A 230,686-nucleotide genomic window follows, 5' to 3' on the forward strand; every position below is an offset into this window, starting at 1 on the left:
ACGAGACGCACAACGGCGTGCAGGTCGGCGTTTTTCAGCACGGCCACTATTTCAAGAAAAATGTGAGTCCCTACAAGATTGAAGGAGACCCCAAAAGCGGCTTGCTGCCCGAAATATCGGAGGAAGAACCGGGTGCAAACGGTACCGGCGACCACAAAATCCAGGCGTATTGTTTCCGGATGTGCCTGAGCAATCACCCCGAAAACCGCATCCCGTTCCCGAAACCCGCGGGCTACGATCCCAGTCGCTATGAACTCCTGGCCCGCGTGTTTGCCACGGGCTGGCGCGAAACGTTCGATAAATACGACCCCATTCCGAACCGCAAAACCGATACCAACAACCACGGCCCGTTCAGCACCGACTACATCGGAAAAAACTACGATTATCCCGAAGCGACCTACGAACGGCGCAAAGAGATCATCCGCGACCACGAACTGTACCAGAAAGGATTGCTGTATTACATGCAGAACGACCCAAAAATTCCGGCGGATGTTCACCAGGCCATGCAGCAGTGGGGGTTGCCCAAAGATGAATTCAAGGACAACGGGAACTGGCCGCACCAATTGTATATCCGGGAAGCCCGTCGGATGCTGGGCGAATTTGTCATGAAAGAAGTCGATGCCCTGGGCAAAACCGTCGTGCCGAATCCGGTGGGAATGGGTTCCTACGCGCTGGATGCCCACAATTCGCAGCGGTTTGTCAAAAAAGACGGGTTTGTGCAGAACGAAGGCGACATCGGCGTTCATCCTGATAAGCCGTATTCGATTGCCTACGGGTCAATTGTGCCGAAAGAAAGCGAGTGCAAAAACCTGCTGGTGCCGGTTTGCGTATCGAGTTCACACATTGCCTACGGTTCCATCCGGATGGAACCGGTGTTCATGATTCTGGGACAATCGGCCGCCACAGCCGCCGTGCTGGCCATCGACGGCAAGACATCCGTTCAGAAAGTGCCGTATGCGAAACTGAAAGAGGTGCTGTTGAAGGACAAACAGCGGCTGACGCTGTAGGGGGAAGGGAATATTAAATATTAACGCGAACTGTGGGATTATGCCCTTGCCTAACAGTTGTTTAAGTGCCGGCGGCACGTAATGTTAATAGCAAATGGGTATTTTATGAGTTCCAGGCGTGCCGATAGGTACGCAACTCAGCCTTTAATGCGTACCTCCGGCACGCCTGGAACTCATAAAATACCCATTTGCTATTAACATCGGACCCCTCCGGGGTCAATAATCTCACAGTTTGCGTTAAATGATAAATGGTAAATGGTAAATGTAAAAGGAGCCTCCAGACCGGCACTTTTACATTTACCATTCATCATTTTACATTTATCATTCTTAAAAGTGAATACCAAATCAGCTAAACGGTTTTCCATCAGCACGATAGCTTGCTATTCTCCAAATCCTCTTTATCTTTGAAAGACCCGCGAGACTCACCCTGACTCTGTTGCCTATGACTCCCATACGTCTACTCTTAACGGATGATCACGAAATTATTCTGGATAGTCTGTCCCTGCTGCTGAGCCGCATTGAAGGAGTGGAAGTGGTGGGGACCCTGAACGATAGCCGGGAAGTGGTCGGATTTCTGGGAGATCATGAAGTCGATATGGTGCTGTCGGACATGAACATGCCGCACCTCGACGGGATCAATCTGACGTTGAAAATCCGCCAGCAATTTCCCCGGATCAAAGTGCTGATGCTGACGGTTTCGGAGGATGCCGACAGCATTCGGGAAGCCTTCCGGGCCGGTATTTCGGGCTACGTAATGAAAAAAGCCGGGAAAGCCGAACTGGAGAAAGCCGTGAAAACCGTAGCCCGGGGGGAGAAGTATTTCTCGGAATCGGTCATGACCCAGTTGGTGGCATTGCCGGTAAGCCCGGTTCGGGCGCTGGACGAAGCCCCCGCGCCCCTGTCGCCCCTGACCGACCGCGAACTCGAGATCATCCGGCTGGTGGCGCAGGAACTTTCCACCAACGCCATTGCCGAAAAACTTTTCATCAGCCCCGGAACGGTCGAAACGCACCGCCACAACATTCTGCGAAAACTGGCCGTCAAAAATTCAATCGGCATCATCAAATACGCCGTCCGGCACGGGTTGCTGTGACGTTCGGGCGGTTTTAGCTGGCCATCGGAACCTGTACATTCACGCAGGTGCCGCCCGGTTCGGGGCTTGACAGGTAGAAACTGCCACCCAGCCGTTCCAGCCGCGACTGAATATTCCGCATCCCAACTCCGTCCGAAACCCTGTTCTCATCAATTCCTGCGCCGTCGTCCTGAATGGTCAGTTTCAGCAAACCGTTCTGGCGGTGGAGGGCAATCCCGGCACTGCGGGCGTTGGCGTGTTTGAGAATGTTGTTGACCAGTTCAAGCGAAATGGCGTAGAGTTCGTAGGCGGTTTTTCCCCGTACATCCGCACCCGAGTCGTCCACTTCCAGCATAAACCGGGTGCGATTCTGCACGTTTAAAGTATCCGTCAGTTTGATCAAAGCCGCCTGTAATCCCTGTTTTTCAAGGATTTCGGGCATCAGGTTGTGCGAAATCGCCCGGATGTCGTCGTAAACTTCGCCCATGTGATCCAGCAGGCGCGTGTGTTCCCGCTGCTGGCCGTCGTCAAACTGCGAGGTGTCCATGGCTTCGAACCGCCACTTCAGGGCCGACACCTTGGCCGCCACGCTATCGTGCAGTTCACTGGCCACCCGTTTCCGTTCCATCGTCTGACCGCGGTAGAGCGCGGCTTCGATCTCGGCATTTTTCCGGGAAAGCTCCTCGTTTTTGATGCGCAGCCGCCGATTGCTCCAGACCACATAGCCGAGGGTTCCGCCACTGAGCACCAGCAACGCAATCAGGAAGTTGCGGGACTGGGCCAGTTGATCTTTTTCCAGCGAGGTGATGCGGTTTTGCTGTTGGGCCTGCTGGAGCCGGGTCACCTGCTGTTTTTTATCAAAGTCGTAGGTCATGCTGGCCACCGTCGCTTGCTGGATGGCTTCTTCATTCAGCATCGTATCGGCTTCCGCTTTGTACCATTTGAAATAATACAATGCCTGGGCGGGCTGGTTCAGGTGATCGTATGAAACGGCCAGTTGCTGGAGGTATTTGGTGCGTTCGGGGCGCATTTCGCGGATGTCTTTCGTCCAGGCCAGCCCGGTTTTGGCATACGGAATCGCCCGTTTATACTGCTTCAGTGCGATGTAAATTTCCCCGAAATTATGCTGGGCATTGTGCTCCAGGGCTTCTTCGGTTTTCTCAACGGTTTTGCGGTACGTGTCCTGCGAGCGTTGCGAATAGGTGAGGGCCTTGTCATATTGATGGAGAGCAATGTACATCCGACCGGCTGCGCCATAGGCCCGCGCCAGATTACTGGGCAGATACGGATTTTCATACGCTTTCACCTGTTCGAGGTAGAGAGCAAGCGCCGGTGTGTATTGACCTTTCCGCTCGAATATTTCCGCTTTTTTACCGATCAGAAAGGTTTTAACCAGGCGGTCGTTCAGCCGGTTGGCAATTTTTTCGCCCTCGGCAAAACAGGCCAGTGCATCGTCATACCGGTTGAGTTTCACGTAAGCCGCACCCAGATTCGGCAGGGTAGACCGCAGGCTTTTCCAGTCGTTCATGCTTTCCTGAATCCGCCGGGCCCTGAGCCACAGATTGATCGCTTCGACGTATTGTCCTTCCCCCATTTGCATGATCGCCAGTTCGTTGTACGCCTGTGCTTCCCAACGCCGGTCGTGGCCTTCCCGAAACTTCGCCAGGGCCTGCTGCAACAGGGTTCGGGCTTCCGGAAGTTTCGCCATGATGTTGGCATACAACTGCGCCCGCCGGAGAAAAACCTGCCCCTGCAACGACAGATCATGGATGGCAATGGCCCGGTTTTGGGCGGTATCCAGTTGGGCGTGAGCGGTTTTGGTGTCCGACAGGTAATCGGCTTCGATGCGGGCCAGGGCCAGCCGGGCGCGGATTTCACCCGTCGGGTAGTTCGCTTTTTGGGCCACCCGCATTCCCGCACGAAGCGTCTGGATGGCGAGTGAATCATAGCCATTCCACCAGTAATTGGTCGCCAGTTCGTGTAGGGTCAGGACGCGGAAGCTATCGGCCGGAAGCTGTTTCAGCCGGTTTTGCAGCGAATCGATCACCGGATTCTGGGCAAGGGCGAACGAACTGGAAAGGAGCAGGAGCAGAAGGTTACGCATGGCCTGAAAAAAGAAAGGAGATACCGAAAGTACGGATATAAAACCTTCAAGTACAACGGGCTACTGCAAAATATAGGTTTTCCTATAGACGCAAAATACAGGTTTCCCGGAGTCGAAAATCAGGGCTTTTCCCGATTTCCTCCCGCGGGCCGATTCCCCACCTTTGTAGGGTCCAAACGGCAAAAAAATCCAACCCTATAACGTATTAACCCCTGTCACTCATGGCCACTCCAATAGAACGGTTTGTCATCCGTCATCTTACCGGCACCAAAGCCAACCAGGTCGAAGAATTCGACTACAAGAAATACACCGAGCTGACGTTCGGGCGGGGCATCGCCAACGATCTGCGGTTCGACCCCGAACTGGACTCGACGGTTTCCCGCGAACACGGCAAACTCGTGAAAGAAGATGGTCCGCTGCCGGTTTTCAAGGTGGTTGATAACAACTCCCGGAACGGTATTTTTGTTAACAAAACCCGCATTGTTGGCTCGGCGGTTCTGCAACCGGGCGACGAAGTGCAGTTGGGCCAGGGCGGCCCGGTATTTCAGTTCGACCTCAATCCCCGCCCCGCCGAATGGATGCAGAGTACCCGGGTGGTCGACATGCCAGCACCCTACAACCCAACCAGTGAATTCAAAATGCCGGCCCCGGTTTCCGACGCCGATGCGTTTTCCGGTGTGCCGGCCAAAGTGGGCCTGGGCAAGCAAACTGTCGAACGGATGATGGTGACCGAACGCAAAAAAACAACGCGCTCGGTGCTGGTAGCAGCCGCCCTGGTGCTGGCCATTCTATCCGGCATTGCCTTCGCGTTTAAAGACAAGTTCCGTACCAATACCACGGTGGTCGTCAACCGCCCGGTTGTGCTACCGGCTTCCAAACCGGATCATTCCCTGACGACCGAGCAAATTGCCACCGCCAACACCAGCAAAGTGGTTTTCATCGAATTTGGCTACAAGCTGATCTACACCCCGACCGGCGACGATATTTACCACCAGTATATGCCGGTCAAACAATGGGACGGCACCACGAAAAATATTCCGATGTACATTGAAGTCGAACCCGGCCAGATCGAACCGCTGCTGGGACTGAAAAAAGACGTGGCCGTTGGCGAACCCATTGCCATGCACGGGGCCAGCGGATCGGGTTTCGTAGTTTCGCCCCAGGGTCATATTCTGACCAACCGCCACGTGGCTGCCGCCTGGAATTCCTACTACAATTTTCCGCCGGATGCATTTCCCGGCCTGTTGCTGGTGCAGGGGGCCAAGGGTTGGGAAATAAGCCCGGAGCGGGTGCAGCCCTTCCGGTGGGTGCCGGGCGAAACGCGGTTTTTCGGCAAAAAACCGATGTCGGGGAAAGTAATCGAGGGCGTCAATACCTACCTCGACGTTACTTTTAACAAAAATGAGCAGCGTTTTCCGGCCAGCGGCAAACCCATCATCTCACCGAAACACGATGTGGCCATGATCAAAATCGACCTGGCCGAAACACTGTCGCCCGTTCAGATGCGCAACGCGGAAAAAGACATTGCCTCGGGCCAGTTGGTCACGGTGATGGGCTATCCCGGTATTTCGCCGGATGTGTTTGTGGGTGAAAATTCGTCGGATTTTGCCAATCGCAACCCGCAGTTTGTCAAGGTGCCGGACGTGACCGTCACCCCCGGCAACGTCGGCAAAATCATCAAAGGCCAGAGCAGCGGCAAGTCGTCCAGCTATTACAGCGAGTTTGGGGATTATTACCAGCTCACGGTTAACGCCACCGGTGCGGGCAACAGCGGAGGACCGGTTTTCGACCGGGAGGGCAACGTCATCGGCATCTTCACCGCCAGTAATACCACGCAGGATGCCACGCGCATCACCTTCGCCGTGCCCATCTCGTATGGCCTGGAACTGATGGGCCGTCGGCAGGTAGTCGACTGATCCGAAACCTGAAAAGATGCTTTAACGGACTGACAGAAAGCACGTTCATGAAAAATATAGTCGAGTATCTTTTCGGGAAAAAATCGTCGCCCGCCTTGCCGGAAACCGTTGAAGAAAGCGTGTCGGCGGAACGCGGGAGAGAAGAACCGATCACACCGCCCGTCGTTTCCGGCGATCTCAACGCCATCGTTGTGTCGGATATTGGGAATGTCCGGAAAAACAACGAAGACACCGGTTTGTTCGTCCGGCTGGCCGATGAAGGCATCCGCCGGGTTAAGGGGTATCTGCTGCTGGTGGCGGATGGCATGGGTGGGCATCTGGCCGGGGAAATTGCCAGTCAGATGGCCGCCGAGACGGTCAGCCGGGAATATTTTCAATTCCGCGACACCACCGAAAATAGCCTGATGCGCGCTTTTCAGATTGCCAACCGGCAAATTTTTGACGAGTCGCTTCAGCACGAAACCTTCCGGGGGATGGGGACGACCTGCACCGCCGTGGTGGTTCAGAACGAGCAACTCTACTACGCGCATGTGGGCGACAGCCGGGCGTATCTGTATAAAAACGGCCAGCTTGTCCAGCTAACCGAAGACCATACGTATGTCCAGCAATTGCTGAAAATGGGGGAAATCACGGAGGAAAAAGCCGCCCGCCATCCCGAACGCAACGTACTGACGCAGGCTATGGGAACGAAGGCTGACATTCGGGTCGATGTGGGCCGTTGCGTGCTGCCGTTCGATACCGGTGACCGTCTGTTGCTGTGTTCCGACGGTCTGTATGAATACTGCCGGGAGGACGATTTGCTGCGGCTGCTGGCCCGGGATACCTTGCCCCAGGTCGCTTCCGAACTCGTTCAACTGGCCAAAAACCGGGGTGGCCACGACAACATCACCGTGGTTCTGGCCGAGCGAACCGTCACCGGAATGCTACCCGCCCCGCGCGAAACCCGCGAAATTGACGTACCCTTCACGCGTGACAGCGAACGTGCTCATGAATAGCCAGAAGTCCACCCTACAAGGCCGTCTCATCCAGCACTACCGCATCGAATCGCTCCTGGGCGAAGGCGGTATGGGGACGGTTTATCAGGCAACCGACACGCTGCTGCAACGACTGGTGGCGGTGAAAATGCTCCACCCGCACCTCGTTTCCCAGACGTCGTTCATGGAGCGGTTTCGGAACGAAGCCCTGATCCTGGCCCGGCTGAATCACCCCAATATTGCGGTTGTCTACAACTTTTTGCAGGATAACGCCGACTATTTCATGGCCATGGAATACGTCGAGGGCGACAGTCTGGAAGCCCTGATTCGAAAAGCCGGGGCTTTGTCGCCCGCCGTAGCTGCGGAGGTGGTCAGACAGGGGCTTGAAGGCATGGCCCACGCGCACCGAAAAGGCGTTCTGCACCGGGATATCAAACCGGCCAACCTGATGCTGACGCCGGAGGGTACCATTAAACTCATGGATTTTGGCATTGCCCGCGTGAGCGGGGAGCAGCGACTGACGCAGGCCAACCGCCTTGTGGGAACGCTCGAATACATGGCTCCGGAACTCATTGAAGGACAGGAGCCTTCGCCCGCTTCGGATCTGTATGCCATGGGCGTTTTGCTGTACGAACTGCTGTCGGGAAAACTGCCCTTTGCCAGCCGGACGGATTACGAACTTATGCAGGCCATTGTGCGGGAAAAACCGATTCCGCTGCGAAAACTGGATGGACAGATCCCGAAAGAACTGGAAGCGGTGGTGCAAAAAGCCCTGGATAAAAATCCGGCCAAACGGTTTGCCGACGCCAAAGCCTTTCAAAAAGCCCTGCAACCGTTTTATGCCTCGGCCCCGGTTCTGGACCCCGCCCGAATCGTACCCCCATTGCCGGTTACGGATGTGGTGGATATGCAGCCCAACCGGAAGCTGGCGGCAACTCAAAAAGCCAATTCGTTCTTTTCGAAGCGTTTTTTAGCCCAACAGACGCCGGACTGGTTTCGTACGAATTGGGAATTCATGCTGGCAGGAACCTTCACACTGGTCGCGGTGCTGTTTCTGGGGATGCTGCTGCTGGACCGCAAACCGCAGCCCCAACCTACGTCAAAAATCGATGCTATTGGCAGGAAACCGTCGATACAGGTAAAGCCCGTTGTCTCGCAGGGAACCTCGCCGACATTGGTTTATGCTGAACCCCGCGAAAACCGGGTTACGGTGCCGGAACCAACGCCCGATCCGGTTGAAAACAATCCCAGAACGAGCCTGCCGAAAAAACCGGGTGCAATAAAACCCAAAACCGTGCCGCCCAAATCGGTTGAGGAAACGCCGGTGACTCCGCCCCAGGCAGAACCCGTTGCACCGACGACCACCGAACCGGCGCCGGAACCTGTGAAGCGTCCGGTAACTCGCAAGTCGGTTGCTATCAAGCGTTTGCCGGTAAAGCTGGCATTGAGCCACGATCTGTCGTCGTCCCGCGCTCAGGAGGGCGAGACGGTTCGGTTCCGGGTAATCGACGCGGTGGTGAGTGAGGGCGAAGTGGTGATTCTGGCGGGTGCAACGGCTTTTGGGGAAGTGACCCGGATCAGGCAGGCAGGCAACGATCTATTCCGGAAAAAAGACCTGCTTGAATTTCGGATCTATGCCGTTGAAGCCGCCAACGGGCAACGGCTCGCACTGCGGTCGGCCACCATCAGCGAAGAAGTCAAAGGGAAACCGGTGGTTTTTCCGGCCGGCCAAACCTTTGAAGTTCGCACCGGCGACACGGTTCTTACCTTTTAATTTAGTACCCATCAGTCGATTTTTCGTACTTAAACGCGTCTTTCAATCATGCGACTTTCCTCGATAATTTTCTTGTTTCTGCTGGCTGGTTTCGTCGGATCGGCCCCCGCTTTTTCGCAAACCATCCGTCAAAAGTCGACGACTGAGGGGATTAATCTGAGTTTTCAGGGGCATATGCTCGGCTGGTCGTCGGATTATTTTCAATTTCTGGACGAAAATTCCGGCAACGGCATTGGGTTTGGTGGCCGCGCCGGATTCGGTCTGACGCAGCGGTTTGAAGTGTTTGCGCAGTATGACCGAACAAAGATGAACCTGAAAAAAATTGACGCCGAGTCGTTTCAATTTACGAATCTGACGGGCGGGGTGCGTTTTAATTTTTCGGCTACCACCCACGCGTTGCGCCCTTTTGCGGAGCTGGGGTATGTTCACCGGGTTGGGAAGGTCGATCAGGTGATTAACAACAATGCCTACGACAACATTCTGTTCAAGGGGGGAGCCGCCCACCTTGGCGCGGGACTCAATTACTTTCTGTCGTTGCCGGTAGCCCTGACCCTGAACGGTTCGTTTCAGGTGGGCGGCAAATCAGCCATTGATCTGAACGGCGAACGGACCACGGACAAAGCCGATGTCAGTACCTTCCGGGTTTCAGCAGGAATTGTGCTGTATTTGAGTGAGTTGTGAAGTTAAAAACCCTGACAGGGTCTTCGACCACAACGGTGGCCCGGCGCTGTCAGGGTTTCGATATGTAAATTACGCCAGTGCTTCCGCGAAGGTTTCTTTCGCTTTGGCAACCACTTCTTTGGCTGTACTGACGGCGTCTTTGATGCTGTTCAGGCCGCTGAGCAGGCTGTCTTTCACATCGTCATACACGTCGTCGGCACCGGATTTAATTTTGCCCGCTTTGTAGCGATACCGGACTTTATCGTATTCGCTGCTATTGGAATAGACGAGGGCGATGGCGGCTCCGGCCAGCACCACTGCCGCCAGACCGATGCCCCAGGTCAGAGCGGCTTTGTTGTCTTTTTCATCGGTTTTGGGTTCGGCTTTCGGCTGCATCGTCTTCCGCATCATCCCCGCCAGGGTTTCCTGAGGAGCCACGTACGACACCACTTCGTAGGCTTTATTGACCAGACCTCCCGGCACGACTTTTGGCGCACCCTTCATCAGTGCCTGGTAGGCGTCTTTGGCAACCGTTGCCGGATTGTCCAGATTCTCAGTCGCTTTCGTGTTCGAAGCACCGGCTTTGTTGAAGAAGTCGGTATCGGTGGCATTGGGGAGCAGAGCCGTCACACTGACGTTGGTGTCCTTCAATTCGTTGATCAGCGACTGCGTAAAATTATAGATATACGCCTTCGTGGCGGCATACACCGCCATCAGCGGCATGGGTGTGATTGACACCAGCGACGCCAGATTCAGGATTTTTCCTTCGTTCCGCTCCACCATCTCTTTCAAAAAAAGCTTGGTCATCTGGGTGGTCGTCAGAACGTTCAGGTGAATCAGCGACTTTTCCCGTTCCCAGTCGGTTTCGGTGGCAAAAAGCCCGTAGAGGCCGACACCGGCGTCGTTGACCAGAACATCGACCGATAGATCCTTCGCTTTGACCTGGTTATAGACATCCTGAGCGGCATCTTCTTCCGAAAGGTCTTTCGTAATGACCGTCGTTTCAACCCCGTATTCGTCCCAAAACCGGCCGCCGAGTTCGTTCAGAACGTCGGTGCTGCGGGCTACCAGGATCAGGTTGTACCCATCTTTTGCAAACAGTTTTGCCAGTTCCTGGCCGATTCCGCTGGAGGCTCCCGTAATCAGTGCTGTTTTGCTTTCCTTTGTCGTCATGATGTGCGTTGGTTGATTCGTTTCAATCTAACTGCATAGAAGGTCAGATGGTTGGAAATATTTTAGGCTTCGTTCAAAAAAACGACCAGGTCTTCGAAAAACCGCTCAACTTCCGGTTCTTGCCCAACTTTGCCGTGGGTAGATTGGGCCGGTTTTTTTCTTCATTCGTTGATAATGGCATCCTAAATTCTCCTGAAATGAATCCGACACGAATGATTTTACGCTTTCTGCTTGGCGGGCTGTTTCTCACGTCGACGACGGCCTGGGTTTTCACCTCCACCGAAACAATCAGCAATGCCTTGGTGAAGACCGCGCCGAAAGTGCAGCGGTATCTCTACGTGGTAACACCGGGTGTGCGGAATTACCTGGGCTACGGCGGCCACGGGGTTCAGGTTTTCGACATCGACAACAACCACCGCTTTGTGAAATTCATCCCAACGAAGGGTTTTCAGAAGAATGGAAAACCGTCGAATGTGAAGGGCGTCGATGTTAGTCTGGCTACCAATTGCCTGTATATCAGCACGCTGGAAGCATTGCAATGCCTCGATCTGACAACTGAAAAGGTGTTGTGGGAAAAGGAATACGAGGGTGGTGTCGACCGGATTTCGATTTCGCCGGACGGAAAGACGATTTACATGCCATCGCTGGAAAAGGAATTTTGGACGGTGGTGGATGCCAAAACCGGCGACGTCATCACCAAAATCGTGACCCATTCGGGGTCACACAACACCATCTACGGCCCGGATGGAAATTTTGTGTACCTGGCCGGATTGAAATCGACGATGCTGAACGTCGCTGATGCGAAAACGCACACGGTCACCAAAAAAGTCGGGCCGTTTGGAGCCGATATTCGCCCGTTTACCATCAACGGTTCGCAGACGTTGGTCTATGTAAACGTGAATGGGTTGCTGGGCTTCGAGGTGGGCGATCTGGTGAGCGGCAAATTTCTGCACCGCGTGGTGGTGGAAGGCTTCAACATCGGCGAAGTAAAACGCCACGGCTGCCCGAGCCACGGGATTGGGATGACGCCGGATGAAAAGGAAATCTGGTTGTGCGACGGTGCCAACAACCGGTTGCACGTTTTTGACAATACGGTGATGCCGCCGGTTCAGAAAACTTCGATTCTGGTGCGCGACATGCCGGGCTGGATTACGTTCAGTGTGGACGGAAAATACGCCTACCCGTCAACCGGGGATGTCATCGAGGTGAAAACGCGTAAAATTATCACCACCCTGGAAGACCCGAATTACAACTGGGTGCAGAGCGAAAAGATGGTTGAAATCCATTTCAGTGGTGGGAAAGCCGTGGCTGCGGGCGATCAGTTTGGGATCGGTCAGCAGAAAAAGGCACCCAAAAAAGCCTGAAAGATTCCAGGACGGTAGACGCTTTGAAAATTCATCCGGTTTATCGACCATTCGAACCGGTATTTTTGCCGCCAAAGTACTATGTATAGCAAGGTACCTTATAAAAATACTACCTTTGGATTATCAAAACGGCCGATCCTGGCAGTAAACAACAAGAAATCAGAACATCCTTAAACAACAAATCTTATGAAAACGCTATTCGCTTCCGCTTTATTGGCCTTAACTTTTGCCGCATCAACTACTTTTGCCGCTGACAACCACGAAAAAGCCAAACCAAAATCCACGTTTCAGTCGGCCGTTTATCCGATGATCAACAGCATGAAGGTGAGTGTGAACGTGCAGAAAGAAACCGATAGTAAAGTCAATATTCGGCTGATCAACAGTGAAGGCCGGACGCTGGTGACCAAGCGATTGGGCGAGGGCCACGAGGTTACGACCATCCGATTTGATCTGAACCAACTGGAAGATGGTATCTACCAGGTTGAAATCAGCGACGGCGCCAACACGGAGGTCAAAACCGTTAAACTGCAAACCAATACACCCGTCGTCGAATCACAGCGCCTGGTGAGTATGAACTAATCCGAATTATTGAACAGAAAACCCGGTTCTGTGAACCGGGTTTTCTGTTTTATTGAAAATAGGATTGTCTGTTAATTCGACGGTTTTCGATGCATATCATTTCATTATTTCTGTCGGACAGGAGTTGGGGCTTCTGAAAAGACCGGCGTAATTCTTACCTTTACAGGGCAGTCCACGGCATAATTGTTGCTTCGCCTAGTATGCGATGTTGTCTATTTGGTAACATATTTGGTAGGTTATGAGTCAATCCAGGAGACAAGGTGTGCTTGACTCCTGGGTGAAACCGGAGTGAGGAGATGTTTCGTTGTTCATTAATTGGTCCGTGGAAGCCTGATTCATAGCAACAGAAAGCTTTATTTACCGGAAGCCTTTTACATAGAAACAGGTGCCGATTCGTTTATCTTTGTCAACCCGTATATGTCCCCAATAGAGCACCTCGAACGCCAACTGGCTCTTGAAAGAGAGGCCCGAAGGCAAACGGAGGCTATTCTGGAAGAAAAGAACCATCAGCTTTCCCAGGCTTATGAAGAGCTGCTTCTGTATAAAGAACTGAAAAAAAGTGAACGACACTACCGCCACGTGGTGGAGTCGGTGCCGGATATTATTTTCAAAACGTCGATCGATGGATATTTTACATTCGTCAACTCCGTGGTCGAACAGAATCTGGGCTACACCAAAGATGAAATAATCGGATTGAGTTTCATGACGCTGGTAGCTCCTTCCTGGCGGACATCTGTGGCAGAGTTTTACCAGAAGATGTTGCAGGAGAAGCAGCGGAGTTCCTTCATGGAGTTTCCGGTGGTGGCTAAAGACGGTCGCACGGTCTGGATTGGTCAGACGTTGCGGGTGGTTGAAGGGGAGAACGACCAGCCGGAACTGGTGGCCGTGGCCCGCGACATTACCAATCGAATCATCAGCGAAGACGAATTTCGCACTACACAGGCCCGGCTGACCTCACTCATTACCAACCTGCAAACCGGCGTGCTGGTTGAAGATGAAAACCGTACCGTTATTGTTGTCAATCAGTTATACTGCGATCTGTTTGGGATTTCCAGGCCGGTCGCCGAACTGATCGGGACCGGGTTTGAGCAGTGGGCTCATCCGAACGACACCTTGTTTGCCAATCCGGATTTGTTCCGTCAACAGATGGAAGAGGCAATCCGTCGGCAGCATACCGTGGTCAATGCGTCTGTTAACCTACAGGACGGGCGCGTTCTGGACTGGAGTTACATCCCTATTTTTCAGGAGGAACAGTACCGGGGACACCTGTGGCAATTTACCGACATTACGGAAAAATACCGCTATGATGAACGGATTCGGCGGAGTGAAGAGAAATACCGGGGGATTATGAACCGGATGGAACTCGGTTTGCTCGAAGTCGATGCCAATCAGGTCATTCGGCAGGCCTACGACCGGTTTTGCCAGATGGTGGGTTATACGGAAGAAGAACTGATTGGGCAGCGGGCCGACGAATTGCTGGTGCCGGAAGAATTTACAGATTTTCTGACGAAGCAGCAGAAATTTCGGGGGGAGGGCGGTGCCAATTCGTACGAAATGCAACTGATCCGGAAAGACGGCGAACGCATCTGGGTCATCATCAGCGGGGCACCCATCATCGACGAACGCGGGAACGTGATCGGATCGATGGGCATTCACTACGATATTACGGAACGGAAACGGCTCGAACAGCAACTGGCTCAGGCTACGCAGGTTGCCGAGGATGCCCGGCATACCGAGAAGCAGTTTCTGGCCAACATGAGCCATGAAATCCGCACGCCCCTTAATGCCATTCTGGGGTTTTCCAACCTGCTGGAATCGACGGCTTTGAATCAGGAACAGAAGGATTTTGTGGACTACATCCGAACGGCCGGCAAAAATCTGCTGACGATCGTCAACGACATTCTTGATATTTCCAAAATCGAAGCGGGGATGTTGCCCCTGGAAAGCATTCCATTCAGCATCAGTTCGCTGGTGGATTCGATCCGGACGATGCTCGATGCTTCAGCAACTGATAAAAATTTGCGGCTGACGGTCACGGCCGATCCCGATCTGCCGGCGGTTGTTCTGGGCGATCCCACCCGGCTTACGCAAATCCTGCTGAATCTGCTCAGCAATGCCATTAAGTTTACCCGACAGGGCGGGGTTTCCGTACGCATCGAAAAGAAAGAGGAAACCCCGGAGAACGTTCGGGTTCGGTTCACGGTGGAAGACACGGGAATTGGCATGGAAGCGGCCATTCTGCCGCATATCTTTGAGCGCTTCCGGCAGGCGAGTGATTTCACGACCCGGTATTACGGCGGCACGGGGCTGGGGCTGAACATTGTCAAGTCGCTGACCGAAATGCAGGGCGGCTGGATCAGGGTGGAAAGCAAAATGGGCGAAGGCTCCACGTTTACGGTGGAAATTCCGTACAAAATAGCGCCCCACCAACCCGAGCATGAGGCCGATCTGACCACGGAGACGTCCGGGCTGGGGGGGCGTGAGGTGACCATTCTGGTGGTGGAAGACAACGTGATGAACCAGCGGCTGGCGCTTCAGGTGCTCAACCGGCTGGGCTACCGGGCGCAGGTCGCCGAGAATGGACAGGAAGCCCTTTCTATTCTGGAAAAAGAGGAGGTCGACCTGGTATTAATGGACATTCAGATGCCGGTAATGGACGGGTATACCACCACCACCCGAATCCGGACGACGCTGAAGAGCCCGGTGCCGATTATTGCCATGACTGCCCACGCGTTGGCCAACGAGCGGGAACAGTGTTTGCAGGCCGGTATGAATGATTTTATACCCAAACCGTTCCAAATTGAAGAGTTACAGCGAATTATGCGTAAATATCTGCCGATCGCACCGGCTAAAGTTCAAACCCAAAAAGTGTATATGACGCCGAAACCCAGTTTCTCGGTGGAACCGCTCCTGGAAGCCGTTGGGCATGATATGGATTTTGCGGTTGAAATGATGACGTTGTTTCTAAACCAGACGCCGGTCGAGATTCAACAATTGCGACAGTCGCTGGAAGAAGGCGATATAACCGCTATTAAACGGCTGATTCATACCCAGAAAGCCGTCATTCAGACCTTTGGCCTGAACGAAGCCGCCCGACTCATCACGGCCACGGAAGCCCTGATTGCCGACAAAAAGGCCCTGTCTGAGATTACCCCGCTGATCAGTCAGTATCTGTTGGTGCTGGAATCCGAACTGCCGGTGATTCAGGACGTTCTGGCGGCTAATTCGCAAGCGAGAGGAGCCGACGGGGAGTAGCGGACCATTTTCGGTCCGCCGGTTTATCTGTTGTATTTCCGGAACGAATTCCTTGTTAACCAGCCAACCGACTCCGTAGCTCAGTTGGTAGAGCAATTGACCGTTCGGGCTGCCCCGTCTTAATGAATGGGTCGACAGCTCGAACCCGTCCGGGATCACGTTACAAAAAGCACCTGCAATCCTTTGCAGGTGCTTTTTCGTTCACTCGCAATTTTCCGATCAAAGCCATTTTACCCAAATCTTTAAAAAACATACGGGGCAAAATCTTTCCGATTTTCGAAAAAGTTTGCCAAAAAAGTAAAGAATGTACAAATGGTTAGTTCTGTTCTATTTTTCGTTCATGGAACGACGTAAAATTGCACCCGGCTACCATCTCTGTCTGATCGCATTTTTTCAATATTACGCAGAAGAAATTCAATTTTAGTTTGTACGAACCAAGCTATGAAACGCAGACAGTTTATTCAAAATACCATTATCGCGGGCGTTGTACCCTTGTGCGGTTCCCCAGATCTTGACCCCAATGCGGTTTTAGGAAATACCCCACCTTTGAGTGTGAATGAACAGGAAGCCATTGCAACGGCGTTGGGCAAAAAGGGTACGTATAACCAAGCGCAGGCGGTTTACACCGTGCCTTTGCCCCGCAATGATTTGAAAGTCACCGTCAAAGGGGAAGCCGTACCCATCTCTTTTGGATTTGGTGGCTGGGTATCCTTTAAGAAAACGGTGGACGGTCAGCAAACAGTTATGATGAGCGATACGGTTCTGCTGGAAACCGAAGTCAATCCCCTCATCGATGCCACGCACGCGGCCGGATTGGAAATCTCGGCCATTCACAACCACTTTTTCTACGAACAACCGCGCATCTTCTACATGCACCTGCACGGGGTCGGAACGGTGGCGGATTTAGCCAAAAAATACGCTCAGGCGATTGGCAACACCAAACTGTTTCCGGCGAATCAACCTACGCCCGTAGCGCAAAGTGGCCCTACGCCATCAACCGGAAAAGAACTCTTCGATCTGCCCGCTCTCGATGCACTTGTGAAATATACGGGAGTCGTCAATGGGCCAACCTATAAATACACGGTGGGGCGTGATGACGTAAAAATTATTGCGATGGGTGCAGAAATGACGGCAGCGATTGGCCTGAACTCCTGGGCTTCTTTTGCCGGAAAGCAATCCGATGCGCATATTGCCGGCGACATTGCCATGTTGGAGGGCGAGGTTAATTCGGTCGTTCGAACGCTGCGGCAACATAAACTGGAAGTGGTTGCTTTGCATCACCACATGCTGGGGGAACAGCCCCGGACGATTTTCCTGCATTATTACGGGCGCGGTCCAGCCCCGGAATTGGCAAAAGGTTTTCGAGCGGCCCTGGAACAACTGGGGAAAGGTGGAAAAAAGACCGATGAGATGCGGCACTAATTCGGTTCATGGCCTGGTGGTCTATGATGCCTTTTACGCGTGGGTAAGCAAACTACAGAAGGAAAAACATACCTGGGAAGCTAAAAAGTAATTCCGTCACCTTGTGATGAAAAACCTTACTCCAACTTATACCAAAGCAGATTTGGTGCGCTACTTCCTGCGCCTGGGAACCTTTGGCTTTGGCGGTCCTCCTGCCTTAGTCAGTGCCATGCACCGGGATCTGGTGTTGAACCGGCAATGGATCACCGATGAAGATTACCGGGAAGGCATGGCACTCGCTCAGTTGGCTCCGGGGCCGCTGGCGGCTCAATTAGCAATTTACCTGGGGTATGTTCATTACGGCATTTGGGGTGCCACACTGGCGGGTTTTGCGTTTGTATTGCCTTCCTTCCTGATGGTTTTAGGGTTGGGATGGGCTTACGTGCTGTTTGACGGATTGCCTTGGATGCAGGCTATTTTCTACGGTATTGGGGCCGCGGTCATTGGAATTATTACGATTGGAACTTACAAACTCACTACCAAAACGATTGGGAAGGACTGGCTGGGGTGGCTGCTGTTCGCCATCTCGGCAGTTGCCACGATCCTGACGGAATCCGAATTACTGTGGCTTGTTGTCGGATCAGGTGGCGTCTACTGGCTTATTAAAGCGTCACCCGTTCGGTTGGATTCAAAAGTAGGCCAGGCCGGCTGGCCGTTTCTCACCCAGGTTTTGGCGATACCGACCGACTCCATTCTGTGGAAGCTGGCGCTGTTCTTTGCCAAAGCCGGTAGCTTCGTTTTTGGCAGTGGGCTGGCCATTGTGCCCTTTCTGTATGGTGGTGTTGTCAAAGAATACGGCTGGCTGACGGAACAGCAATTTTTGGATGCTGTGGCTGTGGCTATGATTACGCCCGGACCGGTGGTGATTACCGTCGCTTTTATCGGCTATCTGGTAGCCGGGTTCCCCGGTGCCTGTGTAGCGGCAGCCGCCACATTTTTACCCTGTTACCTGCTCACCATCCTGCCAGCCCCTTACTTCAAAAAGTACGGAAAACACCCCGGTTTGAAGGCTTTTGTCGATGGGATCACCATCGCGGCTGTCGGCGCTATCGCAGGGGCTGTGGTCGTTCTGGCCCGGCGGCAACTGGTGGATCTGCCAGCGATCATCATTGCTTTAACCGCCACCATTTTATTATATCGCTTTAAAAAATTATCGGAATTAGGTTTGATTGCAGCCGCAGCCATCCTCGGCCTGTTGCTTCGATCGGGTATTTTCTCTTCACTTTTATGACCCGTACCATTACTCTTTTGCTTTTAGTCTTCATTGGATTCAGTCAGGATCTGACGGCGCAAACCGTACCTGCCAAACAAGTTCGGAATCAGCAGCAAGCCTGGCTGGGGTACTTTAATCAAACCCGTTTGAGCAATCGCTGGGGAGTCTGGCTCGATCTCCACGCCCGCCGGACCGATGATTTCCTGGACCGATGGAGTACCCTGATCGTGCGTCCCGGCCTTACCTATTACGTGTCCGATCAGGTCCGAATCACGGCAGGGTATGCCTATGCGCGTCTGTATCCGGCCAATCCACCCGTTGGGAATGCCGAGCCGCTGGTACGGCCTGAACACCGTTTCTGGCAGCAGATAAACTGGTTGGGTCATTTCAAACGTCTGCACCTCAATCAATGGATCAGAGCCGAAGAACGCAATATCCGCAAAACGCTGGGCAACGAATTGGCCGATGGGTACGCTTTCAATTATCGTTTTCGGTATATGATTACGGTGCAGGTGCCGCTGAAAGGCGATACCCCCAAACCCGGTGTTCCAAACTTCGTGCTGCAGGATGAAATTCATGTCAATGCAGGGAAGCAGATCACTTATAATTATTTTGATCAAAACCGGTTTTTTGTGGGGGTGGCTTATCCGTTCAGTAAAACGTTTACCGCGCAACTGGGCTACATGAATCTGTTTCAGCAACAGGCGTCGGGCAGCACTTTTGTCAACAACCACGCTATCCGGCTTTTTCTGTTTCACAACCTCAACTTTGTCAAGCCTTAGCTACCCAGGAATGCAGTATCGTGACCTGTTTTTGGTGCGGTATACCTCGGTTTTGAGTGGTACTGAATCCTTAACCCGTTGCGCCAACAGGTAGCGAAACGCTTCGGAAAGCTGTTAAATGAATTATTCCGACGAATCGGCGTCCCAATGCATCAGCAAGCTGAGAAGGCTCAGGCTTCGATTCGTTTGAGTTTGATGTTTTCGACGGGCCGAATTACCAGCGGCACTTTCTCGATCTTGACCGAACTGCTGTCGAGGCCAAACCAGCGGTCTTCGGCGGTCGTAAACCGTTTGATGAAAAAATACAGGTTCATGATCAGCCGCTCCATCCAGGGGAGGTCGTTTTCGAAGGATAGAAACTTCTCCAGCACCACAAACCGAAAATCACCAATGACGTGCTGACGACTGAGGGATTCGTAGCGGCTGGTGATATCCACTTCCTTGTTTTTGACCATATCTTCGATCACCTTCCGGAAAAACAGGTTAATCCGTTGCTCGACGCGAAAGCCCAGCCGGAACGTGATTTTATACACATCGTCGGTCGCTATCGTGTTGACTTTATATTCCATTGTATACGGATCATCCGTCGTGTCTACGTGGACAAACCAGAAAATATCGGCCCGTTTGGGACGCTTCTGAAAGATGGAATAAATGATTTTGGATTCTATTTCGGACTGGCGGGCGGCATTGCTCATGAACACCAGGTGCGTGGCATATTTCGGAATGCTGATATCCCGGCTCAGTTCGATGAGCGGTTTCAGGTAATGGTCGATCCGGACGTATTCCGTTAACCGGAGTTTGATGTAAAACGCCCGAAGCCAGGTATACATCACCACCGCAATGGCGGAACCAATGAAGAGCGACACCCAACCGCCGTGGGGAAACTTGATGAGATTGGCCACCAGAAAAGCGCCTTCCAGCAGGACATAAACGACCAGAAACAGCACGACGCCCCAGGCCTTATAGCGGTGGCTGTATAAATAATACGTCATCAGGATGGTGGTCATCAGCATCGTCAGGGTGATGGCCAATCCGTAGGCAGCCTCCATGTTGGCCGATTCCCGAAAGTAAAGCACAACCCCCACACACCCGAGCCACAGCAGGAGGTTGATGCTGGGTACGTAGAGCTGCCCTTTTTTCACGGATGGGTAGCGCAGAATCACTTTGGGCCATAGGTTCAGCCGGATTGCTTCACTGATCAGCGTGAACGAGCCGGTTATCAGGGCCTGGCTGGCAATCACCGTCGCGGCCGTCGCAATGCCGATGCCGGCGAAGAGAAACCAGTCGGGCATGAGGGCATAGAACGGTTTGTGCTCGCCCAATGCCTGGCCTTCCATCGTGAGCAACCAGGCACCCTGACCAAAGTAATTCAACAGCAGGCAGGTCTTTACAAAAATCCAGCTTATGCGGATGTTGCCCCTTCCGCAGTGGCCCAGGTCGGAATACAAGGCTTCCGCACCGGTCGTGCAGAGGAAAACCGAGCCCAGGAGCCAGAAACCGCCCGGATATTCCGCCAGCAGCCACCAGGCATAATAGGGATTGACGGCACTCAAAATACCGGGAGAATCTGCGATGTGGATCAATCCCAGGGTTCCCAGCATGACGAACCACAGCAGCATGACGGGGCCAAAGGCCGTTCCGACGACGCTTGTGCCCAGGGCCTGGATCAAAAACAGAACCGTCAGAATGCCAATGACAATAGGAACCGTGGGGATGTCTGGATACAGCAGCTCCAGCCCCTCGACGGCGGATGAAACCGAAACCGGCGGGGTAATGATGCCATCGGCCAGCAGGGCGCTGCCGCCAATCACGGCGGGAATGGTGAGCCATTTGGCGTGTCTGCGCACCAGCGCGTAAAGAGCAAAGATGCCGCCCTCGCCCTTGTTGTCGGCCCGCAGGATCAGAATGACGTACTTGACGGTGGTTTGCAGGGTCAGGGTCCAGAAAATGCAGGAGATGGCTCCCCGAACAACATCCGCCCGAATCGGCTGGGTGGGCCCCATGATGGCTGAGAGAACATACAAAGGAGACGTGCCAATATCTCCGAAAATAATACCCATGGCTACCAGTAAACCGGCCGCCGTAACTTTATCCAACTGTTGTTTGTGTTCCATGAAGGACCTCTTGTCTGCCAGTGCAGCGGGGAGAATCAGGTGATTGAAAAAATCCTTGCCAATTGTGTGCCATAACCATAATTATTTTCTATTTGGTTGAAAATAAGATTGATAAAAATTGGACGTTGAAATTACTCCCTGTCCATTTTTTCATTTTGGAGTGGTCGTTTTTCATTTTGGTAATCGGACACCGTATGGCACCCGCGCTCAGTGCCAACAATCGTACGGTGTTGCCTTTTGAACACAACGGGCTGAACGGAGTTTTAAACGTATTCAAACCAAGTCGAGCGATGATCACTCATATCTATCAATCCAGCATCCATGAAAACTGGTACCTGGTTCTTCCGGTCCAAAAAGAAGACGACTTTTCCGCTGTTCCGGCGGAGGTACTTGCCGAATTCGGTGAGCCCATAAAAATCGAATCGCCTGAGGTGGGGCCGGGGGCGTTGGGGATCGATCTCTTGCAGGTCAGAAGTGATTTCGACACCCAGTCTTACCATGTAGCAAAAGTCGTGGCCCCCGCAGCGCCTTGAGACAAGTCATTTCGGAGTCCGTGCCGGTAATCCGGTTTCCTGCCGTACTTTCGCAAAAAGACAATTGCATGAGGACCGAGAAATTTACCGTCGCCGACATCAAAACCATTGCCAAAACGGTGCGGACGGCTTTTGACAGGGCCCTGAATGAATGGGGCCACCCCCTGGACGAATCCGACGATTCAGAGTATGTTTTGTTTTGCAAACCCACCACCCGGGCGGTTCATTTTGATCTAAATTTTGCCAAAGGAAACTCGGAAGTCGCGCGCCGGATGCACCAGTATTGTGAGCAAAACCGGCTCGAAGTGATCGGCTATTTTTCCCAATTCGAAATCAGTGAAATGGACAGTGTGGATATTGCCGATAAAATCATCGACCATCTGTACGAAGACTGACTGTTTCGTTTTGGAATTCTGCCGAGCTTCGACCCATAGTAACCGTGTTGTATATTTGTCCGAAACAACCCTTCGCTATGCCTGACTATACCGCCCGAAAAATTACGGAAACCCTTGAAATCAATGGTGATCTGACCAAACCCGCCTGGCAGTCGGCCACCTGGAGCCCCCGCTTCGTGGACATGGCAACCGCCGGACCGGGGCTGTATGACACGCGAACCGCCCTGTGCTGGAACGACCACTTTCTCTACATTGCCTTCGCGGCCGAAGAGCCCTTTCTGGAAGCCCACCTGACCGAACGGGATTCGATTATTTTTCAGGAAAATGATCTGGAAGTACTCATCGAAGGGGGCGATTGTTACTACGAACTGGAGGTAAATGCCCGCAACACCGTGTATGAAGTATTTTTTATCTGGCGCGATGCTTACCTGAAAGGCGGACGTTTCGATGTGCCGCTTTTCGATGTCCATCATCCGCAGGCCATGACGTTTGGGGGCAACTTCGACCGGGATGAAGCCACCTTCTGGTACGGAAACCACCCGCGCGGACTGCGTTGGGCTTTTTTGAACTACGACCTGCCCGGTTTGCAAACCGCCGTCCGGCTCGATGGCAGCCTGAACGATAACCGGGACATCGACCGGGGCTGGAGTCTGGAAATTGCCATTCCGTGGCAGAGCCTGACGTGGCTGGCTAATGGCCGCTCGTTGCCACCTCAAAACGGCGACCGCTGGCGGATGTTTCTCGGCCGCTTTCAGAAAGTGCCGCTTTCGGGTTCGCAGGGGCAGCAAGCGATGGTGCTCACCCCGCACGGTGTTGCTGACACGCACCAACCCGAAAGCTGGAGCGAAATTGAGTTTCAGGACTGAATCGATACACTCACGGCGGCAAACAATGTTACGGCAAAGCGGTTGTACCGGGTAGGAATCCTATCCGGTAAACACTCTTTATGGCAGTAATTGGCGAATTCATCCGCAAGGCGATTGATGTATACGGTTTTATCACGTCGGAACCCGATCCGGCCAGGGCGCAGCTCACAGTTTTACAAAACCTGCTGGAAAAGGCCCGATTGACCGCGTTTGGTAAAAAATACAACTTCAGCAAAATCCTCCAGAGTGACGACGTGATTGGAGCGTTCCAGCGGGAAGTTCCCGTACACGACTTCGATAAACTCTACAATGACTGGTGGCATTATTTGCTGGAAGGGCATCAGAATGTGACCTGGCCGGGTGGGCAGCACTATTTTGCCCTGAGCAGCGGCACCACCAGCAACAGCAAATCCATTCCGGTAACGGACGACATGCTGGAAGCTATCCGGAAGTCGGGCATGCAGCAGGTGATGAGCCTGAAAAACTTTGACCTGCCTGCCGATTTTTTTGAGAAACAGATCATGATGCTGGGGAGTAGTGTCAGCCTCATTGAAAAGGACGACCACCAGGAAGGGGAAATCAGCGGCATCAGTGCGGCCAATATACCCACTTGGTTCAGAGCGTTTTACAAACCGGGTGCCGAAATTGCATCGATCACCGACTGGGACGAAAAGGTGCGCCGGATTGCCGAAGAAGCGCCCACCTGGGACATCGGCAGCCTGAGCGGTATTCCGTCGTGGGTCGAAATGATGCTGAAAGAAGTGATTTCGCACAACCGCCTGAACACGATCCACGACATCTGGCCTAATCTGCAGGTCTACACCACGGGCGGGGTGGCTTTTGAGCCCTACCGGAAAAGCTTTGAAAAACTGCTGGCCAAACCGTTGATCTACATCGATACCTATCTGACGTCGGAAGGGTATCTGGCGACCCAGAAAAGGCCGGATACTACCTCGCTGGCCCTGATTCTGGACAACGGCATTTTCTTCGAGTTTGTACCGTTTTCGGACGAAAATATGGACGAAGACGGCCGGGTGAAACCCAATGCGGAAGTTCTGACCCTGGAACAGGCCCGGGAAGATACCGACTATGTGTTGCTGATTTCGACGGTTTCGGGAACCTGGCGCTACATGATTGGGGATACGGTAATGATTACGGACAAGCAACGGTCGGAAATCAAAATTACCGGACGGACGAAGCACTTTCTGAATGTGGTGGGCGAGCAATTATCGGTTTTTCAGATGAACCAGGCGATGCAGAATTTGCAGAGCCAGTATGATCTGGAAATCAAGGAATTTGTGGTGGCTGCCGTTCGGAAAGACGGGGAGTATATCAACAAATGGTTTGTGGGCTCTAATCGGACGGTTGATAACCAGGCGTTTGCAAACTCGCTGGATCAGGAATTGTGTGAGGCCAACAAGAATTACAAAGTAGCCCGGAGCAAGTCGCTGAAAGGGGTGGAAGCGGAGGTGATTCCGGTCGAGCAATTCTACCGCTGGAGCGAGGACTACAAAAAGCTGGGGGGGCAGACCAAAATTCCCAGGGTGATGAAAGAAGACGATTTGCTGGAATTTGAGCAGTACATCAGGAGCCTGTCATAGGGCCTTTCTCTGCTCGTCCAGCTTCTGCTCTTCCAGTGTTTTCACCTGGTCGACAATCTCCTCCGGCGAAACGTACAAGCGGGCGATCTTGTCTTTATAGGCCTGCGGCAGCTCCGCGTGATTCAGGATAAACTGTTTGGTTTCAATCAGATACTGCCCGAGTCCGTGACTTACGGCGTAGGCGTCGGCAATCCGTTCGACTTTTCGGACATACGCGGGTGAAAGCACATAGGAGAGTCCGAAACCTACGAGGCCGAGGTTGCTGCGGTTTTCGTAGTCCATGATATGGCCGAGCTCGTGGCCGATCCAGCCGATCAAAATGGCATCGGGAATCTGGTGAATCGGGATGGCGGTATGCGTCAGTTTGAACATCGCACTGATGTTGATCTGATAGGAGCGGTTTTTCCGGCGGTTGAGCAGGCTTCGGAAAACCGGCTGAGCCTGCATTACCGACGATTTGATGCGTTGCTTGAAGACGAATCGGATGACGGTATTTTTCAGTTCGGGATAGAACGACAAGGCCACCAGGACGTTTTTTTCGATCACCGCCGGAATGGTTTTACGGGTTCCAAACTCGGCGAGTGCGGGCGTAATTTCCCGGTTTTGATGACTTATTTTAGAAGGCAGCATAGGTTACTAAACAAAAATCCACGGGAGCGTGCGTACTACAATAACCCATTTGTGAACGATTGGTTATTGAAAACCTGACCAGCGTTTTACCGATTAACCGAGGTAAAATTGCCCGAAAAAGCAGGTTTGGAAAAAGGGATCAATGAAAAAAAGCTTGCCGTGGGGCCATACAATCGGAATTTGTCCATTTTATTTGTTAAACATACTTTCTGTTGACTTATTCGAAATTCTTTTTTTTGCCTTTGCGCTGCGTATTTGATTTATGAACTCTACTGGTATGAATAAGCCCGCGCCTTCTCCGGACTTTCCGACTGGAGGGGGTGAAATGGGGAACCGCATTCGTTCGCTAGACTGGTCTGCAACCGCTTTGGGGCCGATCGAACACTGGTCACAGAATCTGAGAACCACCCTGAACCTGATACTGTCGTCCCGGTTTCCTATGTTTCTGTTCTGGGGTGATGAACAACTTTTTTTTTACAATGATGCGTTTCGCGCCAGCTTCGGGGCGGAAGGAAAGCACCCCGGTGTTCTGGGCCGGAAGGGCGAAACCGTGTGGCCGGAGAGTTGGTCCATCATCAACCCCCTGATTGACCAGGTTCGGACAACGTGTGAAGCGACCTGGAGTGAAAACCTGCTCATTCCCCTTTTCCGCAACAACCGGCTGGATGCTATTTACTGGACACTCAGTTGCAGTCCTGCCTATGATGATAACGGACAAATCAGCGGGGTATTGGTTACCTGCATTGAAAGAACGGCTTCGGTAGCCGGGCGGGAAAAAGAGGAAGAAAATGAGAATCATTTCCGCCAGCTTGTCGAAACCATGCCGGCCATCCTCTGGATCACCGAACCCGACGGCTATTGTTCCTACCTGAACCGACAGTGGTATGACCATACCGGGCAGACGGATAAAGAAGCGGAAGGGTTCGGCTGGCTCAACATGACGCACCCCGACGACCAGCAAGATGCCGGAAAGCAATTCATTGAAGCCAATGAAAAGCAGGTACCTTTTTCGGCCTTGTATCGTTTACGCAACAAAGCCGGAAACTATCGCTGGGCCATCGATAGTGGCAATCCCCGGTTTAGCGCCGAGGGGCGTTATGAAGGAATGATTGGAACGGTGGTGGACGTGCACGATCAGAAACTGGCCGAAGAATCCCTGAGAGAAAGTGGCGCCCGTTTTCGGAGTCTGATTGCGGAGGCCCCGGTGGCAATGGCCGTGTATGCGGGTCGGAATTTTGTCATCGAAATGGCCAACGACGCCATGATTCACGTCTGGGGGAAAACCCCGGCGGTGATTGGGATGGAACTGGCGGAGGCTTTGCCGGAACTGGAAGGACAGCCTTTCATCGGCTTGCTGGAAGAAGTGTACACAACCGGCGTGGCCTACCAATCGACCGAACAACAGGCCGATCTGGTGGTGGAGGGCCGTTTGCAAAGCTTCTGGTTTACGTTTACCTACCAGCCGTTGACCAACGAGCAGGGCCAGGTGTATGCTATCCTGAATGTGGCGCTGGATGTTACCGCGCAACGGCGCGCCCGCCAAAAGATTGAAGAAGCCGAAAGTGCACTGCGGGATGCCGTTGAACTGGCCGAACTCAGCACCTGGAGCATGGAGGTGGAAAGTGGCCTATTCACCTATTCGGACCGCTTTAAGCAATGGTTGGGCTTTTCGGAAAATACCAAAAACATGGATGAAGCCTACAACCCGTTGCCAGATGAGTACCGGCAGTCGGTTGCCGATGCCATTGCGGCCGCGATCCAGCCGGGATCTTCCGGTCTGTATGACAACGAACATCCGATCATCAACCGGCTGACGGGGCAGGTCCGGATCATTCACGCACAGGCCCGGCTCTCTTTCAATGCAGAAGGTAAACCGCTCAGGCTGGTCGGTACGGCGCAGGATATTACAGAACAACGGAAAGTACAGATTGCCCTGGAACATCAGGTGCAGGAACGAACGGAGGAACTGGAAGCAACCAACGAAGAACTAGCCTCCACCAATGAAGAACTGGCCGCGACCATCGAAGAACTGGCAACCACCAACGAAGAACTTTCCGAATCCAACCAGCTATTGATGCGTTCCAATGAAAACCTGGAACAGTTCGCCTACATTGCCAGTCACGACTTGCAGGAACCGTTGCGGAAGGTGCAACAATTTGGTGATCTGCTAAAAAACCAGTACAACACGCAGTTGGGCGACGGTATCAATTACCTGGAGCGAATGCAACTGGCAGCCGGCCGGATGTCGGCCCTCATCAAAGACCTGCTGACGTTTTCGCGCATCTCCACCCAACAAGACACCGTCGAACCCGTCTCCCTCGCGGTTGTGGTCAAAACCGTCCTGAATGACCTGGAACTGGTGATTCAGGAGTCGAAAGCCGTGGTGACGGTCGATCCGCTGCCGACGGTGCCGGGCGATTCGTCGCAACTTGAACAGCTCTTTCAAAATCTGCTTAGCAATGCCCTCAAGTTTCGCCGGAGGGGAGCCAATGGAGTTCTGGTAGTCCCCGAGATTCAGGTTAAGGCCCAAATTGTGAGCAGCATCGCGTTGCCGACAACCGTAAAACCGGCCCGGGCGGCTGGTGCTTACCACTGCATCGAGGTAAAAGACAACGGCATCGGTTTCGACCAGAAGTATGTGGATCGCATTTTTCAGGTATTTCAACGGCTGCATGGCAAGGCCGAATTTGCCGGAACCGGCATCGGTTTAGCGATCTGTGAGAAAGTTGCCTCCAACCACGGCGGAGCCATCACGGCCACAAGCCAAACTGGTTTGGGGGCCACGTTCAGCGTCTATCTCCCCGTGGCAGAATCCCTGCGAAAAGAACGCGGTACTCATCTTTGACCGGTTTCATTCAGCACAAAAAGTCTGCCTGACCGATCAGGCTGCTAATTGGTCGTAAAAGGGTATTTCATGATGCTCAGCAACGGTTTTCCGGTTGAGTCGGCAAATGACCGGAAGTATTCCGAGTCGGAGAGGTCGAGCATGTCGGGCCGAATGCTGAGCATGGGATGATCGACGACGAACGGTTTTTCGAGCCACAACTCTCCGTTGATGGCCATCAGCATTCCACTGGCGGCATTGGCCACAAAACGGCTCCCGTCGCCATTGCCGGCGATCTGAAAAGACCAGGTGCCATCGGGCTGGATGATGAAAGTTTCTTCGGGCCCGGCATTGGGACCATACACGGTTTGGTAGCGAAGGCGGGCGGGTCGGAACACCAGGGGCCTGGGTGCTTCGCCGTACACCACCCGTTCGATGCGACCCGGCTTACCGAAGGTCGGTGTGCTGAAATGCGTCAGGGTCGAATCGATTTCATTCCATTTGGCTTCAAAACAGGCAATAAACTGGTCGAATTCGGCGCGGCTGAAGGCTTTGGGCGACATATAAACCGTCCAGGGCGTCTGGTCGGGGCTGGAAATCTCCAGGTCGTAGTTGCGGATGACCCAGTTCGGAAACTGCTCCGGCAGCAATGGGAACCCGGCATTGTAGTCACACACGGTTTTCCCGTCAAATACCAACACCGCCTGGTGGTTTCGCTCACCAATGCTCCGGACGGTGGTGTGGTCGATTAGTTGCAGCGTGTGACCATTGTAGGTGCTGACCACCAGCGCATGGTCTTCCGGCCCACAGCCGCAAAACAGATACGGGATCACTGCAAGAAGAAAAAAAATAACGGGTTTCATAACATCAGTCAAGTCAATATGGCGTGATCCCCTAAAATAAACTGATGTCTGGCCATATGCCAGTACCAATGAATACCTGGTCGTTTTGGGTAAATACTTGACGGAAAGGATTTTGTTTTCAGGTAGATATTGGTGAACTTGTTGCAAGTTACTTTTTGGTCTACTCTGGCTACAATAGTCCGGAACCGACTGGCGGGTTTGGCTTATCTGCACATACCTGATCTCTCTGTCATACTCTTATTGCTGATGCCGTGTCACTACTTGATCCGTATCTGAGTCCACTGACGGCCGATCAGGTGGCCCATCTGCTGAGACGGGCCACCTTTGGTCCGACGGCGAGTCAGGTGAAAAGCCTGACCGGGCAAACGGCTGCCCGGCTCGTGACCATGTTGCTGGCCGACCAGTCCCAGCCCGCTCCACCCCTTGATCTAACCACCGGCAAGCCGTTTCATGACCAGCCCTTCGATACGGTCAACGCGGGAAAGCTAACCGGTTACGTCAAGAACTGGTGGGCCAATCTGATGCTCAATCAGCCGTTGTCGCTGCTCGAAAAAACCACCCTCTTCTGGTCGAATCATTTCGTAACCCGCGATTCGACGGTCAATGATTATCGGTTTATGTACCGGTATTCGGCGCTGCTGCGGCAACATGCGCTGGGCAATTTCAAGGCTCTTGCGGTGGCTGTCACGCAGGACCCGGCCATGTTGCGGTTTTTGAACGGGAATCAGAATGTGGCCGGAACCGCCAACGAAAACTACGCCCGTGAGCTTCAGGAGCTGTTTGTCACGGGCCGTAATGGCGGCTATTCGGAAGACGACGTTCGGGCGGCCGCCAAAGTGCTGACGGGCTGGGCCGACACCGGGTATCGCGATGCGACCAAAGCCGAAATCAGCACGGTCTTTCGGGCAAACCGGCACGATACGACCGACAAAACATTCTCGGCAGCCTACCAAAATACGGTCATTAAAGGTCGTTCAGGCGCCAGTGCGGGGGTCGACGAGCTGAATGAGTTGCTGGATATGCTGCTGCGAAATGCCGAAACGCCCCGCTATATTTGCCGAAAACTGTACCGCTGGTTTGTCAATGCAGACATTCCGGCCAAGGTCGAAACGGATTTTATCCAGCCCTTGGCCGAGGTATTCCGGAAAAGCAATTTCGAACTGAAACCGGTGCTGGCTGCTCTCTTCCAGAGCCAGCATTTTTTCGACGAAGCCCTGCGCGGGGCGGTGATTAAATCACCGGTAGACCTGGTGGTCGGAACGTTTCGATTCTGGGGCTTGCAGGCATCGGATCAAAATCTGACGGCCTATTACCAGATTGGGAATTACCTCTACGCCCGCGTGAAAGAGCAGCAGCAGGATTTGCTGAATCCGCCTACGGTTTTCGGCTGGACGGCCTACTACCAAACCGGCTACTATCAGCAATGGATCAATTCGACCACGCTGGGACTACGCGGTTTTTTCGGGGATGCCTTGACGACCAATGCCCTGAAATTGAACGCAAAACCGGTGATCGATGTGCTGGCGTACGTCAAAACCCTGTCTGACCCCAGTGATCCCGCCAAACTGGTGAACGACCTGACCGGGCAATTGCTGGCACTAACCCTCACCCAGCCGCAGAAAGACTTTCTGATTGATACCATCCTGCTCAACTCCATTCCGCGTTACGAGTGGACCGGTGAGTGGAATGACTATATAAAATCGCCGAATGACATGGCCAAAAAGCAAGCCGTTCAAATCAAATTAACCGCTTTCCTGCAATACGTTTTTCGCATGGCCGAGTATCAGGTAACCTAATGGATGAATACTATGAAACGTCGTGATTTCTTACAACAGGCGGTTTCGTCGCTGGTCCTGCCGGTTCTGATCGATGGATATGGAGCCAAAGCCTTTGCGCGCCCGTCGTCGTTCGTCCAGTCGCTGCTCAGCCTGGCCGAGCAGAGCGACCGGGTGCTGGTCATCATCCAGTTGCAGGGTGGGAATGATGGGTTGAATACGGTTATTCCACTCGATCAGTTGGGTACATACTCATCCGCGGGTTTTCGGGGAAACATTGCCATTCCCGGAGCCAAAGCCCTGAAATTGAAGTACTATCCCGAAACCGGCCTGCACCCGGCGATGACCGGAATGCAGCAACTTTTCAACGAAAGCAGGCTGAGCATCGTGCAGGGAGTGTCGTACCCGTCGCCCAATTTTTCCCACTTTCGGGCGAGCGACATCTGGATGACGGGGGTGGATGCTGACAAAACCGCAACTTCCGGCTGGACCGGGCGGTATCTGGACAATCGGTTTCCCGGTTTTCCGGACAAGTATCCGAACGATAAGATGCCGGACCCGCCAGCTATTCAGATTGGGTACGTTACGGCGACCACCCTGCTCGGTTCCACCAACTCGATGGCGATTGTGCTTCAAAATCCGGATAGCTTCGCCCGGCTGGTCGGCGACACGCCCAAAGACCCGCTGTCCGCCCTTCCGGGCTATGCCGGACAGCAGATCGACTACATTCGTCAGCAGCAGGCCAGTTCGGTCAGTTACGCCGGGCAGATCAAAACGGCGGCCGGCAAAGGGAAAAATCTGGCGGTGTATCCGGAAAAGAACGCGCTGGGCGACCAACTCAAAATTATTGCCCGGCTTATCAGCGGGGGCTTGCAGACCAAAGTGTATTACGTGACCCTCGGCGGTTTTGACAACCACGCCAATCAGGTGGTGTCCGGCGATACGACCACGGGGACGCACGCGAACCTGCTCAAAACGCTTTCCGACGCGATTCTGGCGTTCCAGAACGACCTGACCCAATTGAAAGTCGATGAGCGGGTGGTGGGCATGACGTTTTCTGAATTTGGGAGACGGGCCAAATCGAACGGGAGTTTCGGTACCGATCACGGCACCTCGGCACCCATGTTTGTCTTCGGCAGTGCCGTCAAGACTTCGATGGTAGGCAAAAATCCGAATCTGGGCGATCTGGACAATAACAACCTGAAGATGCAGACCGATTTCCGGCAGGTCTATGCGGCCATTCTGACGGACTGGTTTGGAACCGACGCCAGCACCGAAACCGCCACCTTGTTCCGGGATTTCCCAGTGGTGCCAGTATTTCGGCAGACCGTCACGGCCACCGCTGCGTTGTCTTCGGAGGCACGATTATACCCCAATCCGGCGTCGACGGAAGTGATTCTGGAATCGGACTGGCTCGATCAGGGCGTCAAAACTTTGCAAATGACTGACGTGCAGGGGCAACTGCTTTCCGTTCGATCCTCGCGGCCCACACCAACATCCATTCACATTGCCGTGAGCCATTTGCCAACCGGAAATTACCTGCTCCGGGTAGAAACTACCCGGGGGATGGTTACCAAACTGGTGATGGTAACGCATTAAGTACATCGGGCTTACAGAACCGGGTTTGGGGCTAAAAATCGCAACTGGTCTGCGTAAAAATACTTACTTTTGTTTGTCCAAAATGACCTTTTTTGCTGGAAGCAATACGGGCATGTGTAAGTCCTGCAAAGGGGCCGTTTGAAAAATTGCGTCATCATTTTCCGGCTTTTGCCAGTTGACAGACAGAAATGGTAAAATAGTATCAGTTCACAGCAACCCGGTATGGGAGCGTCAACTAGTTATTTATGACTAGACAGGACGAATTGTTTTCAAGTCTTCACGCTTTCTACTTCTCCAGTCTGACCAGCGCCCGCAGGTCTTCGTTGCTGAGGTCACCGAGCCAGGTTTCGCCGGTCGATACGCTGAGGTCGGCCAACTCGCGCTTGGAGCGGATCATGGCGTCGATTTTTTCCTCCATCGTTCCCTGGTTGATAAGCCGGTAGACCATTACATTGCGGGTTTGCCCAATCCGGAAGGCGCGGTCGGTCGCCTGGCTTTCGACGGCGGGGTTCCACCACAGATCGTAATGAATGACGTGGTTGGCGGCCGTCAGGTTCAGCCCGGTTCCCCCCGCCTTGAGCGACAGAATGAAAGTGCTGGCATGGCGGTCGGTCTGAAAGCGATCCACCAGCGCATCCCGTTGCCTGCGGTCGGTGCCGCCGTGCAGAAACAGCGGTTTTGTGCCGTATTCGGTTTCGATAAACCCGGCCAGCAATTCGCCCATTTCCCGATACTGTGTGAAAATCAGGACTTTTTCGCCGGCATCATACATTGTGGGCAGCAGTTCGAACAACTGTGCCATTTTGCCCGACAACTCGGGTTTGGCCTGGCCCTTTTTGGTATACTGCGTGGGATGATTGCCGATTTGCTTCAGGGCCGTCATGAGCTTCAACACCAGTCCCCGGCGCGCAATCCCGTCTTCGTTGTTGATGGCATTCAGGCTTTCGCGGACCACCCCTTCGTAGAGCGCGGCCTGTTGGCTGGTGAGCAAACAATATTGGTTGTTTTCGATTTTATCGGGCAAATCCGTGATGATGCTTTTGTCAATTTTGAGTCGGCGCAGCAGAAACGGCGCGGTTATTTTGCGAAACACCTCAAGCTGCGCCTGATTGCGTTCCATCTGAATCGGTTTGGCAAATTCGTTGATAAACTTCGGCAGGGTGTTTAAGTAGCCTTTGTTGGTAAAGTCGAGCACCGACCAGAACTCCGACAGGCGGTTTTCGACGGGCGTTCCGCTCATGGCAATCTTCACATCGGCCTTCAGGGATTTTACGGCCTTGGTTTGTTCGACACCCGGATTTTTGATATTCTGCGCTTCGTCGATCACCATCGTGTGCCAAGCCTGCTTTTTCAACACATCGAGGTCGCTCCGGACCAGTCCGTAGGTAGTCAACAGCACATCGCAGTCGTCCAGATCGAACTGGCGTTTGGTGCCGTGGTAGATCGCAGCCCGCAGACCGGGAGCAAACCGGATGATTTCCTTCTGCCAGTTGGTCAGCAGGGTGGTTGGCACCACCACCAGACCGCGTTTTTTCTCAAACCGGCCTTCTTCCTTAAACTTTAACAGCAGGGCAATGACCTGGAGCGTTTTCCCTAGCCCCATATCATCGGCGATCAGACTGCCATAGCCCAGTCGCGTGTTTTTCACCATCCATTCGTAACCGCGTAGCTGATAGGGGCGAAGGTCGGCCCGCAACCCTTTCGGTAAGGATACGGGCGCCGGTTGGGTCAGTTCACGCAGCAGGGCAATGACATCGGGCGACAACCCAACGTGGTTTCCCATATACGCTTCGGCCAGTGCTACTTTCAGTAAGTCGTTGCCCGCCAGTTTGGGTGGATTCTCGAGTTTTTGGTAGAGTTTATCCAATTCATCCTGTTGAATGAGCACGTAATGATCCCGGATTTTGACCAGACCGGATGCGCCTTTCACCAGTTTCCTAAACGCTTCGGGCGACAGTCTTTCGTCACCCAGCGCCACCTGCCAGTCGAACGACAGCATCGTATCAAGATCGAGAAAGGAACCGGCTTTGTCGGTGGCGGTTTTCCTGATTTGCCCCGACACCTGCGGCCGAATCCACTCCCGCAACGATTTGGGCCACAGAATCGAGATGCCTAACAGTTGCATCACCGGCAGGGTTTCGAGCAGGATTTCGACAAACGTCTGGGCGTCAAAAACCGCCTTTTGCTGCCCCTGCGACCGTACGACGGCGTTCAGTTGCGGAAAATGATTGATCAGCAACATCAAATCCTGCAAAAAATCGAACTTGACGGGGTCGAATTGCTTTTGGGTCAGAAAGGGATGAAGTTCAACCGGCGGTTGCAGGGGCTGGCTGCGGTCTTCGGCCAGAACGTCCACCGTGAACTGTTCACCCAGTTCGGTATCGGCCACGCGCAGGAGCGGCACCCATTGTTTGTGCGTGATGTAGAACGGATTGAGCCAGAGCTGAATGGTCGCCGGGAAATCGCTCATGCCCTTGCCATCGAACGAAACCGGGCGGTGCTGGAAAAACAGTTCGTCGGGCCACTCAAACCAGTGGGTTTGGTTTCGCGATTTGAAGTCGTAATACGATTGTCCCAGCGGTTGCGTAAACTGACGCATGTATTCGCTCAGAAACAGCGAACAGAGGGTAAACAACTGCTCGACGGGAGCCTGAAAACCGGCTTGATGGCCCGCCAGCGACACCCTGACTACGTTGGCGGGCGTAATGGCCAGCAACTGGTCAAACAGCGCTTTGACGGTGGTTTCGTTGGTAGCCGGAAGCCAGCGAACGGCAAATGTGTTCTTTTCGACTTGCAGCAGTTGCGGCAGAATGGCCCCGTTTTCGAGTAGTTTCAGGCAAAAGTGCTGAATCCAGTACAAGGCCCGCAGCGTGTCCGACGCCTGCTCTACCGTCCGGAGATCGTCGGTCAGCAGGGTGTTGCTGAAACGCTGGCTCAGGTTGTCGGGCTGGAGGGTTGATACGGTTTGCGCGTCGCCATCGCGAAACGAGAGACGTTGCAGGCGAAACGAAGCGTCGCAATGCAGGGTCAGGTCGTGGTGCCACGCAAAGGAGTCAAGCTTTGGGGTGTCCTCCGGTGCAACTTTGGCGGCTCCTTTTGCCGCGAGCTTGTAGGCTTTTCCGAGGGTATTTTTAAAGTTCTTTTCCCAGAAAATCGGGTTATCCGGCAACAACTTCAGCAACTTGTCACCCAATGGACTCATCCGGCTGAAATCGAGGGTCGACCAGATGCTTTCGTCGGGTGTGATTGGGTCGAACGGCTCCGGCTTCGACAGTTCCGCGGCCGTCGGAAACGACACGGTGGTGCCTTTTTTGACGTCGAGGTTCTGGTCTTTGAGGGCCTGCAACACATCCAGACCGTGAAGCTGGAAGACCACAAACGGGTTTCGGTCAATTTCGTTGGCAATCAGATAGACTACGGCGGCCAGGTGCTTGCACGGCACCGCAAAATCGGGGCAGGAGCAGCTCATTGGAAAATCGGCCCACGAGCGCGGAAAGACCCGGATGCCGTTGCGTTCGGCGAAGTCGTTGAGGTCGGCAGGGAGTTCGCGGTTGAGAAATTGGGCCAGCAAAGCCGGATTGGTCAGTACTTCACCGACAAGCTGTTGTTTTTCGCGCTCGGTAAAGGCCGGGATTTTGACGGTCACTTTATAGGGGCGTGGCCTCAAGCCCTGTACCTGGGCTTCAATGCTGCCATTTTTAATCTGAATAGCCTTAACCGCGCCTTTGTTGGCATAAGCCCGGCCCCGGGGCAGGCGGTTCGACCAGTCGATTTTGGTCAGGGCGTTGAGCCATTGCTGTCCCCACCAGGTCTTGCCGTACGCGGCTGGTTTTCCACCTCCTTGAACTGTGTTCATAAAAGCAAAATACGGGAGAAATGATGCAAGACAAAAAAAGGTTGTTTCGCGGACGGGGCCGCCCGTGCGGTTGAGCGGAGTTAAAAAGAGTTTAGCGGAGTTTTCCTCTGCGTAACTCTGATTTTCTCTGCGTAACTCTGCGATACAACCCTTTTTAACTTCCCGGAAAAGCTGACTTCTACATCGTTTCTCCGTTAAACTGAATGCTATCCGCTGGTTTACTCTTTGGATGGGGTAGACGTTTCTTTCCGATCCAGGAAAAAACCGGTGCCGGACATTTGAACGGGGCCGTAATACAAACCGTATTGCGGTCGAATACCGTATTTGCTTCGCAGTTTTTCGTGCAGTTCGGGCGATAGTTTTCGGCCATTGACGATCAACTCCGTTTCGCTCAGACCAAACCAGTCGATGGCATCCAAATCCTGGACGATGCCTTCCTGAACCAGATCGGCCATGATGCTGTGGATACGGTCGACATCCGGCTGAATCCGGGCGTGATCAAATTCCCGCTTCTTTTTTACAGAAGAAATCTGAAAAGCCGTTTCCTTCTCCCGCAAAAGCATTTCTTTTCCGCGCAAGTGAAATTTTTCTTTCTGTGGGTGAAGCTCCCGGTTTTTGTCGAACAATTCCGCTCTTTCCTTTCGGAGCCTTTCCTGTTTGGTCGCCATCGCCTGCTTCATTTTCTCCTGGCTCCTTCTGTGCTCCTCCCGGTTTCCGGCCAGTCGTTCTTCGATGAGTTTATGCTTTCGTTCCAGATGCTCCCCGAAGAAGCGATCGACCTGTTGGAACAGCTCCGTATACCGGCCAAGCTCGTTGGCCGGAATGGGCTGGTCGTTGATGGATAAACCGGCCACCTGTCCATTGTGCTTAAGGATGGTGTATTTTTTGCCGGTTTCATCGATGGCCGTAATGGTCACCTCCGGGCTGTTTTGCTGATTGGTAGGATCAAACCGGATGCTGGTAAAAGGCTTTTTTTCAAACCGGATCGTGTCGATTACCAGAGGTTGGACGGGTTTCGGTTTGGACGAAGCCGCTTTTTTGGGTGCAGTCTTCCTGGGTTTGACCGATGGCGTTTGGGCCGGTTGTGGTTTCTGCCTGGCAGGGGCGGGTTTTTGCTCCGCTTGCTGAAACCCGGTTTTGGTTTTTGGGGGAGTCGATGGGGTTGCGGGTAAAAATGTAAAGGCCGTCATGCCTACCAGTGCCAGCATCAGGAGGATTTTTTCCAGGCTGGTTAACGGCTGATTTTCTTTGGAAAGCATCCGTTTCACCCGGTTCAGAAGAGGCATCCGCCGGTCGGCCAGGCCCATCGCCAGCGGAAGGACGCCAAGCTGGCTTTCCTGGAAAAGGACCAGCACTTCGAGGTAGCTTTTTCGGTTTCCGGCGGTGGTCATCACCAGATCGTCGCAGCAGGCTTCGCGCTCCTCCCGGATCAGCGCCGAAATCCAGAGCAGGGCCGGATGGAAGAAAAAGACGGTTTCGACCACACATTGCAGTAGGTTCACCAGGTAATCTTTCCGCCGAATGTGTGCCAGTTCGTGGAGCAGCACGGTTTCGGCCTGTTCCGGCGAGAGCGATGCCAGCAGACCGAACGGGACCAAAACCAGCGGTTTGAGGTAGCCAATGGTGACGGGAACCTGTACGCGTTCCGATTCCAGCAGCCGGACGGTTTTCGAAATGCCGAGTAAACCGCACAGGCGACGCAACTCCGACTGCCACCGCTCGGTCGGCGGGTGGATGTTTCGGTGGCGCAACTGGTGCAAATGCCGCAAACCAATCGACAGGCGAGCCGCTTTGAAAAGAAAACAGCAGGCCCAGATCGCCATAAGCCAATCGGTGTGTGTGTTTAGAAATTGGACCGTGACTTGCCAGAATGTCGATGGCGGTCCCGGCGAAACGGGAATGCGGGTTTGCCGGAATGCGGGAAGGGTTTCATGACCTGTAGAAGTCACAGAAGGGGGAGAGCTGATACCGGATGAGTCCAGTTGGCGGAAAAAGGTAAAACCGCAGGCCAGCAGAAACAGGAAAACCACCGAAACCAGCAGGCCATACCGCCACCGAACCCCCGCTTTGGGTGTTGAAAGAATAACCAGACCGGCTAAGACCGCGGCCAGAATTCCCTGCCAGAGCGAATGAATCAGCATCCAGCAAAATGCGTTCAAAATAGAATCTGTTGTTGACATGTTGGGAGAAAGAAGAAAGGGTTATTGATCGGTTTCCAGGTTGCGGATCAATGCTTTGATGGCTTCGATTTCTTCTTTCGACGTTTTTTGGTTGCCGAGCAACTGAAGCATCAAATTGGTGGCGGAGCCTTCGTAGAGCGTGTCGACAAAGCGGTTGAGCAAGAGGTTCTTGGTGACACTTTCCTCGACCGCCGATTCGTATTTGTGTTTCATCTGGCTTTCGTCGCGCCGGACCAGCCCTTTTTCAAACATGATCTGCATCAGCTTGAGCGTCGAGGAATAATTCACTTCCCGCTTCTGCTGATTCAGTTCTTCGTTGACAAACCGGACGGTAGAAGGGCCGTGTCGCCAGAGCACCTGAAGGATTTCCAACTCGGCCTTCGTCGGCTCGGTGGAGGGGGTGTTTTTGTTCTTTGAATCGTTCATGATTCAAATGTAGGAAATATTTCGTACGAACAAATTATTAGGAATATTTTTTGCAAAAAAAAGGGTTGTATCGCGGAGTTGAGCAGAGTTAAAAAGAGTTGAGCGGAGTTTTTTTCTCTGCGTAACTCTGATTTTCTCTGCGTAACTCTGCGATACAACCCTTTTTAACTTCCCGGAAAATCTGACTTTTACATCGTTTCTCCGTTAAACTGAATGTCGCTCAACGCGAACAGCGGTTTGCTGCCAGCATTCGGATTGACAAAAACGAAATACAGCTTGTGCTGACCGGTAACCGGGGTTTTGAAGGCAATGTTCACCGGCTCCGATTTGTCACTTTTGACATCGCCACTTCCCAGCAGCGTTCCGGTGGGAGAATCGAGACGGATTTCGAGCGTTCCACCCGCCATGTATTTCGACGAAGCAGAACCCATTACCGTCAGGCTGCGGATGGCCGTTAAATCAATGTCATCCAGAAAGAAATACCCGTTTGATTTGGCACCAGAGGCAATTTCATTACCAGAAGGCAACTTGAATTTGGTCACATCTTTGGCACCGTCATACGAAGCCGCTTTCATTTTGGCACTCCGCAGCGCCACCGTTGAGCTACCCGTCAACGGACCAATCACGGACCCGCCTTTGTCGGTGTAGCTGGCCGAGAACAAATACGAACCCTCTTTCTCCTTCGCCTGTGCGGTATAAGTGCCTTTCAGCGGTTTTTTGTCGACCTGCTTTTTATCGCCCAGCGACATAACGTAGCTCACCATTTCCTTGGCTTCGTCTTCTTTCAATTGCGGGTGGGCGCTCATGGCCTGTTCGCCCCAGACACCGCCACCGCCTTCGATCACCTTCTTCGCCAGTTTATTGACAATTTCCGTCCGGCGTTCTTTGGCGTATTTTTTAGCTACCTCCTGGTAAGCCGGTCCGATGGATTTTTTGTCGATGCTGTGGCAGGCTTTGCAGTCGCTGAGTTCGATGAGCCGTTTGCCGGTCGCAAAACCGACATTGGCCTGGTGACCCTGTGCCAGCAACGTTTTGTCGAATCCTTCGAGGTAGTTGATGGTCATCGTGACGTCTTCCGGGCTGATTTTGCCGGTCGTCAAACTACCATCCTCTTTGTCAGCCACTTTGACTTCATATTCCACCGGTTTGTTGTCGAAATAGAAGGTCTTGTTGCCTTTCACGGCGACTTCCACTTTCGGAACGTCGTTGCCAACCCGGATTTCCAGTTTTTTCGTAGAAACGTTTCCAGCGGCATCGGTAATTTTCAGCGTCGGCGTATACACGCCCGGTTTGGCATACGTAAAGGTAGGAGCAGCCTGGGTGCTTTTCGGCAGGCCCTGTCCAAACGTCCACTCATATTTGATTGCATCGCCATCGTAGTCCAGCGAACCTTTGGCGTCAAATTTGACGGCCAGGGGAGCGGCTCCCACGGTTTTGCTGGCGTTGGCAACCACGAGCGGTTTCCGGTTTCCGGCGTTGTAGGTGATGTGCGATAACCGGGCGTCGTCGTTCTGCGCGAACCAGTTCTGACCATATTCCAGCACATACAGCGAACCATCTTTGTGGAACTGCATGTCGATTGGGTGGCTGAATTTCGTGTTCGGCATGAAGGTTTCCATCTTCACGAAATCGCCGTCTTTGGTCATCGTTACCGGGTGAATCCAGTCACGAATCCAGTCATAGGCAAAAAACTTGCCGTCGTAGTGGCGCGGAAATTTCACTGGCGTTTCCGGATAATCGTCGTAATAATACACCGGGCCACCCATCGCGTTCCGACCGCCTTTGCCAACAATCGGACCAAATTCGGGCGAGTCGGCATACGGGTAATAGATAAACGCCTTCTGCGCCGGGGGCAACTCGCTGAGTCCCTTGATCAATTTCGACGGATTGACCGGTTTGGCCGGATCGAACGACGGGCCGGACGTGCTGTCGGCAAAGTTGTAGTGACGATACGCCTTGTTGTCGGCAACGAACAGCGGCCAGCCGTAATACCCGGCTTTGCGGGCCTGGTTCACTTCATCGTGGCCGCGCGGGCCGTATTTTTCGATGTTGTTGGCGGCATCCGGGCCGACTTCGCCCCAGTACAGAAAACCGGTGCGTTGATCGACCGAGATGCGATACGGGTTCCGGTTGCCCATCACGTAGATTTCGGGCCGGGTGTTGGGCGTGCCTTTCGGGAAGAGGTTGCCTTCCGGAATGTCGTAGGTGCCGTTGTCGAGCGGTTTGATGCGCAGGATTTTTCCGCGCAGATCCATCGTGTTGCTCGAGGTCACCAGAGCGTTGAAGCTCTCGCGGCCGGGCCGGTCGTCGGACGGACTGAAACCCCGCGACTCGAACGGGTTGGTATCGTCGCCGGTCGACAGGTAGAGGTTGCCCGATTTATCCCAGGCCACCGAACCGCCGGTGTGGCAACATTCATTGTTGCGTTTGACGGGAACGCGCAGGATGACCTGCTCGCTTTCCATTTTCAGCTCGTTCTTCTCGGCGTCGAACTTAAAGCGCGACAGGTGCTGGGCCGTATCGGCTTTCCATTTTTCGACGGTCGGCGAATAATAGAGATACAGCCACTGGTTCTCCTTGAATTTGGGGTCGATGTTCATGCCCATCAAACCGTATTCCTGCTTGGTATAGACCGGCAGATTGGCGACCAGCTTGGTCACTTTGGTTTTTGGATCGTATACTTTCAACGCGCCTTTCCGTTCGGTAAACAGCACTTTGCCGTTGTCGAGTACAACCAGTTCGGTAGGTTCGTCCAGTTTCTCGGCCAGCACTTCCTTGTTAAAGCGGTTTTCTTCCGGGAAGGGCAGCGTTTTGGCTTTCGTGTAATCCAGCTTCGGCGCAACGGCATATTGAATACCGCCCAGCAAATGCTTGAGGTAAACGGGGTTGGTGAAGGTTTCGTCGGGGTGGCCGAAGTTGGTGTAGAACACCTTGCCGCCGTCGTATTCGTGGAACCACGACATGGGGTGGTTGTCGCCCATTTTACCCTCTTTGTACGTTTTCTCGTCGATTTTTACAAGAACCGTCACGTCGGGGTTGACGTTCTTGAAGTCATAAAACTCATCCTTGATCTTCCAGCGATCGGGAAAACCAAACATCGAAACGTGGTCTTTGCTGACGACGTAAGCTTCGCCATCCTGCACGTTCGGGTTGCCGGGGTGGCTGGCAAAATACCCGCCCACCAGCTTGCCATACCACGGCCAGTCGTATTCCGTATCGGCAGCCGCGTGAATGCCGACGAAGCCGCCACCAGCCTGAATGTAGCGTTCGAAAGCCGCCTGCTGACCATCGTTCAGTACATCACCCGTGGTGCTGAGGAAGACGACGGCGTTGTAGCGTTTAAGGTTCGCTTCGGTAAATTTGGCGGCATTCTCGGTGGTATCGACGGCAAAACCGTTTTCCTTACCCAGCTTCATCAGGGCCTGCTGGCCGGCCGGGATGGACGTGTGCCGGAAACCGGCGGTTTTGGAGAAAACTAATAAACGTTTCTGGGGGGTCTGCGCCTGCGTCCATAGGGCCGACAGGGTCAGACAGCCCGCCAGCATCCACGACAGGAATGCCCGAAAGCGCAACGGGGATTGGGGGTTGTCAGAATACATAGAGGTTAGTTAAAAAATACTACGTGGTCCAGAAACCGGCTTATAAAGATTCGGGTTTCAAATAGACTTTTACAAAGCTTCAAAAGTACAAAAAAAAACGGTCTGCGACCCACGCCTGTGCCGTATCTTTGCGGCAGATCAATTCAAATTTCTGGATGGAATTTACGAACCTTTTAACGTATATCGTAGCCGACGATTCGCTGCACGCCCGCTGGCTCAATACCTTGTCGATGATGGAAAATACCGGAGCCCGCAAGATTTCGGCGGCTGAACCCAAAACCACCGTTGATTTGATGATGCTCAAACACGCGGCTGAGGAAGCCCGGCACGCCTATTACCTGAAAAAACAGATTCAGAAAGTGGCCGAAACCGACTGCCCGACCTACGAACCGGCCTATCTGCTGGCTCCGAACGACAGCCATGCCTACCTCAACCGGCTCGATGTGCAGGTCTGCCGGTATTTGAAGGACACGCTGGGTTTTGCGGGGGCAGAACTGAAATATGCGGCTTACCTGCTGGTGACTTACGCCATTGAGGTGCGGGCTGACGAACTGTATCCGGTATACCAGGACGTGCTGACCGAGTCGGGCAGCAAGGTGAACGTCCGGTCGATCATTGTGGAAGAGGAGGGACACCTGGCCGAGATGCTGCGACAGATGGAAACGTTTTTTGGTGACTGGCAGGGTCATGCCGGGCGGGCGGTGGCGATTGAAACCGGGTTGTATACGGCCTGGCTGACCAGTTTGATGGAGACGGAAAAAATCATTGCAGGAAAGGAAAACTAATTTCCGTACCTTTGCGTTACGTTTTACACACGTTTCTGGGGACGACCGGAATTGACAGCTTGTTGACGCTGCGTGTAAGCATGCCGGGAGTTGAGGGCATTTCCTGTATAACAAACCTTCACACAATAACTGGCGAATATAACTACGCCATGGCTGCTTAATCCGGAGGATTAGCAAATGCCATTGTCCCACCGACCCTACGTGCTGCTGGGTTGGACTCTGGGGCATCGACTCGCAGCGCTGGTTCCGGTAATGGTGTTGACCACGGAGCGAGACAAAAACACCTAAGGATGAGGTTCGGCGTGATGCGGGCCTGACCGATTCCCGACAATCCCAATCGCATCTAAGCATGTAGAAAGCACGACGGTTTCCTTGTCTGGACCAGGGTTCGACTCCCTGCGTCTCCACTTCACAAAGCCCTGTAAATCAAGTATTTACAGGGCTTATTCTTGCCATGTGCTCAAAAATGGCAAGAAAATGGCAAAGAAAAGTCAAAATTTTGATGTCAGAAGCACCCCAAAACACCGCAAAATACCCCTATAAAGACCCTTTTCTATCGAAACCAGACGACGACGATTTGTCCAAACAATGGGTCGTCGAGTATGGAATTTGGTCACTAAAAAAACAACGCGTCGTTCGGAAACGCGTCGTACTCTCCGGAAACACCGTTGCCCTGCGCCTGGCTGACGCCAAGGAAATAATAGCAGAATTAAGAAGGATTCTCCGGAAAGGGGAGGCCTACGTTGATCCCATCGAACCGGCCATTTCGAAGAAGAAAGAAAAGAAATCGCCCAATGACGACGCACCCAAAAGCCAATCGTATCGGATAAAAAGTAAACAGACTGCCAAGATTCTACTGGCGGAAGCAATCGAATTGTTCATGAGTTTCAAGGAGAAAACCACGAAACCCAACACGATTATGACTTACCGCACGCACGCAAACACGTTTGCCAAGTATTTGAAGCGTCATCAATTGCTAAGAAAAGCGTTGGTCAACTTCACTGACAGCGATGCGTTAAATTTTTTGGACGAAGTTACTACTGTTGAAAAATTGGGAAATCGGACTCGCAACAACACCAGAGACGCGATTTTTACCCTGTTCGAGCATTTTAGGAAGCGCAAGTTCATTGAGGTAAATCCCTTCAAGGACATTGGCAAATTGTCCTTTCGGCGATACAAACACACGCCGTACAGCTTCGAACAGCGTGACCAGATAAAACAGATCTGTCTGGAGACGAAGCAGGAACAATTGCTCCTTTTTATCAGCTTCATTTATTACGGTTTCATGCGGCCCCATGGCGAGGTTATGAAATTGAAAGTCAAGCATATCAAGGAAAAAACCATTGCGATTGATGCCGATAATGCCAAAGACAATGAGGCTGAACACATCCAAATTCCTCCTGGTCTTGAACGGTTGATTGAGCAACATAATATTCGGGCCTATCCGCCAGAACATTATGTCTTTACACTTTCGGGGCAACCAGGGCCGAAGCATGTAACCAAATTGTATTTCTATCGTCGTCATCGGATCATTCTGGATCGATTGGGATTTACTGATAAACGCTTTGATCTGTATGGCTGGAAACATACCGGGGTCATTGCACTTTGGCAGGCAACTCAGAACATACGACTGATCCAAAGACATTGTCGGCATTCGAATGCCCAGCAAACCGAAGAGTACCTGCGTGATCTGGGTATTATTGTGAAAGATACTGACATCGAAAAATTTCCTGAATTCTAAACCCGCCACATCTCGGCTTCGCAGATCAGGATGGGATCATCGCCCAGGGCGGTTTTCAGGGAACTGATCAGGTAATCGACGCCCTGGATGTGGACCTTCTGCCGCAGGGTAAACCGGGCCAGATCGGCCGCCGACAGGAACAGATTGCGCCGGATCGGGAAGGTGCGGCCCTTGAACCGCTCGAACCGGCGCCAGTGGGTGTCCACCAGGTTGCCCGCCCCCGACCACAGCAGCGTCTGGCCCGCGTGGGCATTCGTCGCGGTCGGCACTCCGGCCACCAGACCATTCCAGAACAACAGCCGGTTGCTCAAAACCGGTTTGCTGTCTTTATTCAGGACACTGAATCCGGTCTGGCTGGTGGTGGCCAGGCCGGTTGCCGGATCGGTCAGTAGGGTGGAAAACCGCGACTTGACGGGCAGCAACACCCCGCCCGCATTCTCCTCGTTTTCCGGGGTTTGGTATTTATCCATCAGGGCCGGAATGGGCTTCATGATCGCGTCATTGCCGTCGATCTCGTAGCTCAGCTCCAGCCGGCCGTGCTGATCAGGAATGCGCAGGTGGGCCGTACCGGTTTTGTAGCTCCAGTTGGTCAGCGTCGGCTGGGCCAGCACGTCATCCACAAAATCAATGGTGCAGATCTTCCGGCGCACGTTGAAGTCCAGCCACAGGTTGAAGAGTTTCCGCAGTTCGATCAGCAGCCCGCCCATCGTGATTTCCGGCAAATGGTTACTATAGGTCAGCGTGGTTTGCTCATCGAGGGCGTACAGGTTGTAAAACACCAGTCGCTGCATGGCGGGGTTTTCCAGAAACGCACCCTCAAACCGCCAGCCCGTCAGCTCGCCGTAGCGTTTCAGGATCTGGTGCACAAAGAACATCGGCACCCGAGCCATCACTTTATAAAGCCCGGCATCCCGTTCATTGACCTTGCCGGTAAAACCGCCAACAGCCTGGTTGCCGTAGAAAGCCGGGTTATGAATCGTGGGAAAACAATACCGGTCCACCAGCGGATCGACGCTGGCGGCCGGAGATGCCGGGACCGGTTCGCTGCCCAACTCCGTCAATTGGGAGAGCGGGATCAGTTGGTAATCCCCGAAAATATCGCCCAGGTTCTGGGTAAAATACAGACTAAAATCCGGGGTGGTTTCCCGGATTTTGACGTAGCCCTGCTCGACGATGGTGCTGTGGTGGTACTTCTCGCAGTACCAGCGCCGTTTGGTGTTTTCAACCTGCGGGTTGTGCAGATGCCCCAGCACCCGCCGGTTGGTGGGGGTGCTGGGCAATTGAAAATCGTAGATGCGACTGCCCTGCACGGTCGCAAAATCAAACAACGGGCTGAATTGCTCCAGCGTCAGCACCATCCCGGGTTTGCGGTCGACCGACACGCCTTCGATTCGAATGTCTAACATTATTTCAGGTTGCTATCGTTGTTGACGACGTTGATGGCATTCATGACATTGACCACGTTATGCACGCTGACGCTCAGTTCTTTGGCGGCAATGCGGTCCAGGTAGCCGTTGGCCGTACTCAATTGGTTGGCCAGGCCGACCAGGGTGGCGTTGGCGGATGATAGCATCTCGACGGTGTCTTCCGTGTTCTGGGCGATGGCCGTCATCATTTGCTGGGACTTGGAAATCTCGGCGTTGGTCATGGAAACCGCCCCGGCGGCATCGCCATCGACGCCTTCCATGTCGCCACCCCCACCGTAATCGCCCGCACCGGCGCTGTACTGTTGAGCATCGGCCAGGGCTTCTTCCTGCTGTTTCTGAGCATCCCGTTCCGCAATTTTGGCTTCCAGTTTGGCCTGCTCGGCGGCTTTTTTCGCTTTGCCCGACCCGAACAGGTACATGCGGCCGCCCTGCAATGGTTCCAGATACGAGCGGTAATCGCCCCCGTCGGTGTACAGAGCCCCACTCCGGGCCATGATCGGTGCGCCGTTGCGGTGCAGCGAGGAGTTGAGCAGTTTGTCGATGATGGGCCGGTTGTTGCGGTAGGTGTTGCGGGAGAGAATCATGATGGGTTCGCCCCCTTCCATTTCGCCGACCTCCTGACCCGAATCGCGCCGGACCAGGGCAATGCCCGACTGGCCGTAGGCGCTGCCGTGGCCGGGACCATTGGGCACCCCACCGTTGCGCAAATAGCCGCCATGGGCGTAAGAGGGCGGTTTCTGGGATTTGATGATGCCGATCTGGATAGCCGCCATGGCCGCCGAGGCCGCCACGCCGATCAGCCCCAGCGGAAAACCCATCGTCGCCAGCGATTTGAGAGCGGCCATCGCGGCATTAATCAACGCCATGGCAATCTGCATGGCCTGATCGCGTTTCCAGGCTTTGACCTTTTCGTTCTTCTCTTTCTCGGCCGCATCGGCGTTGATCTTGGCGATGGTTTTCTCGTATTGGTCTTTGGAGATTTTGCCCTGGTCGTACTGTTCCTTCCACGATTTAAGCTGTGATTCCTTCTCTTTCTCGATCTTTTTGAGCTGATTGTCCAGGTATTGTTTGTTCAGGGCCGTTAGTCCCTGAATAACTAACCCGGCAATTTCAAGTTTCTCCTGCGATTTTTCTTTCCAATCCTGATGTTCGTCCGCCTGAGCTTTCTTAGCATTCGTCAGTTTATTCATCAGGAAGTTCATGAAGGACGAAAAATCGCCATTCATCAATCCTTCCACGGCCGAGAAAAATTCCTGTACCGTTTGTTTTCGTTTCTCGTGATGCTCTTGGTGGAGTGCCGTGGATTCCTGCTCGTGTTTGCGGTCGGCCGCCCCCAACTGGGCATTTTTCCACGCGTTGAGCGTATCGATGGCCTGGGCTTTCTGTTTCTCGTCGGTCAGCACCCGTTCGATGTGAGCCTTTTTCTCGGCATACTCAGTCTGGATTTTCTGCCGTTCTTCGGCCAGTTCAGCCGCCAGGCGTTGCTTCTTGAGTGCAAAGGTCTGCTGCTCGTTGTTACGGGCGGCAAACAACTGGTTCTCGTAAAGCGATTGCGTGGTCTGTTCCTGGTAATCGGCCAGTTCCTTGAACAATGACTTCTCTTTTTCAGCCTGTTCTTTTTCGGACTGGAGCTTTTTGTCCCGTTTCTCCTGCTCGGCTTTTTCTTTTTTCTCGCGGAACTGCTGCTGGGTTTGGGCGACATTCGCCTGAAACTCTTTTTCGATCAGGTCGATTTGCTGGGCTTTCAGTTGGGCGTCGGCGACCGATTCCTGCACCGCGCGCTTCTGCTGATCCCGCTTATAAGTCAGATTGGCTATTTCCCGCTGCTGCTCATCGGCGATCAAGGCAATTTGCATCTGCCGAATGTCATCGTTGGCCTGGCGGTTGGCGCGTTTCTTTTCTTCGGCCACCTGCCGGTCGTGTTCCTGCGCCTTTTTCTTCTCGGCCTCCCGGTGCTGGTCGTTATCACCACCCATAGCTGTCAGTGCCTGCGCGTTGATCTGAATGCCGGCAGTGGCGGCAGCCTGCGCGCCGGTTTTGGAAGCCGTGGTTTTTTTGTCGACGTGGGTCTGGTGATCGGCTTCGGTTTTGGCGTGGGCGGCCTGGAGCGTGGCCTGGTAGGTAGTGCTGAAAGCATCGGCGACCCGCTTGCCGCCGTTGAGCATCGCGTCGGCCATGCCCTTGATGTCCATCGTGACAAAGGCTTTCACGAACTGGATGGCCACGTCAGCCGCGGTTTTCATCGCCTGCCAGAGTCCGTTGACGCCCGCGCGGAAGGTTTCGCTGTGCTGGTAAGCCGCCACCAGAGCCGCCCCCAGCGTCAGCAGAATGGCAATGACGGCCCCGATGGGGTTGGCCGACATCGCGACGTTTAACAAACGCTGGGCAATGGCGGCCGCTTCGGTGGCGATGGTGCGTATTTTCTCGGCGGCCGCCAGGCGCAACGAGTTGGCTTCGGCCAGAATAGCCTGGGCGTTGAAGGTGATCAGAGCCGCAGCCAGCAAACCGATCGAGACTTTGTTTTCGTTCAAAAAAGCGGGTAAGGCCCCGATGGCTTTGCCGAAGGTCAGGGCATATTCCCCGCCCTTCAGCACGACCGGCAGGAGCTTGTTACCCAGATCGACGGAGGCTGATTGCACTTCCTTGCCGAATTTGGCGAGTTGGGCGGCTGCCGTCTGGTTCTTGATTTCAAACTCTTTGGTCAGCGAGGTGCCGTCCTTCATCGCCGTGTTGGCCAGCACTTGCTTGTCGCGCACCAGTTGGGTCTGATCCTTCAGGAGCGACATGACTTTGGTGGCTTCCTGCGACTTGATGCCCATATCGGACAACTGTTTGGCGACCTGGTCGGCGGGCAGTCCGCGCAGACTTTCGGCCAGTTTCAGCAAAAACTCGTTGGGGTTGGTGTTGATGAGTTTTTTCATCTCGCCTTCCGTGATGCCGAGCTGGCGGGCGAAGGTGGCCGTGTCTTTGGCGGCCGTCAGCAGGATGTTGGACAATCCACCGGCGGAGATTTCGGCACTCAAGCCCAGTTCCTGAAAGGCGGCCCCCAGGCCCAGCGTCTGGCTGATCTGGGGCGACAGATCACCAAGTTGGCCCATGCGGGTGGTGAAATCGGCGACCACCGGGGCGGTGGCGGTTCCGGCGGCCCCCAGCTCATTGAGGGCCGACCCGATTTTGGAAATGGCGGTTCCGGCGTCCAGCTCCCTGGTTTCCTGGAAGAGATTTTTCATCGTCCCCAGTTTGGACGTGACTTCTTCGACCCCACCGGAAAACTCATCGCCCAAGGCCACCACGGCCTGATCGGTGGCCCGCACGAAGCCCAGCATCTCGTCTTTGGCAATGTTGATCTGCCCGCCGACTTTTGCAATCTCCAGCAGTTCGGCCTGGGCGGTGCGGGTGTCGATCTGGCGGATCTGGGCATCCAGAGCGGCCACTTCGTCGGTGGTCATCTGGGTGCTTTTGGCAATGTCGGCGAAGGCATCGGAGGTTTCGGCGGCCGCCTGGATCGACTCGCGGCCAAACTGGACGACTTCCTGAATGATGTCGTCGAGGGCGAAAGCCGCGAAGGTGCCCAGGAACGTGTCTTTCAGGCGGGACCAGACGGAAACGTTGTCGTCGGTGTGCTCCCGGAGCGCACGCATTTCGGCGTTGACGGCATCGAGCCGCTGATCGACGTCGGCGACCTCTTTCATTTTGTCGAGCCAGTCGTCGGAGTTGACTTTGAGGTCTTTCAGCTCGTTGTTTAAAAGGCGTTTGCGGGCGCGGAGTTCGTTAATCGACGCGTTTTCGAGGTCCAGGTTCTGGAGGTATTCGCGGGTTACGGCGTTGAGCTGTTTTTTCTGCTCGGCGAGCTGGCGGTAGGCGTCGGTGTTTTCTTCCCCGGCTTCCTTCATCCGGCGCATTTCGGCGGTGATCTCGCGGGCCTCCTGGCGCAAACCGGCCAGGCTCCGCTCGGCATCCTCACCGTCGATGATGAGCTTTATCCTGCTTTCTTCCGTCTGATTCATGGTGTGGTTTTTGAGAATCACACCAAAATCAGCAGGTAATTTGGCTCAAAACAGGACGGGTTTAGCCAAAGAATAAGGCCCGTCAGAAACGGGCCTTATGTCGGATTTGGTTGGCATAAAATCGCCCTCCGAGTGTTCGCAGTGATTATCGTTTAGTTACAGGCCATCGCCGGGTAATTACGGATCAGGCCATTGACCATGACAGCTTCGTGTCGTTTGGTTTTCTGCTCATAAAGTTCGCAGAGTTCGTAGAGTGTCTGACGGTTTTCGCTCAAGACTTTGTTTTGTTCCAGCAAGGTGTGGTTCCACTTCGTGAGCTTTTTAATTTCTTCATTCTGAGCGTGGATTAACCGCATCAACTCGCTATATTTGTTTTCTTCGTTCATGACGTTCTGATTTAGAAGGTTGTGACTCGCCCGATGCTCGAACATCGGGCTTTTTTTATTTGTTAAAGAGAGTTGTCTGATTTTGCTTAAGGCGTTCATCAATCTGATTGAGAGTCGCCTTCGAGTCTTTTATCTGACGCCGGGCATTTTCTACTTCTTTCCACTCGGATGTTTGACGCAATTTGGCTTCAGCTTGCTCCAGGGCTAGTTCTGCTTCCGACTTTACCCGTAATGTCTGAACCCGCTGGGTCATTGTGCCGTGAAAATAGTCGTACAGCAATTCATAGCATTTGAGCTTGTATTGCTTCAATTCCTCGCTTTCCGAACGAATGCTGAAGAGCCAACCATACACCCATTTTTCGGGTAAACTGACCATTTTTCGCAGCTTCCCATCTCCGGCAACCATTTGCTGTTCAGCAAACAGTTGACTAAGGATTTCGTCTTCTTTGAGGTTCTGAAATTGTCGATTGTAGTTCACCCCAAGAGCTTCACAGATAGGCTTGACCGCTAGCCAGTAGGTGCCATCGACAGACAGGAAATAGATGTTCCTGCTGTTGAACTCAAGAAATTTCTTGTGAGACATAGTATTATATAGTTTATATGCTGACTATGCAAACATACATAAAATACATTTGAACATACAAGGCATATAGAAAATATTTTTTCTATGTTTGCATAAACGAGCCAATGCAATGAAGAATATTCACATTAAAATTGAAGATGATCTGCATCTAGAAGTAAGGAAGTACCAACTCGAACGAGAGATGTCCGGCAAAAGGCTTACGATGATGGAAATCTTTATTGAGTTGATTCGAAAAGGTTTAGATGCTGACAAAAAAGAAACCCCCGCCCAAAAATGAGCGGGGGTTTCTTTTTGACTTGATAAGTTACCTGTCAGGCCAACAATTTCTTTTTCTGAGTATTAAATTCCTCCTGCGATAATACACCAGCATCAAGTAGCGATTTAAGCTTAATGAGTTCATCGGCGACAAGGGGGATGCTGGTTTCCGGGATTGCTACAGGTTCTTGCTCCGGTTTTGGCAAATGCCCATAATGCTGATTAACAAAAGCCTGTACGGCCTTAACATACTTATTTTCCACGGAAAAAAGAGCAATTTGTTCCGTAACGTCATCCAAAAAGCTAATGCTTAAAATGTTATCAGGGGCATCGCCAACTTTCGTTGTTTTATCGCCTATACCAGTCATTCCACCAACGATAGCTCCAACTGGGCCAAGCAAAAGGCCACCTACTAAAGCCCGACCTACGATCGATTTGCTTTTCTGCTCAAAAATCTGCTGTTGGGCTTCAAGCACAACATATATTATATTCTCCTGCGGAATAACAATACGGTGCCCGTTCCAGCCAATATTCAGATTAATACATAATCCACGTTCATGTGGGTCTAAAAAAATAGGATTACTTCCTTTTCGAAATCCGGCTAGACCAGATAAGGTATCAAAAGGAGGCAAGCCACTCATATAGTGGACTTTGTCGATTAAAGTAGCATGTAGACTTTTCCCGATGACAGATGAAACATTCGCTTTGGCGGTGATATTCATGGTATGAAACAGTAGTTTAGGCCACAATAATACAAGATATATTCAATTATCATCTGCTTGTTCAAGCAATCGTGCATACCATCCATTGACTACTTCCGCCGTCCGAACCCGCAACCGATACCGTGCCGAATTGATCAGCCGCATCTTGGTGCTGTTGTACCAGGTGCCGCTGTACTGTTTTTTGACCACCGGCACTTTCCGGCGGGAGAATAGGATAGCGGCCGCAATCCGGCGGGCGGCTTCGTTGATGCTGCTCACCGAACGGCCCCGGTATCCCGGCACCCGCCCGAATTGCCCCAGCCCCACGGTTTTCACGAACGACTCGAGCGCTTCGAGGGGCGGCAACTTGTCGCCGTAGCGCACCTGGGACATATCCTTGAAGCGGCCGTATTCGTTGAAGGAGATTTCCGCCACCAACTGCAGCGCCGAGCGGCTGACGCTGGCCTGAAACTGCTGGAGCAATTCTTCAGTCAGCACCAGCCCTTTTTCTTCAATGGCCCGCTGGAACATTTGAACACCGTCGTGCACGATCTCCTGGGCCAGATCGGCCAGCTCGTCGAGCAAATCCAGATCGTCGCTCATTGCTCGGTCATTTTAACGTATACTTTCGCCCCGCTGGGCGGGTTGTAAAAACTCACGCCATCCGTGCCGAACAGCCAGAGGTGTTCGGCTCCTTCCTGGTTGAGCACCACCGACCGGTCGATGACAAGTGTTCCATTCGAAAATACTTCGATGCGGTAGGTCTTGGCCGGTTTGCCTGTCACCATCAAATACCACCAGTACAGATCGCCCTGCACCGGAAAATTCAGATCGTTGGCGTTCTGCGGGAAAACGTACGGGCCGGTTTGTCCCTGCACCGTCCAGCTATTGCCCCAGGGCTGCGAGCCAAAATAGACCTGCATCTGCTGGGGGCTGCCCGAACGGTAATGCCAGTGACCGGCGGGCACGCTCCAGGCGTACAGCTCCGGAGCGGTGGTACAGGAGCCGTACTGATCGGCGTAGCTTTGGGTGTTGAGCCGGGTAAACTCCGCTTCGGCTTTGCTGTCGGCATCGGCCTGACTCACTTCCGACCCAAATAAACCAGCGGGAACGGTGATCAGGGCCGGGCCGCCGACCTGATCCGCACCACAGTTGCTGCGCTGGTAGGTGCCCGATCGGCTGATGGCCCCACTCAGAAATGGCGTCGCCAGACAATCGGCGCTGGGGACCGGGGGCAAGTAGCCTTCCGTGCCGGGCACGTTGGATTTGATGGGCGCTTCCGGCACGCGGGTATTGTCGTCCAGGTAATACTTCTCCAGCAAAACGGCCGCTTTCATGCCGGTGCGTTTGCCGTTGGCATCCAAGAGGCAGGTAATGGCTTTGGGCCGCCAGCCGGTGGGGCGTTTGGGCAGGTTATCGGGCGAGGGTAGGCGGCTGTAGTGCTGTTCTTTATTGGTATACCGGAACACGAAGGTGCGGCCCAGCAGCGTCTCGTCGTCATCCGACGTTTTGAGGCTCTCCGTGACCGGAATCACCGGCAGGTAGGCCCGATCGGTGACCAGGTAGATTTCGGGCGACAGCGCCAGCTCCTGCAGGTACTCGCCCTGGGCTTTGCTCAGCCAGCCGGTCGAGACGGTCAGTTCCCGCTCGCCGGTCACCTCGTTGATTTCTTTTTCGGAGAATTCGGGCCGGTAGTCGTAGCCGGTAAACCGCTCGGTGATCTGGCGCACGTACTTGACCTGCTCGACGCCCTTGCCGGTGCAGTAGAGCGTATCGAACCCGCCCAGGCTGTTGGCAAACAGCAGAAACCGCACGGTTCGGCGGTACTGGGTCTCCAGCCGGTACCAGCGGATTTCGGTCAGCCGCTCGTCGTCCTGGTTGCTGACCCAGACTTCGTAATGTCTGACCGGTTTAGGGCGGCTGGTCAGGCCCAGGGCTATGGGACCTACCGGAAACGAGTAGACTTTGTACGGATAGACCGTCATCAAAATACCCGTAACCAACCGCTCATTCGTGCCATCGGTGTAATAGACCTGGGCGATCAGTTTGAGGGTGGTGGGCAGGGGCGAAAAGTGGGTCAGCAGGTAGAGGTATTCGGGCTGATCGGCATGGACGGTGCGGGCGTTGGGCGACCAGGTCAGAAATCGTTTGCCCTTGCCGATGTATTCGGTGAAAAAGAAATCGTGGTAGGCAGCGTAGTCCCGCTCGGCCACCCCAGCTTTGATGGCGTAGGAAACCGGGGAATCGACCTGATCGATCAGCGCATCCTCGTGGGTGCGAATCCGGCGCACGTAATAGGGTGTCGTCAGGCTTTCACAGATCCCGATGGTAGCTTGCTGAAAAGTCGGCGGGGTGCGGATCAGCAGCGAATCCAGGTGCCGGGCAATGTCGAAATAGGCTCCTTTGTACACCGATCCGGTGGCCAGCACCTCGGGCGGGATTTCCGAAGCCACAAGCGTGTCGAGCTGCTCGAAGGTGTTGGCCAGAAAATAGGGCGGGGTCATCAGGGTGAGGCCGTAGCGCAAGCCGGTGCGGTCGGGGTAGGCGATGGGGTCGGCGGCTTCGGTGTTGACGACGATGGGGTTGCCGGTCAGGTGGACCGGGTAATGGGTCAAGGTGGCCAGGGCGTCCATGCTTAGTAGAGAAATTCGTTGAGGTTCATTTCCAGATTCAGTTCCATGCGCCAGCCGTAGTGGGAGTCGACCCAGAGCAGGCTGACGGCTTCGAGCCGGATGCTGTTGAGATCACACAGAATGGTTTTACTGCGGTTATCCAGCCGCAGTTTTTTCAGCAGCGAGAGCATGATCCGGAAGGACTGACCGTAGGCGGCCACCTGGGCGTCGTTGTCGTCGAAGGGAGCCTGCACCAACACCGATAAACCGGTTTTGTAGACGGCCATGTGGTTGGCGGCAAAGTTGTCGCCAGGCAGGATGATGGGCTGTTCAAGCCAGGCCAGGGGGTAGTCGAAGTCGGGAAAGGAGCGGGCGTAGTCCATGCCCTTTTCGACCCCGCCGTAGAGGAAGAATTTCAGATCGGGGTGGGCCGAAGCCCACTGCCGGAAGTAGTCCACGTAGGAAGTAAAATCGCCGGAAAGCATCGGGTGTCAGCTAGTTTTTCGCGAAAATGGGGTGTTTGGGGACTATGCAATAGGACAGGATTATAAAAGTAATTGCAAAAAGGTCATTCAATCTTTCTTACATTGGATCATTGATTGACATGATTCACACTTATAAATCAGTAATTGGACAGAAAATTAGTTGATTAACTTGCCAGTTTAAATACTGGCTATTTTCATATACTATGCACAGTGTTTTTGGAGTTTGACAAAATTTGACTAAACACAATGAGAGACAAGCTTTCTTACCGAATCTTATGCTGTTTTTTTTCAATTGCAGTGGGTTTTGCTCCTTTAACATCAATAGGCGCAGTTTCTCAAATATCGAAAGATCATAAACGACCCGTATTTGCTATCAAAAATGTAACTGTCATTCCAATGACGTCGGCAGATCACTTACTGCCGAATGCAACTGTGATAATTAGAAACGAGCGAATTGTATCGCTCAACGGACCCATTCCCACTGAGGCTAAGATTATCGACGGTAAAGGAAAATGGCTTATACCCGGTTTAATTGACATGCATGTGCATGTGCCAACAGATATTTACTTTGGTACAAAACTGCCAACACAAGGCGCTTCAACTTTCTTTGATACTCAGGATGTCATGACGCCTTATATTGCCAATGGGGTTACGACAATATTTGATCTCAACTCTAAAGCCGAACATTTCGGTCAACGAAATGACATCGCAAAAGGCGAAGTCATTGGGCCACGCATGGCACTATCCGCCCTCATTAATGGAGGGGACGGATCGGGGAGGATAGTGAATACGGCCACTGATGGCCGTCAGGCTGTTCGTAGCGCTAAAGCCGAAGGATATGAGTTTATCAAAGTTTATTCCCAGCTTAACGTTGAGACGTACAAGGCCATTATTGATGAAGCCAGTAAGCAGGGTCTGAAAACGGTTGGCCATATTCCAAACGCATTTCAGGGAAAGTTAGAAGAGGCCTTTGTACCACATTTCGGAATGGTAGCGCATGCTGAAGAATTTTCGAAACAAACAACTAATTTTACTAGCCAAGAAGCTCAACGCTTCGCAAAACTAATGGTAGAGAATGGAACTTGGCTATCTCCTACTTTAACTGCTGTAAAACGGATATTGAGCCAAGCCCGCTCACTTGACGAACTCCGGGCATCTCCTTTGCTCAAATATGTGCATCCACTTTTGCAAAGCAAATGGTTGACTGCCAATAACTACAACAGAAACACAACTCCTGAGTTTGTCGCCCATTTTGAACAGCTAGTCAATTTTCACATTCAATTAGTGCAAGCTTGCAAAAAGGCTGGTGTACCTATTGTATCAGGAACAGATACCGGGGTTTCGGGAGTTATGGCGGGCTTTGCTCTTCATGATGAAATTGAGCTTTTAGTAGAAGCTGGATTAACAACCAAAGAAGCCCTAAACTCAGCCACTCGCCTTCCCGCGATTTGGCTGGGCATTGATAGCGAAGTGGGAACCATTGAAGTTGGGAAACGAGCTGACCTTATTTTACTGAGTGCTAATCCACTCAGTAATCTGAAAAATACACGAGAGATTTCTGGCGTTTTTGTCAATGGTCAATGGCTCACTAAAAATATACTTGACAAAATGCTCGCTGACTTATCAAAGCGGAACACTGCTTCGAAGGAAAAATATGATTGGAAGAAAATAACTGGTAAATAAGATAGCAAAGGCTTCTTATTTACCAGTTTCATCAAAGCTTAGACAGGGAAACTATGATTTTAGACGAATTTAACTTTCGGATCTGGTGAGGTATGTATTTTAACCGAATATCATAAAATCAGGTATCTAACGAGTCATAAAAGACTACAAAATCCTCACCTGGCTTCTGATCGCAAATCCTCCATTTCCTTTTCCAGTCGTTCGGTTTCCCGTTTGATTTTCAGGTTGTTGTCCCGCAGAAAAATCCAGACCGTGTGGACGTTCTGTTTGCAGACCTGATCGAAGTTGCCGAAAACACCCAGTTTGGCTATGTCCATCAGCGAGGTTAGGATGCCTTCGCCGTTTTTGTACAGGGGCGGCTCGTCCGACTCGTCGCTGTCGTAGACGTCCTGATAGCTTTCGAAAAACCGGTTGTTCATCCACTCGAAGTATTTCAACACCGCCATCACCTGCCCGATACTGAGCTTCTGAAACCGGCGGGCGCGTTCGTCGGCCAGCACCGAATTGAACTCTTCGCGCAGATCGCCGTTCCAGTCGGCCGACTGCCGGAACGTCTCGGCATCCTTGCGCACCGGGCGGCACAGCGTGGCGATCAAGGAATAGACCGCCAGCGAGTTGGGGTTTTCGGGGCGGGTATAAGCCAGGTAGTGGATATTGGCCATCGCAATTTCAATCGCCGAGGTGTTGCTGTAGTGCGGCTCGGGCAAATGGTAGTGCACGCCGTCGACTTCAAACCAGTCCAGGGGCTTATGCTGCAGTTTCTCGGTCCAGATCCAGCGGGTGAGCTGGCCCAGCCGGTACCGCTGCTCGACCGTCAGTTGTTGGGCGGTTTTTTTCGGAACCGGCAGAATCTCCGCCAGGGCGCGGGCTTTCAACACCGCCCGTTCGGGGGGCTCGAGTAAATCCAGCGGCACCAGCGTCAGCGGCAAGAGCGCCGTGATCTGGCGGCTGGTGCATTCGGGCCATGCCTGGGGCAATTGGTAAGCGGTGGTATTGAGCCAAACGGTTTTCATCGGAGCCAGCTACGTAGTTGAAGATAAATTCCCAGAGTGGCCAGACCTCGCCAGCCCCAGTTCTCCAGCCGGGCGCGTTGCAGGCGGGGGCGCAGCGGGTCCTTCCGGATGATCACCTGTTTCAGCGAATCCCGTTCGGCCCGCAGTTTGATCATTGAAAGGGTGAGGCTCAGTCGCTCGGCCTGGCAGTGCTGCACATCGGCCCGCAGGTACCCGGTGCGCTGTTTTAAAAACTCGTAGCGCACCAGCGAATCGAGCACCGCCGGGGCCTTGCGGATAGCTTCCCGAATGAGGCTAACGCTGTCGGCGGGGAGCACTCCGTGGGGCCACGGAATTCTTTGGCGTGACGTAATCGACGATTGCCCGTAGAGCGTCCAGCTCAGACAGATGCTGCAGACTGTCACGCACCATTTTTTCCTGCAAGTCATGAATGCGTTGTTGTTGGGTGGAGATAATTTGCTGACCGTGGGCCAGTTGCCCGGCGTACTGAATGCTGTCGAACAGGGCCTGCCGCCGGGAGTTTTCCCGCAAGAGGGCGGTGCGCTCGTCCTGGCAGGTTTGCAGGCTGCTCTGGCTGGTGAGCCAGCTTAATGCAAAACCGACCGCCCAGACCAGGGCGCCCACCACCAGTTCCCAGAGAAAACGTTTGCGGTCGAGCTGAACAAACCGGATGACTTTGATGATCCATTTCATCGGGTTTGCCAGTAGGGGCTGATTTGGTTAACGATCAGCTTAATTTCCCGCATTCGCCTACGGGTTTTGTAGACGCCCCCGACGCCGTTGGTGCCGCCGGTATTAAAACCGATGCAGTCGATGGCGTCGGCGTCGGGGTCCCAGCGCGGGCTGGCGTAGCCTTCGATGTGGCTGGCAAACAGGCTGACGCCGTCCATCAGGGCGGGTTTGGGGCCGAGCCGCTGATTGCCCCGGCTGCTGCGCCGGTAGACGATCTTTCGGGCGTCGGCAAACCAACTCGCCACGCTGCCGGGGCTGCCGATCGGGAGTTTAACACCCGCCCGCAGGTGGCACCAGTACAGCCCCGACGCGCAGTAGTACGCCCGTTCGGGCAGGCCCAGGGCGCGGTTATACCGGGCAATCTGGGGGTGGTCGTTGCGGTTGGTGCGTTCCCGGATGCCGACCTGCGCGCGGGCGGTATCGTAAATGGCCTGGCGCAGCGTCCCTTCATCGGGAAAGGTGATCGTCGTCAGGGCCAGGGTATACGGGTTTGGTTTGGTACCGGCCCGGTTTACGGTTTGACCAGATGCGATAAGGCTGCCAAGAGCAAAAAGCCCAAGATAAAGCAGGTGGCGAGTTTGGAGCGTTGCCATGGGGTTAGTTCGTCAAAGAATTCCCGGTAAAAATCCTTGCCCGTCTGCACAAACGGAAGGACGTAAAAGCCCACCATCGGCACCACCAGCAGGAGCAGCAGCAGGGCGATGGGCAGGTCGGTGAGTTGCACGAACTTCTCGTAGGCGAATTTCTGCACCGACGTCAGATCGTAGGGCTGCATCTGTTTGTCAAACGCCAATCCCTGGTTCACGGTCTGGATCGTGTTGTGCAGATCCGTGAACGCATTGTAGGCCACCCACATGGCCACCACCACGCCCAGGAGCTGAAAGGCGAGCATCAGCCGGTGGTGCTGTTCGAACCAGGCTTTGGGCGGGGCGGGCTGGTCGGTCGTGGCCAGGCCCAACTGCCGGTCTAGGTCGCGTGCCTGGCGCTCGGAGTCGGCGGCAAAACCGTAGAGCGTTTTCTTCTCGTCTTCGGCCGTGGCCTGCCTGGCCTGGGCGCGAAAATCCTGGGCGTCTTCCAGCAGCGAATCGCGTTCGGCAATCTGGCGGCTGCGCTCGGCTTCCTGGGCCTGGCGTTTGCGGTCTTCGATGGCCAGCTTCTGGCTTTCGATGCGGACCAGATCGGCTTTGAGTCGTTCTTCTTCGGCCTCGATGGCGGAGAGGTCGGGGACGGCGTGGCCGTTGAGGGGTCGGGTTTTACCCACTTCGGGGACTTTACCGGGTTTTGTGAGATTTTCCATGGAGGGTGACAAACAAGGCGTAGACGAAAATGAAAACGGAGAGCAATACCGCCAGGGCGGGGGGCACCCAGAGCGGGGCGGTGATCCACCACCACGACAGATCGGGGAAGGTGGTGTATTTGACGGCTGCCAGCAGCAGACAAATGAGCAGGAGTACCAGGGCAACGTAAGCGCGGTTCATAACACGAAATAGGGTTGGTTGGGATCGTTGGGAAAGCCTTGGCCGGTGGGGGCTTTTTCGGTGGGGGCGGTGTAGGCCGCCGAGGTATAGTAAGCCGTCAGCACGGTCGGACTGGCGGTTTTGTCGAGGTAGTTTTTCAAAAGCCCGGCAAACTTTTCGGCTTCTTTTTCGGCCCGCAGCGCCAGTTCTTCCCGGCGATCCCGGGGCAAATAATCCTCGTTGGTGATGCCGTCGGTTTCGGCCAGCAGCCGCCAGTCTTCGGTGAGGTTGAGAAACGGAATCGACTCGCGAAACGACTCGTTGGCCAGGGCAAACCGCAGGAGCTGCAGGGCGTGGGTTTCTTCGTCCGAAAAGGTGTAAGCCGAATCCGTCAGCTTGGCTTTCAGGTCGTCGAAAAACGGTTTACCCAGTAGCGGTTGCAGGTAAAAATCTTCCGCTTTCTGAATGTATTCGCGCTGGGCCAGATACAACCGGCGGGACTTTTGGGCGTGGGGAAAATACCGGGTCAGTTCGGTGGCCGAATGCAGAAAACTGCCGTGGGTGAGGCTGTAGGCCGGGCTGTTTTTCCAGATTGGAAACTCGTCGGCGTAGCTCTCCAGGTAAAACAGGGCGTCTTCCAGCGCCCGGTCGGCGTTGGCGATGAGGTCCTTTTTCATGCTGACGTAGAGCCACTTGCCCATCGGCTGGGCCTGCGAGGGGTTGGAGACCGACACCCCGGCGTCGCCGTTGGTGGACACGAGTTGGGGCAAGCCGATGAAGTAAGCATAGTAGGCCGTCGCGATCCGCAGGTGTTTGAGCAGCCGAACGGTTCGGCCTTCGGGGTTGGTCACCGCCGACAACTCGTCGTATAGGGCGTCGCCGATGGCGGGCAGGAGGTACTTCAGCTCGGCCTGTTCGACAAAGGGCTGCCAGGTGGGCCACTGCATGGTTTTCTGCACCCCGCCCAGTACGGCTTTCAGTTGGGGCGTATCATTGATCAGCATCGGGCTTCTGTTGGTTAGGCTTTTTCTTTTGATCCGGTTTTCCTTCCGATTGGTCGTCTTCTTCGGATTCGGCGTTGCGCGGGTTATCGGGGCTGCTTTTGGCCGTCACGTCGTAGGTGTAGGTTTTGATCCGCTGGATGTACAGGGTTTTGGCGGGGTCCAGCCCGTCGATTTTCTGGGCGATCAGCAGCGGTTTGAGGATCAGCCGCCGGTGCTGCACCGTCAGAAAGTCCTGCATGTAGTTGGCGCTGGCTTCCAGTTCTTTGCCCGATCCGCCGAGTTTCGCCCCGGTTTCGATGCCCGCCAGCGCGGGCAAAACGCCGTGGCCCTGGGCCTGGGCGATGTTGGCCGCGTTGTAGAGGTTCAGAAACGCTTCATCGTCGATGGTCGATTTCAGGGGCGTGATCCTGACGCCGGGCAGTTCCTTGCCCATCGTGTCGGTTTTGTGAAACGTGAACAGAACCTTGTTGGGATTCTCGTAGCTGGCGACAGTTTCGGCCATCGCGTCGAGTACCTTCTTCTGGTGGGCCTTCTTCTCGACCTCGTTTTCGAAACCTTCCGCGTCGAAATAATCGTCGGGAATGCTGATGTGGTGGGTAATGAAGTAGCCGTTGTCCAGCCCCTTGTCGTTGAAGACCGGCACTTTGTTGGACACCTTCGTCCAGTTTTCGGTACCCCACCAGGGCGAAAGGGCGAAGAACTTCTGGCCGGGAATGGCCGGGCGGCACACCCGCAAAATCGACACCGGAAACTTGGCCGGGTCGGACGGATCGAAGGCCGGAACCCGGACGTACTCGTCTTTTTTGAAGCGCGGGGTGCCGTAGTTGGCGTTGATCAGGTAGGCCGTCACCTTCGTCTGACCCTTCTCCAGCTTGGCGGGGCGAATGTCGAAGACGTCCACCACGTCGATGGAAAGCAGTTTCTGACCACTCTCGAAGGCAAACCGCACGTAAAACTCTTCGGCGAACGAAAGCTGGAGGGCGGCCGCCGGCACGAATTCGTCCAGACTCAGCCGGTCGATCCACTCCTGGTACACCGGATCGATGACCGGCGTGAGTTTGATCTCATCGCCGACCACCTGGCGGGTGCCGACGCCCAGGCCCAAACCGGCGGCAAAGTCGGCTTTGGTGTAGATGAGTTGCCATTTGTTGGGCGACGCGCAGGCCAGCTCGTGCAGCCGGTGCAGCACTTTGTCGTCCCCGCGCGGGATGTGGTCGGCTTTGGTGCCGGTGGCGCGGCCCCGGTCGAGGGAGGCATCGACGGTCGTGGAGGCATCCCGGCCGAAAGTCACGACACTGGCCGCGCCCTTTGGGCCGTAGGGCACGACGTAGACGTTATTGGCGATTTGGCGAATCATAGCAGGTGGTTTACCGGCAGGTGGTTGAATTGGACGATCAGGTCGATGTAGCAATCGAAGTGTTTTCGCTCACCGGGTTGGTAGCATTTGAGAATGCCGGAGCGGTTCATCTTTTTGCGGTCGTTGAGCCGGTTCACCTGCGTGGGCTGGAGCCGGGTGCAACCCGACCGCACGGAAACCGCGCCGTTGGTTTTCCGGAACTTCAAATCAAAGACGGCGTGGGGCCGGTTGACTTCGGCCAGCACTTCGGAGATGCCAATCACGGGTCGGTGGATGCTGCTCATTGCGGGTTGTTTTTTACAGCAGCAAGATTAATTCAGCGCCTTTTGGGGAAGAAGGACACGATTTTTCGGGCGTTTTTGAGTAGCTTTTGCAATCCGATTTTTACGAACCGGTTGACAATGAATCAGAAAAGTGAAAAGCGGCCTAAAAACCGCTTCTTCACCTGCTCGGTGGGGCGCCCGCCCTTTCACGAGAATGGAAATTTCCATTTAAAAAAAAGAGGATATAGGCGCTGGAAGAATCGGAATGAATTTTCTTAACGCTACCTACTCTTGCGAATTTTTCAGGCGACGTACAACGTATTCTGCTGTTTGCGGTGGCCGGGTAGGAGCTGGCGGCATTTGGCCCACAGCCAGTAGTCCAGGGCGTCGGTGCCATCGGTGGCGTACTCGCGGTGCTTGGCCTGGCGTTCGCTGGTCTTGTCCTTTTCGAAGGTGTCGCCGATCTTGACGGGCGTGCTTTGAATGGCGATGATGAGCACCTTGTTGGTGTTCTGGTTGATGCGGATGCGGGGCGCGCGCGGGTTGGCTTCTTCTAGCAGCAGGTTGATTAATAAGTACTTGTCCTTATGGCGCGGGTAGGCCGTCAGCTCCCTTCGGAATACCTTCCATCCCTTCTTGACTAAGGCATTGGCAAACTGGTCGAAGAAGGGTTTGTTTTCGTTGCTGGTGGCGGCACTGCGGGAACGCCCGCCCGGATCTCCGTACACAAAGGCTTCTTTTTTGGGGTGGTTTTCGTAGGTGGCCGCAAACCAGGCCGCCGTCTGCAGGACGATGTTGGTGTCCTGACTGTCCAGAACGGGCTTGGTGTAGTGGCTGTTGACCACCCGCAGTTCCCGGTTGATTTCCTGACCGACTAAGGCCCAGCAGATATCGGCGTTAAAGTCCAGGCTCACATCCAGCGGTTTGTCGGGGTGGTAATCATTGGACTGGTAGAGGGTCAGCCCGGATTTGTCGTCGTGCTGGTAGCCGTAACTCTCAAAATAACAGTGCTTGCTGGTGGTGAAGGCGTGGTAAAAACAGTTGGGCAGTTTGCCGATCCGGCGGTTTAAAACTTCTACCTCGAATTCCAGGGGGTCAAGTTCCTCGCGCAGTTTATCGGCGTAATCCAGCGGCAGAATCTCCTGATTATCGACATACGTGGATTCGACAAAGAGGTTTTCGGGTGGGGTGCGTTTGAGTTCTTCCGGAGAAAATTTCTTCCGCAGTTCTAGCTCTTTCTGCCAGGCTTCCTCGGTGTGGTAGATGTGCATGCCCTCCTGGGTCCAGGGGGCGGACGAAAAATCGAAATAGCCGTGGTGCCAGGGGTCGTTGGAAAACGATTTATATCGGTTGGCCCGCAGGGTGGGCAGAATAACCTTGTTCATAAAGTCGGGCTTGATCAGCGCCGATTCGTCGGCCAATGCTCCGTCCAGATTCAGACCCCGGTGGGTTTCGGGGCGGTCCTGGCTGATGAGCTGGAGGGTGGCCCCGGAAATGTGGGTGATGCAGTACTGGTAGCCCAGCTTGCCGGGGGCTTTGAAGGGTTTGGGCCAGGTGTCCGGCGGTTTGATGCCGACGACGTAGGTGCCGAACGGATTGGCTTTGGAGTATTCAAACTGGCCCATCATCTCCAGGGCTTCTTTCAGACCGGGCATGACCACCAGATCGAGCTGCACGTAGGTCAGGCCGACCAGTCCCCATTTGCTGCGCGGAAAGCGGTCGAAAATCATACCGACCTTGAAGCCCAGGGTGGTGGTTTTGCCCGAACCGCGCCCGGCGTTGAAGGTCTTCCGGCGGGCGCGGCTCCGGAGGAATTTAATCTGCTTGGGGTTCGCGTATACTTTGCGGCTTTCGCTACTCATCCAACTCCAGCTCCTGCTGTTTTTTATAGACGTTGACGTTGTTGATAAAGATGTACTTGCCGGGTTTCTGGAAATCGGCGGGATCGAGACCGGGCAGTTCCTGCTGGTACAAACCGGCCAGTTCATCGGCTTCGCGCCGGCACTCGCGGGCTTCGCGGATGTCTTTTTCCTTGAAGGCGATGTTAGACAGCAGATCGTAGTAGGCAATGGAAGCCCGGCGACGGCCTTCCTTGTCGGTTTCTTCCACGGCCCCGAACAGCAACTTGCATTCTTCGACGATATACCGGGCCATGCGGTCCTGGAGGGCGTAGTCTTTGATGAGCACCGAGCGCACCATGTCCTCGGTGCGGCCCATGCGGAGCATGCTCCAGGCTTTGGAATACTGCTCCAGTTTCAGTTGCTCCGACTCGGTAAAGTCCTCGTAGGTCAGCTCATTGGCGTAAAACTGGAGATAGCGGTCCAGTTTGGTTTCGTCAATCTTCAGCAGGCGCTTGGCCTTTTTCAACGTTAATTTTTTGCTCATTCCTTCTGGAAAAAAAAGCGACTCTGCAATACTACAGAGCCGCTTTTGGGGTAGGAAGGACGGCTTTACTCCGTTCATTCTTCCGATTCAGTGACCAGCTTTTTACCGGCGCGCCGGGCCGCTTTTTTTCGCGCCCGATCACCAGAACTAATCTCGGAAAAGAGACATTTTTGAGCGTTAATCCGATCCGTTTTGTTTGTGTAAGGTTTCATGCGAGTGATTTTTTAGTTAAACAACCCATTCCCCTCCGGATTCATAATCGCCTTCATGGCTTTCATCCGCATATCCCGCTCCCCGTCCACATCCCGGTGGGGGTGAAGCAGCGTGCCTTCGTCGAAGAAATGCGCCCAGGAGCGGCCCAATTGCCGCCCCCGTTCGTTGTGCTTGTCGAGAGCAAAGTCGGGCATGTCCTGTCGGCGGAACGGATGCGTGAGCCAGGCCCAGATCAGCGTCCAGTCGATCATCCGACTTTTGCGCGCGCGGCACAGGCGCAATACCGCATGGGTCAGAAACAACCGCTGGGGCTCGTTCTTGTCCTCTTTCTTTTTGGCCTGTTCCCGGTGCATTTCGTAGAGCGCCCAAATCTCCGCCGGTAGTCCCGGTTCCGCCAGGCCAATGTCTTCGCTGGTCATGATCCGCAGCCGCTTCCAGACGTATTCGACAAAGCCCGAATCGTACAGCTCCACCGCCCAGAACATCGCCTGGTCCTCGTAGCCGCGCCGGATGCACTTTTGCAGTGCACTGCTGCATTCAAAAAAATCGTACCCTTTCTTGGTCCGGATGTCGTATTTGCTCATCGTTCAATTACAATTTTGTTGCCTTCTACGCTGACTTTCACCGTTTCGCCCAGGGCAAAACCGGCCTTTTCCATCCACTTGCCCGCCAGCAGCAGGGCGGGGACATATTCTGTTTTTCGGTATTTCTGGCGGGGTTGATACCCGATTTTTCGTAATTTCACGTCGTCAGAGGTTTATTCCGGGTCGCCGGTGCGATTTAACTTCAGTTAACATTCTGGCAAAAGCCCGGAAGCCTTGCATCCGGGCTTTATCGTTTAGCCAAACAAGTTTTGCTGCCGATCTGGATGATTGAACAGCGGCAAATCCGAAAAGCCAAGGTTCTCGCTTTTCCGGATGCCAAGCCGGGTCGGCTGGGTCGCCAGCAATTCGGCCAGTAGTTTCTGCTCGAGCACGCCGGGTTTCGGTGGGGTCTTCTTTTTCATCTGCGTTTCAGTTGTTTGTAGACCGTGGCCAGATCGATTTCTTGCCGCACCACGCGCCAGGCGACTTTCAGGCTGATACTCATGTTCAGCAGGCCTTTGCGGAACAGCGCCCAGGCGGTTTTCATCACCGACCGCAGTCGGGTAATCCAGGTAATTCTCATTGATTATCAGCGCGTTAATGGTTTAACTTCCCCTGTAATATCTCCCGACAGAACGGATATAAAAAGCGTTTTTTCAGAAATATTTTTCATTAAAACGCTGATTTTCAGAACAATACAAACTGTCCATTTTGTAGAATCTGGGCGACGGTTTGGGGTTCTTTCGGTGCCGTCGGCGTGGGCGTTGGGGCGGTTTTTGCCTTCGCCGGTTCGGGCTTACTTTCTTCCTGGAGCGTTCTAAACAGGTAGGAGTCTTCGGGCTGAATCACTTCGATGGAAGGACTGCCTATCTGGGGCAACAGTCGGTTGATTCGGTAGCCAAACCGCCATTCCCATTTCAAACTGTCCATGCAAACCGCTTCGCCTTCGCAGCCGTGCATCGCCATGTTGACGGCCGTCATCCGCGCGCAGATCGGGTCCAGGTCGGCGGCAAAGTGGTAGTTGCCCGGAGCCAGGGCGTGGAAGGCCAGCAGCATCCGGCCTGATCCGCTGGCCGGATCGGAGACCTTCAATCGTTTTCCCTTCAGCGACTCGCTACAACCCTGCAACCGGACCATCATATCACAGAGGTGTTCCGGCGTGAAATATTGCCCCAGGAGTTGCGATTTGCCCCGGCTGGTCAGGCATTCGTAGTAACTGCCCAAACCGTCGTACCAACTGGTATCGGTTACGATTTGCGACTGCTGGAGCCGCAGCAGTTCGTGGGTCAGTTTCACAAACCGGTCCAGATCGCCGTAGTGGGATTTCAAACGTTCATAGGTTCCCACGCGCTGGGGCATGAACGATTCAGTCAGGAATTCCACGAAGTCGCTGAAAAAGCTGGAGTAATTCCACCCATGCTCTGCTTCACAGAATAGGGCATTGAACGCACGGAGTTCGTGCGGCACGTCGGTTGATTTCATACAGATAGCAAGAAAAAGCCCCTCTGGTTGGAGGGGCTGAGTGATTTAGAACGGGACGGTTTCGGTGGTGGCCGGTTGGGAGAAGTGGGCCGATCGGATCAAATGCTCGACGTAGTAGTCCTTGATTCGAAAGCCGGTCAGTTGCCGAAACCGGTCTTCGAGGTTCAATCGAATCACCTGCGCGGGCGATTGGTAACTGTTGGGTTTATACGTCCGGACGAAATCCAGAATGGCCTCGATGCTGACCTGGGCGGGGGCAATGGCGTTGATTTCGTCCACCTGCACGTCCAGGTGCCGACCGGTTTTTTTAAACCAGCTTCGTGACACGTCGGGCAGCCAGTTTTTGTCGCCCCATCGTTCGAAGTCCTCTTTCGGAAAGGGCGCCAGATGTTCATCGAGCACACTTTCCACCGACACCCAGGCGTCGGCATCGACGCAGGCCTGTTTCCACAGTTTGGCAATTTCCAGTGGGTTTTGGGAGTGGTCGTAGAGGTACTCATCGACCCGCTCCGGATCGATGTCAGCGGGTAGTGGGGTGGGGATCAGGGCCAGGTGGGCGACGGTGTAGAGACCAAGTTTGGCGCACACCATCTTATCCAGTGTGTTGATGTGCATCCGGCGGCCCACCTCGGTGGCCCATTCGTAATACTCTTTTTCGGTCTTGCCGGTTGTGGCCAGAAATCGTTCTAAATTTCGGCGGGAAATTGACTCGTTTTGCATTGATATACAGGAGGTTAATTGTTTAACTTCCCCTGTAATATCTCCCGACAGAACGGATTATAAAAGCGTTTTTCCGAGAAATTTGCAGTAAATAATTTAAATACAACTATTGCGATAATTTTTAAGTGCTTTTATATCACTTGCCTCGTTTTAATATTGAGAAGGGCCAAAGTATCTCATAAAGTGGTTCAAATCTTTCAAAAATACTATTAATATATTCATCAGATCGGGGGCCATATGCTAACCTTGAACTATAAAAATCAGGCTCTGAGGAAAGAATAGCAAAAGCCTTTTCGCATTCAAAAGAAGCATTTAAAGAGGAGTCCGGAAACTTATATTTTTCTTGTATATTAAGTTGCTGTAATACAAAGCCAATAAAATATGTCCTAATTGCTGGTGGAGGATAAAGGCTAGTAAAAAAATTATTAGGGCTATATCCTTTACTTCCTACTAGCCTAAAAAGTGCAGAGATCGAAAAATACCAAGCAAATGAGGCTATCTCAGGAGTATTCAATCCATCTTTTGTTTGAGTTCCTCTATTATTTAAATCGATTAGAATTGCGATATGGAAATAATAGCCAATCTGTGCTGAATAATCATCCGCATCTATCTCGATCGCTTGCCGTATCCAGTCACCACCTACATCTTCTGTGAGGTTCTCATTATCAGAAACCATAGCCAACCCAGTCTTATTTTCAAGATAGTCAACATGCCCTTTTAAAATATGAGCATACTCATGCATTAAAATAAATCGAAAAGCAAAATAGGTAAGGGCAACAGCAAATTGACTACGAGTGGAATCAACAGGGAATATACTTTCTTCTCTTTTTTTTTGAGTTGCCTCATTGATGTCAATGTCAGGCGATTTTGGAGGTGAAACTTCTTTTGAAAGATCTCCAATTTGAGGTAGTATGTCTCGGTGTGATAACATCCTGTAAAAGAGCTTCATTAGTAAAAGAACAGTACCTTCATTAATGCCTATAAAATATTCTTCATCTTCTTTAAAAGCGAAAGCGTTAACATCAGTACCGTCTACAAAGTATACATTTGGGCTTGGGAATGTCCCTCCGTTATCATTTATAATCCAGGTAATCATTCGATTCCCATCAGCAAGCAATGCACTTAATACACCTGTTTCGCTAACTTGTTCATCAGTTAACCTTTTACCCAATTTAAGTCTTGCAACTATTCTATCGAAGGTTTCTTCTGGTGTATCAAACGTCATAAGTATTTGATATAAAAATTATTAAAATGGTAATTTCAGTGTCTTCTGAAACGGGTGCTTCAACGTCGCCTTCCCACGCGCTTTCTTTAAAGTAACCACATCCCTTCCAAATACTCGCTGCAAGTACGCAAAATCTTTCTCTTCCGCATCGATGTTCCGAAACTCGGCCAATCCCCCCGAATTGACAAACGTATCTTTCTGATAAAAATAAAACCGGGTATCCTTCCAAATCAGCCGGTGTTCGTAGGCATTCAGGCAACTGATCCAGTAATCCTCGTTGCAGCGAATCTCCGGGGAGTACCAAAGCCGGCTCCCGGTCAAAACGCCGTGCGCGCAACCGGTCACGTAGCCGCTGAGTTGAATCGGACTGAGCGAGATATACGAAACCGGCGTGGGGCTGGAGCTGAAGCCGAACAGGTAGGCTCCCGCCTGTCGGGCTGCGTCGGCCGTCGCCTGAATGATTTCCCGCGCGGTGCGTTCGTCCACGTCCGCCGGTTCGCCGGGCTGGGTATACAGCCGCCGGAACGCCTTGATGTCGTCGTCGAGCATGAACACGGAGCCGAAATGCCGGATGATCCAGTCGCGCTTGCGGGCCAGGCCCACCACCGAATCCGGATGGGTGACGATCTCGTCGTTGGGGTTGCACAGCCGGTAGGCTTTTTCCTGGCTTTCCGGAACGCAGAGAATGGCCCCTTCCACCACGCTGGTCGTCAGCACCCGCGTGTGGCGTTTGTGAGAGGGAATTACGATCTGGCAGCTTTCCATTGGTCCTGGAGGTGTTTGGCGGTGAGAACGTGCGTTTTGCCCACGAGCGAGGATTTGTAGCACTGCATCGTATCGACGGCCAGCAGTTCGGCCACGTTGGTTTCGTCGATCTCGTTGGTGCAGACAATGATGAAGGCCGTATACTTCTCCGAGAATTTGGCCACAATCGGCATTTCCGGTTTTTCTTCGTCCGGCAGCGCTTCCTTCAACTGGGCTTCCAGATCACCCAGATCGATTCCGTAGCTACCCAGATCGACGTACTCCGAAAAGTCGGACTGCAGCAGCAGTTTGTCCCACTCGCCGAAGGTGCTGTTCTCGATGACGGAAATTTCCTTGAACTCGGCTTCGGTCAGTTTCCGGGTGGCCACCCGCACGTCGATCAGCTCGTGGCCCTTGCCCATTGCCAGCATCACTTTGCACCGCTGGTGTCCGGCCATCAGCGTGCCGTCCGCATCGACCACCGGCAGGCCGATCAGCCCAAACTGGCCGATCTTGGATTCGAGTTCCCGCTGTTTGGCGGCCGTAATTTTGCGGGGATTTTTTTCGTAGGGCACCAGGTCCTGCACCCGGCGTTTTTCGGTAACAAATAACTCGGTCATGGTTTGCGAACACGTGATTGAGCCGCAAAACTGACCGCCACCGGACGAACTACCCAGGACGAAATCAAAGGGCTTTGAAGATCGCCACCATCCGCTCCAGCTTTAGTTCGGCTTTGGCGATCTGGGTGCGGTAGTGTTGCTTCTTGGCTTCGGTCGAGGCCCGCTCCAGGCCGCTGCGGTATTTGCTCAGTTTCGATTTCTCGTAGCGCATCAGCCGGTCGAGTTCAAACTTGTCGGTGGGCAGCGAGGCCGCGTAGCTGTCTTCGATCAGCTTCACCGGCTCCGTCACCGGGCGGTGGCCGTGGTCGAGGGCGTAGCGGATTTCGTCCTGCTTTTCGACCCAGGCCCGGCGGAGCGTCAGGATCTGCTGCACCACCTCCGGACACGCCAGCGCGTCGGGAATGCTTTTCAGGGAATTGGACAGTTCGGCTTTCCGGCGGCTGATCTCGCCCTGCTCGCTCCGGATCGTGTCGACCAGGGCGGCCAGATCGGGCGGCAGACTGGCACCGGGTTGCCGGATCGGGCGGATAGGTTTCAGAGGTTCGGTAGCAGGTTGAGCGGTGCTCAGGTTCTCGTACACCCGCCGTGCCTGCTCGACGTCGGCCGGGCTGGCCTGGCCGCTGCGCAGCTTGAGTTTGGTCAGGTTCCAGGCGGCTTTGGCTTTCGCCCGTTCCTGCTGCAGTTGGGTTTCGGTCATCCGGCGAAACTACGCGTCCGACTCGCCATCGGCCAGGAGCGCATCCGAAAAGTCATCGACAGTCTGTTGCCACGTTTTGGCATCGATCCAGACTTCGGGCTCCTCATAATGGTTGATCTGCCCGGCCAGAATAAACTGAACTTCGTCGGAATAACTCGTCAGGAGCTGCTGGAGCTGGCGGGGCGCAATACCGCCCTGTTGCAGATGATTCGAGAGGGAGGGGAGGCAGGCAGGACGGAGCATATATGAAGCCGGTTGGTCACTGCGAACACACGTCTTGGAGGACGATCTGTTACCCTACTTACAAAGGTATGCCAACCGGCAGGTTTTTGAGCCCTGCCAGTTGATCGACCTCCAATAAAAAAATGTGTTCGCAGGGCAAACATAACAAAAAACCGGTTGACCTCAAGGCCAACCGGTTTTTACATACAAACAATTTTGGAGTTAACTATTCGTCAGGGTCTTCGTCTTCGTCCGATTCGTCCGACGCATCGGGTTCATCCGCTGTTTCCCGGCTTTTCAGCAGGGCTTCCAGCTTCCGCTGCGCTTTTTGCTTCAGCTCCTGATCGGTCGCCGGTTCGGCTGCCTTTCCGGCTGGTGGTGTTTTCACTTTCGTCATGGGGTTGTGGGGTGGATGGTGCCAACTGGTCGTCAGCGGGTTCAAAATAGTGTTGTAGTCCGGCCTGGATGAGCTTTTCGGCCAGTGAATCGGTCAGGGTCTCGTCGATGTTCACCAGGCCCAGGTTTCCGACCGAATGGCGAACGCCCCCCTGGGGAACGTTCACCAGTTTAAACTTCGTCAGCATCGATCCGCCGTCAGGACACCGGGGCGGGCTGGATCGGCAGCGTGGCCACCAGCGACGCCTGAATCGGCAGCAGATCCCACATGAAACCGTCCTGCTCGCCCTTGAGCGTAAAACCGCGCTTGTCGTTGCCCTTCTTGCCGCCCTTGAACGACTTTTTCAGGAAAATCGGGTTGTCGCTCGACCCCACCACCACGTACTGCCCGTCGTTCATTTCCACCACCCAGACGCTGCCCGCGTTCAGGTGCTTTTTCAGCTCTCCCTGGATGGTTTTCGAAAACCCGGCCAGCATTAGCTCGATGGTGTGCTTGTGGCTTTGAAAGCCCGGATCGCCGTTCGAATCCGAGTTGACTTCCGCCGTGCCGTCGGGAAACTGGTACTCGGCAAATTTGTCGGTGCCCACCAGTTCGGGCAGCGCCGTCACCTCGCCGGTGCTGGCTTCGGCCAGCGTGGGCCAGATGCCCTGGATGGATTTGGACAACACCACCAGCACCTTCCTGAGGCCGCCGGGGTTGGGGGCCTGAAACGACTGGCCGTCGAGGTTGGCAAAGTTGACGTAGGCCATGCCCAGCACCGGAGCCGCCACGCCCAGGGGATCGGCGGCCAGGTGGTGAAACACTTCGGTGGGCAGCACCACCCCAATCAGAAAGGCCAGACTGGCCCCGAGAAAATTCAAAACCGCTTTGGTTTTCATGCAGCTTAAAACGAAAAATGGGTGAAACAGAAATTGAAAAAAGGTTAGACCTGACCGCTCCAGATCAGGCCCGGCATGGCCACGTCCATACCCACCTGGAAGTCCATCACCCAGGCCAGGTCCCGCTCGCGGACGTTGTAATCGAACGTCAGGTTCGACTGCGCCGACTCGTCGTCGTAGAGCCAGGCGATGATGTTGCGGGGCAAAATCAGCGGGGCTTCAAAAGCCGTCAGCCCGGTGGTGAGCATATACGGCTCGACCAGAAATTCGATCACCGTGCCCTCGATGGTCTGCTTCTGAAAACCGGCGTTGTAGGGCAGCGTGCCGTATTCCTTCCGGTAATTGCGCTCGTAGGCTTTCAGGTGCGCCAGGGGCGTCAGACACACCAGATCCTGGTAGAAGTATTCGGTCGGCAGCGTGTCGATGATCTTCTCGAACTGGCCCACCGCATTGGCTTCGGTAATGGCCGCAATCGTGGCGATGTTGGCCGCCGGGACCCCACCCGAGGCAATCTCCGACTGGTAAATTTTGAACAGGCCGTCCATCGTGTCCAGGGGCGAGGTACCCGCGTCGTTGCGCACCCCGTTGACGTAGGCGTTCCGCAGGTCGGTCTGAATGCGTTTGATGACGTCATTCATGATAAACTGCTCGAAGAGCACTTCCTCCTTGTTGATCTTGCCGCCCTTGATCTGCCCGTAGTAGGTTTTCCACAGGGCCATGATCTTCTCCTGGGTGAACTTGAGATCGACCTTGCAGGGCTTCACTTTGGCCTTGCGCGGTTTGATTTTGAAGACGTTGTTTTTGGGCGTAAAGCCGTTGTACTGCGAGGGTTGCACCACCGAACCCATGACCAGTTCGGTCAAAACGACTTCGTCATTGCCCGGAATGGACATGACGTATTCGTCGAGGGGTTTGACCGGCGTGCCGGGTAGGCCGCTGACGCCGGGGGCCAGGGCCTTCGAAAAAATGTGGTCTTTGTTGTCGCGCGCGTAGTCGGTGGCCGTGCCGGCCAGCGCGCTCAGGTCTAATGCATCGGGCATCGTCGATCAGGCGGTTGAAGTAAAAAAAAGTGGTGTGGATAGTCCGAAAACCCAAGCTTACTGATTCCAGGGGGCGGTTTCATAGGACCGCTTTTTGCCGGTCGTACCGGTGTTGGCGTCGGCTCCGGGCGTAACGGCCTGGCCCACCAGGTTGCCGTGCCAGCGCCGGAGGGTTTCCAGCTCGGCCTTGTTTTTGCGCCAGTGACCGGCGTCGGCCAGCAGCGTCTGGTATTCCGCTTCGCTCATTTCGACTTCCAACACGTCGGCGGCCGCAACCGGGGGCGGGGTGGTTTCTTTGGTGGGCGTTTCGGTCGATATCTTTTCGGTCGGCGGCTCGTTTTCGGCGGAGGCTTCAACCGAAGTGGTTTCGACCACATCGGTGGCCGGGTTTTCTTCTTCGGCCTGCGTCTGGAAAAAGTGGCGCAGGTTCAGGCGGATTTTTTTCATGATTGGGATATGGAAAAGATGTGAAGTTGCGGATCAGGCGGATTTGGCGAGTTGATCGGCCCGGCGGATGGCATCGCCCAGAAAACCGATGCGGTCGGCCATGCCCAGCGTCAGGGCCTGCCGACCGGAATACATTTTTCCGGAAAACACGTCGCGGGAAATGCCGGGCCGTCCGCGCTGCACGGTCTTGATGAACGACTGGCGAATGTCGTTGAGCACGGTTTTGGTTTCCGTCCGCACGGCGTCAGAGAGCGGTTCGATGCTGTTAAACAGGGCTTTGTCCTCCGAACCATCGGCCCGGATGATGTTGACAGAAAGGCCTTCCTGCTGGTAGTACTGGCTGGCATCGACGTGCATGGCCAGCACGCCAATGCTGCCGACCTCGGAGCTGGAGGAGCTTTCCATGACGATTTCCCGCGCCTGACTGGCCACCCAGTAAGCCGCCGACGCAGCCATCCCCGCCACCCAGGCCACCACCGGTTTGCCCGACCGGCGCACCACTTCGCCCAGCATTTCGGTGCCGTCCACCTCGCCACCCGGCGAATTGATCTCCAGCACGATGGCCGAAATGGTTTCGTCGCGGTTGGCTTCCAGCACCCAGTTCGCGGTGTCTTCCGATCCCCAGGCGCAGAGTCCGCCGTAGCGGCTCATGGTCCCCATGATGGGCAGGATGACCACCCGCCCGGATTTGGCCGACACTTTGGACAGGGAAGAATACCCCGGCACGGCGGCCGAACGATCCCCGCCCCAGTCGTCCTTTCCCACGTCGTCGTGGCCGGTCAGGGTGCTGACGAAGCGGGGAGGGTGGCGGTTTTCGGAAACATCGAACAGGGGTTTACCGGCCTGCAGGCGACGCAAAGCCAGGTCGGCCATGCGCTCGTGAAAGAGGGGTTCCAGCGCCCATTTGGCGGAAAGCAGGGTGTCGAGCATACAAAAATGGTCCATTCAGACCGGAATCTGCCCGACTATTTCCCCATTCCCCAGGACTCAATTCTCCCACCAAGACCGGCCAAACCAGCGGCAGGCGAGGTACATCAAGCGGTTGCGCAGCTTGCGGTGGGGTTCGATCTGGTCGATGCGGGAGTAGTACTCCAGATCGGCGAGCTTGCGGGCCAGTTTGGCTCCCAGTTTGTCTTCGCCCAGGCGGTTATCGTACCAGTAGTCGTGGAGCAGACTCGCCCGGTTGTAACGTCCGATGGGCGGAAACACGCTCCACAGGGGCGCGGGCACGCTGGCAAAGTCCGTCACGTAGCCCGCCGGAATGATCACTTCCCCGATCAGCGTCTGAAACGTCAGCGGCTCGACCAGCACCCAGCGGTCCGATTTGTCCGGGTCTTCCTCCCGGTAGCGTACAATGATGCCGTCGTCCATCAGAATTCCCCCCGGGCGTCTTTTTCGCGGATGATGTTGGCCAGCATCAGATACACCACCACCAGGTACGGCTCCGAGCCGGTCAGCGGCAAACCCTGCGCCTGCAGGTGGCCCAGGGCCATATTTTGAAAGAAATGCAGCTCTGGCACGGCCCCCGGCGTCTCCGCATCGACCAGCGCCCCGGTGATTCTGCTCCGAAACGATCCGGCGGTGGTGCGCGGAATCTCGATGGGCTGCACCCGCGCCATTCGTTCGCGCATCACAAACGGCGACAGCGTGCCGTCCTGGCTGTAGAGCGCGTACAGATCGTTGCCGTCCGCATCGCAGACGTAGAGTTCAAACAGAACCGAAATTTCCAGATCCGCGTCGAAGGTCAGTCGTTTGAGACGCACCCGGCGCTGCAGGCCATCGGCCAATAATGGGGTGGGCGAAATCGGCAGGTCGATGCCGGTGATGGCTCCCGAGGGCTGGCGGAGCAGGCCCAGTTGGGCGAGTAGGGTGTTTTCCATGTATTACGCAATGAGGATATAGTCGAATTGAAAGGTGGTGCTGCCCGCCGGTCCCGAGTCCGTCGCGTTGATCGTAAAACCCGCACTGGTTTTGGTACCCACGAAAAACCGGTTGAAGCTCATGCCCGCCTGGTTGTTGCGGGCCGTCAGCAACACCGCCTTGGGAGCTGCCGTCAAAACCGATGCCAGTGTCACCGTGGCCAGCACCACATTGGTGCCGGGCGTGGTGCCGGTGGTCAGCGTCAGGGTTCCGGCCAAATCGGTCGACCCGGCCGCGATGGAGGCCGTAGCCCCGGCTCCGGCTCCGGTGGCGTTCACCGCGTTGACGGCGACACTGGGCGCATTGCCCGACGCGATCAGTCGTTTCAGCGTTACGTCACCGTTGAAGGTCGTGGCCCCTGAGAAGGTGTTGGCCCCGCTAAACAGGTTGGTGTGGTGCAATTCGGCCAACACGCCCCGCCCAAAGGGCAGCCGCGCGTGCGCCAGGCCCAGTTCCATCAGCCGCACCGTCTGGTTGGCCGCAATCGTATACGTCACCCGCAAGCCCTTGAGCGGAAAATCAGGCTCTGCAGTCGCCGGAATTTCAAACATGCCCTGTCTCAAAACGTGAGCACCATCATAAACCGTCCGGAAGGGATATCCGGCCGCCGACGTTTGCCATTCCACTTTCAGGCTAGCGATTTCATTCGTGTACGGATAGCGGGACACGTGAAAAAACCGGAATAGGGCCTGGTTATAGACCGGCAAGGGCGTCGTAAAAGCGTAGGTGATCTGCACCGTTCCACCCGAAACGCCCCCGCCGAAAACCGCATCGACGTTGTCGCCGTCGTCGGTCAGGGCAGTAACGTTGGCGATCGTCGCCGTCCCGGTCAGGACCACGGTTGGGGACGGAAACAGCCCCCGGGCGATGCCGAACGCCAGCATGTTGCTGAGTTTGCCCCCAAAAAAAATACTGATCTGTTCGCTGCCCAGCCCGATGCGGAGCCGGGTGGGCGAGAAAGGCTGTTCCAGGGTGGACGATGGAACCACACCCAGCACGCTCAGGGATCGGGTTTTGATGAGTTGACCAGAAGATGTCTGCGCCACCAATAAATCCGTATCGAAGCCATCGCTTTGCGGCAGCACACTGGCCGTCAACGTGCCGGGGTCACCCTTGTCGCCTTTGAGTCCCTGCGGCCCGCGCAGGTCGACCAACGGCCCCACCTGCCCATCGGCGCGGGTGAACCGGATTTGCGTACCGGTCCACTCGTGGTCGGGCGTGTAATCCTGGCCGGTGACCCAGTCGATGAGACTGATGAGAAAATCGCGCACCACCAGGGGCGATAAAAACCGGAAGGGTCTCGGCGGACTGCCCGAAAAGGTGTCGGTGATTTGGTCTTTGATTTGCTGGATGTTCAGGGGCATATACTTAGGAAGTAAAGGAGAGATCAAATTCGTAGCCCCAATCGGCATCGGGAAACAGGTCGGCGTTCTCGAAGCTTTCCAGCAGCCAGGCGGGGTGCGTCTGCCGGCCGCGGAGTTGAAACCGGATCACGTTGCGGTCCGCCGGGCGGTTGCCGCTGCTCTGGGTGGTGGTTAGCTCCAGGGGCGTCTGGACATCCCCCGCCAGATAGTTCGTACCATTAAAGTCTTGCAGAATCACCACCCAGCGCCGACCCAGATGCCGGACGATCCAGGCCAACACGTCGGCGCGGAGTTTGGGTACTTCAAAGCCAATCACCAGCTCGAAGGCGTCGCCGTTCTCGGTTTCGGTATGTCCCACCGTTAGGCCGCAGGTACCGTTGGCAAAACAGAACTCATAGATCGTGGCTCCCGGCGGTACAATCAGGTTGGCAGCCGCCAGGGTGGGAAAGGGCAGGGCGTTTGGGAACTGAACGGGATCGAGAACGGCCAGCACGTCGGTTTCGGCCAGCAGCTTCAACCGGCGGATGCCCCCGGCGTTGGCAAATTGCCCCCATTCCCCGATGCGTTGCTGCGTGATTCCCATGCTCCGAAACTACGGATTCGGATGAGCGGGAAACAGGACAGGATTCGGCCCCCAAAACGGGCCTTTATTAAGAAGGAAGAGAAGCCAAAAAACCTGCCCGTAGAAACCGGACAGGTTTTTCATTTTCAGGACACGATTTGAAGGGAATAGGACGCCATTGGCCCAAAATAGGACAGGATTATTTTAGGCGGCTTGCAGTCGTTTGGCGGGGGTGCTCAGACTGCGGAGTTGCTGCCGCCGAACGAGCTTAAAGGCCGCATCGTAGTCGTAATGCTCCGGATTGATCTGGAAAATCTCGTAAAACCGTTTAACCGATCCCTGCAGCGACGGCAGCCGGTCCATGCGGCCTTTGACGAAACTGATCAGGCCGTTTTCAAAATAGTCTTCCAGAATGTGGCCGAGCCGGATCAGGTTGTCGTCGGTGACCAGCTCGGTGCGAAGCGGAAACGAACACGCGACGCTCAGCGTCACGCCGGTCAGGATGGGCAGGGGTTTGAAGCCTTCGCCCCAGTCGCAGTCGTCGAGGGGGTACTGGCTCAGGAGGCCAATGATGACCCGGCCCAGGTAGCTGTTTTTACGAACCTGAATCGCTTCGGGTCCAAACACGTCCGGGTGGGTCAGGTAGGTCTTTACGTGCGGTCTGATGGGAATTTCGATTTGCATGGTCAGTTTTGGGTAAGTTGCTTACATTAGCGTCTCTTGTCGATCCCGGTTTCAGTTGCCCCGCTGTTGGTAGCAGCGGGGCATCTTGTGTTCAGTCGTTTACAATCTTGTCGTTCATAATATGGACGTTTATTTAGATTGTTCTGCGAGTTTATCCAGACAGGCATGGCATTTTCTAATCTCTTTCGGATTTTCAATGTGTTCAGGATGTCTACCCCAGTATTCGTATTGACCACATGCTGACGATCCGTTCCCGGTGTCGAAATGGTAGTAGTGAACTCCCTTCACTCTGTACCAGCCGTTTTTAGTTTCTTCCATTTATTCGGACGTTTGTTAGAAGTCATCATCAAAATCGTAATTAGGCTCAAAGTCGGAGACGTTAAGCCCCAAGCATTTCGGGTGGTACCGATATTCGGTATTGCTCCCGTCATCTGTCCAGGCTCGAATAGGCATAGTGTTCTCTCCGATTACGGAACCGCATCGGCAGCAAAGGCAGTGCTGAGCCCCGGCATCTGGGAGTCGGTGAACAGGCGGTCGGTCGGTAGTATCTGGATTGTCATTCGGATTTTAAAAAAAAACTAAAATTTAAAAAAGTGTTATTCCAGCGATTAAATAATATTACTAAGCGATTAAAAATATTTTAATCGCTTAGTAATATTATTTTGTAATAGGCTGAATTAAAGACAATTGAACTATCATTATTCATCTCGGGTTCTTGATTTAGATTCATTTATTAAAATTTTAAAAATCAGATATACATGGAAAACTTAAGAGCAAATCTCGAAATACTTTTAGGTCAACAGGGAACTGACACGTCCGTTTTGTTTATCCCTAAAGTGGGTAAAATATCGCAGGAGTATGAAACGTCTCTTCGTGCTTTTATTGAAACCAAAAACATTAATATTCAGGAGGATAGTCTGCCTGTCTATAAGGTTAGGAACTGGATGGAAACCAACGATTTCTCCATGCTCTCTCATTTTAAATAATTCGTATTAGGTGGGGCAAACATTCACCCCACCTAATACGAATTATTTATTCGAATACACTACCTGCCAATCTTCTGCCAGTACATCGACGGTTGACGCATTCCAGCCGGGTTGGTGCGTGTCCTGTGCGGTGTACATTATGATCACCGGCATATACTTTCGTTTGTGCTCCATGCCGCCACCTTTGCCCAGAATTACGCCGAAATGTTCTTCCAAGTAGATGTGCATCCCTTTGCCGTTCCAGCCTACTCGTTGAACCAATTGGCCCTTTTTCATGGCTTCTATAGCCTGTCCGAAATTCATTTTTTTGGTGTTCATAAAACGTGGGGAATATACTTGTGGTAAAATGTGACTTTTTGCAACTTCCTGTATATCAATAGAAGCCATTAGCTCGGTCAAGAATTCAAAGTAAAGAAATCGTGTGTTGATTGACCGCATGGGCGGCTCCGCGGAATTAATTGACTTGCGTTTCAAGTTGAATAGACTGAATACAGCAAGTTAAAATTTAGTCAGAAAGTCTGCTCCCTGAGTATAAAAGCCGAAGTTGATTATAAAACCGCCCGGTCGGCCCATACATTCGGCGTTCGGCATTGTCCCGCCGGTCGTGTGACAAATGGCAGAGTTGGCACCGCGCCTGGAGGTTATCAAACCGGTTGTGGGTGATATCGTGATCCAGATGCGCCACCGTCAACACGACCACCGATAGTTTGGCCATCGGAAAGTCATCAAACCGCAGGTTGTGCTCATCCCGGTAGGCGGTCGCTTCCTTGTAGCTGCCTAACCCTGCCCCGAGTCGATCCGCTTCCGGTGTGCCGTGAATGGGCAGCCACTTGTTTTCCCGCCACTGGCCCACGGAGTAGTTGGCAACCCCGCAGCATTCACACCGGCCCTTTGCCCGGTGGAACCGGATCAGGCGACTGATCAGGCTCCACTTCGGATGATAGCGTTTGTAATCGACGGGCATATCAGAAAGGAATATCGTCGTCGGCAGCATTTCCCATTCCGACTGGTGCGGGCTGCGGTAGTCCCGCCGTTCGGTTCGGAACCGCAGCCTGGGGAGCCGTGGTCACCGTGGCCGCCGACTGCGTTTGCACCACTTCGATACGCCAGGCGTTCAGGTTCGTAGTCACCCCTTTCCGCCCGCCTTCCGCCGTCTTGTCATATTTCCGGCCGTCCAGGTTGTATTTGATCACCACGGACTGCCCTTTCCGCAGTTCGTTGACCAGGTTCACTTTGTCGCCCTTCAACTGAAACTCCGGCGTGTTGGGAAAATCCGGATTGGTGGTGATGTCGATCCAGAAGGAACGGACGGCGTAGTTGTTCTCGCCAACGTATTTGATGGCACTGGCCCCGAGAAACTTGCCGGTAATAACTTGAGAGTCTTGCATGGGATTTTGGTTTTATAAAGTTGAAAATGCGTTGCTATAGTCAGATGACCCCCGTAAAGCGGGTCAGAATCCCGGCCTCGATCCAGTCCTGAAACTCCCGGAGCGGCACTTCGCGGGGCTGTTCTTCATCGATATTCAGAAAGCCGATCTGACTTACGCGCCAGGTGCCGCCGGCATCGAAACCGCCCACTTTGTAGAGCACCAGAAACAGTTGTCCCTGCCCATCCCGCCACCGGCTGAAGCGGGCAATCACCGGCTCGTTTTTTTGTACTTTTTCGGTTTCGACTTCGGGTGTTTCCATGTTTTTTTCTGATTTTTCAGGGTTGTATTTCTACCACACTACCACAAAAAGTTAAAGCATTGATTAGTAATGAATTAAGTGCCTTTCTCTGTATTATTTTTGTGGTAGCCAATATTACAAATACCACACTACCACACCTTTACCACAGAATTACCACAACTTTATTACAGACTTATTACTGATTATCAGGGACTTTACTGCTGCTGTGGTAGCGTGGTAGCAAAAAGCCGGTTTTTTTTTGAGTTTAGTTCAAGCCTTTTTCAATCTTTCTGCCCCGCAGATCCACCCCGAACTTGTCGGTAATCTTGCTGTAAGTCATTGTGCATGAGCCGCTGACCGAGCGCGAGCCGCCCGGCGTTGATTCACTCTCGTCGGTCATAAACCGGATGTTGCGGAAAAACTTGTCGGGGTTCGCTGGCGACTCGAAGGCCAGCATTTCGTCGCGCAGCGTGTCGCGCTCGGCTGGTGACTTCCAAAATGTCTGCCGGTATTTCTGGGCGTAAATGGTATAAAGCGAAGGAAACCGCAGGTGCAATAGGCTGCCCTCAAAACGGAAATGAATGTCCTCCTGGATAAAGCCGTTTTCGTACTGGTTCTGAATGATCTCGAAGAACTCCGACAGCGCCGTTTTCTCGGTCTGGATGGTGTGCTGGCGCAGAATCCCGCGCGTTCCGATGGCGACAAACTCGGCCAGAATGTCGTCGTCGCTGGTCACCTCGAACTGGAGGTTGATCTTGCCGAAAATCTGCAGGATGTAGGCCACCGACAGCACGCGGGCCATGTTGGAGATCAGCCGTTCCACCGGTTTTTCGTGCCGCGTCGCTTCCTTCAGGGGCGTGTACAGATCATCATACGCCTGCTTGAGATTGGCTTCCACCAGCGCCCGGTGTTTCAGCATTTCCAGCGTCACAAACGACAAACCGTCCTGCTCGATGTCTTTGAAGCGCGCGAAGGCTTCCACCTGCTCGTCGGTTTTCTGCTGTTCGGTGATGGGCACAAACAGGCAGCGGCTGAAGAAAATCGGGTTTTCCGGAATGTAGTTGGAGGTCAGCACCAGGGCGCTGTAAATGTCGATGGTGTCGGTGCCGTCGCGGCTGTTTTCTTCAGCCCGGATGTAGCCATTGTCGTCGTAGGCCGACTGCAGCAAGCCTTCAAACGGAAAATCATTGTGGTACTCGTCCATCCAGATCACCCCGTTGGAGGTGTGCGACATCACCCGCACCAGCCCCGCTTCGGTGTTCTTGTTTTTGAGGTTGGCCACCGCTTCGTGCAGGTTGTAGAGTCGGCACAGCGAGCGGGCAATGGAGCTTTTGCCGCTGCTGGCCCCGCCCTTCAAATACAGAATCGGGCTGGCATTGGTGTGTTTGACCACCAGGTCGCGGAACAATGCCATCAGGTAGAAAGCCGCCGGAATGATCGCATTCTCGTATTTGTGCACCTGCACCAGCAAGCCAAACCAGTCGTTGAAGGTCATCGCACCACTGGACAACTGGAACAGGTGCGCCCGTTTCTTCTTGACCACCGGCATCGAAAGACACAGGGGCGGTTGGCCGTCTGGCGGCTGAACCGATACGATGCCAAACTCGTCGGGTTCCAGCACCGCTTCGGCTGCATCGACGCTGATGGCTTTGTTGGAAAAGAAAAACACGCGGCTCTCCGGATGGTAGCCCAGGCGGGTGACCTTGACGGCATTCGGAAAATTCATCCGGAACATGTGCTGCCAGAGTTCCCCCAAATAGGTATCGGTGATCTTGAGGGCCAGGCGGTGGCTGGCCAGCTTGTTTTTGAGCTTGGTCGCCGAGCAAAACTCCTCGTGGGAAATTTCGATGTACAGCGGTTTGGTGATGCCGATCCGCTGAATCTCCAGAATCCAGGTCTTTTCCTCGTTTTCGTCTTCGGTGCAGTACTTGACGTAAATCTGGAAATTCTCGGCCACGCAGATCCAGTTCTTGGTGCCCCAGATCCAGATCCCGCCGTCGCGGTAATCGACGTTCTGCGACAGAATGCGCTCGGACTTTTTGGGTTTGTCAACGGGTTTGGCTTCCGGATCGGGCTGCGGTTTGCTTTCTTCGGGTGCCGTTTCCTTCTTTTCCCGGCGGGTTTTCGAGACATCGATGCCGTAGTCTTTGGCGATCTGAAAGAACTTCCAGGGGTGCGTAAAGCGGGTGGTCTGGACGGCATTGGTAAATTTCTCATCGGCATCTTCCACCGTGTAGTTCGGGTTGAACTGACTGACCTGGTGAAATAAGGCCCGGCCGTCTTCGCCGAGTGTGGCCATACAAAAAGCGATCAGGAGCCATTCCTGGGAGTAGCTGCCGGTGATATCGACCCGGGCGGCTACAATCCGCTCGACCACCGTCGCCACGTGACGAAAAACCTCTGTCGCATCCTTCCTGATCTGGATGTCGGTTTTAGGCTTTTCTTTCCGGGTGACCAGCCCCTTGATTTGGTAAGGCTCCGCATTCGGGTTCAGGTAGATGTCCGGGTCGTAGCTCAGGAAACAGGGCCGGGAAACGTCCGACCCGCTGGCGTCGACGTCGAGCCGGTAGGTTTGCCGGAAGTAGAACGCCAGATCGGCGAAGGCTTCCTGGTGCCGCTCCGGGTTGATCTCAACAACCAGTTTCAACCCATTGCCCGAGGGAGAGGCAAACAGCACCAGCGTATGCGGATCAGCCTGGAGCTGCAGGCGGGTTTCAGTCAGGTTTTCAACGTGATCGAAATCCAGGACCAGCAGCCGGGAATGCTGTTTGAGGTTTTTGACCAGGCGGGTCGGCGCGAAGACGCCCGAAAACGTCACGTAGTCCAGCCCTTCCTTGAGCGGTTTTCGGGCTTTGGGTTCGGGAAACGTCCGGATCTGCTGAACCTTTTCCCGGTAGGTGCCGTCCGAAATCAGCCGGACGGCATCCGCCAGGGTGAGGGTGGCCGATGGGGCATTGACCCGAATGCCCCCTTTGAAAAATGAAAATGAATAGTTCTGAAGGCGCTCGGTCATCGCTTGCGTTTCTTTTTGGGTTCATCCATCAGCCAGATCCACAGGCGCGGGCAAGCGATGCCCAGCGCCAGTAGGATCAGAACCGCCAGCAGACTATACCACTGCAACAGGAAATGGGCCTGGGGATTCATAGGTAGAATGTGATTTGCAGCCGGGCGTGGGGCGAATCCGGCAGGGCCCGCAGCAGATCGCGCAGGGCCTGGTGTTCCGTCTCCAGCGAGTGGTGCAGCAACCAGGCAGTGTTGGCCACCCGGTGTCCTTCCAGCAGGAAATTCAGGTAGACGCGCAGATTGTCGAAATCCGAATAGGTGCCGATGGAATTGGCGGGTTCGTCGGGCACGAGCGCATCGAGCTGGTAGAGCACCGGCGTCGGGAAGGGGATGCTCGTTTCGTCGGCGTACACCTTGAGCTTCATCAGGATGTGGGTGTCGAGAATGGCGTGAAAAACGTCCAGGGCAGGCTGGTTTTCGAACGGCACGGCCAGGGTGATGAAGCGGTTGGTGGCTTTGGGACGCAGATGACCGAGAATCTTTCGAAGTGTTTGCAGTAGCATGAGGCAAAAAGTTAGATTGCTTTGGCACACAATAGACGTCTCGTGTACCAAAAGTGATGGGTGGACTGGTTCAGAATAAGGACGGAATCAATGGAGCTGCAGGGAGCGGGCAGCCGTCAGGAAGTCACTAATTTCGGTCAGGAGCTTGCGGTCTTTTTCGGTGTCGGTGCCGTCGAGTTCCTGGTAGCGGATCAGCCGGGCGATGTACGTATCAATGGTGAGCTGGGCGTCTTGCAAGACGGTTTCGTTCATCAGGGCGAGCGTGCCGTCCAGGTAGGCCAGAATGATTTGAATGGCGGTCATGATCGTTGGGGTGGATACGGTTCGTAGATGGTAATGAGGGCTTTGCACCGGCTGCCGAAGGCAAAAATCTGAATGTCGGTGGCATCCGTTCGCCCGTTCTTGGTCAGCAGGAGCGAACCCAGACGCAGGTTTTCGCCCACCAGCTCAATGATGTATTTCGTGCCCCGCAGCCGGTCGGGTTCTTCTCGGATCGACAGGGAATCGAGGTGGTTTTGGGCGAACAAAATGGACGCCAACCCTTTGATGGCCGGATACTTTTCTAATTCTCCATGGTTCAGAATCATCGTTTACGTGGTTTAAAGTGAAATTCAATTGCGGGTAATTTTTTGTCGGCTTAATCTCTTTCGGATTACCTTCTTCTTGTCCTTTAATAACCCGACTACCTGTTCGACCAGGAGCGTAATTTCGGGATCTGCTACCCGGCAAAGCCAGGCTTCCCGCCAGCGGGTCGAATTGCTAAGCGAGTCCAGGTGTGGTGCTTTTACGACCACGGCTTCGATTACTTTTTGCTGCCCAATCCCTTCTGGGAGCTTATCGCGGGCGATACGCATCCGTGCTCGCCATTCTTCGGCTGCACTGGCCTTTTGTCCTTTCAATATTCCCTCATTCATTTTGGGTTTGGTTGATTGTCATTGTCTGGTTACTTTTACCAGTGTTAAAATAACCAGTGTTAAATTTACCAGTGGCAAATGTAAATCAATGATTGACAAAATGTCAAACAATGATTGAAATATATTTTTTTTATGAATTCATTTTCGCGCCGTTTGCAAGACTTTATGTCCAAGAAAAACTTGAAGCAGGCTGATTTAGTCCGTGCTACAGGTGTATCGAGGCAAGCGGTTAATGCGTGGTTTAAGCAGGATAAGCGGCCTGATCAGGACAAATTGATTTTGATTGCAAGGCTTTTAGAAATATCTGTCGATGAATTACTTGGCAGGGAGGATAAACCAGAAGTAAGTACCTCAGAATCAAAGCAAGAAGTCGATTATTGGAAAAACAAATACATTCAATTGCTTGAAGAAAAGAATCAATTGCTAGAAGAGAAGAATAAGTTATTGCAAAAACAATCCGAAGAGCAAGCTAAAAAGATTGAGCACCAAAAGGTTTGAGGTCCTCCTGGGGGGGATTATTATAGGGAATTTCGGCTTAAATTAGGATTATCGGTTAGTTAACCAAGCAAATAACTTGTTTGATGATTCTTGGTATATTTATAAATTGAGAATCAGCATTGGCCCAGAATGATTGTTAAATGCAGTATCAAAAAAGCCTAAAAAAAAATGGCAGGAAAATGGCAAGGAAATGGCAAAGAAGTTATGATAAAATGGCAAGTTTTCAGAAGCAAAAAGTGCCTATTTACGCTAATAGGGCTATTTTTTTGTATTTCCGGGTATAGTTCGACTCCCTGCGTCTCCACTTCACAAAGCCCTGTAAGTTATTGACTTGCAGGGCTTCTTTTGTTCCTTTGTGTAAAAATGTAAAGAAAACCGCCCCACATCAACCCCATGAAATACCTCTATTTATTCGCGGCCATTGTTGCCGAAGTGGTGGCAACCAGCGCCCTGAATGCGTCTCAGCAGTTTACGAAACTGGTGCCTAGTCTGATTACTATCCTAGGCTATCTGATTTCGTTCTACTTGCTGAGTTTGGCTTTGCGGTCGTTGCCGATTGGCGTGGCGTATGCCGTTTGGTCGGGCGTCGGCATTGTCCTGACCGCTCTGGCGGGTATTTTTCTGTTTAAACAGGTACCCGATACGCCCGCCATCATCGGTATGATTCTCATCATTGCGGGCGTGTTGGTGATGAATCTTTTTTCGAAAGTGAGTGGTCATTGACGGGAACCCGCCGTTACACTTTCCAATAAAACCGTGATAGTCAGCGGTTCTAAGATTAATCCGGGTTTTATTTAGACACTTTGAAGGCAAATACTGCTGTTCGATAACCGAAATCCGTTTTCGGGTTAGCAGAATACTGTTATCTTCACCATGCGTAGCGACCGGTCGGAAGGATGCCGGGAACGGTTTGTTACCCCGCGAATTTTACTGGTTTTGTGTATGAATACGTCCTGGTTGCTGCGCTCGGTCTACGGTTGTTGGTTGTTCTTTCTGTCGATTCATGGTTCGGCTCAGGTGCTCAGTCCGCAGCAACTGGAACAAAAGGTATTTGAACTCAATAATAAGCTCAACTACAAAGAATCACAGGCTTTGCTGTTGTCGCTCTTGCAGGATCCTGTGCAAACACCTGAATACAAGTACCATGCGGCCCTCCTGTTGTCGTATACCTACAAGCGGGTGTTCGATTATCAATCCGCACTGAAGTTTCTGACCATCGCCCTCGGATTTGCCCGGGAAACCCCAAAACGACAACGATATGAGGCAAACATCATCGCTGAGCAAGCCTTTGTCTATTTCGATTTGCATCATTACGCGAAAGCCGACAGTCTGATAAAGCGGTTGGCGGTTTCAGGCTTCCGCTTCATCAATCCTGAAAACAAAGCCGTTCTGGTCATGCAGCAGGGCTATCTGTTTTTTCTGAACCGGCAGTTTTCAGAAGCGGATGACGCGTACGATCGGGCCATTGCCTGGATGCAGACCTCCAACCCGTGTAATCTGCCCATGATTTATGTGAAGAAAATCCAGCTTTACGATGCGATGAACCGGGAAGAACTTCTGAAAGAAGCTATGCAGAAATCAACCGGGTATGCCGATTCCTGCCGAATCATCAAGTATCATCTGTATGCGTATGAGGAACTGCTGAAAATTTTTGAGAAGCGAAATGATGCGTCCAAAATTGTGGAGATCAAAGCAAAAATCGACAGTCTCAACCTAATTTATGCCCGGGAAGAAAACATCAGTTTGCTGCACGATCAGAAGGAAAGTATCCTGTTGAAAACCAAAGAGCAGGAATTATTGCAGCAAAAAAAAAGCCGTGACCGTCTGACCCTGATTCTTTCCGGATTGACCCTCATTGCCTTGCTTCTACTCAGCGGTTTGCTTTTCTACCGCCAGCGGCAGAACCGGCTCGAAGCTGAATTTTTGCAAATGAAAGCCGAGATGGATGCCTACATCACCATCAGCAGAAAAGCGCAGACCGAAAATAAAACCAATCCGGGCTCTGGCATGGATCTTCTTTCAGAACGGCAACGGGAGGTTTTTCAATGCATGACCGCGGGTTTATCGAACAAAGCGATTGCGGATAAACTCTGCATTTCCGAGAATACCGTTAAATATCACATCAAGAATATTTACCTCGTACTAGAAATCAAAGACCGAAAAGATCTGCTGGTCTACATCCGGAAATGATATTTTCAGTGCCGGTTTTTCAGGTCCCAATACCCGAATTGGCACAATCAAAGGAGGTAGTTTTTATAGAATGCCCGCAAACTACCCGAACGGGTAGGCGCTGAGAGACAGCAGTTGCTTATTTTCGGGCAGGCAATAGCGCTGCGGGTTCAAATTTTCACGCCTGGTTGAATTGACGGTTCCGACGTTCATTGCTCACTTTCACTTCTCTCTCCTAACTCTTAAAAAGCGGCACATGGAAACATTTGGTCAATTGCAATTCAATCAACAATTGGAGTTTGTCTTTCGATTCGGTAAGTACCAGGCGACTCGCCAGACACCAGCCGGAATCGTCAAGCTGGTTAGACTGCCGGGTTTTTTTGTTGAAGCCCAGTATAAACCGGACAATGAAACCATTGAAAGGCTGGTACCGCTAAAAAATGAATTGACCCTGTCGGTAAAATACCCGACGCTGGCCAAAATCAGTTGGAATTAGAGGGGGTGGTTCGAAAACTCTGCCGGAAGCAAACAACCGGTTTGCTTCCGGCAGAGAGACCTTAAAATGAAATCGGCACCGCCACCATCGTGGTGTCCCACCCCATAGACAGGGTGGCCGTTTTAGCATCTTTTTTGGTCAACTGGATCGAAAAATTCTCAAGAATCGTGTCCAGCTTTTGCACCGGTACGGTCACCCGGGCCACATCCAGGGCTTCGTTGTAGCTGTAGGCACCCCACTGGTCCACATCGGAACTAAGGATGAGGGTCCATTCTTTTTCGGTCGGAATGGCCAGCAGCGCGTAATTACCCGCTTTCACTTTTTTGTCACCAAACGTCGCGTCCTGGTAAAATTTGATTTCCGGGGCCTCGTTGGCACCCACCCGCCAGACCTTTCCATACGGCGCCAGTTTGGTTCCGAAAATTTCACGGCCATTTTTTCCCGGGCGGCTGTAGACGATCCGCACCATTGCCTTATCAGTGCCGATTTTGGCCGGAGCGAACTTGCGGTCGTGGGCGTAGTCGTCAGGGTAGTAGGCCATATCCATCGGTGATTTGTCGAGACCACGGAACGTTTGGGCATTCGCTCCGGCCAGCGCCAGGAAAAGGAATCCGAATAATAAACCGGTTTTTTTCATTGTTTTTTGGGGTAAATGGGAGAAGGCTAAAACTACGAGCAATCATTCGTCAAACCAACGCCATGGCACCATCAATCCGAAAAATCGGGGTTTCGCCAAAGCGGGAAGCCACAACAAGCTCCGTTCGGTCGAGGTGGGGCAGAAACAGATCGCGGGCCAGTTCCGGGCAGTTGTTGTCTTTGGAGAGGTGCGACAACAAAACGTGGCTCATAAAAGCCGGTTTGTGTTGCCTGAACAGGGTCAGCGCCTGCTGGTTGGACAAATGGCCCTTGCCGCCCCGGATGCGTTGTTTCAGAAAATACGGATAGCGCCCCCGGTCCAGCATGTCTTCGTCGTAGTTGGCCTCCAGAAAAGCCGCGTGACACTGGCTGAAGTGGTGAACAAGGTGTTCGCAGGGCATACCGATGTCCGTAAAAATGCCAACCTTCGTGTTCTGAAAATCGACCGTGAAACTGTGGGGATCAGCGGCATCGTGGTGTTTCGGAAAAGCCGTGATGCGCAGGTCGCCAATCTGTACGGCTTCGTTGCCGTAAAAGGGATAAACGGGAACACCCTCTAATGACAGGCGGCAGTTGTTGAGGGTCTTCGGGGTAATGTACACCGGCAGTTTATACTTCCGCACCAGTTGGGAAAGGCCGCTGATGTGGTCCGAGTGTTCGTGGGTAATGAAAATGGCTTTCACCGTCCGAAGCGACAACCCCAGCCGTTGAAACCGGGTTTCGATCTGGCGGCAGGAAAGCCCGACATCGATCAGAACGGCTTCCTGCTCGTTGCCGATGTAATAACAATTTCCGTTGCTGCCCGAATTGAGGGAGGAGATAAACAATGGCATAGACTCGTAAAGTTATCAAAAAATACGCGCGGATTGATAACGAAAGCCACCGTTTGGTGATAAATAAATGGGCCAGGGCGAAAGCGCCGGAGCCGGAACCAAACAATGCCGAAAGCCATGTTAACCGCTAAAACCAACTTTAACCACGCCATATTGCCCCGCCTGGGGGCGGTTGTTAACCTGCCGGTATCGCAGTTGTTTTCGCCCAAACGGAAATTCATTGTGACTGCTTATCCACTTTGTGACAATGAAACCGGCATTCACACCTGCTACCTGCGCGCCCTGGACAATGGTCAGGAGGTGCGTGTTTCGGGATTTTATTGCCACCTGGTTGCGTAATTCTGCCCGGTTAAAACAAATCCCGGCCAAAAAGGCCGGGATGTTCCACTTACCAATCTCTATTAATTACAGGCAGTACAGGTGTACTGCTTCATCTATAAGAGGGAAATAAAGTGCGTTTATCACCTTATTTTGGAAAGTTTTTTTTGCTTTTTTTTGTAATAGGCAGATAGTCAGTCAGTAACAATATGTACATAAGACATATTAAATCCGCTTTTCGGCAGGTATACAATGGATTTAATCAGGTAAAACCGCCCGGTCGGATTCCGCTTTGACCACCGTGACCGTCGCCGACCGGGCGGCTGGCATCACCGGCCCGTCCTGAATGTCACGAACAGGCAGCGCGGCCCGTGGTCCGATGGTTTGCGGGAGAGTTCTGTTCGACGAGCCGATTTTGTGGTAGGTGCTGTCAAAATAGTCGAACCGGACTTCAATCTGATGATACGAATACAATTCCGAGGTGTTGGTCATCGTAAACCCGTGTACGTTGGTTGAAGGAACCTGTGGATTTGAGGCATCGCTTTTGTTCCAGACCACCCGGTCGATCAGCAAGTCGCGGTAGGCATCCGCTCGGTCGGGATCCGGTTTTTTTTTCGGTTGGCAGGCGATAAGGGTGAGAGATAATAGATAGAGGATCGGTTTCATAGAATCTGGTTTCGGAGGATGCCGGTTTTCGGACTGGCTCATTTTGCCCCAAAACTACAAAGCCCGGCTGCAACTGCAACCGGGCTTTGTCAGGATTATCTATCGCAATATGAGATGAACTCAATCAAAGATATACTGATAAAATTTAAAAAGGGCTATGCAAAGCAAGGTCGGAATGGCAATTTTCAGTAACTAGTAGCCTAAAGGACTGATAGACACGACCGGTGACGCCCCTTTTTCGTTATTTCAAATTGTTTTTTTGTAAACAAAACACTTCAATAACGCGGTTTAAAACAGTATGCGCTATAACCTGACCGAATTGATTGCCCGGGGAGAAGGCACCCGGCTCGAATTTAAATCGACCATTCATACGGCCCACCGCATTGCCCGAACGCTGACTGCCTTCTCGAATACGTCGGGGGGGCTGCTGCTCATCGGCGTGTCGGACGACGGGCGGGTGTCGGGCGTCGAGTCGGAATTGTACGAAATGCAGAAAATTGAAAAAGCCACCGATCTGCTGATCGACCCGGCCATTTCGGTCAGTTATGAAGTCATCAACGAACTGGGTCGGCAGGTCATTCTGATCGAAGTGGCGGAGAGCGACGAAAAACCGCATTATGCCATCGACGAAAAAGGGAAGCGAACCATCTATGTCCGGGCGAAAGACAAATCCGTGCCGACGAACAAGCTGATTCTGACCAACCTGGTGACGCCCGACGGTCCGTTGCTGCAATCGTCAAATGTCCGCAATTTGATCCAGGTACTCCGAAAAACCGACTTCATTACCGCCAAACAATACGCCCAGTTGGTCAATATCTCCGAATACCGGGCCAGCAAACTGCTCCACCAATTGACCGGACAAGGTTTGCTGTTGATGGTCGATAAGCCCCGGCCTGTGCGGTTTGCGCTAAAAATCAGTGAATAACAGGCGAAGAAGACGTCGGCAGGTCGCGGTTTGGCCGGGCAATCTGCTTTCCAAAGCGCTAAAACGGTCCGGTCGTCCGGACTATAATCCGTAGGTCCGTGTATCTTTGCGGACCAAGAAACCGCATCATTCCCGAATGGCTGTCGACAAACAAAGCATTACTGATTTTTTTACGGACTTACAGGACCGGATTTGCCAGGCACTCGAAACCGCCGACGGCTCCGGCCGGTTCCACGAAGACCGCTGGGAACGCGCCGAAGGGGGCGGAGGCCGCACCCGGATTATCCAGAACGGCGATGTGATTGAAAAAGGAGGTGTTCTGTTCTCTGCCGTCCACGGTCCGGCATCCGAAGCCGTGCTGAAGCAGATGAAAACGACCGAACCGGCCGATTTTTATGCCACCGGCGTATCCATCGTCATTCACCCCCACAGCCCGCTGGTGCCGATTATTCACATGAACGTGCGGTATTTTGAACTCAGTTCGGGCGAGTGCTGGTTTGGGGGCGGAATCGACCTGACACCCCATTACGTCGACGCCGTCGATGCCCGCTGGTTTCATCAGTACCTGAAAACCGCCTGCGATCGGCACCATCCCGACTATTATTCTCAGTACAAAAGCTGGGCTGATGACTATTTTTTCATCCGCCACCGGGCCGAAACCCGCGGTATTGGCGGTGTTTTCTTCGATTACCTGCGCCCGGCCGACGACGATCACAAGGCGGCTTTGTTTGCCTTTGTGCAGGAAATCGGCAATTCCTTTGCGCCGATCTACACCCACTTCATGCAGAAAAACCGGGCGTTGCCGTTTGGCGAAAACGAGAAAAAATGGCAGATGCTGCGCCGGGGGCGGTATGTGGAGTTCAATCTGGTCTGGGACCGGGGCACGAAATTCGGTCTGGAAACCAATGGCCGCACCGAATCCATTCTGATGAGCATGCCCCCGCAGGCCAACTGGGTATACGACTACCAGCCTGAACCCGGAAGCCGGGAAGCCGAAACGCTGGGTTTGCTGAAAAAAGGAATTGACTGGGTATAGAAAACAGGCGGCAGAAACCGGCTTTACCTTTCTATGCGCACACCCCGACCGCTTTCTAAAATCTCCAGATTCCAGCCTTTGGTGAGATCGGTTTTCAAAAAACCGTTTTCAATCGCCAGCGGACTTTCGATGTTATTGTGGTAGAGCTGCCCGGTTCCGAGGCCCTGGGGAATGGGGTTTTTGAACTGGGCGGTGTATTGCGCAATGGCATTCAGGCCAATGTTGGATTCGAGAGCGGAGGTGATCCACCAGCCGATGCCGAGCCGGTTGGCAATTTCAATCCATTGGGTGCAGTGAATAAAACCGCCCAGGAGCGTGGGTTTCAGAATGATGTAGTGGGGTTGGATTTTTTTCAATAACCGCATTTTTTCCACGTATTCCATGTGGCCGATCAGTTCTTCATCAAGCGCAATGGGGATGGGCGACTGGCGGCAGAGTTCGGCCATCAACTCCGGTTGCCCGGACCGGATGGGTTGTTCGATGGAATGAATGTCGAAAGCGGCCAACTGGTTGAGTTTGTCCAGCACATCGTCGGGGCCAAAAGCGCCGTTGGCATCCACCCGCAGCGTAATCTGATCGGCACTGAATCGGGAGCGAATGGCGTCGAGCAGGTCGCATTCCTGCCGGAAATCAATGGCCCCGATTTTTAATTTGATGGTCGTGTAACCCGCTTCCAGCTTTTCTTCAATCTGCCGGCGCATAAACTCCGGTTTTCCCATCCACACCAGGCCGTTGATGGGCAGGGTTCTGGAACCTTTGGCAAACTCGGAGTCAAAAACCGTCCGCTGCCCGCCGTTGATGTAGTCGTGCATGGCAGTTTCAAAACCAAACTGGATCGACGGGAGCCGGTCGCTGATGAGTTGAAGCACAATCGGGACATTCCAGTGAAAAAGCTGAAGGTCCAACTGGTTGAAAAGCTCGCAGGTATGACGCAGTTGATCGGCAAAATCAGGACGGTCGTCGATGCTTAACCCGCGGAGCGGAGCGCACTCGCCCCAGCCGACCACAGAAGGGTCTTCATCGTCGCGAATGCGGACAAAATAGCTATCTTTTTGCGTTAGGGTGCCTCGTGACGTTCCGGCCTCGAACGTAAAATGCAATGTGTATTTCAGGAAGTCGGCCTTGAGACTCATAGTGACAGATAAGGAACGGCATTCATCATTAAAAGTAGTAATTTTGGGTGTTACTGAATAGGCTTGTTAATAAATTATTACGTAAAACTTAGTGTTCAACCGATTACTGAATCCCCTCAACTGGCTGTACGGCGGTATTACTGACATCCGTAATGCGCTGTATGACAGACGTATTATCACAGTGTTAAGGCCGCCCATCTATACCATTGGTGTAGGGAATATCACGGTTGGAGGAACCGGTAAAACACCACACGTCGACTATTTGGTTCGTTTGCTGAAACCGTTCGGGCCGCTGGCCACGCTGAGCCGGGGCTATGGCCGCCGAACCAAAGGCTTTCGTCTGGCAAAGGATGCCGACACCGCCGACACCATCGGCGACGAGCCCCTGTTGCTGTATCGGAAACACGGACAGAACCAGAGGGCCGTTGAAGCTCGGGTACTGATTAGTGTGGGTGAAAAACGCGCCGAAGCGATTCCGGAACTGCTGAAAATAAATCCTGATTTACAGGTGATTATTCTGGATGATGCGTTTCAGCATCGCCCCGTTTGGGCGCATCTGAACCTGTTGTTGACGGATTACAACCGGCCGTTTTACGACGACCAGCCGTTTCCGGGCGGGCGCCTGCGCGAACGGCGGCACGGTGCCCGCCGGGCGGATGCGGTTCTGGTAACCAAATGCCCCGACGGGTTGAGCCAGAGCGAGCAACTGGCCATTCAGGATCGAATCCGGGCGTATGGCCGGGCCGACGTACCGGTCTTTTTTACGGGATTCCGATACGGCGATCCGATTAATTTTGTGAACCAATCAATCCGAACGGGCCTGAAAAGCGTAATTTTGGTGTCCGGCATTGCGCGGCCAGAGTCGCTGGAGATGTACGTCAAAAGCCATTTTTCGCTGGTGCATCATTGGCGGTTTGCCGATCATTACCGGTATACGACGGCTGATCTGAAACGCATTCTGGACGACTTGCCGGTTGGCGCAACGGTTTTGACGACCGAAAAGGACTTTGTCAAACTGGCGCCTTTGCTGGCCGAAACCGGGGGCGATGCCGCGCGGTTTGCCTATCTGCCGATCGACGTGCAATTCCTGGAAGACGAAGAATTGTTCCGGGAAATGATTCAAAAAAGCCAGCCGCAACGGGTTTAAACAGCCGCGATAGGTTGTTAAAAAAAGCTAATGAGCGCAAAAAGTAATCACCGCGAATCAATAAATTGGCGGAATTCCAGTTCAGACCATATGACCCGACATTTTTTACTGCGTGCAAGTATCCTGCTGTTATGGTTCACCTCTCCGGCCTGGGCGCAGTTGCCTACGCGCCTTCCGAACTTTCCGCAGGGCGGCAACCGGACCGGGGGACAGCCGACGACAACCGGAGGGTCGGGAGCCAGCGCGGGAGGGGCCATTCTCGACGACTCCACCAGGCTCATTTATGGACCTAAAACGACCCGCTTTTTCCTGGAAAGCGACGTTCTGAATAACCGGAAAGCCCTGATTACCATCGATACCACGCTGGAAGGTGTGCACCGCACCAGTTACGTTGATCGTTTTGACAACCTCTATACGGATTTGGGAAATCTGGGGACGGCCCTGCGGTCGGTTTTTTACCAGACACCCGCCATTGGTTCCCAAACCGGTCTAAGTGCTTACGGTTTATACGGGTATCAGACCCAGAGCATCCGGTATTTCGACACGCGATCGCCCTACACGAACCTGTATCTGGTGCTGGGAGGAAGGGGACAGAATATCGTCAATTTCGACTTCACGCAAAACATCAGCGAACGCTGGAACCTCGGCTTCAATCTCCAGCGGATGACGTCGGATGTGCAGTTTGGGGGAACCACCGCCGTTTCGTCCGGCACCCAGCGCCTGGCCGAAAACTGGAATTTTGTCGTGCATTCCAATTACCGGTCCAAAAACGCTAAGTACACCTTGCTGGCGCATTACAACAACCTCAACCACCGCTCACTCGATCAGGGTGGGGTGATTGAACCCGATTCGGGTACGTCCAATGCCGCCAATCCTGACCTGGAGCTAAGGCCCGTTTTGTCAACGGCGAACTCCCGCGAAATCCGCAACGACCTCCATCTCTATCACCAGTACGTTCTGGACACGGCTTTTCAGCTTTACAACATTGTTGATTTTCGCGCCCAAAGTTATCGGTTTACCGACACGGACATAACCGACAATTTGTTGCCGCCCGACTCGTCGAATCTGTCCCGGAAACCTTTTTACCCCCGCTATTATTTCGACAATCTGGAAACCCGGCAAACCACCTTGTTTCGTCTGCTGGAAAACCAGATCGGGATCAAAGGCCAGTTTTCGGCGCGCGGATCGGCTTTCAACTACCGCGCCTGGCTCCGGAACCGGTATTACAGCCTGGAAAACCGCTTTAACATCGGGCGGCTCGTTCCGGATTCGAGCTACAAAAGCAGGCGGCTCGAAACGTTTGTGGGTGGTTGGCTGGGCTACTATTTCCCGGACAGCCAGACGCGGGCGACGGCCGAAGTGGAGTATTTGTTAGGCCGCGATTTCCGCCTTCAGGGGCGTCTGGAAAGCCGCCTGCTGACTGCCGGTTACGAAAGTGTTTTTGCCTCACCGACGCTCCTCCAAAACCGGTATACGAGCAATATCTACCAGTGGGATCATGTAGGAAGATTGGCAAACCAGTTTGATTTGCGGGGGACGCAACACGCCTACGGTCAATTGAATCTGAAGCTGGGAAAGCTGATTCTGAGTCCCGGAATGGATTATTACTTGCTGACGAATTATATTTATTTCGACACGGCAGCGGTTCCGCAACAGCTTTCGGATGCGTTCAGCATTTTGCAAACGAGTTTGGGCTGGCAGTTCCGGGCGGGCAAGTTTACAATGGCGGGGCAGGGTTATTACACGCTGGTATCGAACGACGACGTGCTGCGTATACCAACTTTGCTGGCGAATGCCCGGTTTGAGTATAACTTTTTGTTATTCAAGAAATTGTATGTGCTGGCGGGGGTTCAGTTTCATTACAAATCGGCCTATTACGCCGACCAGTATATGCCGCTCACCCAGCAGTATCATTTGCAGAATGAAACCAAACTGGGCGATTACATCATGGCCGAACCGTATGCCAACTTACGGATCAACCGGGTGCGGCTTTTTCTGAAAATGGCCCACGCTAACCAGGGGCTATTCGACCAGATTTATTACAGCGCACCATATTTTCGGACAATCAACCGGTCTTTTTCCTTTGGGGTTCATTGGTTATTATTCGACTAAGTCCTGACTATGAAAGTGTTACATATTCTCAACGGCGACGCAACCGCCGGAGCATTTGCCGAATCGAACATCCTGGGAGATGCCGATTCCATCGATCTGATGGTCTGGCGGGAAGCGATGTCGGAGGGGCCGGTGAAGGCGGATGTTCAATCGGTTCACGAACTGTGGCGCATTCGCCGGGCCTGGCACAAGGTGACGGATGACGCGCCTTCCGATTATGACCGGCTGGTGGTGCAGGCGTTTGAAAAGCTGGCGGTTCCGACCGATTACGACGAAATTTACCTCTGGTTCGAGCACGATTTGTTCTGTCAGATCAACCTGGTTTTTCTGCTGGCCCAACTGGCGCAGCGTCCCCTGGGAACCACTAAAATCAAGCAGGTCTCGGTCGATTCCTTTCCGGGAGAGCCTTTTTTCAAAGGCATCGGACAGTTGAAGGGCGCCCAGTTGGCGACCTTGTTTTTACAGGCCGAAACGTTGACGCGTCACGAACTGGAGGTGGCCGGAGCGGTCTGGAATGCCTACGCCAGTCCGGAGCCGCTGGCCATTCAGCAACTTCTGGGTGCCGATTTTGGCCGGTTGCGGTTTCTGCGAAACGCCCTGATTCTGCATTTACATCGTTTTCCGTTCAGCGAAAACAACCTGAATCTGATCGAGCATATGCTGACTGCCACGCTGATGGAAGGGCCGATGCCGGAAGCCAGCCTGATCGGGCGGTTTTTGCAGCAGGACCGCGACTACGGAATTACGGACCTGAGCGTGGGAGAAACCATCCGCCAACTGAACGGAAAACTGTGGGAATATACCGAAGCGGGCGTTAGTCTGACCGAAACCGGTGCCGACATCATTGCCGGACGCCGGGTGCTTAACCCGGTGGAACGCTGGCTGGGCGGCTTCTACCAAACGCCTAATTCACCGTATCGGTGGGACCGGGAACAGGAAAAACTGATTGAGCTGTGATAACGACGCTAGGCCTGGAACTTCCCACCGATCCGCGCTGGGTCGATATTGCCCGAATGAACCTCGGCGATATCCTGATCGACCACGCCTTTTGCGAACAGAAAGCCGCATCGTCCTGCATCTCGCTGATCGTTCAGTTTCCCGAACGTGAAAAACTGGTGGAGGTGCTGACGCCGGTGGTGGCCGAAGAATGGGGGCATTTTCAGCGGGTTCTGAAAGAGCTTCGCAAACGGAATATTCCGCTGGGAAAACCGCGTAAGGATGAGTATGTCAACCAGTTGCTGCAGGTGCTGCGAAAACCGGGCGACCGCAACGAGCAGTTAATGGAAAAGCTGTTGATGAATGCCCTCATCGAAGCCCGCAGCGCCGAACGGTTCAAGCTGTTGTCGGAGAACCTGTCGGACGAATACCTGCAAAAATTCTACCGCGAGCTAATGATTTCGGAAGCCGGGCATTACCGGAATTTTATCGAACTGGCCGAAGAATACAATCCGAAAGAAAAGGTCCGGAAACGCTGGAAAGAACTGCTGGAAACCGAAGCCGAAATCATGAAAACACTGGAAGTCCGCGCCGACCGGTTTCATTGATCCGGTTGGAAAGCCGTCTTTTTTAGCGTATTTTTGAGTATACAATCGCCCCGTTCCCCTAATTGATTTAAACAAAATAACCGCCCAAAAAAATGTTTAGTAGCCCACTGCTAAACGGGGCCGCCCGAGCGGCAATGGGCTGGTAAGTCAAACTAGCAATTCGGCGGTTATTTTGTTTAAATCAATCAGGGGATTAGGGGCAAACACTATCGAACAGCCTGGATAGTTAGTTACATCCCGTATCCAGAAAAAGTACATGTCATTCTTACATCAAGTGGCCCAACACATCTTCCAGAACCATCAAACGCGGATGGACGATGTGTGGGTGATCGTGCCGACCCGCCGGGCGGTTTCCACCTTTCAGCAACACCTTAGCCAGCAATCCGATACGCCGTTTTTGTCACCGCACGTGCTGGCGGTCGACGACTTCATCATGCAGAGCGCGGGCGTCCTGCAAATCGATCCGGTCAGTCTGTTGTTCGAACTGTTTGAAGTTTTCAAAGAAATTGACGACACGCTGGAATTCGGGCGGTTTTTGAACTGGGCGAGTATTCTGCTCACCGACTTCGACCGCATCGATCAGTACATGATTTCTCCTTCCGAGCTGTTCAGCTACATGACGGCGGCCAAAGCCCTCGAACGCTGGCGGCTCGATCTGCCCGACGGCCGGGTTGGAGCTAAGCTCGAAACCGTCGGAACACAACGGTATTTTAAGCTCTTCGAAAACCTTCAAACCGCCTATGAGGCTCTGCACGAGCGGCTTTTGTCGAAAGGCTGGGCCTATCGCGGCATGGCTTATCGGTTGCTGGCCAATCAGGTGGAAGACCTGGTGCGTGACAACCCGGCGTGTGAAAAGCTATATTTCGTGGGATTCAATGCCCTGAGCCGGTCGGAAGAGCAGATTGTAAAAACGCTCCTGAAGGCGCAGAAGGCCGAAATGCTGTGGGACACGGACGCGTATTACATGCAGTCGAAGCGGCAGGAAGCCGGAAAAATGCTGCGGAACTACAAACGGGACGGCTGGAGCGGCCCCTGGACCTGGGAAGGAAACGGGCTGACCGAAACGCCCAAACACATCCAGGTCATCGGCGTTCCGAATGCCAGCATGCAGGCCAAAGTCGCCAGCCAGCTCTATCGCCAACATGCCGATTCTGAAACCGACACCGGAACGACGGCTTTGATTCTGGGCGACGAAACCTTGTTGTTACCGGTTTTATATTCGCTCGGCGGCTCGGTAACGGATCTGAACGTGACGATGGGGCTTTCGTTGCAGAATTCGCACCTGTTTACGCTGGTCGATGCCCTGTTTGAAATGCAGCGAACCGTGGCGGCTTTTCAGAAGAAAGACGGCAGTGGCACGGTCTACATTCCCAAATTCAACCACCGGCACGTTGTCAAAGTCCTCAATCACCCGTTTATCCGGCAGTATGAATTGTCGGGTTTGAAAGCGTCGGCGGGGGCGCCAAACCGCATGGTTCAGAAAGCCATCAACACCATTACGACGGATAATCTGGTGTATCTGGACGAAAAGCAGTTGCTGGCGATGGGCGAAAACAGCCCGCTGTTTCAGGTGTTGTTCCGCCGTTGGCCGGACGACAAACCGCTGGTGGTCATTCACCAGTTTTATGCCTTGATCGAGGTGTTGCGGGATGTGTACACCGACCAGCAGGACGCCATCGAAACCGAATATCTCTATTTATTTCAGAATTTGCTTCGCCAGTTGGAAACGACGCTCGAACGCGAACAACGGAATGAACTGGTGACGATCAGAAGCTTGAAGCAGTTTCTGTATGAACTGATCCGGCAAACCAGCATCCCGTTTGAAAGCGAAGGCGGTAGCGCTTTGCAGGTGATGGGAATGCTCGAAACCCGGGCGCTGGATTTCGAACACCTGATTATTTTGTCGGTAAACGAGGGCGTTTTACCCCAGTCGCGGAAACTGAATTCCCTGATCCCGTTCGATGCCTGTATGGAAGTTGGTTTGCCGACCTACCAGGATCAGGAATCGGTGATGTCGTATCACTTCTACCGCTTGCTGCAACGGGCCAAAAAAGTCTCGTTGCTCTATGTTACTTCGGCCGATGCGTACGGGACCAGCAAGGGCGAGAAAAGCCGGTTTATCCGCCAGATCGAACACGAACTCGTTCCGGCTTCCGGGGGCAATGTGACCATCAGCTACCCCAGTGTGCGGTTTGGCAAGGCGGCCGATCAAAAGTCGGCTTTGTTACCCTACGATACGCTCGAAATTCCAAAAAGTGATGCGATTCTGGCGAAGTTGCGGGAGGATTTGATGGGGCGATTCAGTTCGGCCAAAAACCGGGTATTCGGTGGAATGTACCCCACCTCGCTGAATAATTTCATGAGCTGTTCGCTCAAGTATTATTTCAGCCGGGTGATCAGCATGCAGGAAGACGACGAGGTCAGCGATGAGATGGATGCCGCCGAATTCGGACAGTGGATTCACAACACGCTGGAAGCCCTCGATCAGGAATACCGCATGGCGGGCGCGGAGGTGACAACCGAACGCGTTGTGGAAAAATTGAAGCTGAAATACGACGAAGCGTTTGTGAACCGGGTGACCGAATCGGGCATGAACCGCCTGCTCTACAAGGTGGCGGAAGACCTGATGGTGCGGTTCAATGTCCTGCAGGTGGAACGCTACGGGAAAAACCTGGAGGTGTTGCAAACGGAAGAAGAATGGGATACGGAGCTGGAGGTCGAAACCGCCATCGGTCCTTTGCGCATCCGGATTGCCGGAAAAATCGACCGGGTCGAGCGACTTCGCCAACCCGACGGTACGGTGCTGATTCGGGTGGCCGATTACAAAACCGGGAAGATCGAAGCCCGGGATGCCGACGTCAGAACCATGGAACTCCTGCTGACCGACGCCCAGAAAGACAAGGCGCGGCAGTTGTGGTTATACCAGTATCTGGTGTACAAAAAGATGCTGCAAAACAAGGGATTGCAGTTTGGCAATGAGTGGATCGACGGCACGAACACCCGGGTCGTGGCCGGTTTTTACTCTTTCCGCAACATGGAGGGCGGTTTTATGGAGAACAAACTGCATCTGGGTACGCCCGAAGAATTCGTGGTTGAAACGGAAGTTCACCTCCGCAAAATCATCACGGATTTGTTCGACCCCGGCCAGCCTTTCCAGAAAACCAGCGACAAAAAGATCTGCGAATGGTGTGCGTATCGGAAACTGTGTGGGCGGTAAAGTTAAATTGAAATTTTAAATGTAAAATGGTGAATGTTAAGTGTAAATGGAGTTGCCAACCGGAGACTTTAACATTTAACATTCACCATTTTACATTTAATATTTCCTAAAAAGCGGGAAAAGGTTACTGAAATTCAGGCAAAATCATCCTCTCTTTTTATGAAAGATAGCCGGTTTTTCCTTCGAGGTTTCATTGAGTAGAATCGCTTCCTGCAATAGTTCCCGGATTAGGTCTTCGTTTACGTCGTTGGCCTGGACAATCAGCGACTTGACCGTTCGGCGGCCACGGCCCTCGAGGGCACCCTGTTCGTTGGCTAATTCATAACCCCTCAGGAAACAAAGGTCGACGGCGACCTCCGGTGTTCGGAGCGGATTGAGGTAACACAAATGGCCTTTATGAAAATAAAAAGGTACGCCCCAGCTCATTTTTTCCTGAACTTTTGGGGACGCTTCCAGGATTAATCGACGTATTTGGTCCAATAGGCGATGAATTTCGGGTGTTTGTCGATTAATGTATTCTTCAACTGTCATGGCTTGTTGTAATGGAGTAATTTCGGTGCTAAGTTAGCTGAAAAATCAGATTCCGACAGTAGGCACACGGTTTGATGCAACTTTCTCAATGGGCGCAATACCGCGTCCGCTTCAACATACTATCTCTGTGAAAAGGTGGATTGCTATTATTTTGGTGGTGCTGGTGGTTTGTGGCATCATTTATTACAACAAGACTTCTAAAAAGCAACCGGGTGAAGCAGCCAGTGGCGGTCGGGGAGGTGCTCCCTCCGGACAGGCCGGTGGTGGCCGGGCGGGCGGTGGCGGCCCGACGGCAGTCAATGTCTATGTGGTTACTTCCCAAAATCTGAAAGACGAAGTAGTGGCTACGGGCTCCCTGCTGGCTTCTGAGCAGGTGGATATCTATCCCGAAATCTCGGGAAGAATTGTACAGTTAAACATTCAGGAGGGTCGAGCCGTTAAGCAGGGTACGCTGCTGGTGAAACTGTACGACGGTGATTTACAGGCGCAACTATTGAAGCTGAGATCGCTCGAAGAAAACAACCGGCGCATCGAAGAACGCAACAAACAACTGCTGCAACGGGGCGGTATCAGCCAGCAGGAATATGATATTATTGTGACAAACCTGAAAGGGACGCTGGCCGACATTGAGGTGACGAAAGCAGCCCTTCGCCGGACCGAAATTCAGGCCCCTTTTTCCGGCACCATTGGTTTACGGAATGTGAGTTTAGGGGCGGTGGTGAGTCCGAATACATTGATTGCCAGATTGCAACAGACCAATTCGATGAAGCTGGATTTTTCAGTTCCTGAGAAATACAGCCCATCCGTAAAAGTAGGCAGTGTGATCTCGTTTCAGGTCGACGGTCTGGACAAAACGTTCAACGGGTCGGTGTATGCCATCGAACCCGGCGTGGAGGAAGCCACGCGGAACCTGCGCATTCGGGCACGGGTAGCCAACAATTCGTCCAGCCTGCGCCCCGGAACGTTCGCCAAGGTGAGTCTGGTCATCAATAATTCCCAGGCACTCGTGGTTCCAAGTCAGTCGGTGATTCCGCAAACGCGCGGTAGCCAGGTGGTGGTGATTGAAAACGGGAAAGCGGTTTTTAAAGATGTGAAGATCGGATTACGGAACGCCAGCGTTGTAGAAATAACGCAGGGCTTGCAGAAGGGGGACACGGTGGCAACGACCGGCCTGATTTTCCTGCGACCGGAAGCGCCGGTTAAAGTGGCTAAAGTAGACCTGTTAACGGGTCAAAAGCAGCCGGAGCAAGGTTCAGCAGCGGGTAATAGTGCGAGCATGAATTAACGAACTAAACCAATGAGTCTACCTTCATTAAGCCTTCGGCGACCGGTTTTCGCCATGGTTATGTCGATTGTCATCATCCTTTTTGGTGTCATTGGCTTTACATTTCTGGGCGTTCGAGAATACCCGGCTATCGATCCGCCGATCATCTCGGTTCGGACCAGCTACGTGGGAGCGAATCCGGAAATTATCGAATCACAGATCACCGAGCCGATTGAAAAATCGCTCAACAGCATTGAAGGCATTCGGACCATCTCGTCGACCAGTGCGCTCGGAAGCAGTAACATCACCGTCGAGTTCGAACTGGGAGCCGACCTGGAGCGGGCCGCCAACGACGTGCGGGATAAAGTAGCTCAGTCGCAGCGGCAGCTTCCGCAGGACATTGATGCCCCACCGGTGGTGAGCAAGGCCGACGCTAACTCGGAGCCAATCATCTTCCTGCCCGTTCAAAGCACAACCCGCAATCCGATGCAGTTGTCGGATTATGTTGAAAATGTGTTGCAGGAACGGCTGCAAACCATTCCGGGGGTTAGCCAGGTCATGGTATACGGACTGAAAAGATCGGCCATGCGGCTCTGGATCGATCCGCACAAACTTTCGGCTTACCGATTGACCGCGCAGGATATTCAGGAAGCCCTAAACCGCCAGAATGTTGAATTGCCCGGCGGGAAAATTTACGGCAATAACACCGAACTAACGGTCAAGGCGGTAGGGCGGTTAACGACTGAGGATGATTTTAACAACCTGATCATTCGGCAGACGGCCAACCAGATTATCCGGTTTAAAGATGTCGGGTATGCAGTTCTGGGGCCGGAGAATGAAGAATCGGCCGCCAAACAGAACAATGCTTCCGGGGCTATTCTGGCCTTGATTCCGCAGCCTGGCGCAAACTATGTGGCGGTTGCGGATGAATTTTATAAACGGCTGGAGGATATCAAGCGCGATTTGCCGTCCGATATTCAGCTTTTGAATGGTGATGACAAAACGAAATTTATTCGCCAGTCCATTGAAGAAGTGGCCGAAACCATCATCCTCTCCTTCATTCTGGTGGTTATCGTTATTTATCTGTTCTTCCGGGATTGGCTGATTTCCATTCGCCCGTTGATCGATATTCCCGTTTCGCTGATTGCGACATTCTTCATCATGTATATCTCGGGCTTCAGTATCAACGTTTTGACGCTGTTGGGGATCGTTCTGGCGACGGGGCTGGTGGTGGATGACGGGATTGTGGTCACGGAAAATATCTTCAAGAAAATTGAAGAGGGTATGGAGTTGAAACGGGCTGCGAAGGAAGGTTCGGAAGAGATTTTCTTTGCGGTTATTTCGACCTCGGCCACTTTATCCATCGTTTTCCTACCCGTTATCTTTCTGGAAGGGTTTACCGGGCGTCTTTTCCGCGAATTTGGGGTCGTCGTTGCGAGTTCGGTATTGATTTCTGCCTTCGTTTCCCTAACCCTGACGCCGGTTCTGAGTGTATTGCTGGTGAGCAAAGACCAGGGCAAAGGATCGTGGTTTTATCAGAAAACCGAACCGTTTTACCAATGGCTCGACCGGAGCTACCGCTCTTCGCTGACGACCTTTATGGGCCGTCGCTGGCTGGCCGTAGGCATCATTGGTATTTGTTTAAGCATCATTTTCTGGATCGGCTCTTCTCTGAAGTCCGAGTTGGCTCCCATGGAAGACCGCAGCCGGATCCGGGTGCCCATTACTGCTCCGGAAGGAACCAGCTACGAAGCCATGACCCGGATTACCGAACGGGTAAACCAGTTTGTGATGGATTCGATCCCTGAACTGAACTACACCTTTAGCGTCATTGCGCCGGGTAACTCGGCGGCTGGTGCGGTTAACTCCGGATTTATATCGCTCAATCTGGTTGAACCCAATGAACGCAAACGGTCACAACAGGAAATCACGGACTATCTGGGCAAGTACCTGAGAAGCTCCAGTGAAGCCCGGATGAATGCGACCCAGGAGCAAACCATCCAGGTTGGCCGGCGTGGGGGTGGTTTGCCGGTACAGTTTGTGATCCAGAACCTTAATTTTGATAAACTTCAGCAAAACCTGCCGAAGTTTATGGATGAAGTGCAGAAAGATCCGACTTTTCAGGGTTTTGACGTCGATTTGAAATTCAATAAACCGGAATTGAACATTACGATTGACCGGGAGAAAGCCACTAGTTTGGGCGTGACCGTACAGGATGTGGCCCAGACCCTTCAGTTGGCATTGAGCAACCGTCGGCTGGCGTATTTTCTGATGAATGGAAAGCAGTATCAGGTGATTGGCCAGGTGGCGCGGGATGACCGTGACGAGCCGGTTGACCTGGCCTCGTTTTATGTTCGGAATAATTCGGGCAACCTGATCCAGTTGGACAACCTGGTGAAATTTGCCGAAGTGTCCAGCCCGGCCCAGGTGTATCACCACAACCGGTTTAAATCCGCCACCGTATCGGCCGGGCTAGCTCCCGGTAAAACCATCGGCGATGGGGTGGATGCCATGAACGCCATCGCGGCCCGAACGCTCGATGAAACGTTCCAGACCGAACTGTCGGGTTCTTCCCGGGATTATGCCGAAAGCTCGTCGAACACCCTGTTCGCCTTCCTGCTGGCATTGGTGTTGATTTACCTGATTCTGGCGGCTCAGTTCGAGAGTTTCACCGATCCGTTCATCATCATGCTGACCGTGCCGCTCGCCATTGCCGGGGCCGTTCTCTCGTTATATGTATTTAATCAGACAATGAATATCTTTTCGCAGATCGGTATCATTATGCTCATCGGTCTGGTGACGAAAAACGGTATTCTGATTGTTGAGTTCGCGAATGAAAAACGCAAAGAGGGCATGGACCGGTTTGAAGCGGCCATCGAAGCGTCTGCCCTCCGGCTTCGTCCCATTCTGATGACCAGTCTGGTAACGGCCTGTGGTGCCTTGCCGATTGCATTGGGTCTGGGAGCGGCAGCCAAAAGTCGTATTCCGCTTGGCGTCGTTATTGTGGGGGGAATTATTTTCTCTCTGGTATTGACACTGTTTGTCATTCCGGCCATGTACTCGTTCCTGTCGCGGTATAAAATCGTGGACAATTCGGCGTATGAAGATCACCCGCAGCCGCTCCAACCGTCGCCGGAGCCGGAAACGCCGGTCAAACGAAAAAGCGAGGAACTACACCAGGAAGAAGTTTAACAACGAAAAAACCGGCTCATCGCCGGTTTTTTCGTTTGGAGGAACCCATTCACGGTTTCCGTCCCTGACCAGCCGGGCCGTCAGCGTCAATGGCGTCAGAAAACCGGGTTAAATGGGCCATTTTGTTGTCCTTGGATGTCACAGTGCGCTATGGAAACGCCTTCTATCGATTTTTTTAGTCTTACTCCGAACGAAGGGCTTTCACCGGGTTCATCAAGGCGGCTTTGATGGACTTAAAACCGACGGTAATAAATGCAATCAAAAAGGTGCCAACAATGGCAGATGCAAAGATCCCGACGCCCAGATCGACGCGGAAGATGAAGTTTTTTAGCCAGGCAGTCATTGCGTAATAGGCCACCGGAGCGGCAACAACGAAAGCAATCAGAATCAGGCGCGAAAACTCTTTGGCAAAGATCCAGAGAATCTGGCCCATGCTGCTGCCCAGCACTTTCCGAATCCCGATCTCCTTGGTTTTCTGCGCAGCCATAAACGACACCAAACCGTAGAGACCCAGACAGCCGATGAAAATGGCGATCGCGGCAAACGACTGAATCAGCTTGAGCATGAGGTCTTCGGTCTGGTAAAAATTGGCAATCTGGTCGTCCAGAAACTCATATTCGTATATCTGATCCGGATGCAGGGTACTCCAGGTTTTTTCCAGCGCAGCCAGCGTGGGTTTAAGCGTTCTCAGGTCGATCTTCACGGCGTAACTTCCGTACATGTCAGGGGCGGACATCATGCAAACGGCGTTGATGTCTTCGTGGAAAGAGCGGTCGTGAAAATCACCGATTACGCCAACAATGGGGCCTTTGGTGTTGCCATCATTCAGGCTCAGCATTTTCCCGATCAGTTCATCCGATGATTTCAAGCCCAGCTTTTTTCCGAACGTCTCATTGACGATAAATTCTTTCGCCGTATCGGAGGGAAACAGGTTTCGCCCCGCCACCAGTTTGAGTTCAAACATCGGAAGATACTGATCATCAGCGCTTTTTACACTCATGCTGAAGGCTTCATCCTCGCTCCGGTTGTCGTATTTGGGAGAAGTATTCCACACATTTTGGTTCGATGCAGGGGCTGCCTGGCAAACCGATACGGTTTTTACGCCCGGAATCTGGGAAAACTGGTTTTTAAGGGTTTTCATCGTCAGCGCGTTCGACCCCGTCGCAACGGGGAGCATAACCACCGCTTCCTTATTGAAGCCTAAATCCGATTGAATCGAATACCGCATTTGATCCGTAATGACAATCATGCCAATGATCAACACCTGCGAGATGGCAAACTGACCCACGATCAGGGTTCTCCGCGTATTGAAACCGCCGATGTTTTGCTGCGAAAGTTTGCCTTTTAGGGCCGTCACCGGCTGAAAACCGGCCAGAATCAGGCCAGGATACGAACCGGCGAAGAAGGTAACGACCAGCGCGAGGAGCGGCAGGAATACCGCCAGTTTCCAGTCCGCGAAGGGATTGAGCGTAATCTGCGCTTTGAACCAGTCGTTGACGAAAGGCACGGCAAACCAGGAAATCAGACCAGCGATCAGGACCGCCAGAATGGTTATCAGACCGGTTTCGGCGATGAATTGCCAGAAAAGTTGCCCGCGTAAGCTGCCCAGCACCTTCCGAACGCCCACTTCTTTGGACCTTTTAAGGGCTAGCGCGGTGGCTAAATTGATGAAATTTACGCAGGCTGTGATGATCAGAAACAGACCAATACATCCTAAAACCCACAAATTGGTTTTGGTGATGACCCCGCCATATTGGGCGCTGAAGTGAAAATCGGCGAGGGGCTGTAGCTTGTAATGATGGACGTTTTTATTGGTGGGGCGGTATTTCTTCACGTAAGCGGGCAACACTTTTTCCACTTCCGCAGGCGAAACGCCAGGCCGCAGTCGCACAAAACACTGCATCGAACTCCTGATACCACCCCAGGAATCGTCGCTGGCCATCCATTCATCGTATTGTTTTAGTGTATTATAAGACACGTAGATTTCAGTTTTCCGGTCGGTATTGATCGGCAGGTCTTTCAATATCCCCGTGACTTTGAAATCCACTTTGTTATCCAGCCGAAACGTTTTGTTAATGGGATCGCTGTCACCAAAAAACTTTTTAGCCATCCGTTCTGTCAGAATGGCGGTATTGGGTTCGCTTAAAGCCGATTTGATAGTGCCCTGCAACAGTGGATAATTGAAAATATCGAAGAAGTCGAGTTCGGTAAAAGCCACGCCTTCGTTTTCTTTGAACTTCCGGATTTCGCGGCCATCCGTAACGGTTACTAACACGCCGTCGGCGGTGGCAATTCGGGCTACTTTTTCGCCATAGGTAAAATCGTCCCGGAACACTTTCCCGAACGGGTTCGGAACGCTGGCGGTGTAACTGGTCGTGGTGCGGTGTTGCTCGGTTACAAAACGATACACCCGGTCCGGATGGGGGTGAAAATTGTCAAAACTCAGGTGGTAATTGACCAGTGCAAAAATCAGAATGCCGCAGGTCATCCCGAGGGCCAGCCCGGAGACATTGATCGCGGTGTAGGTTTTGTTGCGAACCAGGTTTCGAAAAGCGATTTTGAAATAGTTACGAATCATCGTGGTATTTGTTGGTTGGGAGTATACTTCGGGTTTTCGCTTCAAAAAGAACGGGTTCAGGTAATTCAAAACCGCCCAGACGAACGCCCGGCGGGCATTGTCCAAACCGGCGTCCTCTGCCTGCTTGTAAAACACCTCATGCAAATCGCCCTGCACATCCTCCAGCAGATGAGGTGCCACGAAGCGTTCCAGTAGCCAGTCGGCCCAGCGGGGCGGATGGGGTCCTGCATTTGGGTCCTGTGTCTCGGTGTTTTTCATCGGTTTGAAATATCGAATATTGAATATCGAATATCGATTACGGGATGATGAAGGGAGGCCACACTTCGATATTCTCTATTCAATGTTCAGTGTTCGATATTCATTTTATTTATCCGCCAATCAATTGAAATTTTCCGGGTGGAATGGCCTGCCAGAGCCGACTGCGGACTTCCTGAATGTCGTTCAAGGCGCGAACCCCGGCAGTGGTCAGCGCGAAAAACCGCTTGCGCCGTCCACCCCGTTCGGCGGTGGCCCCGCCCATCAGCGACGAAAGAAATCCTTTTTCTTCCAGGCGGTATAAGGTGGCATGGACTGCACTCATCGTGATTGTTCGTCCGGTTTGCTGCTGGACATCCTCCCAGATGGTAACCCCGTATGCTTCGGCCGGACAGGCTGCCACCACCAGCAGGACAATTTCTTCAAACTCGCCCAGAAAGGATCTTCGCATGGTCTTACTCCGTTCGTACGATTAGTTGTAGTTTTGCAAAACAAATATGCTGCCAAAGGCAAAAAGAGCCCTTGATAGTGATTTTAGCGGGAAAGAAGCGACAGGAGGTGTCCGAAATCGTACAGATTTTGTCCACGCGCGGACAGACCGTATCCACGAATTTTAGTCCGTAGATACGGATTACAACGCCCGAATCAGCGTTGCCATTTTTTCGCGCAGGGCCGTATCGGGCTGACGTCCGTGTCCGGCCAGCATGTTGTCGGCAGCGTGCCGGGGGTTGCTGGTGCCGGGAATCACGCAGGTAACGGCGGGGTGGGAGATAATGAATTTCAGAAAAAACTGCGCCCAACTGTTGATCTCGTTTTCAGCGGCCCAGGCGGGTAGTTCTTTCCCTTTCACAAGCGAAAATAACCGCCCTTCGGCAAACGGCTGGTTGATGATCGTTGCCACGCCCTTGTCCCGGGCAACGGGCAAAAGCTTTTTCTCAGCGTTGCGCGACAGAATCGAGTAGTTGAACTGAACAAAGTCGATGGGAAATTTGGCGATGATTTCCGCCAGTTCATCGTGCATCGAATCGGTGTAATGCGTAATACCGATGTAGCGGATTTTCTTGGCGGCTTTCCAGGCTTTCAGCGTTTCGAGGTGCGTTTTCCAGTCGATCAGGTTGTGAATCTGCATCAGGTCCATCGACGACCGTTTCATTTTTTGCATCGACTCATCCATCTGCCAAATGCCCGCTTCCCGGCCCCGCGTCCAGACTTTGGTAGCATAAAAAAACTGGTTCTGAATCCCGGATTCCGCCGTGAGTATGCCCACTACCTCTTCCGAACGGCCGTACATCGGCGACGAATCGATCAGCTTGCCACCGGCCTGGTAAACGGCTTTCAAAGCCTGTAGCAATGGTTCCTGTTCTGCCGTTCCGGAAACATCGAACGTTTGCCAGGTGCCAATGCCCACGACGGGCAGTTTTTCGTTGCTGGAAGGAATCGTTCGATTGAGCATGGAAGTAGGGGCTGAAAAACCGTATAAACCGCCCGTGACCAGCGTCGCGGCCGTGGCCCCGAGCAGCCGGAGGGCGTCTCGTCGGGTGTTTCGTTGGTTTTGATCCATCGGTTTCATATACTATTGACAAACATACCCACCATCCGCACTCACCAGACTGCCCGTCATGAAGGAGTTGTCGTCTGACAACAGGAACGCGACCACCGCGGCAATCTCTTCCGGTTGGCCAATCCGACCCAGCGGCTGGATGGTGTTCAGTGACTCGTAAACCCCCGCTTCGCCGACAGAATTGACAGTGGAAAAGTGGGTTACTGCTTTGTGGAGCAAGGGTGTGTCGATGGTGCCGGGACAAATGCAGTTAACCCGGATGTTGAACGGGGCATAGTCGATGGCCGTGCTTTTGGTGAGTTGTCCGATCGCTCCCTTGGTCAGGCCATACACAGAGCTACTGGCTTTGCCGGTAAAAGTCTGATCGGAGCCCATCAAAACGATGCTGCCTTTTCGTTGCGCTTTCATGTAAGGAAGGACTTCCCGAATGGTATGAAATGTGCCTTTGATGTTGATATCGATCAGGTTGTCGAGTTCTTCGTCGGACGTTTGTTCCATCGTGGCGAAAAGGTGGATGCCGGCGTTGGCGAAGAGCATATCGATGCGGTTTTCTTTTGCCACAACAGCCGCTAAACCATCTTTGATTTGCTGCTTGTTTCGGACATCGCACGGAATAAATTCACCCAACGTGTCGTCATTTGCCGGTTTCTGGAGGTCGAGGTTATAGACAATTCCACCTTCACGCGCAAGGTGTTCACGGGTCGCTTTGCCAATGCCGGTGGTGGCGCCGGTAATGACCACTACTTTGTCTTTGAATTGCATGGTACGATGTTGGGAGATTCGTAAAACCGATCGATTCCGACTGCCCCAGAAACAAGCGCCGGGACAGTCGGTTAGCAAACGTAGTGCTATCGATCGAAGAATGCTATTGGAATTATTCCAATGATGATCGCATTTGTACCAATCAAAGACAAAATCCTGAAATTCCCTTTCGTCAGCGAGTTGCACTGACCCGCCAGATCCGGTTACCGGCATCGTCGGCCACGAGCAGCGAACCGTCGGGCAAAACCGATAAACCAACCGGGCGACCAAATACGTCCTTGTCGTTGGCAATAAAACCGGTCAGAAAATCTTCCGGTTTTCCACTCGGTTTTCCGTTCTGAAAGGGCACAAACAAGACTTTGTAACCGGAAAAAGCCGAGCGGTTCCAGGAACCGTGCTGACCCACAAAAGCACCGTTGCGGTATTTCTCGGGAAAAGCATCTTTGTCATAGAATGCCAGCCCCAGCGACGCCGTGTGCGAACCTACGGCCACATCGGGAACGATCGCTTTCTTGACCAGATCGGGCCGTTCGCCCTTCCGGCGCGGGTCTTCGTGCTGTCCAAAATAGGAATAAGGCCAGCCGTAGAAGGCACCTTCTTTGACGCTGGTGATGTAGTCGGGAACCAGTTCGTCACCCAGTTCATCGCGTTCGTTCACGGCAGTCCACAGGGTGTTTGTGCCGGGCGCCCAGTCCATGCCCACCGGATTCCGAAGGCCGCTGGCATAAATCCGTTCGCCCGATCCATCGGGATTGATTTCCAGAATGGCCGCCCGTTTCACTTCATGCTCCATGCCGTTTTCGCCCACGTTACTGCCCGATCCCACCGAAACATAAATCTTGGAACCGTCGGCGTTGGCAAGCAGGTTGCGCGTCCAGTGGTTGTTGTAACCCCCGGCGGGCAGCGGCAGAATCGGCGTCCCTTTGGCGGTTATTTTGGTCTGACCCGGCTGATACGGAAATTTAAGAACGCCGTCGGTATTGGCAACGTAAAGCGTGTTGCCGACCAACACTACACCAAATGGCTGATTCAAATCCTCCAGAAAGGTTTCGCGAATCTCCGGTTTGCCATCTTTGTTCGCGTCGCGCAGGAGCGTGATGCGGTTGGCACTTTCACCAACGGCACCGGCTTTGGCCTGTCCGCTGACGGCGGCCACCACTTTTTTCACCACGCCTTTCTTTTCGGTTTGCGACTCCACCACCAGCACGTCGCCGTTGGGCAGCACGTAGGTTCGGCGTGGGTTTTTCAGGTCGCGGGCATATTCGGTGACCACAAAACCGTCGGGGGCTTTGGGCATCTGGCCATCCTTCCAGCCGATCACGTTGCTGAAATGTTTGGACGATTCGGTAGGTTCTGGCAGATCGGGTGCCTGGGCCGTTTCGGTTTCTGCCGTCGCTGTCGTTTCGTCGCTCTCCGTCTTTTTGCTTTGGCCGCAGGACAGCAGCAGGCCGCTTAGAAGTAAGGTGTGTGTAAACAGAATAATCCGGTTGTTCATCGTTGAGAAGAATTAGCAAGTAATCCTGTATCAACCGACTGATCAACGGCTTTGTTTGGGTTATTTATCGTGCTTCATTTCATTAGAAATGACCTCACCGGGCTGGAAGTTCGGTCACTGGTTGAAGGGCAGTTTTTGGGCTGGTCTGCAAAAAACGGTTGATGCTGGCCTGCCATTTCGCGTTTTCGACGGTGCAAAACGACTGGTGTGCCGAATTCTCGAAAACCACCAGTTGTTTATGGGTAGTGCCTAAATTCTCAAAAATGGCGTCGGTTTCGTGCCGCAGCACCCGGGGGTCTTTCGCGCCCCAATTGAGCAAAACCGGCATCGTAAGCTGTTTGGCCGACTCCGAGGGCCGGTAGCCAAACACCCACATGCTGCGCTGCATACCACCCCATAACGCCAGCAATTCCGACATCGGATGGGCCGGGATGTGCATCGAGCGAAGGCGGCCCTGGATGGCGTCGTAGAGTGAAGCGAACGGGCATTCCAAAATGACCCGCGCCGGTTTCAATCCGTGTTCGGGAATGGCTTTCAGGATCGTGGCGGCACCCATCGACACACCCCAGAGGATGATGTTTTTCTCGTTTCCCTTCGCCACAAAATCATAGGCGGCTTTCAGATCATTGGTTTCACGAAAACCGATGGTGCAGATGTTGCCCCCGGAATTACCGTGCGCCCGGAAGTCGAACGACAGGGTGTTGTAGCCCAGGGTGTGAAAATAGTCGGCTTCACAAAGAATTTTCGACTTGTTCGACGCGTGGCCGTGGCACAAAATCACGGTGCCTTTGGCCTGTTCTGCGGGGATATACCAGCCTTCCAGCCTCTGCCCATATTCATTGGTGAGCCGAATGGTTTCGTAGGGGATTTTCGGGGTGTCGCTGATGACCGATTTCTTCAGTTTCAGGCCAAAAAAAGCCGCCTGGATAAGTTCGCTGGTCGAATAGTCCTCGGCTCTCCGTGCTGGTGTTTTGTCCGGGTTGTCATAAAAATACGTAAAACGGGCGGCATGAAAAGCCGAAACGATATTCAGCAGGATAAAAAGGACGAGCAAAACCAGCCCGATTCGGCGCAGTAGCAGCATGAGTTACCAGATTAAAGCAGCAGGAGGAACGCGTGAAACCGTTCATCGTATGGAACAACAAACATACCGATTTTTACAATCCGTTTGCCACAGATTGCCCACCGGTTTTACAAACCCGTTTGACCCGAAAAGGAGCGGTGCAATAACCAGACAACTACGATCGATAGACGAAGTTTTTTTATGCTTTCCGGTGTGACAAGTGGGTCATCGCACCGTCATATAGTAACCAAATCGGTCAACACGCAAACACCAGATTAAATAAGAAAACCATGAAAGCCTTACCTATTTTAACCGCATTGCTCTTTGTAGCGATCATGATCAACCTGTATTCGGGCATTGCGGATGGATTCAGCACCAATCGGCAGGCCCTGATCGCGGGCGGTTTAACGGTTCCGGCGGTGGCGGTTCTGCTCGTGTTGCTGGTGAAAGCGAAGCAGGCGGAGTAGGGTTTTGGCACTCTCTAAGTCCTTTGCACTGAGTAGATCACCCTAAAAAAAATCTTATCGGCATACCTATTCTCTAACGCTATGCCGCTTCTGCTTCAACGTCGTGATGTATTAAAAGGATTGCTGGCAACCAGTCTGGCTGGTTCGGCGACAGAAACCAGGGCGGTTTCGCTGCAACCGGCCGATGCCGCTCCCTTTAGTATTCATATTTTCTCGAAACTTCTTCATTTTCTGGATTATACCGAACTGGCAATGGTTGCGTCCGACCTCGGTTTCGACGGCGTCGATCTGACGGTTCGGCCCGATGGCCACGTCGAACCGGACCGGGTGCAAACCGATTTGCCGAAAGCGGTCGACATCCTGAAAAAACGGAACCTGAGCGTATCTACGATCACCACCGCCATCACCAAAGCCGATGAGACGGCCCGAACGTTGCTGGAAACCGCCAGTGAGCAGGGCATTCGGTATTACCGCACGGGCTGGCTGGCCTATCCGACCGACCAACCCATTCAGGCGGTGCTGACCAGCTACCAAAAACAACTCGGCGAACTGGCGAAACTGAACCAGCAACTGAATCTGGCAGGAGCCTATCAAAACCACGCCGGAACCAACTTCGGCTCGGCTACCTGGGATCTGGCTACGGTTCTCAATGAAATCAATAGCCCTGGCATGGGCAGTCAGTACGACATTCGCCACGCGACGGTGGAGGGCGGGACGTCCTGGTCGACGGGCTTGCGGATGATTGCCCCGCACATTCGTTTTATCGCCATCAAAGATGTGATCTGGGAGAAAAAAGCGGGAAAATGGAAGGCGGAAAGTGTGCCGCTGGGACAAGGCATGGTCGATTTTCCGGCTTATTTTGCGCTTTTGAAGAAACTAAACGTCCGCGTTCCGATTTCGCTGCACCTGGAGTATCCGCTGGGCGGTGCCGATCAGGGCAAACGCGCCATAACCATTCCCCGCGAAAAAATTTATCAGGCCATGCAGACGGATTTACAGACGCTGCGGGGAATGCTGAAATCGGCGGGGTTAGGGTGAAAAAAGGAATGATAAATGATGAATGTTAAATGTAAAAGTGCCGGAGTTACAATCACTTTTACATTTGATATTCATCATTTATTATTTATCATTCCTTTTTTAAAACTCGTTAACTCAGCGCATTCCGGCAGAAATCCATACATTTCTTCACTTCGGCGACGGCATTGGAGCCTTCCGGAATTTTGTACTCCAGTTCGACCGTGGCCGGGAACGTATATTTCTGCTCGCGCATCAGTTTCAAAACCGGCAGCAAGGGCGTGTCGCCCTGACCCCAGGGCAGATTTCCTTTGCCATTCGCCGGTAGTTGGCGGTCTTTGATGTGCATACTGGAAATCCGGGTGTGTTTCTGCCGGATCAAGCCCAGCGGATCGGGCTGACCAGCGGCCAGGTAATGGCCCAGATCGAAGTTCATGGCATTGCCCGGTGATTGGGCGAGGGCCGTATCCCAGAACGTGGGTGTTTGCTGCTCATGGCCGTGGTAGCCGACCCGCAAACCGTGCTTCTCGGCCATCTGCCCCAGTTTGAGCGTGTGCGCATCGTTGGCCGGGTGTTCGAGCGTTACCTGGTTAGCCCCCAGTGCTTTGGCTGCCCGCATTCCGTAGTCGATGTCTGCGTCGGTATTCTGCATACCAAACGCGTCGGGCTTGAAACCGTAGATGGTGACACCGGCTGCGTTGTACATCTTGCGAACCTGCTCAAACTTGCTCATCGGAACCGAGAGCCGCCATTTGGTCACTTCTGCCCGGTAGGCTTTCATTTTGGCATCGGCATCCGCCAGCGTTTTCTGCTCGTCTTCGGTGAGGGTCTGGTTTTCGCGCCGTTTCCGCATCAACGGAAAAATCGACCGCATATCGACCGCATTTTTGGGAGCGCCCGCAAACGACTCGGCTGGTCCACCCATCAATTCGATGGCGCTGATGCCGCTATCCAGGACGTATTGCAGGGTAGCTTCGGCACTTTGGTCGGGCATGTCCCGGTACGAATACGTAATGACCCCAACCTGTACGCCGTTGATCAGCGAGTTAGGTTTGTTCAGGTTGCGGATCAGGGCCGGTGCGCCAAACAGCTTGGGAGGAGCGAGCAAAGCACTGGAAACCAGTGCGGCTGTGGCACCCAAAAACTGACGGCGAGTGGATTGGTTTTCCATCGTATAAATAATTCGGTAGATTGGGATGATAGACTGACGAAAGAGATTACAGTATGAAATAGTCAAAGTAATACTTTTTCAGGTGAATGTACAAGAGTAATAGACGAGTAGGCCTGAAATGTCGACCAATAAACCGTGTGAGCCGACAGGGTCGTGTTTCGGAATGGGAGGGCGACGGCATTAGAATACCCTTAGAATTTAGATTTATAGAACCGCCTGAACGGTTTGCAGTGTTAGTTTGGTACGTATTCTGATTTCAAAACCGTATGAAAACCATTCTGATCGTTGAAGATGACCGCCGGATTGCCCAGAACATTAGCCGGGGTTTGATGGAGGAGGGCTACCAGACCGAGGTGGCCTATGAAGGCTACAACGGCCGCGATCTGGCGTTGCGGCAACCGTTCGATCTGATCATTCTGGATATCAACCTGCCGGGTCTGAACGGCTACGAAATCTGCCGGAACGTTCGGGCCGAAAAACCGCATCTCCCGATCATCATGCTGACGGCTCTGGGCGAGATTGAAGATAAAGTGGAAGGACTGGAACGGGGCGCCGATGATTATCTGGTGAAACCCTTCGATTTCAGGGAGTTGAATGCCCGGATTGCAACCTGTTTCCGACGGGCGGATCTGATCGATAAAAGCGTCGCCGATGAAGTATTGCGCATTGCAAATCTGGAAATCAATCTTTCGACCAAGCAGGTCAAGCGCGGCAACACCCCCATTGACCTGACCGCGCGGGAGTTTGCCCTGCTCGAATACCTTGTTCGAAACCGGGGCCGGGTGGTCTCTAAAATGGACCTGGCGGAAAAAGTCTGGAGTCTCAATTTTGATCCCGGTACGAATGTCGTAGAAGTGTATATCAATTACTTACGCAAGAAGATGGATCGGGATTTTGAACCCAAACTGATTCACACCCGTGCCGGCATGGGCTACGTTTTAAAAGTGGAGTAGACAGATGAAGATCAGGAATCGGATCGCACTTCAGTTTTCACTCATTGTGGCCACCATTTTGCTGGCCTTTTCGATCGTTATTTATGTAACCACCACTACCTACAGCCGTGATGATTTCTATGACCGGCTAAAAAGCAAAGCACTCACCACCGCCCGGTTTTTGATTCAGGTCAACGAGGTCGATCACAATCTGCTCAAAATCATCGACCGGAATACGTTGACGGCGCTGTATGACGAAAAAGTGCTGGTGTTCGATGAACAAAACCGCCTGATCTATTCCAGCGTCGACGACCACATCATCCACTACCAACGGGGGTTACTCGATGAGGTCAGGCAAGTAAAAGAGGTGGAAACCTGGAGTGACGACAATCAGTTGGCCGGTATTCTGTACGAAGAAGGCGGGCGTAAACTGGTTGTGCTGGCATCGGCCAACGACCGTTTTGGCCGAAACAAACAGAAAAACCTGCGTATTACGCTAATCTGGGGGTTATTGGGGGGGATTGGTTTGACCATCGGGCTGGGGGTTTTCTTCGCCGGACAGTCGCTGCGACCCATCGATGAGATCAACACCCAGGTTTCGACCATAACCGCCCGGAATCTCCGGCAAAGGCTCGATGAGGGTGACCGCCGGGACGAAATCGATCAGTTGGCGGTCAATTTCAACGCCGTGCTGGGGCGACTCGAACAGGCTTTTGAACAACAGCGCAGCTTCGTTTCCCACGCTTCTCACGAACTTCGGACGCCCCTGGCAGCCCTCAAATCCGAAATTCAACTGGGTCTTCTTCGCCGGTTAACGGCGGAGGAATATGAAACCATCCTGACCAATTTGCTCTCGGATGCCGACCGGCTGATCGGCTTGACCAACAGTCTGTTGTTTCTGGCCCGGACGCTTGAGAACATCAGTCAGATGCCACTGGCCCCGGTGCAGATGGAGGAAGTGGTGCTGCTGGCAAGGGATGAGTTGCTAAGTGCCAGACCCCATTACCGCGTTGAATTCGATTATGACAACCTGCCTGAGTCGGAAACCGAAACCACCGTGTCGGGGAATGAAGAACTGCTGAAACGGGTTTTGCTAAACCTGATGGACAATGCCTGTAAATATTCCGCCAATCACACCGCCCATGTCCGACTCGGTACCGATGCCCGTTCGTGCTGGGTTAGTGTCTGCGACGAAGGGATTGGCATGACTTCCGAAGAAACGGAACTGATCTTTGAGCCTTTTTACCGGTCGGCCAATGCCGCTGGTTATGAGGGGTTCGGGATAGGCCTCTCCATTTGTCAGCGGATTCTGGAACTACATCAGGGCTCTATCACGGTGGAAAGCCGCCTGAACGAAGGCAGTCTGTTTACCATCAACATTGCGCATCTTTGAGCCTAAATGCGGATTGAGAAATAGTATTGGCTGAATAGTTCGATTCGCCGTCTCCGGCGTTCTATTTGTAAACTGGAACTGATTTGCGATCAATGTCAGAAAACAGAATCTCTGCTACTGCATTTGCGGACACAAAACCGCATTACAACCTACTTGACGGATTACGTGGAGTAGCGGCTTTAACCGTTGTATGTTTTCACTTATTTGAAGTCTATGCAACCAGTCATCTAGACCAAAAAATTAATCACGGCTATTTAGCGGTTGATTTCTTCTTTATTCTGTCCGGTTTTGTGGTCGGTTATGCTTACGATGACCGATGGAAGACGATGACAATAAAAGACTTTATCAAACGTAGATTAATTCGTTTGCACCCTATGGTAGTTATCGGGGCTATTATTGGAGCGGGTATTTTTTACTTTCAGGGATGCGCTGCCTGGGACGTTTCAAAAGTGTCAGTACCTATGCTATTTGTAGCCACATTGATAAATGCTTGTTTAATTCCGGCAACCCCCGGTTTTGAAATTCGGGGAGTTGGTGAAATGTTCCCGCTGAATGGTCCGAGTTGGTCTTTATTTTATGAATATATTGGCACTTTCCTCTATGCTTTCATTTTCCGTAAGCTTCCGACCAAAGTCCTTTCTATAGTCGTTTTACTTGCAGGTTGCGGATTGGCAGCATTTGCCATTTGGGGCCCATACGGCGATATATGCGTCGGATTTTCTCTAACCGGAGAAAATGTGATCGGCGGTTCGTTGCGTCTGTTGTTTTCATTCCCGGCAGGATTGTTATTATCGCGCGTATTCAAGCCTGTTCCTGTAAAAGGGGCTTTCTGGATCGGGAGCCTGGCGATTGTTATTTTATCGGCAGTGCCACGAATTGGCGGTAGCGAAAATTTATGGATGAACGGGTTATATGACACAATCTGTTGTGTAGTTATCTTTCCTTCACTTGTTTATCTGGGAGCTTCAGGGAAAACAACGGACAAACTAACGACGCGGTTATGCAAATTTTTAGGAGATATTTCATATCCTATATATATGGTACATTATCCCTTTATTTATTGGTATTATGCTTGGGTTAAAAATGAAAATCTTACATTCGAACAATCATTCCCCGGTGCTTTTTCCCTCGTCATTGGCTCTGTAGTATTGGCGTATGTATGTTTAAAACTATATAATGAGCCCGTACGGAAATTTTTGATAAATCGTTTTTTGCGAACACAGAAATAGTCCTTATCAACTATCCAACAGAACCCGATTGACTTTCTTGTTAATGGCTGATAAAAAGAAAAGGTAATTACTTTTCTTTTTATCAGCCATATTTTTAACGCTTTGAATAGCGTGGAATGAGAGGAAATAGATACAATCCCTTTTTTCTTTTATTGTAACAATTGGTATAGGATGCACTGCCATTTCGCTTAGCGGCCGCTTTTGTTCAAGGCTTTTTCCTGGCGGAAAACCGCAGGCAAACGCAGCGGTCGGGCCCTGCGCCTGGTGATTGTGTATTTCCCCATTCTTAAAACACTAGGACTCACGTCTGATGATTCATTACGCTTTCACTTTTTGCCCCGTTCCTCTAAAGGACGGTTGGCCACTACCGGACTTTTTCCATCCGGATTAAGCTGCGTCCAAGTCCGGCATCGGCCGCCCGGCCTTTAGGGGAACGGGGCAAAAAGCGAAAGTCCTAAACACGTTCTAAGTTTTTTTTAACGGCTCTTTAACTTTTTTCTAATTCGCTTTTAACAGACTTCTAACTTCTTTCGGTGAACCTTGCAACTGCATTGTGCTAACCGAATGGAATGCGATTTTTAGCTGTTTTTAGTAGTATGTGCCTGCTGTCGCTGACCAGCCTGGCGCAGGATACCTTGAGGCTTAGCCGGCGGCAGGCCGATAGTCTGTTTCTGAAAAACAACCTGTTGCTGCTGGCGGGCCGGTTTCGGATCGAAGCCGGGCAGGCGGACATAATTCAGGCCAGTTTGTACGATAACCCGACGGCTTCGGTGGAGGTAAGCGCCTACAACACAGAGCGGAGCCGGGTGCTGGACGTGGGTCGGCAGGGGCAGAAAATCATTTCGGTGCAACAGCTTTTGTATACCGCCGGGAAGCGCAACAAACGGATTTCGCTGGCGCAGGAAGCAGCCCGGCTGAACGACTACGAATTTGCCGATTTGCTGCGTTCGCTCCGGTTCGAACTCCGAAGCCGGTTTTTCGACCTCTACTTCCAGCAGGAGACCCTCGCCCGTTATGACCGTCAAATTAACACTTTACAGGAAACCGTTGCGGCTTTTGAGCAGCAATACGACAAAAACAACGTGTCGTTGCGCGAATTGCTTCGGCTGAAAGCTCTGCTGTTTCAACTCAACAACGACCGGCTGGAAATCCGGCTTCGGCAGACCGAAAACCAGCAATTTTTGCGGACGCTGCTTTCAGTCGATCAGCCCATTCTTCCGCTGGTCAACGAAAACCAGCTCCGGCAATATCGCTTTCCGAATCAAACGGTCGACTCACTGCGGAACCGGGCGCTGCGAAACCGTCCGGACGTGCTTGCCAACCAGTCGCTGACCCGGCAGTCGGAACTGAATTACACACTGCAAAAGGCACTGGCAGTACCGGATCTGCGGGTCGGCGGAACCTATGATCAGGCAGGAAGCTACATTCCGCATTACCTCGGTGTTTCGGTGGCGATGGATTTGCCTTTTCTGAACCGCAACCAGGGTGCCATCAAAGCCGCCCGCAGTCAGATCGACTACCAGAAACAGATTCAGAACCAGAAAACCGTGCAGGTGAATAACGAAGTGCTGGCGGCTCTGCAGAAGGTCCGGGAAGTGGAGCGGACGGTGCAATCCGTCGAGTCGCGGTTTTCGGAACAATTCGAGCTGTTGAACCAGGGCCTGTTTGCCAATTTTCAGAAGCGAAACATCTCCCTGCTGGAGTTTATCGACCTCATCGAGACCTATAACGAAAGCACCAAAGAACTGAACCGGCTCAAAGCCGACCGCATCAGTGCTTATGAAGAACTGAATTATGTCGTAGGAGAGGAGCTTTTTAACTAAAAACAGAATGAAAAAACTCGTTAGCGGTCTTTTGCTGGGCATAATGGGGCTGTCAACAGCCTGCCATCAGAAGGTGGAAGTGGATGAAGCCAAAGCATTTATGATGTCGGATACGATGATGAACCGCATTCATCTGGACACGGTTTTGAACCAGCCGGTTCGGAGCGAACTGACGTTGGTGGGTAAGGTAGCCGCCGATGAAAACAAGGTGATCAAGGTGTTTCCGCTGGTCGGGGGCGTGGTGGAAGAGGTGGATGCTGAACTGGGCGATTTTGTTAAAAAAGGGCAGCAACTGGCCGTGATCCGGTCGGGCGAGGTGGCCGATTTTGAGCGGCAAATGATTCAGGCCCAGTCGGATCTGCTGCTGGCCCAGAAGAATCTGAGCGTGGCGGAAGACCTCTTCGAGAGCAAACTGAACTCCCAGCGGGAAGTGGTTTCGGCCAAGAAAGACGTGGAAAGCGCTCAGGCTGAACTCAGCCGGGTCAAGGAAATCTTTCGGATTTATGGGCTGGGGAAAACGCCCACTTACGTGGTTCGGGCGCCGATCGACGGTTTTGTGATCGAGAAAAACGTGAATCGGGACATGCAGCTTCGCTCCGACAACGCCGACAATCTGTTTACGGTGGGCCAGATCAGCGACGTCTGGGTGCTGGCCAACGTCAACGAAAGCGACATTGGCCGTGTGAAAGCCGGGATGTCGGCCAACGTGCAAACCCTGAGTTATCCCGATCTGCAATTCCACGGGAAAGTCGATAAGATTTTCAGCGTGCTCGACCCCGGAACCAAGGCCATGACCATTCGCATCCGGCTTAAAAACGAGAACATGAAACTCAAACCCGAGATGCACGCAACGGTGGCCCTGCAGTTTGACGACGGCGCAAACATGGCCACGGTGCCTTCCACCGCGGTTATTTTCGACAATTCAAAATACTACGTCATGGTGTTCCGGAGCCGCTCCGACATCGAAACCCGGGAAGTGCACGTCCATAAATTTCTGGGTGACATAGCCTACATCCGCTCCGGCCTGAAGACGGGAGAAAAGGTGATATCAAAAAATCAATTGCTGGTTTACGACGCGCTAAATGATTGAGTGAATGAGTGATTGAGCGACGGGCCCGTCACTCATTCGCTCATTCACTCATTGAAAATATGAACAGGTTCATTCGGAATATCGTCGGTTTTTCGCTCAGAAACCGGTTTTTTGTCTTTTTCATGACCGCCGGACTCATCATCGCCGGTGTGGTGAGCTATTTGAATACCCCGCTCGAAGCGTTTCCCGACGTCACCAACACCCAGATCATCGTCGTGACGGAATGGAACGGGCGTAGTGCCGAGGAAGTGGAGCGGTTTGTGACCGTACCGATCGAGGTGGCGATGAACTCGGTGCAGCGGAAAACGAACGTCCGTTCCATCACGATGTTCGGATTGTCGGTCATCAAAATCATATTTGAAGATGAGGTCGAAGACTTTTTTGCCCGGCAACAGGTCAATAACCAACTGCGCACCGTCACGCTTCCCGAAACCGTCGAGCCGGATGTGCAGCCGCCGTATGGGCCGACGGGTGAGATTTTCCGGTTTACGCTGGAAAGCAAAACCCGCGATAGCCGTGAACTGCTCACACTACACAACTGGGTGATCGATCGTCAGTTGCGCAGTGTGCCCGGCGTGGCCGACGTCGTGGCGTTTGGCGGGCAGGAAAAAATCTATGAAATCCGGGTCAATCCGACGCAACTGACCAAATACGACCTGACGCCCCTGGAAGTGTACCAGGCGATTACGCGCAGCAACATCAACGTCGGGGGCGATGTCATCGAGCGCAACGGGCAGGCGTATGTTGTTCGGGGCGTCGGCCTGCTGACGTCGGTTTCCGATATTGAAAACATCATCATTGAAGAACTGAACGGCAACCCGGTTCTGGTGAAAAACGTGGCCGAAGTGGCCGAATCGAGTTTGCCCCGGGTCGGGCAGGTTGGACTGAACGACAACGACGACGTGGTGGAAGGCATCGTGGTGATGCGGAAAGGTGAAAATCCCAGTGAAATTCTGACGCGGGTGAAGGATAAAATCGAGGAACTGAACACCCGGATTCTGCCATCGGACACGAAAATGGTCACGTTCTACGACCGCGACAACCTCATTGCGTTCTGTACCCGCACGGTGATGCACAACCTGACCGAAGGCATCATTCTGGTGACGGTCATCGTCTTTGTGTTCATGGCCGACTGGCGCACGACCGTCATCGTGTCCATCATCATTCCACTGGCGTTGCTGTTTGCGTTTATGTGTCTCCGTTTGCGGGGCATGTCGGCCAATCTGCTATCGATGGGCGCGGTCGATTTCGGAATCATCATCGACGGGGCCGTGGTGATGGTTGAAGGGATTTTCGTGACGCTCGACCATCTGGCGCACAAAAAAGGGATGGCGACCTTCAACCGGATGAGCAAACTCGGCCTGATTAAAAAAACCGGGGGCGAGTTGGGCAAAGCGGTTTTCTTTTCCAAACTGATCATCATTACGGCGCTGCTTCCCATTTTTTCCTTTCAAAAAGTGGAGGGTAAAATGTTCTCCCCGTTGGCCTGGACGCTCGGGTTCGCCTTGCTGGGGGCCTTGTTGTTCACGCTGACGCTGGTGCCGGTTTTGTGTTCCATGCTGTTGCGGAAAAACGTTCGGGAAAAGAACAATTTCATCGTCCGGTTTTTTACGAATACCGTCACCGCCGGTTTTGAATGGTGTTATGCCCGCAAACGACTGAGTTTTCTGCTGGCTACTGCTTGTCTGGGGCTGACATTTTTCTCTGCCACCTTGTTGGGAACGGAGTTTTTGCCGCAGCTCAACGAAGGCGCCTTGTGGGTGGAAGCCAAATTGCCGATGAGTTCGTCGCTGAGCGAAACGACCAAAATGGTACGCGTTCTGCGGAAAAAGCTGATGGAATTTCCGGAAGTCAACGGGGTGTTGTCGCAAACCGGCCGCTCCAACGATGGCACCGATCCATCCGGTTTCTATTATGTGCAGATGCAGGTAAACCTGAAACCGAAAGACGACTGGCCGGATCGCCGGGCCGGTCGCAAGCTTTCCACCGACGACCTGATCGAAGAGATGGATGCAAAACTCAAACAGTTTCAGGGTATTAACTACAACTATTCCCAGCCGATCATCGACAACGTGGCCGAGGCCGTGGCCGGGATGAACGCGTCGAATGCCGTCAAAATTTTTGGGGAAGATCTGCCGACGCTCAACGGTCTGGCCGATGAGGTGATCGAAGCCATTCAGGGCGTGCCCGGTATCAAGGATGTCGGTATTCTGCGGAACATCGGCCAGCCCGAAATCAGCGTCCTGTTCCACGATCATAAAATGGCCCTTTACGGCGTTTCAACCGCTGATGCACAGGCGGTGATCGAGATGGCGATTGGTGGAAAAACCGCTTCGATTCTGTACGAAGGAGAACGCCGGTTCGACATCCGGTTGCGCTACGCCGAGCAGTATCGGAAAACCGAAGATGACATCATGCGGTTGATGGTGCCGACGATGCACGGCAGTAAAATACCGCTCAGCGAAATTGCGACCCTGCACAAAACCACCGGCCCGGCGTTTATTTACCGCGATTTGAACAAACGGTTTATTGGCGTGAAGTTCTCCGTCCGGGAGCGCGATCTTGGCAGCACCATTGCCGAAGCGCAGCGCAAAGTCGACCAGAAGCTGAAAAAACTGCCGAAGGGCTATTCCATCAACTGGACGGGCGAATTTGAAAACCAGGTGCGGGCCACCCAGCGACTTGGGCAGGTGGTGCCACTCAGTCTGGCGGCCATTTTTGTCATTCTCTTCATCACGTTTGGCAATCCGAAAGATGCTGGCCTGGTGTTGCTCAATGTGCCGTTTGCGTTGATGGGCGGCATTCTGGCGCTACACGCAACGGGGATCAACTTCGGGATTTCGGCGGGGGTGGGCTTCATTGCGCTGTTTGGCATCTGTGTGCAGAACGGCGTGATTCTGGTATCGGTTTTCAACCAGAACCGCGCCGACCGGCTTCCGCTCGACGAGGCCATTCGGCAGGGCATCCGAAGCCGGATTCGTCCGGTGGTCATGACGGCCCTGATGGCGGCCATCGGGTTGCTACCGGCGGCTGTTTCGACCGGGATTGGCTCCGAAACCCAAAAACCGCTTGCGGTGGTTGTCATTGGCGGTTTGATCACGGCCACGGTGCTGACGTTGCTGATTTTCCCGATTCTGTACCGGTTTTTCTACCGCCGGGCCGAAACCGCCCCAAAACCCTGGCGACGGGAACCCCAGCTTTTGGAAGGCCCGAATTAACATTTTTCTAAGATTGCTCTAAGCGTTTTCTAATGTAGCCATGTCAATTTTGTGATGAGAGCAAAGAGGTAAGATTATAGAGGAAAGAGGTGAGACAAAAGAATAAAGACCTGAATTTGCGCGCTGTTTATCAGTCTTTATTCTCTTGTCTCACCTCTTTCCTCTCCTTGCAATAGAAGGTTTTTGGCGAGTAACATTGCTAATTTCAGGTGATTCCGATAGCCGGTTCTTTTCTGGGAACCGGCTATTTTTTATCAGTAAATTCTAATTTTTTTTTAATCGGACTCTAAGCGGGTTTTAAGATGCCTACCTCATCTTTGTAGAAATACTTAACCCTTACTTGATATGTCCTGGTTTGAATACAGTCAATGCGTACTGAACAAAGTTGATTTCGACCGGCGGCTTTTCCGAAAAGAACTACGGAAACTTTTGCGATGGCTCTCTCCGCCGGAGCGTATACAATTATTACAGTGGTGTCGCCAGCAGGTCATGCGAAAAAGGCGAGTGCTTACGTAGACAAGTGAGGTGAGACAAGAGGGTAGAGACCTTAGTCATTCGCTGTTGTAGCTGTTGCATAAGTCTTTACTCTCTTGTCTCACCTCTCTTGTCAAATTTTGTGTGTTTTCTTTAGCGTTTTAGGTAGAAAGGGAGTAGCCGATCCAGTGATTGGATCGGCTATCTTGTTGAGAATGCGTTCGGGAAACGGTCAACTCTAAAATCAGATTCGTTATGCTGTTGAAACAACGTCTTGTTTTTATTGTCGATGATGACGACGACGACCGGTTTATGCTTTGGCAGGCCTTTCAGAAAAACCATCCAGGTTGTTTGCTCTACACATTTTCCAATGGTCAGGAGTTGCTCGATCACCTGACCGACTACGCTGACCGCCCGGATCTGATCATTCTGGATCTGAATATGCCCGTACTGGACGGTTTTGCAACCCTGAAACGATTAAAACTGAGCAGTCAGTTACGCACCATTCCCACGGTAATCCTGGGGTCTTCCTTCGAAACCAACGACAACCTGCGGGTCAATGAGGCTGCCAACGGAACCGTGCTCGTCAAGCCCAGCAGTTACCGCGAACTGGTTCGGCTAACGAACCAGTTGTGTCCGGTTTAGCTTTCTCCTTACAGCCAGTCATTAAAACGGCAATTTACCCAGATCGACGTTTCCACCGGTCAGAATAATGCCTACTTTCTGTCCGGCAAACTGATCTTTATGTTTCAGCAAAGCCGCCAGCGGAACGGCGCAGGAGGGTTCGATGATGATCTTCATCCGTTCCCAGACCAGCCGCATGGCCGCAATAATCTCCGCATCCGAAACCGTCAGAATGTCCGAAACGTGATGCCGGATATAACCCAGCGTGCGTTCGCTGAGGCTCGTCATCAGACCGTCGGCAATGGTTTTGATGTAAGGCGCTTTTTCAACCCGACCACTCTGGAAGGACAACACGGCATCGGCGGCTCCTTCCGGTTCTCCGGCAATCACCTTCGTTTGCGGACTGAGGTAGTGCGTCGCCAGAGCCGTTCCACTCAATAGCCCACCACCCCCGACCGGTGCCATGATGACATCGAAAAACGATTCGTAATCGGCGTCTTCAATCAATTCCTTCGTGGCTGTGGCCTGTCCGGCAATCACCCGGTCGTCGTCGAAGGGGTGGATCAAAACCGCCCCGGTGCGTTCTATCACTTCCTGCACACCCGCTTCGCGGGCTTCGAGGGTAGGCTCGCATTCGATGATTTCCGCACCGTAGTCCCGCACAGCCTCTTTCTTGACTTGCGGAGCCGTCCGGGGCATCACAATGTAAGCCTTTGTGCCAACCTGACGCGCGGCAAAGGCCACGGCCTGGGCGTGATTGCCCGACGAATGCGTCGTGACGGGGCCGAGCGCACGACCATAATACCGTTCCTGTTCCGACAGTTGCAGAATGGCGTTTAAACCGCCCCGCGCCTTGAACGCGCCGATTTTCTGAAAGTTTTCCGGTTTGAAATAAATAGAAGCACCACTGATTGCATTGATGGTCCGGTTGGTGAGAGTCGGCGTGCGGTGTATGTGTGACCGGATGCGGTCGTGAGCCGCCTGGATGGTTTCGAGGGTAATCATGGGGACGTTACGGATTAAAACTCAATTGACCGATTCATCGGCGGGTGGGGCAGCATACCCGGCACTGCGGAGAATCAAACTTTTCACCATTTCGGAATGGGAATTGGTGATCAAATGGCCGGATTCGGGCAGGAAAATGTATTCCGCCGGTTTACCGACCAGCATTTTTTTGGCATAATCCAGATTTGACGGATCGACCAGCCAGTCTTTTCCGCCCTGCATCAACGTTACCGGGATATTCAGTTTGGACCACAGGGGTTCAAGCTGGCGTAATTCGGCTACGTGCGTGTATTTTTCGGCGGTGGCCAGGTTAATATGGCGGTCCATAAACAACTTGACGGGAGCCATTTTTCCCCATTTTGAAAACCAGAAGAATTTCTCTTTTTCGGGGTCGAGGGGTGAGGAGATCAGGAAAAGGTGTTTCACCCGGCTCGGATACATGATGGCCAGACGGGCAGCCACCGGCGCACCATACGACCGACCCAGCACAACCGCCGGTTTTCCGGAATGATTCAGATTGAGGGCGTGGGCGATCCACTGTGCCTGTTTGGCAATGGACGTAACGGCTTTTCGCCCTTTCCGCGACTTTCCATAACCCGGACGGTCGACGGAAAGAATGTGAAACCGTTTGTACAAGGCACTATCGTCGATCATCCGCAAATAACCATACCACGAACCCGGGGCTCCGTGAATCAGCAGGAGAGGAGGCAGGGTATCTGAACCAACACTGGCGACGAACAGTTTCAGGCTGTCGTTTTCGATCGTGACAAAAGTCGGTTTGACGGGCCGGTTGGCAAAATGCTTCTGAATTTCGCGGTCGCTCATCCGCCACTTCCGGAAAAAACAGCCGGACAGACTGGTGATTAGCAAAACAAGAAGTAAGGTGTTGAGTACTTTCATCAATTTTAAAACAAACTCAATTGTCCATTGGCAACCTGCTCGTGTTCCAGCAACCATTTTTTTCGCCCCAAACCGCCCGCATACCCTGTCAGGTCGCCATTGGAACCGATGATGCGGTGGCAGGGAATGATGATCCAGATCGGGTTTTTTCCGTTGGCTGCGGCCACGGCCCGAATGGCTTTTTCGTCGCCCAGCCGCCGGGTTAATTCCATATACGACATGGTTTTTCCGTACGGTACCTCCGCCAGCATTTGCCAGACCGACCGCTGAAAGGGCGTGCCTTGCGGACGCAGCGGGAGATCAAACGACCGTCGGCGGTTCAGAAAATATTCCTCCAGTTGACGCGCACACTTGTAGAGGACGGCCGGTACAAAGGCCGAATCTGCGACGGGATCATTGCTGCACCGAACACTGGCAATACCGTCTTCGTTGCCGCTGATGACAGCCAGTCCAACCGGCGTGTGGATCGTTGTCGTATACATGGTGCTCATGAGGTGTTCCTGGTACCAATCTACAGAAAATACGACAAAAAAAGACAGATTCCGGGTGGAATCTGTCCATTGCTCATCGAAAATCAGTTGAAAAGGCGATTGCTTATTTGGTAACAAACCGCTTGATTGTTCCGCTGCTGTGGTCGAGGATGAATAATTCCTGTTTGGCATCTTCACCGAAAGCCGAAACCGGGCCGCCCTCGCTGGTGAGGAGTTGATTACCGGTTTTCTGGTCGCCCTGAAAACTCAAGGCCCACACCTTGCCGGTGGCAAAGTCCGCGTAAATGTATTTTCCTTTCAGATCAGGTAGGCTGCTGCCCCGGTAAACCGCGCCCCCCGTCACCGAAACGCCTTCGCTGCGGACGTACTGGTGAATCGGTTCAATCAATTGTCCCTGGTTGCAGTCGTTGGCAGGATTGTAACAGTCCTGGCCTTCTTTCAAACGCCAGCCGTAATTACCACCTTTCTTGATAATATCGATTTCTTCCAGTTTGTTTTGTCCGACGTCTCCCGCCCAGAGCTGCCCGGTTTCGGCGTCGAAACTGAAGCGCCAGGGATTGCGCAGTCCATAGGCATAGATTTCGGGAAGGGCGTTGGCGTTGCCGACAAACGGATTGTCGGCCGGAATTCCGTAATTCCCCTTGTCGGTTTTGTTGACGTCGATCCGCAGAATTTTTCCCAACATCGTTTTCAGGTTTTGCCCGTTGTTCTGCGGGTCGCCACCGCTGCCGCCATCGCCCGCGGCAATGTACAGAAAACCGTCTGGCCCAAAAGCCACTTTACCGCCGTTGTGGTTGGCGTAAGGTTGTTCGTATTTCAGCAGGATGGTTTCGGTTGCCGGATCGACCCGGTTTGAACCGGCAGTAGCTTTAAACCGGGAGATGACCGTTTCGCGGGGACTATTTTTGGTATAATTGACGAAAAAATAACCGTTTTGCTCAAAATCCGGGTGGAAAGCCAGCCCTAGAAGGCCCATTTCTCCGCCCGAAGCCACTTTGCTGACGATGTCTAAATAGGTATCGGCAGTTTTCGTGGCTGCGCTGTTCTCGAAAACCCGAATCCGGCCTTCCTGTTCGATCACAAAGACACGATTGGTTCCGTCGCCCGCGTGCGTAAATTCCACGGGTTGTTTAAACGTCAGACTGGGAAAAGCGTTTTCCAGTTGCAGGGCTGCAGGAGCGATTGTCCCCGGAGTATCGGTGGACTCCTCCGCATCGGCCTCGCGGGGCTGACAGGCCAGCGACACCAGGAAGGCGAAAACCACCGTAACCGTGAGTGAGCTTGCCAGCGTTACCACCGTTTTTTTAAGGTATGACATGGAAGTATCGATGAAGTTCTTTAGTTTAGTCATAGCAAGATTGTATCCAAAGCAGTGAGACGAACTTTTTGGCAGTGTTTTTGTTTCTTTTTCAACGGATTAGCTGACTATTTGTTGCCAATGTTCGTTTTACTCTCAATTGACGCGTGTTGTTGTCTTTCCTCAAATTGGGGCGGTTGATACACAGTTAGTTACCAGGCAGATTGCCCTTCGGAAGAAGGCTTTTTTTTGCTTAAAAGGTTTAGTACTCTATCGAATTGATTCTATCCGTAGACTTTATTGAAAGACCACTCCATGACTCCTGCCGAACAGCAACATTTCTTTGAACGGATGGCGACCCAAAACGCCAGTTTTCGATACCGCCTGCCTTCCAAACCCGATGTGGGCCGGTTTATTGATAATTTGATTCGTTTCCTTTTTCCCATTACCCAGGACTGTCGGCCTTTTGTGGTCAGCACCGCCGACACCTACCGGGAGTTGAATCGCCAGCTTACCTGTCTGTTAAAACCGCTGGATGAGCATTTGTCGGCTGACAAAGACCAGACCTGTGAACAATTTTTTGACCGCTTACCGAGTACGTACGATGAGTTACTGCTCGATGCACAGGCTATCTCGGCCTTCGACCCGGCGGCAGCGGGGGTAGAAGAAGTGATTGCGATTTACCCCGGTTTTTATGCCATTGCGGTTTACCGGATCGCCCACGTTTTAACGGAACTGCAAGTGCCGCTTCTGCCCCGGATGATGACCGAATACGCCCACGGCCATACCGGCATCGACATTCACCCCAATGCTGAAATCGGTTCTTCCTTTTTTGTCGACCACGGCACCGGCGTCGTTATCGGCGAAACGGCCATTATCGGCAGCAATGTGAAAATTTACCAGGGCGTTACGCTGGGAGCCACCAACGTGGCCAAGTCGATGGCGTCGCGGAAGCGGCATCCGACCATTGAGGATAATGTCATCATTTACGCCAACGCCACGATCCTCGGCGGTCGGACGGTGGTGGGGCATGATTCAACCATTGGCGGCAACGTCTGGCTGACCCAGAGCGTCGAACCGTATTCACTCGTGTATCATACCAGCCAGATCGAAGTCCGGTCGCTGGCTTCGGAGTCCTGACAAAAAAAACATAAAATTTACACATAAAACGGAAACCGCGGGTGATTTTCGGGGTCGCCGGGGTATGAATGGCTATAGGAAATTTGCCATGAACTGCATGTGTGATGACAGCCTGATTGAATCGCTTCGTGCCGGAGAAAGGTCCGCGTACGAATGGATCTATAAAAAATACTACCCATCCGTTGTCCGGTTCGTTCAGCGCAACCACGGAAATGAAGGGGATGCCGAAGATCTTTTTCAGGAATCGGTTCTGGTGCTTTACCAAAAAATAAGTGCTCCCGATTTTCGGCTTACGGCTACACTGAAAACGTTTTTATTTGCCATTGCGAAAAATAGCTGGCTGAAAAAACTGCGGGATGAAAAGCTGGTCACCATCAGTGACGATCAGTTGCTGTCTCTTCAGGATTCCTACGATTTTGCTTCGCCCGAGCCTTCACCCGAAGAGGTTCAGCACGAACGACTCAATGCCTGGATGGCGCGCATTACCGGTCATTGTCAGCGGGTTATTCAGTCGATTTACTTCTCCCACGAACCGATGGATCACCTCATGGTGACGATGGGCTGGAAAAACCGCCATACCGCCGTCAACCAGAAATACAAATGTATTCAACAGCTGAGACGGGCGTCGGAAAATGGATAAATTTTTCAGCACGCGGGTGATTTTGGGGGCTTTGCCGGAATGAATGGGTAAATCAATCATCAAAATCATGACTACTGAACACACCAGGGCGGTGTATGCAACCGATCAGAACTGGGACGAATTACTGGCTAAACCGGGGGTACTGCTGGTGGATTTTAGCGCCGAATGGTGCCCACCGTGCCGAAGACTGGAACCGATCATTCAGGAATTAGCGACCGACTTTGCCGGTGCGGCCACGGTGGCGACAGTGGATGTGGAAATGCATCCGGTGGTGACCGCCCGCTACAAAGTCCGAAACATGCCGACCATCCTGGTGTTTAAAGATGGTGAGTTGGTAAACCGCCAGATCGGTTTTGCAGCGAAACCGGTGCTAACCAAGATGCTTTTGAAACAGATGCAGGAAACGGTTTTGTAAAGTATTTTTAATGTAAAATTTCAAATGATGAATGTTAAATGTAAAAATTCCTGCCATTCGACACTTTTATATTTAACATTCATCATTTGAAATTTTACATTAATAATACTCTCACTTTTGCCCCTAAATCCCCTAAAGGGGACTTTAAGAATCCGGATTTATTGCGTCCAAGTCCCCTTTAGGGGATTTAGGGGCAATCTTTCAAAACGGTACTCGCTGTCACACCTCCAGCACCAGAATAATGGCGTCATCGGACAGGGCTTCAAACTCCACGGTATCCAGATGCCACAACGCCAGTCCATCGCGGGGGTGAAGCAGCCGGTCCTGAACTTCAAAAGCGCCTTCGATGGCGAAAACAAACGCCCGTTTCTGGGCATTCCGCAGCGTATAACCGCCTTCCTGCCGACCTTCGTACTTTCCGATAAAACCCAGCTTGTTGCGATCCAGTGAGTAAAATATAGGTACAAGCTGGTTGCGGGTCTGGAGATCAAAGGCTGTCAGTGGGAAACGTTCGGAGCTTTCGAAACCGCTTGGGTCAGCATCCAAACCAACCAGCAGGTAATTTACAGCTTCAGTTTCAAACGGATTGCTGATCTGGTATTCCTGCCCCGGTAAAACCGTGAGATGAAACACTTCACCCGCTCCCAGAAAAACGCTTTCTCCGAAACCATCCACCAACTCGATCCCGCCAACCACCGGGATGATTACTACTTCGGTCGGTTTCCCGACAGCCAGCGTATGGCTTGTACCGGCCCGTAACGTATCGTCGTTGAAAACCGTCAGGGCGCCAAAAGGTTGTCGGCTTTCGTGCTGATAGGGGCCGAAGTTGAAGGTGTGAAAACTCCGGTGATCAGCGGACTGCGTGCAGCCGCGCTGATCGGAGAGGTAAATTTGGGCTTCCGTTTCGGTAAGCATAACGGTTGTTCGTCCGGTTGATGAGAAACTATGCCAGTACAACAATGGCCCAGGTTAGTTCATACCCCGCTGACGTGCTTCCGGTTACGACTGACATATTCGTCGTTAATCCGTCGCTGAAAATGTTGTCGCGGGCATTGGTGGTATCGGCCTGACCGTGACTGGCGTAAACCCCCTGCGCATACACCACCTTGCTGATGTCTTCCGGAAAAGCAATTTGGGATATTTTCAATGATTTGCCCGTGGAATCATAGACGTGGACGTGAATGTGGGGGGCGCGACCGCTGTACCAGCCGGGGTAAATGCTGGTAAAGGTCACCAGCCCGTTGGCATCGGACGTCTGGCGTCCCCGCAGAAAATGGACGCTCTGGTAGTTGGTCGACTGCATCTGCGTACCACCGTATTCGGAATAATTACCGGCTGCGTCGCAGTGCCAGATGTCTACCAAAGCCCCTGTCAACCCGGCGCAACTGTTGTTTTTGTTCTGGACCGTAATCTTGATGGTCAGCTTGGTTCCCTGCCGGTCGGAGGTGATGTTGTTGGTAACCAGGCTGGTGGGCGTTTTGGTGGGGAAAGGCCCTTCCGTTTCATTGGAAGTTTCGGTGCAGGAACCGGTGGTCGTTCCGGTCGTGGTGCCTGTTGTGGTTCCGGTGGTTGTAGTCGGTTCCACAGCGTCGTCGGTTGAGCAGGCGCCAACCATGGGCATGATGGCGGCCATGCCCAATGCGGAAAAAGTCCTTTTCAAAAATTCTTTGCGTTCCATGCTGCAGTTGCTATAGATGGTAAAGTTATGCTTGGTTTCTAACTATATCGCTGAAAGGCCCCGTTTCGTTGCGTTGGGATGACGATTATAGGTAAACCGGGTGAATTTGTCGGTGAATGAGACCGAAACCCGGACTGAACACCCTGAATTTCCGCTGACGAAGCGCAAAGCATTGTATTAAAACCGGGAATTCCCTACTTTGAGCGCAGCCGACGGTGCCATGCCTGACGCAATCAGCTTCCTGAACCCATGAAAAATAGATTTCTTTCCCTCTTTTGCAGTGTTCTTGTTTTTTCCGGACTGGCCGCTCATGCCCAGCAGAAACCCAACATCGTGCTGATTTATGCGGATGATTTGGGCTATGGCGATTTGAGTTGCTACGGCGCAACGAAAGTCAAAACGCCGAACATCGACCGGGTTGCCGCCGAAGGCTTGCGGTTTACCAACGCCCACGCCACATCGGCCACCTGCACGCCCTCGCGGTATTCGCTCCTGACCGGCCAATACGCCTGGCGAAAAACCGGGACCGGAATTGCCCCCGGCGATGCGGCCCTGCTGATTCCGACCAACCGCGTAACCTTGCCCGGAATGTTGCAGCGGGCGGGTTATCAAACCGGCGTGGTTGGCAAGTGGCACCTGGGCCTGGGACCAAAAGGTGGGCCGGACTGGAACGGTGATATCAAACCGGGGCCGCTGGAAATCGGTTTCAACTACTCGTTTTTGCTGCCCGCGACGGGCGACCGTGTTCCCTGCGTGTATGTGGAAAACCATCGCATTGTCGGACTGAATCCTAGTGATCCGGTTCAGGTGAGTTACAAAGACCCGATTGGAACCGAACCTACCGGCAAAGCAAATCCGGAACTGCTCAAGATGATGTTTTCACACGGCCACGACCATACGATCATCAACGGTGTCAGCCGGATTGGGTACATGAGCGGGGGCAAATCGGCGCGCTGGGTCGATGAAGAGATGGCGGATGTGTTGACCGGGAAAGTGAATCAGTTTATCGAAACGAATCAGAAAAGCCCGTTTTTTGTCTATTTCTCGACGCACGATATTCACGTACCCCGGATGCCGCACTCCCGGTTTGTGGGCAAAAGCGGGATGGGCCCACGGGGTGACGCCATTCTGCAACTGGATTATTGCGTGGGGGAGGTTGTGAAAACCCTGGAGAGGCTAGGCCTGAAAGAACAGACGATGGTGATGATCAGCAGCGATAACGGCCCGGTGGTGGACGATGGCTACCAGGATGAGGCCGTGGCGAAACTGGGCGGACACACCCCGGCGGGGCCATTGCGCGGGGGGAAATACAGCGCATTCGATGCCGGAACGCGGGTGCCGTTCATCGTCCGCTGGCCGGAAAAGGTGAAGGCCGGAACCTCCGGTGCGTTGCTGAGTCAGGTCGATTTGCTGGCTTCGCTGGCAGTTTTGACGGGCCAGAAAGTGGGCACGGGAGAAGCCACCGACAGTTTCAATACCCTCAATGCCTTGCTTGGGAAAGACCCGAAAGGCCGTGATTACGTCATCGAACACGCGTTGAACAACACCCTTTCAATTCGAAAAGGAAACTGGAAATACATCGAACCAAGCCCGGGACCTTCGGTGCAGAAAAACACCAACACCGAGTTGGGGAACAATTCTCAACCCCAGCTGTATAACTTGAAGACGGACCTGGGCGAGACGAAAAACGTTGCCGGACAGCACCCGCAGGTCGTTGCCGAACTGACATCTTTGCTCAAGTCGGTGAAGGAAGAAAAATGAAACTAGGGGTAGACTTTACCGTCTTTGATCACCAGTTCGATGGCGAAAAGGGCAGTTGAGAAATCTTTTTCCAGGTCGCCTTTAAAAACCGTCAGGTCGGCTTTCATCCCTTTTTTTAACGTGCCGGTTTGTCCCGAAATTCCCAACGCTTTGGCGGCATTCAGGGTGGTAAACCGGAGCACTGTCGGAACGGGAATACCGGCTTCTGCGTACGAAAGCAGGACATCGACCGAGCCTTTTCCGCGATCAATACCGGGGATGTCGTTGTAATAATCAGAACCGGAAACGATAGGGACGCCGATGTTGACGGCCCGGTTGAGCCGGTCGTGAAACCCTTTCAACGCACCGTTCAGATAATCTTCGCCTTCTTTGCCTTTCATCCCGACAGCCGCTACGCGCAGTTTGCCCTGCTCGCGGGAGACGTCGGTGGGCACCAGGTACGTTCCGCGTTTTGCCATGAGCGACAAGGTGCTGTCCGACAGGGAGTAACCGTGTTCGATGCCATCCACGCCCGCCAAAACCGCATCCCGCGCTGATTCGTCATAAGTGGCGTGGGCGGTAACGGGAATTTTCTGTTGGTGGGCGGTTTCTACAATGGCCTTTATCTCGTCGGGAGCCAGCACCCGGTTGTCGGTGTTCATGCACACTTTGATCACGTCCACTCCGCGCCGGATGTGTTCCCGCACGGCAGCCCGGGCATCTTCGGCCCCTTTGACCACCCGGTATTCCTGGTTGATTAGAAAACTGTCGGCGGGAAACAACCGCCCAAACTGACCACCCGGCGGACTCAGAATCGGTCCGGAAACCAGCAGGCGGGGACCGGGCGTTTCGTCACGTTTGAATTGTTCTTTCAGCCTGACATCCAGGTATTGCCCGGAATTGCCGACATCCCGAACGGTGGTCACCCCGGCCAGCAAATACGCTTTGGCAAAGCCCATGGCCTGTTTCATTCGCTCGTCGGCCGGAACTTTCGAGGCAACTTCCAGGCCATCTTTCGAGATTTTCTGGTTGATCAAAAGATGCGTGTGAGCATCGATTAAACCGGGTGTGACCGTGCTGTTACGAAGGTCGATCAACCGGGCGTTTTTTGGTTTTTTCAAGCCACTGCCCACCGCCACAATCCGATCACCTTCAATAATCAAATCCTGATTGACCAGAAAAACGTTTTTTTCGGAATCGTAGAATTTACCGGCTTTTATGAAAAGGAGTTGCTTTGATTGTTGAGCCTGTAAAGTGGTAAAAACAAGGAGGAATAAAACGAGGAATCGGCAGCGCATGGAATTCGGTTGGTCGGTTATAAAAAACCGGGCACATAAAAAAGGACGATGACGATCACCCCGGTCAAAACCGTAAGAAAGTCATCGTCCTTTTTTACTCATTGAAAATCATTCTAGCGCAGTCCGCGGACAAACCGGCGAATTGAGTCGCGGTACACCTGCTCCGACTGTTCCAGCGGCTGGTGATCCCGGAGCATCATGGCCAGGGTGATCATGCCGTGCGACAGCGACCACCACTCGAAATACAATTTCTGAATGCTCTCCTTCGATTTGGGAATGAAAGAGAAGATAATTTCCCGAATAATATTGCTGATATCTTCCATCTCGATGGAATCACAAACGGGAATGGTGCAATAGGCACCGTTCAAATTATACATGACCTGGTAAATCTCGGGCTGATCCAGGGAAAACTGCCACTGGGCCACCGACATTTCGAACAGGCGTTTTTCCGGGTCACGGTATACTTTTTTTATGCGGTCGTATTCCTGTCGTAAATGACGAAACCCTTCGTTTCGGATTTCGTCGAGCAGTATATCCTTGCTATCGAAATATTCATAGACAATCGGGGCACTGTAGTCAATGGCATCGGCAATCTTACGGATCGACACGGCTTGCCAACCTTCCCGGCGAGCGATGTCCTTAGCGGTCAAAACAATTCCGGCGCGGGTTTGCTCCCGGCTGCGTTGCTTGCGCTCAAGTGTCTCCATACGGTTTACATCAAGTTAACAGTGTTAAATCGGCGTTAAACTACACATTACTCCGCAAACGATCTAACGCTGGCTCAATTATTCTTCCAAATATTCAATTTTTGCAATAAATCGTCTAGTTAATCGTTCAGCCGTCAGGAATTTGTAGCTGAAAACCGCTTCGTTCATCCATTCATCTCTTTTTCCGGGCAACCAGCAGGAGCCGTTCGTCGCCCAGCAAAAAATCGGAACCATCCAGACTACCAAGTAGTTCGGTGATGGTTAGCCCGGCTTTCTGAAAAAGACGATGCAATTCGGCCACGGTATAAATGTAATGCCGGGACTTTCGGCGTTGGGTCTGTCCGTTCCGCAGATACGTCAGATGGGCCGTAATGCAACTCTCGCGGGCGTCGTATTCATTTTCCATCAAAAATGTAATATCACCGATCTGCATCCAGCTTCGTTCCTCAAAATCGGGCAAGACCGACTCGGCAATCATGGCGGTGTCGGCCACAAATCGCCCACCCACCGGTAAAAGTCCGGCTATTTTTTGCAAAAAAAACAGCATCTGGTCGTGCGGAAAAAAGCTAAAACTATTGCCCAGACAGTAAGCGGCTTTAAATTCGCCCTCGATTGGAAGCGTCATGAAATCGCCGGCGATGGTTTCTACAACCAGTTTTTGCCGTTTGGCATCCGTCTGGAGTTCGCCGATGGATTCAGTTGAAATGTCAACACCGGTGACGGAATAGCCCATCCGGGCGAGTTCGAGCGCATGACGGCCGTGACCACAGAAAATATCAAGTACACGCCCACCGGGTTGCACGTTGAGCGTATCGTGCAGAAAATCGCATTCCAGTTCTGTTTGCTCGTCGGTTTGACCGGCTTTCCAGGCTTCCTGAACCAGTCCGTAGAAAAAATTCTCGTACCACATAAGGGAGTTAAGAATGAAGAGTGATGCGTTAAAAGTAGAATGCGTCAGCCAATTCTTAACTCATGACGCTCAACTTTTAATTCTTTTCTCGTAATTCGCGAAGAATAATTCTTAAATCTCCATGCAAACCTTTTGGGGTATCGACCTGGGCGGTACCAAAATTGAAGGAGTCGTGCTGTCGGCACCCTCCCCCGACGCCGTTGTCATTCGGAAACGCATCGACACGGAAGCGGATAAAGGCTATCAACACATTGTAAATCAGATCGCCAATCTTGTCAATGTATTAAAAGCCGAAACCGGTTACCAACCTGACCACATCGGGATCGGAACACCCGGCACCTTCGACCCGGCCCGGCACGTCATGAAAGGCTGCAACACCACCTGCCTGAACGGTATGCCGCTGCCCCAGGAACTGGAGAAAGTGCTGGGCATTCCGGTGAGCATTGCCAACGACGCCAACTGTTTCGCCCTCGCCGAAGCCACGCTGGGCGCGGTGCCGGAAGTTGTGCCGGACTACCGGGCGGTTTTTGGCGTCATCATGGGAACGGGCGTGGGTGGCGGAGTCGTTTTTCGCGGAAAAGACGGCCAGCCATTCGTTCAGAACGGTTTGCAGGGCATTGGGGGCGAATGGGGCCACATTACGCTGGAAGAAAACGGCTACCCGTGCTATTGCGGCAAGCGTGGCTGCAACGAACAGGTTTTTTCCGGTCCGGCACTGCAACGGTACTACAGCGACGTCAGTGGCGAAAAGCGGAACATGAAAGAGATTGTTAGCCGCCACCTGGCTGGTACCGATCCGTACGCTTCGCAAACCATCGATCGGCTTCTGGAAAACTTCGGGAAGGCGATTTCGGTCATTATCAACGTGCTGGATCCCGACGCCATTGTGCTGGGCGGGGGCGTAGGCAACATTGACCTGCTGTATACCGAAGGCGTCGAACGGGCCAAAAAATACGTCTTTAACGAAGGCCGTCTCAGCACCCATTTCCTGAAACCCAAACTGGGCGACAGCGCGGGCGTTTTCGGCGCAGCGATGTTATAGTGTTGAAGCTATTTAGGATTGAATAGGAAAAGAATAATAAATGTAAAATGATGAATGATGAATGTAAAAGTAGCTTCCAATCCAGCACTTTTACATTCATTATTCATCATTTATTATTCCCTTTCTTTTTATTGTATTTTGAAGAAGAATGGCACCTTAAACAGGTTTGGTATGAGTGTGGAGTTAATGCGTAAGCCAACTATTCACTATTTCTGCTTGGCTGCTCCGCCTGCGGGTTGTCCACCGCCATCACCGCCGTCTTTTACGTCGTCGTTGTTGACGGATTTTTTCCGGCGTTGGGGTTGGTCGAAGCTCATTTTTCCGATTCGGTAGCTGAACGTCAACCGAATGCCCCGGTTGTAGAAGTAGTTGATGTTGCTCTGCTGAAAGGTGGGAGAACTCAGTTCCGTCCGCATTTTGAACGGGTTGGTCAGGAAGTTTTCACCCGCCAGACCCAAACTGCCCTTCGTCTGCCCTTTGTCATCTTTAATGTCCTTCTTGATGCCCAGGCTGTAGAAAGCAAAACCGGTCTGGTAGCCCTGCAACTGTACGCTCCGGCCCTGAACGAAGCCAAACCCCTGCACACCCCAACCCTTTTTCAGACTCAAACTCGTAAACATCCGGCCCGTCACCACGACCCCGGAATTGCTCGCGTTGAGCGATGGCGTGGGACTGTTGTTGGTGATGTACGAATAATAGGCGTCGGCACCGCCCCCGATCTGCCATTTCGAGAACAGGCTGATGTTTCCGAACACGTTGGCTCCGTAGTTCTCCTTGTGGCCGATATTCTGGTACGTCGTCGTAATCACGCCGTCCGGGCTCGTGGTCCGAACGTTCTCGATGGAATTGTCGGTCCGGCGGGCAAAAAACGAGAAGTTCAGGTAGGTTTTCTTGATGTACGCGCTGGTGCTCAGTTCAATGTTGTCGGTCAGTTCCGGTTCGAGGTACGGGTTCCCAAAGGTGATGTTCTGCGGGTTAGCCGCGTTGATGTTCGGGTTCAGAAACTGAATACCGGGCCGTTGCAACCGCCGGTTGTAGGCAAGTTTAACGGTTTTCCCCCCTTTGAGTGATTTCGAGATGTTGATGCTTGGCACCAGGTTGCCGTAGCTCGGAATGTCGATGGATTGTCCCGGGAGTTCGGAGCGGAAATTCGCATTGATCATCGTGTATTCATACCGCGCACCTGCCTTGATCGTATACTTCGTTTTCGACGTGTAGGTGTACGAGAAATAGGTGGCGGCTACATTCTGGTCATAATCCAGACCGTTGTTGGGGCGGGTCGGATTCTGGGTGTATTCGCCGGTCGGGCCGGTCGAAATGAAATACTTATAGTCGCTGTCCACTTGCCGGAAGATGCCCTTTCCCCCAAATTCCACCAACTGATTGGCTTTGACAGGGGTTTGGTAGTCGATTTGAATCGTGGATTCCTGGTTGTAGCTCAGGTTGTCGTTTCGGTCGCGGCCCGTAATGTCCGACGAACTGCCGAAGAGATCGGCTTCGTAATCGTTCGTGCGGTTATTGCGGCTGAACTGGGTCAGAATGCTGAATTCCTGTTGCGGTTTCTTGAAGGTTTTCGTATAATCGACGTTTAGATCGACAGTTCCCGACAGGTTTTTGATGTCGACATCGCGCCGGGAGGTCTGTCCGGGAATGATGCCGCCCGGAAAGAAAACCGTAGCCAGATTCTGCGACGTTTTGCCATTTTGGGCGCCATAGCGCAGCGATGCCGTAATGCTCTGGTTTTTCGCAATGTCATAATCGAAACCGAGCTGGTAGTTGCCAAAAACAAACTGGTTTTTGGTGTCGGCGACCTGACGGGTTTCGGTCGTGACACCATCGAAAAAGCTGCGTTGCGTGTTCTCAAAACCGCCTTTGATGTTGTAGTTCGCACGGCCAAAACCGCCTAGTGAGAAGCCCATTTTGCCGGCCCGGTAATTGCCGTTCAGACCCAGGTTGGAACCCCGGTTTCCGACGCCCGCGTCCATGTTCAGGGTCAGCCCCTGCAAGGTGTTTTTCTTCGTGATGATGTTGATGATACCAGCCGAACCTTCCGCATCGTACTTGGCCGACGGCGACGTAATGACTTCCACCGACTTGATCATATCCGCCGGAATCTGCTTGAGAGCGTCGGCCACGCTGGCGGCCACAATCGTCGATGGTTTGTTGTTGATCAAAACCCGGACGTTGCTGCTCCCGCGCAGGGTCACGTTGCCATCCAGATCGACCGACAGCATCGGTACTTTGCGCATCACTTCCGACGCGTCACCACCCTTGTTGGTGATGTCTTTTTCGGCGTTGTAGACCAGCCGGTCCACTTTTTCCTCCACAATCTGGGTTTGACCGACCACGTTCACCTCCTGCAAAGTCTTCACATCCGGGGCCAATGCGACATTGCCGACGTTAATGTCTGACCCGCGTTCGATTTTCAGCTTACCGGTTTCCTTGTTTTTATAGCCCAGAAACGAAACCTGCAACCGGTATTCGCCCGGCACGAGTTTCGTGAGCGAGAATTTACCTTTCTCATCGCTGGTAGTTCCGTCGATGGGCTTTCCGGTCTGCACGCTCAACAAGGCAATGGTAGCAAATTCGACGGGTTTGCTCGTGGTGGAGTCGATCAGAACACCGGAAATTTTGCCGTTGCCGCGCGGTGCATCGGGATTAGCCGTTCCGGGAATTACCGGAGCCGGACGGGCGCCCCCCTGCGGATTGCCAGCGGGAGGCTGCGCAAAGGATAGGGTAGAGCATAAAATAATACCAAAAAGTATAAACTTTTTCATAATTCTGGGAATATAGTCTGTTGGAAGCGGAAATAGCGGGGTCAAATAGAATTATACAAAGATATTGCTAACTTCAATCCATAAGACAACCGGGTTGACCGTTGTTCGACTGAAAGTGTGGAACGGTAAAATCAAGCCCGCGGATGGTACGGAAAATGGATGAATGGATTGAGTGTGATTTCTCTAAAATCACACTCAAAAGTACGGCAAAGCGGAGGGTTTCGGGCCTGATATTCGATGAATGGCCGTTTTTTGGGGATAAACACCGCGTATTCGGGTGTAGGGTCAATGCGCGAATCCGGCGTCTGGGTTGGACGGATTCTTAGCCGGACGAGTGGGAGAGGAGTCCGTTATGAGATGGCTTTCAATTGATCCAGTTCCTGAATATTTTCTTTCAATTCTTGACCGAGCCGGTCTTCAAAAACCGCAAATACCCAGCGGGCCAGCGCGTAAACTATGAGGATCATCACAGCCTGTCCGCTCAACAGCAGGGCAACTTTTGTCGTTCCGTAGGTTTCAAATTTCCGGGCCACCATCGATACGCCAAACAGAAAGCCAGACATCATGCACAGGATCCAGACGCTGGATAAAGCCGACTGGGTTTTTTCGTGCCATCTCAAAACCGTCGTCAGACTGTCATACAGATTCTGCTGGCTGAGCGATACCTGGCTGAGGTGGCGGTAATTTTTTACAATGACGGTGATGGCAAAGAGGGCTAATCCAATGTATAACACCGAAGGAATGTAGAAATACCAGCTTGTGTAGTCGAAGGCATTACCGGCAACGGCGGCTGCGAAGAAGAGGACGACGGCGGTCATAATGAGACCGGCACCAGTCAGGTTCCGCTCCATTTTTGCCAGGGTACTTTTTGAGCGGTCTTTAATCATCATAAACACCACGCGCTCGCTTAATTTTTGGCTGGCCAGCATTTTTTCGTCGTAGGCTTTCCAGGTTGATTTGAGTTCATCTAAGTTCATGGTTCTGGTAATTAACGGGTTGTCGATTTGATAAGTTTTTCGAGTTTGGTTTTGATGCGGTTTAATTTGACGCCCACATTGGATTTGGAAATGCCCAGAATCATGGCCATTTCGTCGTAACTTCTGTCATCCAGATATAGTGAAATAACGGCTTTTTCGACAGGTGAAAGCTGGTCAATGGATGCGTAAAGCAGGCTGATTTCTTCGTGGGCAGTCTCCTCTTTCAAATCCGGAACTTGAAATGCGACTTCGGTGAACGAAACCGGCTGCGGTTTTCCAGACTTCTTCCGGAAATTTGAAATGGCGGTATTCAGCGCAATCCGGTACATCCAGGTCGTCACCGCCGATTCGTTTTTAAAAGTCGGGTAGGCTTTCCAGAGCTGCAGAACGATCTCCTGAAAAAGGTCGTTCCGGTCGTCTCGATCTTTGCAATACAGCGAACAGACCTTATAGAGAATACCGGGGTGCCGGTTTAGCAGGCTGACAAATTCCTTTTCCATCGGGATTGCATTGTTAGGCTTTCACGGTGTTAGTCGCGGGAGGATGAGGTTTATTACAGTAGTAGCGAAAAAAGAAGAAAATAAACTAAAAATAGCGGTTGCGGTTTATTCAACTCGTACTGGGTTCAACTCCCTGTTTCACACCTCATGAAAAACGCGCGAAAGAAATTTGATTACGATTTGAACTACAAGGAATTGAACCTGCGCGAGCGTCCGGAGCTATACCGCGTCGGCGTTGGCGAACAGGGCGTTCTGCTGGTAGAGCCGTACAAATCGGAAATTCTGCCGCACTGGCGGTTTAAGACCCCGGCAATTGCCCGGGAGTCGTCGGAGAAGATTTATGAACTGTTCCTGGACTATAAAAAGAACGGTGATTTTGTGGGCATGGACATGGCCCGGAAGTTCCTGCAAATGGGCGTCACACGCTCCCGGCGTTATGCTAACCACCGAACCGGTCAGAAATACGACGGCCCGGTTCCCGACGATAGAAAAGGCCGCAGCGGAAGCCACGGCCGTGAACAATTACCACTCGATGTCGATCCGGTCAAAGCCGAAAGTGCCGCCATCTTCCGCGAAAAATACCTCCAGGCCCGCGAAGACCCGGAGTATAAAAGGATGCGGAAGGAGTGGCAGGAAAGAGAATGATGAATTATGGATTCATAACTCATCGTTATTAAACTCATTTCCCCTGTGCTTCGACCACCGCGATGGCGACCATGTTGACGATTTCGCGTTCGGAACTGCCCAATTGCAGGACGTGAACCGGTTTGCGCAAACCGAGCAGAATGGGGCCGATGGCGTCGAAACCGGCGGATTCCGTCATGAGGTTGTAAGCGATGTTCGAGGCAGACAGATTCGGGAAAATCAACGTGTTAGCCCCTTCTTCCACCAGTTTACTGAACGGATGATTGAGTTTCAGCAGGTCAGTATTGAACGCCAGGTGGGCCTGAATTTCCCCATCAACAATCATGTCGGGGTGTTTGCGTTGCAGAATCTCAACGGCCTGGTTCATTTTCTGGGCATCGTCGCCTTTCGCACTGCCGAAGTTGGAATAGGAAACCAGGGCAATCCGGGGTTTGATGTTAAACCGTTCGACGGCTTTGGCCGTCAACTCCGTGATTTCAACCACCTCTTCGACCGTCGGATTAAAATTAACCGTCGTATCGGAGAAGAACAGCGGACCGCGTTTGGTGAGCAGAATGTACATCCCGGCCACTTTTTTCACACCGGCTTCTTTCCCGATCACCTGCAAAGCCGGGCGGATCGTGTCGGGGTAGTTGCGCGTCAGACCGGAAATTACGGCGTCGGCTTCACCCGCTTCCACCATCATCACCCCGAAATAATTCCGGTAATACATCTGTTTTTTGGCTTCCGTTGCGTTGCTGCCCTTGCGTTTACGTTTTTCGTAATACAGCTCGCTGAACTTCTGAATCAGTTCGTCCTGCTCGGGCGCGCGGGGGTCCAGAATCGGGACATTGCCCAAATCGAGGTTATTTTCAGTAATCAGGGCCCGGATCCGACCGACTTCACCCAGCAGAATCGGGAAGGCGATGCCTTCATCGCGAACCTGTTGGGCGGCTTTCAGTACTTTCAGGTTCTCCGCATCGGCAAAAACCACCCGCTTGGGGTCCGACTTCGCCTTGTTGAGAATCACCCGCGAAATCTGATTGTCCTGACCCAAACGACGCGCAAGTTGCTGTTCGTAGGCATCCCAGTCGGTAATCGGGTGTTTGGCCACGCCCGAATCCATGGCGGCCTGGGCCACGGCGGGGGCGACGGTGGTCAGCAAACGCGGATCGACCGGTTTGGGAATGATGTATTTCCGGCCAAACATCAGGTTGGATTCACCGTAAGCCAGGTTGACCAGATCGGGAACGGATTTTTTTGCCAGATCGGCCAGCGCGTGAACGGCAGCCAGTTTCATGGCTTCGTTGATTTCCGTGGCCCGAACATCGAGCGCCCCGCGGAAAATGAACGGGAAGCCCAGTACGTTGTTGACCTGGTTGGGATAATCGGAGCGACCGGTCGCCATGATGATATCCGGGCGGGCTTCAACTGCTTCGGGATAGGAGATTTCAGGCGTCGGATTGGCCATGGCGAACACAATCGCGTCTTTGGCCATCGACCTTACCATGTCCTGGGTGACGACGTTGCCTTTCGACAACCCGATGAACACATCGGCGTCTTTCATGGCCTCCTGGAGCGTGTACAGATCGCGGGTGGTGACAAACTGGCTTTTGCGCTCGTCGAGGTCGGAACGATCGGCCCGAATGACGCCTTTGCTGTCGCACATGACGAAATTTTCGATTTTGGCCCCCAGTGCGATGTACAGTTTCGAGCAGGAAATGGCGGAAGCTCCGGCCCCGTTCACCACGATTTTAACCGCATCAATCTTTTTGCCGATGATTTCCAGCGCGTTTAGCAAGGCGGCCGCCGAGATGATGGCCGTTCCGTGCTGGTCGTCGTGCATCACCGGAATGTTCAGCTCTTTTTTGAGCCGCTCCTCTATCTCGAAACATTCGGGAGCTTTGATGTCTTCCAGGTTGACGCCACCGAATGTGGGTTCCAGGATTTTAACGGTGCGGACAAACTCGTCCACATTTTTAGTATTCAGTTCAATGTCAAAGACATCGATATCGGCGTAAATCTTGAACAGCAGCCCTTTGCCTTCCATGACGGGTTTGCCGGCTTCCGGGCCAATGTCGCCCAGACCCAAAACCGCACTTCCGTTGCTGATCACGGCCACCAGATTGCCTTTGGCAGTGTATTGATAGACGTCTTCGACGTTTTCGGCGATGGCCAGACAGGGTTCGGCTACGCCCGGGGAGTAGGCCAGGGAAAGGTCACGTTGTGTACTGTATTCTTTGGTTGGAATGACTTCAATTTTGCCCGGACGGCCCTTGGCGTGGTATTCGAGGGCATCTTCCCGGCGGATTTTCTTCTCCATAAACAATAAGGTCAAGTGTGATAGATGGTAGTCGGAAGCGTTGTTGGGGTGCTAAGGTAAGAATAAAACTAAAAAAATGACCCGCTGTGTCGGCGGGTCATCGGTTATACAGAGAAGGTAGTAAAGTTACGTCAAATCAAGGATTTTAGAGTTGGACTTTAGAAACCGGGGTCTGGGGCAGCGTGTTCTTGACAAACGTCTGACCATTCAAGTCTCCGTGTTCCTGCATCATCATCATTTGGACTGGGTTAATTCTCGGCAGCACCTGTTCATATTGAAACCTCCAGAAAGACATTGCGGTAATCAGGAGTGAAAGTACCGAAAGCTGGATGATCTGCCAGCGTGATAATTTCAAAGTAGGCCATTTACGGGTTTGGGTTACTTGATTCATTGGCGATAGGGTAAGGTTTAGGGAAAATACGTCGTGTTACGGTCAATACCTTATTTATCGGTGCTTTTTATAGTTGATTCAAAAATAAAAACAATTAATAAATAATGCCAATTTTTCTCTAAAAATTACCAAAAAAAACTTCCAGCCTTGGTTTGCTGTCAGGCTGGAAGTTTCACACTATCAATATATACTCTTTTTCGACTTGCTGCAAATTAAGCGTGGCTCTTTTTGCGGCTGCGCATCCAGAACCAAAGCAAGGTGAAGGCAACGATCAAAATAATCGGGAAGGTGGTCATTTTGACCAGCGTGGCTTGCCCGGCGGCCAATTCCAGGGCATCGCCCGACAGACCGGCTGCGGACTTCTCAGCGCGTTCGGTGTCGATCCAGCCACCAATGATGGTTTGGAAAATGGAAGTCGATAACATTCCGACACCACCAACGATGGACATGCCGAGCGCTCCGCTCAGTGGAATATTTTCAGCGACAAAGCCGATCATGGTTGGCCAGAAATAACAGACGCCAATCGCGAAGAAGACAGCCGCAATGTAAGCCGACGTTCCGGTTTGGGTACTGAACAGGTAAATACCGATTGTGGCAAAAACCGCAGACCCTAACAAGACACCGGTCTGGTCGAATTTATGAACGATGGGGCCTGCAAAAAACCGGCCGATGGCCATCAAACCCGTCACCAGGGCCAGAATCAACATCGGGCTGGCACCACTTTTGGCCATGATCAAACCGACCCATTGCTGTGGACCAAATTCGGTGATGGCCGTCAGGGCCATGCAGCAGAAGATGAAAATGTACAGGGGCGTCAACATGGCCGCGAAATTTTTGCCAAGTGATGTAACGCCTTCCACGCGGGGTTGCGGGAAGGTTTGTCCGAAATACAGGAACGCGTAAATAACCGTCGGGATCATGATGACCCAGATTTGCGCCTGCCAGGGTTGGCCGGCATCCGTCATGAATTTAGAGATCAAACTGCCCAACACGATTCCGCCCGGAAACCACATGTGGAACCGACTCAGCATCTTGTTCATTTTTGATCCGGTATACATGTCTGCGATCATGGGGTTACAGGCGGCTTCCGTACAACCGTTCCCGAATCCAATGAAGAAGGTGGAGACCAGCAAACCGACATATCCACCGGAATAGATAGTGAGCAGAATACCCAGGGTGTGGGCGATCACGGCCACCATCATAATAATTTTGGGACCAACGGAGTGGTAAACCAGACCCCCAATGATCATCGAAATGGGGAAACCAAAAAAGAACATGGAATTGATCACACCGAGTTGGGTGGCGGTCAACCCGAACTCTGTTCCTAACTGGGGCAGAATCCCGGCCCGGATGCTGAAGGAAAAGGCCGTGGTGATAAGCGCAAAGCAACTGGCATTGAAAAGTCGGCTCTGGTTGACAGGCATTGTCGCCGTGAGTGTCGCCATAAGTGTATTGTAGGGGTTTAGTTGAAAAATTTGTGGTTAAAGCTAAGTTTTATTGAAGGGAAATATACAAAATTTCCGAAAAATAAGTAAACCTGCTAATTTCCCGGCCAAATTCTTCTGATTTTATATTTTTAGTTTTTTAACCGGGGAGTAGTAGGAACTGATTTTCTGAATCTTCCCCGTTAAGAGACCCAAAATATCCGGTCAGAATCAACCAAACTAACCAAACCTTCAGTTCAACAATAGTATGGCGCACAGAAAAATTCGGATGGGCATGATTGGCGGAAGCCTGGAAGCTTTCATTGGGGCCGTCCACCGCCGGGCCGCTGTTTTCGACGGCGAAATCGAACTGGTCTGCGGGGCTTTTAGCTCCAATCCGGAAAAATCAAAAGCCACTGGCTACGCTCTTTACCTGCCCGACGAGCGTGTATACGGCAGTTTTGAGGAAATGATTTTGAAAGAAAAGGAATTGCCGGAAGGGGAACGGATGGACTTTGTGTCGATCGTGACCCCGAACCACATGCACTTTCCGCCCGCAAAACTGGCTCTTGAAAACGGTTTTCATGTGGTTTGCGATAAACCGATGACGCTCAACCTGGCGGAAGCCCGGGAACTGGCCCAGATTGTGAAAGAAACCGGCAAACTGTTCTGCCTGACGCACAATTACACCGGCTATCCGATGGTGAAAGAAGCCCGCGAGATGGTGCGGAGCGGCAAATTGGGCAAACTCCGCAAAGTGGTGGTGGAATACCCACAGGGCTGGCTTTCGAAGCTGGAAGAAGCCACTTCCTACAAACAGGCCATCTGGCGGACCGACCCGGCTCAGTCGGGCGCGGCTGGTTGCATGGGCGACATCGGCACGCACGCTGAAAACCTGGCGGAATACATTACCGGTTTAAAAATCACCGAATTGTGTGCCGACCTGACGATCTTCGTCGAGGGGCGGAAGCTGGACGACGACGGCAACGTGTTGCTGCGGTTTGAAGACGGTGTCAAGGGCGTTCTGCACGCGAGCCAGATTGCCAACGGCGAGGAAAATGCGCTGAACATCCGGATTTATGGCGAACTCGGTGGTCTGGAATGGCGGCAGATGGAGCCGAACACACTGATTTACAAAACGCAGGAAGGTCAGCGGGTTTTCCGCCCGGCGGTCGGCGAGTTGTCGGCTGCGGCCAAAGCCCACATCCGGGTTCCGTCCGGCCACCCCGAGGGCTTTTTCGAAGCGTTTGCCAATCTGTACCGCAATTTCGCCGTCACGCTCCGGAGCGTCCTGGAAGGCAAGGAACCTGACCCTTTATACGCAGACTTTCCGTCGGCTGAAGACGGCATTCGCGGGCTGGCTTTCATCGAAACCGTTCTCCAGTCGAACCAGTCCAATGAAAAGTGGACGAAATTTGTGGAATAGCGATTAGAATAAGTTGTTACACAGAGTTGATCAGAGAACATCAAAGGTTATCAAAGTTTCTCCGATAACCTCTGATGTTCTCTGATCAACTCTGTGTAACAACCTCCCTTTTTAAACCAAAAAACGTACTTTATATCTCAAAAATGGAAAAAATCAAAGTTGGTGTAGTTGGTACGGGCTTCATTGGTCCGGCTCACATTGAAGCCCTGCGTCGGCTTCCGAACGTTGAAGTAGCCGCGCTTTGCGAAGTCACCGCCGAACTGGCCAAACAGAAAGCCGACGCGCTGGGGATTGCCCGTTCCTACACCTTTGACGAATTGTTGAAACAGGACGACATCCAGTGTATTCACATCTGTACGCCCAACTTCCTGCACTATTCGCAATCGAAAGCCGCCCTGGAAGCAGGGAAGCACGTGGTTTGCGAAAAACCGCTGGCCAAAGATTTGAAAGAAGCCGAAGAACTGGTCGCGCTGGCCGCCAAAACCGGCCTGGTGAATGCCGTTCACTTCAATTTGCGGTATTATCCACTGGCTCGTCAGATGCGGGTGATGCGGGAGAAAGGTGATCTGGGCGAGGTGTATTCGGTGATTGGGTCGTATTTGCAGGACTGGCTGTTTTACGAAACGGATTATAACTGGCGGCTCGAACCCGATAAGTCGGGCGACTCGCGGGCCATTGCCGACATCGGCTCCCACCTGATGGACATTCTGGAATACATCACTGGACTGAAAACCGTGGCCGTTCTGGCCGATTTCAACACGATTCACAAAACCCGGAAGAAACCGCTCAAAGCCGTGGAAACGTATTCGGGCAAGATGCTGCAACCGGAAGATTACGCCGATGTACCCATCAATACCGAAGACCACGCCAACGTGTTGCTGCGGTTCGACAACGGAAACAAGGGTGTCATTACGGTTTCGCAGGTGTCGGCGGGGCGCAAAAACCAGATGAAACTGGAGATTGCCGGTTCGAAGAAAACGTTTGCCTGGAACTCCGAAGCGCCGAACGAAATGTGGATCGGTAACCGCGACGGCTACAACGAAAGCCTGATGCGCGATCCGTCGCTGATGTATTCGGAAGCACGCTCGGTGATTTCGTTCCCCGGTGGTCACAACGAAGGCTTCCCCGACACCTCGAAGCAGATGTTCAGGGAAGTTTACGAAGCCATTGCCGCTGGCAAGCAGCCCGAAAACCCCACGTACCCCACCTTCGCCGATGGATACCGCGAACTCCTGATCTGCGAGAAGATTCTGGAATCGAACAGGAAGCAGGGGTGGGTAACCATTGAGTGATTGTGCGAATGAGTGATTGAGTGAAAAACCGCCCCGCCAAAACATGGAGCCGATTCGGATTGATAAAGGCGAATTTGCAGATGGTGTAGAAAAACGCCTGAAAGGATTCATGTTACGATGTGTTCAGGTTTTTCGCTCATTACCCAATTCATTTGAAGCACAACATTTTGGGAGACAACTTCTTCGAAGTTCATCTTCGTCAGCTGCAAATTACCGGGCGGTGCGAAGAGCCCGAAGTCAAAATGAGTTTTTCGCTAAAATCAGCATTGTTATTGAAGAATTAGATGAATCGCTCTTCTGGCTTGAAACTTTAATTGATACCGAAATTGTAACAGAAATCCGGTTAAGTGATTTGCTAAGTGAAGGAGTTCAATTAGTGAAGATGCTTTCCAAATCCAGGAACAGTGTCAAAAAATAACGGATACCCTTCACTCAATCACTCAATCACTAACTCACTCAATAATCATGAAAACCATCAAAGGGCCAGCCGTCTTTCTGGCGCAGTTTCTGGGTGATGCCGCCCCGTTTAATTCACTGGATTCCATTGCGCAATACATGGCCGACCTCGGCTACAAAGGCATCCAGCTTCCGACCTGGGACCCCCGGGTGATTGACTTGAAAAAAGCCGCCGAAAGCACAACCTATTGCGATGAGCTGAAGGGTAAACTGAGCGACATCGGTGTGGAAATTACCGAACTGTCAACCCACTTGCAGGGGCAACTGGTGGCGGTTCATCCGGCCTATGCGTCGATGTTCGACGGGTTTGGTCCGGCCGAACTGGCGGGCAAACCGAAAGAGCAGCAGGCGTGGGCGGTGCAGCAACTGAAGTGGGCGGCCAAAGCCAGCCAGAACCTCGGCCTGACGTCGCACGTGACCTTTTCGGGGGCGCTGCTGTGGCCATACATGTATCCGTGGCCACAACGCCCGGCGGGGCTGGTCACCACGGCGTTTCAGGAATTGGGAAACCGTTGGAAGCCTATTCTGGATGCGTTCGACGAGTCGGGCGTGAACGTTGGCTACGAATTGCACCCCGGTGAAGACCTGCACGATGGCGTGACGTTCGAGACGTTTCTTGACTATGTCGATGGTCACCCGCGCGCCGGGATCAACTACGACCCGAGCCACTTTTTGTTGCAGCAACTGGATTACCTGCAATTCATCGACTTCTACCACGACCGGATTTTCGCCTTCCACGTCAAGGATGCCGAATTCAATCCGACGGGAAAACAGGGCGTGTACAGCGGGTATCAGGGCTGGGTCGAACGGGCCGGACGGTTCCGCTCCCTAGGCGACGGTCAGGTCGATTTCTCCGGTATTTTCAGCAAGCTGTCGCAGTATGACTACGACGGCTGGGCGGTTCTGGAGTGGGAGTGTGCCATCAAGCACCCCGAGCAGGGCGCGGCTGAAGGCGCTCCGTTTATCGAAAGTCACATCATCCGCGTCACCGAACGGGCGTTTGACGACTTCGCCGGAACGGGCGCTGATGAGGAATTTAACAAGAAATTACTGGGCTTGTAAAATCTGGTTCGAAACCGCTCCGAAACCTGTAAGGTCTTTTTTGACCTTGCAGGTTTTTTCATGTCGTCATCTCAAAATACGCGGCTAACGACCTTGCCGGAACAAAGCGAATGAGAAGTTTTTAAAACCGGACCCGGCTTTTGGCAGTTTAAAGGACAGGAATCACCGTTTGTCATAAACCGAACGGATTGATCCATCACCACACTACTTTTCGGTGGAAATCGTAATTTAAACGCTCAAAAACAATGGCAGGTCAAGGATCGGGCGGCAACGTGCTGGCTGCTCTCTGTAGTTTCTTCATTCCCGGTTTGGGTCAGTTGTTGCAAGGGCGGCTGCTGATGGCAATTATCCAGTTTGTGCTGGCCGGTGTTCTCTGGTTTTTCCTGCTCGGCTGGCTGATCCACCTGTGGTCGATTATCGATGCGGCCCGGTTTAAGGGGAGTTGAGAGCGGGGAAACTTACCAATCAATTCCTTCCTCCCGCAATAATTCCGCCAGATTCAGCACACAATCGTCGAGAACGGGAACATCGATATCCCAGTTGTGGGTAATCCAGTCGCCAGTACGATTGGCAACAAGTACCTTTTGAGGCTGGGTCGTAATCCAGATCACGCGTTCAACGCCAAAGTCAAGTAGCCGCTCGGTTTTTGCGTAAATGTAGCTTTGCTCGCGGGACGAAAAATTTTCCAGATCAATCTGTACATCAATTTCGATGGCTACTTTGGGCGGTACATCAAAATATTTATTAGTCAGAATCAACCCCTCTTTTTTAAAAATGGCAATGTCATTGGATAAATTACTTCGGTGATCGAGATGCAACCCGGATTCGTTGGAAGCGACTAAATATTTCTTTCGATTGATGGTGCGACCGATAAACATGACAATAGCGGTCACAAGTGCCGCTTGCAACGAACTACTTCCCATAATCTCAGCGGCTGTTTTCTTACCTGACAAAACGTCCTTGTAGCCTTTGTAATACAGAGGCTTTCCGTTGAGTGTTTCGTAAACCAGATAGGAGGGAACGCGTTTTCGGCGTTTGGGCTCCTCGAAGACAATGGGTATTGCCATGCGCTTGTTCATTCAGTAAAATCAATACTACGTATTTTGATTGGCATTTTCAAGCCAGATTAAGCCTATCGCCGACCCAAATACACATTGAGCGACAACTGAACGCTGGGCTGAAACCAGCCCGCATCGGTGAGTTTGCCCACCTTCCCGACGCCTTCAAGCGCCAATCGCCGGGAAAGCGTCATTTCCAGACCCAGTCCGGCATTCAATTTGGCGCTGGAATACCGGGTTGGCGAACCGGGCGTTTCGAAGTCAATGTCCCAATCCCAGGCCTGGAACCGGCCGTAGGATACGCCACCCAGTGCAAAACCGCTCAGGAGCGAGCCATTCCAGAGGTAATACCGGGCAAATAAACCGCCTTCCAGACGGGTTGATAAAAAATTGTGCAGTTCCCCCTCAGCCCCAATCCACAATCGGTTAGAGGCAAAATAACCGACTTTAGCGGTTGTGCCTAAAACCGTTAGGCCAGCGCCCGTTAACCAGCTTCCTTTGCCGTGTTGCGCAACGACATCCGCTTTCCATTCTGGATTCGGTAGTCCGGCCCATTCCAGGTGTTTCTGAGCCTGGCCGCTGAAGCTAACAAGACACCCGGCGAGTAAAAATAAAAGATGTTTCATGGTTGTTTTGTGAGGAATATAAACCTACTTATTCCCGCTCATATTTCCAAGAACTCGTTATATTTGCCAGACCATAACGATCATTCATGCGCCATTGGCTGATCCCGCTTCTTGTTGCATTCACACTTCCGGCTACTGCCCAGAAAATTCGGGTGGCAGTGGCGGCCAATGCGCAGTTTGTCATGGAAAAACTGAAAGCCGATTTTGAAAAAAAAACCGGTCTGTCTGTCGAATCCATCTTCAATTCATCTGGGAAACTCACGGCCCAGATTCAGAATGGCGCCCCGTTCGACGTTTTTCTGTCGGCCGATCTCCACTATCCCGAACTGGTTTTTCGGGCCGGGCTGGCGCAGGCAAAACCGAAAACGTATGCCTACGGCCTGCTGGTGCTTTGGACGCGGGCCGACATTGATCCCACCCAAGGGCTGGCCGTCCTGGCCGACAAACGCATTACGAAGATTGCCATCGCCAATCCAAAAACCGCTCCCTATGGCTCCGTGGCCGTAAACACGCTGACCCAACAGAACCTGTTGCGGGGCTTGCAATCCAAAATCGTCTATGGCGAAAGCATCGCACAGGTTAACCAGTATCTGGTTTCGGGCGCGGTCGATGCGGGGTTTACGGCTAAATCGGTCGTGCTGGAGCCGTTGTTGCGGGGCAAAGGCCGCTGGGCCGATGTGAAAGGGGCAAAACCCATTGCGCAGGGCGTGGTGTTGCTTAAAAAAGCCGCCGTCGGTTCGCAGAAATTCTACGACTATTTATTTTCGCCGGAAGCACGGGCTATTTTCAAACAATACGGCTACCAATTGCCGTCTCGCCCATGACCGATTTCGACTGGCAACCCCTGCTGCTTACGTTTCGCCTGGCCACCACCACAACGCTTTTGTTGCTGCTGGTCGGTATTCCGCTGGCGGGTTGGCTGGCCTTCACCCGCTTCCGTTTCAAACCGGTGGTCGAAGCCGTCATCAGTTTACCGCTCGTGTTGCCGCCCTCCGTGCTCGGTTTTTACTTTTTACTGGCCTTTAGTCCGACCGGTTTTCTGGGCGAAAAGCTGCTTTCCTGGTTCGATCTGCGGTTGTTGTTCACGTTTGAAGGGCTGGTGGTGGCGTCCATTTTCTACAGTCTGCCGTTTATGGTTCATCCGGTGCAGGCCGGTTTGGAAAATCTGCCGGCATCGTTGCGGGAAGCGTCCTATACGCTCGGGAAATCCCGCCGGGAAACCTTCTTCCGCGTCTTGCTGCCCAACATCAAACCGTCGCTGCTCACGGGTCTGGTACTTTCTTTCGCCCATACGATTGGGGAGTTTGGTCTGGTCCTGATGATTGGGGGCAATTTGCCCGGGCAAACCCGCGTGGCTTCCGTGGCGATTTACGATGAAGTCGAATTGCTGCATTATGGAGCGGCCAATGCCTACGCCTTGTTGCTCTTGGTGATCTCCTTCGGTATTTTGCTGACGGTTTACGCGATTAACAAACGATGGGTGATATTCTGATGCCGATGCTCCATCTACAGGCCCGAATGAATCTGTTGTTTGCCAGCGGCCCGGCCCCGCTCGATGCTGATTTTAAGCTGGCGGCCGGGAGCCTGACTGGTCTGTGCGGTCCTTCTGGTTCCGGAAAAACGACACTGCTCCGGATTCTGGCGGGTCTGACGGTGCCGGAAAGCGGTCTGATCCGGGTGGGCGACCGGATCTGGCTCGATACGGCCCAACGGATTCAGTTGCCGGTGCAACAACGCAAAGTCGGCATGGTATTTCAGGATGCTGCGCTTTTTCCCAACATGACTGTCCGACAAAACGTTGAGTTTGCGGCCGAAAACCGCCGGGATTCACTGGTGGAGGAGCTGCTGTCGCTGGTCAATCTGGTCAATCTGGCCGACCGGAAGCCCGCAACCCTCTCGGGGGGGCAACGCCAGCGGGTGGCGTTGATCCGGGCTTTGGCACGTCGGCCGGACGTATTGTTACTGGACGAACCCTTTTCTGCTTTGGACTACGAAACCCGGCAGCAATTGCTCGGTGAGCTGGTTCGATTGCACCGGCAATTTGGCACGACAACGGTTTTGGTGAGTCACCATCAGGACGAAATTCAACGGGTTGCCGACCGCATCCTGGAATTGAACCAGGGAAAGGTGGCGGAGGTTGGTGGCCTTACCGTTGCAGGAAAAAAAGCACCTGTTTCCCTGATGGGTACCATACAGGAGGTTCAGGTTGAGGAGACGACAACGCAGCTTCAGATTCGGCTGACAGACAATCTGGTCATACTCAATGTGCCTTCAGGCCAACAGGAGTGGCATATTGGAGAACCCGTTGTCGTCTCCCTCGATACCCAAACGCTGCCCCGAAAAGCCAACTGAGAAAAGCGGAAAGGCCCTAAAAAGAAAAATCCCCGAAAGGCACGGGGATTTTTGCTACCATTTTTCTCTGTCCTACCTACCTTACCCGGTTAAGAGTAAGGCTCAAAAAAAGATCAGTATAACCATTCCATGCAACCGCTCCGGCGAACCAAAAACAGGTAGAAGGAACCTCTATACCGGACTTTCCGGTTGATCACTTATTTGCAAGCGAAATTTTATATATCATTGAATCCAGGAATCCATCCCGCATTTACAGGGTTATCTACAACCCGAAATGGGACAAACAATGCACGATGGATATGGATGAATTATCGAAATCAGCAACACCGGAAACGGCAGCTCTGTTACCTGCCCGGAAAGTGCAGTATGCAGTGAGATTCTTTAAGTTCATACACGTTGAGTATTCAATCAATGCCTAAAAGTACTGAATATGTCTGATAAATACAAAGCAAATCTAGATTATAATGCATAAAATAGCGCTGTTTAATGTTTTTTTAATGACCATTTCTTTATTCAATGGAATATGGTACACTAATTATAGTGTATATAGAAGTCTGATTATTCATTTTCCAAGAACCCTTCAATTCTGCTATGACTGTGCAAACGATCGATACCGGTTTTTTTAAATTAGATGGTGGAGCTATGTTCGGCGTTGTGCCGAAGTCGCTCTGGAGCAAGTCCAATTCGGCCGACGAGCGCAACCTCTGCACCTGGGCGATGCGCTGTTTGCTGGTGGAAGCGGGTAATCAGCTGATACTGGTGGACACGGGGCTGGGCGACAAACAGGACGCCCGGTTTTTCAGTCACTACGAACCCCACGGTGAAGCATCTCTGCTGAAATCCATTCGGCAGGCGGGGTATTCCGAAAAAGACATCACGGATGTTTTACTGACTCACCTCCACTTCGACCATGTGGGTGGGGCGGTTTCCCGGTCTTCCGACCAGCTCGTACCCACCTTTCCATCTGCTACGTATTGGAGTCACAGTGCGCACTGGAACTGGGCCACGAATCCAAATCCGCGCGAGAAAGCCTCTTTTCTGAAAGAAAACATCGAACCCTTGCAGCAGAGCGGGCAGTTGCAGTTTGTCGACCAGGGCGGTTTTTCCTTTCCGAACGTCGAACTGGTGCAGGTCGATGGCCACACGGAGAAAATGACGCTGCCGGTTTTTCAGGTTGGCAACCGGAAAGTGGCTTATGTGGCCGACCTGATTCCGTCGTCGGCCCACGTTCCCTTGCCCTGGATCATGAGCTACGACGTCCGCCCGCTGCTGACGATGGAGGAAAAAACGCGTTTGCTGCGTCAGGCGGCCGAGGAAAACTGGATTCTGGTGTTTGAACACGATCCGGTTGTTGAAGCCGCCACCGTTGAAGCCACCGAAAAAGGCATCCGAATCCGTGAGAAAGGGCAGTTGGCCGCGTTATTGGAATGAACCGGAACGAGATTTTAAATGTACCATTCCGTAGCAAAACCAGCATCCGATTCGTTACCTGAAAGAAGAAGTGCGGTTTAGTTTTCCGTAATTTTTTGGTATTTGAACGTCATCATTGTAAAAAAATGAAAATTGGCTTGGTGCTTTCCGGAGGAGGGGCGCGCGGAATTGCGCACCTGGGGGTTTTGAAAGGCTTGCTGGAAGAAGGGTTTGCGTTCGATCAGATTGCGGGAACGAGCGCGGGTGCCATTGCCGGGGCCTTGTTCGCCAACGGCTATACGCCCGACGAAATTCTGAAAATCATTGAGACCACGCCCTTTTACCGCCACGTTCGGCCCGCTTTCACCCGCCTGGGGCTGCTGCGACTCGACAAAGCGGAAGCGCTCTACCGGCAGTATCTACCGCACGATTGCTTCGAAAGTCTGCAAATTCCGATGCATGTGGTGGCAACAGACCTGACCGAAGGCGTCCTGACGGTTTTCAATACCGGCGAACTGGTGCGGCCCATTCTGGCTTCCTGCTGCCTGCCCGGTATTTTCGAGCCTTACCTGATCAACAAACGCCAATACGTCGACGGGGCGGTTTTGAACAACATGCCGGTCGAAGTAATCGAAGATAAAGTTGATTTCATCGTGGGGATTCATTGCAATCCATTCGCAACCCAGAAGCCCATTACGTCCGTCAAAGGTGTTTTGGAGCGCAGTCTCATTCTGGCCGTCCGCAGCAAAACCCGGGAGCGGCTGGCCAAATGCCACTTGCTAATCGAACCGCCCGAATTGAGCCGCTACGATGTGTTCGACTGGCGTCGCGCCCGGGATCTTTTCCGGATTGGCTATCAATACACCCAGACGATCAAACCCCAGTTGATCAGGACGCTGGAGTCGACATTCACTTCAGATACGATCTCACCCAATTCAAACAATAAAACCCCCGGTTGAGCCAATTGAGTCTGGGAAGACGCAGCGGGAAGTCGTAGTTTTCAACAGAAAACAGCCTTCCATGCCCCGTAATGTTGAAACGTGTCCTGATTGTTGCGCTTCTTTTTGTTTCCGGTATCCTGACGGCCCAGCCTCCGCAATTCGGTGAGGTGACGGGTCTGGTACACGATTCGGGGGGCAGTCCGCTGGAGTTGGTGACCTTGCTGTTGCTGAAAGCGACCGACTCGACCCTGGTGAAAGGGACGGTGAGTAATCAACAGGGCGTATACGAATTTGAGACCATTCCTGTCGGAACCTATCTGATGGCAACATCGCTGGCAGGGTTTCTGAAAACCTATTCCCGTGTCTTTTCAGTAGGCGAGAACCAGTGGAATAGCCATTTGCCTTCATTGGTGGTTCGCGAAGAAACCCGACAATTGTCCCAGGTGACGGTGAAAGCCCAAAAACCGTTCATCGAACAGCAACTTGACAAAACGGTTCTCAACATTAAGCCCTGATCCGGGCCGCTAAAGCTGAATATGTGCATCCCATCGATCGGCATACTATGGTAGAAGGAGGGTGGAAAAGCAGTTTTGTGACGCTCAAAAATGAGCTGCGGTCGGATGAACTAACCCATACCTATACGAATCCCAATGACGAACTTCATCAATAAACTTTTGCAGCAGGCCAGCATCCCGATTACCAGCCGCCAGTTTTGGCGTTATTCGCTGGTTTTCTGGGGTGTTCTGGCCATTTTTTCGTACGTTCAGAGTACGCTGGTTTGGTTGTTGGGCAGTAAGTCGAAAATGTACATCGCCGAATCGGTCGAATGGTTCATTACGTATCTGATGTGGCTCGGTTTCACGCCCCTGATTCTGAAAGCCGCACAGCGTTTCCCGATCCGACTGCTGGAACGCCAAGGCGCGTGGATCAAGTCGTTGTCCATTCATGTGTTGATTGCCTCCGGTTTTTCACTGCTGGTTTCCAGTGTGGCGTATCTGCTCGTTTCCCCCCTGTATTCCTACGAAATCGGGAAGCCGATTGGGCCGGAGAACATTCCCTTCTGGTTTTTCTGGTCGTATTCACTGCGTGTCACCAACTACCTGCTGGTGGTTGTCGGGTACAGCATTATTTCTTATACCCACCGCTATCAGGCATTGAAAGAACAGAATCTAACGTATGAATTGAACAATGAACAACTGAAGACACAACTGGCGGGAGCCCAGCTTCAGGCCTTGAAAATGCAGTTAAATCCTCATTTTCTGTTCAACACGCACCACGCCATTGTGAGTCTGATGCTGCAAAACGACACGCGGAAAGCCATCGACATGGTCACCACGCTGAGCGATCTGCTGCGGGGCGTGCTGGCGCATCAGGATTCGAATTTTCTGACACTGCGGCAGGAACTGACGCTGACCCAGCAGTATCTGGCGATTCAGCAAATCCGGTTTCAGGATCGGCTGCGGATCGAGTGCGACATTGACCCGGCCACCGAAAATTGTCCGGTTCCGCAGTTGCTGCTGCAGCCGCTGGTCGAAAACGCCGTGACGCACGGTATTTCGGGGCTCACCACCGACGCCCTGATTCGCATCAGTACCCGCCGACATCCCGGCGAAATCCAGATTTCGATTTTTGACAACGGGCTGGGCCATCGCCGGAAGAGACGGGAGGGGGGCGGGCTTGGCCTGAATAACACCCGTTTGCGACTCCGTCAGGCCTACGGCGATGCGGCTCATTTTACCATCGAACAACCGCAGGGTGGCAGCACCTTCGTGACGCTGTTGTTTCCCAGCGAACCTCATTTGCTCACCAACGCTACGCATGAAAACCTATCGCTCGCTCATCATTGACGATGAAATGCTGGCCCGGAGTGTCATTCGCACCTTTTTGCAGGCCGATCCGTCGGTCATCGTAGTGGGCGAAGCGGGCAACGGCACCGAAGCTGTCATCAAAATTCTTCAGCACCGCCCCGATCTGATTTTTCTGGACATTCAAATGCCCGAACTCGACGGTTTTGAGGTGCTGAAAGAAATCTGGCCCCACCACCAGCCGTTTGTGGTGTTTACTACCGCCTACGATCAGTACGCTTTGCGGGCTTTTGAGGTCAACGCCATTGATTATCTGCTGAAACCGTTCAATGAAGTGCGCTTTCACCAGGCGCTGGGGCGGGTACAGGAACGGCTTTCGCAACGGACCCAGCCCCGGATTGAGGCCCTGGTGAGTCAGTTGATGAGCGAACAGGCCGCGCAACCCAGCGGGGCCTATCTGCGCCGGATTCTGGTAAAAGAAACCGGCCGGATGTATCTGGTCAAGGCCGACGACATCAGCTACCTGGACGCCGACGGCAATTACATCACCCTGCACACGGCCCAGGAGCGGCATACGATTTACGACAGCCTGACAAGCCTGGAAACCCGGCTCGACCCGACCGATTTTGTGCGAATCAATCGTTCGTACATCGTCAACCTCAATTACATCGCGGAGGTTGAAACCTATTTCAACGGGGAATACATCGTTAAGCTGAAAACCGGTCAGCAACTGAAGTGGACGCGTAATTACCGCGATAACCTGAAATCATTTTATTCCAAATCGACCTGACGCAATGGTGTTCGGGGCATTTCAATTTCCCTTTGTGACTGAAAATCAATAATTATAGAAAGATGTTTATTTGACTGGCAATTCGGTTACATCAGCAGGTGTTCTTTCCGTTTAAACCGGTTTTTGGTAAAGATTAAATAAAATATTTAATCTTTCTAATAGGATTATGAGTGTAATCCTAACCAGGGATCGATGCCGGGAGTCACCCATTGAAAAAGTTGACTAAAGCGAATACCGGATCGTGACCGTCCTGTATGAAGGTATTCTGAATAAATCAAAATAAACGGGTAATGTTTTGATTATTAGGCAGTTATTGTGTTTTTGGTAATTGAAAGCTGATTACTAAATTCTAAAGTGCCTGATAAATAGTATGCAGGCATACATTTTTTTTGATGATAAGGTTCTTCATATCCCGCGAATTGCATTAAATTGCGTTTAAGTAAATTCCCCTTTTGCGGGGGATTGTTTTTTTAATTTTTATTTTTTTTCAACAAACCAAACCTATTTGTATGAGAAGATCATTACTGCTTAGCTGTCTGCTAATCACCCTGGTGTGGGCCTCGGCGATGGCGCAGGATCGGCAGGTGACTGGAAGAGTCACCTCCTCCGAGGACGGGTCGGCCTTGCCGGGTGTTTCCATTCAGTTGAAGGGAACCCAGCGGGGAACCCAGACCGATGCCAGTGGCAATTATGCCCTCAGCGTTCCGACATCGGGTGGTTCGCTGGTTTTCAGTTTTATCGGAACGACCACGCAGGAAGTGGAAATTGGCAACCGCAGCACCATCGATGTGAAGCTGGTGAACGACACCCGCGCCCTGAGTGAAGTGGTTGTGGTGGGCTACGGAACCCAACAACGCCGTGACCTGATTGGGTCGCAACTGACGGTGAAGGGCGACGATATTGCCAAACTGCCGGTGCAAACCTTCGAAACAGCCTTGCAGGGCCGCACGCCGGGGGTTCAGATTACGCAGGGAAGTGGCAAACTCGGTTCGGCCTTACAAATCCGGGTTCGGGGCGCGGCTTCGATCTCTGCCGGGAACGAACCGCTGTATGTGCTGGACGGGATTCCCATTACCTCGCAGGATGTCAACACGACCGACACGGAACTGTTCAGCCCGCTGGCCGACATCGACCCGAACGACATCGAATCCATCGAGATTCTGAAAGATGCCTCGGCTTCGGCTATTTATGGGTCACGCGCGAGCAATGGCGTCGTGCTGATTACGACCAAACGCGGGAAAGCTGGCCGGACCAACATCCAGATTGGTTATTACACCGGAATCACGAACGCAACCCGCAAACGGGAGTTTTTAAATTCGGCCGAATACAAAGAACTATTTACGGAGTCGCTCACCAACGCGGGCATTGATCCCAACGATCCGAGCGACGGTTTTCCGGGCTACGGGATTGACCCCAACTCCGGCATCGACAGCGACTGGGCGGGGGCGGCTTTCCGGCAGGGAGCCGTCAACCAGGCCAACTTCGGCATCAACGGCGGGAACGATAAAACGCGGTTTAGCCTGAGTGGCGCGACCAACAAGCAGGTTGGTTTCATCATCGGCAACAACTTCCGCCGGAACAACATGCGACTAAACCTCGACCACACGGTGAGCAAGAAACTGAGTGTGGGTGCCAGCATTGCCTTCTCCACCATCAATAACAAGAAGGTGTCGGGCGATAATGCCTTCTCCAACCCGATTCAGTTGAACGCTCTGCCGCCCCTGCAAGCGATTTACAACCCCAGCGATCCGACGGGCTACAACCGTTCGACGCTGTATTATAACAACCTGGTGGAGCTTGATAATGCTTCCAACTACGCCCGCACTTTCCGTACGTTCGGGAATATTTTCGGCCAGTACCAGCTTCTGCCGGGTTTGACTTTCCGGAGCGAGTACGGTTTCGATATCCTGAATTTGCAAGAAGAAATCTACCAGGGCCGGGTGACGGAAGACGGTGCTCCGACCGGCTACGGCTATCAGGCCATGACGCGGGTGAACAACTGGACCACGAACAATACACTCAATTATCAGAAAAACATCGGTACCGACCACACGATCGACATTCTGGCCGGGATGACCTATCAGGAACAGAATGTGCAGACGGTGTCGGCTACGGGCCGGAACTTCCCGAACGACAAGTTTCAGGAACTTGCCAGTGCGAGCCAGAAAACGGATGCCAGCTCGACCGAAACCGGTTTCAGCATCCTCTCGTACTTAGCCCGCGCCAACTACAAATTTAAAGACCGCTATCTGGTGGGCTTCACGGGCCGGATCGATGGTTCGTCACGCTTCGGGGCCGACAACCGCTACGGTTTTTTTCCCTCGGCATCGGTGGGCTGGATTCTGAACGATGAGCCGTTTATCAAAAACGCCCTGCCGATTCTGAGCCTGCTGAAACTGCGCGCCAGCTACGGCTTGACCGGGAATTCAGAAATCGGCAATTTCGACTCACGCGGGTTGTACGGAACCATCAATTATGGCGACCAGGTCGGTATTCGTCCGTCGCAGGTGGCCAATGCGGCCTTGCGTTGGGAAAAATCGACGCAGTTTGACCTGGGTCTGGAGTTTGGTTTCCGCAATAACCGCATCAATGGTCAGATTGATTTCTACAACAAAATCACCGACGACCTGCTCTTGAACGTGCCACAACCGGCCATCAACGGTTTTTCAACGATTGCCCGCAACATCGGCAGTATGCGCAACCGGGGTCTTGAATTCAGCATCACCTCGCAAAACCTGGTTGGTGCTTTCCGCTGGTCGACCAACTTTAACATTTCCTTCAACCGCAACAAGGTGACGCGGCTGGATGTGTCGCCCATCCGGGCCAATTCCCGCTTCCTCAGCTACGTGACGGTGGGCCAGCCGCTGGGTGTTTTCTACGGCAAAAAATACCTGGGCGTCGACCCGGCCAACGGCGATGCGCTGTATCAGGGGGCCGACGGGCAACCCACGAACAACTACGCTTCGGCACCAGAATTGTTTGTGGGCGATCCCAACCCGGATTTTACGGGCGGTTTGAACAACAACTTCTCCTACAAAGGATTCGACTTGAGCGTACTGCTCCAGTTTGTGTCGGGCAACGACCTCTTCAACGTAGCGGGTATTTATCAGTCGGTGAATGGTGATTATTTTGATAACCAGACCAAGGACCAGATGAACCGCTGGCAGAAACCGGGTGATGTGACGAATGTTCCCCGCGCCGAATTTGGGGCAGCAAACGGAACCAGTATTTCGTCTCGATGGATGCAGGATGGCTCGTTTTTACGCGTTAAAACCGCTTCACTGGGTTATAACCTGCCGAGTGCCTTCCTGAAGAAAGCGTTTATCCAAACCGCCCGGGTTTATGTTTCGGCGCTGAACCTGTTCACATTTACGAAGTATACGGGCTACGATCCGGAAGTGAACACGCAGTATATCAACTCGACAAACCAGACGGCCAACATTGCGTTAGGGCATGACTTTTATACCCCTCCGCAGGCGAAAACCTTTACGTTTGGTGTGAATCTTGGCTTTTAATCGAAACTGAACATGAAAAAAATAATTATATCCTTAAGTCTGGCGATGGTGATGGGCATAACCGCCTGTGACAACAAACTGGACCTTGAGCCCCGCCAGTCGGTCGATGCAGCTACGGCCTTATCGACGGCGCAGGACATTGAGAGTGCTTTGATTGGAACCTATGGCGTTCTGACCGGAACCGGGGGTGGGCTGGCCGATGGCGAGTTGTATGGAACCAACCTGAACCTGGTTCCTGAGCTGCTGGCGTCCGATAATTCGGTGTCCTGGCGCGGAACGTTTGCGAGCTACCGGGAAGTGACCAACCGGCAGATGCTGGCCACCAACGTTGAAGCGCAACGCACCTGGATTACCGCTTATCAGGTCATCAACGTGGCCAATAACATCCTGGAGTCACTGGATAAAGTGACGAATGCCGACCAGAAAACCGCTTTTGAAGGGGAAGCGCGGTTTCTGCGGGGAATCATGTACTTTGAGCTGGTTCGTCTGTATGCCCTGCCCTGGGGAGCGACAGCGGCCAATGATCAACTGGGGGTTCCGCTGGTGCTGCGGGCCACGACGGGACAGGAACAGGCCGCCGAAACCCGGGCGCGCAATACTGTAGCGCAGGTGTATACGCAGGTACTCGACGACCTGACGAAAGCAACGACGCTGATGCCGGAAGACAATGGGTTGCGGGCGTCCAAATTTGCAGCTCTGGCGTTTCTGTCGCGGGTATATCTGCAACAGTCCGACTATGCCAAAGCACTAGCCGCAGCTAATCAGGTGATCGAATCCGGAAATTACCAACTGAACACCAACGTCACGACGGTTTTCCGGAACAAAAATACGGCCGAAAGCATTTTCGAAATTCAGGAAAACACGCAGAACAACCCCGGAACGACCAATGATGGGCTAACAACCCTGTACGCCAGTATTCCGGCGGGTGGGGCTGCCGTTGGCCGGGGCGATGTTCAGGTGCTGAACAGCTTTGTCGAGTCGTACGACCCGACCGATGCACGCCGGACGGATTTGTATTACATCGGGGTAAAAGGAGCCGGAACCCGGTATTACACCGGAAAATGGGCGGATTTTTACGCCAATATCCCCGTAATTCGCCTGTCGGAAATGCTGCTGACCCGCGCCGAGTGTAACCTGCGGCTTTCGACCACCACGGGGGCCACCCCCGCTGAGGATGTGAACGCCGTTCGTGAACGGGCCGGAGTGGCTCCAATTGCCGCGCCTACACTGGCTCAGGTTCTGAAAGAACGCCAACTGGAACTGGCTTTCGAAGGCCTGCGCATTCATGATATCAAGCGCACGAAAGGCAAAACCGGTGACCTCAACTGGAACGATCCAAAGCTGGTGATGCCGATTCCGAAACGCGAAATCGACGCCAATAGCCTGCTGGTTCAGAATCCGGGGTACTAAGGCGTTGCAAAAATGACAAATATCAAATGATGAATGCTAAATGTAAAAGTGGGTACGCCCTATGAATACTTTTACATTTAATATTCATCATTTGATATTTGTCATTTTTGCAACGCATGATTTAAAAATGCCGTACCTGGTGGGTACGGCATTTTTATTTGGCAGAAGCACAACGTTGCACTAAAAAAAAGCGTCATGGTAGATGTTACATATTTTTTTATTTGGTATACATTGATTCACTGCGATTCAGCGTTTAATAGTTTGAAAAATCAGTATATTGACCCATCAAAGGGGAAAAGAAGCAACCGATTTTGGCGCATGAGATCCGTTTTAACACCCAGTTCTTGTAGATGAGAAAACGTTATACTTTTTTAAGTTATTGGTTCTTATTCATTATTCTGTCGGGAAGCCTGGCCTTTGGTCAGACCCGCCGGGTAACGGGGCGGGTAACCGCAGTACAGGACGGATCGACGCTGCCCGGCGTGAACGTCGTGGTAAAAGGAACCACCATTGGGGTCAGCACCGACGCCGATGGCAATTACAGCATCAACGTCCCCGATGACAAAAATATCCTGACATTTTCGTCCATCGCGCTGGTTTCTCAGGACGTTGCCGTCAACAAACGTTCGGTCATCAATCTCCAGATGGCCGAAGCCGTCAACGAACTGGCGCAGGTGGTGGTGACGGGGTATAACTCGGTACAGAAGAAAGACATCACCGGTTCGATGGTTTCCGTGACTGCCGAAAAATTCAAGGAGATTCCCGTCACCAGTTTCGACCAGGCATTACAAGGCCAGGCGGCCGGGGTTCTGGTCACGCAGTCGTCGGGAACACCGGGGGGGGGGATCACCGTCCGCGTTCGGGGCAGCACCTCCATCACGGCCAGCAACCGCCCGCTGTTCATTGTCGATGGCGTGCCGGTCGAAGACGGTTTGCTGTCGTCGCGGGATTTCGGGGGCCAAAACGACAACGCATTCTCACTCCTCAACCCCAACGATATCGAGTCGATACAGGTATTGAAAGATGCCTCCGCCAAAGCCATTTACGGGTCGCGGGCAGCCAACGGGGTGGTTCTGGTGACCACTAAAAAAGGAAAAGCCAATCAGAAAACGACCTTTACCGCCGACGTACAGCGCGGGGTGACCGAAATTGTCCGTCGTCCCGATCTGCTCAATTCCAGCGAGCTACTCGATTTGCAACGGGAAGCCGTGACCAACGCCGGGCAGGACCCGGACAAACTGGGGTTGATTAAAGGCGTTACCGACGGCATCAATACGGACTGGGTCGATGCGGTTTTGCGGAGAGGACTCTATCAGCAATACCAGCTTTCGGCATCGGGAGGGACCGACAAAACCCACTTCTACATCAGTGGGAATTATCGGGATGAGGAAGGCATTCAGTTGAACAACCGCCTGACGCGGATGTCGGGCAAGTTCAGTTTCGATCACAAAGCCAATTCGGCACTGTCGTTCGGAACGGATATTTCCCTTTCACGAACGCTGAACAAGCGGGTGAAAGGGGACAACTTTCTGGATGGTGTGTATTCGGGCGCGGTCAAATCGCTGCCGTTTCATTCGCCTTATAACGAACAGGGCAAGCTGTATGGCCCCAACGATCCGAATTACGCCGGTTTTCCAAACTTTAATCCGGTCGCACAGGCGGTATTGCCCCGGTTCGATACCTACACGGTAAAAATGTTGGGCGGTCTTTGGGCCGAATACGAATTACTCCAGAATCTCCGGTTTCGGTCGAAGGTAAGCATCGACTACAACCAGGTGACGGAAGATCAATTCGAATCGTCGCAAACCGCCATTGGCGGGTATCTGGAAAGCGTGGGCGGGCGCGGTTATGGCGTCTTCATCTCGGGAACATACACCACCTTTATCAATACCAACACCCTGACGTACAACGTTCTGCTGAACGAAAAGAACCGTTTGAACTTCCTGGGTGGGTTCGAAATTCTGCAACGCCAGGAACGCACCGGAAACGTGCAGGGGCGGTTGTTTCCAAGCGACGACTTTACCTACATCACCTCGGCGGGGATTGTCGACAACGGAAGTTCCGGTTTGCTGAAAAGCGGACTGATTTCTACGTTCGGTGAAGTCCGCTACGATTACGATGACCGGTATCTGGCAACGCTGACGGCCCGCTACGACGGCTCATCCCGTTTTGGTCAGGACCGTCAGTTTGGGCTGTTTCCCTCGGCCTCCGTGGGCTGGCGGATTTCGCAGGAGAAATTCATGGAACCGTACCGGTTTCTGAACGACCTGAAACTCCGGGCCAGCTATGGTTTTACGGGGAATGAACGGATTGGAGACTACCAGTTTCTGGGAACCTGGGCTTCGGTAACCTACAGCGGAGCAACAGGCTTAGGCCCGGCGGCACTGGCGAACCCGACCCTGCAGTGGGAGCGGACCCGGGAAGCCAACCTGGGTCTGGATGCTTCTTTCTTCAACGGGCGACTCACCTTCAGTTTCGATGTGTATGATAACCTGACCGACCGACTGCTATTTGCCCAGCCCATTCCGTCGACGACCGGTTTTGGAACCTTGCAGGGAAACATCGGGAAAATATCGAATCGGGGAATTGAACTGATGATTTCGACGGTCAACTTCGACCGGGGCGGTTTTAAATGGAATACCGATCTGAACTTGTCACGGAACATCAACAAGGTGGTTGAGCTTGCCAACGACGGCCCGCTGTTTCGGGGGTATGACGCCAACGGGGTCGGCAGCACGAACGCGGTTGTGCAGGGAGAACCACTGGGTACGTTCTGGGGACTCAAGTTCCTGGGGGTCGATCCGGCGACGGGCGATGCAATTTACGACGACCTCAACGGCGACGGCCGGATCAACACCGAAGACGGTCAGGTGATTGGCAATGCCCAGCCCAAACTGTTTGGCGGTCTGACCAACCGGTTTTCGTTCAAGGGCTTCGATCTGAACGTCTTTTTTCAGGGGTCGTATGGCAACAAGATGCTGAATTTTACCAGTGTTACGTCCATCAATACCGGGGCGGATTTGCAGAGCAACCAGTCGCGGAAAGCGCTGGAACGCTGGCAAAAACCGGGTGACATCACGAGCGTACCGCGGTATGTCTACCAGAATACGTACAATAATTACCACAGCAGCCGGTTTCTGGAAGATGGCTCGTACCTGCGGCTGAAGAACGTTTCGCTGGGGTATAACCTGCCCAAAAAATACGTCGAGCGCTTCCGGATTGTGTCAAACGCCCGCATTTTTGCCTCGGCCACCAACCTCTGGACGCTCACCCGGTATTCGGGTCCTGATCCGGAAGTGAGCACGCTGGACGGTTCGACCACCGCGCAGGGCATCGACTTTTTCACCATTCCTCAATACAAAACTATGATGGTGGGAATCACCTTAAACCTATGATCCGATTTATTCGCTATACGGCCATCCTGGCCACGGTTTGGCTGGCTTCCTGTACGACCGTGCTGGAACCCAAACCGGTCGATTTGCTGGTCGATAACCTGGTTCTGAACGAACCCAACGATGTGGAACCGGCCCGGATCGGTGCCTACAGTGCGCTGCGGGGCATGGCAGCCACCAACATGATGGCGGGCGATTTTACGGCCGATTACATCCGCCACAACGGCACTTTCACCGATTACCGTGAACTGGGCACCAAGCAGATTACCTCTTCGAATGGCGCACCGGCTTCCCTCTGGAGCAACCTGTACCGGACCATCTACGTTGCCAACTTTGTGCTGGAAAAGCTGCCCGCCATCAATGGTGTTTCTGCCGCTACCAAAAAGCAGGTGCTGGCCGAAATGCGGTTTTTGCGCGGCTACGCCAACTTTATCGGGGCCAACACGTTCGGTGATATTCCCAAAGTGACAACCACCGACCAGGGCACCAACCGGAACATTCCGAAGACGGCCAAAGCTGATATTCTGGCGTCGGTGCTGGAGGATTTCAGAGCGGCCGAAACCGATCTGGCCACCATCGAAGCCGGTTCGACAGCTCAGGTTATAAACGGCACCTACGCCAACAAAATCACTGCCCAGGCCATGCTCGCCCGGTATTACCTCTACCAGAAAAACTGGGCTCAGGCAGAGGTGTATGCCACCCGGGTAATCGATGCCAAAGTGTATTCGCTGGAAACTAATTTTGAAGACATTGTTAGCAAAGATTTTACGAAAGAGTCTATCCTGGAGGTCGGCTATGGGCTGTCCGACGACCCCGGGACCAGCGCTTTTGGGTTGACCAACCTTTTTGTAGGACGTCGGGAAGTGATCCCCTCGGATCAGGTGGTGGTTTCCCTGTTGTCGACTGAGTCGGGTACGCGCCGGGCCACGGTAGCGTTCAATTCTCAAAATTTGCAGGGCGACGACAACGGCTGGACGATGCAAAAATACGGCACCGCCGACAACGACAACAACAACATCGTGCTGATCCGCCTGGCCGAAATGTACCTCATCCGGGCCGAAGCCCGGGCGCAGCAAAACAAACTGACCGGAACCGCCGGGGCCATTGCCGACCTGAACGTGTTGCGGGCGCGGGCGAAGGCTCCGAACGTGTCGGTTGCCAATCAGGCCGAAGCGATTTCGGCGATTGAGCGGGAGCGGGTTTATGAACTGGCTTTTGAAGGCCACCGCTGGTTCGACCTCATCCGGACGGGCCGGTTGCAGGCTGTCATGACGGCATTTTCGCCCAACTGGAAAGCCACCTACGACCGCTGGCCGATTCCGAATGGTGAAATTCAGCGCAATCCGGCGCTGAAGGACGCGCAGAATCCGGGGTACTGACTTTCAGTTGAGAGTTAAGCGTTAAGAATGAAGAGTTAAGAGGGCTGCTGGTGTGGTTTGAATCTGACGAAAAATGAGACACTATAAATACCTATTCACTTGTATTATCGCTCTGGCCACGGGCTGGCTGGTGGTGGCCTGTGAGGAACAGGATATCGACCGAACGTTTGAAGGGCCGTATTTTGTGCGGTTTACCGACTCGTCGCTGACCTATAAGGAAAGTTACAGCAAGACGATCGGCATTAAGGTGCACAACGCCGGGCCGCAGTTGGATGAGGCCATTAAAATTAACTATGTCATCAGCGGAACCGCCCGCGAGGGCAAGGATTATGTCATTGAAGGCACCAGAGGCACCGTGACGATTCCGGCCAAGCAGAGTTCCGGCACCATCAATCTGAAGCTGATCAACAACGCCAACAACATTCTGGAATCCCAGACGGTGGTGCTTACGCTGACCGATGTGCAGCCTTCGTCGCTGCGGGTGGGTTTTGGCAAGGAAGGGCTGCTGGGGAAAAGCCTTACGTTCACCATTGAGGATGATTGCCTGTTCAGCGGGACCTATTCGGGTGCCCGGCAAAATGGCGCGTATGTGAATATCCTCCAACTGTCGACCACTACCGCTACCTTACCCGACATTGCCATTTCCAGTCTCGATTGCAAAACCTACACCATCGGAAACTGGAACATCGGGATGGCTGATTTTTTTGGATTCAACGCCATCAAACCCACTTTCACTTTTGTCGACAACGGGGATAACTCCCTGACGATTCCCGTTCAGTCCAATGCGGATCTGGGCGGAGATACGCTGTCGGGAACGGGTTCGTGGAATCCGCAAAACCGTCAGATCACCCTGAGTCTACGCTGGAGAGCGACTTTTACGACCCCTTCCGGCAAAGACTCGATAGGGACGATTACTTTTCCGTTTACGTATACGCCACAATAATGAACAGCATGAAAACCTATATCCGTTTGCTGGTTTTGTCAGCCGGTTTGATGGGCCTTTTCGCCGGGTGTTCCGAAAAACTGGAACCGAAACCCATTACCTACAGCCAGTTGCTGACCGGAACTGAAAAGAAAATCTGGCGGCTGGTGTCATTCGAGGTAGTCGATGAGGGCAAGAAGTCGGGGGTAATACCGATTCAAAACGCGCTTGATCCCTGCCGGAGCGACGACCGGTACGTTTTTTATGCCGACGAGTCTCACAAACTCGAATACCTCAATGGGACTACCAAATGCAGCACAACCGAAGCCGATACACTTTTTGAAGATAGCTGGACGATGATCAATTCCAACGCTACCCTGGAATTTGTCATTCCGGTTTTTAGTGGCAGCATCTTGCCGTTTACCATCAAGAATCTGACGGAAACGTCGATGACAGTGGAAATCTATTACGACAAAATTTACGTCGAACCGATTGACGCCAGTTACCGGTTTACGTTCAATTCGACCACAAAATAAAGGAGAAATACGGTACTGAATTTCGGCGTAACTCACCGGATCGATCACCGACCTAACTGGATTGCTTTTTATGCTTAAACGTATACTTTTTTCGATTGCTCTACTCGTTTGCGGATTCTACTCCGGATCGGCCCAGCAAATCCCGGCCTGGCAGCAACTGGCCAGCCAGCCAGCGCGGGAGCAATGCGCAACCATGCAGATGGACAGTGCTTTACGGGTTAAATATCCCGAAATGGGTAGCCGGGCGGCTTTTGAAAAGACGCTCCAGGAACGCATTGAACAGATCAAGAAACTGGAACGGACGGGTCGGCTGGCCGATGTGGTGCTCACCATTCCGGTGGTGGTTCACGTCGTACACGCGGGCGAAGCCGTCGGAACGGGCCGCAACATCAGTGAAGCGCAGGTAAAAGCCCAGTTGGAAACCCTCAACGAAGACTTTCGCCGGAAACCGGGTACCCGCGGTTTTAACGACAATGCCAACGGGGCCGACATCGAAATCGAATTCTGCCTGGCCGCCATCAACCCCACGGGTGGAACGATTACGGAACGGGGGATCGACCGGGTAAACGGGGCGTCTAATTTCGGCAAATCGACCTGGAGCAAGGCCGACATCGACGGCGTTTTGAAACCGAACACATTCTGGGATCCCGAAAAATACTTCAACATCTGGGTCGTTGATTTTGCGGCCTCCGACGACCGTCTGTTGGGATACGCGCAGTTTCCGAGCCAGTCGACCCTGCCGGGTTTATCGCCCAATTCGGGGGCGGGCAGCACCGACGGCGTGGTGATCCGGTATCAGTCGTTTGGCAATGCCGAGAAAGGCAACTTTCCGGTGATGCAGGCTCCGTATAACCTGGGCCGGACGCTGACGCACGAAGTGGGCCACTGGCTGGGGTTGATTCACATCTGGGGAGATGCCAACTGCGGGAATGACTTTGTGGACGACACGCCGACGCAGGCATCCGAAAGCCGGGGTTGTCAGAAAGGGCGCGTGAGTTGCGGAGGCACCAACATGGTCGAAAATTACATGGATTATTCCGACGACGCCTGTTTCAACATCTTCACGCGCGGTCAGAAAACCCGCATGCGGGCGGTGATGCAGGTGGCACTTCGCCGGGCTAACCTCGTGAATGCTAATGTCTGCGGAACCTCCGTCGTGGCGCGTCCGACGGCGAATTTCCGGGCCGAAAACCTCCGGGTTCTGTTGGGCGGTCAGGTGCGTTTCACCGATCTGTCGACCAACTTCCCGACGAGTTGGACCTGGACGTTCGAAGGCGGCACGCCTTCGAGTTCGACGGAGCAAAATCCGGTGGTGACCTACAACCAGCCCGGCAAATTCCGGGTGACTTTGGTGGCTTCCAATGCCGCCGGTTCGTCGGCTCCGTTTGTCAGGGAACAATACATTGAAGTCTTGAACGTCGGTCTGTGTGCCGACCAGACCAATTTCAGTGGCACCCGAACCGTGTTGCGTCAGCCGGGCGGAACCGGGTATGTCGCCGGCCAGAACAGTCGTAAAACCAAGGCGGTTTCCGAGTTTTTCGATAATTCACTGAGTTATAATAACATGCACGGGGCCTCGCTCCGGTTTGGGGTAGCAAAAGCCGCCAAAGGTGCCGAAACGGAATCCATCGTCACGGTGAGCGTCTGGAACGCCCGGGGCTTCCAGAACGGACCGGGTGCGGTATTGGAAACGAAAGAAGTGCCCCTCCGAACCATTCTGGAGGATGTGGCCAACAACCGCGCCACCAGCATTGTTTTTGACCGGAACGTTCCGCTGAGCGGTTTGCCGTTCCACATCGGCATCGAGCTTACCTATGTGGCCGGAGATACGGTGGCCCTGACCACAACCCGCGACGGCGAATCGCTGTTGGGAACTTCCTGGGAGCAGAATGCCAATGGCGAATGGGAGCGGTACCGGGTTCGCCAGGGGCTCAACGTTGCCCACGAAATTACGGCCCGGGTCGGCATGAAACCGTCCGTTCAGCTGACGGCATCCAAACAATTTGTGCTGCCGGGCGAGCCGGTAACGCTCAATGCCCGTGGCGCCAGTATTTTCAGTTGGGCGGGTCAGAATTTGAGCAGTACGCTGGGCGGTCAGGTCATTGCCCGGCCCACGCAAACGACCTCGTATACTGTGACGGGTTCCGGTCTGGATCTGTGTAATGCGACGGCGACGGCCCGGATTTACGTTCAACCCGGCACGATCACCGGCGTGCCTACTGCGCTGCCGGATGAGGCCTTGACGGTTTCTCCCAACCCCAGCGACGGTTTAACGGCGGTTTCCTTCCGGAACACATCCCGGGGCATCCTAACGCTGTCGGTCCGCAACGTGGCCGGAGTGGAGGTGCTGAAACAGCAGTACCAGAAAACCGACGACGGTTTTGAAAAGACGCTCGACCTTCGAACGATGCCGGGCGGGCTGTATCTGGTCGAGATCCGGATCGGGTCGCAGGTGGTGCGGAAGAAGGTGGTGAAATATTAGAAGTTAATGACCCCTGTCAGCGGTCGAAGACCCTGACAGGGGTGTTGATCGAATTACATTAGCTGATCGAGAGGTAATAATCGCCATCAGCTTTCCACTTCCCCTTGACTTTCCGGGCAAATACGACGCCGTAGCGATGCACGGAATACCCCCACATGTCGTAGAGGAAGCAGGCCAATTGTTTATCCTGTGAAAAAGCTACATGGGAGATGCTTAGTGTACCTAACTTCCGATAGGGGAAACCAAGGATTTTTTCATCTGATAGCGCATGTAACTCCAGCCAGGAAGGGGTTACAAAGGCATAGATACTGTAAGTGTCAGACGCCGGGAAGCCTTTCCAATTCCGCCACATCACATCATCAGGTCCACCTTGCGGTAATTGATCGACGGGTATGGAATCCAGATGGGGTGGGAAGTCAGGATTCCAGAAATCCAGCAAGTTACGGAAAACCGCCCGGAAGGCCGTATCAACCCCTTTGAACCGCTTGTCCCAGTCCGCTTCCATTCGCGCCACCCGTTCATTAAAATGAGCGGGTGGCGGCATGAAAACCCCCGACATAAAGCCAACCCAAACCGGCTCTCCTTCCAGGCCCTGGCTCATGACTCCCCGGTACGGAGAGTCCCAGGTGGGTTTAGGTTCGTCGGGGTTCAGATAGCGCAGACTCTGGTTGATCACAGCGATTTCTTCTTTGATCGCAGTAGAATCCCGCTGTGGTATTTTCGCAAAGCCAGCTTTTTCCTGATTTTGGCAACCCACCAGCAAGGGTAGCAAAGCGATGATATAAACGCATTTCGATAGGGAAGGAGATGAAAAAAGTAACATTTAAGATTGTCAATTTGAATAAACGACCAAACGCGATTTAAAGACTGCTAACATATCAATCAATGCTTTTTTGCAGGAATCCGCCTGGTAGTTTTCCAGTATCTCCGCTTGCTTTTCTTTCAACTCATCCGCAGGGATAGTCCAGAAGAACTGATTGTACAGGTATTCCCAAAAAGATTTTATGGCAGGACTATTCCATAGAATCAGTAAGGAGGGGTCGCCGATCTGATCGGCGTAATCGGTAAACAAATTGACGAAATCGACGATATTCTGGGCGTCTTCAGGCGCTATGCAGTCGATATTATCAAAGGTATATCGTTCGACAATGGATTGAAGATGATCGAGATTATTTATTGATTCACCTTCATATGAATTGACTATGTCTAGTATTTCTTGCGCCCAGTTTGTTGAATTTTCTGTATCAAAAATAGGAATGCTATACGTTAAAACCGCTTCTGCCGGACCTTGCTTCGTTTTGAATAACAGTATATTTTTTTTCTGATCGATCAATAACTTTGTATCACCATTCTTAGTTAAAGAATCGTATCCCCAAATAGTATGATAGGTGACGTTGTTGAGGTGGATGGCAATCACCCACTTGTTGTATTTTAAGTTAATTTCGTCAATTTTCTCCCGCCTAGTCATGATTTTCTTGTTGGATCAATTTTCTAACCTTTCAAAGTGGTTTGAGATTTACCAAGTAACCTGACCTGTCGTCAAATTTTTCCCAAAACTCGTTTTGTTATCTGCCATTTACCATTCGATTTCCGTACAGTATAATCAGCGGTTAGACCGGTACCACGAAATAATAAATAAATAGCAACTTGTTGATCTGGAAGTAATTTAAATTGAAAGACTTCTCCGTAAAAACGAGCTGGAATAGGATAAAAAGTCGGATTGTGGAGGGTTGAATCATAACTGACGATTGGGATTTGCTTACCCTTAAAAGCAATCTTATAATCAGGTAATACAAACTCATTGCTAACTATTTTTAGGTTCTTTCCAGAAAACGATTCAAGAAAAATCGAATTTAGTGTACTGTCCGCTAGTGCCGTTTCGATAACTGCAATTGTGTCCTTTTTCGAAAGATTCATCTCTACAGTACGCGCCTTTTCCTGGCAAGAACACCAGGAAAAGGCGGAGCAAATCAATACAAAAGTTCTCGACAAACTTAACATTAACTCGTTATGAAAATGAAAAACGTTTAGGATGTGTCCAACGACTGATGTTATTAAATCCGACCTAATACACGTTTGCTGACCTGCCATTTTTCATCTACTCGATCAACCAAAAAGTCAGCTACGACTCCTACGCCGTGAAATACCAAGACAACTTTAGCCTGATCCTTCGAAATGCTCTTAAACAGATTGATAACCCCAAAAAAGCGAGCCGCTTTTGGGTCATTGGATGGGTAATAGTAAGAAGAGTCATACTCAACAAGTAGCGTCTGCTTTCCCCGGTAAATCACTTTATAGTCCGCTTTGACATACTGATTCCGTACTAACTTAAGTTCCTTTCCAGGAAAAGATATTTTAAAGATTGAATCGAGTTTTGTATCTTCAAGGGCGGTTTGAATAACTGAAATGGTGTCTTGTTTTAAATAGGATTGCTTTATTATTATTATTATAAAGCAATCCTATATTTTTCATTTTGTGAAGTATGGAAATCCGTTTGCCCCAAATCCAGTTTTATAGTCTTCACTTATTCGTTTACCATTTATTGTCAAAAGTTGTATTTGAAATGGGTCATAAAGTGCATTTTTTGAAATAGAACTCTGGCTTCCATCTGGTAGGATGTCATTCTCAAGAGTTTTATTGAATTTCTTCAAGAACTCTTTCTTGTTTTCTGTATTTACCAATACTATTGATTCTAGTCCACTATATAATAAAATAAAACCATTATTTACACTGGCATAATAAGATGGTAAATTTTGTGATAATTTATATAAACTTCTGATAGCGCTAATATAGTATTTTGTTGTGTCTGATTTCCTTTCTATCCCTACTATGAAAGATTCTTGGTTCGAAACAAATTTCTGATATTTTTTGATAGTATTCAATAAGATTGTGTCTGAAATTGTTATTTGAGAAGGGAATGAGTTTAAACTTTGAGACTTTGATGGAAGAATAACCGTTATACAAAATGCCATTGTGATATAAAAAAAACTTCTAGTTGAATTTTTCATGATTTTGAAATTTACTTGAAAAAAATGTTTTATGGCACTGTTTTAAAACAGTGCCATTTTAAAGTTTATTATTTGTAAAGGTACAAGTTGCTATTTGTTAATGAGCAATTAAAGCTTTCATTTTCATTTGAAAATAATAACGTGCCTGGCGCAGCCTCACCAGGTCTACCCCGATAAATTCCAGTTTGAGTTATTGCAAAAATCGGGGCATTGTAAAATTGGGCTACATAAAGATCACCTTGTGATAAACCATTACCTGTAGGATAAATAGTTGTCGGAGGGTGAGTGTGAACTATACCTTCAATAATTAATTCTTTCCCATTAAGATACAAAGTTGAATGACTACTTGTCACTTTGATAGTTAAACCTGGATAGCCTTCAATATGGGAAAGGTTTACAGTATTTTTTGTATCGGGCATTAAGAATATTCCTTGATTTGTCATTAGAGAAAGTTGCTCTTTATGCATGCTAAATGTACGGTCCCACATGTATTTATATACTTCACACTGCCTTCCTACTGGATAAAGAGCAGGTTTGTTAACAGGGCCTGATGGATTTATTGGATAAGAAGTTCCAGTTCCACCACTACCTCCAGCAGTAGATGGTCCCCCTATACCTACTGCTGGTCCAGCAGGTCCAGTAGGTCCACCAGCGTCACCTTCGCTAGGCCTTTTTGCCTTTATCAAAACAAAAACTTTCAGTATTCCTCCATCGATTGTTATTGGAATGAGGTCTGGATTAATAAAGAAATCGCTTCTAAAATTAACCTGAGAATTAATGCTCGTAGGCAAATCCGAAGTAGAACCGCAAATTCGTGTGGTTACAGTACCTATACCATTTCCAGCCCCTGAAAGACCAAACTCCGCACTGAATCCATGGTACCGAGCCGCCGGATTATTGCCAAAGGCTCCAACTAAATCGGGCCGGTCTTCATTGGCTTCTACAGTGGCTAATTTTAACCCATCAACAAAAATATCGACCAGTACTGTCTTAGTCAGATTATTTTCATCCAATGCCCAGCCACCTACAGAATACATAGTAGCATTGTCAAGATGTCCCTTTGGATTTCCTACCGAGCAATTACCCGTTTCAGGAGTATTTGTTCCCGGATTACTTCCCGTTCCACCACTACTGCCGCTCCCTGCACATTGAATCGTTTTAGGGCTATTGTTCAATGTATAACTACTGCCCTGTACGCGCAGACTGATCGATTGGTTCTGTCCGTTTTTAACAGATTCCGGTGGAGCAAAGTTAAAACCGTGTTGGCCATTCCCCTTGCCCGCATTCAACAAATCCTGACGAAAATTGGCGGCTGAAAAACTACCGACCACCTGTCCATTGGCCACCACTTCGACGGTTATTGGGGCATTCGGATTGTTACGGTCGTAGACCCAACCTCCCAGGTTACCGCAGTCGGCTCCCTCGAAGTTGCCTTCATAATTGCCGTTCGAAGGATTGTTGGATGGTGGGGGCGTTGTGGTACCCGGATTAGTCGGTGGGGTGGTTGTTCCATCGGAACTGCCGCTCCCTGCACATTGAATCGTTCTGGGTCCCTGCTCCAGCGTGAAGGAACTACCCTGTACGCGCAAACTGACCGACTGATTCTGTCCGTTTTTGATCGAAGCCGGTGGAGCAAAGTTGAAGCCATGTTGTCCATTCCCTTTTCCCGCATTTACCAAATCCTGCCGAAAATTGGCGGCTGAAAAACTGCCGACTATCTGACCGTTGGCCACTACTTCGACGGTTATTGGGGCATTGGGATTGTTGCGGTCATAGACCCAACCCCCAGGTTACCGCAGTCGGCTCCCTCAAAATGTCCTTCATAATTCCCATTTGATGGATTGTTGGACGGTGGGGGCGTTGTGGTACCCGGATTAGTTGGTGGGGTGTTGTCCCTCCTGAACTGCCGCTCCCCGCACATTGAATCGTTCTGGGTCCCTGCTCCAGCGTAAAGGAACTGCCTTGTACGCGTAAACTGATTGACTGATTCTGTCCGTTTTTGATCGAAGCCGGAGGAGCAAAGTTGAAGCTGTGCTGTCCGTTGCCCTTGCCTGCATTCTGTAAATCCTGTCGAAACTCTGAAGCGGTAAAACTGCCCACAACCTGACCGTTGGCCACCACTTCGACCGTAATGGGCGTATTTGGATTGTTGCGGTCATAGACCCAACCCCAGAAATTGTCGCAGTTAGCACCGTCAAAATGGCCTTCATAATTCCCGTTTGAAGGATTGTTGGCACTTTCCCGGGCCTGTCGGTTGCGCATGGGTTCGGCCGAGTTGACGAGCGTTAGGGAAACGCGGGCTTTTTCAACGAAAAGACTGGTCTGGTCGGCATTCGAGTGGCTGCGTAAGAGTCGGAACGTGCTTTCGGCTCCGACCTGAGTAAAGTAGCCGGTTACGGTATACCGGACGAATGCGTTCGAGGGAGAAAGTTCGGTGCTCACTAAATCCGCATAGTCGCCACCGGTGCGGATGAAGCCTTCGGGCAGGAGTAGTTTCAGTCGGAAACCGCCGGAACCCGCACCGGTGTAGAGCAGTGCTGGCGAGAGATTGAGATACTGAGCCGTGATGGTCAGCTCAATGGGTTGCCCCAGGGCGATCTCGGTTCGATTGGACTTCATGCTGAAACGGATGGGGTCATTATCGAACATCCGGTTTTGTAACTGGGGTGTTTGGTGGGATCGTAACGGAGGTAGGATTTTCCCGGAACGAGGAGTCTTGTAAATAGGTTCTCCTTTCTTTAAGGCCGTAACCCCGAATAGAGTCATCAAGGCGACGGTAAGAACCGCGAATCGGGGCAGCATCTTGCTTCGTAAAAAGTTGATCATTATAGCTATTTTGTAGTATGTGCAAGCAATTATAAGACAGCAAGCCACATCCATCCAAGCATTTATTAAGAAATATTTTTATGTTTTTGTTATATAAAATATTGGTAACATTATAATTTGTATATAATAATATTGAATCAGGAACAACAGGTTTTCATTCGAAGTGAAAAAGGGCACTTAAGGTGTACTGAATGCGGGATCTGGTTAAAAATCGAAAAGAGACAGATCGACTATCTACAAATAGCCGGTTAGCCTCTTTTCAAATAAATAGTGCTTAGAGGTTGTTTGAATTAAGGCCGGAGGCCTGTCCTGTCAATAGTCCACCGCCGATAGCAACTCGTGGTAGCTCCGGAGGAGCGGCCTGAGATATTTTTATGCCGCTCCTCCGGAGCTACCACGAGTTGCTATCGGCGGTGGACTATTGACAGACCGCCCTTCCAGGGCTCTCCCCGATTAACTCAAACAGCTTGTTAAAAATCGTGGGGCATTCCCCCACCCGCCAACTCAATACGTCAGCTTCGCCAGATAATCGAAGTCATATTTGGCGCTTTCCATGGCGGTTTTCGGGTATTCTTCCTGTTCGACAAAGAAGTACTTCATGCCGGATTTGTCGCTGTTTTTCAACATTTTCACAATGTCGATTTGCCCTTTGCCAAACTCGGTGCTTTCCTTTTTTACCTTGTCCATGTCTTTGAGGTGCCAGAGCGGAAAACGGCCCGGATACTTGGCAAAGTACTTCAGCGGGTCGTTGCCGGTCAGGATAGCCCAGCCCAGGTCCATTTCCATTTTGACCAGCTTGGCGTCGCTTTTCTCGACCAGAATGTCGTACAGCGGTTTACCGCCTTTCTTTTCAAATTCGTAATCGTGGTTGTGATAGGCAAACACCAGACCGGCTTTCTGGCAATCCTCGGCGGATTTGGAAAACGTGTCGGCGCAACGCTGGTAATTGGCAACGGTTTGCCCCTCCGACGGCAGCGACGAACACACCAGGTAGCTTTGCCCGGCTTCGGCGGCCATGTCGACCGATTTTTTCCAATCCTTGTCGATGTGAACGTGGCCACTGCGGACGTTCATGCCGAGGTCGTGGGCAATTTTTTTGATTTCTTTCGGCTTCAACCCATAGTAATTCCCTTTGTCACTGCGGGCCGATTCCAGTTCTTTGTAGCCAATTTTCGCCAGTTGTTTCAGCGTACCCACGGCGTCGGCCAGCATTTCCTTCCGGACGGTATATAATTGAATGCCTACATTTTTGACTTTGGCGGCTTCCGCGAAGGGGGAATACAGCAAGGCCCCCGCGGCCAGGCTACCGGTTGTTTTTAGAAAATCGCGTCGTGTTGTCATCGGTTTTATAGAATACAGCTTGATCAACTGGACAAAGGAGTGGAGCCGTAAAGTCTACTAGCTGTGCCCCATTCTCCCGCAACCTACCACTTCTTAAACACAAAAAAGACCGCCAGCACAATCAGCGCGAAACCGACGATGTAATTCCACTTGATTTCTTCCTTGAGATACAAAACCGCAAAGGCGACGAACACCAGCAAACTGACGACTTCCTGGATCGTTTTAAGTTCGAAAGCGGAGAATTGATACGAGCCGATGCGGTTGGCCGGCACGGCAAAACAATATTCAACCAAGGCAATCAGCCAGCTAATGAGAATCACTTTCCACAAAGCCTCGCCTTTGTAGCGGAGGTGCCAGTACCAGGCGGTGGTCATGAACAGGTTGGAAATCACCAATAAAACTACAGTGCGCATCGTCGTATTTCTAAAGTGTTGAAGTCGGTTTTGAGCGATTGAGATCGTTTATCCGAAAAACCGCTGCAAATCTCTGTGAACTCTCGGTGGAAACCATAAACCACCCGGCTTTTTTTGAGTTAAAGAGAGCGTGAAGCCCAACTTTGATTTGTCACTGGTTCTCAATCGCATTGAGGACGCCATCCGGCCGTATCCGAAAGCCGCCATGTTCGATCTGTTCGAGCGGGGGTATAACGCGGTGTTTGAACAATTGATCGCGTGTATCATCTCCATCCGCACGCTGGACGAAACCACCATTCCGGTTTCCTTGCGACTGTTTGCCGTGGCCCGAACGCCCGACCAACTCCTGAAACTCGACCCGGCTGAACTCGCCACACTCCTGAACGGGACGCAGTACCCCGAACAGAAGGCCTACACCATGCTGGGCATTGCCCGGCGGGTAGTGGATGAGTTTAACGGACAGATTCCCGCCGATTTTGAAACCCTCATTTCATTCAAGGGCGTTGGACCGAAATGCGCCAATCTGACGCTGGGCGTCGCCACCGGACAGGCCGCCATCAGCGTCGATATCCACGTCCACCGGGTCACCAACCGCTGGGGTTTGGTCCGAACCCGGCAGCCGGAGGAGACTCTGAAAGCCCTCGAAGAAAAAGTGCCCGTTGACCAGTGGATCGACATCAACCGGCTGCTGATGCCGTTTGGCAAACACATTTGCACCGGCCCAAACCCGCATTGCCCGACCTGCCCGGTGCTGGAATGGTGTGAGCAGGTGGGAGTGCGGAAACAATAATTACCGCTGAACGGGTGGGCAATGCAAAACCGGATTTACCTTTGCAGCTTCAACCAAAACCGGTTTTCGCTCCTCAGTCGTTTCGGTGTTCTCCATCCGGGTTTTACAAACCGTAAACCGTAAACTGTAAACCGAGAACTACATCCCCGCGTATGGCTTTAAAAACAGTTGTTAAAATCAGTAATGTAACCAATTTGAGTGATGCCCGGTACTGCGCCGGTATGGGTGTCGATATGCTGGGGTTTTCCATGGACGAAAACGCGGAGCAGTACGTGCCTCCGGTTACGTTCAGGGAAATTCGTTCGTGGGTGGCCGGGGTACACATCGTCGGGGAGACGGCTTCGATCGATGTTGTGGAAATTGAGCGGTTGCTGGAAGTCTACCAGCCTGACGTCCTCCAGATTGAAGAAGCGGCCCTGTTGCCCTATCTGTCGACCTTCGATTGCCGGATCATTCTGAAAGCTGACTTATCCTTGCTGACGCTCGATCAACTGGAAACCTTCTTTTCGTCCGTTCAATCCGATCAGGTCGATTACTTTCTCCTCGAAAGCAAAGGTGCCGTAAACCTGGATGAGGAGTTGAAAGCGACGCTTAAACCGCTGGCGGCCCGGTACCCGGTTTTGCTCGGCATCGGTTTTACGCCGGATTCGATCGAAAACCTGCTGACCGACCTGCCGATTCAGGGCATTGCGCTCACGGGGGGCGACGAAGACCGCCCCGGTTCGCGCGAATTCGGCGAACTGATGGATATTCTGGAGGTTCTGGAAACCGACGACTGAATTATTAGGTTAAACCCGGTAGTATGTATTACCTATTATCAGTCCTGGCGTACTTTCATCCCAATCGGCGTCCATTCTTCCTTTCTTCCTTTTAAGCTACCGAAAACCGCGATACGTTTACAGCGTATTTTAACTAATACGCTCATGACTAAACGCTTAGAACGTCTTCGCGACGAAGCTATGTTAGGCGGGGTAGCCGCCGGACTGGCCCAGTATTTCAACATCGACCGGACCTTGATCCGGGTTCTCTTCGTGGCTGGCTTTTTCCTGCCCCACGTCCCGTCCCTGATAATTTATGTTATCTTGTGGATTGTATTACCGGAACGGGTTTCCGGCTATTATGCGTCGCTTAAAACAGAACCTTTAACTAATCAGTACACCACTATGAATACGAATGAACGCAATGGTAACCTCGTAGGAGGGTCAATTCTGGTCGGAATCGGCTTTCTGTTTCTGCTCGATCGCTGGTTCGATATCAACTTCGGCGATATGTGGCCGTTGATCCTGATCGGGATCGGGGCCTGGCTGATTGTCAAGGATCGGAATAAGAACAATGGTCCGCACAACGAAGGCCCACCGTCCAGCGACCGTTACACCAGCGGCTCAGATCCGTACGCCGATCCGTATGCGTCCAACAACCCGCCACAACAACCGCTCTGATCCAACATGAAGCGAACAGGACTATTCTGGGGCATCGCCCTGATCACGCTCGGCGTGGTGTTTCTGGCTCATAATTACGGCTGGTTCTACATCGACTGGAGTTTCTTCTCGCGGTTCTGGCCGGTGCTGATCATTCTGGCCGGGTTGAATCTGATCTTTGCGAAGTCGAATTCGGCAGCCGCGCTGGTCACCACCGTTTTGCTGGCGGTTTCGGTACCCCTGGCCATTGTGGGCATGTTCCACGGAAACCGCTGGGATAACGACCGCTACGAATACCGCTACAATAATGATGATGACGACGATGATTCCGATCATAATCGTAACGATGAGGATGACGACGATGGTGACCGCAACGATCGCCGACCCCGGGTCCAAACCAGCCACATTGCCGAACCGATGGATTCCGTCATTCAGCAGGCTTCGCTGAAGTTTGAAAGCGGAGCGGGGCGGTTTTACATCGGCGCACCGTCCGATAGCCTGGTCGAAGCCGATACCAAAATGAGCGTCAGCAAATACAGCATGTCGGTCAACCGCAGTGACGAATCGCGCTCGGCGGAGATTGAACTGAAGCTGGACGACGATGAAATCAAGCTGAAATCCGGCGAACTGGTCAATCTGGTGGATTTGCGGCTGAATCCGAAACCCACCTGGACGTTCGATTTTGGTATTGGCGCCGGACAGGCCGACTTTGACCTGAGTGCCTACGCCGTGCGGTCGGTTAAACTGGGAGCCGGTGCCGCCGACATTGAGATAAAACTGGGGGATCGGGTTCCGCAATCCGACGTTCGGATCGAGTCGGGTGTAACGTCGGTGACCCTGAAGATCCCGAAAACCACCGGTTGTCAGGTCGAAACACAAGGTGCTTTGACCGTTAAAAAGCTCGACGGTTTTGTCGAAATTGGCGGGGGCGTCTACCAGACACCGGGTTATGCCGGTACGGCGAAAAAAATAAACATTCACTACGAAGGCGGGGTATCGCGCTTCGAAGTCGAACGGTATTAAGTCCGGAAGCCTGGGTTAATTGCTCAGGCTTCGGCCATTCATCGGGTTGTCCGGTAAAAGCCAGCACTTTTACCGGACAACCTTTTTTGTTTTCCGTCCATTCGTTGGCTTCACCACCCAATGTGCTTTTGTTGCGAAAACTAATGAGTATTTATAACTAGTATTAAAATAATACCGGTTTTGGTTTTTGTAACGGAAAATTATATTAAAAAGAACATTACAGAATGTAAAATGCCTGTAATTTAAATAATTATAGTCTGATAATTGGCTTAGTTAAATTGTACTATAAAGTTAACGTATAGACTAACCGTAAAATATGTAAAATATTTATGCATCCGTTTGATAAATAGTGTCTTGAATTGCTTGGATTTACTAAAATAATAGTATAAAATCGTCAAATAATTACTTTTTTGCGAGCTATTATGGATAAAAAAAGATGTGTATATACAAATAAATACTTATAAATATTCTATGTTTGTAAAGGTTTTAGTTAACTGATGCGTGGATTATAGGCATTGAATATTCTTAAGTTGTAACGGGGACGCGGTAAAAAAACTACCCGCTTTCCTGTGCTATATGGGTGTGCAAGCAAATTTAGCTTGAAGAAGTGAGATGTTATGGATTTGTAGAATAAACTTCCAAACTATTGTTTCATGAAACCCACATTTAAGCCTGATCGGCTAATACCTGGTTATCTGCTTTGCCTTTGGCTGCTGTGCATTTTAAATGCTGCTGCCCAACCCATAACGATTGCATCGGAAGATTATAAAGTTGACAACGGTCTAAAATTGATTGTTTGCAACCGGATACCGGTTATTCCAACGTCGCCACAACCCCTGACGCTGGTTTTTGACAAAAATTACACGTATTCCGCAACGGGAGAAGCCTTTCAGATTGGGAAAGAATATACGCTTGCCAGCACTGCCGGGAACTACAAACTCTTTTTTACAACCTTCCCCATTATTGCTTTCAACACCAATGGGGTTGCCATCAGTGAAGATGACAACCGCACCAAAGGTACGGTTTCGATTGCCAATCCAGGAAATTCGCCCCTTTCATACAGCATGGGCGTTCGGGTCAGAGGCAACACCTCGCGGCTGAATCCCAAAAAGTCCTATAACCTGGAACTCTGGAAAGATCCCGCAGGCAACGAAGAACTTGAAACGTCGCTGTTTGGTATGCGGGAAGACAGCAAGTGGCTTTTTCTGGCCCTCTACAACGAACCCCTGCGCGTCAACAACGTGGCCTCGTGGGCGATTTGGCTAAAAATGCATCAACTCTATTATGCCGGTCAGGAGGCTGGTGCGCTTCCCGGCATCAGAACCCGGTATTGTGACGTGTTCATCAACAATTCTTACAACGGCGTCTATGTCATCACGGAAGACCTCGACCGCAAGCAACTCAAGCTGAAAAAGACGCGCGACAATGGCGAAATCCGGGGGGAACTCTATAAAACGGGGGCTAAAACCGATGCGACCTGGTTTACCAGTGTTTTCAATAACAACCTTTTATCGCCCTTTGACAACAATTCCGCAACCTGGTCGGGCTACGAGATGGATTATCCCAAAACGCCTTTCTGGAATAATTTGTTTGGCATTGCAACATTTATCAATAAATCGACCGATGCGGATTTTAAAAACCAGGTGGCCGGGAAATTTAAAATGGATAATCTGATCGATAATTTTCTGTTTTTAAATGCGGTGGGGGCATCGGACGACAATTTTGGAAACAATCAATTTATTGCCCGCTACAAAGAAAACGAACCTTACATTTTTCTGCCCTGGGATTTCGATGTAACCCTGGGAAATTATTACGGGTCGGTGGAACCGGTTGCCGAGAATGTGCGATTCAATGGCTTTTATTATCGTCTGTTAACGCTGAATCCGAACGGTTTTAAAAGCAGGATGAAGAAGCGGTGGCTGGCCTTGCGGCAGGGCGACCTGACCAATGCCAATTATAAAAAGAACCTGACCGACAACACGACCCTGCTAACCAATGAAGGGGCCTATAAACGCGAAGAATTGCGGTGGCCCGCAACCTTACGGCTGTCGGAACATGCGGCTATTCTGAGCTGGGTTGACAAACGGCTCACGGTTTTGGACCAGTATTTTGCTGAGTTTCCTGATCAGGACCCTTCCGCCGTAGAGGTAACTCTGCTCAATTTTACGGGACAGGTTTCCGGAGCAGAAAAAACACTGAACTGGACGACCGGTTCCGAAAAAGACGCCAGCCGGTTTGAAGTCGAGTTCAGTGCCGATGGGCTGACGTTTGGCAAGGTGGGAGAGGTGGCGGCATCGGGCAATAGTGCCGTTGAAAAAACCTACGCATTCACCCATCCGAATGCGTCCGCCGTGGCGTATTACCGCCTGAAAATTTTTAATAAAGATGGACTTTTTAAATACAGTAATCCGCTGTTGATCGGTGCCTGCCCCAGTCCGCCCGCCGTGCCGACGCTAAGTGCCAGTTCGACCGCGATCAATGCCGGGCAGAGTACGGTATTGACAGCCGCCGGGTGTGCCCAGACGGTGTTGTGGAACACCGGGCAAAGTGGGAGCCAGCTAACGGTAAGCCCGGCCACAACGACCACTTACCAGGCCCGGTGTCGGCAAAGCGCTGGTTGTGAAAGCGTCTTTTCTGACGCCCTGACCGTTAAAGTGAACCCCGTAACCGCCTACGATGGCTATTTGAGCACGGCCAGTTGCACGGTTATTTCGGGTTGGGCCTGGGATGGCAAAAAGCCCAATGCACCGTTGGTGGTGGAGATCCTGGAAGGGCAGAATGTAATCGCCTTTACCGTCGCCGATATTTACCGGTCAGAACTGAAAACCGCCGGGAAAGGAAACGGATTACACGCCTATGCGTTTGAGCCGCCTAAAAGCCTGTACGATAACAAACCGCACGTGCTGTCGGCCCGGATAAAGGGCAGCACGTTCGCACTCAAGCAGGGGCCTAAAACCGTCACCTGTCCACTGACCAACTATGTGCCGCTCGCGCCCGCCATCGCCCCCTTGTCGGCCACGGTCAACACGGGTTTTTCGTGGACCTTGCCGATGTTTTTCGACGCCGATTATGGTGCGGTCTACTACAGCCTGAGTGGGTTGCCCGGCGGCTTGTCGTTCGATCCGATTTCGCGGGATATTACCGGTATGCCCACAGTACCCGGCACGTTCAATCTGACCTATTCAGCTTCGGATGGCATTGCCACCACGCCGGTTTTGGTTTCACTCGTGGTCAGCACGACCGGTAGTGTGCCGGAACCGGTTAACCAGCAACCGCAACCCCCGGCAATATCTCCGCTGTCGGCCACGGTCAATGCGGCTTATACCATCACGTTAGCGCCCTTTACGGACACCGACCCGCTGACGTATGCGCTGAATGGCTTGCCCAACGGCCTGGGATTCACGCCCGGAACCCGGGTTATTACCGGCGCGCCGACGGTTAGCGGTACCTTTAGTCTGACCTACACCGCCACGGACAGCCAGTTGGCCCGTAGTTTTTTGGTGATTTCTTTGACGGTAAGCCCGGCAGTTTCCGTACCGCCATCGACAACGGTGACGGGAAATTTTGAAGGCTATCTCGACAAGGTGGAGTGTGGCAGCATTCGGGGGTGGGTCTGGGACCGCAACAAGCCCAATACGCCCCTAATGGTCGAGTTTTTTGCCAATGATAACCCGATCGGTACGGTCAAAGCCGATATTTTCCGGCAGGATCTGAAAGACTCAGGCAAAGGAAACGGGGCCCATGCCTACAGTTTCCCTACGCCCACCAGCGTCAAAACGGGGGCGTCCTTTCAGATTAGTGCCAAAGTGCAGAACAGCAGTTTTGTGTTGAAATGGTCGCCGAAATCCCTGAATTGTCCGGTGGGAAGCCGCCTGAGTGTGGTCGAGGATTCGGGGGCTGAATCGGGCGATTTGCTGACGGTCTGGCCGAATCCGTCGGACGGTAACTTTGAGATTCGCTATACCCTGGAAGCCGGAAAACCGGGTGAACTGTCGGTGGTCGATGCCACCGGCCGGGGCTGGTATCGCAAGTCCGTCGAGGGAACTGGTCCCCAGCGGCAAAAGGTATCGCTGACCGGTGCGCAGGGTGTTTTCCTCATTCAGTTGCGCCAGGGGACAACGCTGCAAACCAAAAAGATGATGATCGGGAAATGAGGGCTATAACCTGATTCATTCCTACGGGATTGTGGGTTTTGATCATCCGCGAAGCGTTAAATCCCGTAGGGATGAATCATCTTGTAGCGGTGGGTTTTAACCCGCCGAATCATAGGCAATCAATCCCATAGAATAATCCCGTAGGGATGAATCATCTTGTAGCGCTGGGATGTAATCCTTAGATTCTATTTTTTGAACACCAACGCCTTGATCGGCTGAATGCGCGTAGCCACCAGTGTGGGAAGCCACATCACAAGGGCAATGAGGGTGATGGTGGCGAGGTTCACCAGGGCGATCACCGAAAAATTCCAGGCAATCGGCACCGTGTCCATGTAGTAGTTTTTGGGGTCGAGCGGGATCAGTTTGAAATAATACTGAAGCGCGCAGATTCCAATGCCGAGCAGGTTGCCAATAACCAGGCCTTTGATGACCATATTCAGCCCTACGTAGAAAAAGACCCGCCGAATCAGGGAATTCTGACTGCCAAAGGCTTTCATCAGGCCGATCATGGGCGTACGTTCCATCATCAGCACCAGCAGAATGGCGACCATGTTGAACCCGGCTACGAAGAGAATCAACACCAGAAAAATGCTGGTATTCTGATCGAGGAGCATCATCCAGTCGAACAGCGGTTTGTAGGTGTCCGTGACGCGCATCGGGCGCATGTCGGGCGAAGCCGCATCGCGAACCCGCCGGTAGGTTTCATCGATGTTTTTGAAATCTTTGACGAAGATTTCATACCCGCCCACCGAATCGGCTCCCCAGTTGTTGAGTTGCTGAATCAGGCGCAGGTCGCCGACAATCATCACATTATCGCCTTCTTCCAGGCCCGTGTCGTAAATGCCCGTCACCTGCAGTTTCCGGGGACGCAGCGTGTTACCGATAAAATACATGATGACTTCCTTGCCGACGCCGAGCTGAAGCCGGTCCGAAATCCGTTGGCTGATCAGGATCTGGCAGGAATAATTCGGATTACACTGCGCACTGTCGTTGAAAAACCGGGGCAATCGACCCGCCACCAGCGAACTCTGAAACAAACTCCAGTCGTATTCCCGGCCAACGCCTTTCAAAACCGCCCCTGAAAGTTCGTCGGCGGTTTTCAGCATCCCGGCTTTGGTGGCCACGGCCTGAATGTGGCGGATGCCATCGATGTCTTTGGCCTGCTGGTAGAGGGGCGTCTTGAGCGGCAGGGGCGTTTCTTCGTACGAATTATTCAGAGAGAATTTCGAGACGGTAATGTGCGAACCGAACACAAAAATCTTCTGCTGAATCCCGTATTTGTAGCCAAACAAAACCGCAAAGGCTACGATGATGCTGGCTAGCCCGATGGCAATGCTGGCAATACCAACTTTGGTAACGGTGGCCGAAAAACTCGTTGTGGGCGTATGGCGAATGCGCCGGGCAATAAAAAACGGAACGTTCAAGCGAAAAGATTTTAAGGATCAGGGGACCGTTTTGGCAAATGGACTCCTCTATTAACCGAAAAACGGCGAACCTGGAGACGGTTTTCTATAAAATAATAAATGTAATGGATCCGAGCGGGACAACCTAATCAGCCAATTGAGGAATTTTGCTCGTTCGCCGGGAGTTGGGAAGCCAATCAATTTCGGAATTACAGAACTGGTTCAGCTACGTTCTATCCTGACTACCCAGCGGTATGCCGTCGAGGTGGACCGGGGGATTCAGGGGGAAGCGATGGTGTCGATTTGGGAAGATAGGGTGAAGGAGGTAGAACAGGTGTAGTAAGGTTACTTTGGTACTGGGAGATGTTTGCTGTAATTAACTACATCAATTTGACTTTGGGGTAAGATGCCAAGTAATGCTTTACGCGCTTCATCAGTGGTCAGCTCTTTTTTGCCTTGTGCTCTTTTGCTTGCTGCAATCAGGACTGCTCGCAAAGGGTACCATTTGTTGGCGTATAGAAACGAGATCCGATTATTTAGATTGAAGTGAATATTTCCCAGTTCACAGTCATTCATGGCGGCAGTAAGGTGTTGAAGGGTCATTGGAAAAAGAAAGAGCTAAATAGAGAACAATAACGTATACATTTTGATTTTAAAATCTAACCTATTGGCTCAAGTTATTTTCTTCCCTTTTCCATAACTTTAAAGATCCGGTGACAAATTCGCCATCTAAAATACTTTTTGAGATGAAATACCCTCGACCCTTTAAACCGTTTGGGAAAAATCTAATTAGAAATACCCCAAAACTCCTTCCATTTGGATATTTATCACTAGAAACTGTATAAATTATTTTTAAGAAGTCTCCATCTTTAAAGCATTTGCCTTCTATATTTCTAATTGGAACTTTTTCAGTTGCAGGTGTTTTAGGATAGGGTTGATACTGGCCAGACATTAAAATTTCCTTTTGATCACTAACTTTAAAAGTGAGATCGATAAATTTATAAGCATATTTTTCGTCGATTGTGTCGATAGCGGATTCATTAACAGTATCATACCCTTCTCCTTGCCAAGTCCCCAGGAAATAATAATCTTTATCCTCACTTATATTCTCTTTTGTAACTGTAGGAACATCAGTTATATTATTATATTTAAATATTTGGCTCACTAATCCAACTATAGTTAAGAAAGCAGAGAATATCATAAAGCGATGGATGGAATCTATTATTGTTTTTTGCGGTTTAGCTTTCCCTTGTTCTCTGTTTAAAAGTCTAAATGCAAAGAAAGCTAATAAAAAACCAAGCCCAATTACACCATAACTCAGGATATTAAAGATATCAAGTTTCATGAATCAAAATATTTTATTTTAATGATTAAATGTTGAATTTTATCTATAGTAATTCTTGCAAGGGTGATAACCTATTTAACGATCTTCAGCATCAATTACTCGTGTAATAGCACTTCGACATATACCACCATCGGTGTATATCGTGTCGCAGACAATCTGTTTTTTGAAGCTATGCGTGAGTTGTTCAATACCTATGCTTTTATTTGGTAATTATCTGCCTTCGGACTTATCCAAATCGTTTGCCCTGGCGAAGCTAACCAGTTCTGGTCTTATCTTTTCACGAAAATCCTTTTTAAAAAGCTCAAAAAAATCACTTTCCTGTTTATTAGCATCCATAATTGCTTCAATTAGATCATCCAAAAATTGGTCATGTTCAAAAATCAATTCCAGTCCTTTTTCAGAGCTATTTACTGCAAGGTTGTTTAATGTGAATAAATCGTTCAAAGAAACCTCATCACCGTAATTTGGCTTACTCATTCTGATACCCACTTCACTCATTATTATTGAAGTTAAGTGTCTTTCCAGTGGAGACGGGTAATGCTCGGGCGGACCAAGATTGCCTAATCTCCTGACACCTGCTGATAATCGATGTAAAACAGAAACAGTAAACAACCAGGCATGAATAGCTTGATCCAATGAACCGGTAGATTTGTTTAGAATGTCTGATTGGAACATATTACGCTGAAAGCACTCATAAACTATACCTGCTTCCGTTTCATTAGCCCAGTTGTCCGCATTCCATTCCAGTAACTTATTGGTAAGCGGGTTAATTTTTCTTTCAATCTCCCCATCGAACTCCATAATAAAGTCCATTCCCATTTTGTGATTTACGTAACTCAGATGGCCATACCTTAAATGGGCTATTTCGTGCAGCAGCAAGAAATTCAGCGCTAAATCTGCCAAATCATTTGCATAATAGCTTCGGGTTTCGTCAACTGGATAAACGTATGGGGAATACTTCTTTTCTTCATATTGATCCCTAACAACCTCAAAATTTGGAGTTAATACAGGTAATTTCTCATGCTCATGCTCTAATTCAACATTTCCCAAATCAGGGAATATCTTCGGACTTGATAATATTCTGTTAAAAATCTCATACACCATCAGAATGAGTCCGTAATTGAAGCCAATAAACTCTTTGCCTTTATGAATAAAGGCCGTAGCATTGAAGTTGGGATTATTAATGAAATCAAAGTGGACATGAGGCATACCCTCTATTACTCCTTCAGGTCTGGTCTTTACCTGATCAATAAAGTTTTGCGCATTGGATTTGAACCTGTGGAACAACACTTGATCCTCAATTTCCAGAGTATCTATATCAAACCGCCCACCACGAGGCATCATTTTCTCGTCAAATGCGTCTTCATAATCTTGTAAAGTGAAACCTATTCCTTTTTTGGACTCCATGAAAAATAATTTCTAAATATCACTTGTCTTCTTTATTCAATAGTTGCCGTATTTTCCACTATGAAATCGTGCAAGGATGCTCCCATCCGTTTGACATGCTCATCAATTTGAATGAAATGTTGCTTGGCATTTTCGTCGGTCGCCCAGGTTCCGGATTCGATGGCATAGCGCCGTTCATCTGTGGGTAGTTTACCTTTTTCCATCCCGTTTCCATACAAGTAAAAGCTGGAATAGGTGATTCGGTACATGCTTGGATAACATTCAATGGTAACCGTGTACGATACTTCTGGTGCGTAATATTGGAAGCTTCCTTTTTTGCCGGTTATAACCATATTGTCTATTCCTCCCGATCCAATAATATCTTTCGTATCAAAGTCACCGATTTCTAAAGCATCCTTTGGGTTGCGGACGTGAAAAGCGACCCATCGCCGGGCCTGCCGAAACATAGCGACATCCGAAACTCCTTTAAGGTTCTGTACATCCACATACGTAACTTTGCCTTCATAGAGCGGAAGCACCCCCAGAAGCTTTTGATCAATTACTTTAACCGGCCGGAACGAAGTGCAGGCCCACAGGGATAAACATATCAGGATACCGATCAGGGTAGATATTCTTCTCATATAACTGTAAATAAATGGAGCTGCCAGTCTTTACCCTTACTTTTAGCAGTCTTTTAATGGTCGGTAAAGAGTCGTTTTAAAATCGAATAAAGTTTAACTAGGTTAATACTTATTACTCGGTTTTATACAATTTCTCAGCTATCCACATGAATTATAAATTCTAATGGACAAAGCCATTTATTTGAACGAATTCTTTATATACCGGATAAATGAACAAAAAACCATAATACTGAGCAAGCAATTATTTGAATTAATTCGTGAACGGTTCATGCAGGAGAAGATCAGTACCTATTGCCCAAACGGATATACGAATCAACGAAAATTAGTAACGGTCCACTAACGGGTTTGCATTTAAGCAGAGAAGGGTATGAATGGCAGGAGCTTTTGCGTTGGACAATAGAAGAACCAGAGAAGAATTTCAGGGTTTGGCAGGATAGAATCATCGAAAAACGACAAACCTGGAGACGGTTTTCTATAAAATACCACATAAATGTAACAGATTTGCAGTATAAATGATCAGACGAAACATGACTTCATCCGTTAAAGTACTCTTCATAGCCTGTTTGGCCGGTTTTTTGGGAACATCGGGGGGCTGCACGGCCCAATCCGGCAAGAAGCCGGCTACCGTTGCAACGGCGGAAACCATCCGCACCGGAGCCGAACAAATGAACCTCTACCTGCCGTCGTTGCTCGGCAAACGGGTGGGACTGATCGTCAACCATACCTCCGTCATTGGCAAAACGCACCTCGTCGATAGCCTCTTGGCAAAGGGGGTTACCATTAAAACCATTTTTGCGCCCGAACACGGTTTTCGTGGCCAGGCCACCGACGGCGAACACGTCGCCAACGGCCGCGATCCGCGCAGTGGCGTACCGATCATCTCCTTATACGGGGCCAATCGCAAACCAACGCCCGCCCAACTCGACTCGCTGGACGTGCTCATTTTCGATATTCAGGATGTGGGAACGCGGTTTTACACCTACATCAGCACGATGCACTACGCGATGGAAGCCTGTGCTGAAAACAAAAAATCGTTCATCGTGCTGGACCGCCCGAACCCGAATGGCAGCTATGTCGACGGCCCGATTCTCGATCCCCGGTTTCGGTCGTTCGTAGGGATGCACCCGGTTCCCATCCTCCACGGCCTGACGGTGGGCGAATTGGCCCGGATGATCAACGGGGAAAAGTGGCTGAAACGGCCGGATACGGCCTCGGTTGATCTGCTGTGCCCGCTGACGGTGGTTCCCGTAAAAAACTACACGCACCAGCTTCCGTATACGCTGCCGGTGGCCCCTTCACCGAATTTGCCGAATCAGCAATCCATTCTGCTGTATCCGACGCTCTGCCTGTTCGAAGGAACGGTGGTCAGCGTGGGGCGCGGAACCGACAAACAGTTTCAGGTGATTGGTGGTCCTAAAAACCCGAAGTACGGGTCCTACCAGTTTACACCGGTCGACAAACCGGGTGCCATGAACCCACCCCAGGAAGGCCAGCTTTGCTACGGGATGGATTTGTCGGGGATCGATGCGACCCGGCAGGGGCTAACGCTCAAATACGTGATCGACTTCTACAAAAAAGCCGTCGATAAGGACAAGTTTTTCCTGGCAACAAATTACATCCACAAGCTGTATGGCAACGACCAGTTGCCTCTGCAACTGAAAATGGGGTTGTCGGAACAGGCCATCCGGAAAACCTGGGAGCCGGGTTTGAGTCAGTACAAGGAAATGCGTAAAAAGTACTTACTTTATCCGTAGAAAATTACCCGGCTTTAGCGGCAGACCAACGTTGTTACCGAAAAATAAATTAAGTAACATTTTGAGCGTAATTGATTGATTAACATAGAGATAAAATGAAACTTACGCACGTAACTTGTAAACGTGTGTCCATGAAAAAATACTCTATTGTTTGTTCTTGGTTATTACTCATTTTTTCTCCTTTTTTTTCAATTGCTCAGGTTGGTATCGTTTGGCAGAAGTGGCCCGCAGCCTTGCAACTATATCCCCGTGATGATCAGAACAAAGCGGAGGTTCCCATTGCCGGACGACTGCAATCAATAAGCTACTCTCACGCGTCGGTCTGGGTTTTTAAAAACAACACCAAATGGAAATACCTGCGGACGGCGGTTTCCAAAACCGGGAATGAATCCCACTTCCAGTTGACGCCGACGATTGAAGCAGGCTTGCACCAGTATAAATTCGTGGTCTATGCCGTTGCGGGATCTGATTCGGTGTTGGTCGACACCCGCGACAACATCGTGTGTGGCGATGTGATTCTGTGCATGGGCCAGTCGAACCTCACCGGTTTTTACCCCAACAACTACAGTTACCGCAACAATTTCGTCCGGGCATTCGGGAATAGCGCGGGTGCGGTACCCGACACCGTCTGGCGATTATCCAACATTCAGGAAGGGCAGGTGGGGCTGATTGCAACCGAAATCCAGCGGCTTATTCTGGAAAAACACGGCATGCCAACCTGCCTGATCAACGGATCGGTGGGCGGCACCTCGATCAAAAGCCACATCGCCCGCAACGCAGCCAATCCGGCCGATCCAAAAACCTTGTATGGACGATTGCTCTACTGGGCCCAAAAAGCGGGCGTTGCCAACAAGGTGAAAGCATTCATCTGGCGACAGGGCGAAAACGAAGCCGGGGGCGGTTCGGCTAGTGGCTACGAGCAGGACATTCAAACCCTGTTTGGCTACTGGCAAACGGATTATCCAAACGTCGGGAAATTCTACGTGGTTCAGAATAACCTGCTGCCCGATGCGAATAAAGGGGCTTCTCAATTGCGGGATTTCCAGCGAAGAACACCCCAGCTTTTCCCCCGAACGGAAGCCATTGCCACGGTGGGATTGCCAGCCTACGGCGGGGTTCACTACGGACCGGAGGGCCAGTACCAGTTTGCCAGCGAAGTGTTCCGCCTGATTGCCCGCGATGTGTATAATTCGTCCGATCTCAACGGCATTGCGTCGCCGTCCATTCGGAAAGCGTATTACAAAACCGCCGAGAAGAAGGAGGTCGTCCTGGAGTTTGAGGCCGGGCAAAATATGGTATGGAAGCAGGATACGGTCGTAAATGGCGTTACGCAGGACATCCGGGATTTTATTTATTTCGATTACGCCAACGTGCAGCAGGAACGGGTGATCGAAAGTGGAACGGCGGAAGGAAACCGGATCACGCTGAAGCTTACCAAGCCGATTTCGGCAACAGGCATTACCTACCTCCCCAATCATTTTAAAACGCCGTTTGGGGGACCTTTCCTGAAAAACAGCCGTGGCATGCGCGCCTTCACCTTCCACAAAGTAACGATCGAGGCTTCGGCCGGGACCACCCCGCCGGTTGAAAATCCGCCCCCGACCGACCCGGTAGTGGTAACACCACCCCCAACCCAGACCGCAGTCGCTACCAATCCGGCGGGAACCAATTACGGCGGGAGTTTGGACGGTGCCAGTTGTGACAACATGTGGGGGTGGGTTTACAACAAAGACTATCCCAACGCACCGATTATAGTGGAGTTTCTGGCGAACAATGCAATTGTTGGTACGGTTACGGCAGCTCATTTCCGGCAGGATCTCAAGAATGCGAACAAGGGCAACGGGGAACACGGTTTCAATTTTTTGCCTCCTGCCAGCCTCAGAACCGGACAGAATCAGGTCATTAAGGCTCGGGTAGTAGGGACGAATTATTTCCTGCCGGGTGGCCCCAAAAACCTGACCTGTGCCAGTACGGGAACTCCCCCGCCCAATCCGCCGGTTGACAATCCGCCCCCGACCGACCCGCCGGTGGTGACGCCCCCTCCGACGCAGACGGTTACGACCACCAATCCGCCGGGGTCCAACTACGGCGGGAATCTGGATGGAGTTCGTTGCGACAACATCTGGGGGTGGGTTTTTCACAAGGATTATCCCAATGCCCCAATCACGGTGGAGTTTCTGGCTAATAATGTCGTCGTCGGTACGGTTACGGCCACGCATTTCCGGCAAGATCTCAAGGATGCCAGGAAGGGCAACGGCGAGCACGGTTTTAATTTTTTACCACCCAGCAGCCTTTTAAATGGCCAGAACCAAGCGATCAAGGTTCGGGTAGTGGGAACGAATTATTTCCTTCCGGGTGGCCCCAAAAACATGACCTGTACGAACTCCGCGCGTTTGAGTGCCGAAACTGTTGACGAATCCCTGGCGGTTTTGGTGTATCCCAATCCGTCGGCGGGTCGGCTGCACATCCGGCTGTTTGTTCCGGAAAAACAGGTGGCGACCTTCCGGATGACCGATCTGTCGGGCCGTCTCCTCTGGCAACAGGCGGTAACCGGGACCGGAAACTACCACGAAGAGGTTGTCGACGTACCGGAATCGGTGGTTCAGGCGGTGGTGGTTTCCGCGCAGGTGGGGAGCCGCAAAGCCGTGAAGAAGATCTTGCTAAACCGCTAAAACGGGAAGGGGCCGCAACGGTTTTCGGGCGGTTGCGGCCCTTGTTAATGCACAAAATGCGGGATTCAATCGTTAAAGTTGTCAGTTTCCCAAAAACACCCTAATTTTGGTTTTTAGAAACGTATCATGACAACCGAACAAATACTGATTCTCGATTTCGGTTCGCAATACACCCAACTCATCGCCCGCCGGGTGCGCGAACTCAACGTTTACTGCGAAATCCATCCCTACAATCACATCCCCCCGATTAGCCCTGATGTCAAGGGCGTTATCCTGTCCGGTAGCCCGTGTTCTGTTCGGGATGCCGACGCGCCCATGGTTCATCTGGCCGCTTTTCGGCACAAATTGCCCATTCTGGGCGTGTGTTATGGCGCTCAGCTCATGGCGCATACGAGCGGGGGAGAGGTCAAACCGTCGACCATCCGGGAATATGGCCGGGCCAAACTGAGCACGCTGAATACCGAAAATCCGCTGTTGAAAGGGCTGGACGTGAACACCCAGGTGTGGATGTCGCACGCTGATACCATCACCTCCGTGCCGGAGAATTTCGAGATCATTGCCTCGACCGAAACAGTTCGCGTGGCGGCTTTCCAGATTCCGAATGAACCAACCTACGGCATTCAGTTTCACCCGGAAGTTACGCACTCCACGCAGGGAAAAACCGTCCTGAAAAATTTCGTAGTCGATATCTGCGGCTGCTCGCAGGACTGGACCGCCGAGTCGTTCGTGGAATCTACCATTGCCGAACTCAAAGAAAAAATTGGCAGCGACAAGGTGGTCATGGCCCTTTCGGGGGGCGTCGATTCGTCGGTAGCGGCCACGCTCGTGCACCGCGCCATTGGCCAGAATCTCTACTGTATTTTTGTCGACAACGGTTTGTTGCGGAAAGACGAATTTGAGCAGGTTCTGGACTCTTACCGCCATTTGGGTCTCAATATCAAAGGCGTCGATTCCAAAGATCAGTTTTATTCGGCCCTCGCCGGTCTGACCGATCCCGAAGCCAAACGCAAGGCCATTGGCCGGACATTCATCGAGGTGTTCGATCAGGAATCACATCTGATCGAAGACGTGGACTGGCTGGGTCAGGGTACGATTTATCCCGATGTCATCGAGTCGGTTTCAGTGAAAGGGCCGTCAGCTACCATCAAATCGCACCACAACGTCGGCGGTTTGCCCGCGTTCATGAAGCTGAAAATTGTGGAACCGCTGAACACGCTGTTCAAAGACGAGGTTCGGACGGTTGGGAAGGCGCTGGGATTGCCTGATGCCATTCTGAAACGCCATCCGTTCCCCGGCCCCGGTTTGGCCATTCGGATTCTGGGCGATATTACCCCGGAAAAAGTACAGATTTTGCAGGAAGTGGATGCGCTGTATATCAACGGCTTGAAGAAATACGGTCTCTACGATCAGGTTTGGCAGGCGGGTGCCATTCTGCTGCCAATCCAGTCCGTCGGCGTAATGGGAGATGAGCGAACCTACGAACGCGTCGTTGCCCTCCGCGCCGTGACGAGCGTCGACGGCATGACGGCCGACTGGGCGCACCTGCCCTATGAGTTCCTGGCCGATATTTCCAACGAAATCATCAACCGCGTCAAAGGCGTCAACCGCGTCGTCTACGACATTTCTTCCAAACCACCAGCCACCATCGAGTGGGAATAGGAAATTTAGGGGCGAAAACAAAATCCATAGCGTTAAAAGTGGGCTGGCACGTGTTTGAATGCGTCAGCCCGCTTTTATATTTCAACTACTTAGTCTTCACTGGAAACACCGTTTTCTTCCTCTTCGTATAAGGTCGTTTGTTCCAGATCGGGGTCGGGGCTGGGGAGGGTTCCGGATGGGCTGATGTCCGGTTCCAGTTCTTCGCCTGTGTCGGGGTTGTTGCGTGCCATCGTTGAGGCCACGCCCTGATTTTCGTCTTCGGCCGGATTGTAATGTTCCATACGGTTTCTGGTTTACGTGCCACTGCGGGTGACCTTCCCGCCGGGTTTTCGTATATAACCTGACGAATTGCGAAAGGTTTTATTCGTATCTTACTGGCCTGAACCCTGTATCTTGTGAAAAACCGTCTCGCAATTCTTCTGCTGGCTTTGCCGTTGGTTTCGCTGGCACAACTCTCCCGTGAACCGCAGTTTACCTCATTCGACGGCACTAAAATTCATTATGAAGTCGCTGGCGAAGGAAAACCGGTGGTGCTCGTACACGGTTTTATGGGCAGCGGCACGTCCTGGCAGAAAGCCGTGCTGCGACAAGCCCTGCTGGATGCCGGTTACAAAGTTGTTCAACTGGATTTGCGCGGCAACGGTATGTCCGACAAACCGCATACCGTCGAAGCCTACCGCAACGACGCCGAAGCGCGCGACATCATGGGACTCATGAATTTCCTGAAGCTAAAAAACTACGATGCCGTCGGTTATTCGCGTGGTTCGATCATTACGGCGCGGCTTTTGGTATTGGACAAAAACCTTCGCTCGGCAGTGTTGGGCGGCATGGGCGCGGATTTCACCGATCCGAACTGGGCGCGTCGTATGGCCTTTGCCGAACTGTTCAGCGGAAAAGCGCACTTGCATCCCGAGTTTCAGGGTGCCTTGAATGCTGCCAAAACCCGTGGGTTGGATACGCTGGCGCTCGGTTTCCAGCAGCAAACGCAGCCTTCGACGAGTCCGGTGGAACTGAGCAAGGTAAAAATCCCGGTTTTGATCATATCCGGAGATCAGGATGAAGACAACGGCCGGGCCGGTGATCTGGCGAAATTGCTGCCGAATTCGACCCTGAAAACCGTACCCGGCAATCACGGCAATACGTCCGGTTCGGAAGGGTTTGCGCGGGAAGTGCTGGCGTTTTTGAAGTCCGCAAAATAGCCATTAGTCTTCAGTACCTGCGTGGAGAAAATAACCGGTAATGCAATTGCCGATAAAGCTTGGGCCTACAAAACCCCAAAAGAACGAAAAACGGTTACCAGGGGAATACGGAAAGGACGTGAAATAATAAAGGATTAAAAAGAGTCCCATCCAGCCAATGGCCGCAAGTCCATTTCCGCAGGTCCACCACCCAATCCGCCATTGTGGAAATATCAACGCCATCAATACCTCGGCAGGCATTTGGCTGATATAATAAGACAGGATAAAGTGCGTAACATTTTGTACATATGAGTAATCTGTAGGAAGCCCTAAACGGATAAAAACACTTTCCAATATTTTATAACTTACTCCGTACGACAGAATGGAACCTGGAAGCCACGCCCACCACCAGGCAGGATGCTCTGAAGCCGGATGAACGCGAATGGCCAGGTATTGGGAAGCAAGTAGAAAAATCGGGAAATAGTAGATCATCTCCTCCATCATGCCCAGGCCATAGGCCGCGATTGGTAAAAAGATCCAGATTTGATACCATGGCTCATGCAGAAATAATTTTGATTTCTTTTTCATATTGTATTTTCAGTAAATAATGAAAGTTTAAGGTAAAAAAATTATCGGAACACTTTTAGAAACTGACTCATCAACCAATTTTCCTCGGCTTTGATGACGGCATTCAAGGTGTTATCAGCAAACCCAACTACCTTGCTTATATCCGTAATCACTTTCTGGAATTCACGCGCTTCGGGCGAGTCGGTGTCAATGACTTTCAACTCTTCCAGAACCTCAATAACCGGGGTGATTTCCCGGCGACGGCGCTCTTTGGCCACCTGCCGGGCTATTTTCCAGACATCTTTCTCTGCATAAAAAAACTCCCGCCGTTCGCCCAGTTTAAGCTGCTTGTAAATCAGGCCCCAGTCCAGCAGGTCGCGCAGGTTCATATTGGCGTTTCCGCGCGAAATCTGGAGGGTTTCCATGATGGCATCAGTGTCGATCGGTTCCGGCGAAATCATGAGCAGTGCGTGAATCTGCGCCATGGTTCGGTTAATGCCCCACTGCGTCGCCAGCGTTCCCCACGACTGAATAAACCGGTTTTTTGCTTCGTCTAACGTCATGTCGTAAAAGTAAATTGTGTTTTTTGAATTTTCAATAAAAAATGAAAGTTTATTTTTTGTTCTTTTCAAATCAAAAATAGAGTACTTTGAGAAGTCAACCCCAACCTAAATGATGCGATTAACGGTTTTGCTCCCGGTATTATGGTTCCTGTTCAGCAGCCCGGTGGCCTGTACCCAATCGACGGAAAAACTCAGGATTCCGGGGCTAACGCAATCCGTCGAAATCCTCCGCGACCGCTGGGGCGTGGCCCACATTTACGCCCAAAATGAGCATGATCTGTTTTTTGCCCAGGGCTACAATGCCGCCAGTGACCGGCTTTTTCAGCTTGAAATCTGGCGTCGACAAGCCACCGGAACCGTCGCCGAATTGCTCGGAGCGAAGGAAATTAAACGCGACCAGGGGACGCGGTTGTTCCGGTTTCGGGGCAATCTGGAGCAGGAGCTGAAACACTATCACCCCAACGGTCCGCAGATCGTGGGCGCTTTCGTCGAGGGAATCAACGCCTACATCCGGCAGATTAACCAGACACCGGAGAAACTGCCGGTCGAGTTCAAACTGCTGAAAACACAACCCGGTTTCTGGACGCCCGAAGTGGTCATCAGCCGCCACCAGGGTTTGCTCGAAAACGTGCGGTCGGAACTGGATTACGGGCGATTGGTCCATTTGCTGGGGCCGGACAAAGTCCGGGAGTTGTCCTGGTTTCACCCAGTAACCAAAGCGGGGGAACCCGATTTAACCCTGCACGTCAACGGCGCGGAGCTGTTTCAGCCCATTCTGGAATTGTACGAAGCGTTTCGGTTACCGATCCGGTTTACTGACAAGGACACCGGTTTGGGCGCGACGGAGGAAGAAGCGTTGCTGACTCCGGAAATAAACCGGGCTTTGGATGAAAAACCCCGCGACGGTTCCAACAACTGGGTCGTCAGCGGGCAACGGTCGGCGAGCGGTTTTCCGATGCTGGCGAACGATCCGCACCGGGCGCAGGCGGTTCCGTCGCTGCGGTATTGGGTTCACCTGTACGCACCCGGCGTGGATTCGCCGGGCTGGAATGTGATCGGAGCCGGGGAGCCTGCGTTACCGGGTGTTTCGGTCGGGCATAACGAATTCGGAGCCTGGGGACTGACGATTTTTGAAACCGATGTGGAAGATTTATACGTCTACGAAGCCAATCCGGAAAACCCCAATCAATACAAATACAAAGGAAACTGGGAAGCCGTGCGGGTGATTTCCGATACGATTGCCGTCAAAGATCAAAAACCGGTCGTCGTTCAATTGAAGTATACACGGCATGGGCCGGTCGTGTTTGAGGATGCGAAAAATCACAAACTATATGCCGTTCGGGCGGCCTGGCTCGAAACCGGGTGTGCGCCCTATCTGGCGAGTTTGCGGATGAACCAGTCGAAAAACTGGAACGAATTTCGGCAAGCCTGCACCTACAGCCGCGTTCCCGGCGAAAACATGGTTTGGGCTGGGCGGCATTCCGGGGCGCGGCCATCAGACACTCAAAAAGGAACTATTGGCTGGCAGGCTACCGGCATTTCACCCATCCGATCTGCCAGTGCGGGCAAAAACTGGACGGGCCTCGTGCCGGTTCCGGGCGACGGGCGGTTTGAGTGGGGCGGTTTTCTGCCCATTCAGCAACTGCCGGGCAAGGTGAATCCGCCCGAAGGATTTGTTGTAACTGCCAATAACAATTTGATACCCAAAAGTTTTCCGCACCGGGACGCGGTCGGGTGGGAGTGGGCGTCAGCGGTGCGGGCGGATCGGATTACGGAGTTGATCCGGGCAAAACCGAAGCATTCAATGGCCGATTTTAAAATCTTGCAGTCTGATTATCTGTCCATGACCGCCCGGAAACTGGTGCCCTTGCTGGAAAGTCTGAAAGCCGATGATGAACCGGTTGAATGGGCGCGGCAGCAATTGCTCAACTGGGATTTCAAACTGGATGAAGGTTCTATTCCGGCGGCTGTCTACGTAGCCTGGGAAACGCAGTTGCGCTGGGCGGTTTACGAATTGGCCGTACCGGAAAAAGCCTGGAAATACTTGCCCGCCATCGCCACGGAGAAGGTGGTGCAATGGCTCCGGTCTGACCAGCCAGGCCCTTTGAAAAATAGTGACCGGAATGAGGTGTTGCTTACCTGCCTCGAAAACGCGATTGCCGATCTGACCAAGCGACTGGGGCACGACCGCACCCACTGGTGGTATGGCCAAACCGGAAATAAGCACAGTTACCTGCGGCATCCGCTGTCGAATCTGATGACCTCGCAACAGGCGTCAGAATACGGGATTGGTCCGGCACCGCGCGGGGGTTACGCCGAGACCGTCAACAGCACGGGCCATCAGATGAATCAGGAATACGGCGCGTCGTTTCGGATTCTGGTCGATACGCAGGATTGGGACAAAACACTGGGCATCAACAGCCCCGGCCAGTCGGGCGACCCGGCCAGCCCGCATTACCGGGACCTGTTTCCGATCTGGGCTAAAAACGAGTATTTCCCGGTTTATTTCTCCCCAGAAAAAATAAAATCAGCCACCGAAAAGCGGACGGTTCTGGAACCCTAGGCTATTGAAGCTTCTTCAGCAAACCGCCCGGCACGTTCACGGTTGCCAGACTGTCGGATTGCAGCGTGAGTGTCCCAAAAATATCGCGCTCAGCTTTGAACACCGAACTGTCGCGGGAGGTGATGAGGGCGGTGCCAACCCGATTGGTCGGTTTGGTGTGCAACTCGCTGCCTGTCTGGTCGAGTACCGTCAGTTGTCCAATGTTGCTGTTGGTCAGTAATACACCGGCATTTTCCTGCAAAATCGTCAGCTTATCGACATTCAACTGGTTTACATTGCAACTTACTTTCGATGTAATGAGGGTTTGCAGCGTCGGCGTCAGAAAAACCGCTACGGGTATCGCGTCAAAATGCTGGTTAGCGCGCGATTGCCAGGGGGCGGTTCCCGGTTTATAACTTACCAGCAATGTATCGCCCTGAGAGCGGAAGGTAAACAACTCTTTTGTTTTTTCCTCAAGGCGAATTTCGGGTGTTTTTCCGGTTTGGATACTAATCAGTCCCGTGTTGTTGCCTTCCAGTTTTATCACCCGGAACGGTTTCAATTCCATCGCTGAAAGGCCATAGAACGGGTCATTGAAGTCGATTTTATCGTGTTCTTTTTTCAGGGCTACGTTCGCGCCGATCAGCGTCAGCAGACCGATGGTAAAAAGTGCGATGAGGAGTTTATTGCTTGTTTTCATAGCGGTTTTAAACAACTTTATTCGGGTTGAATTCGCTTTCGATGAATGCTTTATACCGTTCCTCAATCTCTTCCAGGCTAATGTTCAGCAGGTAAAGGTTGCGGAAAAAGTACGGTATTTCGGTTTCCAGAAATTGTTCTTTTCGGTAAGACTTGATGCGTTCTGCCGCTTCGTCGGCGGCAAAAAAACCGATGCCGCGTTTGTTGTAAATGATGTCTTTCTGCTGCAGAAAATCGTAGGTCCGCATCACCGTATTCGGGTTGACTTCCAGTTCGGAACCCAGATCCCGGACGGAGGGAATTCGCTCGCCCGGTGGCCATTGGGCCAGGAGAATCTTCTCACAAACGTAGTCGGCGATTTGGAGGTAAATGGCTTTTTTATCCTGAAAATCCATATCAGAGTTCTTTCTCTTTGAAACGTACGTAAGCAATGAACCATAGGAAAGGAATGATCAAGACCAGGAGGGTATTGACGATTACCTGGGATTGACCGGCCAGTTCGACCCTGTACCACCGGCGGTTTTGTATAAAATTCACTTCCTGAAACAACGTAAGACCGTAGTGCTCGCGGGGTGGAAACAACTGCCGGACAATGAATTCGTTCAGAAACAAGGCGGTTATAAAATACAGGACAAACGCAATAACGGCAGTTTTGACGAAAGGTACTTTGGAAAAATAAATAGATCCAATCAGGAAAAAAGAAGGCGTGATAAAAGTAAGATAACGCATTTCCGGATCCATGTATTCGCTGGTTAAATCGAGTAATTCATACCGGGGACTTCCCACGGGCAGACGCGCATTAATGATTGAAAATGTAATGCCTTCGATGGTGTAAAAAACGCCCAGGAAAACCGGTACAAACAACAGCAGCATCAGGAAAACGGCTAAATATTTTTCAAGTTGGGAAGCGGGTATGGTTAAAAAAAGAATGCCGCGGACGGGCGTGCTGACCATCCGAAAAGCTTCACTGGCAAACCACGCACCGGCTCCGCAAAAAATAAAGCCAAAAAATATTCCATGTTTCCGGTAAATCGATTCGTGGAAAACGGAAAGCCGGGTGGTATCCGGCAACAGCATGAGTAACCAGACACCGGCCAGAACACCGATTCCCAGTAAATAGCTTTTGAGATGTTCGGACAAATGCAGTTTCAGCACCAGTCCGAAGCGGTAAAAATTGAACGTTTGGTTCATATCGTTAGACAAGAGAGGTGAGACAGGAGACAAGGGACAGCAGGGGGGCGGGGAGGCCCGAAAGGAGTGCAGCCAGCAGGATTTGGAGGATGGGGATGAAGCGCATAGCGGTTATTGGAAAAGATTTTTAATACCCGACCGGTTGGTGACAACGGCGTTGAAAAGCCGCTCCAGATCGACTTTGCTGTCTTCCTGCTCCGTGTTTTCCAGCACCACCGAATACCCGCGCAACGACGGTTCGGCGTATAACACCCGGTCGGTTCCGGTCACGCTGCTTAACGAACTGAATAACAGCCGGTCGCCGATGTCGGCCAGGGAATGATTCAGCAGGATTTCGTTTTCGTCGATGATGATGATGCCGTCGATGAGGTGATCCAGATCCCGGACCTGGTGGGTCGAAATGAGCATCAGCCGGTCGGGAGCAAGTGCCGAAGAGACAATTTTCCGAAACTGGCTTTTCGACGGAATATCGAGGCCATTGGTCGGTTCGTCCATGATCAGCACCCGGGTGTTGGTGGCCAGTCCAAAACTGATGATGACTTTCTTCTTCTGCCCATACGACATCGCCGTGAGCTTCTGATCCGGCGGCACGTCGAACTCCGAAAGGTATTTCCGAAACTGACCTTCATCGAATTTCGGATAAAACGGCCCCATCGTGTCGATGTAGCGGTTGAGCGAAACCGACGGCAGGTAGATTTCTTCCGGAATAAAGTACAGTTCCTGGAAAAACGCCGGTTCCCGTTTGCGGGGCGTAAATCCGGCCACGTCGACGCTGCCCGCCGTGGGGTAGAGCAGTCCGCCCATCAGCCGCAGCAGACTCGACTTGCCCGCGCCGTTTTTACCCAGCAACCCGTAAATGCTGCCCGGCTGCAGCGACAGATTCAAGTCCCGAAACAGCGGTTTTTTCGGCTTGTAGCCAAACGTCAGGTTTTTGAGTTCGATCATCGTTTTAGTGTACTAAGTATCTAATACACTGCAAAACAGCAAAAATGATTTTATAATGTCAAGCGGTACGAAAAAAAACATCAATTACCGCACAGATTCAACCGGCCGAACGGGGCATTCATCTATGAAATTGGGGCATTCGGCGATTAAAAGATGATGGCTATTTAAAACGGGTCTAACTTGGACGCTTTAAAGCGCCATGCGCTTTAGATAGTTTGTAATAATTGGTTTTATTTTGCACAATCCCCGGTATTTGCCGGGGATTTGTCTTTTTTAATCGATTAAGCGAAGTGTTATTTCCTGCACAGTGATTTTAAAGGCCGCAGTCGGGCTGTTCCTCAAGAAGTTAATTATTTTCACTTTTCCCAGATTGACGCCGGATTCTTCCCCCGAATAGGCCAATTCAACCGCCGGTTTTCGTCACTCATCCTCTTTTATTTTCCAGGGTCGGCTGCCGGGTGCAACTTTGTTTCAAGCAAACAGAAATAGTTGCCCCTAAATCCCCTAAAGGGGACTTGGACGCGGCTTAATCCGGATGCTATAAATCCGGCAGCGGCCGACCGTCCTTTAGGGGATTTAGGGGCAAAAGCGAGAGTCCTAAAGAATTATCAGACGTAAGTCCTGAAAACAATCCCGTTTAAATCGCCGAAGAATCGGAACACAATCATGAAAAAAACAATCCTGTTGATGCTGGGTCTGGTAGCCGGAACCGCATCGTTCGCCCAAACGTCGTCTGTTTCGCCCCTGGCTTCATCGCCCGAAAGCATTTTCCTGACGGCCACCGATCAGAAAATCAAGCTGTTCATTGAACCCAAATCCGAAGCGGCCACCATCCTGATGCGCGATCAGAACGGCCATGTGCTGTATCGGAAAACCGTCGATTTGCAGAAAGGGCTTCGTCAAAACTTCGACATCTCGGGTCTGGCGAGCGGAGCCTACAGCCTGAGCATTGTAACGGGTAAAACGACCGTTGAAAAACCTTTTGCCATTCAGGAAAAAACCATTGAAAAATACATCACCTTTGGTTCCTGATTTTGTTTCGCATGAAGGCACCGGGTTCCGACCACCTAACGATCTGGCAGAAGGCGCAACTCGCCCTGAGCATCTTCGTCATCTACTGGCCGATTCGTCTTTATATGAACATCGATCAGATCAGTGGGGCGTTTCTGGTGAGTTCGCTGCCTTTCTGGGCGCTCGAAATACCGCTGACGATCTTCTTTTTCTTTTGCTGGCTTCTGGTTACCGACTGGCTGCAACAACGGGTGTTACACTGGTTTGGGTCCCGGGCGCTGGTGGAAATGAAACTTCCCGTTCAGATCGGCATCCTGCTCGTTGCCAGTGCATTAGCGGTGGTGTTCAATGGTGGTTTCAACCAGATTCGGGCGGGGATGGCCGAGTCGCTCAACCTGCAGTTTCCGCCCGCCGGACACCGCCCGCCCATTGATCAGGCCTACCGGAGTGGTTGGGCCGGAAACCGGAACCAGCGGCAGAAAATGAACAACGGCATTACGGTCATGGCGATGTTGTCGGCCTTCTATCTGGCGGCCAACCGTCGCTCCGGTGCCCGGATGCTCGAACTGGAAATACAGACTGAACGGCTGGAGAAAGAGTCTGCGCAGGCCCAGTTTATGGCCCTCAAAAATCAGGTAAATCCTCATTTTCTCTTCAACAGCCTCAGTATTTTATCATCGCTGGTCGAAGTCGATGCGAAGCTTTCGGTGCAGTTTATCAACCGCCTTTCCAAAGCCTACCGGTATATTCTGGAGCAGCGCGACAACGAGCGGACCCGGTTACAAACCGAACTGGATTTCATCGATGCTTACACATTCTTGCTCAAAATCCGCTTCGATGAAAAGCTTCAGGTGGCCATAACCGTTTCGGAAACCGACGCAAACCGGTATGCCATTGCACCCCTGACCCTGCAATTGCTGATCGAGAACGCGGTGAAACACAACCAGATGTCGGCGCAAAAACCGCTGTTGGTGTCGATTTATACGGAAGGCGATTATTTGGTCGTCGCCAATCCGTTGCAGCTTCGTCCGCAGAACGATAGCTCGACGGGCGTGGGCCTTCAGAATATCATGAACCGGTATGCGCTGCTGACCGACCGGCCGGTTTGGGTGGGTGAGCAGGACGATCAGTTTGTCGTTAAAATTCCCTTGTTACCATGAACGTGCTGATTATCGAAGACGAAAAACTGACCGCTCAGCGGCTGGAGAATCTGCTGCACACCTATGACCCGACGATTCAGGTGCTGGCCCAAATTCCGTCGGTTGCCGAAACCGTTCGCTGGTTTGAAGCCCATCCGATGCCGGATCTGGATCTGGTTTTTATGGACATTCACCTGGAAGACGATCTGGGATTTCGCATTATCGAGCAGGTGAAACTCACCACGCCGATTGTTTTTACGACGGCCTACGATGAATATACGCTCCAGGCTTTCAAGGCCAACAGCATCGATTACCTGCTCAAACCCATCGACTACGACGAACTGGTGGCCGCCATCGAAAAGTACAAAGCGTTCCGATGGGCGTTTTCGGAACCGGCTCCGCCCTTGCCCGACTTTTCGGCGGTGCTGAACCTGCTGGGACAGGCCCGCCCGACGGCCTACAAAGAGCGGTTTATGATTACGGTCGGCACGAAAATCCGGAGCATTGAAACCGCCACCATTGCCTACTTCTTTTTTGAAGCCAAAGCCACTTTTCTGGCCACCCGCGACGGCCAGAATTTCGCGCTTGAGTACAGCCTCGACAAACTGGTAAGCCTGCTGGACCCCCGGCAGTTTTTTCGCATAAACCGTTCCTTTCTGGTCAGTTTACCCGCTATTCGCACCATTCACGCTTATTCCGGGGGCAAACTGAAGCTGGAACTGGAGCCGAAAGCGCGGCAGGAGGTGTTTGTCAGTGGCGACCGGATCACGGATTTTAAAGCGTGGCTGGGGCGCTGAAAAACGGTTTGTTTTCCCATTTTCGGTAGCGGATGAAGCCCCAGATGTCTTTAAAAAATTCTGGATACAAGGTCGTGCCGACGCTGTAGTAGGTACCGTTGTAATGCTGGCTGACGTTGGTCTGAAAAACCGAGTAACGATAGCCAAGCTGGGCGCTCAGACCAATCCAGCGCGACGCCTTCCACTGCCCATACACCCCGATTTGAACGGGCATAAAAAAGTCCCGGCGAGAGTTGCCCCTTAGCGTATCCGTCTGGGTGTCCTGTCGAACGACAGATGCTTTTCCGGCACCAATCTCGACGGGAATACTGAAGAGCCACCGGCGGTTGTTGATGGGGTTGCCCCAAAACATCAGACTGCCGTAGGCCATATCGGTTTTGGTGTAATACTCGATATTCAGCCGTCTGGCGGCATTGCGGTGCCAGTTGATCAGCCGCAAATAGGAATTGTAAGACAGCCAGTAATAACCCACCGTCACTTGGTGTCGTTTCTCACCAAACACGATTCCCGTGTTGACACCCCAGACGTTAACCGGTTGCCGGTTGATAAATGAATTTCGAAAATCAAGGTTGAGCGTCCACCGAACCGGATGCCGCGTTGGTTTGACCACAGAATCCACAGGAGCCTGGACGGCAATGCTTTGGGCGCAACCGACCGTTCCTTTCCACCAAAATAGCCCACACAGAATCAAAAATGCTTTCATGTCGTCAAGACAAAACCCGCCAAAGTTGGCGGGTCTGTACCGATTCTCTTAAAACATTGCCAAAATATTTTTAAACGGGCGCCAGGGTTTTGGGCCGATAAAACACATAAAAGACCAGCGGAAAGATGAAAAGTGTTAAAAACGTGGCGGTTATCAGACCGCCGATGACCACAATCGCCAGCGGTTTGGAAGTTTCGGAACCGATGCCGGTGGAAATCGCTGCCGGGATCAATCCAATGGCTGCCATCATGGCCGTCATCACCACGGGCCGCACGCGCGAAATGACGCCCAGCTTAATCGAGTCGTTGAGACTGAGTCGATTGTGCAGGTTTTTCTTGAAAACCGAGATCAGAATCACCCCGTTCTGAATACAAATCCCGAACAGCGCAATGAAACCAATCCCGGCCGAAATGCTGAAATTGACGTGGGTGATGAGCAGAGCCGCAATGCCGCCGATGATGGCAAACGGCACGTTGAACAACACCAGTCCGGCATCTTTGACGTTACCAAACAGCACGAACAGGATGAAGAAAATACCGAGCAAACTGAGCGGAACGACCTGCTCCAGTCGGGCGGTGGCCCTTTGCTGGTTTTCAAAGTCGCCCGCCCATTTGATCGAATACCCCTGGGGTAGTTTGACGTTGGCCGTCACTTTCTGCTGCGCTTCGGCCACGGCACTGCCCATATCGCGGCCCCGAACCGAAAATTTCACCGCACCGTAGCGTTGGTTGCCTTCGCGGTAGATCAGAATCGGGCCGGTTTGGGTGTAGATTTTGGCGATTTCCTTGATCGGAATCTGCGAACCGTTGTTGGTTGGCACCATCAGATTGCCAATTTCGGCTTCGTTGGAGCGGAACGGCTGGTCGTAGCGAATCCGCAGGTCAAACTTCCGTTCACCCTCGTAAATCTGCGTCGCGGCTTTGCCGCCGATGGCCATTTCCACTACGGTTTGGGCGTTGGCTTTATCGACGCCGTAAAGTGCCAGCTTCTGTTCGTCCAGCTCAATCCGCAGTTCCGGCTGGCCAATGTTGCGGATCACGCCGAGGTCGGTGATGCCGCTGACGGTGGCCAGTTGCTTCTGAATTTCGTTGGATTTATGTTCCAGCGTGTATAAATCGGGCCCGTACACCTTGACCGCAATGGAGCCTTTGACGCCCGAAACCGCTTCGGCCACGTTGTCCATGATGGGTTGCGAAAATCCGAAATCGACGCCCGGAAAAACCGCCAGCTTTTTCTGCATCTGACTGATGAGTTGCGCTTTTGTTATCCCACTCTTCCATTCTTCTTTCGGGAAAATGCTGACCAGAAATTCGATGTTGTAAAAACCGGTGGGGTCGGTGCCGTCGTTGGGTCGGCCGGTTTGCGAAATGACGCCTTTTACTTCCGGAAATTGCTCAAAAACGTGCCGCATCTGCGTGGTCAGTTTGACGGATTCGGGCAGTGAGATGCTCATCGGCATGCTGGCCCGGACGTAAATCGAGCCTTCGTCCAGTTCCGGCAGAAACTCCGTTCCGAGCAATTTGAAACCGGATAAACCTACCACCACCAGACCTAGGGCAAAAAGTAGACTCAGTTTTTTGTGCGCAAAGGTGAAGCCGAACGTTTTGGTCGCGTATTTCGTGATGACGTTCACCACCGGATTGTGTTTTTCCCGAACGTTGGTTTTCAGCAGAAAACTCGCCAGAACCGGAACCAGTGTCAGGGTAAAAATCAACGCGCCCAGCAAGGCAAAACCAAGTGTCCAGGCCAGCGGGGAGAACATTTTGCCTTCCACTTTCTGGAACGAAAAGATGGGAATCAGACAGGTGATGATGATGAGTTTGGAGAAGAAAATCGCCTTGCCCATTTCCGTGCCGGTTTTGCGCAACACGCTGAGCTTGGCCAGTTTATTGAATTTCGGCATCCCGTTGTGCAACGCCATTTCATCCAAAGTGACAAAGATGCCTTCCACCATCACCACCGCACCGTCGACAATGATACCGAAGTCGATGGCCCCCATCGAGAGCAGGTTGGCCGACATGCCTTTCAGCCGCAGACAGATGAACGCGAAGAGCAACGCCAGCGGAATGACGATCGAGACAATGACCGTGGTTCGCCAGTCGGCCATGAACAAAAAAACGATGACCGTCACGAAAACGAGTCCTTCAATCAGGTTGTGCGTCACGGTGTGCGTCGCAAAATGAATCAGCGTTTCGCGGTTATAAAACGTGTCGATTTGAACGTCTGCTGGCAAAATGCTGGTGTTCAGTTCGTTAATTTTTGCCTTCACATTCTCAATTACCTCGCTGGGGTTTTCGCCCTTGCGCATGACGACGATGCATTCCACGACATCGTTCTGGTTGTCGCGCCCGGCCTGTCCCAGCCGCGGCAGCGCCGACTCCGAAACCTGGGCCACGTTGCGCACCATGATTGGCGTTCCGTTGGCATTTTTGATGATGACATTGCCAATATCCTGGCTGTTTTTCAGCAATCCGATGCCCCGAACGACGTAGGCTTCCGAGTTTTTCTCGATCACATCCCCGCCGACGTTGACGTTGGAATTGGCCACAGCCTGGTACAATTGCAGGGGCGTAATGCCGTAATCGAGCAATCGGCGCGGATCGACCGAGATTTCGTAGGTCTTCGCTTCGCCCCCGAAACTGACTACGTCGGCCACACCCGGCACGCTTTTGAGCTGGCGTTCCACTACCCAGTCCTGCATGGTTTTCAGTTCGCGGCTGGTGCGGGTGCTGCTTTTGAGGGTGTAGCGGAAAATCTCGCCGGTCGGGCCATAAGGCGGTTGTACATCCGGTTTGACGCCATCGGGAATGTCGATGCTGCCCAGCAAATTGTTGACCTGCTGACGGGCAAAGGCATCGTCGACACCGTCTTCAAACATGATTTTGACGACGGATAACCCAAACAGCGTGGTTGACCGGATGTCGGTTTTTTTCTGGACCGAATTCAATCCGATTTCAATCGGAATCGTGACAAACTTCTCGATTTCTTCCGCACTCCGTCCTGGCCACTGCGTGATGATGGTAATCTGGGTGTTGGTAACGTCCGGGAAGGCTTCAATGGGCGTGTTCTGGTAGCTGACAAACCCCGCAACCACGGCCAACGCTGTCAGGAAGAAGATGAAAAACCGGTTCTTCAGCGAGAACGCGATGATATTTTTGATGAACTTGTTCATGTTGTTCAATGAGTGATTTGTGATTGAGCGAATGAGTGAATAAGCTTCGCTGTGATGAGGTCATGAGTAAAACCGCACACCAGCAGCTCACTCAATCGCTCAATCACAAATCACTCAATTAGTTTCCTAAGGCATTGTAAATCAGCAGTTGATTCTGTTTCACGATCCGGTCGCCGGGTTTCAGGCCACTGTTGAGGTAGGTGATGTCGCCGATGGTTTTGAAGAGATCGACTTCGCGCACCACCGGCTGATTCCGGGAGTTGACGGCCACGACGAAATTGCGGCTTTTGTCGAACACAATGGCTTTCGCCGGGATGCCGACCCGTTGCTCGTGACCGGCATATTCAACGCGCACATTGGCGAACATTTCCGGTTTCAGCGTGAAATCGGCGTTTGAAAGCGTCACCCGCACTTTCATGGTTTTGCTTTCGGGGTCCAGGACGCTGAAAATTTTATCGATTTTCCCTTTAAAAATCCGGTCGGGGTAGGAGAGCGTCGTGATGGTGGCGCTAAACCCTTCTTTGACGTTGGCCAGATCCGATTCATACACATTAGCCAGCACCCAAATCTGGTCGAGGTTCGAAATCGTGAACAGATTTTCGGGATCATCCGAGCGGAGTTCCATGCCCTGAGCCGCATTTTTTTCGACCACAAAACCGTCGACCGGCGCTTTCACGATGTAAGTGGAACCCGAACCGCCGAGGATGCTTTTGCGCTCCGCCACCCGATTGACCTCACCCTGAGCCGCTTGCATCTGTTCGCGGGCGGCAATAAGGTCTTTCTGCGCCGTCAAACCCGCTTTCGACATGTCTTCCGTTACCTGAAGGTTTTTCCGGGCTACGGCCAGTTGTCCTTTGGCCGAAATGGCCTGCTGGGCCAAATCCGCCATGTCGCCGGAGCGGATGATGGCCAGCACTTGCCCACGTTTGACGTAATCGCCGAGGTCGGTTTTGACTTCTTCGATATGCCCGCCCACCAGCGGAAACACTTTGACGACTTTGTCCTGGTTGAAGGTGATTTTGCCGGTTAGATTCAGTTCGTTGTTGACGGGCAGCAACCGGGCCGTATCCAGCTTGGCCGTGGCCAGCAGGTTGACTTTCTGCGTTGTGGCTTCGTCGGCGTTGTCTTCGGGATTGGCGGACGATTGGCAGCCGGTGAGGGCGGTTGCAAGCAGAAAAGATAAAAAGGCCAGAAAAATAAGCGTTTTATTCAATGATTTGCGGATGCTGCGAATCGCAGCGGGGTCGCCCGGCGATTCGTGACAGAATGGGTCGGGATTGCAAATCCCGACCAGCGATGTTTTTAAGAGATGATTCGTTTGCATGACCGGACGGTTTAAAACCGTTGCTTATTTGGTGAATAGGGTGGTGCCAACGGCAAAATTGAGTTCTTCCAGACTTTGCATCCGGTCGTTTTGCAGTTGGTTGTATTGAATCTGGCTGGATTTGAAGGAGTCGAAGAAGTCCAGAAATTCGACGACGTCGATGTTTTGTTTCCGATAATTGGTCGTGACGCCCTCAATCAGGCGGCTAAAATCGCCGTTGAATTTCTGATCGAACGTGCGGTATACCTGATCGGTTTGCTGCACTTTTTTAAACGCCCGCTGCACATCGCTCTCAACCTGAACGGTGTAAGCATCCGTGGCCTGCTGGCTGCTCTGCGTCCGAATGGCAGCGGCTTTGATGTTGCCCTGATTTTTGTTGAAAACCGGCAAATTGATGCCAACGCCGACGCCCACGTAATTCGGAATGTATCCGGCATTGCGGTCGTAGGTGGCCTGCACCGACAAATCCGGAACGGCCAGGGCTTTCTGCAACGCCAGATTCTGCTTTTCCTGAATGGCCTGATCCCGGAACGCTTTCAGGTCGTAGCGGTTTTCTTCGGCGGTTTTAATCAGCTCATTCAGATTGAGTTGACCGACGGCAGGCTGAACGGCCTCCGTATTTTCCAGCACGGGTTGTAGGGTGAGTGAAGGGCTGGCATTCAGTAAGACAGCCAGATCAGCCTGGTCGTCGGTCAATTTCCGGAGCAGTTGCTGACGTTCCGAAGTCAGGTTGAACAGATAGGCTTTCAACCGGGTCAGGTCTTTCAGCGGCACATTGCCTTTGTCGTATTGCTGCTGAAATAAGCTGACGGTTTGCCGGAGCGTGCCGGTTTCCTGTTCGTAGACCTGGAGCGCCTGCTGCGTATAATACAAGTCGTAGAAGGTGGTTCGTAGCTGGTAGTTGAGTGTCCGTAGCAGGTCGTAAAACCGGTCGTTTGCCAGCTCGGTATTGGTGCGGGCAATCGCGAGTTGCTTGTTCCGCTTTCCAGCCAGTAGCAGCAATTGCTGCAATTGGACCACTTGCTCCGAATTCCGCTGCCTCAGTGGCATTACCTCCTTCGTTTGGGCATTGTAAGGCATCTGTTCAACGTAGAGGCTCGGGTTGTTCCAGAGTTTTGCCTGAAACTCGTAGGCCTGGTTTTCATTGATGCCCAGTTTGGTCGCCATCAGTTGCAAATTGTTCTGACGGAACTGTGCTTCGGCCTGGGCGAGCGTCAGCCGCAGGGTATCGCTTTGGGCAAACGAAACCGTTGGACAACTGACCCAGCACCCAAACACGAAAAGAAGAATCCTTTTCATGATGAATTGTATGTATGTTTTAAGAGTGTACTGCGCCGAATGGCGGTAAAGAATTGGGGGGCGGGGCAAAATCAGCCCGGAGTAGTTATATCGAAGGGATGCGTAACGAGCAGAATAACAAGTAATAAGGCCGGGATAGTCCCAGCCGTTTAGCAACCGAAACCCGGAGAATGGGTTGGAGCAGCACCAGCACCATCAGCAGACCCGGCAAAGCTACCGGAAGCGACGGCAGAAAATCAGCATTGACGCGCAGCGAGGTTTGTTCGTCTTCGTCCTGAACCAGAAAAACGGCTGAGTCGGGAATCGGATGGGTTTTGTGGGTATCCCGGAGAACGGTGGTCTGGACGTTTGACGCTGAAGTAAAAACCGAGTCGGCAACCGCCGGGTAGACCCGGAATAGTACCGCCCAAATCAGGCTGACCGTTAGCGTTATGTGGTGGATAAGACCCATTGTCTGGCTTTGCTTGCCACAAACTAAGCCCGACGGGATTTAAAGCGAATGAAATTTTTGTTAAAAGGGCGTTAAAATACCCTACCCTGTCAGCGGTCGAAGACCCTGACAGCGGTATTTTTAACATTCTTTTACGTCTTTTTGAATGGGCGGTTTTAGGTAAAATGCCGCTTTTAGAGGTTTTTAGGGCATTTTAATTCGGATTTAACTTGCCTCCATTCACCGTTATCACTCGCGAAACGCGATCGACAAACGGTGAATTTTATAAATTCGGATTGTATTTTGCCCCGGCGGGGCATACTGTCAATAGTTAAATTATGCCGTCAATAGAAAAAGCTCCGGCGGAGCGTCCTTTATTTTCAGGACGCTCCGCCGGAGCTTTGGAATTTTCCAGCATTGTTGTTCTATTGACAGAAAACTCCGCCGGAGTTATTAAACGAATCGGTTACCGGAACTTCAGCGTCGTTCCGATCCGGAAACCGAGTTTCTGGTACTGCCAATCCTGCCACTGCGAAATCACTTCGACGCGGAAGAATGGGAAGATCCCCGGAATTAGGCCGTCGAGGGCGTAGCCGACTTCGGTGTAATTTTTGGAGTTAGGGGTGCCGAGGTAATGAACAAACAGATTTTCTTTCAAACCCGTCAACCGAACGAGCGTTAGTTGAGTGATTAAAAACTTCCGGTATTCCATCAAGACGTGGCCTTCCACAAACCGCTTGCCGGTGCTGTACTGATAATACGGCAACATCCGGAAAATGGACGTCGGATCGCCCTGTTGCAGGAAAAATTCGTTGCCCTGGAAATGCTTGAAATCCGGGAAAAACACGGCTTTGTCGTTCAGAAAACCACCCGCCGACACATTATAACTCAGGCGACTCCGAATACCGGTTTCGAACGAATGGCTCAGACCGGCCTGGACAAAATCATAATCCACATCACTAACTTCGGTAGCACCGGAATTGAACGGAATCCCTTTGCGGTAGTTCAGCGTCAGTTCGGGACTGTTGTTGCGACTCGCCACGCGCCGACCGTTCCGAATCCGGTAGCGGGTAGCCGCCAGTTTTCCCGAAACCGCCAGATTGAGCGTCAGCGCCTGATTCACCGGAAATGCGCCCGAGCCCAGTTCGGCGTTGGTGGGCCGGTTGGGGCTGTAACTGAACTGATTCCAGTCGATCCACGGTTTCAGGTTCTCCTTGTAATTTGCCAGTTCCGTCCGTTCGGCGTATTCCAGGCTCCCGGACACGTTGATCCGGTTCTCGAACGGACGGGCCGAAACGCCCAGGCGCAGGAAGTCGCGCTGATACAATTTGGCGTAATTTTTTTCGAAAAGTAAAGAGGTCACCGAGTTGAGGAACGGACTGATCGGTTCGTTGGGGTTGAACTGGTTGACCCAGCGCCCACCCATCAGGCCGATGCTGGTACCTTTGTAGGTGTAGCCAATACTGCCTGTACCGATCAATCGGTACAGGCCAAATTCGTAGCGCCCCGCCCCGCCAATCGTCAGGTCGGGCGTCGGTTTGTTCACCACCCGTCGGCGGGTGGAGTCGCGTTCCGGTTTTCGGAGAAAATACCGCAGGCGTAACCCCATATCGAACGTATAACCTTCCACGGTGTTGTAATAAATTTTCTGAAGCGGGCTGTCCCAGGTCAGGGCCGTTCGTTTGCTAAAATTCCAGGTATTGCCCGAAATCAACTGGCCGGGTTTGAAGGTTTTGCTCGACCGGTTTTTCTTCGTCGAATCCCGAACGGCTTTGGTGCTGTCTTTTTGCACTTCAATTTTGCGGACAATTTTCAGACTGTCGCGCTTGACGTAACTGATCCGCTCGGCCGAAGTCAGCGGAACCGTCCGCAATGAATCCCAGAAGGCATTGCTGCGTTTACCGGCCAGCGAGTCGACAACCGTGGAGTCGTTGCGGGAAACTTCCACTTCTTCCTTGCGTTCTTTTTTGGCCTGATATTCCTGTTTTTCGTATTCTTTCAGCAGTTTTTTGAAATCTTTGGTCGAATATTCTTTCTGTTTGGCAATTTTATCCTCCAGTTTCTGCCCTTTTATATCCTTATTGGAGAGCGAAACCGCCGGTTTTTCAAACTTCTCGTCCACAATTTTAACATCCTCCACGAACGCCGGATTGACTTTCAGGCTGTTGAACGTCTGGCTGATAATGAATTGGGCGTTACCGGCGGCTCCCATGATTTTGCCGTCCAGATTATACCGCTGATTGACCGGCAACCAGACGTTTTGCACCGGGCTGTAGACCTGCCGGATTTTGATGTCGAAACCCAGCGGATTGCGGGTTTCCAACTGCAAACTATGAATGGCCCAACTGTTTTCGATGATGAAAATATATCCCCGAAAAACGCCTTCACCGTAGGCCCGCGGGTTGACCTGGATCTTGCTGACGTCGATGCCGCGCTCGCTGAATGTGCCCTGGTATTCAAATTTGTAGTAGGCAAACGCTTTCGGCGACAGGGGCGAAACCGCGTTGTTGACCTCCGGGCGGTAGAAACTCGTCAGGAAATAATCGCTCACCGAAATGTTGTCGCCCATCGAATTCCGGGTCGCCATCAGGCGGTAGCGGTAGGTGTTGGGTTGTTTGAAGGTCACTTCCGAAACCGATTCGTACAGCATCGGAACGCCGATTTTAAAACCCTCTTTTTCGGCTTCCTTCAACTGTTTCCGGTACATGAACTGCATCGGCAAGTCCGTAATCGTGAAGGTCGTTTTGGTGTAGGCTTTGGCCGTGTAACTCATCACCTGCAACTCGTGGTAGCGGGCTTTGGCAATGGCCCGGCGCATGATGCTGTAGGCCGGGTCTTCCTTGCCTTCGCGGGCCTGCACTTCCTGCAGGCGAAACGCTTGCTCCTCCATGGTCACGTCGACGGTTTGCCAGTCGCTCCCGATTTCGACGGCTTTTTCCTGCGCCTGAAACCCTAAATACTGGAAAACCACGGCGTATTTACCCGGTTTTAGCGGCACCTCATACCGGCCTTCCGAGTTGGTGATGGCCCCGCTCGACGTTCCCTTGACCACGATGGCTGCATAGGGAAGCACCTCGCCTTGGGCCGTTTTAATCGTTCCCCGGATGCCCTGAGCCGGTACCAGTTTTATAAAAAAAAGGACGAAAAGAATCGTAAGGGTGTATTTCATAGGTATACGGTAAGCAAACGGAGTGGAAAATAACCATTCTGCCCCACGGAGGCAACCTCTTTGTAACGGTTTTTTCGGCAGACAGCGGTATATGAAGCGATCTATTTTCCTGCAAGATGCCGAAATATAGCCTATCGTTGCTCACCAGAGCGGAAAATCCGTATTTTTAACGAATAATAATATTTCACTTCATCTATGCACCACCGTCTCCTTTCGCTGTTTCTTCTCCTTTTTTCGGCCTGCGGTTTAGCCGCCCAACCGCTTTCGCCTTCCACCATCCTGAACGAACGCGAACGCGCGCGCGTGGTCGATGAAATCCTGGAAGATCGCTTCAACAACCTGCTGCCTCAGTTGATGCGCCGGGAGGGAATCGATATGTGGGTGATCATTTCGCGGGAATACAACGAAGACCCGGTTTTGAAAACCATGCTGCCCAGCACGTGGCTGTCGGCCCGGCGCCGGACGATCATGGTATTTTTCGATCAGGGGGGCGATAAAGGCGTGGAAAAACTGGCGATTGCCCGTTACGATGTCGGCAATCTGCTCAAAGGTGCCTGGGACATCGACGTCCGGCCCAACCAGTGGGAGGCCCTGGTGAAAATTATTCAGGACCGCAAGCCGAAAAAAATCGGGCTGAACTTCTCCAAAAACTACGCCCACGCCGACGGCCTGACCTTTACGGAACACGGTGAGTTTCTGGAAAAATTACCGGCAGAAGATCAGAAAAAGCTGGTTTCGGCCGAGAAACTCTCGGTTGGCTGGCTGGAAACGCGGACAGAGAAGGAAATGGCCATTTACCCGCTCATCTGCCGTTTGTCACACCAGATTATTCAGGAAGGCTTTTCGGAACAGGTTATTCAACCAGGCGTCACCACGACCGAGGATGTGGTGTGGTGGTTCCGCCAGCGAATTACCGAACTGGGTCTGGAAACCTGGTTTCATCCGACGGTGGATGTGCAGGGAAGCGGCTCGCCCAAAGACTTCGATCACCTCAAAACCTTCTCCAAACGCCCCTCCGGTCAGGTGATCATGCCCGGCGATCTGCTGCACGTCGATTTTGGCATCACCTACCTGCGGCTCAACACCGACCAGCAGCAGCATGCCTACATTCTGCGCCCCGGCGAAACTGAGGTGCCGGAAGTACTGCGCAAGGCGTTTCAGCAGGGAAACCGGTTGCAGGACATCCTGACGGAACGCTACAAAGCCGGAAAAACCGGGAATCAATTGCTACTCGAAGCCCTGGAACAGGCGAAGAAGGAGGGCATTCGGGGGACAATTTATACGCACCCCATTGGCGTTCATGGCCACGCAGCCGGGCCGACCATCGGGATGTGGGATCAGCAAAAGGGTGTTCCCGGCTCGGGCGATTATCCGTTGTATGCAAACACCGCCTATTCCATTGAACTCAATGCGGCTGTTGATGTGCCGGAGTGGAAGAAAACCGTTCGGATTATGCTTGAGGAAGACGGTTTTTTCGACGGTCAGAATTTTCGGTATATCGACGGTCGGCAGACCGAGATTTTTACCATTCCCCGCAAATTGTCGTATGTGAAATAAGACAATTGATGGCGTAAGCTGCCGTTCGTTATAATGGTGGTTTTAGAATGGTAAGAAGTAAAGTTAAAACGCAATGTTCGACAGTATGATCAGTATATTAAGTTTTATTTTCACTCATAATCATACCTTAAAACCACATTGGTATGAATGACGAAGAAGTGAAGATTTCGCTTCTTCTCAAGATTAAAGAAAGATGTAAACGTGTTTAATCGGTACCAATTTTAATGAATTTTTTGCGACAGCCCAGGCAACGATAGGTACGGGTGGGAACATAAAACAAAAGGCCTTTGACGAGCAGGGAGCGGGGAATGCGTTCTGCTGCCGATTGATCCCGACCGCAGTGGGGGCATTCTTTCGTTGTCGTAAACCTACGGGAGATGGACATGACGTTCAGCGTCATGGATAAAAAAGATAAGGTTTTCATAGCACGTTTCGTATGTATGCCTCAAGATACAGAATACAGTGATATTGAGGTTTCCTACTCACGTAGATAAATAATAAATTCTTGATTAGTTTTTAGAAATTCCTTATTCCGTTCAATGTCGGTGAAAGTGACTAGTTAAAAGTACTTAAAAAGTTAAACTATAGGCTGTTATTTAAACAGGGTATGTACTAACCTTCAGGTTAATAGGGGCAAATAACAGACGCATTAGTTTTTGGAAAAGAAGGCACAAAAAAAAGAGTTACCAGTCTTCCGACTCATAACTCTTCACTTTTAACTCTTACCTCTTTACGCCAGTCGGTTGATGCAGTTCAGGTCTTCGAAAGCCACTTTCAAACGGCTCACCAGACTTTCTTCGCCCTTACGCAACCAGACGCGCGGATCGTAGTATTTTTTGTTCGGAGAATCGGCACCCGCCGGGTTGCCAAGCTGGCCCTGCAGGTAGTCCTTGTTGGCTTCGTAGTAGTTTTTAACCCCTTCCCAGGTAGCCCACTGAATATCGGTATCGATGTTCATCTTGATGGCACCGTAGCGGATGGCTTCCCGGATCTCTTCCCGGCTTGAACCCGAACCGCCGTGGAAAACGAAGTTGACGGGCAGCGGGCCGGTACTGAATTTTTCCTGAATATAATCCTGCGAATTTTTCAGAATGATCGGCGACAGTTTCACATTCCCCGGTTTGTAAACACCGTGAACGTTTCCGAAAGCCGCAGCGATGGTGAAATTCGGTGAAATCTTCGACAGTTCTTCGTAGGCAAATGCCACTTCCGAAGGCTGCGTATACAGTTTCGAATCATCGACATCCGAGTTATCGACGCCGTCTTCTTCGCCACCCGTTACACCGAGTTCAATTTCCAGCGTCATGCCGATTTTGGCCATCCGTTCGAAATACTTGGCGCAGATTTCGATGTTCTCTTCGATCGGCTCTTCCGACAAATCGAGCATGTGTGAGCTGTACAGCGGTTTTCCGGTCTGGTCGAAATGCTTCTCACCAGCTTCCAGAAGCCCGTCGATCCAGGGCAGCAATTTCTTGGCGCAGTGGTCGGTATGCAGAATCACGGGGACACCATATAATTCGGCAATGTTATGAATGTGCAGGGCACCGGAAATCGAACCGGCAATGGCGGCTTGCTGATTGGTGTTCGACAACGTCTTGCCCGCGTAGAAAATACCACCACCGTTCGAGAACTGGATGATAACCGGCGAGTTGACGGCTTTTGCGGTTTCCAGCACGGCATTGACGGAGTTGGTCCCGACAACATTGACCGCCGGAAGCGCATAGTCATTTTCGTTGGCATGACGGAAAATTTCGGTGACGCCTTCGCCCGTTATAACACCGGGCTTAAATCGGCTGGCTACTTCGCTCATAGTCAATAGGAATAAAATAGATTGCGTAAAGAAAAAATAGGCTGATTCCGAGACGGTTAGCCCGCAACGAATTCAGGCTGCAAAGTACGATTTATTTTCTAATCCGTCTTTACGGTTGTTACACAGAGTTGATCAGAGAAAATCAGAGGTAATCAAAGTTTTCTCTGTGTACCTCTGATTTTCTCTGATCAACTCTGTGTAACAACCGTATCTTCTTTACCTTTGAAAACGCCCTTTGCCTAACTCATGCAGCTCTCAAAAATTACCCTTCTTCTTCTTGCTTTAAGCAGCAACTTTACCTTATTCGCGCAAACCGACAGCGCTTCCTGTGCCTGCCAACAGCTTGCCAGACAGACGTTTCCGGGAGCCACCATCACGATAGCCGAGTGTGTGGCCGCCGGAACGTTCAAAATGCCGGGCAGTGGCGTGTCGGTTCCCGATCTGCCCGCTTTCTGCCGGGTGGCGGCCACGTTGAAACCTACGCCCGAGTCGAATATCCGTATCGAAGTGTGGCTTCCGCAAACCGGGTGGAATGGCCGGTTTTTGGGAACTGGTACGGGCGGAGGAGCCGGTTCTATTGCCTACGGTGCCCTGGTGAATGGCCTGAAGCGCGGTTTTGCGACCACCAATACCGACATGGGAACCTCCCCGAATGCGAATGATGCCGTGGGGCACCCCGAACGCTGGGCGGATTTTGGCCACCGGGCCACGCACGAGATGACCAGAACCGCCAAAGCCATCATCCAGGCCCACTACCAAAAGCCGATCCAGCGCGCCTACTTCGCGGGTTGCTCGACCGGAGGGCAGCAGGCACTCATGGAAGCGCAGCGGTATCCAGACGATTATGACGGAATTCTGGCTGGCGCACCCGCCAACAACCGCACCCATTTGCACACTGGTTTTGTCTGGAACTATCAGGTGACGAACCAACTACCCGGAAGTGCGTTTCTGCCGAAAGAGAAGATTGCGCTCATCACCCAGGCGGTGGTGAAAGCATGTGTCGGGAAGGACGGCGGAGCGCCCGGCGACAATTTTCTGACCGACCCCCGGGCGTGCCGGTTTGATCCCGAAACGCTGCCCAAATGCCCGGAGGGTACTGACGATGGCACCTGCCTGACCAGCGCGCAACTGACCGCTCTGAAACACGTATACGCCGGACCGACGAATCCCCGGACGGGTGAGCGAATCTATACGCCTTTGCCGCTCGGGAGCGAAAACTCATCCGCCGGACTGGAATACCAGCAAAATCCGAAACAGGCTCCCGTTTCGCTTTTTTATCAATACAAATGGGTATTTGGCCCGAACTTCGATTTCAGAGCGTTTGATTTTGACCGCGATCAGGACCGGATGGATTCCGTGCTGGCACCGCTCCTGAATGCTAATAATCCTGATTTGTCGTCCCTGAAAAAACGCGGGAGCAAGATTTTGATGTATGCCGGAACCGCCGATCCGCTCGTTCCGTATCAGGATGCTGTCACCTACTACGAGCGGGTGGTGGAAGCGCAGGGGGGCGCAAAGCAGACGGCGGACTTTTTTCGGTTTTTTCTGATACCCGGCATGGCGCATTGTGGGGGAGGGCCGGGCCTGAACGACTGCGGGCAAAGTCTGGCGCTGACGGTTCCACAGAACCGGGATCACGACATCTTAACGGCTCTAATGACCTGGGTGGAGGAGGGCAAGGCTCCCGATCAATTGATTGCTGCGGCTTATACCGGTGGCGTCGCCAGCAACGGAGTCCGGTTTCAACGCCCGATTTACCCGTATCCCAAATTACCGACCTACAAGCGGGGTGACCCCAACGCTCCAACCAGTTACCGGGGCGTCGCCTACCCACGACGAGCGGTTTTAAGCCCGGCGAAGCGGTATTTGAAATAGTTTACGGTTTTCCGTTTACGGTATTCGGTGGCTGACGCGTGCTGCTAAGAATGCGTCAGCCACCGAATACCGTAAACGGAAAACCGTAAACCTCTTACTTTCGGTAATCCAGCGCCGGTTTTCGGTCGCCTAACAAGGCTTCGTATTTAAAAGCCGCACCACCGCGGGCTTTTTCCCAGTCGGTGCGGGCTTTTTGAATCAGCGCCGGGTCTTTGAAGAGGTCAATGGCGGTGAGGGATAGCGATTTAGCCGCTACCATCATGCCTTTGACGCCAATGCTCGTACCGCTTGACGCTACGGCCTGCCAGCTATGGGCGGCCGTTCCCGGAACCCAGGTGGCGGCTGACAGCCCAACCGTCGGAACCACCCAGCTCACATCGCCCACGTCCGTCGACGCACTGCTGAGCAGGTCGTTATTCGAGAAGGGCGAAACGGCTGCGGCTTCCCCCGGTTTCCGGATCGAGCCAAATGTCGTCCCG

The 230,686-nt window shown here is 52.3% G+C and carries 206 protein-coding genes and 1 other RNA gene (2 of these 207 running past the window's edge); 90 read left to right on the forward strand and 117 right to left on the reverse strand.

What is annotated here, in order from left to right; genetic code table 11:
• A protein-coding gene (locus ACO064_RS26380; protein WP_421831067.1) for an FAD-dependent oxidoreductase crosses the window boundary here: on the forward strand, window positions 1–1,007 show its 3' portion. 610 nt of this gene lie to the left of the window's left edge; 1,007 of the gene's 1,617 nt are visible here — the last part of the coding sequence; its start codon lies off the left edge, out of view; the stop codon is at window positions 1,005–1,007.
• 442 nt (window positions 1,008–1,449) lie between these two features.
• The gene (locus ACO064_RS26385) at window positions 1,450–2,100 is read left to right on the forward strand and encodes a response regulator (RefSeq protein WP_421830181.1); all 651 of its coding nucleotides are present in this window, start codon (window positions 1,450–1,452) and stop codon (window positions 2,098–2,100) included.
• 13 nt (window positions 2,101–2,113) lie between these two features.
• Here ACO064_RS26385 and ACO064_RS26390 read toward each other — a convergent pair whose 3' ends face one another.
• Window positions 2,114–4,183: a tetratricopeptide repeat protein gene (locus ACO064_RS26390; RefSeq protein ID WP_421830182.1), complete on the reverse strand. Its 2,070-nt coding sequence runs from the start codon at window positions 4,181–4,183 to the stop codon at window positions 2,114–2,116.
• A gap of 221 nt (window positions 4,184–4,404) precedes the next feature.
• On the opposite strand from ACO064_RS26390, the gene ACO064_RS26395 reads away from it, so the two are divergent.
• From ACO064_RS26395 to ACO064_RS26410, 4 genes are read left to right on the forward strand one after another with little or no spacing between them, the layout of a single operon-like run.
• The gene (locus tag ACO064_RS26395) at window positions 4,405–6,099 is read left to right on the forward strand and encodes a trypsin-like peptidase domain-containing protein (protein ID WP_421830183.1); all 1,695 of its coding nucleotides are present in this window, start codon (window positions 4,405–4,407) and stop codon (window positions 6,097–6,099) included.
• A gap of 47 nt (window positions 6,100–6,146) precedes the next feature.
• A complete protein-coding gene (locus ACO064_RS26400) occupies window positions 6,147–7,094 on the forward strand; it encodes a Stp1/IreP family PP2C-type Ser/Thr phosphatase (RefSeq protein WP_421830184.1) in 948 nt (315 codons plus the stop codon).
• Window positions 7,087–8,847, forward strand: a complete 1,761-nt coding sequence (locus ACO064_RS26405) for a serine/threonine protein kinase (protein WP_421830185.1) — start codon at window positions 7,087–7,089, stop codon at window positions 8,845–8,847. Before ACO064_RS26400 ends, ACO064_RS26405 begins: the two co-directional genes overlap by 8 nt.
• Before the next feature lie 48 nt (window positions 8,848–8,895).
• Window positions 8,896–9,528 (forward strand): outer membrane beta-barrel protein, encoded by a 633-nt coding sequence (locus ACO064_RS26410; RefSeq protein WP_421830186.1) that lies wholly within the window; start codon window positions 8,896–8,898, stop codon window positions 9,526–9,528.
• 69 nt (window positions 9,529–9,597) lie between these two features.
• Here the strand turns inward: ACO064_RS26410 and ACO064_RS26415 are convergent, their stop codons facing one another.
• Complete coding sequence (locus tag ACO064_RS26415; protein WP_421830187.1) at window positions 9,598–10,680, reverse strand: SDR family NAD(P)-dependent oxidoreductase; 1,083 nt, start codon at window positions 10,678–10,680, stop codon at window positions 9,598–9,600.
• Window positions 10,681–10,892: 212 nt separating this feature from the next.
• Between ACO064_RS26415 and ACO064_RS26420 the strand changes: the two genes are divergently transcribed.
• The 6 genes from ACO064_RS26420 to ACO064_RS26445 all read left to right on the forward strand — a co-directional run bounded on the left by ACO064_RS26420 (window position 10,893) and on the right by ACO064_RS26445 (window position 19,334).
• On the forward strand, window positions 10,893–12,044 hold the full coding sequence (locus tag ACO064_RS26420; protein ID WP_421830188.1) for a YncE family protein: 1,152 nt from the start codon (window positions 10,893–10,895) through the stop codon (window positions 12,042–12,044).
• Between the two features lie 186 nt (window positions 12,045–12,230).
• Window positions 12,231–12,623: a T9SS type A sorting domain-containing protein gene (locus ACO064_RS26425; RefSeq protein ID WP_421830189.1), complete on the forward strand. Its 393-nt coding sequence runs from the start codon at window positions 12,231–12,233 to the stop codon at window positions 12,621–12,623.
• 417 nt (window positions 12,624–13,040) lie between these two features.
• Window positions 13,041–15,878: a PAS domain S-box protein gene (locus tag ACO064_RS26430; protein ID WP_421830190.1), complete on the forward strand. Its 2,838-nt coding sequence runs from the start codon at window positions 13,041–13,043 to the stop codon at window positions 15,876–15,878.
• Window positions 15,879–16,319: 441 nt separating this feature from the next.
• Window positions 16,320–17,300 carry a DUF1259 domain-containing protein gene (locus ACO064_RS26435; RefSeq protein WP_421830191.1) on the forward strand — a complete coding sequence of 327 codons (981 nt, stop codon included), beginning with the start codon at window positions 16,320–16,322 and terminating at the stop codon, window positions 17,298–17,300.
• A gap of 106 nt (window positions 17,301–17,406) precedes the next feature.
• Window positions 17,407–18,570 carry a chromate transporter gene (locus tag ACO064_RS26440; protein WP_421830192.1) on the forward strand — a complete coding sequence of 388 codons (1,164 nt, stop codon included), beginning with the start codon at window positions 17,407–17,409 and terminating at the stop codon, window positions 18,568–18,570.
• A gap of 17 nt (window positions 18,571–18,587) precedes the next feature.
• Window positions 18,588–19,334, forward strand: coding sequence for a DUF2490 domain-containing protein (locus ACO064_RS26445; protein ID WP_421830193.1), 747 nt, complete (start codon window positions 18,588–18,590; stop codon window positions 19,332–19,334).
• 170 nt (window positions 19,335–19,504) lie between these two features.
• On the opposite strand, the gene ACO064_RS26450 is transcribed toward ACO064_RS26445, so the two are convergent.
• Window positions 19,505–21,448, reverse strand: a complete 1,944-nt coding sequence (locus ACO064_RS26450; protein ID WP_421830194.1) for a KUP/HAK/KT family potassium transporter — start codon at window positions 21,446–21,448, stop codon at window positions 19,505–19,507.
• Between the two features lie 194 nt (window positions 21,449–21,642).
• Here ACO064_RS26450 and ACO064_RS26455 point away from each other — a divergent pair, with 194 nt between their 5' ends.
• The 4 genes from ACO064_RS26455 (at window position 21,643) to ACO064_RS26470 (ending at window position 24,843) form a co-directional block, all read left to right on the forward strand.
• Entirely contained in the window at window positions 21,643–21,981 is a 339-nt protein-coding gene (locus ACO064_RS26455; protein ID WP_421830195.1) for a YcgL domain-containing protein, read from the forward strand.
• A gap of 68 nt (window positions 21,982–22,049) precedes the next feature.
• On the forward strand, window positions 22,050–22,376 hold the full coding sequence (locus ACO064_RS26460) for a hypothetical protein (RefSeq protein ID WP_421830196.1): 327 nt from the start codon (window positions 22,050–22,052) through the stop codon (window positions 22,374–22,376).
• Window positions 22,377–22,453: 77 nt separating this feature from the next.
• Window positions 22,454–23,242 (forward strand): carbohydrate-binding family 9-like protein, encoded by a 789-nt coding sequence (locus tag ACO064_RS26465; RefSeq protein WP_421830197.1) that lies wholly within the window; start codon window positions 22,454–22,456, stop codon window positions 23,240–23,242.
• A gap of 80 nt (window positions 23,243–23,322) precedes the next feature.
• On the forward strand, window positions 23,323–24,843 hold the full coding sequence (locus tag ACO064_RS26470; RefSeq protein WP_421830198.1) for a GH3 family domain-containing protein: 1,521 nt from the start codon (window positions 23,323–23,325) through the stop codon (window positions 24,841–24,843).
• Here the strand turns inward: ACO064_RS26470 and ACO064_RS26475 are convergent.
• Window positions 24,838–25,473 (reverse strand): hypothetical protein, encoded by a 636-nt coding sequence (locus ACO064_RS26475; protein WP_421830199.1) that lies wholly within the window; start codon window positions 25,471–25,473, stop codon window positions 24,838–24,840. The genes ACO064_RS26470 and ACO064_RS26475 overlap by 6 nt on opposite strands.
• 277 nt (window positions 25,474–25,750) lie before the next feature.
• On the opposite strand from ACO064_RS26475, the gene ACO064_RS26480 reads away from it, so the two are divergent.
• Complete coding sequence (locus ACO064_RS26480) at window positions 25,751–28,318, forward strand: PAS domain-containing sensor histidine kinase (RefSeq protein ID WP_421830200.1); 2,568 nt, start codon at window positions 25,751–25,753, stop codon at window positions 28,316–28,318.
• A 44-nt stretch (window positions 28,319–28,362) separates the two neighbouring features.
• Here ACO064_RS26480 and ACO064_RS26485 read toward each other — a convergent pair whose 3' ends face one another.
• Window positions 28,363–29,160, reverse strand: a complete 798-nt coding sequence (locus tag ACO064_RS26485) for a hypothetical protein (RefSeq protein ID WP_421830201.1) — start codon at window positions 29,158–29,160, stop codon at window positions 28,363–28,365.
• 251 nt (window positions 29,161–29,411) lie between these two features.
• Between ACO064_RS26485 and ACO064_RS26490 the strand changes: the two genes are divergently transcribed.
• Both ACO064_RS26490 and ACO064_RS26495 read left to right on the forward strand, forming a co-directional pair.
• The gene (locus tag ACO064_RS26490) at window positions 29,412–30,956 is read left to right on the forward strand and encodes a DUF1800 domain-containing protein (RefSeq protein WP_421830202.1); all 1,545 of its coding nucleotides are present in this window, start codon (window positions 29,412–29,414) and stop codon (window positions 30,954–30,956) included.
• 12 nt (window positions 30,957–30,968) lie between these two features.
• Window positions 30,969–32,534 (forward strand): DUF1501 domain-containing protein, encoded by a 1,566-nt coding sequence (locus ACO064_RS26495; protein ID WP_421830203.1) that lies wholly within the window; start codon window positions 30,969–30,971, stop codon window positions 32,532–32,534.
• A 286-nt stretch (window positions 32,535–32,820) separates the two neighbouring features.
• On the opposite strand, the gene ACO064_RS26500 is transcribed toward ACO064_RS26495, so the two are convergent.
• The 4 genes from ACO064_RS26500 to ACO064_RS26515 all read right to left on the reverse strand — a co-directional run bounded on the left by ACO064_RS26500 (window position 32,821) and on the right by ACO064_RS26515 (window position 42,541).
• On the reverse strand, window positions 32,821–36,390 hold the full coding sequence (locus tag ACO064_RS26500; protein ID WP_421830204.1) for an SNF2-related protein: 3,570 nt from the start codon (window positions 36,388–36,390) through the stop codon (window positions 32,821–32,823).
• A gap of 218 nt (window positions 36,391–36,608) precedes the next feature.
• Complete coding sequence (locus tag ACO064_RS26505; RefSeq protein WP_421830205.1) at window positions 36,609–38,549, reverse strand: M56 family metallopeptidase; 1,941 nt, start codon at window positions 38,547–38,549, stop codon at window positions 36,609–36,611.
• 42 nt (window positions 38,550–38,591) lie between these two features.
• Window positions 38,592–38,996 (reverse strand): BlaI/MecI/CopY family transcriptional regulator, encoded by a 405-nt coding sequence (locus tag ACO064_RS26510; RefSeq protein ID WP_421830206.1) that lies wholly within the window; start codon window positions 38,994–38,996, stop codon window positions 38,592–38,594.
• Between the two features lie 188 nt (window positions 38,997–39,184).
• On the reverse strand, window positions 39,185–42,541 hold the full coding sequence (locus ACO064_RS26515; protein WP_421831068.1) for a ThuA domain-containing protein: 3,357 nt from the start codon (window positions 42,539–42,541) through the stop codon (window positions 39,185–39,187).
• 209 nt (window positions 42,542–42,750) lie between these two features.
• On the opposite strand from ACO064_RS26515, the gene ACO064_RS26520 reads away from it, so the two are divergent.
• The 3 genes from ACO064_RS26520 to ACO064_RS26530 all read left to right on the forward strand — a co-directional run bounded on the left by ACO064_RS26520 (window position 42,751) and on the right by ACO064_RS26530 (window position 45,121).
• Window positions 42,751–43,380 carry a hypothetical protein gene (locus ACO064_RS26520; RefSeq protein ID WP_421830207.1) on the forward strand — a complete coding sequence of 210 codons (630 nt, stop codon included), beginning with the start codon at window positions 42,751–42,753 and terminating at the stop codon, window positions 43,378–43,380.
• A 37-nt stretch (window positions 43,381–43,417) separates the two neighbouring features.
• Window positions 43,418–43,790, forward strand: a transfer-messenger RNA (tmRNA) gene (gene ssrA / locus ACO064_RS26525).
• A 56-nt stretch (window positions 43,791–43,846) separates the two neighbouring features.
• Window positions 43,847–45,121 (forward strand): tyrosine-type recombinase/integrase, encoded by a 1,275-nt coding sequence (locus tag ACO064_RS26530; RefSeq protein ID WP_421830208.1) that lies wholly within the window; start codon window positions 43,847–43,849, stop codon window positions 45,119–45,121.
• Here the strand turns inward: ACO064_RS26530 and ACO064_RS26535 are convergent.
• The 4 genes from ACO064_RS26535 to ACO064_RS26550 form a co-directional block, all read right to left on the reverse strand.
• Window positions 45,118–46,527, reverse strand: coding sequence for a hypothetical protein (locus tag ACO064_RS26535; protein WP_421830209.1), 1,410 nt, complete (start codon window positions 46,525–46,527; stop codon window positions 45,118–45,120). The two genes, ACO064_RS26530 and ACO064_RS26535, sit on opposite strands and share 4 nt — an antisense overlap.
• Window positions 46,527–50,555 carry a phage tail tape measure protein gene (locus ACO064_RS26540; RefSeq protein WP_421830210.1) on the reverse strand — a complete coding sequence of 1,343 codons (4,029 nt, stop codon included), beginning with the start codon at window positions 50,553–50,555 and terminating at the stop codon, window positions 46,527–46,529. Before ACO064_RS26540 ends, ACO064_RS26535 begins: the two co-directional genes overlap by 1 nt.
• A gap of 152 nt (window positions 50,556–50,707) precedes the next feature.
• Window positions 50,708–50,941, reverse strand: coding sequence for a hypothetical protein (locus ACO064_RS26545; RefSeq protein ID WP_421830211.1), 234 nt, complete (start codon window positions 50,939–50,941; stop codon window positions 50,708–50,710).
• 55 nt (window positions 50,942–50,996) lie between these two features.
• Window positions 50,997–51,524 (reverse strand): phage antirepressor N-terminal domain-containing protein, encoded by a 528-nt coding sequence (locus ACO064_RS26550; protein ID WP_421830212.1) that lies wholly within the window; start codon window positions 51,522–51,524, stop codon window positions 50,997–50,999.
• 109 nt (window positions 51,525–51,633) lie between these two features.
• On the opposite strand from ACO064_RS26550, the gene ACO064_RS26555 reads away from it, so the two are divergent.
• Window positions 51,634–51,801 (forward strand): hypothetical protein, encoded by a 168-nt coding sequence (locus ACO064_RS26555; RefSeq protein ID WP_421830213.1) that lies wholly within the window; start codon window positions 51,634–51,636, stop codon window positions 51,799–51,801.
• A gap of 34 nt (window positions 51,802–51,835) precedes the next feature.
• On the opposite strand, the gene ACO064_RS26560 is transcribed toward ACO064_RS26555, so the two are convergent.
• Genes ACO064_RS26560 through ACO064_RS26575 form a run of 4 tightly spaced genes read right to left on the reverse strand, consistent with a single transcriptional unit; the run spans window position 51,836 to window position 55,577 of the window.
• Window positions 51,836–52,501: an SHOCT domain-containing protein gene (locus ACO064_RS26560; protein ID WP_421830214.1), complete on the reverse strand. Its 666-nt coding sequence runs from the start codon at window positions 52,499–52,501 to the stop codon at window positions 51,836–51,838.
• 42 nt (window positions 52,502–52,543) lie between these two features.
• Complete coding sequence (locus ACO064_RS26565) at window positions 52,544–53,083, reverse strand: hypothetical protein (protein WP_421830215.1); 540 nt, start codon at window positions 53,081–53,083, stop codon at window positions 52,544–52,546.
• A complete protein-coding gene (locus ACO064_RS26570; protein ID WP_421830216.1) occupies window positions 53,080–55,113 on the reverse strand; it encodes a DUF5977 domain-containing protein in 2,034 nt (677 codons plus the stop codon). The genes ACO064_RS26565 and ACO064_RS26570 overlap by 4 nt, the downstream gene beginning before the upstream one ends.
• 2 nt (window positions 55,114–55,115) lie before the next feature.
• The gene (locus ACO064_RS26575; protein WP_421830217.1) at window positions 55,116–55,577 is read right to left on the reverse strand and encodes a hypothetical protein; all 462 of its coding nucleotides are present in this window, start codon (window positions 55,575–55,577) and stop codon (window positions 55,116–55,118) included.
• A gap of 246 nt (window positions 55,578–55,823) precedes the next feature.
• On the opposite strand from ACO064_RS26575, the gene ACO064_RS26580 reads away from it, so the two are divergent.
• Window positions 55,824–57,260 (forward strand): amidohydrolase family protein, encoded by a 1,437-nt coding sequence (locus ACO064_RS26580; protein WP_421830218.1) that lies wholly within the window; start codon window positions 55,824–55,826, stop codon window positions 57,258–57,260.
• 155 nt (window positions 57,261–57,415) lie between these two features.
• Here the strand turns inward: ACO064_RS26580 and ACO064_RS26585 are convergent, their stop codons facing one another.
• The 32 genes from ACO064_RS26585 to ACO064_RS26740 all read right to left on the reverse strand — a co-directional run bounded on the left by ACO064_RS26585 (window position 57,416) and on the right by ACO064_RS26740 (window position 79,270).
• Window positions 57,416–58,273, reverse strand: a complete 858-nt coding sequence (locus ACO064_RS26585; RefSeq protein ID WP_421830219.1) for a hypothetical protein — start codon at window positions 58,271–58,273, stop codon at window positions 57,416–57,418.
• Window positions 58,270–58,590, reverse strand: coding sequence for a hypothetical protein (locus ACO064_RS26590; protein WP_421830220.1), 321 nt, complete (start codon window positions 58,588–58,590; stop codon window positions 58,270–58,272). The genes ACO064_RS26585 and ACO064_RS26590 overlap by 4 nt, the downstream gene beginning before the upstream one ends.
• Window positions 58,568–58,966, reverse strand: a complete 399-nt coding sequence (locus tag ACO064_RS26595) for a hypothetical protein (protein ID WP_421830221.1) — start codon at window positions 58,964–58,966, stop codon at window positions 58,568–58,570. Before ACO064_RS26595 ends, ACO064_RS26590 begins: the two co-directional genes overlap by 23 nt.
• Window positions 58,963–59,598, reverse strand: a complete 636-nt coding sequence (locus ACO064_RS26600) for a hypothetical protein (protein ID WP_421830222.1) — start codon at window positions 59,596–59,598, stop codon at window positions 58,963–58,965. The genes ACO064_RS26595 and ACO064_RS26600 overlap by 4 nt, the downstream gene beginning before the upstream one ends.
• Window positions 59,517–60,302, reverse strand: coding sequence for a hypothetical protein (locus ACO064_RS26605; protein WP_421830223.1), 786 nt, complete (start codon window positions 60,300–60,302; stop codon window positions 59,517–59,519). Before ACO064_RS26605 ends, ACO064_RS26600 begins: the two co-directional genes overlap by 82 nt.
• On the reverse strand, window positions 60,277–60,483 hold the full coding sequence (locus ACO064_RS26610) for a hypothetical protein (protein ID WP_421830224.1): 207 nt from the start codon (window positions 60,481–60,483) through the stop codon (window positions 60,277–60,279). The genes ACO064_RS26605 and ACO064_RS26610 overlap by 26 nt, the downstream gene beginning before the upstream one ends.
• Window positions 60,480–61,466, reverse strand: a complete 987-nt coding sequence (locus ACO064_RS26615) for a DUF6712 family protein (protein WP_421830225.1) — start codon at window positions 61,464–61,466, stop codon at window positions 60,480–60,482. Before ACO064_RS26615 ends, ACO064_RS26610 begins: the two co-directional genes overlap by 4 nt.
• Window positions 61,453–62,823 carry a hypothetical protein gene (locus ACO064_RS26620; RefSeq protein WP_421830226.1) on the reverse strand — a complete coding sequence of 457 codons (1,371 nt, stop codon included), beginning with the start codon at window positions 62,821–62,823 and terminating at the stop codon, window positions 61,453–61,455. Before ACO064_RS26620 ends, ACO064_RS26615 begins: the two co-directional genes overlap by 14 nt.
• Window positions 62,820–63,107, reverse strand: a complete 288-nt coding sequence (locus ACO064_RS26625) for a hypothetical protein (RefSeq protein ID WP_421830227.1) — start codon at window positions 63,105–63,107, stop codon at window positions 62,820–62,822. The genes ACO064_RS26620 and ACO064_RS26625 overlap by 4 nt, the downstream gene beginning before the upstream one ends.
• Window positions 63,108–63,388: 281 nt before the next feature.
• Window positions 63,389–64,948 (reverse strand): hypothetical protein, encoded by a 1,560-nt coding sequence (locus tag ACO064_RS26630; protein WP_421830228.1) that lies wholly within the window; start codon window positions 64,946–64,948, stop codon window positions 63,389–63,391.
• Complete coding sequence (locus ACO064_RS26635) at window positions 64,941–65,471, reverse strand: hypothetical protein (RefSeq protein ID WP_421830229.1); 531 nt, start codon at window positions 65,469–65,471, stop codon at window positions 64,941–64,943. The genes ACO064_RS26630 and ACO064_RS26635 overlap by 8 nt, the downstream gene beginning before the upstream one ends.
• Window positions 65,472–65,695: 224 nt before the next feature.
• Complete coding sequence (locus tag ACO064_RS26640) at window positions 65,696–66,268, reverse strand: hypothetical protein (RefSeq protein WP_421830230.1); 573 nt, start codon at window positions 66,266–66,268, stop codon at window positions 65,696–65,698.
• Window positions 66,265–66,429, reverse strand: coding sequence for a SymE family type I addiction module toxin (locus ACO064_RS26645; RefSeq protein WP_421830231.1), 165 nt, complete (start codon window positions 66,427–66,429; stop codon window positions 66,265–66,267). The genes ACO064_RS26640 and ACO064_RS26645 overlap by 4 nt, the downstream gene beginning before the upstream one ends.
• Before the next feature lie 93 nt (window positions 66,430–66,522).
• Window positions 66,523–66,690 carry a hypothetical protein gene (locus tag ACO064_RS26650; protein WP_421830232.1) on the reverse strand — a complete coding sequence of 56 codons (168 nt, stop codon included), beginning with the start codon at window positions 66,688–66,690 and terminating at the stop codon, window positions 66,523–66,525.
• Window positions 66,687–66,851, reverse strand: a complete 165-nt coding sequence (locus ACO064_RS26655; protein ID WP_421830233.1) for a hypothetical protein — start codon at window positions 66,849–66,851, stop codon at window positions 66,687–66,689. The genes ACO064_RS26650 and ACO064_RS26655 overlap by 4 nt, the downstream gene beginning before the upstream one ends.
• Window positions 66,852–66,955: 104 nt before the next feature.
• Window positions 66,956–67,750, reverse strand: a complete 795-nt coding sequence (locus tag ACO064_RS26660; RefSeq protein WP_421830234.1) for an N-6 DNA methylase — start codon at window positions 67,748–67,750, stop codon at window positions 66,956–66,958.
• Window positions 67,751–67,795: 45 nt separating this feature from the next.
• Entirely contained in the window at window positions 67,796–68,470 is a 675-nt protein-coding gene (locus ACO064_RS26665) for a hypothetical protein (RefSeq protein WP_421830235.1), read from the reverse strand.
• 136 nt (window positions 68,471–68,606) lie between these two features.
• Entirely contained in the window at window positions 68,607–69,695 is a 1,089-nt protein-coding gene (locus ACO064_RS26670; protein ID WP_421830236.1) for a hypothetical protein, read from the reverse strand.
• Window positions 69,696–69,716: 21 nt separating this feature from the next.
• Window positions 69,717–70,460 (reverse strand): hypothetical protein, encoded by a 744-nt coding sequence (locus ACO064_RS26675; RefSeq protein WP_421830237.1) that lies wholly within the window; start codon window positions 70,458–70,460, stop codon window positions 69,717–69,719.
• Window positions 70,439–71,059: a hypothetical protein gene (locus ACO064_RS26680; RefSeq protein WP_421830238.1), complete on the reverse strand. Its 621-nt coding sequence runs from the start codon at window positions 71,057–71,059 to the stop codon at window positions 70,439–70,441. The genes ACO064_RS26675 and ACO064_RS26680 overlap by 22 nt, the downstream gene beginning before the upstream one ends.
• A gap of 64 nt (window positions 71,060–71,123) precedes the next feature.
• A complete protein-coding gene (locus ACO064_RS26685; RefSeq protein ID WP_421830239.1) occupies window positions 71,124–71,756 on the reverse strand; it encodes a hypothetical protein in 633 nt (210 codons plus the stop codon).
• Between the two features lie 9 nt (window positions 71,757–71,765).
• Window positions 71,766–71,999, reverse strand: coding sequence for a hypothetical protein (locus ACO064_RS26690; RefSeq protein ID WP_421830240.1), 234 nt, complete (start codon window positions 71,997–71,999; stop codon window positions 71,766–71,768).
• A 205-nt stretch (window positions 72,000–72,204) separates the two neighbouring features.
• The gene (locus ACO064_RS26695; RefSeq protein WP_421830241.1) at window positions 72,205–72,375 is read right to left on the reverse strand and encodes a hypothetical protein; all 171 of its coding nucleotides are present in this window, start codon (window positions 72,373–72,375) and stop codon (window positions 72,205–72,207) included.
• Window positions 72,376–72,572: 197 nt separating this feature from the next.
• Complete coding sequence (locus ACO064_RS26700) at window positions 72,573–73,253, reverse strand: hypothetical protein (RefSeq protein WP_421830242.1); 681 nt, start codon at window positions 73,251–73,253, stop codon at window positions 72,573–72,575.
• Window positions 73,254–73,297: 44 nt separating this feature from the next.
• Window positions 73,298–74,293 carry a hypothetical protein gene (locus tag ACO064_RS26705; protein WP_421830243.1) on the reverse strand — a complete coding sequence of 332 codons (996 nt, stop codon included), beginning with the start codon at window positions 74,291–74,293 and terminating at the stop codon, window positions 73,298–73,300.
• Window positions 74,294–74,350: 57 nt separating this feature from the next.
• Complete coding sequence (locus ACO064_RS26710) at window positions 74,351–74,740, reverse strand: hypothetical protein (protein ID WP_421830244.1); 390 nt, start codon at window positions 74,738–74,740, stop codon at window positions 74,351–74,353.
• A 33-nt stretch (window positions 74,741–74,773) separates the two neighbouring features.
• Complete coding sequence (locus ACO064_RS26715; RefSeq protein ID WP_421830245.1) at window positions 74,774–75,670, reverse strand: S49 family peptidase; 897 nt, start codon at window positions 75,668–75,670, stop codon at window positions 74,774–74,776.
• A gap of 57 nt (window positions 75,671–75,727) precedes the next feature.
• Window positions 75,728–76,111, reverse strand: coding sequence for a DUF1353 domain-containing protein (locus tag ACO064_RS26720; RefSeq protein ID WP_421830246.1), 384 nt, complete (start codon window positions 76,109–76,111; stop codon window positions 75,728–75,730).
• Window positions 76,111–76,620, reverse strand: a complete 510-nt coding sequence (locus ACO064_RS26725; protein ID WP_421830247.1) for a hypothetical protein — start codon at window positions 76,618–76,620, stop codon at window positions 76,111–76,113. Before ACO064_RS26725 ends, ACO064_RS26720 begins: the two co-directional genes overlap by 1 nt.
• Window positions 76,621–76,623: 3 nt before the next feature.
• Window positions 76,624–78,024, reverse strand: coding sequence for a hypothetical protein (locus tag ACO064_RS26730; protein ID WP_421830248.1), 1,401 nt, complete (start codon window positions 78,022–78,024; stop codon window positions 76,624–76,626).
• 4 nt (window positions 78,025–78,028) lie between these two features.
• Window positions 78,029–78,607 (reverse strand): hypothetical protein, encoded by a 579-nt coding sequence (locus ACO064_RS26735; protein ID WP_421830249.1) that lies wholly within the window; start codon window positions 78,605–78,607, stop codon window positions 78,029–78,031.
• Between the two features lie 183 nt (window positions 78,608–78,790).
• Window positions 78,791–79,270, reverse strand: a complete 480-nt coding sequence (locus tag ACO064_RS26740) for a hypothetical protein (RefSeq protein ID WP_421830251.1) — start codon at window positions 79,268–79,270, stop codon at window positions 78,791–78,793.
• 758 nt (window positions 79,271–80,028) lie between these two features.
• Between ACO064_RS26740 and ACO064_RS26745 the strand changes: the two genes are divergently transcribed.
• Window positions 80,029–80,256 carry a hypothetical protein gene (locus tag ACO064_RS26745; RefSeq protein ID WP_421830252.1) on the forward strand — a complete coding sequence of 76 codons (228 nt, stop codon included), beginning with the start codon at window positions 80,029–80,031 and terminating at the stop codon, window positions 80,254–80,256.
• Window positions 80,257–80,298: 42 nt separating this feature from the next.
• On the opposite strand, the gene ACO064_RS26750 is transcribed toward ACO064_RS26745, so the two are convergent.
• From ACO064_RS26750 to ACO064_RS26795, 10 genes are all read right to left on the reverse strand, one after another.
• On the reverse strand, window positions 80,299–80,574 hold the full coding sequence (locus tag ACO064_RS26750) for a DUF2829 domain-containing protein (protein WP_421830254.1): 276 nt from the start codon (window positions 80,572–80,574) through the stop codon (window positions 80,299–80,301).
• Window positions 80,575–80,761: 187 nt separating this feature from the next.
• Complete coding sequence (locus tag ACO064_RS26755) at window positions 80,762–81,220, reverse strand: hypothetical protein (protein WP_421830255.1); 459 nt, start codon at window positions 81,218–81,220, stop codon at window positions 80,762–80,764.
• Between the two features lies 1 nt (window position 81,221).
• The gene (locus ACO064_RS26760; protein WP_421830256.1) at window positions 81,222–81,644 is read right to left on the reverse strand and encodes a DUF3127 domain-containing protein; all 423 of its coding nucleotides are present in this window, start codon (window positions 81,642–81,644) and stop codon (window positions 81,222–81,224) included.
• Window positions 81,645–81,684: 40 nt separating this feature from the next.
• A complete protein-coding gene (locus ACO064_RS26765) occupies window positions 81,685–81,945 on the reverse strand; it encodes a hypothetical protein (RefSeq protein WP_421830257.1) in 261 nt (86 codons plus the stop codon).
• 244 nt (window positions 81,946–82,189) lie between these two features.
• Window positions 82,190–84,937, reverse strand: coding sequence for a BT4734/BF3469 family protein (locus tag ACO064_RS26770; RefSeq protein ID WP_421830258.1), 2,748 nt, complete (start codon window positions 84,935–84,937; stop codon window positions 82,190–82,192).
• Window positions 84,934–85,068 (reverse strand): hypothetical protein, encoded by a 135-nt coding sequence (locus ACO064_RS26775; protein WP_421830259.1) that lies wholly within the window; start codon window positions 85,066–85,068, stop codon window positions 84,934–84,936. The genes ACO064_RS26770 and ACO064_RS26775 overlap by 4 nt, the downstream gene beginning before the upstream one ends.
• The gene (locus ACO064_RS26780; RefSeq protein ID WP_421830260.1) at window positions 85,065–85,490 is read right to left on the reverse strand and encodes a hypothetical protein; all 426 of its coding nucleotides are present in this window, start codon (window positions 85,488–85,490) and stop codon (window positions 85,065–85,067) included. Before ACO064_RS26780 ends, ACO064_RS26775 begins: the two co-directional genes overlap by 4 nt.
• Window positions 85,491–85,577: 87 nt before the next feature.
• Window positions 85,578–85,793: a hypothetical protein gene (locus ACO064_RS26785; protein WP_421830261.1), complete on the reverse strand. Its 216-nt coding sequence runs from the start codon at window positions 85,791–85,793 to the stop codon at window positions 85,578–85,580.
• On the reverse strand, window positions 85,790–86,077 hold the full coding sequence (locus ACO064_RS26790) for a hypothetical protein (protein WP_421830262.1): 288 nt from the start codon (window positions 86,075–86,077) through the stop codon (window positions 85,790–85,792). Before ACO064_RS26790 ends, ACO064_RS26785 begins: the two co-directional genes overlap by 4 nt.
• Window positions 86,078–86,101: 24 nt before the next feature.
• Complete coding sequence (locus ACO064_RS26795) at window positions 86,102–86,404, reverse strand: hypothetical protein (protein ID WP_421830263.1); 303 nt, start codon at window positions 86,402–86,404, stop codon at window positions 86,102–86,104.
• Between the two features lie 132 nt (window positions 86,405–86,536).
• Between ACO064_RS26795 and ACO064_RS26800 the strand changes: the two genes are divergently transcribed.
• The 4 genes from ACO064_RS26800 to ACO064_RS26815 all read left to right on the forward strand — a co-directional run bounded on the left by ACO064_RS26800 (window position 86,537) and on the right by ACO064_RS26815 (window position 89,567).
• Entirely contained in the window at window positions 86,537–86,902 is a 366-nt protein-coding gene (locus ACO064_RS26800) for a helix-turn-helix domain-containing protein (protein WP_421830264.1), read from the forward strand.
• A gap of 393 nt (window positions 86,903–87,295) precedes the next feature.
• Window positions 87,296–87,625, forward strand: coding sequence for a DMT family transporter (locus ACO064_RS26805; protein ID WP_421830265.1), 330 nt, complete (start codon window positions 87,296–87,298; stop codon window positions 87,623–87,625).
• Window positions 87,626–87,844: 219 nt separating this feature from the next.
• The gene (locus tag ACO064_RS26810) at window positions 87,845–89,092 is read left to right on the forward strand and encodes a response regulator transcription factor (RefSeq protein WP_421830266.1); all 1,248 of its coding nucleotides are present in this window, start codon (window positions 87,845–87,847) and stop codon (window positions 89,090–89,092) included.
• 235 nt (window positions 89,093–89,327) lie between these two features.
• Window positions 89,328–89,567, forward strand: coding sequence for a hypothetical protein (locus tag ACO064_RS26815; RefSeq protein ID WP_421830267.1), 240 nt, complete (start codon window positions 89,328–89,330; stop codon window positions 89,565–89,567).
• 61 nt (window positions 89,568–89,628) lie between these two features.
• Here the strand turns inward: ACO064_RS26815 and ACO064_RS26820 are convergent, their stop codons facing one another.
• Complete coding sequence (locus ACO064_RS26820; protein WP_421830268.1) at window positions 89,629–90,204, reverse strand: DUF2911 domain-containing protein; 576 nt, start codon at window positions 90,202–90,204, stop codon at window positions 89,629–89,631.
• A gap of 49 nt (window positions 90,205–90,253) precedes the next feature.
• Entirely contained in the window at window positions 90,254–91,036 is a 783-nt protein-coding gene (locus ACO064_RS26825) for an MBL fold metallo-hydrolase (RefSeq protein ID WP_421830269.1), read from the reverse strand.
• A 117-nt stretch (window positions 91,037–91,153) separates the two neighbouring features.
• Between ACO064_RS26825 and ACO064_RS26830 the strand changes: the two genes are divergently transcribed.
• A complete protein-coding gene (locus ACO064_RS26830) occupies window positions 91,154–91,375 on the forward strand; it encodes a hypothetical protein (protein WP_421830270.1) in 222 nt (73 codons plus the stop codon).
• A gap of 237 nt (window positions 91,376–91,612) precedes the next feature.
• Here ACO064_RS26830 and ACO064_RS26835 read toward each other — a convergent pair whose 3' ends face one another.
• The gene (locus ACO064_RS26835; protein WP_421830271.1) at window positions 91,613–92,020 is read right to left on the reverse strand and encodes a hypothetical protein; all 408 of its coding nucleotides are present in this window, start codon (window positions 92,018–92,020) and stop codon (window positions 91,613–91,615) included.
• A 298-nt stretch (window positions 92,021–92,318) separates the two neighbouring features.
• Between ACO064_RS26835 and ACO064_RS26840 the strand changes: the two genes are divergently transcribed.
• Complete coding sequence (locus ACO064_RS26840) at window positions 92,319–92,945, forward strand: helix-turn-helix domain-containing protein (RefSeq protein WP_421830272.1); 627 nt, start codon at window positions 92,319–92,321, stop codon at window positions 92,943–92,945.
• Between the two features lie 136 nt (window positions 92,946–93,081).
• On the forward strand, window positions 93,082–93,981 hold the full coding sequence (gene hemF / locus ACO064_RS26845; protein WP_421830273.1) for an oxygen-dependent coproporphyrinogen oxidase: 900 nt from the start codon (window positions 93,082–93,084) through the stop codon (window positions 93,979–93,981).
• 23 nt (window positions 93,982–94,004) lie between these two features.
• Here hemF and menC read toward each other — a convergent pair whose 3' ends face one another.
• A complete protein-coding gene (menC, locus tag ACO064_RS26850; protein WP_421830274.1) occupies window positions 94,005–95,114 on the reverse strand; it encodes an o-succinylbenzoate synthase in 1,110 nt (369 codons plus the stop codon).
• A gap of 91 nt (window positions 95,115–95,205) precedes the next feature.
• Here menC and lpxK point away from each other — a divergent pair, with 91 nt between their 5' ends.
• From lpxK to ACO064_RS26875, 5 genes are all read left to right on the forward strand, one after another.
• Window positions 95,206–96,261 carry a tetraacyldisaccharide 4'-kinase gene (lpxK, locus tag ACO064_RS26855; RefSeq protein WP_421830275.1) on the forward strand — a complete coding sequence of 352 codons (1,056 nt, stop codon included), beginning with the start codon at window positions 95,206–95,208 and terminating at the stop codon, window positions 96,259–96,261.
• A 90-nt stretch (window positions 96,262–96,351) separates the two neighbouring features.
• Window positions 96,352–98,373, forward strand: coding sequence for a putative porin (locus tag ACO064_RS26860; RefSeq protein ID WP_421830276.1), 2,022 nt, complete (start codon window positions 96,352–96,354; stop codon window positions 98,371–98,373).
• A 9-nt stretch (window positions 98,374–98,382) separates the two neighbouring features.
• Entirely contained in the window at window positions 98,383–99,330 is a 948-nt protein-coding gene (locus ACO064_RS26865) for a DUF1835 domain-containing protein (RefSeq protein WP_421830277.1), read from the forward strand.
• Window positions 99,330–99,917, forward strand: a complete 588-nt coding sequence (locus ACO064_RS26870) for a tRNA-(ms[2]io[6]A)-hydroxylase (RefSeq protein ID WP_421831069.1) — start codon at window positions 99,330–99,332, stop codon at window positions 99,915–99,917. The genes ACO064_RS26865 and ACO064_RS26870 overlap by 1 nt, the downstream gene beginning before the upstream one ends.
• Before the next feature lie 256 nt (window positions 99,918–100,173).
• Entirely contained in the window at window positions 100,174–103,134 is a 2,961-nt protein-coding gene (locus tag ACO064_RS26875) for a PD-(D/E)XK nuclease family protein (protein ID WP_421830278.1), read from the forward strand.
• Between the two features lie 144 nt (window positions 103,135–103,278).
• Here the strand turns inward: ACO064_RS26875 and ACO064_RS26880 are convergent, their stop codons facing one another.
• On the reverse strand, window positions 103,279–103,665 hold the full coding sequence (locus tag ACO064_RS26880) for a DUF1801 domain-containing protein (RefSeq protein ID WP_421830279.1): 387 nt from the start codon (window positions 103,663–103,665) through the stop codon (window positions 103,279–103,281).
• Window positions 103,666–103,792: 127 nt separating this feature from the next.
• Between ACO064_RS26880 and ACO064_RS26885 the strand changes: the two genes are divergently transcribed.
• Entirely contained in the window at window positions 103,793–104,950 is a 1,158-nt protein-coding gene (locus ACO064_RS26885) for an efflux RND transporter periplasmic adaptor subunit (protein ID WP_421830280.1), read from the forward strand.
• Window positions 104,951–104,962: 12 nt separating this feature from the next.
• Window positions 104,963–108,121: an efflux RND transporter permease subunit gene (locus tag ACO064_RS26890; RefSeq protein ID WP_421830281.1), complete on the forward strand. Its 3,159-nt coding sequence runs from the start codon at window positions 104,963–104,965 to the stop codon at window positions 108,119–108,121.
• 181 nt (window positions 108,122–108,302) lie between these two features.
• Here the strand turns inward: ACO064_RS26890 and ACO064_RS26895 are convergent, their stop codons facing one another.
• From ACO064_RS26895 to ACO064_RS26920, 6 genes are all read right to left on the reverse strand, one after another.
• Window positions 108,303–110,957, reverse strand: coding sequence for an ABC transporter permease (locus ACO064_RS26895; protein WP_421830282.1), 2,655 nt, complete (start codon window positions 110,955–110,957; stop codon window positions 108,303–108,305).
• A gap of 109 nt (window positions 110,958–111,066) precedes the next feature.
• Window positions 111,067–111,405, reverse strand: coding sequence for a PadR family transcriptional regulator (locus ACO064_RS26900; RefSeq protein ID WP_421830283.1), 339 nt, complete (start codon window positions 111,403–111,405; stop codon window positions 111,067–111,069).
• A gap of 180 nt (window positions 111,406–111,585) precedes the next feature.
• Window positions 111,586–112,515 carry an aldo/keto reductase gene (locus tag ACO064_RS26905; protein WP_421830284.1) on the reverse strand — a complete coding sequence of 310 codons (930 nt, stop codon included), beginning with the start codon at window positions 112,513–112,515 and terminating at the stop codon, window positions 111,586–111,588.
• Between the two features lie 12 nt (window positions 112,516–112,527).
• Entirely contained in the window at window positions 112,528–113,277 is a 750-nt protein-coding gene (locus ACO064_RS26910) for an SDR family NAD(P)-dependent oxidoreductase (RefSeq protein WP_421830285.1), read from the reverse strand.
• Between the two features lie 172 nt (window positions 113,278–113,449).
• Window positions 113,450–114,772, reverse strand: a complete 1,323-nt coding sequence (locus tag ACO064_RS26915) for a PQQ-dependent sugar dehydrogenase (RefSeq protein WP_421830286.1) — start codon at window positions 114,770–114,772, stop codon at window positions 113,450–113,452.
• Window positions 114,773–114,866: 94 nt separating this feature from the next.
• Window positions 114,867–115,856 carry an alpha/beta hydrolase gene (locus tag ACO064_RS26920; protein ID WP_421830287.1) on the reverse strand — a complete coding sequence of 330 codons (990 nt, stop codon included), beginning with the start codon at window positions 115,854–115,856 and terminating at the stop codon, window positions 114,867–114,869.
• A gap of 269 nt (window positions 115,857–116,125) precedes the next feature.
• Between ACO064_RS26920 and ACO064_RS26925 the strand changes: the two genes are divergently transcribed.
• Both ACO064_RS26925 and ACO064_RS26930 read left to right on the forward strand, forming a co-directional pair.
• Window positions 116,126–116,302, forward strand: a complete 177-nt coding sequence (locus ACO064_RS26925; RefSeq protein ID WP_421830288.1) for a hypothetical protein — start codon at window positions 116,126–116,128, stop codon at window positions 116,300–116,302.
• Between the two features lie 81 nt (window positions 116,303–116,383).
• Window positions 116,384–117,340: a sugar phosphate isomerase/epimerase family protein gene (locus ACO064_RS26930; protein WP_421830289.1), complete on the forward strand. Its 957-nt coding sequence runs from the start codon at window positions 116,384–116,386 to the stop codon at window positions 117,338–117,340.
• Between the two features lie 109 nt (window positions 117,341–117,449).
• On the opposite strand, the gene ACO064_RS26935 is transcribed toward ACO064_RS26930, so the two are convergent.
• Complete coding sequence (locus ACO064_RS26935; RefSeq protein WP_421830290.1) at window positions 117,450–118,487, reverse strand: sugar phosphate isomerase/epimerase family protein; 1,038 nt, start codon at window positions 118,485–118,487, stop codon at window positions 117,450–117,452.
• A gap of 266 nt (window positions 118,488–118,753) precedes the next feature.
• Here ACO064_RS26935 and ACO064_RS26940 point away from each other — a divergent pair, with 266 nt between their 5' ends.
• The 7 genes from ACO064_RS26940 (at window position 118,754) to ACO064_RS26970 (ending at window position 129,291) form a co-directional block, all read left to right on the forward strand.
• Window positions 118,754–119,440 carry a response regulator transcription factor gene (locus tag ACO064_RS26940; protein ID WP_421830291.1) on the forward strand — a complete coding sequence of 229 codons (687 nt, stop codon included), beginning with the start codon at window positions 118,754–118,756 and terminating at the stop codon, window positions 119,438–119,440.
• A gap of 4 nt (window positions 119,441–119,444) precedes the next feature.
• The gene (locus ACO064_RS26945) at window positions 119,445–120,812 is read left to right on the forward strand and encodes a HAMP domain-containing sensor histidine kinase (RefSeq protein WP_421830292.1); all 1,368 of its coding nucleotides are present in this window, start codon (window positions 119,445–119,447) and stop codon (window positions 120,810–120,812) included.
• 92 nt (window positions 120,813–120,904) lie between these two features.
• Window positions 120,905–122,041 (forward strand): acyltransferase family protein, encoded by a 1,137-nt coding sequence (locus ACO064_RS26950; RefSeq protein ID WP_421830293.1) that lies wholly within the window; start codon window positions 120,905–120,907, stop codon window positions 122,039–122,041.
• A gap of 569 nt (window positions 122,042–122,610) precedes the next feature.
• A complete protein-coding gene (locus tag ACO064_RS26955) occupies window positions 122,611–123,864 on the forward strand; it encodes a TolC family protein (RefSeq protein ID WP_421830294.1) in 1,254 nt (417 codons plus the stop codon).
• 43 nt (window positions 123,865–123,907) lie between these two features.
• A complete protein-coding gene (locus ACO064_RS26960; RefSeq protein ID WP_421831070.1) occupies window positions 123,908–124,954 on the forward strand; it encodes an efflux RND transporter periplasmic adaptor subunit in 1,047 nt (348 codons plus the stop codon).
• A gap of 59 nt (window positions 124,955–125,013) precedes the next feature.
• Complete coding sequence (locus ACO064_RS26965) at window positions 125,014–128,172, forward strand: efflux RND transporter permease subunit (RefSeq protein WP_421830295.1); 3,159 nt, start codon at window positions 125,014–125,016, stop codon at window positions 128,170–128,172.
• Window positions 128,173–128,907: 735 nt separating this feature from the next.
• Window positions 128,908–129,291, forward strand: a complete 384-nt coding sequence (locus tag ACO064_RS26970; protein WP_421830296.1) for a response regulator — start codon at window positions 128,908–128,910, stop codon at window positions 129,289–129,291.
• A gap of 21 nt (window positions 129,292–129,312) precedes the next feature.
• On the opposite strand, the gene ACO064_RS26975 is transcribed toward ACO064_RS26970, so the two are convergent.
• From ACO064_RS26975 to ACO064_RS26990, 4 genes are all read right to left on the reverse strand, one after another.
• A complete protein-coding gene (locus tag ACO064_RS26975; protein WP_421830297.1) occupies window positions 129,313–130,275 on the reverse strand; it encodes a threonine ammonia-lyase in 963 nt (320 codons plus the stop codon).
• 21 nt (window positions 130,276–130,296) lie between these two features.
• On the reverse strand, window positions 130,297–131,175 hold the full coding sequence (locus ACO064_RS26980; RefSeq protein WP_421830298.1) for an alpha/beta fold hydrolase: 879 nt from the start codon (window positions 131,173–131,175) through the stop codon (window positions 130,297–130,299).
• A gap of 5 nt (window positions 131,176–131,180) precedes the next feature.
• Window positions 131,181–131,666: a methylated-DNA--[protein]-cysteine S-methyltransferase gene (locus ACO064_RS26985; protein WP_421830299.1), complete on the reverse strand. Its 486-nt coding sequence runs from the start codon at window positions 131,664–131,666 to the stop codon at window positions 131,181–131,183.
• 103 nt (window positions 131,667–131,769) lie between these two features.
• Window positions 131,770–132,984: a PQQ-dependent sugar dehydrogenase gene (locus tag ACO064_RS26990; protein ID WP_421830300.1), complete on the reverse strand. Its 1,215-nt coding sequence runs from the start codon at window positions 132,982–132,984 to the stop codon at window positions 131,770–131,772.
• Between the two features lie 294 nt (window positions 132,985–133,278).
• Here ACO064_RS26990 and ACO064_RS26995 point away from each other — a divergent pair, with 294 nt between their 5' ends.
• The 3 genes from ACO064_RS26995 to ACO064_RS27005 all read left to right on the forward strand — a co-directional run bounded on the left by ACO064_RS26995 (window position 133,279) and on the right by ACO064_RS27005 (window position 135,158).
• The gene (locus ACO064_RS26995) at window positions 133,279–134,103 is read left to right on the forward strand and encodes a serine O-acetyltransferase (RefSeq protein WP_421830301.1); all 825 of its coding nucleotides are present in this window, start codon (window positions 133,279–133,281) and stop codon (window positions 134,101–134,103) included.
• A gap of 88 nt (window positions 134,104–134,191) precedes the next feature.
• Window positions 134,192–134,743: an RNA polymerase sigma factor gene (locus ACO064_RS27000; protein ID WP_421830302.1), complete on the forward strand. Its 552-nt coding sequence runs from the start codon at window positions 134,192–134,194 to the stop codon at window positions 134,741–134,743.
• Between the two features lie 67 nt (window positions 134,744–134,810).
• Complete coding sequence (locus tag ACO064_RS27005) at window positions 134,811–135,158, forward strand: thioredoxin family protein (RefSeq protein WP_421830303.1); 348 nt, start codon at window positions 134,811–134,813, stop codon at window positions 135,156–135,158.
• A 219-nt stretch (window positions 135,159–135,377) separates the two neighbouring features.
• On the opposite strand, the gene ACO064_RS27010 is transcribed toward ACO064_RS27005, so the two are convergent.
• The gene (locus tag ACO064_RS27010; protein ID WP_421830304.1) at window positions 135,378–136,073 is read right to left on the reverse strand and encodes a pirin; all 696 of its coding nucleotides are present in this window, start codon (window positions 136,071–136,073) and stop codon (window positions 135,378–135,380) included.
• Between the two features lie 28 nt (window positions 136,074–136,101).
• Entirely contained in the window at window positions 136,102–136,836 is a 735-nt protein-coding gene (locus ACO064_RS27015; protein ID WP_421830305.1) for an intradiol ring-cleavage dioxygenase, read from the reverse strand.
• Window positions 136,837–137,085: 249 nt separating this feature from the next.
• On the opposite strand from ACO064_RS27015, the gene ACO064_RS27020 reads away from it, so the two are divergent.
• A complete protein-coding gene (locus tag ACO064_RS27020) occupies window positions 137,086–138,597 on the forward strand; it encodes a sulfatase family protein (protein WP_421830306.1) in 1,512 nt (503 codons plus the stop codon).
• Between the two features lie 2 nt (window positions 138,598–138,599).
• Here the strand turns inward: ACO064_RS27020 and ACO064_RS27025 are convergent, their stop codons facing one another.
• The 3 genes from ACO064_RS27025 to ACO064_RS27035 all read right to left on the reverse strand — a co-directional run bounded on the left by ACO064_RS27025 (window position 138,600) and on the right by ACO064_RS27035 (window position 141,491).
• The gene (locus tag ACO064_RS27025; protein WP_421830307.1) at window positions 138,600–139,874 is read right to left on the reverse strand and encodes an amidohydrolase family protein; all 1,275 of its coding nucleotides are present in this window, start codon (window positions 139,872–139,874) and stop codon (window positions 138,600–138,602) included.
• A gap of 113 nt (window positions 139,875–139,987) precedes the next feature.
• Window positions 139,988–140,581: a TetR/AcrR family transcriptional regulator gene (locus tag ACO064_RS27030; RefSeq protein ID WP_421830308.1), complete on the reverse strand. Its 594-nt coding sequence runs from the start codon at window positions 140,579–140,581 to the stop codon at window positions 139,988–139,990.
• A 172-nt stretch (window positions 140,582–140,753) separates the two neighbouring features.
• Window positions 140,754–141,491 (reverse strand): class I SAM-dependent methyltransferase, encoded by a 738-nt coding sequence (locus ACO064_RS27035; protein ID WP_421830309.1) that lies wholly within the window; start codon window positions 141,489–141,491, stop codon window positions 140,754–140,756.
• Window positions 141,492–141,612: 121 nt separating this feature from the next.
• Between ACO064_RS27035 and ACO064_RS27040 the strand changes: the two genes are divergently transcribed.
• Complete coding sequence (locus ACO064_RS27040) at window positions 141,613–142,533, forward strand: ROK family protein (RefSeq protein WP_421830310.1); 921 nt, start codon at window positions 141,613–141,615, stop codon at window positions 142,531–142,533.
• A 206-nt stretch (window positions 142,534–142,739) separates the two neighbouring features.
• Here the strand turns inward: ACO064_RS27040 and ACO064_RS27045 are convergent, their stop codons facing one another.
• The 3 genes from ACO064_RS27045 to ACO064_RS27055 form a co-directional block, all read right to left on the reverse strand.
• Window positions 142,740–145,310, reverse strand: a complete 2,571-nt coding sequence (locus ACO064_RS27045) for a TonB-dependent receptor domain-containing protein (protein WP_421830311.1) — start codon at window positions 145,308–145,310, stop codon at window positions 142,740–142,742.
• 350 nt (window positions 145,311–145,660) lie between these two features.
• Entirely contained in the window at window positions 145,661–146,287 is a 627-nt protein-coding gene (locus ACO064_RS27050) for a hypothetical protein (RefSeq protein WP_421830312.1), read from the reverse strand.
• 11 nt (window positions 146,288–146,298) lie between these two features.
• Window positions 146,299–146,787 (reverse strand): RNA polymerase sigma factor, encoded by a 489-nt coding sequence (locus ACO064_RS27055; RefSeq protein WP_421830313.1) that lies wholly within the window; start codon window positions 146,785–146,787, stop codon window positions 146,299–146,301.
• 147 nt (window positions 146,788–146,934) lie between these two features.
• Here ACO064_RS27055 and ACO064_RS27060 point away from each other — a divergent pair, with 147 nt between their 5' ends.
• A complete protein-coding gene (locus ACO064_RS27060; RefSeq protein ID WP_421830314.1) occupies window positions 146,935–147,432 on the forward strand; it encodes a DUF4385 domain-containing protein in 498 nt (165 codons plus the stop codon).
• Window positions 147,433–147,466: 34 nt separating this feature from the next.
• On the opposite strand, the gene ACO064_RS27065 is transcribed toward ACO064_RS27060, so the two are convergent.
• The 3 genes from ACO064_RS27065 to ACO064_RS27075 form a co-directional block, all read right to left on the reverse strand.
• Window positions 147,467–149,734, reverse strand: a complete 2,268-nt coding sequence (locus tag ACO064_RS27065; RefSeq protein WP_421830315.1) for an NADP-dependent malic enzyme — start codon at window positions 149,732–149,734, stop codon at window positions 147,467–147,469.
• A gap of 145 nt (window positions 149,735–149,879) precedes the next feature.
• Window positions 149,880–150,125, reverse strand: coding sequence for a hypothetical protein (locus ACO064_RS27070; protein WP_421830316.1), 246 nt, complete (start codon window positions 150,123–150,125; stop codon window positions 149,880–149,882).
• Between the two features lie 212 nt (window positions 150,126–150,337).
• Window positions 150,338–151,570 (reverse strand): MFS transporter, encoded by a 1,233-nt coding sequence (locus ACO064_RS27075; RefSeq protein ID WP_421830317.1) that lies wholly within the window; start codon window positions 151,568–151,570, stop codon window positions 150,338–150,340.
• Between the two features lie 268 nt (window positions 151,571–151,838).
• Here ACO064_RS27075 and ACO064_RS27080 point away from each other — a divergent pair, with 268 nt between their 5' ends.
• From ACO064_RS27080 to ACO064_RS27100, 5 genes are all read left to right on the forward strand, one after another.
• Window positions 151,839–152,975 carry a Gfo/Idh/MocA family protein gene (locus ACO064_RS27080; RefSeq protein WP_421831071.1) on the forward strand — a complete coding sequence of 379 codons (1,137 nt, stop codon included), beginning with the start codon at window positions 151,839–151,841 and terminating at the stop codon, window positions 152,973–152,975.
• Between the two features lie 143 nt (window positions 152,976–153,118).
• The gene (locus ACO064_RS27085; protein WP_421830318.1) at window positions 153,119–154,267 is read left to right on the forward strand and encodes a Gfo/Idh/MocA family protein; all 1,149 of its coding nucleotides are present in this window, start codon (window positions 153,119–153,121) and stop codon (window positions 154,265–154,267) included.
• Between the two features lie 43 nt (window positions 154,268–154,310).
• On the forward strand, window positions 154,311–154,685 hold the full coding sequence (locus ACO064_RS27090) for a four helix bundle protein (RefSeq protein WP_421830319.1): 375 nt from the start codon (window positions 154,311–154,313) through the stop codon (window positions 154,683–154,685).
• Window positions 154,686–154,732: 47 nt separating this feature from the next.
• Window positions 154,733–155,785 carry a sugar phosphate isomerase/epimerase family protein gene (locus ACO064_RS27095; RefSeq protein WP_421830320.1) on the forward strand — a complete coding sequence of 351 codons (1,053 nt, stop codon included), beginning with the start codon at window positions 154,733–154,735 and terminating at the stop codon, window positions 155,783–155,785.
• Between the two features lie 245 nt (window positions 155,786–156,030).
• Window positions 156,031–156,231, forward strand: a complete 201-nt coding sequence (locus ACO064_RS27100) for a hypothetical protein (RefSeq protein ID WP_114406982.1) — start codon at window positions 156,031–156,033, stop codon at window positions 156,229–156,231.
• A gap of 12 nt (window positions 156,232–156,243) precedes the next feature.
• Here the strand turns inward: ACO064_RS27100 and ACO064_RS27105 are convergent, their stop codons facing one another.
• Both ACO064_RS27105 and ACO064_RS27110 read right to left on the reverse strand, forming a co-directional pair.
• Window positions 156,244–156,852 (reverse strand): Uma2 family endonuclease, encoded by a 609-nt coding sequence (locus tag ACO064_RS27105; protein ID WP_421830321.1) that lies wholly within the window; start codon window positions 156,850–156,852, stop codon window positions 156,244–156,246.
• A 65-nt stretch (window positions 156,853–156,917) separates the two neighbouring features.
• Entirely contained in the window at window positions 156,918–157,469 is a 552-nt protein-coding gene (locus tag ACO064_RS27110; protein ID WP_421830322.1) for a hypothetical protein, read from the reverse strand.
• 86 nt (window positions 157,470–157,555) lie between these two features.
• Here ACO064_RS27110 and modA point away from each other — a divergent pair, with 86 nt between their 5' ends.
• From modA to ACO064_RS27185, 15 genes are all read left to right on the forward strand, one after another.
• A complete protein-coding gene (gene modA, locus ACO064_RS27115; protein ID WP_421830323.1) occupies window positions 157,556–158,293 on the forward strand; it encodes a molybdate ABC transporter substrate-binding protein in 738 nt (245 codons plus the stop codon).
• Window positions 158,290–158,961, forward strand: a complete 672-nt coding sequence (gene modB / locus ACO064_RS27120; protein WP_421830324.1) for a molybdate ABC transporter permease subunit — start codon at window positions 158,290–158,292, stop codon at window positions 158,959–158,961. The genes modA and modB overlap by 4 nt, the downstream gene beginning before the upstream one ends.
• On the forward strand, window positions 158,946–159,821 hold the full coding sequence (locus tag ACO064_RS27125) for a sulfate/molybdate ABC transporter ATP-binding protein (RefSeq protein WP_421830325.1): 876 nt from the start codon (window positions 158,946–158,948) through the stop codon (window positions 159,819–159,821). Before modB ends, ACO064_RS27125 begins: the two co-directional genes overlap by 16 nt.
• A gap of 591 nt (window positions 159,822–160,412) precedes the next feature.
• Window positions 160,413–161,252: an MBL fold metallo-hydrolase gene (locus ACO064_RS27130; RefSeq protein ID WP_421830326.1), complete on the forward strand. Its 840-nt coding sequence runs from the start codon at window positions 160,413–160,415 to the stop codon at window positions 161,250–161,252.
• Window positions 161,253–161,377: 125 nt separating this feature from the next.
• Complete coding sequence (locus ACO064_RS27135) at window positions 161,378–162,190, forward strand: patatin-like phospholipase family protein (RefSeq protein WP_421830327.1); 813 nt, start codon at window positions 161,378–161,380, stop codon at window positions 162,188–162,190.
• 71 nt (window positions 162,191–162,261) lie between these two features.
• The gene (locus ACO064_RS27140) at window positions 162,262–162,687 is read left to right on the forward strand and encodes a carboxypeptidase regulatory-like domain-containing protein (RefSeq protein WP_421830328.1); all 426 of its coding nucleotides are present in this window, start codon (window positions 162,262–162,264) and stop codon (window positions 162,685–162,687) included.
• A gap of 135 nt (window positions 162,688–162,822) precedes the next feature.
• Complete coding sequence (locus tag ACO064_RS27145) at window positions 162,823–164,019, forward strand: sensor histidine kinase (protein WP_421830329.1); 1,197 nt, start codon at window positions 162,823–162,825, stop codon at window positions 164,017–164,019.
• The gene (locus ACO064_RS27150) at window positions 163,991–164,767 is read left to right on the forward strand and encodes a LytR/AlgR family response regulator transcription factor (protein ID WP_421830330.1); all 777 of its coding nucleotides are present in this window, start codon (window positions 163,991–163,993) and stop codon (window positions 164,765–164,767) included. Before ACO064_RS27145 ends, ACO064_RS27150 begins: the two co-directional genes overlap by 29 nt.
• Before the next feature lie 509 nt (window positions 164,768–165,276).
• Window positions 165,277–168,282 carry a SusC/RagA family TonB-linked outer membrane protein gene (locus ACO064_RS27155; protein ID WP_421830331.1) on the forward strand — a complete coding sequence of 1,002 codons (3,006 nt, stop codon included), beginning with the start codon at window positions 165,277–165,279 and terminating at the stop codon, window positions 168,280–168,282.
• Between the two features lie 12 nt (window positions 168,283–168,294).
• Window positions 168,295–169,692: a RagB/SusD family nutrient uptake outer membrane protein gene (locus ACO064_RS27160; RefSeq protein WP_421830332.1), complete on the forward strand. Its 1,398-nt coding sequence runs from the start codon at window positions 168,295–168,297 to the stop codon at window positions 169,690–169,692.
• Between the two features lie 350 nt (window positions 169,693–170,042).
• The gene (locus ACO064_RS27165) at window positions 170,043–173,087 is read left to right on the forward strand and encodes a SusC/RagA family TonB-linked outer membrane protein (protein ID WP_421830333.1); all 3,045 of its coding nucleotides are present in this window, start codon (window positions 170,043–170,045) and stop codon (window positions 173,085–173,087) included.
• Window positions 173,084–174,463, forward strand: a complete 1,380-nt coding sequence (locus tag ACO064_RS27170; protein WP_421830334.1) for a RagB/SusD family nutrient uptake outer membrane protein — start codon at window positions 173,084–173,086, stop codon at window positions 174,461–174,463. The genes ACO064_RS27165 and ACO064_RS27170 overlap by 4 nt, the downstream gene beginning before the upstream one ends.
• Window positions 174,464–174,536: 73 nt before the next feature.
• Complete coding sequence (locus ACO064_RS27175) at window positions 174,537–175,406, forward strand: hypothetical protein (RefSeq protein ID WP_421830335.1); 870 nt, start codon at window positions 174,537–174,539, stop codon at window positions 175,404–175,406.
• Between the two features lie 8 nt (window positions 175,407–175,414).
• Window positions 175,415–175,921 carry a hypothetical protein gene (locus tag ACO064_RS27180; RefSeq protein ID WP_421830336.1) on the forward strand — a complete coding sequence of 169 codons (507 nt, stop codon included), beginning with the start codon at window positions 175,415–175,417 and terminating at the stop codon, window positions 175,919–175,921.
• Between the two features lie 70 nt (window positions 175,922–175,991).
• A complete protein-coding gene (locus tag ACO064_RS27185; RefSeq protein WP_421830337.1) occupies window positions 175,992–178,403 on the forward strand; it encodes a M43 family zinc metalloprotease in 2,412 nt (803 codons plus the stop codon).
• Window positions 178,404–178,461: 58 nt separating this feature from the next.
• Here ACO064_RS27185 and ACO064_RS27190 read toward each other — a convergent pair whose 3' ends face one another.
• The 8 genes from ACO064_RS27190 to ACO064_RS27225 all read right to left on the reverse strand — a co-directional run bounded on the left by ACO064_RS27190 (window position 178,462) and on the right by ACO064_RS27225 (window position 185,991).
• Window positions 178,462–179,226, reverse strand: a complete 765-nt coding sequence (locus tag ACO064_RS27190) for a hypothetical protein (protein ID WP_421830338.1) — start codon at window positions 179,224–179,226, stop codon at window positions 178,462–178,464.
• Between the two features lie 9 nt (window positions 179,227–179,235).
• Window positions 179,236–179,871, reverse strand: coding sequence for a hypothetical protein (locus tag ACO064_RS27195; RefSeq protein ID WP_421830339.1), 636 nt, complete (start codon window positions 179,869–179,871; stop codon window positions 179,236–179,238).
• A 71-nt stretch (window positions 179,872–179,942) separates the two neighbouring features.
• The gene (locus tag ACO064_RS27200; protein WP_421830340.1) at window positions 179,943–180,320 is read right to left on the reverse strand and encodes a hypothetical protein; all 378 of its coding nucleotides are present in this window, start codon (window positions 180,318–180,320) and stop codon (window positions 179,943–179,945) included.
• A gap of 551 nt (window positions 180,321–180,871) precedes the next feature.
• Complete coding sequence (locus ACO064_RS27205; RefSeq protein WP_421830341.1) at window positions 180,872–181,411, reverse strand: hypothetical protein; 540 nt, start codon at window positions 181,409–181,411, stop codon at window positions 180,872–180,874.
• A 68-nt stretch (window positions 181,412–181,479) separates the two neighbouring features.
• Window positions 181,480–183,144, reverse strand: a complete 1,665-nt coding sequence (locus tag ACO064_RS27210) for a hypothetical protein (protein ID WP_421830342.1) — start codon at window positions 183,142–183,144, stop codon at window positions 181,480–181,482.
• Window positions 183,145–183,181: 37 nt separating this feature from the next.
• Window positions 183,182–184,030 carry a hypothetical protein gene (locus tag ACO064_RS27215; protein WP_421830343.1) on the reverse strand — a complete coding sequence of 283 codons (849 nt, stop codon included), beginning with the start codon at window positions 184,028–184,030 and terminating at the stop codon, window positions 183,182–183,184.
• A 711-nt stretch (window positions 184,031–184,741) separates the two neighbouring features.
• The gene (locus ACO064_RS27220) at window positions 184,742–185,578 is read right to left on the reverse strand and encodes a TIM barrel protein (protein ID WP_421830344.1); all 837 of its coding nucleotides are present in this window, start codon (window positions 185,576–185,578) and stop codon (window positions 184,742–184,744) included.
• An 83-nt stretch (window positions 185,579–185,661) separates the two neighbouring features.
• Window positions 185,662–185,991: a DMT family protein gene (locus tag ACO064_RS27225; RefSeq protein WP_138990697.1), complete on the reverse strand. Its 330-nt coding sequence runs from the start codon at window positions 185,989–185,991 to the stop codon at window positions 185,662–185,664.
• Window positions 185,992–186,121: 130 nt separating this feature from the next.
• Here ACO064_RS27225 and ACO064_RS27230 point away from each other — a divergent pair, with 130 nt between their 5' ends.
• From ACO064_RS27230 to ACO064_RS27250, 5 genes are all read left to right on the forward strand, one after another.
• Window positions 186,122–186,781: an endonuclease III domain-containing protein gene (locus ACO064_RS27230; RefSeq protein ID WP_421830345.1), complete on the forward strand. Its 660-nt coding sequence runs from the start codon at window positions 186,122–186,124 to the stop codon at window positions 186,779–186,781.
• Between the two features lie 152 nt (window positions 186,782–186,933).
• The gene (locus ACO064_RS27235; RefSeq protein WP_421830346.1) at window positions 186,934–187,560 is read left to right on the forward strand and encodes an N-(5'-phosphoribosyl)anthranilate isomerase; all 627 of its coding nucleotides are present in this window, start codon (window positions 186,934–186,936) and stop codon (window positions 187,558–187,560) included.
• A gap of 144 nt (window positions 187,561–187,704) precedes the next feature.
• A complete protein-coding gene (locus tag ACO064_RS27240) occupies window positions 187,705–188,220 on the forward strand; it encodes a PspC domain-containing protein (protein ID WP_421830347.1) in 516 nt (171 codons plus the stop codon).
• Window positions 188,221–188,226: 6 nt separating this feature from the next.
• A complete protein-coding gene (locus ACO064_RS27245) occupies window positions 188,227–189,222 on the forward strand; it encodes a LiaI-LiaF-like domain-containing protein (RefSeq protein ID WP_421830348.1) in 996 nt (331 codons plus the stop codon).
• 788 nt (window positions 189,223–190,010) lie between these two features.
• A complete protein-coding gene (locus tag ACO064_RS27250) occupies window positions 190,011–193,376 on the forward strand; it encodes a CotH kinase family protein (RefSeq protein ID WP_421830349.1) in 3,366 nt (1,121 codons plus the stop codon).
• Between the two features lie 185 nt (window positions 193,377–193,561).
• Here ACO064_RS27250 and ACO064_RS27255 read toward each other — a convergent pair whose 3' ends face one another.
• Window positions 193,562–194,800 carry an ABC transporter permease gene (locus tag ACO064_RS27255; protein WP_421830350.1) on the reverse strand — a complete coding sequence of 413 codons (1,239 nt, stop codon included), beginning with the start codon at window positions 194,798–194,800 and terminating at the stop codon, window positions 193,562–193,564.
• Window positions 194,801–194,936: 136 nt separating this feature from the next.
• Between ACO064_RS27255 and ACO064_RS27260 the strand changes: the two genes are divergently transcribed.
• Window positions 194,937–195,119, forward strand: coding sequence for a hypothetical protein (locus tag ACO064_RS27260; protein WP_421830351.1), 183 nt, complete (start codon window positions 194,937–194,939; stop codon window positions 195,117–195,119).
• A 5-nt stretch (window positions 195,120–195,124) separates the two neighbouring features.
• Here the strand turns inward: ACO064_RS27260 and ACO064_RS27265 are convergent, their stop codons facing one another.
• The 4 genes from ACO064_RS27265 to ACO064_RS27280 all read right to left on the reverse strand — a co-directional run bounded on the left by ACO064_RS27265 (window position 195,125) and on the right by ACO064_RS27280 (window position 198,151).
• The gene (locus tag ACO064_RS27265; protein ID WP_421830352.1) at window positions 195,125–195,382 is read right to left on the reverse strand and encodes a hypothetical protein; all 258 of its coding nucleotides are present in this window, start codon (window positions 195,380–195,382) and stop codon (window positions 195,125–195,127) included.
• Between the two features lie 61 nt (window positions 195,383–195,443).
• Window positions 195,444–196,124, reverse strand: a complete 681-nt coding sequence (locus ACO064_RS27270) for a hypothetical protein (protein WP_421830353.1) — start codon at window positions 196,122–196,124, stop codon at window positions 195,444–195,446.
• 210 nt (window positions 196,125–196,334) lie between these two features.
• On the reverse strand, window positions 196,335–197,531 hold the full coding sequence (locus ACO064_RS27275; RefSeq protein ID WP_421830354.1) for a hypothetical protein: 1,197 nt from the start codon (window positions 197,529–197,531) through the stop codon (window positions 196,335–196,337).
• Window positions 197,532–197,563: 32 nt separating this feature from the next.
• Window positions 197,564–198,151, reverse strand: coding sequence for a DUF4468 domain-containing protein (locus ACO064_RS27280; RefSeq protein WP_421830355.1), 588 nt, complete (start codon window positions 198,149–198,151; stop codon window positions 197,564–197,566).
• A 527-nt stretch (window positions 198,152–198,678) separates the two neighbouring features.
• On the opposite strand from ACO064_RS27280, the gene ACO064_RS27285 reads away from it, so the two are divergent.
• The 3 genes from ACO064_RS27285 to guaA all read left to right on the forward strand — a co-directional run bounded on the left by ACO064_RS27285 (window position 198,679) and on the right by guaA (window position 204,236).
• Entirely contained in the window at window positions 198,679–199,905 is a 1,227-nt protein-coding gene (locus tag ACO064_RS27285) for an exo-beta-N-acetylmuramidase NamZ family protein (protein WP_421830356.1), read from the forward strand.
• Between the two features lie 233 nt (window positions 199,906–200,138).
• Entirely contained in the window at window positions 200,139–202,577 is a 2,439-nt protein-coding gene (locus ACO064_RS27290) for a sialate O-acetylesterase (protein WP_421830357.1), read from the forward strand.
• A 126-nt stretch (window positions 202,578–202,703) separates the two neighbouring features.
• Entirely contained in the window at window positions 202,704–204,236 is a 1,533-nt protein-coding gene (guaA, locus tag ACO064_RS27295) for a glutamine-hydrolyzing GMP synthase (RefSeq protein WP_421830358.1), read from the forward strand.
• An 89-nt stretch (window positions 204,237–204,325) separates the two neighbouring features.
• On the opposite strand, the gene ACO064_RS27300 is transcribed toward guaA, so the two are convergent.
• Complete coding sequence (locus ACO064_RS27300) at window positions 204,326–204,517, reverse strand: hypothetical protein (RefSeq protein ID WP_421830359.1); 192 nt, start codon at window positions 204,515–204,517, stop codon at window positions 204,326–204,328.
• Between the two features lie 114 nt (window positions 204,518–204,631).
• Between ACO064_RS27300 and ACO064_RS27305 the strand changes: the two genes are divergently transcribed.
• Window positions 204,632–205,435, forward strand: a complete 804-nt coding sequence (locus ACO064_RS27305; protein WP_421830360.1) for an alpha/beta fold hydrolase — start codon at window positions 204,632–204,634, stop codon at window positions 205,433–205,435.
• A 3-nt stretch (window positions 205,436–205,438) separates the two neighbouring features.
• On the opposite strand, the gene ACO064_RS27310 is transcribed toward ACO064_RS27305, so the two are convergent.
• Complete coding sequence (locus tag ACO064_RS27310) at window positions 205,439–206,002, reverse strand: hypothetical protein (protein WP_421830361.1); 564 nt, start codon at window positions 206,000–206,002, stop codon at window positions 205,439–205,441.
• 41 nt (window positions 206,003–206,043) lie between these two features.
• Window positions 206,044–206,544 (reverse strand): GbsR/MarR family transcriptional regulator, encoded by a 501-nt coding sequence (locus ACO064_RS27315; protein ID WP_421830362.1) that lies wholly within the window; start codon window positions 206,542–206,544, stop codon window positions 206,044–206,046.
• 112 nt (window positions 206,545–206,656) lie between these two features.
• Here ACO064_RS27315 and ACO064_RS27320 point away from each other — a divergent pair, with 112 nt between their 5' ends.
• Complete coding sequence (locus ACO064_RS27320) at window positions 206,657–209,107, forward strand: penicillin acylase family protein (protein ID WP_421831072.1); 2,451 nt, start codon at window positions 206,657–206,659, stop codon at window positions 209,105–209,107.
• A gap of 1 nt (window position 209,108) precedes the next feature.
• Here the strand turns inward: ACO064_RS27320 and ACO064_RS27325 are convergent, their stop codons facing one another.
• The 4 genes from ACO064_RS27325 to ACO064_RS27340 all read right to left on the reverse strand — a co-directional run bounded on the left by ACO064_RS27325 (window position 209,109) and on the right by ACO064_RS27340 (window position 211,921).
• Window positions 209,109–209,786: a hypothetical protein gene (locus ACO064_RS27325; protein WP_421830363.1), complete on the reverse strand. Its 678-nt coding sequence runs from the start codon at window positions 209,784–209,786 to the stop codon at window positions 209,109–209,111.
• 7 nt (window positions 209,787–209,793) lie between these two features.
• Complete coding sequence (locus ACO064_RS27330; protein WP_421830364.1) at window positions 209,794–210,180, reverse strand: GntR family transcriptional regulator; 387 nt, start codon at window positions 210,178–210,180, stop codon at window positions 209,794–209,796.
• A gap of 1 nt (window position 210,181) precedes the next feature.
• Window positions 210,182–210,976, reverse strand: a complete 795-nt coding sequence (locus ACO064_RS27335) for a hypothetical protein (protein ID WP_421830365.1) — start codon at window positions 210,974–210,976, stop codon at window positions 210,182–210,184.
• A gap of 111 nt (window positions 210,977–211,087) precedes the next feature.
• Window positions 211,088–211,921 (reverse strand): ATP-binding cassette domain-containing protein, encoded by an 834-nt coding sequence (locus ACO064_RS27340; RefSeq protein WP_421830366.1) that lies wholly within the window; start codon window positions 211,919–211,921, stop codon window positions 211,088–211,090.
• Between the two features lie 666 nt (window positions 211,922–212,587).
• On the opposite strand from ACO064_RS27340, the gene ACO064_RS27345 reads away from it, so the two are divergent.
• From ACO064_RS27345 to ACO064_RS27355, 3 genes are read left to right on the forward strand one after another with little or no spacing between them, the layout of a single operon-like run.
• A complete protein-coding gene (locus ACO064_RS27345) occupies window positions 212,588–212,953 on the forward strand; it encodes a T9SS C-terminal target domain-containing protein (RefSeq protein WP_421830367.1) in 366 nt (121 codons plus the stop codon).
• Between the two features lie 11 nt (window positions 212,954–212,964).
• Window positions 212,965–214,092 (forward strand): sensor histidine kinase, encoded by a 1,128-nt coding sequence (locus ACO064_RS27350; RefSeq protein WP_421830368.1) that lies wholly within the window; start codon window positions 212,965–212,967, stop codon window positions 214,090–214,092.
• Window positions 214,089–214,868: a LytR/AlgR family response regulator transcription factor gene (locus ACO064_RS27355; RefSeq protein ID WP_421830369.1), complete on the forward strand. Its 780-nt coding sequence runs from the start codon at window positions 214,089–214,091 to the stop codon at window positions 214,866–214,868. Before ACO064_RS27350 ends, ACO064_RS27355 begins: the two co-directional genes overlap by 4 nt.
• Here the strand turns inward: ACO064_RS27355 and ACO064_RS27360 are convergent.
• The 6 genes from ACO064_RS27360 to ACO064_RS27385 all read right to left on the reverse strand — a co-directional run bounded on the left by ACO064_RS27360 (window position 214,846) and on the right by ACO064_RS27385 (window position 224,965).
• Window positions 214,846–215,571, reverse strand: coding sequence for a hypothetical protein (locus tag ACO064_RS27360; RefSeq protein WP_421830370.1), 726 nt, complete (start codon window positions 215,569–215,571; stop codon window positions 214,846–214,848). The genes ACO064_RS27355 and ACO064_RS27360 overlap by 23 nt on opposite strands.
• 70 nt (window positions 215,572–215,641) lie before the next feature.
• Window positions 215,642–218,743 carry an efflux RND transporter permease subunit gene (locus tag ACO064_RS27365; RefSeq protein ID WP_421830371.1) on the reverse strand — a complete coding sequence of 1,034 codons (3,102 nt, stop codon included), beginning with the start codon at window positions 218,741–218,743 and terminating at the stop codon, window positions 215,642–215,644.
• A 118-nt stretch (window positions 218,744–218,861) separates the two neighbouring features.
• Complete coding sequence (locus tag ACO064_RS27370) at window positions 218,862–220,067, reverse strand: efflux RND transporter periplasmic adaptor subunit (protein WP_421830372.1); 1,206 nt, start codon at window positions 220,065–220,067, stop codon at window positions 218,862–218,864.
• Window positions 220,068–220,091: 24 nt separating this feature from the next.
• Entirely contained in the window at window positions 220,092–221,366 is a 1,275-nt protein-coding gene (locus tag ACO064_RS27375) for a TolC family protein (protein ID WP_421830373.1), read from the reverse strand.
• An 85-nt stretch (window positions 221,367–221,451) separates the two neighbouring features.
• Complete coding sequence (locus tag ACO064_RS27380; RefSeq protein ID WP_421830374.1) at window positions 221,452–221,817, reverse strand: hypothetical protein; 366 nt, start codon at window positions 221,815–221,817, stop codon at window positions 221,452–221,454.
• Between the two features lie 445 nt (window positions 221,818–222,262).
• Window positions 222,263–224,965: a DUF5686 and carboxypeptidase regulatory-like domain-containing protein gene (locus tag ACO064_RS27385; RefSeq protein WP_421830375.1), complete on the reverse strand. Its 2,703-nt coding sequence runs from the start codon at window positions 224,963–224,965 to the stop codon at window positions 222,263–222,265.
• A gap of 195 nt (window positions 224,966–225,160) precedes the next feature.
• Here ACO064_RS27385 and ACO064_RS27390 point away from each other — a divergent pair, with 195 nt between their 5' ends.
• The gene (locus ACO064_RS27390; protein WP_421830376.1) at window positions 225,161–226,522 is read left to right on the forward strand and encodes a M24 family metallopeptidase; all 1,362 of its coding nucleotides are present in this window, start codon (window positions 225,161–225,163) and stop codon (window positions 226,520–226,522) included.
• 205 nt (window positions 226,523–226,727) lie between these two features.
• On the opposite strand, the gene ACO064_RS27395 is transcribed toward ACO064_RS27390, so the two are convergent.
• Window positions 226,728–226,946 (reverse strand): hypothetical protein, encoded by a 219-nt coding sequence (locus ACO064_RS27395; protein ID WP_421830377.1) that lies wholly within the window; start codon window positions 226,944–226,946, stop codon window positions 226,728–226,730.
• A 306-nt stretch (window positions 226,947–227,252) separates the two neighbouring features.
• A complete protein-coding gene (fbaA, locus tag ACO064_RS27400) occupies window positions 227,253–228,332 on the reverse strand; it encodes a class II fructose-bisphosphate aldolase (protein WP_421830378.1) in 1,080 nt (359 codons plus the stop codon).
• Between the two features lie 246 nt (window positions 228,333–228,578).
• Between fbaA and ACO064_RS27405 the strand changes: the two genes are divergently transcribed.
• Window positions 228,579–230,207 (forward strand): tannase/feruloyl esterase family alpha/beta hydrolase, encoded by a 1,629-nt coding sequence (locus ACO064_RS27405; protein WP_421830379.1) that lies wholly within the window; start codon window positions 228,579–228,581, stop codon window positions 230,205–230,207.
• 94 nt (window positions 230,208–230,301) lie between these two features.
• Here the strand turns inward: ACO064_RS27405 and ACO064_RS27410 are convergent, their stop codons facing one another.
• On the reverse strand, window positions 230,302–230,686 hold the 3' portion of the coding sequence (locus ACO064_RS27410; RefSeq protein ID WP_421830380.1) for an amidohydrolase. Its footprint extends 1,082 nt past the window's final position; 385 of the gene's 1,467 nt are visible here — the last part of the coding sequence; its start codon lies off the right edge, out of view — the gene reads right to left on this strand; it ends in the stop codon at window positions 230,302–230,304.

Origin of the sequence: Larkinella sp. (genome assembly GCF_965227735.1) — a bacterium.
In the GTDB taxonomy this organism is placed as follows: Bacteria; Bacteroidota; Bacteroidia; order Cytophagales; family Spirosomataceae; genus Larkinella.

Bases quoted from the DNA above. Each gene is read 5' to 3' on its own strand.
- ACO064_RS26385 (WP_421830181.1), top strand. From the start codon at position 1,450: ATGACTCCCATACGTCTACTCTTAACGGATGATCACGAAATTATTCTG.
- ACO064_RS26390 (WP_421830182.1), bottom strand. From the start codon at position 4,183: ATGCGTAACCTTCTGCTCCTGCTCCTTTCCAGTTCGTTCGCCCTTGCC.
- ACO064_RS26395 (WP_421830183.1), top strand. From the start codon at position 4,405: ATGGCCACTCCAATAGAACGGTTTGTCATCCGTCATCTTACCGGCACC.
- ACO064_RS26400 (WP_421830184.1), top strand. From the start codon at position 6,147: ATGAAAAATATAGTCGAGTATCTTTTCGGGAAAAAATCGTCGCCCGCC.
- ACO064_RS26405 (WP_421830185.1), top strand. From the start codon at position 7,087: ATGAATAGCCAGAAGTCCACCCTACAAGGCCGTCTCATCCAGCACTAC.
- ACO064_RS26410 (WP_421830186.1), top strand. From the start codon at position 8,896: ATGCGACTTTCCTCGATAATTTTCTTGTTTCTGCTGGCTGGTTTCGTC.
- ACO064_RS26415 (WP_421830187.1), bottom strand. From the start codon at position 10,680: ATGACGACAAAGGAAAGCAAAACAGCACTGATTACGGGAGCCTCCAGC.
- ACO064_RS26420 (WP_421830188.1), top strand. From the start codon at position 10,893: ATGATTTTACGCTTTCTGCTTGGCGGGCTGTTTCTCACGTCGACGACG.
- ACO064_RS26425 (WP_421830189.1), top strand. From the start codon at position 12,231: ATGAAAACGCTATTCGCTTCCGCTTTATTGGCCTTAACTTTTGCCGCA.
- ACO064_RS26430 (WP_421830190.1), top strand. From the start codon at position 13,041: ATGTCCCCAATAGAGCACCTCGAACGCCAACTGGCTCTTGAAAGAGAG.
- ACO064_RS26435 (WP_421830191.1), top strand. From the start codon at position 16,320: ATGAAACGCAGACAGTTTATTCAAAATACCATTATCGCGGGCGTTGTA.
- ACO064_RS26440 (WP_421830192.1), top strand. From the start codon at position 17,407: ATGAAAAACCTTACTCCAACTTATACCAAAGCAGATTTGGTGCGCTAC.
- ACO064_RS26450 (WP_421830194.1), bottom strand. From the start codon at position 21,448: ATGGAACACAAACAACAGTTGGATAAAGTTACGGCGGCCGGTTTACTG.
- ACO064_RS26455 (WP_421830195.1), top strand. From the start codon at position 21,643: ATGGCACCCGCGCTCAGTGCCAACAATCGTACGGTGTTGCCTTTTGAA.
- ACO064_RS26460 (WP_421830196.1), top strand. From the start codon at position 22,050: ATGAGGACCGAGAAATTTACCGTCGCCGACATCAAAACCATTGCCAAA.
- ACO064_RS26465 (WP_421830197.1), top strand. From the start codon at position 22,454: ATGCCTGACTATACCGCCCGAAAAATTACGGAAACCCTTGAAATCAAT.
- ACO064_RS26470 (WP_421830198.1), top strand. From the start codon at position 23,323: ATGGCAGTAATTGGCGAATTCATCCGCAAGGCGATTGATGTATACGGT.
- ACO064_RS26475 (WP_421830199.1), bottom strand. From the start codon at position 25,473: ATGCTGCCTTCTAAAATAAGTCATCAAAACCGGGAAATTACGCCCGCA.
- ACO064_RS26480 (WP_421830200.1), top strand. From the start codon at position 25,751: ATGAATAAGCCCGCGCCTTCTCCGGACTTTCCGACTGGAGGGGGTGAA.
- ACO064_RS26485 (WP_421830201.1), bottom strand. From the start codon at position 29,160: ATGAAACCCGTTATTTTTTTTCTTCTTGCAGTGATCCCGTATCTGTTT.
- ACO064_RS26495 (WP_421830203.1), top strand. From the start codon at position 30,969: ATGAAACGTCGTGATTTCTTACAACAGGCGGTTTCGTCGCTGGTCCTG.
- ACO064_RS26500 (WP_421830204.1), bottom strand. From the start codon at position 36,390: ATGAACACAGTTCAAGGAGGTGGAAAACCAGCCGCGTACGGCAAGACC.
- ACO064_RS26510 (WP_421830206.1), bottom strand. From the start codon at position 38,996: ATGAACGATTCAAAGAACAAAAACACCCCCTCCACCGAGCCGACGAAG.
- ACO064_RS26515 (WP_421831068.1), bottom strand. From the start codon at position 42,541: ATGCTGGCGGGCTGTCTGACCCTGTCGGCCCTATGGACGCAGGCGCAG.
- ACO064_RS26520 (WP_421830207.1), top strand. From the start codon at position 42,751: ATGGAATTTACGAACCTTTTAACGTATATCGTAGCCGACGATTCGCTG.
- ACO064_RS26530 (WP_421830208.1), top strand. From the start codon at position 43,847: ATGGCAAGAAAATGGCAAAGAAAAGTCAAAATTTTGATGTCAGAAGCA.
- ACO064_RS26535 (WP_421830209.1), bottom strand. From the start codon at position 46,527: ATGTTAGACATTCGAATCGAAGGCGTGTCGGTCGACCGCAAACCCGGG.
- ACO064_RS26540 (WP_421830210.1), bottom strand. From the start codon at position 50,555: ATGAATCAGACGGAAGAAAGCAGGATAAAGCTCATCATCGACGGTGAG.
- ACO064_RS26545 (WP_421830211.1), bottom strand. From the start codon at position 50,941: ATGAACGAAGAAAACAAATATAGCGAGTTGATGCGGTTAATCCACGCT.
- ACO064_RS26550 (WP_421830212.1), bottom strand. From the start codon at position 51,524: ATGTCTCACAAGAAATTTCTTGAGTTCAACAGCAGGAACATCTATTTC.
- ACO064_RS26555 (WP_421830213.1), top strand. From the start codon at position 51,634: ATGAAGAATATTCACATTAAAATTGAAGATGATCTGCATCTAGAAGTA.
- ACO064_RS26560 (WP_421830214.1), bottom strand. From the start codon at position 52,501: ATGAATATCACCGCCAAAGCGAATGTTTCATCTGTCATCGGGAAAAGT.
- ACO064_RS26565 (WP_421830215.1), bottom strand. From the start codon at position 53,083: ATGAGCGACGATCTGGATTTGCTCGACGAGCTGGCCGATCTGGCCCAG.
- ACO064_RS26570 (WP_421830216.1), bottom strand. From the start codon at position 55,113: ATGGACGCCCTGGCCACCTTGACCCATTACCCGGTCCACCTGACCGGC.
- ACO064_RS26575 (WP_421830217.1), bottom strand. From the start codon at position 55,577: ATGCTTTCCGGCGATTTTACTTCCTACGTGGACTACTTCCGGCAGTGG.
- ACO064_RS26580 (WP_421830218.1), top strand. From the start codon at position 55,824: ATGAGAGACAAGCTTTCTTACCGAATCTTATGCTGTTTTTTTTCAATT.
- ACO064_RS26585 (WP_421830219.1), bottom strand. From the start codon at position 58,273: ATGAAAACCGTTTGGCTCAATACCACCGCTTACCAATTGCCCCAGGCA.
- ACO064_RS26595 (WP_421830221.1), bottom strand. From the start codon at position 58,966: ATGAAATGGATCATCAAAGTCATCCGGTTTGTTCAGCTCGACCGCAAA.
- ACO064_RS26600 (WP_421830222.1), bottom strand. From the start codon at position 59,598: ATGGCAACGCTCCAAACTCGCCACCTGCTTTATCTTGGGCTTTTTGCT.
- ACO064_RS26605 (WP_421830223.1), bottom strand. From the start codon at position 60,302: ATGGAAAATCTCACAAAACCCGGTAAAGTCCCCGAAGTGGGTAAAACC.
- ACO064_RS26610 (WP_421830224.1), bottom strand. From the start codon at position 60,483: ATGAACCGCGCTTACGTTGCCCTGGTACTCCTGCTCATTTGTCTGCTG.
- ACO064_RS26615 (WP_421830225.1), bottom strand. From the start codon at position 61,466: ATGCTGATCAATGATACGCCCCAACTGAAAGCCGTACTGGGCGGGGTG.
- ACO064_RS26620 (WP_421830226.1), bottom strand. From the start codon at position 62,823: ATGATTCGCCAAATCGCCAATAACGTCTACGTCGTGCCCTACGGCCCA.
- ACO064_RS26625 (WP_421830227.1), bottom strand. From the start codon at position 63,107: ATGAGCAGCATCCACCGACCCGTGATTGGCATCTCCGAAGTGCTGGCC.
- ACO064_RS26630 (WP_421830228.1), bottom strand. From the start codon at position 64,948: ATGAGTAGCGAAAGCCGCAAAGTATACGCGAACCCCAAGCAGATTAAA.
- ACO064_RS26635 (WP_421830229.1), bottom strand. From the start codon at position 65,471: ATGAGCAAAAAATTAACGTTGAAAAAGGCCAAGCGCCTGCTGAAGATT.
- ACO064_RS26640 (WP_421830230.1), bottom strand. From the start codon at position 66,268: ATGAGCAAATACGACATCCGGACCAAGAAAGGGTACGATTTTTTTGAA.
- ACO064_RS26650 (WP_421830232.1), bottom strand. From the start codon at position 66,690: ATGAAAAAGAAGACCCCACCGAAACCCGGCGTGCTCGAGCAGAAACTA.
- ACO064_RS26655 (WP_421830233.1), bottom strand. From the start codon at position 66,851: ATGAGAATTACCTGGATTACCCGACTGCGGTCGGTGATGAAAACCGCC.
- ACO064_RS26660 (WP_421830234.1), bottom strand. From the start codon at position 67,750: ATGAAATCAACCGACGTGCCGCACGAACTCCGTGCGTTCAATGCCCTA.
- ACO064_RS26665 (WP_421830235.1), bottom strand. From the start codon at position 68,470: ATGCAAAACGAGTCAATTTCCCGCCGAAATTTAGAACGATTTCTGGCC.
- ACO064_RS26670 (WP_421830236.1), bottom strand. From the start codon at position 69,695: ATGACGTTTGATACACCAGAAGAAACCTTCGATAGAATAGTTGCAAGA.
- ACO064_RS26675 (WP_421830237.1), bottom strand. From the start codon at position 70,460: ATGGAAAGCTGCCAGATCGTAATTCCCTCTCACAAACGCCACACGCGG.
- ACO064_RS26680 (WP_421830238.1), bottom strand. From the start codon at position 71,059: ATGACCGAGTTATTTGTTACCGAAAAACGCCGGGTGCAGGACCTGGTG.
- ACO064_RS26685 (WP_421830239.1), bottom strand. From the start codon at position 71,756: ATGACCGAAACCCAACTGCAGCAGGAACGGGCGAAAGCCAAAGCCGCC.
- ACO064_RS26690 (WP_421830240.1), bottom strand. From the start codon at position 71,999: ATGCTCCGTCCTGCCTGCCTCCCCTCCCTCTCGAATCATCTGCAACAG.
- ACO064_RS26695 (WP_421830241.1), bottom strand. From the start codon at position 72,375: ATGACGAAAGTGAAAACACCACCAGCCGGAAAGGCAGCCGAACCGGCG.
- ACO064_RS26700 (WP_421830242.1), bottom strand. From the start codon at position 73,253: ATGAAAACCAAAGCGGTTTTGAATTTTCTCGGGGCCAGTCTGGCCTTT.
- ACO064_RS26705 (WP_421830243.1), bottom strand. From the start codon at position 74,293: ATGCCCGATGCATTAGACCTGAGCGCGCTGGCCGGCACGGCCACCGAC.
- ACO064_RS26710 (WP_421830244.1), bottom strand. From the start codon at position 74,740: ATGAAAAAAATCCGCCTGAACCTGCGCCACTTTTTCCAGACGCAGGCC.
- ACO064_RS26715 (WP_421830245.1), bottom strand. From the start codon at position 75,670: ATGCTCGACACCCTGCTTTCCGCCAAATGGGCGCTGGAACCCCTCTTT.
- ACO064_RS26720 (WP_421830246.1), bottom strand. From the start codon at position 76,111: ATGGACGACGGCATCATTGTACGCTACCGGGAGGAAGACCCGGACAAA.
- ACO064_RS26725 (WP_421830247.1), bottom strand. From the start codon at position 76,620: ATGGAAAACACCCTACTCGCCCAACTGGGCCTGCTCCGCCAGCCCTCG.
- ACO064_RS26730 (WP_421830248.1), bottom strand. From the start codon at position 78,024: ATGCCCCTGAACATCCAGCAAATCAAAGACCAAATCACCGACACCTTT.
- ACO064_RS26735 (WP_421830249.1), bottom strand. From the start codon at position 78,607: ATGGGAATCACGCAGCAACGCATCGGGGAATGGGGGCAATTTGCCAAC.
- ACO064_RS26740 (WP_421830251.1), bottom strand. From the start codon at position 79,270: ATGCAAATCGAAATTCCCATCAGACCGCACGTAAAGACCTACCTGACC.
- ACO064_RS26745 (WP_421830252.1), top strand. From the start codon at position 80,029: ATGGAAAACTTAAGAGCAAATCTCGAAATACTTTTAGGTCAACAGGGA.
- ACO064_RS26750 (WP_421830254.1), bottom strand. From the start codon at position 80,574: ATGAACACCAAAAAAATGAATTTCGGACAGGCTATAGAAGCCATGAAA.
- ACO064_RS26755 (WP_421830255.1), bottom strand. From the start codon at position 81,220: ATGCCCGTCGATTACAAACGCTATCATCCGAAGTGGAGCCTGATCAGT.
- ACO064_RS26760 (WP_421830256.1), bottom strand. From the start codon at position 81,644: ATGCAAGACTCTCAAGTTATTACCGGCAAGTTTCTCGGGGCCAGTGCC.
- ACO064_RS26765 (WP_421830257.1), bottom strand. From the start codon at position 81,945: ATGGAAACACCCGAAGTCGAAACCGAAAAAGTACAAAAAAACGAGCCG.
- ACO064_RS26770 (WP_421830258.1), bottom strand. From the start codon at position 84,937: ATGACCGAGCGCCTTCAGAACTATTCATTTTCATTTTTCAAAGGGGGC.
- ACO064_RS26775 (WP_421830259.1), bottom strand. From the start codon at position 85,068: ATGAATCCCCAGGCCCATTTCCTGTTGCAGTGGTATAGTCTGCTGGCG.
- ACO064_RS26780 (WP_421830260.1), bottom strand. From the start codon at position 85,490: ATGCTACTGCAAACACTTCGAAAGATTCTCGGTCATCTGCGTCCCAAA.
- ACO064_RS26785 (WP_421830261.1), bottom strand. From the start codon at position 85,793: ATGACCGCCATTCAAATCATTCTGGCCTACCTGGACGGCACGCTCGCC.
- ACO064_RS26790 (WP_421830262.1), bottom strand. From the start codon at position 86,077: ATGATTCTGAACCATGGAGAATTAGAAAAGTATCCGGCCATCAAAGGG.
- ACO064_RS26795 (WP_421830263.1), bottom strand. From the start codon at position 86,404: ATGAATGAGGGAATATTGAAAGGACAAAAGGCCAGTGCAGCCGAAGAA.
- ACO064_RS26800 (WP_421830264.1), top strand. From the start codon at position 86,537: ATGAATTCATTTTCGCGCCGTTTGCAAGACTTTATGTCCAAGAAAAAC.
- ACO064_RS26805 (WP_421830265.1), top strand. From the start codon at position 87,296: ATGAAATACCTCTATTTATTCGCGGCCATTGTTGCCGAAGTGGTGGCA.
- ACO064_RS26810 (WP_421830266.1), top strand. From the start codon at position 87,845: ATGAATACGTCCTGGTTGCTGCGCTCGGTCTACGGTTGTTGGTTGTTC.
- ACO064_RS26815 (WP_421830267.1), top strand. From the start codon at position 89,328: ATGGAAACATTTGGTCAATTGCAATTCAATCAACAATTGGAGTTTGTC.
- ACO064_RS26820 (WP_421830268.1), bottom strand. From the start codon at position 90,204: ATGAAAAAAACCGGTTTATTATTCGGATTCCTTTTCCTGGCGCTGGCC.
- ACO064_RS26825 (WP_421830269.1), bottom strand. From the start codon at position 91,036: ATGCCATTGTTTATCTCCTCCCTCAATTCGGGCAGCAACGGAAATTGT.
- ACO064_RS26830 (WP_421830270.1), top strand. From the start codon at position 91,154: ATGTTAACCGCTAAAACCAACTTTAACCACGCCATATTGCCCCGCCTG.
- ACO064_RS26835 (WP_421830271.1), bottom strand. From the start codon at position 92,020: ATGAAACCGATCCTCTATCTATTATCTCTCACCCTTATCGCCTGCCAA.
- ACO064_RS26840 (WP_421830272.1), top strand. From the start codon at position 92,319: ATGCGCTATAACCTGACCGAATTGATTGCCCGGGGAGAAGGCACCCGG.
- hemF (WP_421830273.1), top strand. From the start codon at position 93,082: ATGGCTGTCGACAAACAAAGCATTACTGATTTTTTTACGGACTTACAG.
- menC (WP_421830274.1), bottom strand. From the start codon at position 95,114: ATGAGTCTCAAGGCCGACTTCCTGAAATACACATTGCATTTTACGTTC.
- ACO064_RS26860 (WP_421830276.1), top strand. From the start codon at position 96,352: ATGACCCGACATTTTTTACTGCGTGCAAGTATCCTGCTGTTATGGTTC.
- ACO064_RS26865 (WP_421830277.1), top strand. From the start codon at position 98,383: ATGAAAGTGTTACATATTCTCAACGGCGACGCAACCGCCGGAGCATTT.
- ACO064_RS26875 (WP_421830278.1), top strand. From the start codon at position 100,174: ATGTCATTCTTACATCAAGTGGCCCAACACATCTTCCAGAACCATCAA.
- ACO064_RS26880 (WP_421830279.1), bottom strand. From the start codon at position 103,665: ATGACAGTTGAAGAATACATTAATCGACAAACACCCGAAATTCATCGC.
- ACO064_RS26890 (WP_421830281.1), top strand. From the start codon at position 104,963: ATGAGTCTACCTTCATTAAGCCTTCGGCGACCGGTTTTCGCCATGGTT.
- ACO064_RS26895 (WP_421830282.1), bottom strand. From the start codon at position 110,957: ATGAAAAACACCGAGACACAGGACCCAAATGCAGGACCCCATCCGCCC.
- ACO064_RS26900 (WP_421830283.1), bottom strand. From the start codon at position 111,405: ATGCGAAGATCCTTTCTGGGCGAGTTTGAAGAAATTGTCCTGCTGGTG.
- ACO064_RS26905 (WP_421830284.1), bottom strand. From the start codon at position 112,515: ATGGATCAAAACCAACGAAACACCCGACGAGACGCCCTCCGGCTGCTC.
- ACO064_RS26910 (WP_421830285.1), bottom strand. From the start codon at position 113,277: ATGCAATTCAAAGACAAAGTAGTGGTCATTACCGGCGCCACCACCGGC.
- ACO064_RS26915 (WP_421830286.1), bottom strand. From the start codon at position 114,772: ATGAACAACCGGATTATTCTGTTTACACACACCTTACTTCTAAGCGGC.
- ACO064_RS26920 (WP_421830287.1), bottom strand. From the start codon at position 115,856: ATGCTGCTACTGCGCCGAATCGGGCTGGTTTTGCTCGTCCTTTTTATC.
- ACO064_RS26925 (WP_421830288.1), top strand. From the start codon at position 116,126: ATGAAAGCCTTACCTATTTTAACCGCATTGCTCTTTGTAGCGATCATG.
- ACO064_RS26930 (WP_421830289.1), top strand. From the start codon at position 116,384: ATGCCGCTTCTGCTTCAACGTCGTGATGTATTAAAAGGATTGCTGGCA.
- ACO064_RS26935 (WP_421830290.1), bottom strand. From the start codon at position 118,487: ATGGAAAACCAATCCACTCGCCGTCAGTTTTTGGGTGCCACAGCCGCA.
- ACO064_RS26940 (WP_421830291.1), top strand. From the start codon at position 118,754: ATGAAAACCATTCTGATCGTTGAAGATGACCGCCGGATTGCCCAGAAC.
- ACO064_RS26945 (WP_421830292.1), top strand. From the start codon at position 119,445: ATGAAGATCAGGAATCGGATCGCACTTCAGTTTTCACTCATTGTGGCC.
- ACO064_RS26950 (WP_421830293.1), top strand. From the start codon at position 120,905: ATGTCAGAAAACAGAATCTCTGCTACTGCATTTGCGGACACAAAACCG.
- ACO064_RS26955 (WP_421830294.1), top strand. From the start codon at position 122,611: ATGCGATTTTTAGCTGTTTTTAGTAGTATGTGCCTGCTGTCGCTGACC.
- ACO064_RS26960 (WP_421831070.1), top strand. From the start codon at position 123,908: ATGGGGCTGTCAACAGCCTGCCATCAGAAGGTGGAAGTGGATGAAGCC.
- ACO064_RS26965 (WP_421830295.1), top strand. From the start codon at position 125,014: ATGAACAGGTTCATTCGGAATATCGTCGGTTTTTCGCTCAGAAACCGG.
- ACO064_RS26975 (WP_421830297.1), bottom strand. From the start codon at position 130,275: ATGATTACCCTCGAAACCATCCAGGCGGCTCACGACCGCATCCGGTCA.
- ACO064_RS26980 (WP_421830298.1), bottom strand. From the start codon at position 131,175: ATGAAAGTACTCAACACCTTACTTCTTGTTTTGCTAATCACCAGTCTG.
- ACO064_RS26985 (WP_421830299.1), bottom strand. From the start codon at position 131,666: ATGAGCACCATGTATACGACAACGATCCACACGCCGGTTGGACTGGCT.
- ACO064_RS26990 (WP_421830300.1), bottom strand. From the start codon at position 132,984: ATGTCATACCTTAAAAAAACGGTGGTAACGCTGGCAAGCTCACTCACG.
- ACO064_RS26995 (WP_421830301.1), top strand. From the start codon at position 133,279: ATGACTCCTGCCGAACAGCAACATTTCTTTGAACGGATGGCGACCCAA.
- ACO064_RS27000 (WP_421830302.1), top strand. From the start codon at position 134,192: ATGAACTGCATGTGTGATGACAGCCTGATTGAATCGCTTCGTGCCGGA.
- ACO064_RS27005 (WP_421830303.1), top strand. From the start codon at position 134,811: ATGACTACTGAACACACCAGGGCGGTGTATGCAACCGATCAGAACTGG.
- ACO064_RS27010 (WP_421830304.1), bottom strand. From the start codon at position 136,073: ATGCTTACCGAAACGGAAGCCCAAATTTACCTCTCCGATCAGCGCGGC.
- ACO064_RS27015 (WP_421830305.1), bottom strand. From the start codon at position 136,836: ATGGAACGCAAAGAATTTTTGAAAAGGACTTTTTCCGCATTGGGCATG.
- ACO064_RS27020 (WP_421830306.1), top strand. From the start codon at position 137,086: ATGAAAAATAGATTTCTTTCCCTCTTTTGCAGTGTTCTTGTTTTTTCC.
- ACO064_RS27025 (WP_421830307.1), bottom strand. From the start codon at position 139,874: ATGCGCTGCCGATTCCTCGTTTTATTCCTCCTTGTTTTTACCACTTTA.
- ACO064_RS27030 (WP_421830308.1), bottom strand. From the start codon at position 140,581: ATGGAGACACTTGAGCGCAAGCAACGCAGCCGGGAGCAAACCCGCGCC.
- ACO064_RS27035 (WP_421830309.1), bottom strand. From the start codon at position 141,491: ATGTGGTACGAGAATTTTTTCTACGGACTGGTTCAGGAAGCCTGGAAA.
- ACO064_RS27040 (WP_421830310.1), top strand. From the start codon at position 141,613: ATGCAAACCTTTTGGGGTATCGACCTGGGCGGTACCAAAATTGAAGGA.
- ACO064_RS27045 (WP_421830311.1), bottom strand. From the start codon at position 145,310: ATGAAAAAGTTTATACTTTTTGGTATTATTTTATGCTCTACCCTATCC.
- ACO064_RS27050 (WP_421830312.1), bottom strand. From the start codon at position 146,287: ATGAACTTAGATGAACTCAAATCAACCTGGAAAGCCTACGACGAAAAA.
- ACO064_RS27055 (WP_421830313.1), bottom strand. From the start codon at position 146,787: ATGGAAAAGGAATTTGTCAGCCTGCTAAACCGGCACCCCGGTATTCTC.
- ACO064_RS27060 (WP_421830314.1), top strand. From the start codon at position 146,935: ATGAAAAACGCGCGAAAGAAATTTGATTACGATTTGAACTACAAGGAA.
- ACO064_RS27065 (WP_421830315.1), bottom strand. From the start codon at position 149,734: ATGGAGAAGAAAATCCGCCGGGAAGATGCCCTCGAATACCACGCCAAG.
- ACO064_RS27070 (WP_421830316.1), bottom strand. From the start codon at position 150,125: ATGAATCAAGTAACCCAAACCCGTAAATGGCCTACTTTGAAATTATCA.
- ACO064_RS27075 (WP_421830317.1), bottom strand. From the start codon at position 151,570: ATGGCGACACTCACGGCGACAATGCCTGTCAACCAGAGCCGACTTTTC.
- ACO064_RS27080 (WP_421831071.1), top strand. From the start codon at position 151,839: ATGGGCATGATTGGCGGAAGCCTGGAAGCTTTCATTGGGGCCGTCCAC.
- ACO064_RS27085 (WP_421830318.1), top strand. From the start codon at position 153,119: ATGGAAAAAATCAAAGTTGGTGTAGTTGGTACGGGCTTCATTGGTCCG.
- ACO064_RS27090 (WP_421830319.1), top strand. From the start codon at position 154,311: ATGGAGCCGATTCGGATTGATAAAGGCGAATTTGCAGATGGTGTAGAA.
- ACO064_RS27095 (WP_421830320.1), top strand. From the start codon at position 154,733: ATGAAAACCATCAAAGGGCCAGCCGTCTTTCTGGCGCAGTTTCTGGGT.
- ACO064_RS27100 (WP_114406982.1), top strand. From the start codon at position 156,031: ATGGCAGGTCAAGGATCGGGCGGCAACGTGCTGGCTGCTCTCTGTAGT.
- ACO064_RS27105 (WP_421830321.1), bottom strand. From the start codon at position 156,852: ATGGCAATACCCATTGTCTTCGAGGAGCCCAAACGCCGAAAACGCGTT.
- ACO064_RS27110 (WP_421830322.1), bottom strand. From the start codon at position 157,469: ATGAAACATCTTTTATTTTTACTCGCCGGGTGTCTTGTTAGCTTCAGC.
- modA (WP_421830323.1), top strand. From the start codon at position 157,556: ATGCGCCATTGGCTGATCCCGCTTCTTGTTGCATTCACACTTCCGGCT.
- modB (WP_421830324.1), top strand. From the start codon at position 158,290: ATGACCGATTTCGACTGGCAACCCCTGCTGCTTACGTTTCGCCTGGCC.
- ACO064_RS27125 (WP_421830325.1), top strand. From the start codon at position 158,946: ATGGGTGATATTCTGATGCCGATGCTCCATCTACAGGCCCGAATGAAT.
- ACO064_RS27130 (WP_421830326.1), top strand. From the start codon at position 160,413: ATGACTGTGCAAACGATCGATACCGGTTTTTTTAAATTAGATGGTGGA.
- ACO064_RS27135 (WP_421830327.1), top strand. From the start codon at position 161,378: ATGAAAATTGGCTTGGTGCTTTCCGGAGGAGGGGCGCGCGGAATTGCG.
- ACO064_RS27140 (WP_421830328.1), top strand. From the start codon at position 162,262: ATGTTGAAACGTGTCCTGATTGTTGCGCTTCTTTTTGTTTCCGGTATC.
- ACO064_RS27145 (WP_421830329.1), top strand. From the start codon at position 162,823: ATGACGAACTTCATCAATAAACTTTTGCAGCAGGCCAGCATCCCGATT.
- ACO064_RS27150 (WP_421830330.1), top strand. From the start codon at position 163,991: ATGAAAACCTATCGCTCGCTCATCATTGACGATGAAATGCTGGCCCGG.
- ACO064_RS27155 (WP_421830331.1), top strand. From the start codon at position 165,277: ATGAGAAGATCATTACTGCTTAGCTGTCTGCTAATCACCCTGGTGTGG.
- ACO064_RS27160 (WP_421830332.1), top strand. From the start codon at position 168,295: ATGAAAAAAATAATTATATCCTTAAGTCTGGCGATGGTGATGGGCATA.
- ACO064_RS27165 (WP_421830333.1), top strand. From the start codon at position 170,043: ATGAGAAAACGTTATACTTTTTTAAGTTATTGGTTCTTATTCATTATT.
- ACO064_RS27170 (WP_421830334.1), top strand. From the start codon at position 173,084: ATGATCCGATTTATTCGCTATACGGCCATCCTGGCCACGGTTTGGCTG.
- ACO064_RS27175 (WP_421830335.1), top strand. From the start codon at position 174,537: ATGAGACACTATAAATACCTATTCACTTGTATTATCGCTCTGGCCACG.
- ACO064_RS27180 (WP_421830336.1), top strand. From the start codon at position 175,415: ATGAAAACCTATATCCGTTTGCTGGTTTTGTCAGCCGGTTTGATGGGC.
- ACO064_RS27185 (WP_421830337.1), top strand. From the start codon at position 175,992: ATGCTTAAACGTATACTTTTTTCGATTGCTCTACTCGTTTGCGGATTC.
- ACO064_RS27190 (WP_421830338.1), bottom strand. From the start codon at position 179,226: ATGTTACTTTTTTCATCTCCTTCCCTATCGAAATGCGTTTATATCATC.
- ACO064_RS27195 (WP_421830339.1), bottom strand. From the start codon at position 179,871: ATGACTAGGCGGGAGAAAATTGACGAAATTAACTTAAAATACAACAAG.
- ACO064_RS27200 (WP_421830340.1), bottom strand. From the start codon at position 180,320: ATGAATCTTTCGAAAAAGGACACAATTGCAGTTATCGAAACGGCACTA.
- ACO064_RS27205 (WP_421830341.1), bottom strand. From the start codon at position 181,411: ATGAAAAATTCAACTAGAAGTTTTTTTTATATCACAATGGCATTTTGT.
- ACO064_RS27215 (WP_421830343.1), bottom strand. From the start codon at position 184,030: ATGAAGTCCAATCGAACCGAGATCGCCCTGGGGCAACCCATTGAGCTG.
- ACO064_RS27220 (WP_421830344.1), bottom strand. From the start codon at position 185,578: ATGACAACACGACGCGATTTTCTAAAAACAACCGGTAGCCTGGCCGCG.
- ACO064_RS27225 (WP_138990697.1), bottom strand. From the start codon at position 185,991: ATGCGCACTGTAGTTTTATTGGTGATTTCCAACCTGTTCATGACCACC.
- ACO064_RS27235 (WP_421830346.1), top strand. From the start codon at position 186,934: ATGGCTTTAAAAACAGTTGTTAAAATCAGTAATGTAACCAATTTGAGT.
- ACO064_RS27240 (WP_421830347.1), top strand. From the start codon at position 187,705: ATGACTAAACGCTTAGAACGTCTTCGCGACGAAGCTATGTTAGGCGGG.
- ACO064_RS27245 (WP_421830348.1), top strand. From the start codon at position 188,227: ATGAAGCGAACAGGACTATTCTGGGGCATCGCCCTGATCACGCTCGGC.
- ACO064_RS27265 (WP_421830352.1), bottom strand. From the start codon at position 195,382: ATGACCCTTCAACACCTTACTGCCGCCATGAATGACTGTGAACTGGGA.
- ACO064_RS27270 (WP_421830353.1), bottom strand. From the start codon at position 196,124: ATGAAACTTGATATCTTTAATATCCTGAGTTATGGTGTAATTGGGCTT.
- ACO064_RS27275 (WP_421830354.1), bottom strand. From the start codon at position 197,531: ATGGAGTCCAAAAAAGGAATAGGTTTCACTTTACAAGATTATGAAGAC.
- ACO064_RS27280 (WP_421830355.1), bottom strand. From the start codon at position 198,151: ATGAGAAGAATATCTACCCTGATCGGTATCCTGATATGTTTATCCCTG.
- ACO064_RS27285 (WP_421830356.1), top strand. From the start codon at position 198,679: ATGACTTCATCCGTTAAAGTACTCTTCATAGCCTGTTTGGCCGGTTTT.
- guaA (WP_421830358.1), top strand. From the start codon at position 202,704: ATGACAACCGAACAAATACTGATTCTCGATTTCGGTTCGCAATACACC.
- ACO064_RS27300 (WP_421830359.1), bottom strand. From the start codon at position 204,517: ATGGAACATTACAATCCGGCCGAAGACGAAAATCAGGGCGTGGCCTCA.
- ACO064_RS27310 (WP_421830361.1), bottom strand. From the start codon at position 206,002: ATGAAAAAGAAATCAAAATTATTTCTGCATGAGCCATGGTATCAAATC.
- ACO064_RS27315 (WP_421830362.1), bottom strand. From the start codon at position 206,544: ATGACGTTAGACGAAGCAAAAAACCGGTTTATTCAGTCGTGGGGAACG.
- ACO064_RS27320 (WP_421831072.1), top strand. From the start codon at position 206,657: ATGCGATTAACGGTTTTGCTCCCGGTATTATGGTTCCTGTTCAGCAGC.
- ACO064_RS27325 (WP_421830363.1), bottom strand. From the start codon at position 209,786: ATGAAAACAAGCAATAAACTCCTCATCGCACTTTTTACCATCGGTCTG.
- ACO064_RS27330 (WP_421830364.1), bottom strand. From the start codon at position 210,180: ATGGATTTTCAGGATAAAAAAGCCATTTACCTCCAAATCGCCGACTAC.
- ACO064_RS27335 (WP_421830365.1), bottom strand. From the start codon at position 210,976: ATGAACCAAACGTTCAATTTTTACCGCTTCGGACTGGTGCTGAAACTG.
- ACO064_RS27340 (WP_421830366.1), bottom strand. From the start codon at position 211,921: ATGATCGAACTCAAAAACCTGACGTTTGGCTACAAGCCGAAAAAACCG.
- ACO064_RS27345 (WP_421830367.1), top strand. From the start codon at position 212,588: ATGAAAAAAACAATCCTGTTGATGCTGGGTCTGGTAGCCGGAACCGCA.
- ACO064_RS27350 (WP_421830368.1), top strand. From the start codon at position 212,965: ATGAAGGCACCGGGTTCCGACCACCTAACGATCTGGCAGAAGGCGCAA.
- ACO064_RS27355 (WP_421830369.1), top strand. From the start codon at position 214,089: ATGAACGTGCTGATTATCGAAGACGAAAAACTGACCGCTCAGCGGCTG.
- ACO064_RS27360 (WP_421830370.1), bottom strand. From the start codon at position 215,571: ATGAAAGCATTTTTGATTCTGTGTGGGCTATTTTGGTGGAAAGGAACG.
- ACO064_RS27365 (WP_421830371.1), bottom strand. From the start codon at position 218,743: ATGAACAAGTTCATCAAAAATATCATCGCGTTCTCGCTGAAGAACCGG.
- ACO064_RS27370 (WP_421830372.1), bottom strand. From the start codon at position 220,067: ATGCAAACGAATCATCTCTTAAAAACATCGCTGGTCGGGATTTGCAAT.
- ACO064_RS27375 (WP_421830373.1), bottom strand. From the start codon at position 221,366: ATGAAAAGGATTCTTCTTTTCGTGTTTGGGTGCTGGGTCAGTTGTCCA.
- ACO064_RS27380 (WP_421830374.1), bottom strand. From the start codon at position 221,817: ATGGGTCTTATCCACCACATAACGCTAACGGTCAGCCTGATTTGGGCG.
- ACO064_RS27385 (WP_421830375.1), bottom strand. From the start codon at position 224,965: ATGAAATACACCCTTACGATTCTTTTCGTCCTTTTTTTTATAAAACTG.
- ACO064_RS27390 (WP_421830376.1), top strand. From the start codon at position 225,161: ATGCACCACCGTCTCCTTTCGCTGTTTCTTCTCCTTTTTTCGGCCTGC.
- ACO064_RS27395 (WP_421830377.1), bottom strand. From the start codon at position 226,946: ATGAAAACCTTATCTTTTTTATCCATGACGCTGAACGTCATGTCCATC.
- fbaA (WP_421830378.1), bottom strand. From the start codon at position 228,332: ATGAGCGAAGTAGCCAGCCGATTTAAGCCCGGTGTTATAACGGGCGAA.
- ACO064_RS27405 (WP_421830379.1), top strand. From the start codon at position 228,579: ATGCAGCTCTCAAAAATTACCCTTCTTCTTCTTGCTTTAAGCAGCAAC.